The sequence below is a fragment of the Bacillus sp. REN16 genome (assembly GCF_020731355.1).
GTDB lineage: Bacteria > Bacillota > Bacilli > Bacillales > Bacillaceae_L > Ferdinandcohnia.
The window spans coordinates 114,477-345,162 of the sequence record NZ_JAJFZK010000006.1; the positions used below are offsets into that span (position 1 = coordinate 114,477).

Annotated in this window: 221 protein-coding genes, 1 tRNA gene, 5 pseudogenes and 2 riboswitches (1 of these 229 running past the window's edge); of the genes and pseudogenes, 144 read left to right on the forward strand and 83 right to left on the reverse strand. The window is 37.1% G+C overall.

Annotation, left to right across the window (positions count from 1 at the left end; genetic code table 11):
- The first annotated feature begins 137 nt into the window (after positions 1 to 137).
- The 11 genes from LKW28_RS09590 (at position 138) to LKW28_RS09640 (ending at position 10,641) form a co-directional block, all read left to right on the forward strand.
- Positions 138 to 1,058, forward strand: a complete 921-nt coding sequence (locus LKW28_RS09590; RefSeq protein ID WP_229140146.1) for an NAD(P)/FAD-dependent oxidoreductase — start codon at positions 138 to 140, stop codon at positions 1,056 to 1,058.
- Between the two features lie 137 nt (positions 1,059 to 1,195).
- Positions 1,196 to 2,551 (forward strand): aspartate aminotransferase family protein, encoded by a 1,356-nt coding sequence (locus LKW28_RS09595; protein WP_229140147.1) that lies wholly within the window; start codon positions 1,196 to 1,198, stop codon positions 2,549 to 2,551.
- Between the two features lie 20 nt (positions 2,552 to 2,571).
- The gene (locus LKW28_RS09600; protein ID WP_229140355.1) at positions 2,572 to 3,264 is read left to right on the forward strand and encodes a CoA transferase subunit A; all 693 of its coding nucleotides are present in this window, start codon (positions 2,572 to 2,574) and stop codon (positions 3,262 to 3,264) included.
- Positions 3,249 to 3,911, forward strand: a complete 663-nt coding sequence (locus LKW28_RS09605) for a 3-oxoacid CoA-transferase subunit B (RefSeq protein WP_229140148.1) — start codon at positions 3,249 to 3,251, stop codon at positions 3,909 to 3,911. Before LKW28_RS09600 ends, LKW28_RS09605 begins: the two co-directional genes overlap by 16 nt.
- An 18-nt stretch (positions 3,912 to 3,929) precedes the next feature.
- The gene (locus LKW28_RS09610; RefSeq protein WP_229140149.1) at positions 3,930 to 5,201 is read left to right on the forward strand and encodes a peptidase; all 1,272 of its coding nucleotides are present in this window, start codon (positions 3,930 to 3,932) and stop codon (positions 5,199 to 5,201) included.
- Between the two features lie 39 nt (positions 5,202 to 5,240).
- Positions 5,241 to 6,095 (forward strand): putative beta-lysine N-acetyltransferase, encoded by an 855-nt coding sequence (ablB, locus tag LKW28_RS09615; protein WP_267497959.1) that lies wholly within the window; start codon positions 5,241 to 5,243, stop codon positions 6,093 to 6,095.
- Positions 6,096 to 6,213: 118 nt separating this feature from the next.
- Positions 6,214 to 7,587, forward strand: a complete 1,374-nt coding sequence (locus tag LKW28_RS09620; RefSeq protein ID WP_229140150.1) for a sigma-54 interaction domain-containing protein — start codon at positions 6,214 to 6,216, stop codon at positions 7,585 to 7,587.
- An 82-nt stretch (positions 7,588 to 7,669) separates the two neighbouring features.
- On the forward strand, positions 7,670 to 9,082 hold the full coding sequence (gene ablA / locus LKW28_RS09625) for a lysine 2,3-aminomutase (protein ID WP_229140151.1): 1,413 nt from the start codon (positions 7,670 to 7,672) through the stop codon (positions 9,080 to 9,082).
- A 12-nt stretch (positions 9,083 to 9,094) separates the two neighbouring features.
- The gene (locus tag LKW28_RS09630) at positions 9,095 to 9,367 is read left to right on the forward strand and encodes a YokU family protein (RefSeq protein ID WP_229140152.1); all 273 of its coding nucleotides are present in this window, start codon (positions 9,095 to 9,097) and stop codon (positions 9,365 to 9,367) included.
- A 66-nt stretch (positions 9,368 to 9,433) separates the two neighbouring features.
- Entirely contained in the window at positions 9,434 to 9,652 is a 219-nt protein-coding gene (locus tag LKW28_RS09635; protein WP_229140153.1) for a YozE family protein, read from the forward strand.
- 296 nt (positions 9,653 to 9,948) lie between these two features.
- On the forward strand, positions 9,949 to 10,641 hold the full coding sequence (locus LKW28_RS09640; RefSeq protein WP_229140154.1) for a hypothetical protein: 693 nt from the start codon (positions 9,949 to 9,951) through the stop codon (positions 10,639 to 10,641).
- Here LKW28_RS09640 and LKW28_RS09645 read toward each other — a convergent pair.
- Entirely contained in the window at positions 10,638 to 10,835 is a 198-nt protein-coding gene (locus LKW28_RS09645; protein ID WP_229140155.1) for a hypothetical protein, read from the reverse strand. The genes LKW28_RS09640 and LKW28_RS09645 overlap by 4 nt on opposite strands.
- A gap of 146 nt (positions 10,836 to 10,981) precedes the next feature.
- Here LKW28_RS09645 and LKW28_RS09650 point away from each other — a divergent pair, with 146 nt between their 5' ends.
- Positions 10,982 to 11,152 (forward strand): YozD family protein, encoded by a 171-nt coding sequence (locus LKW28_RS09650; protein WP_083497256.1) that lies wholly within the window; start codon positions 10,982 to 10,984, stop codon positions 11,150 to 11,152.
- A 174-nt stretch (positions 11,153 to 11,326) separates the two neighbouring features.
- On the opposite strand, the gene LKW28_RS09655 is transcribed toward LKW28_RS09650, so the two are convergent.
- Entirely contained in the window at positions 11,327 to 11,473 is a 147-nt protein-coding gene (locus LKW28_RS09655) for a hypothetical protein (protein ID WP_229140156.1), read from the reverse strand.
- Between the two features lie 14 nt (positions 11,474 to 11,487).
- A complete protein-coding gene (locus LKW28_RS22955) occupies positions 11,488 to 11,622 on the reverse strand; it encodes a hypothetical protein (protein WP_267497976.1) in 135 nt (44 codons plus the stop codon).
- Positions 11,623 to 11,753: 131 nt separating this feature from the next.
- On the opposite strand from LKW28_RS22955, the gene deoD reads away from it, so the two are divergent.
- From deoD to LKW28_RS09680, 5 genes are all read left to right on the forward strand, one after another.
- A complete protein-coding gene (deoD, locus tag LKW28_RS09660) occupies positions 11,754 to 12,458 on the forward strand; it encodes a purine-nucleoside phosphorylase (RefSeq protein WP_229140157.1) in 705 nt (234 codons plus the stop codon).
- Between the two features lie 62 nt (positions 12,459 to 12,520).
- Entirely contained in the window at positions 12,521 to 14,713 is a 2,193-nt protein-coding gene (locus tag LKW28_RS09665) for an amidohydrolase family protein (RefSeq protein WP_229140158.1), read from the forward strand.
- Between the two features lie 82 nt (positions 14,714 to 14,795).
- Positions 14,796 to 15,035 (forward strand): hypothetical protein, encoded by a 240-nt coding sequence (locus tag LKW28_RS09670; protein WP_229140159.1) that lies wholly within the window; start codon positions 14,796 to 14,798, stop codon positions 15,033 to 15,035.
- Between the two features lie 95 nt (positions 15,036 to 15,130).
- The gene (gene mutM / locus LKW28_RS09675) at positions 15,131 to 15,940 is read left to right on the forward strand and encodes a bifunctional DNA-formamidopyrimidine glycosylase/DNA-(apurinic or apyrimidinic site) lyase (protein ID WP_229140160.1); all 810 of its coding nucleotides are present in this window, start codon (positions 15,131 to 15,133) and stop codon (positions 15,938 to 15,940) included.
- Positions 15,941 to 16,013: 73 nt separating this feature from the next.
- On the forward strand, positions 16,014 to 16,280 hold the full coding sequence (locus tag LKW28_RS09680) for a phosphocarrier protein HPr (protein WP_229140161.1): 267 nt from the start codon (positions 16,014 to 16,016) through the stop codon (positions 16,278 to 16,280).
- A 42-nt stretch (positions 16,281 to 16,322) separates the two neighbouring features.
- On the opposite strand, the gene LKW28_RS09685 is transcribed toward LKW28_RS09680, so the two are convergent.
- Complete coding sequence (locus tag LKW28_RS09685; RefSeq protein WP_229140162.1) at positions 16,323 to 16,556, reverse strand: hypothetical protein; 234 nt, start codon at positions 16,554 to 16,556, stop codon at positions 16,323 to 16,325.
- Between the two features lie 174 nt (positions 16,557 to 16,730).
- On the opposite strand from LKW28_RS09685, the gene LKW28_RS09690 reads away from it, so the two are divergent.
- The 3 genes from LKW28_RS09690 to LKW28_RS09700 are packed head-to-tail and all read left to right on the forward strand — an operon-like array spanning position 16,731 to position 18,132.
- Complete coding sequence (locus LKW28_RS09690; RefSeq protein ID WP_229140163.1) at positions 16,731 to 17,075, forward strand: YojF family protein; 345 nt, start codon at positions 16,731 to 16,733, stop codon at positions 17,073 to 17,075.
- 48 nt (positions 17,076 to 17,123) lie between these two features.
- Entirely contained in the window at positions 17,124 to 17,804 is a 681-nt protein-coding gene (bshB2, locus tag LKW28_RS09695) for a bacillithiol biosynthesis deacetylase BshB2 (RefSeq protein WP_229140164.1), read from the forward strand.
- Between the two features lie 43 nt (positions 17,805 to 17,847).
- Positions 17,848 to 18,132 carry a hypothetical protein gene (locus tag LKW28_RS09700; protein WP_229140165.1) on the forward strand — a complete coding sequence of 95 codons (285 nt, stop codon included), beginning with the start codon at positions 17,848 to 17,850 and terminating at the stop codon, positions 18,130 to 18,132.
- A 369-nt stretch (positions 18,133 to 18,501) separates the two neighbouring features.
- On the opposite strand, the gene LKW28_RS22960 is transcribed toward LKW28_RS09700, so the two are convergent.
- Positions 18,502 to 18,627 (reverse strand): hypothetical protein, encoded by a 126-nt coding sequence (locus LKW28_RS22960; protein WP_267497960.1) that lies wholly within the window; start codon positions 18,625 to 18,627, stop codon positions 18,502 to 18,504.
- Positions 18,628 to 18,718: 91 nt separating this feature from the next.
- On the opposite strand from LKW28_RS22960, the gene LKW28_RS09705 reads away from it, so the two are divergent.
- Positions 18,719 to 19,573: a deoxyribonuclease IV gene (locus LKW28_RS09705; RefSeq protein ID WP_229140166.1), complete on the forward strand. Its 855-nt coding sequence runs from the start codon at positions 18,719 to 18,721 to the stop codon at positions 19,571 to 19,573.
- A 41-nt stretch (positions 19,574 to 19,614) separates the two neighbouring features.
- Here the strand turns inward: LKW28_RS09705 and LKW28_RS09710 are convergent, their stop codons facing one another.
- Positions 19,615 to 20,979: an MATE family efflux transporter gene (locus tag LKW28_RS09710; RefSeq protein WP_229140167.1), complete on the reverse strand. Its 1,365-nt coding sequence runs from the start codon at positions 20,977 to 20,979 to the stop codon at positions 19,615 to 19,617.
- Between the two features lie 172 nt (positions 20,980 to 21,151).
- Between LKW28_RS09710 and LKW28_RS09715 the strand changes: the two genes are divergently transcribed.
- The 5 genes from LKW28_RS09715 to LKW28_RS09730 all read left to right on the forward strand — a co-directional run bounded on the left by LKW28_RS09715 (position 21,152) and on the right by LKW28_RS09730 (position 26,333).
- Positions 21,152 to 22,390 (forward strand): DHH family phosphoesterase, encoded by a 1,239-nt coding sequence (locus LKW28_RS09715; protein WP_229140168.1) that lies wholly within the window; start codon positions 21,152 to 21,154, stop codon positions 22,388 to 22,390.
- A gap of 115 nt (positions 22,391 to 22,505) precedes the next feature.
- Positions 22,506 to 22,592, forward strand: a complete 87-nt coding sequence (locus LKW28_RS23245; protein WP_420708861.1) for a putative holin-like toxin — start codon at positions 22,506 to 22,508, stop codon at positions 22,590 to 22,592.
- Between the two features lie 425 nt (positions 22,593 to 23,017).
- Positions 23,018 to 23,902, forward strand: a complete 885-nt coding sequence (locus LKW28_RS09720) for an ATP-binding protein (RefSeq protein WP_229140169.1) — start codon at positions 23,018 to 23,020, stop codon at positions 23,900 to 23,902.
- Positions 23,903 to 23,912: 10 nt separating this feature from the next.
- A complete protein-coding gene (locus LKW28_RS09725; protein ID WP_229140170.1) occupies positions 23,913 to 25,829 on the forward strand; it encodes a vWA domain-containing protein in 1,917 nt (638 codons plus the stop codon).
- Positions 25,830 to 25,928: 99 nt separating this feature from the next.
- Positions 25,929 to 26,333 carry a hypothetical protein gene (locus tag LKW28_RS09730; RefSeq protein WP_229140171.1) on the forward strand — a complete coding sequence of 135 codons (405 nt, stop codon included), beginning with the start codon at positions 25,929 to 25,931 and terminating at the stop codon, positions 26,331 to 26,333.
- Positions 26,334 to 26,366: 33 nt separating this feature from the next.
- Here the strand turns inward: LKW28_RS09730 and LKW28_RS09735 are convergent, their stop codons facing one another.
- Positions 26,367 to 26,813: a cupredoxin domain-containing protein gene (locus tag LKW28_RS09735; protein WP_229140172.1), complete on the reverse strand. Its 447-nt coding sequence runs from the start codon at positions 26,811 to 26,813 to the stop codon at positions 26,367 to 26,369.
- 170 nt (positions 26,814 to 26,983) lie between these two features.
- On the opposite strand from LKW28_RS09735, the gene LKW28_RS09740 reads away from it, so the two are divergent.
- Both LKW28_RS09740 and LKW28_RS09745 read left to right on the forward strand, forming a co-directional pair.
- Positions 26,984 to 28,096: a histidine kinase N-terminal domain-containing protein gene (locus LKW28_RS09740; RefSeq protein WP_229140173.1), complete on the forward strand. Its 1,113-nt coding sequence runs from the start codon at positions 26,984 to 26,986 to the stop codon at positions 28,094 to 28,096.
- 107 nt (positions 28,097 to 28,203) lie between these two features.
- Positions 28,204 to 30,375 (forward strand): DNA topoisomerase III, encoded by a 2,172-nt coding sequence (locus tag LKW28_RS09745; RefSeq protein ID WP_229140174.1) that lies wholly within the window; start codon positions 28,204 to 28,206, stop codon positions 30,373 to 30,375.
- A gap of 75 nt (positions 30,376 to 30,450) precedes the next feature.
- Here the strand turns inward: LKW28_RS09745 and LKW28_RS09750 are convergent, their stop codons facing one another.
- Positions 30,451 to 32,280 carry a M6 family metalloprotease domain-containing protein gene (locus LKW28_RS09750; protein WP_229140175.1) on the reverse strand — a complete coding sequence of 610 codons (1,830 nt, stop codon included), beginning with the start codon at positions 32,278 to 32,280 and terminating at the stop codon, positions 30,451 to 30,453.
- 248 nt (positions 32,281 to 32,528) lie between these two features.
- Between LKW28_RS09750 and LKW28_RS09755 the strand changes: the two genes are divergently transcribed.
- From LKW28_RS09755 to LKW28_RS09785, 7 genes and pseudogenes are all read left to right on the forward strand, one after another.
- Positions 32,529 to 33,413, forward strand: coding sequence for an aminoglycoside 6-adenylyltransferase (locus tag LKW28_RS09755; protein WP_229140176.1), 885 nt, complete (start codon positions 32,529 to 32,531; stop codon positions 33,411 to 33,413).
- Positions 33,414 to 33,482: 69 nt separating this feature from the next.
- Positions 33,483 to 35,846: a polyprenyl synthetase family protein gene (locus LKW28_RS09760; protein ID WP_229140177.1), complete on the forward strand. Its 2,364-nt coding sequence runs from the start codon at positions 33,483 to 33,485 to the stop codon at positions 35,844 to 35,846.
- 145 nt (positions 35,847 to 35,991) lie between these two features.
- Positions 35,992 to 36,429: a hypothetical protein gene (locus tag LKW28_RS09765; RefSeq protein WP_229140178.1), complete on the forward strand. Its 438-nt coding sequence runs from the start codon at positions 35,992 to 35,994 to the stop codon at positions 36,427 to 36,429.
- Between the two features lie 183 nt (positions 36,430 to 36,612).
- A complete protein-coding gene (locus tag LKW28_RS09770) occupies positions 36,613 to 37,347 on the forward strand; it encodes a nucleotidyltransferase domain-containing protein (RefSeq protein WP_229140179.1) in 735 nt (244 codons plus the stop codon).
- Position 37,348: 1 nt separating this feature from the next.
- Positions 37,349 to 38,104 (forward strand): annotated as a pseudogene (locus tag LKW28_RS09775) (class I SAM-dependent methyltransferase).
- Positions 38,105 to 38,121: 17 nt separating this feature from the next.
- Entirely contained in the window at positions 38,122 to 38,790 is a 669-nt protein-coding gene (locus tag LKW28_RS09780) for an HAD family hydrolase (RefSeq protein ID WP_229140180.1), read from the forward strand.
- Between the two features lie 12 nt (positions 38,791 to 38,802).
- Positions 38,803 to 39,192, forward strand: coding sequence for a VOC family protein (locus LKW28_RS09785; protein ID WP_229140181.1), 390 nt, complete (start codon positions 38,803 to 38,805; stop codon positions 39,190 to 39,192).
- A gap of 547 nt (positions 39,193 to 39,739) precedes the next feature.
- Here the strand turns inward: LKW28_RS09785 and pepF (LKW28_RS09790) are convergent.
- Complete coding sequence (gene pepF, locus LKW28_RS09790) at positions 39,740 to 41,554, reverse strand: oligoendopeptidase F (RefSeq protein ID WP_229140182.1); 1,815 nt, start codon at positions 41,552 to 41,554, stop codon at positions 39,740 to 39,742.
- A gap of 168 nt (positions 41,555 to 41,722) precedes the next feature.
- Positions 41,723 to 42,673, reverse strand: a complete 951-nt coding sequence (gene corA / locus LKW28_RS09795; RefSeq protein WP_229140183.1) for a magnesium/cobalt transporter CorA — start codon at positions 42,671 to 42,673, stop codon at positions 41,723 to 41,725.
- 114 nt (positions 42,674 to 42,787) lie between these two features.
- Between corA and LKW28_RS09800 the strand changes: the two genes are divergently transcribed.
- From LKW28_RS09800 to LKW28_RS09815, 4 genes are all read left to right on the forward strand, one after another.
- Positions 42,788 to 44,122 carry an MDR family MFS transporter gene (locus tag LKW28_RS09800; protein WP_229140184.1) on the forward strand — a complete coding sequence of 445 codons (1,335 nt, stop codon included), beginning with the start codon at positions 42,788 to 42,790 and terminating at the stop codon, positions 44,120 to 44,122.
- 116 nt (positions 44,123 to 44,238) lie between these two features.
- Positions 44,239 to 45,987, forward strand: a complete 1,749-nt coding sequence (locus tag LKW28_RS09805; protein ID WP_229140185.1) for an ABC transporter ATP-binding protein — start codon at positions 44,239 to 44,241, stop codon at positions 45,985 to 45,987.
- Positions 45,962 to 47,758, forward strand: coding sequence for an ABC transporter ATP-binding protein (locus LKW28_RS09810; RefSeq protein WP_229140186.1), 1,797 nt, complete (start codon positions 45,962 to 45,964; stop codon positions 47,756 to 47,758). Before LKW28_RS09805 ends, LKW28_RS09810 begins: the two co-directional genes overlap by 26 nt.
- Positions 47,759 to 47,861: 103 nt before the next feature.
- Positions 47,862 to 49,844, forward strand: coding sequence for a DUF4179 domain-containing protein (locus LKW28_RS09815; RefSeq protein ID WP_229140187.1), 1,983 nt, complete (start codon positions 47,862 to 47,864; stop codon positions 49,842 to 49,844).
- A 22-nt stretch (positions 49,845 to 49,866) separates the two neighbouring features.
- Here LKW28_RS09815 and mntR read toward each other — a convergent pair whose 3' ends face one another.
- Positions 49,867 to 50,283 (reverse strand): transcriptional regulator MntR, encoded by a 417-nt coding sequence (gene mntR / locus LKW28_RS09820; RefSeq protein WP_229140357.1) that lies wholly within the window; start codon positions 50,281 to 50,283, stop codon positions 49,867 to 49,869.
- Positions 50,284 to 50,464: 181 nt separating this feature from the next.
- Positions 50,465 to 51,433, reverse strand: coding sequence for a hypothetical protein (locus LKW28_RS09825; RefSeq protein WP_229140188.1), 969 nt, complete (start codon positions 51,431 to 51,433; stop codon positions 50,465 to 50,467).
- A gap of 132 nt (positions 51,434 to 51,565) precedes the next feature.
- On the opposite strand from LKW28_RS09825, the gene LKW28_RS09830 reads away from it, so the two are divergent.
- The 5 genes from LKW28_RS09830 to dacB all read left to right on the forward strand — a co-directional run bounded on the left by LKW28_RS09830 (position 51,566) and on the right by dacB (position 56,298).
- Entirely contained in the window at positions 51,566 to 52,300 is a 735-nt protein-coding gene (locus tag LKW28_RS09830; protein ID WP_229140189.1) for a glucose 1-dehydrogenase, read from the forward strand.
- Positions 52,301 to 52,323: 23 nt separating this feature from the next.
- The gene (locus tag LKW28_RS09835; protein ID WP_229140190.1) at positions 52,324 to 53,091 is read left to right on the forward strand and encodes an exodeoxyribonuclease III; all 768 of its coding nucleotides are present in this window, start codon (positions 52,324 to 52,326) and stop codon (positions 53,089 to 53,091) included.
- 83 nt (positions 53,092 to 53,174) lie between these two features.
- Positions 53,175 to 53,789, forward strand: a complete 615-nt coding sequence (locus tag LKW28_RS09840; RefSeq protein WP_229140191.1) for a DedA family protein — start codon at positions 53,175 to 53,177, stop codon at positions 53,787 to 53,789.
- Positions 53,790 to 53,850: 61 nt separating this feature from the next.
- Positions 53,851 to 54,681 carry an undecaprenyl-diphosphate phosphatase gene (locus tag LKW28_RS09845; protein ID WP_229140192.1) on the forward strand — a complete coding sequence of 277 codons (831 nt, stop codon included), beginning with the start codon at positions 53,851 to 53,853 and terminating at the stop codon, positions 54,679 to 54,681.
- 189 nt (positions 54,682 to 54,870) lie between these two features.
- Positions 54,871 to 56,298 (forward strand): D-alanyl-D-alanine carboxypeptidase/D-alanyl-D-alanine-endopeptidase, encoded by a 1,428-nt coding sequence (gene dacB / locus LKW28_RS09850; protein WP_229140193.1) that lies wholly within the window; start codon positions 54,871 to 54,873, stop codon positions 56,296 to 56,298.
- A 33-nt stretch (positions 56,299 to 56,331) separates the two neighbouring features.
- Here the strand turns inward: dacB and LKW28_RS09855 are convergent, their stop codons facing one another.
- Entirely contained in the window at positions 56,332 to 56,865 is a 534-nt protein-coding gene (locus LKW28_RS09855) for a YceI family protein (protein ID WP_229140194.1), read from the reverse strand.
- Between the two features lie 234 nt (positions 56,866 to 57,099).
- Here LKW28_RS09855 and LKW28_RS09860 point away from each other — a divergent pair, with 234 nt between their 5' ends.
- The 4 genes from LKW28_RS09860 (at position 57,100) to LKW28_RS09875 (ending at position 61,587) form a co-directional block, all read left to right on the forward strand.
- Entirely contained in the window at positions 57,100 to 58,437 is a 1,338-nt protein-coding gene (locus LKW28_RS09860; protein WP_229140195.1) for a hemolysin family protein, read from the forward strand.
- Positions 58,438 to 58,754: 317 nt separating this feature from the next.
- Complete coding sequence (locus tag LKW28_RS09865) at positions 58,755 to 59,768, forward strand: ABC transporter substrate-binding protein (RefSeq protein WP_229140196.1); 1,014 nt, start codon at positions 58,755 to 58,757, stop codon at positions 59,766 to 59,768.
- 18 nt (positions 59,769 to 59,786) lie between these two features.
- A complete protein-coding gene (locus LKW28_RS09870) occupies positions 59,787 to 60,818 on the forward strand; it encodes an ABC transporter permease (RefSeq protein ID WP_229140197.1) in 1,032 nt (343 codons plus the stop codon).
- A complete protein-coding gene (locus LKW28_RS09875; RefSeq protein WP_229140198.1) occupies positions 60,793 to 61,587 on the forward strand; it encodes an ABC transporter ATP-binding protein in 795 nt (264 codons plus the stop codon). Before LKW28_RS09870 ends, LKW28_RS09875 begins: the two co-directional genes overlap by 26 nt.
- 39 nt (positions 61,588 to 61,626) lie before the next feature.
- On the opposite strand, the gene LKW28_RS09880 is transcribed toward LKW28_RS09875, so the two are convergent.
- Positions 61,627 to 61,827 carry a hypothetical protein gene (locus tag LKW28_RS09880; RefSeq protein ID WP_229140199.1) on the reverse strand — a complete coding sequence of 67 codons (201 nt, stop codon included), beginning with the start codon at positions 61,825 to 61,827 and terminating at the stop codon, positions 61,627 to 61,629.
- Positions 61,828 to 62,080: 253 nt separating this feature from the next.
- Between LKW28_RS09880 and LKW28_RS09885 the strand changes: the two genes are divergently transcribed.
- The 3 genes from LKW28_RS09885 (at position 62,081) to LKW28_RS09895 (ending at position 65,201) form a co-directional block, all read left to right on the forward strand.
- A complete protein-coding gene (locus LKW28_RS09885) occupies positions 62,081 to 63,631 on the forward strand; it encodes a transposase (protein ID WP_229140200.1) in 1,551 nt (516 codons plus the stop codon).
- Positions 63,632 to 63,885: 254 nt separating this feature from the next.
- Entirely contained in the window at positions 63,886 to 64,179 is a 294-nt protein-coding gene (locus tag LKW28_RS09890; RefSeq protein ID WP_229140201.1) for a DUF6509 family protein, read from the forward strand.
- Positions 64,180 to 64,268: 89 nt separating this feature from the next.
- Entirely contained in the window at positions 64,269 to 65,201 is a 933-nt protein-coding gene (locus LKW28_RS09895) for a manganese-dependent inorganic pyrophosphatase (RefSeq protein ID WP_229140202.1), read from the forward strand.
- 50 nt (positions 65,202 to 65,251) lie between these two features.
- On the opposite strand, the gene LKW28_RS09900 is transcribed toward LKW28_RS09895, so the two are convergent.
- Positions 65,252 to 65,842 carry a guanylate kinase gene (locus tag LKW28_RS09900; RefSeq protein ID WP_229140203.1) on the reverse strand — a complete coding sequence of 197 codons (591 nt, stop codon included), beginning with the start codon at positions 65,840 to 65,842 and terminating at the stop codon, positions 65,252 to 65,254.
- A gap of 306 nt (positions 65,843 to 66,148) precedes the next feature.
- On the opposite strand from LKW28_RS09900, the gene LKW28_RS09905 reads away from it, so the two are divergent.
- The 11 genes and pseudogenes from LKW28_RS09905 (at position 66,149) to LKW28_RS09955 (ending at position 76,738) form a co-directional block, all read left to right on the forward strand.
- Positions 66,149 to 67,186 (forward strand): fatty acid desaturase, encoded by a 1,038-nt coding sequence (locus tag LKW28_RS09905; protein WP_229140204.1) that lies wholly within the window; start codon positions 66,149 to 66,151, stop codon positions 67,184 to 67,186.
- A gap of 63 nt (positions 67,187 to 67,249) precedes the next feature.
- Positions 67,250 to 68,389, forward strand: a complete 1,140-nt coding sequence (locus LKW28_RS09910; RefSeq protein ID WP_229140205.1) for a sensor histidine kinase — start codon at positions 67,250 to 67,252, stop codon at positions 68,387 to 68,389.
- Positions 68,386 to 68,985 carry a response regulator transcription factor gene (locus LKW28_RS09915; RefSeq protein ID WP_229140206.1) on the forward strand — a complete coding sequence of 200 codons (600 nt, stop codon included), beginning with the start codon at positions 68,386 to 68,388 and terminating at the stop codon, positions 68,983 to 68,985. Before LKW28_RS09910 ends, LKW28_RS09915 begins: the two co-directional genes overlap by 4 nt.
- Before the next feature lie 79 nt (positions 68,986 to 69,064).
- Complete coding sequence (locus LKW28_RS09920) at positions 69,065 to 69,238, forward strand: twin-arginine translocase TatA/TatE family subunit (protein ID WP_229140207.1); 174 nt, start codon at positions 69,065 to 69,067, stop codon at positions 69,236 to 69,238.
- A gap of 122 nt (positions 69,239 to 69,360) precedes the next feature.
- Complete coding sequence (locus LKW28_RS09925; protein ID WP_229140208.1) at positions 69,361 to 70,200, forward strand: aldo/keto reductase; 840 nt, start codon at positions 69,361 to 69,363, stop codon at positions 70,198 to 70,200.
- A gap of 197 nt (positions 70,201 to 70,397) precedes the next feature.
- Complete coding sequence (gene hutP, locus LKW28_RS09930; RefSeq protein ID WP_229140209.1) at positions 70,398 to 70,835, forward strand: hut operon transcriptional regulator HutP; 438 nt, start codon at positions 70,398 to 70,400, stop codon at positions 70,833 to 70,835.
- A 147-nt stretch (positions 70,836 to 70,982) separates the two neighbouring features.
- The gene (gene hutH, locus LKW28_RS09935) at positions 70,983 to 72,545 is read left to right on the forward strand and encodes a histidine ammonia-lyase (protein WP_229140210.1); all 1,563 of its coding nucleotides are present in this window, start codon (positions 70,983 to 70,985) and stop codon (positions 72,543 to 72,545) included.
- Positions 72,515 to 74,169, forward strand: a pseudogene (gene hutU, locus LKW28_RS09940) (urocanate hydratase). The gene hutH and the pseudogene hutU overlap by 31 nt, the downstream one beginning before the upstream one ends.
- Positions 74,170 to 74,198: 29 nt before the next feature.
- A complete protein-coding gene (gene hutI / locus LKW28_RS09945; protein ID WP_229140211.1) occupies positions 74,199 to 75,455 on the forward strand; it encodes an imidazolonepropionase in 1,257 nt (418 codons plus the stop codon).
- Positions 75,448 to 76,389, forward strand: a complete 942-nt coding sequence (gene hutG / locus LKW28_RS09950; protein ID WP_229140212.1) for a formimidoylglutamase — start codon at positions 75,448 to 75,450, stop codon at positions 76,387 to 76,389. Before hutI ends, hutG begins: the two co-directional genes overlap by 8 nt.
- A gap of 70 nt (positions 76,390 to 76,459) precedes the next feature.
- On the forward strand, positions 76,460 to 76,738 hold the full coding sequence (locus LKW28_RS09955; protein ID WP_229140213.1) for a DNA polymerase beta superfamily protein: 279 nt from the start codon (positions 76,460 to 76,462) through the stop codon (positions 76,736 to 76,738).
- A gap of 50 nt (positions 76,739 to 76,788) precedes the next feature.
- Here the strand turns inward: LKW28_RS09955 and LKW28_RS09960 are convergent, their stop codons facing one another.
- From LKW28_RS09960 to LKW28_RS09980, 5 genes are all read right to left on the reverse strand, one after another.
- On the reverse strand, positions 76,789 to 77,634 hold the full coding sequence (locus tag LKW28_RS09960) for an AraC family transcriptional regulator (RefSeq protein ID WP_010731423.1): 846 nt from the start codon (positions 77,632 to 77,634) through the stop codon (positions 76,789 to 76,791).
- A gap of 114 nt (positions 77,635 to 77,748) precedes the next feature.
- A complete protein-coding gene (locus LKW28_RS09965) occupies positions 77,749 to 78,324 on the reverse strand; it encodes a recombinase family protein (protein ID WP_041098603.1) in 576 nt (191 codons plus the stop codon).
- A gap of 162 nt (positions 78,325 to 78,486) precedes the next feature.
- A complete protein-coding gene (locus LKW28_RS09970) occupies positions 78,487 to 79,296 on the reverse strand; it encodes an AAA family ATPase (RefSeq protein ID WP_035197641.1) in 810 nt (269 codons plus the stop codon).
- Positions 79,289 to 80,737, reverse strand: coding sequence for a Mu transposase C-terminal domain-containing protein (locus LKW28_RS09975; protein WP_035197639.1), 1,449 nt, complete (start codon positions 80,735 to 80,737; stop codon positions 79,289 to 79,291). The genes LKW28_RS09970 and LKW28_RS09975 overlap by 8 nt, the downstream gene beginning before the upstream one ends.
- A 47-nt stretch (positions 80,738 to 80,784) precedes the next feature.
- Positions 80,785 to 81,348 carry a recombinase family protein gene (locus LKW28_RS09980; RefSeq protein ID WP_035197637.1) on the reverse strand — a complete coding sequence of 188 codons (564 nt, stop codon included), beginning with the start codon at positions 81,346 to 81,348 and terminating at the stop codon, positions 80,785 to 80,787.
- Between the two features lie 268 nt (positions 81,349 to 81,616).
- Between LKW28_RS09980 and LKW28_RS09985 the strand changes: the two genes are divergently transcribed.
- The 7 genes and pseudogenes from LKW28_RS09985 to LKW28_RS10010 form a co-directional block, all read left to right on the forward strand.
- Positions 81,617 to 82,708, forward strand: a complete 1,092-nt coding sequence (locus LKW28_RS09985; RefSeq protein WP_229140214.1) for a GerAB/ArcD/ProY family transporter — start codon at positions 81,617 to 81,619, stop codon at positions 82,706 to 82,708.
- Positions 82,695 to 84,158 (forward strand): spore germination protein, encoded by a 1,464-nt coding sequence (locus LKW28_RS09990; RefSeq protein WP_229140215.1) that lies wholly within the window; start codon positions 82,695 to 82,697, stop codon positions 84,156 to 84,158. Before LKW28_RS09985 ends, LKW28_RS09990 begins: the two co-directional genes overlap by 14 nt.
- The gene (locus LKW28_RS09995; protein ID WP_229140216.1) at positions 84,155 to 85,285 is read left to right on the forward strand and encodes a Ger(x)C family spore germination protein; all 1,131 of its coding nucleotides are present in this window, start codon (positions 84,155 to 84,157) and stop codon (positions 85,283 to 85,285) included. The genes LKW28_RS09990 and LKW28_RS09995 overlap by 4 nt, the downstream gene beginning before the upstream one ends.
- Before the next feature lie 546 nt (positions 85,286 to 85,831).
- Positions 85,832 to 86,215 (forward strand): annotated as a pseudogene (locus LKW28_RS10000) (ATP-binding protein); the annotation flags it as partial.
- A 184-nt stretch (positions 86,216 to 86,399) separates the two neighbouring features.
- Positions 86,400 to 89,366, forward strand: a complete 2,967-nt coding sequence (locus LKW28_RS10005; protein WP_229140217.1) for a Tn3 family transposase — start codon at positions 86,400 to 86,402, stop codon at positions 89,364 to 89,366.
- Positions 89,367 to 89,472: 106 nt separating this feature from the next.
- Positions 89,473 to 89,721 carry a DNA polymerase beta superfamily protein gene (locus tag LKW28_RS23250; RefSeq protein ID WP_420708862.1) on the forward strand — a complete coding sequence of 83 codons (249 nt, stop codon included), beginning with the start codon at positions 89,473 to 89,475 and terminating at the stop codon, positions 89,719 to 89,721.
- A pseudogene (locus LKW28_RS10010) lies at positions 89,628 to 90,041 on the forward strand (DNA polymerase beta superfamily protein); the annotation flags it as partial. The gene LKW28_RS23250 and the pseudogene LKW28_RS10010, both read left to right, overlap by 94 nt.
- A gap of 11 nt (positions 90,042 to 90,052) precedes the next feature.
- Here the strand turns inward: LKW28_RS10010 and LKW28_RS10015 are convergent.
- Positions 90,053 to 90,208 carry a hypothetical protein gene (locus tag LKW28_RS10015; RefSeq protein ID WP_229140219.1) on the reverse strand — a complete coding sequence of 52 codons (156 nt, stop codon included), beginning with the start codon at positions 90,206 to 90,208 and terminating at the stop codon, positions 90,053 to 90,055.
- Positions 90,209 to 90,346: 138 nt separating this feature from the next.
- Positions 90,347 to 90,478 carry a hypothetical protein gene (locus LKW28_RS22965; RefSeq protein ID WP_267497962.1) on the reverse strand — a complete coding sequence of 44 codons (132 nt, stop codon included), beginning with the start codon at positions 90,476 to 90,478 and terminating at the stop codon, positions 90,347 to 90,349.
- A gap of 192 nt (positions 90,479 to 90,670) precedes the next feature.
- Between LKW28_RS22965 and LKW28_RS10020 the strand changes: the two genes are divergently transcribed.
- From LKW28_RS10020 to LKW28_RS10045, 6 genes are all read left to right on the forward strand, one after another.
- A complete protein-coding gene (locus LKW28_RS10020) occupies positions 90,671 to 91,786 on the forward strand; it encodes an NAD(P)/FAD-dependent oxidoreductase (RefSeq protein ID WP_229140220.1) in 1,116 nt (371 codons plus the stop codon).
- 182 nt (positions 91,787 to 91,968) lie between these two features.
- Complete coding sequence (locus tag LKW28_RS10025) at positions 91,969 to 92,889, forward strand: hypothetical protein (protein ID WP_229140221.1); 921 nt, start codon at positions 91,969 to 91,971, stop codon at positions 92,887 to 92,889.
- Positions 92,890 to 92,894: 5 nt separating this feature from the next.
- On the forward strand, positions 92,895 to 93,551 hold the full coding sequence (locus tag LKW28_RS10030; RefSeq protein WP_229140222.1) for a DUF4129 domain-containing protein: 657 nt from the start codon (positions 92,895 to 92,897) through the stop codon (positions 93,549 to 93,551).
- Positions 93,538 to 94,665, forward strand: coding sequence for a DUF4350 domain-containing protein (locus LKW28_RS10035; protein WP_229140223.1), 1,128 nt, complete (start codon positions 93,538 to 93,540; stop codon positions 94,663 to 94,665). The genes LKW28_RS10030 and LKW28_RS10035 overlap by 14 nt, the downstream gene beginning before the upstream one ends.
- Positions 94,662 to 95,591 carry an AAA family ATPase gene (locus tag LKW28_RS10040; protein WP_229140224.1) on the forward strand — a complete coding sequence of 310 codons (930 nt, stop codon included), beginning with the start codon at positions 94,662 to 94,664 and terminating at the stop codon, positions 95,589 to 95,591. Before LKW28_RS10035 ends, LKW28_RS10040 begins: the two co-directional genes overlap by 4 nt.
- Entirely contained in the window at positions 95,542 to 96,906 is a 1,365-nt protein-coding gene (locus tag LKW28_RS10045) for a DUF58 domain-containing protein (protein ID WP_229140225.1), read from the forward strand. Before LKW28_RS10040 ends, LKW28_RS10045 begins: the two co-directional genes overlap by 50 nt.
- Here the strand turns inward: LKW28_RS10045 and LKW28_RS10050 are convergent.
- The gene (locus tag LKW28_RS10050) at positions 96,884 to 97,864 is read right to left on the reverse strand and encodes a stage II sporulation protein M (RefSeq protein WP_229140226.1); all 981 of its coding nucleotides are present in this window, start codon (positions 97,862 to 97,864) and stop codon (positions 96,884 to 96,886) included. The two genes, LKW28_RS10045 and LKW28_RS10050, sit on opposite strands and share 23 nt — an antisense overlap.
- 102 nt (positions 97,865 to 97,966) lie before the next feature.
- Here LKW28_RS10050 and LKW28_RS10055 point away from each other — a divergent pair, with 102 nt between their 5' ends.
- The 3 genes from LKW28_RS10055 (at position 97,967) to LKW28_RS10065 (ending at position 101,330) form a co-directional block, all read left to right on the forward strand.
- Positions 97,967 to 98,773, forward strand: coding sequence for an RDD family protein (locus tag LKW28_RS10055; protein WP_229140227.1), 807 nt, complete (start codon positions 97,967 to 97,969; stop codon positions 98,771 to 98,773).
- Positions 98,774 to 98,925: 152 nt separating this feature from the next.
- Positions 98,926 to 99,600, forward strand: coding sequence for an N-acetylmuramoyl-L-alanine amidase (locus tag LKW28_RS10060; protein WP_229140228.1), 675 nt, complete (start codon positions 98,926 to 98,928; stop codon positions 99,598 to 99,600).
- An 89-nt stretch (positions 99,601 to 99,689) separates the two neighbouring features.
- Positions 99,690 to 101,330, forward strand: a complete 1,641-nt coding sequence (locus LKW28_RS10065; RefSeq protein WP_420708856.1) for a long-chain-fatty-acid--CoA ligase — start codon at positions 99,690 to 99,692, stop codon at positions 101,328 to 101,330.
- A gap of 47 nt (positions 101,331 to 101,377) precedes the next feature.
- On the opposite strand, the gene LKW28_RS10070 is transcribed toward LKW28_RS10065, so the two are convergent.
- Positions 101,378 to 102,259: a DMT family transporter gene (locus LKW28_RS10070; RefSeq protein ID WP_229140230.1), complete on the reverse strand. Its 882-nt coding sequence runs from the start codon at positions 102,257 to 102,259 to the stop codon at positions 101,378 to 101,380.
- A gap of 423 nt (positions 102,260 to 102,682) precedes the next feature.
- Here LKW28_RS10070 and LKW28_RS10075 point away from each other — a divergent pair, with 423 nt between their 5' ends.
- From LKW28_RS10075 to nadE, 4 genes are all read left to right on the forward strand, one after another.
- Positions 102,683 to 102,961 carry a DUF1292 domain-containing protein gene (locus LKW28_RS10075; protein WP_229140231.1) on the forward strand — a complete coding sequence of 93 codons (279 nt, stop codon included), beginning with the start codon at positions 102,683 to 102,685 and terminating at the stop codon, positions 102,959 to 102,961.
- Positions 102,962 to 103,187: 226 nt separating this feature from the next.
- The gene (locus tag LKW28_RS10080; RefSeq protein ID WP_229140232.1) at positions 103,188 to 103,736 is read left to right on the forward strand and encodes a cysteine hydrolase family protein; all 549 of its coding nucleotides are present in this window, start codon (positions 103,188 to 103,190) and stop codon (positions 103,734 to 103,736) included.
- Between the two features lie 36 nt (positions 103,737 to 103,772).
- Positions 103,773 to 105,248, forward strand: a complete 1,476-nt coding sequence (locus tag LKW28_RS10085) for a nicotinate phosphoribosyltransferase (protein ID WP_229140233.1) — start codon at positions 103,773 to 103,775, stop codon at positions 105,246 to 105,248.
- A gap of 35 nt (positions 105,249 to 105,283) precedes the next feature.
- On the forward strand, positions 105,284 to 106,102 hold the full coding sequence (nadE, locus tag LKW28_RS10090; RefSeq protein WP_229140234.1) for an ammonia-dependent NAD(+) synthetase: 819 nt from the start codon (positions 105,284 to 105,286) through the stop codon (positions 106,100 to 106,102).
- Positions 106,103 to 106,160: 58 nt separating this feature from the next.
- Here the strand turns inward: nadE and LKW28_RS10095 are convergent, their stop codons facing one another.
- The gene (locus LKW28_RS10095) at positions 106,161 to 106,376 is read right to left on the reverse strand and encodes a hypothetical protein (RefSeq protein WP_229140235.1); all 216 of its coding nucleotides are present in this window, start codon (positions 106,374 to 106,376) and stop codon (positions 106,161 to 106,163) included.
- 263 nt (positions 106,377 to 106,639) lie between these two features.
- Here LKW28_RS10095 and LKW28_RS10100 point away from each other — a divergent pair, with 263 nt between their 5' ends.
- Positions 106,640 to 106,906 carry a Parvovirus coat protein VP1-like protein gene (locus LKW28_RS10100; protein WP_229140236.1) on the forward strand — a complete coding sequence of 89 codons (267 nt, stop codon included), beginning with the start codon at positions 106,640 to 106,642 and terminating at the stop codon, positions 106,904 to 106,906.
- Between the two features lie 53 nt (positions 106,907 to 106,959).
- Here the strand turns inward: LKW28_RS10100 and LKW28_RS10105 are convergent, their stop codons facing one another.
- Positions 106,960 to 107,937 (reverse strand): aromatic ring-hydroxylating oxygenase subunit alpha, encoded by a 978-nt coding sequence (locus tag LKW28_RS10105; protein ID WP_229140237.1) that lies wholly within the window; start codon positions 107,935 to 107,937, stop codon positions 106,960 to 106,962.
- Between the two features lie 268 nt (positions 107,938 to 108,205).
- On the opposite strand from LKW28_RS10105, the gene LKW28_RS10110 reads away from it, so the two are divergent.
- Positions 108,206 to 109,537 (forward strand): uracil-xanthine permease family protein, encoded by a 1,332-nt coding sequence (locus LKW28_RS10110; RefSeq protein WP_229140238.1) that lies wholly within the window; start codon positions 108,206 to 108,208, stop codon positions 109,535 to 109,537.
- 48 nt (positions 109,538 to 109,585) lie between these two features.
- Here LKW28_RS10110 and hmpA read toward each other — a convergent pair whose 3' ends face one another.
- A complete protein-coding gene (gene hmpA, locus LKW28_RS10115) occupies positions 109,586 to 110,806 on the reverse strand; it encodes an NO-inducible flavohemoprotein (RefSeq protein ID WP_229140239.1) in 1,221 nt (406 codons plus the stop codon).
- Positions 110,807 to 110,980: 174 nt separating this feature from the next.
- On the opposite strand from hmpA, the gene LKW28_RS10120 reads away from it, so the two are divergent.
- The 3 genes from LKW28_RS10120 (at position 110,981) to LKW28_RS10130 (ending at position 113,036) form a co-directional block, all read left to right on the forward strand.
- Entirely contained in the window at positions 110,981 to 111,433 is a 453-nt protein-coding gene (locus LKW28_RS10120; RefSeq protein ID WP_229140240.1) for an RrF2 family transcriptional regulator, read from the forward strand.
- A 21-nt stretch (positions 111,434 to 111,454) separates the two neighbouring features.
- Positions 111,455 to 112,432: a 2-hydroxyacid dehydrogenase gene (locus tag LKW28_RS10125; RefSeq protein WP_229140241.1), complete on the forward strand. Its 978-nt coding sequence runs from the start codon at positions 111,455 to 111,457 to the stop codon at positions 112,430 to 112,432.
- A gap of 157 nt (positions 112,433 to 112,589) precedes the next feature.
- Positions 112,590 to 113,036 (forward strand): RlpA-like double-psi beta-barrel domain-containing protein, encoded by a 447-nt coding sequence (locus LKW28_RS10130; RefSeq protein WP_229140242.1) that lies wholly within the window; start codon positions 112,590 to 112,592, stop codon positions 113,034 to 113,036.
- Between the two features lie 45 nt (positions 113,037 to 113,081).
- Here LKW28_RS10130 and LKW28_RS10135 read toward each other — a convergent pair whose 3' ends face one another.
- Entirely contained in the window at positions 113,082 to 113,225 is a 144-nt protein-coding gene (locus tag LKW28_RS10135) for a hypothetical protein (RefSeq protein ID WP_229140243.1), read from the reverse strand.
- Positions 113,226 to 113,425: 200 nt separating this feature from the next.
- Here LKW28_RS10135 and LKW28_RS22970 point away from each other — a divergent pair, with 200 nt between their 5' ends.
- The 3 genes from LKW28_RS22970 to thiW all read left to right on the forward strand — a co-directional run bounded on the left by LKW28_RS22970 (position 113,426) and on the right by thiW (position 115,288).
- Complete coding sequence (locus LKW28_RS22970) at positions 113,426 to 113,557, forward strand: hypothetical protein (protein ID WP_262983767.1); 132 nt, start codon at positions 113,426 to 113,428, stop codon at positions 113,555 to 113,557.
- A 241-nt stretch (positions 113,558 to 113,798) separates the two neighbouring features.
- Positions 113,799 to 113,905, forward strand: a riboswitch (TPP riboswitch).
- A gap of 94 nt (positions 113,906 to 113,999) precedes the next feature.
- Positions 114,000 to 114,761, forward strand: a complete 762-nt coding sequence (locus LKW28_RS10140) for a 3-oxoacyl-ACP reductase (RefSeq protein WP_229140244.1) — start codon at positions 114,000 to 114,002, stop codon at positions 114,759 to 114,761.
- Between the two features lie 23 nt (positions 114,762 to 114,784).
- Positions 114,785 to 115,288, forward strand: coding sequence for an energy coupling factor transporter S component ThiW (gene thiW / locus LKW28_RS10145; RefSeq protein ID WP_229140245.1), 504 nt, complete (start codon positions 114,785 to 114,787; stop codon positions 115,286 to 115,288).
- Between the two features lie 38 nt (positions 115,289 to 115,326).
- Here the strand turns inward: thiW and LKW28_RS10150 are convergent, their stop codons facing one another.
- Positions 115,327 to 116,742 (reverse strand): Na+/H+ antiporter NhaC family protein, encoded by a 1,416-nt coding sequence (locus LKW28_RS10150; protein ID WP_229140246.1) that lies wholly within the window; start codon positions 116,740 to 116,742, stop codon positions 115,327 to 115,329.
- Between the two features lie 159 nt (positions 116,743 to 116,901).
- Between LKW28_RS10150 and LKW28_RS10155 the strand changes: the two genes are divergently transcribed.
- The 7 genes and pseudogenes from LKW28_RS10155 to LKW28_RS10185 all read left to right on the forward strand — a co-directional run bounded on the left by LKW28_RS10155 (position 116,902) and on the right by LKW28_RS10185 (position 121,832).
- Positions 116,902 to 117,903 carry an LLM class flavin-dependent oxidoreductase gene (locus tag LKW28_RS10155; RefSeq protein ID WP_229140247.1) on the forward strand — a complete coding sequence of 334 codons (1,002 nt, stop codon included), beginning with the start codon at positions 116,902 to 116,904 and terminating at the stop codon, positions 117,901 to 117,903.
- Positions 117,904 to 118,020: 117 nt separating this feature from the next.
- Positions 118,021 to 118,150, forward strand: a riboswitch (FMN riboswitch).
- Between the two features lie 157 nt (positions 118,151 to 118,307).
- Positions 118,308 to 118,880: an ECF transporter S component gene (locus LKW28_RS10160; RefSeq protein ID WP_229140248.1), complete on the forward strand. Its 573-nt coding sequence runs from the start codon at positions 118,308 to 118,310 to the stop codon at positions 118,878 to 118,880.
- 163 nt (positions 118,881 to 119,043) lie between these two features.
- On the forward strand, positions 119,044 to 119,937 hold the full coding sequence (locus LKW28_RS10165; protein ID WP_229140249.1) for a TIGR01777 family oxidoreductase: 894 nt from the start codon (positions 119,044 to 119,046) through the stop codon (positions 119,935 to 119,937).
- Between the two features lie 59 nt (positions 119,938 to 119,996).
- Positions 119,997 to 120,200 carry a zinc ribbon domain-containing protein gene (locus LKW28_RS10170; protein WP_229140250.1) on the forward strand — a complete coding sequence of 68 codons (204 nt, stop codon included), beginning with the start codon at positions 119,997 to 119,999 and terminating at the stop codon, positions 120,198 to 120,200.
- 201 nt (positions 120,201 to 120,401) lie between these two features.
- Positions 120,402 to 120,920 carry a YfiT family bacillithiol transferase gene (locus LKW28_RS10175; RefSeq protein ID WP_229140251.1) on the forward strand — a complete coding sequence of 173 codons (519 nt, stop codon included), beginning with the start codon at positions 120,402 to 120,404 and terminating at the stop codon, positions 120,918 to 120,920.
- Positions 120,921 to 121,018: 98 nt separating this feature from the next.
- Positions 121,019 to 121,501: a Cys-tRNA(Pro) deacylase gene (gene ybaK, locus LKW28_RS10180; RefSeq protein ID WP_229140252.1), complete on the forward strand. Its 483-nt coding sequence runs from the start codon at positions 121,019 to 121,021 to the stop codon at positions 121,499 to 121,501.
- 125 nt (positions 121,502 to 121,626) lie between these two features.
- Positions 121,627 to 121,832: pseudogene (locus tag LKW28_RS10185) on the forward strand (DUF1657 domain-containing protein).
- Positions 121,833 to 121,861: 29 nt separating this feature from the next.
- Here LKW28_RS10185 and LKW28_RS10190 read toward each other — a convergent pair.
- A complete protein-coding gene (locus tag LKW28_RS10190; RefSeq protein WP_229140253.1) occupies positions 121,862 to 122,203 on the reverse strand; it encodes a DUF4363 family protein in 342 nt (113 codons plus the stop codon).
- 80 nt (positions 122,204 to 122,283) lie between these two features.
- Here LKW28_RS10190 and LKW28_RS10195 point away from each other — a divergent pair, with 80 nt between their 5' ends.
- The 4 genes from LKW28_RS10195 to LKW28_RS10210 all read left to right on the forward strand — a co-directional run bounded on the left by LKW28_RS10195 (position 122,284) and on the right by LKW28_RS10210 (position 124,617).
- Positions 122,284 to 123,144, forward strand: coding sequence for a DUF421 domain-containing protein (locus tag LKW28_RS10195; RefSeq protein ID WP_229140254.1), 861 nt, complete (start codon positions 122,284 to 122,286; stop codon positions 123,142 to 123,144).
- A gap of 29 nt (positions 123,145 to 123,173) precedes the next feature.
- Positions 123,174 to 123,755: a DUF421 domain-containing protein gene (locus tag LKW28_RS10200; protein WP_229140255.1), complete on the forward strand. Its 582-nt coding sequence runs from the start codon at positions 123,174 to 123,176 to the stop codon at positions 123,753 to 123,755.
- A gap of 242 nt (positions 123,756 to 123,997) precedes the next feature.
- A complete protein-coding gene (locus LKW28_RS10205) occupies positions 123,998 to 124,444 on the forward strand; it encodes a DUF5392 family protein (protein ID WP_229140256.1) in 447 nt (148 codons plus the stop codon).
- Positions 124,445 to 124,458: 14 nt separating this feature from the next.
- The gene (locus tag LKW28_RS10210; RefSeq protein WP_229140257.1) at positions 124,459 to 124,617 is read left to right on the forward strand and encodes a hypothetical protein; all 159 of its coding nucleotides are present in this window, start codon (positions 124,459 to 124,461) and stop codon (positions 124,615 to 124,617) included.
- 15 nt (positions 124,618 to 124,632) lie between these two features.
- Here the strand turns inward: LKW28_RS10210 and LKW28_RS10215 are convergent, their stop codons facing one another.
- Together LKW28_RS10215 and LKW28_RS10220 are read right to left on the reverse strand one after the other, a co-directional pair.
- The gene (locus LKW28_RS10215) at positions 124,633 to 125,013 is read right to left on the reverse strand and encodes a CBO0543 family protein (protein ID WP_229140258.1); all 381 of its coding nucleotides are present in this window, start codon (positions 125,011 to 125,013) and stop codon (positions 124,633 to 124,635) included.
- Positions 125,014 to 125,020: 7 nt separating this feature from the next.
- Positions 125,021 to 126,163, reverse strand: coding sequence for a DUF2515 domain-containing protein (locus tag LKW28_RS10220; RefSeq protein WP_229140259.1), 1,143 nt, complete (start codon positions 126,161 to 126,163; stop codon positions 125,021 to 125,023).
- Positions 126,164 to 126,238: 75 nt separating this feature from the next.
- Here LKW28_RS10220 and shc point away from each other — a divergent pair, with 75 nt between their 5' ends.
- Entirely contained in the window at positions 126,239 to 128,125 is a 1,887-nt protein-coding gene (gene shc, locus LKW28_RS10225) for a squalene--hopene cyclase (RefSeq protein ID WP_229140260.1), read from the forward strand.
- Positions 128,126 to 128,135: 10 nt separating this feature from the next.
- Here the strand turns inward: shc and LKW28_RS10230 are convergent, their stop codons facing one another.
- On the reverse strand, positions 128,136 to 128,921 hold the full coding sequence (locus tag LKW28_RS10230) for a hypothetical protein (RefSeq protein WP_229140261.1): 786 nt from the start codon (positions 128,919 to 128,921) through the stop codon (positions 128,136 to 128,138).
- A 134-nt stretch (positions 128,922 to 129,055) separates the two neighbouring features.
- Here LKW28_RS10230 and pepF (LKW28_RS10235) point away from each other — a divergent pair, with 134 nt between their 5' ends.
- A complete protein-coding gene (gene pepF, locus LKW28_RS10235) occupies positions 129,056 to 130,846 on the forward strand; it encodes an oligoendopeptidase F (protein ID WP_229140262.1) in 1,791 nt (596 codons plus the stop codon).
- Between the two features lie 34 nt (positions 130,847 to 130,880).
- Here the strand turns inward: pepF (LKW28_RS10235) and fumC are convergent, their stop codons facing one another.
- Positions 130,881 to 132,269 (reverse strand): class II fumarate hydratase, encoded by a 1,389-nt coding sequence (gene fumC, locus LKW28_RS10240; protein WP_229140263.1) that lies wholly within the window; start codon positions 132,267 to 132,269, stop codon positions 130,881 to 130,883.
- A 149-nt stretch (positions 132,270 to 132,418) separates the two neighbouring features.
- On the opposite strand from fumC, the gene LKW28_RS10245 reads away from it, so the two are divergent.
- The gene (locus LKW28_RS10245; protein WP_229140264.1) at positions 132,419 to 134,617 is read left to right on the forward strand and encodes an ATP-dependent helicase; all 2,199 of its coding nucleotides are present in this window, start codon (positions 132,419 to 132,421) and stop codon (positions 134,615 to 134,617) included.
- 31 nt (positions 134,618 to 134,648) lie between these two features.
- Here LKW28_RS10245 and LKW28_RS10250 read toward each other — a convergent pair whose 3' ends face one another.
- The gene (locus LKW28_RS10250; RefSeq protein ID WP_229140265.1) at positions 134,649 to 134,969 is read right to left on the reverse strand and encodes a LapA family protein; all 321 of its coding nucleotides are present in this window, start codon (positions 134,967 to 134,969) and stop codon (positions 134,649 to 134,651) included.
- A gap of 273 nt (positions 134,970 to 135,242) precedes the next feature.
- On the opposite strand from LKW28_RS10250, the gene LKW28_RS10255 reads away from it, so the two are divergent.
- Positions 135,243 to 135,527, forward strand: a complete 285-nt coding sequence (locus tag LKW28_RS10255) for a DUF3219 family protein (protein ID WP_229140266.1) — start codon at positions 135,243 to 135,245, stop codon at positions 135,525 to 135,527.
- 12 nt (positions 135,528 to 135,539) lie between these two features.
- Positions 135,540 to 136,547 carry an LLM class flavin-dependent oxidoreductase gene (locus tag LKW28_RS10260; RefSeq protein WP_229140267.1) on the forward strand — a complete coding sequence of 336 codons (1,008 nt, stop codon included), beginning with the start codon at positions 135,540 to 135,542 and terminating at the stop codon, positions 136,545 to 136,547.
- A gap of 39 nt (positions 136,548 to 136,586) precedes the next feature.
- Here LKW28_RS10260 and LKW28_RS10265 read toward each other — a convergent pair whose 3' ends face one another.
- The 6 genes from LKW28_RS10265 to LKW28_RS10290 all read right to left on the reverse strand — a co-directional run bounded on the left by LKW28_RS10265 (position 136,587) and on the right by LKW28_RS10290 (position 141,458).
- The gene (locus tag LKW28_RS10265) at positions 136,587 to 137,687 is read right to left on the reverse strand and encodes an AI-2E family transporter (protein ID WP_229140268.1); all 1,101 of its coding nucleotides are present in this window, start codon (positions 137,685 to 137,687) and stop codon (positions 136,587 to 136,589) included.
- An 86-nt stretch (positions 137,688 to 137,773) separates the two neighbouring features.
- The gene (gene phnC / locus LKW28_RS10270) at positions 137,774 to 138,511 is read right to left on the reverse strand and encodes a phosphonate ABC transporter ATP-binding protein (protein WP_229140269.1); all 738 of its coding nucleotides are present in this window, start codon (positions 138,509 to 138,511) and stop codon (positions 137,774 to 137,776) included.
- A 15-nt stretch (positions 138,512 to 138,526) separates the two neighbouring features.
- Complete coding sequence (phnE, locus tag LKW28_RS10275; RefSeq protein ID WP_229140270.1) at positions 138,527 to 139,282, reverse strand: phosphonate ABC transporter, permease protein PhnE; 756 nt, start codon at positions 139,280 to 139,282, stop codon at positions 138,527 to 138,529.
- Positions 139,283 to 139,293: 11 nt separating this feature from the next.
- The gene (gene phnD, locus LKW28_RS10280; protein ID WP_420708857.1) at positions 139,294 to 140,184 is read right to left on the reverse strand and encodes a phosphate/phosphite/phosphonate ABC transporter substrate-binding protein; all 891 of its coding nucleotides are present in this window, start codon (positions 140,182 to 140,184) and stop codon (positions 139,294 to 139,296) included.
- A 75-nt stretch (positions 140,185 to 140,259) separates the two neighbouring features.
- Complete coding sequence (gene selD / locus LKW28_RS10285) at positions 140,260 to 141,312, reverse strand: selenide, water dikinase SelD (RefSeq protein ID WP_229140271.1); 1,053 nt, start codon at positions 141,310 to 141,312, stop codon at positions 140,260 to 140,262.
- A gap of 48 nt (positions 141,313 to 141,360) precedes the next feature.
- Positions 141,361 to 141,458, reverse strand: a tRNA-Sec gene (locus LKW28_RS10290).
- A 134-nt stretch (positions 141,459 to 141,592) separates the two neighbouring features.
- On the opposite strand from LKW28_RS10290, the gene selB reads away from it, so the two are divergent.
- From selB to htpG, 3 genes are all read left to right on the forward strand, one after another.
- A complete protein-coding gene (gene selB / locus LKW28_RS10295; protein ID WP_229140272.1) occupies positions 141,593 to 143,476 on the forward strand; it encodes a selenocysteine-specific translation elongation factor in 1,884 nt (627 codons plus the stop codon).
- A gap of 93 nt (positions 143,477 to 143,569) precedes the next feature.
- The gene (locus LKW28_RS10300; RefSeq protein WP_229140273.1) at positions 143,570 to 144,481 is read left to right on the forward strand and encodes a CBASS cGAMP-activated phospholipase; all 912 of its coding nucleotides are present in this window, start codon (positions 143,570 to 143,572) and stop codon (positions 144,479 to 144,481) included.
- A 114-nt stretch (positions 144,482 to 144,595) separates the two neighbouring features.
- A complete protein-coding gene (htpG, locus tag LKW28_RS10305) occupies positions 144,596 to 146,476 on the forward strand; it encodes a molecular chaperone HtpG (protein ID WP_229140274.1) in 1,881 nt (626 codons plus the stop codon).
- A gap of 44 nt (positions 146,477 to 146,520) precedes the next feature.
- On the opposite strand, the gene LKW28_RS10310 is transcribed toward htpG, so the two are convergent.
- Both LKW28_RS10310 and ilvD read right to left on the reverse strand, forming a co-directional pair.
- Complete coding sequence (locus tag LKW28_RS10310; RefSeq protein WP_229140275.1) at positions 146,521 to 147,060, reverse strand: transcription repressor NadR; 540 nt, start codon at positions 147,058 to 147,060, stop codon at positions 146,521 to 146,523.
- A 128-nt stretch (positions 147,061 to 147,188) separates the two neighbouring features.
- Positions 147,189 to 148,868, reverse strand: coding sequence for a dihydroxy-acid dehydratase (gene ilvD, locus LKW28_RS10315; RefSeq protein WP_229140276.1), 1,680 nt, complete (start codon positions 148,866 to 148,868; stop codon positions 147,189 to 147,191).
- A gap of 347 nt (positions 148,869 to 149,215) precedes the next feature.
- Between ilvD and gndA the strand changes: the two genes are divergently transcribed.
- From gndA to glgA, 15 genes are all read left to right on the forward strand, one after another.
- The gene (gene gndA, locus LKW28_RS10320) at positions 149,216 to 150,628 is read left to right on the forward strand and encodes an NADP-dependent phosphogluconate dehydrogenase (protein ID WP_229140277.1); all 1,413 of its coding nucleotides are present in this window, start codon (positions 149,216 to 149,218) and stop codon (positions 150,626 to 150,628) included.
- Between the two features lie 188 nt (positions 150,629 to 150,816).
- A complete protein-coding gene (locus LKW28_RS10325; RefSeq protein WP_229140278.1) occupies positions 150,817 to 152,085 on the forward strand; it encodes a lactate racemase domain-containing protein in 1,269 nt (422 codons plus the stop codon).
- A 71-nt stretch (positions 152,086 to 152,156) separates the two neighbouring features.
- Positions 152,157 to 152,927, forward strand: coding sequence for an SDR family oxidoreductase (locus tag LKW28_RS10330; protein ID WP_229140279.1), 771 nt, complete (start codon positions 152,157 to 152,159; stop codon positions 152,925 to 152,927).
- 79 nt (positions 152,928 to 153,006) lie between these two features.
- On the forward strand, positions 153,007 to 153,807 hold the full coding sequence (larE, locus tag LKW28_RS10335; RefSeq protein WP_229140280.1) for an ATP-dependent sacrificial sulfur transferase LarE: 801 nt from the start codon (positions 153,007 to 153,009) through the stop codon (positions 153,805 to 153,807).
- Between the two features lie 111 nt (positions 153,808 to 153,918).
- Positions 153,919 to 155,391 carry a gluconokinase gene (locus LKW28_RS10340; protein ID WP_229140281.1) on the forward strand — a complete coding sequence of 491 codons (1,473 nt, stop codon included), beginning with the start codon at positions 153,919 to 153,921 and terminating at the stop codon, positions 155,389 to 155,391.
- A gap of 77 nt (positions 155,392 to 155,468) precedes the next feature.
- The gene (gene larB, locus LKW28_RS10345; protein ID WP_229140282.1) at positions 155,469 to 156,230 is read left to right on the forward strand and encodes a nickel pincer cofactor biosynthesis protein LarB; all 762 of its coding nucleotides are present in this window, start codon (positions 155,469 to 155,471) and stop codon (positions 156,228 to 156,230) included.
- Positions 156,227 to 157,123, forward strand: a complete 897-nt coding sequence (locus tag LKW28_RS10350) for a LarC family nickel insertion protein (RefSeq protein WP_229140283.1) — start codon at positions 156,227 to 156,229, stop codon at positions 157,121 to 157,123. Before larB ends, LKW28_RS10350 begins: the two co-directional genes overlap by 4 nt.
- A 183-nt stretch (positions 157,124 to 157,306) precedes the next feature.
- Positions 157,307 to 158,284, forward strand: coding sequence for a ring-cleaving dioxygenase (locus tag LKW28_RS10355; protein WP_229140284.1), 978 nt, complete (start codon positions 157,307 to 157,309; stop codon positions 158,282 to 158,284).
- Between the two features lie 253 nt (positions 158,285 to 158,537).
- On the forward strand, positions 158,538 to 158,921 hold the full coding sequence (locus tag LKW28_RS10360) for a hypothetical protein (protein ID WP_229140285.1): 384 nt from the start codon (positions 158,538 to 158,540) through the stop codon (positions 158,919 to 158,921).
- On the forward strand, positions 158,911 to 159,426 hold the full coding sequence (locus tag LKW28_RS10365) for a hypothetical protein (RefSeq protein WP_229140286.1): 516 nt from the start codon (positions 158,911 to 158,913) through the stop codon (positions 159,424 to 159,426). The genes LKW28_RS10360 and LKW28_RS10365 overlap by 11 nt, the downstream gene beginning before the upstream one ends.
- A gap of 282 nt (positions 159,427 to 159,708) precedes the next feature.
- Positions 159,709 to 160,722: a glycoside hydrolase family 15 protein gene (locus LKW28_RS10370; protein WP_229140287.1), complete on the forward strand. Its 1,014-nt coding sequence runs from the start codon at positions 159,709 to 159,711 to the stop codon at positions 160,720 to 160,722.
- Between the two features lie 418 nt (positions 160,723 to 161,140).
- Positions 161,141 to 163,084, forward strand: coding sequence for a 1,4-alpha-glucan branching protein GlgB (gene glgB, locus LKW28_RS10375; protein ID WP_324255027.1), 1,944 nt, complete (start codon positions 161,141 to 161,143; stop codon positions 163,082 to 163,084).
- Positions 163,081 to 164,235 carry a glucose-1-phosphate adenylyltransferase gene (locus LKW28_RS10380; RefSeq protein ID WP_229140288.1) on the forward strand — a complete coding sequence of 385 codons (1,155 nt, stop codon included), beginning with the start codon at positions 163,081 to 163,083 and terminating at the stop codon, positions 164,233 to 164,235. The genes glgB and LKW28_RS10380 overlap by 4 nt, the downstream gene beginning before the upstream one ends.
- Before the next feature lie 24 nt (positions 164,236 to 164,259).
- Complete coding sequence (gene glgD, locus LKW28_RS10385; RefSeq protein WP_229140289.1) at positions 164,260 to 165,366, forward strand: glucose-1-phosphate adenylyltransferase subunit GlgD; 1,107 nt, start codon at positions 164,260 to 164,262, stop codon at positions 165,364 to 165,366.
- A gap of 12 nt (positions 165,367 to 165,378) precedes the next feature.
- Positions 165,379 to 166,815, forward strand: coding sequence for a glycogen synthase GlgA (gene glgA, locus LKW28_RS10390; RefSeq protein WP_229140290.1), 1,437 nt, complete (start codon positions 165,379 to 165,381; stop codon positions 166,813 to 166,815).
- Positions 166,816 to 166,851: 36 nt separating this feature from the next.
- Here glgA and LKW28_RS22975 read toward each other — a convergent pair whose 3' ends face one another.
- The 3 genes from LKW28_RS22975 to LKW28_RS10395 form a co-directional block, all read right to left on the reverse strand.
- Complete coding sequence (locus LKW28_RS22975; RefSeq protein WP_267497964.1) at positions 166,852 to 166,980, reverse strand: hypothetical protein; 129 nt, start codon at positions 166,978 to 166,980, stop codon at positions 166,852 to 166,854.
- Positions 166,981 to 167,092: 112 nt separating this feature from the next.
- The gene (locus LKW28_RS22980; RefSeq protein WP_267497965.1) at positions 167,093 to 167,227 is read right to left on the reverse strand and encodes a hypothetical protein; all 135 of its coding nucleotides are present in this window, start codon (positions 167,225 to 167,227) and stop codon (positions 167,093 to 167,095) included.
- Positions 167,228 to 167,282: 55 nt separating this feature from the next.
- The gene (locus tag LKW28_RS10395; RefSeq protein ID WP_229140291.1) at positions 167,283 to 168,434 is read right to left on the reverse strand and encodes a glycoside hydrolase family 18 protein; all 1,152 of its coding nucleotides are present in this window, start codon (positions 168,432 to 168,434) and stop codon (positions 167,283 to 167,285) included.
- A 150-nt stretch (positions 168,435 to 168,584) separates the two neighbouring features.
- Between LKW28_RS10395 and LKW28_RS10400 the strand changes: the two genes are divergently transcribed.
- The 8 genes from LKW28_RS10400 to LKW28_RS10435 all read left to right on the forward strand — a co-directional run bounded on the left by LKW28_RS10400 (position 168,585) and on the right by LKW28_RS10435 (position 178,830).
- Positions 168,585 to 171,080: a DEAD/DEAH box helicase gene (locus tag LKW28_RS10400; protein ID WP_229140292.1), complete on the forward strand. Its 2,496-nt coding sequence runs from the start codon at positions 168,585 to 168,587 to the stop codon at positions 171,078 to 171,080.
- A gap of 249 nt (positions 171,081 to 171,329) precedes the next feature.
- Positions 171,330 to 172,595, forward strand: coding sequence for a biotin/lipoyl-binding protein (locus tag LKW28_RS10405; RefSeq protein WP_229140293.1), 1,266 nt, complete (start codon positions 171,330 to 171,332; stop codon positions 172,593 to 172,595).
- Positions 172,579 to 173,259 (forward strand): ABC transporter ATP-binding protein, encoded by a 681-nt coding sequence (locus LKW28_RS10410; RefSeq protein ID WP_229140294.1) that lies wholly within the window; start codon positions 172,579 to 172,581, stop codon positions 173,257 to 173,259. Before LKW28_RS10405 ends, LKW28_RS10410 begins: the two co-directional genes overlap by 17 nt.
- The gene (locus LKW28_RS10415) at positions 173,256 to 174,467 is read left to right on the forward strand and encodes an ABC transporter permease (protein ID WP_229140295.1); all 1,212 of its coding nucleotides are present in this window, start codon (positions 173,256 to 173,258) and stop codon (positions 174,465 to 174,467) included. The genes LKW28_RS10410 and LKW28_RS10415 overlap by 4 nt, the downstream gene beginning before the upstream one ends.
- 96 nt (positions 174,468 to 174,563) lie before the next feature.
- Entirely contained in the window at positions 174,564 to 175,379 is an 816-nt protein-coding gene (locus LKW28_RS10420) for an alpha/beta hydrolase (RefSeq protein ID WP_229140296.1), read from the forward strand.
- A 193-nt stretch (positions 175,380 to 175,572) separates the two neighbouring features.
- Positions 175,573 to 176,859, forward strand: a complete 1,287-nt coding sequence (locus tag LKW28_RS10425) for an SPFH domain-containing protein (protein WP_229140297.1) — start codon at positions 175,573 to 175,575, stop codon at positions 176,857 to 176,859.
- Between the two features lie 34 nt (positions 176,860 to 176,893).
- The gene (locus tag LKW28_RS10430; protein WP_229140298.1) at positions 176,894 to 177,973 is read left to right on the forward strand and encodes a hypothetical protein; all 1,080 of its coding nucleotides are present in this window, start codon (positions 176,894 to 176,896) and stop codon (positions 177,971 to 177,973) included.
- The gene (locus LKW28_RS10435) at positions 177,967 to 178,830 is read left to right on the forward strand and encodes a TPM domain-containing protein (RefSeq protein WP_229140299.1); all 864 of its coding nucleotides are present in this window, start codon (positions 177,967 to 177,969) and stop codon (positions 178,828 to 178,830) included. The genes LKW28_RS10430 and LKW28_RS10435 overlap by 7 nt, the downstream gene beginning before the upstream one ends.
- 54 nt (positions 178,831 to 178,884) lie before the next feature.
- On the opposite strand, the gene LKW28_RS10440 is transcribed toward LKW28_RS10435, so the two are convergent.
- Positions 178,885 to 180,051 carry a GGDEF domain-containing protein gene (locus LKW28_RS10440; RefSeq protein ID WP_229140300.1) on the reverse strand — a complete coding sequence of 389 codons (1,167 nt, stop codon included), beginning with the start codon at positions 180,049 to 180,051 and terminating at the stop codon, positions 178,885 to 178,887.
- A 617-nt stretch (positions 180,052 to 180,668) separates the two neighbouring features.
- Between LKW28_RS10440 and LKW28_RS10445 the strand changes: the two genes are divergently transcribed.
- From LKW28_RS10445 to LKW28_RS10455, 3 genes are all read left to right on the forward strand, one after another.
- A complete protein-coding gene (locus tag LKW28_RS10445) occupies positions 180,669 to 181,667 on the forward strand; it encodes an LAGLIDADG family homing endonuclease (protein WP_229140301.1) in 999 nt (332 codons plus the stop codon).
- 372 nt (positions 181,668 to 182,039) lie between these two features.
- Complete coding sequence (locus LKW28_RS10450; RefSeq protein WP_229140302.1) at positions 182,040 to 182,384, forward strand: hypothetical protein; 345 nt, start codon at positions 182,040 to 182,042, stop codon at positions 182,382 to 182,384.
- A 440-nt stretch (positions 182,385 to 182,824) separates the two neighbouring features.
- The gene (locus LKW28_RS10455; RefSeq protein WP_229140303.1) at positions 182,825 to 184,006 is read left to right on the forward strand and encodes an alanyl-tRNA editing protein; all 1,182 of its coding nucleotides are present in this window, start codon (positions 182,825 to 182,827) and stop codon (positions 184,004 to 184,006) included.
- A gap of 33 nt (positions 184,007 to 184,039) precedes the next feature.
- Here the strand turns inward: LKW28_RS10455 and ytvI are convergent, their stop codons facing one another.
- From ytvI to LKW28_RS10475, 4 genes are all read right to left on the reverse strand, one after another.
- Positions 184,040 to 185,095, reverse strand: coding sequence for a sporulation integral membrane protein YtvI (ytvI, locus tag LKW28_RS10460; protein WP_229140304.1), 1,056 nt, complete (start codon positions 185,093 to 185,095; stop codon positions 184,040 to 184,042).
- A 304-nt stretch (positions 185,096 to 185,399) separates the two neighbouring features.
- Positions 185,400 to 187,844 carry a DNA topoisomerase IV subunit A gene (gene parC, locus LKW28_RS10465; protein ID WP_229140305.1) on the reverse strand — a complete coding sequence of 815 codons (2,445 nt, stop codon included), beginning with the start codon at positions 187,842 to 187,844 and terminating at the stop codon, positions 185,400 to 185,402.
- Positions 187,845 to 187,851: 7 nt separating this feature from the next.
- Positions 187,852 to 189,816, reverse strand: coding sequence for a DNA topoisomerase IV subunit B (gene parE / locus LKW28_RS10470; RefSeq protein ID WP_229140306.1), 1,965 nt, complete (start codon positions 189,814 to 189,816; stop codon positions 187,852 to 187,854).
- A gap of 243 nt (positions 189,817 to 190,059) precedes the next feature.
- The gene (locus LKW28_RS10475) at positions 190,060 to 190,473 is read right to left on the reverse strand and encodes a CoA-binding protein (protein WP_229140307.1); all 414 of its coding nucleotides are present in this window, start codon (positions 190,471 to 190,473) and stop codon (positions 190,060 to 190,062) included.
- A gap of 278 nt (positions 190,474 to 190,751) precedes the next feature.
- Here LKW28_RS10475 and plsY point away from each other — a divergent pair, with 278 nt between their 5' ends.
- Together plsY and LKW28_RS10485 are read left to right on the forward strand one after the other, a co-directional pair.
- Positions 190,752 to 191,363, forward strand: a complete 612-nt coding sequence (gene plsY, locus LKW28_RS10480; RefSeq protein WP_229140308.1) for a glycerol-3-phosphate 1-O-acyltransferase PlsY — start codon at positions 190,752 to 190,754, stop codon at positions 191,361 to 191,363.
- A 122-nt stretch (positions 191,364 to 191,485) separates the two neighbouring features.
- On the forward strand, positions 191,486 to 192,673 hold the full coding sequence (locus tag LKW28_RS10485; RefSeq protein ID WP_229140309.1) for a CapA family protein: 1,188 nt from the start codon (positions 191,486 to 191,488) through the stop codon (positions 192,671 to 192,673).
- A gap of 48 nt (positions 192,674 to 192,721) precedes the next feature.
- On the opposite strand, the gene LKW28_RS10490 is transcribed toward LKW28_RS10485, so the two are convergent.
- From LKW28_RS10490 to acnA, 6 genes are all read right to left on the reverse strand, one after another.
- Positions 192,722 to 193,147, reverse strand: coding sequence for an acyl-CoA thioesterase (locus LKW28_RS10490; RefSeq protein WP_229140310.1), 426 nt, complete (start codon positions 193,145 to 193,147; stop codon positions 192,722 to 192,724).
- Positions 193,148 to 193,267: 120 nt separating this feature from the next.
- Positions 193,268 to 193,501 carry a small acid-soluble spore protein Tlp gene (gene tlp / locus LKW28_RS10495; protein WP_229140311.1) on the reverse strand — a complete coding sequence of 78 codons (234 nt, stop codon included), beginning with the start codon at positions 193,499 to 193,501 and terminating at the stop codon, positions 193,268 to 193,270.
- Positions 193,502 to 193,661: 160 nt separating this feature from the next.
- The gene (locus tag LKW28_RS10500) at positions 193,662 to 193,799 is read right to left on the reverse strand and encodes an acid-soluble spore protein N (RefSeq protein ID WP_229140312.1); all 138 of its coding nucleotides are present in this window, start codon (positions 193,797 to 193,799) and stop codon (positions 193,662 to 193,664) included.
- Positions 193,800 to 193,898: 99 nt separating this feature from the next.
- The gene (locus LKW28_RS10505; RefSeq protein ID WP_229140313.1) at positions 193,899 to 194,030 is read right to left on the reverse strand and encodes an FbpB family small basic protein; all 132 of its coding nucleotides are present in this window, start codon (positions 194,028 to 194,030) and stop codon (positions 193,899 to 193,901) included.
- 160 nt (positions 194,031 to 194,190) lie between these two features.
- Positions 194,191 to 194,715: a redoxin domain-containing protein gene (locus LKW28_RS10510; RefSeq protein ID WP_229140314.1), complete on the reverse strand. Its 525-nt coding sequence runs from the start codon at positions 194,713 to 194,715 to the stop codon at positions 194,191 to 194,193.
- A 137-nt stretch (positions 194,716 to 194,852) separates the two neighbouring features.
- Entirely contained in the window at positions 194,853 to 197,561 is a 2,709-nt protein-coding gene (acnA, locus tag LKW28_RS10515; RefSeq protein WP_229140315.1) for an aconitate hydratase AcnA, read from the reverse strand.
- A gap of 219 nt (positions 197,562 to 197,780) precedes the next feature.
- On the opposite strand from acnA, the gene sspO reads away from it, so the two are divergent.
- Positions 197,781 to 197,930: a small acid-soluble spore protein O gene (gene sspO, locus LKW28_RS10520; RefSeq protein WP_121446675.1), complete on the forward strand. Its 150-nt coding sequence runs from the start codon at positions 197,781 to 197,783 to the stop codon at positions 197,928 to 197,930.
- Between the two features lie 83 nt (positions 197,931 to 198,013).
- Here sspO and LKW28_RS10525 read toward each other — a convergent pair whose 3' ends face one another.
- Complete coding sequence (locus tag LKW28_RS10525; protein WP_229140316.1) at positions 198,014 to 198,268, reverse strand: hypothetical protein; 255 nt, start codon at positions 198,266 to 198,268, stop codon at positions 198,014 to 198,016.
- Positions 198,269 to 198,393: 125 nt separating this feature from the next.
- Between LKW28_RS10525 and LKW28_RS10530 the strand changes: the two genes are divergently transcribed.
- Positions 198,394 to 198,537, forward strand: a complete 144-nt coding sequence (locus LKW28_RS10530) for a small acid-soluble spore protein P (RefSeq protein WP_229140317.1) — start codon at positions 198,394 to 198,396, stop codon at positions 198,535 to 198,537.
- 210 nt (positions 198,538 to 198,747) lie between these two features.
- Here LKW28_RS10530 and selA read toward each other — a convergent pair whose 3' ends face one another.
- Complete coding sequence (gene selA / locus LKW28_RS10535; protein ID WP_229140318.1) at positions 198,748 to 200,148, reverse strand: L-seryl-tRNA(Sec) selenium transferase; 1,401 nt, start codon at positions 200,146 to 200,148, stop codon at positions 198,748 to 198,750.
- Positions 200,149 to 200,300: 152 nt separating this feature from the next.
- Between selA and LKW28_RS10540 the strand changes: the two genes are divergently transcribed.
- Positions 200,301 to 200,696 carry an Hsp20/alpha crystallin family protein gene (locus LKW28_RS10540; protein ID WP_229140319.1) on the forward strand — a complete coding sequence of 132 codons (396 nt, stop codon included), beginning with the start codon at positions 200,301 to 200,303 and terminating at the stop codon, positions 200,694 to 200,696.
- A 19-nt stretch (positions 200,697 to 200,715) separates the two neighbouring features.
- Here the strand turns inward: LKW28_RS10540 and LKW28_RS10545 are convergent, their stop codons facing one another.
- Entirely contained in the window at positions 200,716 to 201,981 is a 1,266-nt protein-coding gene (locus LKW28_RS10545; protein WP_229140320.1) for a SpoIID/LytB domain-containing protein, read from the reverse strand.
- 119 nt (positions 201,982 to 202,100) lie between these two features.
- Between LKW28_RS10545 and LKW28_RS10550 the strand changes: the two genes are divergently transcribed.
- The gene (locus LKW28_RS10550; protein ID WP_229140321.1) at positions 202,101 to 202,529 is read left to right on the forward strand and encodes a DUF2621 domain-containing protein; all 429 of its coding nucleotides are present in this window, start codon (positions 202,101 to 202,103) and stop codon (positions 202,527 to 202,529) included.
- A 23-nt stretch (positions 202,530 to 202,552) separates the two neighbouring features.
- Here LKW28_RS10550 and LKW28_RS10555 read toward each other — a convergent pair whose 3' ends face one another.
- From LKW28_RS10555 to LKW28_RS10565, 3 genes are all read right to left on the reverse strand, one after another.
- Positions 202,553 to 203,026 (reverse strand): cytochrome c biogenesis protein CcdC, encoded by a 474-nt coding sequence (locus LKW28_RS10555; protein WP_324255030.1) that lies wholly within the window; start codon positions 203,024 to 203,026, stop codon positions 202,553 to 202,555.
- A gap of 85 nt (positions 203,027 to 203,111) precedes the next feature.
- Positions 203,112 to 203,471, reverse strand: a complete 360-nt coding sequence (locus LKW28_RS10560) for a response regulator (RefSeq protein WP_324255028.1) — start codon at positions 203,469 to 203,471, stop codon at positions 203,112 to 203,114.
- A 45-nt stretch (positions 203,472 to 203,516) separates the two neighbouring features.
- Complete coding sequence (locus LKW28_RS10565; protein ID WP_229140322.1) at positions 203,517 to 204,224, reverse strand: cytochrome c biogenesis protein CcdA; 708 nt, start codon at positions 204,222 to 204,224, stop codon at positions 203,517 to 203,519.
- A 398-nt stretch (positions 204,225 to 204,622) separates the two neighbouring features.
- On the opposite strand from LKW28_RS10565, the gene LKW28_RS10570 reads away from it, so the two are divergent.
- Complete coding sequence (locus LKW28_RS10570; RefSeq protein WP_229140323.1) at positions 204,623 to 204,796, forward strand: Spo0E family sporulation regulatory protein-aspartic acid phosphatase; 174 nt, start codon at positions 204,623 to 204,625, stop codon at positions 204,794 to 204,796.
- Between the two features lie 14 nt (positions 204,797 to 204,810).
- Here the strand turns inward: LKW28_RS10570 and LKW28_RS10575 are convergent, their stop codons facing one another.
- Complete coding sequence (locus LKW28_RS10575) at positions 204,811 to 206,595, reverse strand: ABC transporter ATP-binding protein (RefSeq protein WP_229140324.1); 1,785 nt, start codon at positions 206,593 to 206,595, stop codon at positions 204,811 to 204,813.
- Between the two features lie 3 nt (positions 206,596 to 206,598).
- The gene (locus tag LKW28_RS10580; protein ID WP_229140325.1) at positions 206,599 to 208,380 is read right to left on the reverse strand and encodes an ABC transporter transmembrane domain-containing protein; all 1,782 of its coding nucleotides are present in this window, start codon (positions 208,378 to 208,380) and stop codon (positions 206,599 to 206,601) included.
- 166 nt (positions 208,381 to 208,546) lie between these two features.
- On the opposite strand from LKW28_RS10580, the gene LKW28_RS10585 reads away from it, so the two are divergent.
- Positions 208,547 to 208,936 (forward strand): VOC family protein, encoded by a 390-nt coding sequence (locus LKW28_RS10585; protein ID WP_229140326.1) that lies wholly within the window; start codon positions 208,547 to 208,549, stop codon positions 208,934 to 208,936.
- Between the two features lie 94 nt (positions 208,937 to 209,030).
- Here the strand turns inward: LKW28_RS10585 and LKW28_RS10590 are convergent, their stop codons facing one another.
- The 4 genes from LKW28_RS10590 to LKW28_RS10605 form a co-directional block, all read right to left on the reverse strand.
- Complete coding sequence (locus tag LKW28_RS10590; protein WP_229140362.1) at positions 209,031 to 209,255, reverse strand: YneF family protein; 225 nt, start codon at positions 209,253 to 209,255, stop codon at positions 209,031 to 209,033.
- Positions 209,256 to 209,345: 90 nt separating this feature from the next.
- Complete coding sequence (sirA, locus tag LKW28_RS10595) at positions 209,346 to 209,786, reverse strand: sporulation inhibitor of replication protein SirA (RefSeq protein ID WP_229140327.1); 441 nt, start codon at positions 209,784 to 209,786, stop codon at positions 209,346 to 209,348.
- A gap of 267 nt (positions 209,787 to 210,053) precedes the next feature.
- The gene (gene tkt, locus LKW28_RS10600) at positions 210,054 to 212,057 is read right to left on the reverse strand and encodes a transketolase (RefSeq protein ID WP_229140328.1); all 2,004 of its coding nucleotides are present in this window, start codon (positions 212,055 to 212,057) and stop codon (positions 210,054 to 210,056) included.
- A gap of 111 nt (positions 212,058 to 212,168) precedes the next feature.
- Positions 212,169 to 212,399, reverse strand: coding sequence for a DUF896 domain-containing protein (locus tag LKW28_RS10605; protein ID WP_229140329.1), 231 nt, complete (start codon positions 212,397 to 212,399; stop codon positions 212,169 to 212,171).
- A 412-nt stretch (positions 212,400 to 212,811) separates the two neighbouring features.
- On the opposite strand from LKW28_RS10605, the gene lexA reads away from it, so the two are divergent.
- Positions 212,812 to 213,438, forward strand: coding sequence for a transcriptional repressor LexA (lexA, locus tag LKW28_RS10610; protein WP_229140330.1), 627 nt, complete (start codon positions 212,812 to 212,814; stop codon positions 213,436 to 213,438).
- A gap of 79 nt (positions 213,439 to 213,517) precedes the next feature.
- Here lexA and glnA read toward each other — a convergent pair whose 3' ends face one another.
- The 14 genes from glnA to LKW28_RS10680 all read right to left on the reverse strand — a co-directional run.
- Positions 213,518 to 214,852, reverse strand: a complete 1,335-nt coding sequence (gene glnA / locus LKW28_RS10615; RefSeq protein WP_229140331.1) for a type I glutamate--ammonia ligase — start codon at positions 214,850 to 214,852, stop codon at positions 213,518 to 213,520.
- 53 nt (positions 214,853 to 214,905) lie between these two features.
- Positions 214,906 to 215,307, reverse strand: a complete 402-nt coding sequence (locus tag LKW28_RS10620) for a MerR family transcriptional regulator (protein ID WP_229140332.1) — start codon at positions 215,305 to 215,307, stop codon at positions 214,906 to 214,908.
- Positions 215,308 to 215,416: 109 nt separating this feature from the next.
- Positions 215,417 to 216,697 (reverse strand): aminotransferase class I/II-fold pyridoxal phosphate-dependent enzyme, encoded by a 1,281-nt coding sequence (locus LKW28_RS10625; protein ID WP_229140333.1) that lies wholly within the window; start codon positions 216,695 to 216,697, stop codon positions 215,417 to 215,419.
- Positions 216,698 to 216,891: 194 nt separating this feature from the next.
- On the reverse strand, positions 216,892 to 218,163 hold the full coding sequence (hflX, locus tag LKW28_RS10630; protein ID WP_229140334.1) for a GTPase HflX: 1,272 nt from the start codon (positions 218,161 to 218,163) through the stop codon (positions 216,892 to 216,894).
- 111 nt (positions 218,164 to 218,274) lie between these two features.
- Positions 218,275 to 219,219 carry a stage V sporulation protein K gene (gene spoVK, locus LKW28_RS10635; protein ID WP_229140335.1) on the reverse strand — a complete coding sequence of 315 codons (945 nt, stop codon included), beginning with the start codon at positions 219,217 to 219,219 and terminating at the stop codon, positions 218,275 to 218,277.
- A 255-nt stretch (positions 219,220 to 219,474) separates the two neighbouring features.
- Entirely contained in the window at positions 219,475 to 219,699 is a 225-nt protein-coding gene (gene hfq / locus LKW28_RS10640) for an RNA chaperone Hfq (RefSeq protein ID WP_057999880.1), read from the reverse strand.
- Positions 219,700 to 219,790: 91 nt separating this feature from the next.
- Positions 219,791 to 220,738: a tRNA (adenosine(37)-N6)-dimethylallyltransferase MiaA gene (gene miaA / locus LKW28_RS10645; RefSeq protein WP_229140336.1), complete on the reverse strand. Its 948-nt coding sequence runs from the start codon at positions 220,736 to 220,738 to the stop codon at positions 219,791 to 219,793.
- Positions 220,739 to 220,930: 192 nt separating this feature from the next.
- The gene (gene mutL, locus LKW28_RS10650; protein ID WP_229140337.1) at positions 220,931 to 222,826 is read right to left on the reverse strand and encodes a DNA mismatch repair endonuclease MutL; all 1,896 of its coding nucleotides are present in this window, start codon (positions 222,824 to 222,826) and stop codon (positions 220,931 to 220,933) included.
- 29 nt (positions 222,827 to 222,855) lie between these two features.
- Positions 222,856 to 225,453 carry a DNA mismatch repair protein MutS gene (gene mutS, locus LKW28_RS10655; protein ID WP_229140338.1) on the reverse strand — a complete coding sequence of 866 codons (2,598 nt, stop codon included), beginning with the start codon at positions 225,451 to 225,453 and terminating at the stop codon, positions 222,856 to 222,858.
- A gap of 119 nt (positions 225,454 to 225,572) precedes the next feature.
- Positions 225,573 to 226,115 (reverse strand): outer spore coat protein CotE, encoded by a 543-nt coding sequence (locus tag LKW28_RS10660; protein ID WP_229140339.1) that lies wholly within the window; start codon positions 226,113 to 226,115, stop codon positions 225,573 to 225,575.
- Between the two features lie 338 nt (positions 226,116 to 226,453).
- The gene (locus tag LKW28_RS10665; RefSeq protein ID WP_229140340.1) at positions 226,454 to 226,885 is read right to left on the reverse strand and encodes a RicAFT regulatory complex protein RicA family protein; all 432 of its coding nucleotides are present in this window, start codon (positions 226,883 to 226,885) and stop codon (positions 226,454 to 226,456) included.
- A gap of 1 nt (position 226,886) precedes the next feature.
- Positions 226,887 to 228,416, reverse strand: a complete 1,530-nt coding sequence (gene miaB, locus LKW28_RS10670; RefSeq protein WP_229140341.1) for a tRNA (N6-isopentenyl adenosine(37)-C2)-methylthiotransferase MiaB — start codon at positions 228,414 to 228,416, stop codon at positions 226,887 to 226,889.
- A 249-nt stretch (positions 228,417 to 228,665) separates the two neighbouring features.
- Positions 228,666 to 229,532 (reverse strand): 2-oxoacid:ferredoxin oxidoreductase subunit beta, encoded by an 867-nt coding sequence (locus LKW28_RS10675; RefSeq protein WP_229140342.1) that lies wholly within the window; start codon positions 229,530 to 229,532, stop codon positions 228,666 to 228,668.
- On the reverse strand, positions 229,519 to 230,686 hold the 3' portion of the coding sequence (locus tag LKW28_RS10680; protein ID WP_229140343.1) for a 2-oxoacid:acceptor oxidoreductase subunit alpha. The gene runs 584 nt beyond the window's last position; only the last 1,168 of its 1,752 coding nucleotides appear in the window; the start codon falls outside the window, past its right edge — the gene reads right to left on this strand; it ends in the stop codon at positions 229,519 to 229,521. The genes LKW28_RS10675 and LKW28_RS10680 overlap by 14 nt, the downstream gene beginning before the upstream one ends.

Genomic DNA, 230,686 nt, shown 5'->3' on the forward strand with positions numbered 1-230,686 from the left:
TAATATGTAAACTAGATGATCTGAACACAATTAGGTTGATTATAAAAATATTATGTTAACTGCGTGTTTTTTTTTTGAATAGATATTACCCTAAAATACAAATGATAAAAAGCATATGTCTTTATTGAGGTGAAAATATGATTAATCAATATGAAGTTGTCATTATCGGTGGGGGAATAGCTGGATTGCAGGCTGCCATTCAGCTTGGAAGGTACAACCGTAAAATAGCGGTTATTGATTCAGATGACGGCCGTTCTACCATTTGCAGAAGCTACCACAATATTTTAGGGTGGCCAGACGGAGTAAGCGGGGAAACATTACGTAATCAAGGAAAAAAGCATGCAGAACGTTACGGGGTCTCTTTTATTCAAAATGAGGTCATAAAAATTGAAAAACAAGGTGATTCATTTCAAATCGATTGTCGGGGCGGCGATACATTTGCTGCAAAACGGTTGCTCCTTGCAACTGGCATAAAGGACAATATTCCACCTATTAAAAATATTTATAAATGTTTAGGGTTAACTGTCTATGTATGTCCTGACTGTGACGGCTACGAAGTGGTTGACAAGCATGTGATTGTGATTGGATCTGGAAAGTCCGGAGCGGCAATGGCACTCACTCTTTCTTATTTTACAAAAGACATTACATTCATCAATCATGACTGGAATAAACTTGATAATGATCTGATGGATAAGTTTGAGCAAAAGGGTATATCTCATATCCAAGATGAAGCAGAGGAAATTTTGCTTGGTGAAGATCATGCAGATTTTCTTGGCGTACGTCTGAAAAGTGGAAATATCATTAAGGGAGATCGTGGATTTTTAGGGTTTGGGGGAAACAAGGTACGGTCAGAACTAGCAGTCCAGCTTGGGATCGAACGAATGGAAAATAAACATATCAATGTTGATCCAAGAACAAAAATGACGAATATAAAGCACGTCTGGGCAGCAGGAGATATTGCCGTCCATTCCGAGCAAATAACAATCGCCATGGGTGATGGCATGCAGGCAGCCATTTGGATTCATAAAAGCCTTTTAGATGAAAAAACATCCGAATAACGAAATTATCAATCTTTACATACATATGATGTAATAATAGGCTTTTAAAATACTTAAGCGCTTACAGGGGATTGAGAAAAAGGCGTGTGTATTTGTTTATGATGTATGCAATACCATTTTGGTGAGGAGGGGTTCGTATGGACGAAACCCGCTTAATTAAACCCTTATTGGATAAGGATTATCCGATGATTAGCCATGGGGATGGAATTTACCTATATGATACATACGGGAAAAAATACATCGACGGCTCTTCTGGTGCCATCACGGCAAGCATCGGCCATGGCGTCAAGGAAATCATTGAAGAAATTGAAAAACAGGCTAATAAAATTTCGTTTGTGTATAGGTCACAATTCACAAGTGAGCCCGCTGAAAAATTAGCAAAAAAGTTAAGTGACCTGGCAAAAGGCGGTGAATACTGGTCTTTTTTTGTAAACAGCGGTTCTGAGGCAACGGAAACCGCAATGAAAATAGCAATCCAATATTGGCAGGAAAAAGGCATCAAGGGGAAAAATAAAATTTTATCACGCTGGATGAGTTACCACGGAATAACGATTGGTGCGCTTTCGATGTCCGGTCATCCCGGACGAAGAGCTCGATTTGTTTCATTATTAGAGGACTATCCAACAATTCAGCCACCATATTGCTTCCGTTGTCCGTTTAACACCACCTATCCGACCTGCAACCATATGTGTGCAACCGAATTGGAACAAGCAATCAACCGAATAGGTGCCGACCATATTGCAGCCTTCATTGCTGAACCGATTATTGGTGCAGCGGGTGGTGCAATTGTACCGCCTGAAGGCTATTATCAAGTCATCAAAAAAATCTGCGAAAAACACAACATATTATTCATCGCAGATGAGGTAATGACAGGAATGGGCCGCACTGGGAAAATGTTTGCCCTTGAACATTGGGATACACAGGCAGACATCATTGCCCTTGGAAAAGGGATGAGTGCTGGCTACACACCGGTTGCCGCAACACTTGTAAGTGAAAAGGTAATGGACCCTATTCAAAAGGGGTCAAAGCTCATCATGAGTGGTCACACATATAGTGCTAATCCTCAATCTGCTGCAGTCGCTTTAGCAGTAATCAATTACATTGAAACTCATAATCTCGTTGAAAAATCTAAGAAACTCGGAAAATACCTTAATGCGAAACTAGAAGTATTACAAAAAATGCATCCCATTATTGGCGATGTTCGTGGAAAAGGACTTATGTGTGGAATTGAATTTGTATCCGACATGATTACGAAATTCCCTTTTAAAAAGGAAATCGATTTAACATCACTTGTTGTTGGTCAAGGTCAGAAAAATGGTCTCTTACTTTATCCGGCTGCGGCTGGAATCGAAGGTGTTGGTGGAGATGCCATTCTTGTTGCTCCGCCACTAACGATCACCAAAGATCAAATCGATGAACTAATCGAACTCCTTGATCAAACCCTAAACGATGTGGAAACCGAACTGAGGAATAAAGGTGTAATATCAGCATAACAAGGAGGTGTAATAAGGTGATTGAAAATCGCTACAATAAGATTTCAACTCTAGAAGCGGCCCTGGCACATATCAATGATGGAACAACACTAATGTTTGGGGGCTTCGGCGGGATTGGAAGCCCGCCAACTCTTATCGATGGTTTGCTGGAGAAAAACGTCAGAGATTTGACGTTGATAGGAAATGATACAGGTTTTCCAAACATTGGAATTGGAAAACTCGTAAGCCGTGGTCATGCAAAAAAATGTGTTGTTTCCCATATTGGCTCTAACCCGGTAGCAGGCAAATTAATGACGGAAGGAAAAATGGAAATTGAATTCTCTCCGCAAGGAACTTTAGCTGAACGAATACGAGCTGGTGGAGTGGGACTTGGCGGGATTTTAGTAGATGTTGGTATTGATAACGAAATCGTATCAAATGGAAAACAAATCATCCAAGTTGATGGTACGAATTATCTATTAGAAAAGCCATTAACGGCGGATGTTTCTATTGTTTTTGCGAAAAAAGCTGATCCATTCGGAAACCTTGTCTATGACAAAAGTGCCCGAAATATGAATCCGCTTGTGGCTATGGCTGGTAAATACACTATTGCTGAGGTTGAGGAAATTGTTCCGCTCTCAGAACTTAACCCAGAGGAAGTCATTACGCCTGGCATTTATGTCGATATGATCATCGAAACGGGAGGGGTGAACTGGAAATGGGTATGGGAGTAGATATTCGCAATAGAATTGCAAAAAGAGCTGCACAGGAAATTAAGGATGGCATGATTGTGAACCTTGGGATTGGGATTCCTTCACTTGTTCCGAACCATCTGCCAGACGGGATGAACGTCATGGTGCATGCCGAAAACGGGATATTAGGTATCGGTCCAAGCCCAGATAAGGGTGAGGAAGATGAGAATATTTGCAATGCTGCCGGGTACCCGGTAACAACTGTCACAGGTTCCTCCTATTTTGATAGTTCAATTGCCTTTGGCATGATTCGTCGTGGGTATATCGATATAACCATTTTAGGCTCGCTTCAGGTTAGTGAAAAAGGTGACCTTGCTAACTGGATTGTTCCGGGTAAGCGCGTTCCAGGAATGGGCGGTGCGATGGAACTAGCGCAAAAAGCGAAGAAAGTCATTGTTTTAATGAATCATGTCGACAAGCATGGAAATTCCAAGATTGTGAAGGAATGCAGTCTGCCGCTCACTTCGAGAAGCTGTGTTAACCTCATTATCACAGATATGGCTGTGATTGGAGTAAGGGAGGATGGACTTCAGCTACTAGAAGTCATGGCCCCTTTTGTCGTGGAGGATGTCATCAAAAATACGAGTGCCGAATTGAAGTGGGACGATACCATTTCACAACTAGTTTAATATAGGGAGGAGAATTGTGTGTGTGACAATCATGAGAAAGTAAAAAAGTGGATACAAGAGAACAAGAGTAAGGGCATCCGCCTTTTAAAAAAGCTAGTTCAAGAGCCTAGTCTTCAAGGGAATGAAAGATCCTCACAGGCGATTATCATTGAAAAATGCCGCCAGCTTGGGATGGAAATTGACATCTGGGAGCCAAATGGTGCTGAACTGTTGAAGCATCCGTTTTTTGTGTCACCAAGGAGCAATTTTATTGACAGTCCCAATGTTGTAGGTGTCCTTAAAGGGACAGGTGGCGGGAAATCCCTCTTGTTAAATGGACATATCGATGTAGTTCCAGAGGGCGATATCACGCAATGGGAGATGGACCCGTATTCTGCGGAAGTGAAGGATGGAAAATTATATGGACGAGGTTCCACCGATATGAAGGGTGGAAATGTTTCACTCCTTTTAGCGATCCAAGCCATTAAAGATTCTGGTATTCAATTAAAAGGAGACGTTATCTTTCAAAGTGTTATTGAAGAGGAAAGTGGTGGGGCTGGAACCCTTGCGACCATTTTAAAAGGCTATAAAGCAGATGGCGCAATTATTCCTGAACCGACAAATATGAAAATTTTTCCGAAGCAACAAGGTTCCTTATGGTTCAAAATCGATATTTATGGTCGGATTGCACATGGTGGAACAAGATATGAGGGCATCAGTGCAATCGAAAAATCGATGACAGTCATCAATCATTTATTAAAGTTAGAAATGATTCGCAATGGTGCGATCAATGACCCATTGTATAAAAATACCCCAATCCCTGTCCCAATTAATATTGGAAAAATTCATGGCGGAACTTGGCCATCCTCTGTACCGGACGTTGTCACAATTGAAGGACGAATGGGGGTTGCACCAGAGGAAACGATTGAACACGCAAAATCCGAAATGGAACAATGGCTTACTAAATTACCTGAAAAGGATGCGTGGTTTGAGGAACATCCGGTTGGACTTGAATGGTTCGGAGCACGTTGGGTGCCTGGTACGATTGATCCCGAACACGAACTTATGAATCTTTTAAAAAATAGTTTTAAACAGGTGAAGGGGGAAGATCCGATCATTGAAGCTTCACCATGGGGCACGGACGGTGGTCTTTTAACAGCGGTTGGCAATATCCCAACCATCGTCTTTGGTCCTGGAACAACAGAGGTTGCTCATTACCAGAATGAGTATATTGAGCTTGAACGAATGTTCGATACTTCAGAAATTATTGCTCGCACTATTTTAGAGTGGTGTGAAGTTTCTGAAGATTAATGATATGATAGTAGAAAAGATTTTTTAGGAGGTTGGGTGTTGTCAGGTCAGAAATACAGTGAGCAAAAGCAGATAAATAGAGTAACCTATCAAGCAAACATCATCATAGATTACTTTAATCTGAGAGTTCGAGTAGTTGAACATCGCGGCAATCTTTTTTCACTTTTAGAAGAGGTTCATCAGATTGCTGTACAGCATTCCTTTGAAAAAATCATTTGCATGGCAAAGTACGAGGACTTGTGTGATTTTATGGCGAGTGGTTTTATGATCGAAGCGATGATTCAAAAATATTTTATTGGCAGTGATGCCTATTTTGTCACGAAATACTATACAAATGAACGACGAAATAGTGAAAAATGGTTGGAAGAGGATAAAATTATCAATGACATCCTTAGAAAACCGCGAGAAAATAAATTAACAGACACCCATTTTTTAATCCGCAAAGCAACACCTGGAGATGCAGAACAGTTGGCGACATTATACGACACTGTGTTTCAAATCTATCCTACTCCATTAAACAACCCAGATTATATTCAGCAAGTGATGAAGGATTCGACAATCTTTTATGTAGTTGAGGACAACGGTGTAATTGTAAGCAGTGCCTCAGCTGAAGTAAACTCAACCTTTTACAATGCGGAACTAACCGACTGTGCGACCCTGGATGCATACCGCAAGCACGGATTAATGAAAAAGCTCTTGATGCAGCTTGAAAAAGAGCTAATGAACAATGGAATCTATTGTGCCTACTCGATTGCGAGAGCACTTTCATATGGTATGAACAAAAGCTTTTACCAGCTTGGATACTCGTATACTGGCAGACTCACAAACAATTGTTATATTTTTGATAAGATTGAAGATATGAATGTGTGGGTGAAAGATCTATCCAGAAATTGAACAATGACTAAGAGAACGCCATATCCTGTGGCAGCGTCTTCATGGCTCGCGTCCTGTGGGCCTCAATTTTCGGCATCCCGCGCCGGAATTTCATCATGTGAGTAGGAGGTGGAGATTCATGCAAATCGGAGAAGAACTAGTCATCGCAATTTTAGATAGTATTGATGAAGCCATTCATGTAGTAAATGAGGAAGGAGTCACCATCTTCTATAATCAGGTGGCAGCAGAGCATGATGGGCTAAGCCGGGAAGAAGTCCTTGGAAAACATCTTCTTGAGGTTTTTCCCTCATTAAATGAGAATTCTAGCACACTATTAAAGGTGATTCGCACTAAGCAGCCGATTTTTCATCTCCCCCAAACCTATAAAAATAAATGGGGAAAGCTGATTGATACGGTGAATACGACGATTCCAATTAAAATAAACGGTACCTTCATTGGTGCGGTTGAAATTGGCAAGGATTATTCAAAAATCAAGGACTTATCCAATAAATTAATGGACCTGCAATCCAAGGTTCGAGGCGTTACAAAAAAGCCGAATGAAATCTACGGTGCTAAATACACTATTCATGATATCCTGACGAAAAATGAGCGCTTCAACCATGTGAAGAAGCAAGCGATTAAGGTTGCGAACTCTTCATCAACAGTTTTGGTGTACGGGGAAACAGGCACGGGAAAAGAGCTGCTCGTTCAAGCCATTCATAATGAATCACCAAGAAGACAATCACCATTTATCGCACAAAACTGTGCGGCATTACCTGAAAGCTTATTAGAAAGCATTTTATTTGGAACAGTAAAGGGAAGTTATACAGGAGCGGTAGACCGTGCAGGTTTATTTGAGATCGCACATGGCGGGACGCTTTTTTTAGACGAAATCAATTCAATGCCACTTGAGCTTCAATCACGATTACTTCGTGTTCTAGAAGACGGGATGGTGCGCAGAATCGGCAGCCCGAAAGCTCTCCAAGTGGATGTTCGCGTGATAGTGGCATTAAATAAGTATCCGTCGGAATGTGTCAAGGACCACGAATTAAGGCCGGATTTGTACTACCGTTTAAATGTTTTTTCTCTTGAAATTCCGCCATTACGTGAACGAATCGGAGATATCCCTTATTTAGTGGATCATTTTATAGGACTCTATAACCATAGCTTTCAAAAAAATATTTCAAAAGTGGATGCTGCGGTTCTTGACCTTTTCGCTCGCTACAAATGGCCGGGAAATGTCCGTGAGTTAAAGCATATTATTGAGCACGCCATGATCATGGCGGATGGTTTGAGCCTAACGATGGACTTACTGCCAAATCACCTTGTGGATTCGCCAGACAATACCTCAAAGCATTTATTAAGACCACTTCGAGAGGCCGTTCGGGAAACGGAAAATTCATTGATTGAAGCAGCTATGGAAAAGTCAGGAGGGAACATCAAGCAGGCCGCAAAATTGCTTGAAATCCCACGTCAAACCTTGCAATACAAATTACAAAAGAAGAATTTTTAGCCCAATTTACAGATAATCTCCTTTCTGCTTTAAGAATTGGCATGCTACTTGCATGTTAATTAAAATAGGGAGGAGATTTTTTATGCAGATGAACTTATATAAGCCTAAGCGTCATTGGAAGGACATTGAATTATGGAAGGATGTAACAGAAGATCAATGGAATGATTGGATTTGGCAATTAACCAATACAATCCGCACCATTGATGATTTACGAAAGGTGATCAACCTAACACCAGAGGAAGAAGAGGGCGTCTTGATTTCAACAAAGACAATTCCTTTAAATATAACGCCATATTATGCTTCATTAATGAATCCGGATGATCCACGGTGTCCAATTCGAATGCAATCCGTCCCAATAGGAAAAGAAATTTATAAGACAAAATACGATTTAGAGGATCCCCTTGAAGAAGATGAGGATTCTCCAGTGCCTGGACTGACACATCGTTATCCAGACCGTGTTCTTTTTTTAGTGACAAATCAGTGCTCGATGTATTGCCGCTATTGTACGAGAAGACGATTTTCCGGTCAAATCGGCATGGGGGTGCCGAAAAAACAGCTTGATGCAGCAATCGGCTATATCGCGAACACTCCTGAAGTGCGTGACGTCCTCATTTCAGGTGGTGACGGTCTACTGATCAATGACAACATCCTTGAATATATTTTGAAAAATTTACGGGAGATTCCCCATGTGGAAATTATTCGAATTGGAACGAGAGCACCGGTTGTATTTCCTCAACGTATTACTGAAAACCTGTGTAATATTTTAAAGAAATATCATCCGGTTTGGTTAAACACACACTTTAACACCTCGATTGAGATTACGGAAGAAGCGAAAAAAGCATGTGAAATGCTGGTGAATGTCGGTGTTCCAGTCGGAAACCAGTCCGTTATTTTAGCTGGCATTAACGACAGCGTCGAAATCATGAAAAAACTAATGCATGATTTAGTTAAGATTAGAGTTCGACCTTATTATATTTATCAATGTGACTTATCTGAAGGAATTGGTCATTTCAGAGCACCCGTTTCAAAGGGCTTGGAAATTATCGAAGGCCTGCGCGGACACACTTCAGGATATGCTGTCCCGACGTTTGTGGTAGATGCTCCTGGCGGGGGCGGGAAAATTGCCGTGCAGCCGAATTATCTGCTTTCACAAAGTCCAGAAAAGGTTGTCCTTCGTAATTTTGAAGGAGTTATTACAACCTATCCAGAGCCAGAAAACTATGTGCCAGGACGTGCGGATGCCTACTTTACTGACCATGTTGGTTCGCTTGAAGATAAAAAATCAAAAGCAGGTATTGCCGGTCTGTTGGGTGACGGATTCAATCTCGTCCCAGAGGGAATCAACCGTATTTCCCGCAGAAAGAAATACAATGAGGACCCAACTCACAGCACATTAAAAGATAAACGTGACAAACGCGATGAATTGAAGGAGAAAAAATATCAATCGACATTGAAAAAAATGCAAGGCGGTAAGGATGAGGAAGCATCAAGTTAGGAGGTTATATTCTTGAATTGTATGTGGTGTGAATCAGAGAAAGCGAATGAAACGACCAACAGTGTGTTTTGGGAACTCCCAGACGGAACGCGCGCAATTGAAATTACTGAAACACCCAGTGTCAAATGCGTAAATTGCGGCATGGAATACCAAGAAGAAACCATTATCAATGAAATTGAAGACCAACTTATGCTAATTGATACAAAAAAACTTTCTAAAACGATTCAATACAAGGAGCTCATGGAAATTCCGCGATTTTTAAAGCATAACTATTTCCGATTTTAGTTGACATGACAACACAACATGATAAAATGACAAAAAAACTGTTCGACAGGGGTAGGAAGTGGTTGCTTGGGGAAGTCATTTTATCATTATATTGTGAAGTTTCGTGCGGCGAAAGCGAAAGATGAGATTAGTCAATTTGCAAATGACGTGTATCTGGATCACAGCTTTCCCATTTATTCGAAGGATTACAACGAATTGAGCTCGTATTTGGAGCTAAACGGACAGTATTTAAAAAGTATGTCTATTTTCGATAAAGCTTGGGAGCTATACCTAAATGAAGATTGAGTGTTCAACCACCGAGATACAGATTCTCGGTGGTTTTTAAGTTGGATGAAATGATATTTTTAAAATACTGTCGCTGTTCAGGATTTACTGCCACTAAACAGGATTTACTGTCACTAACCGAATTGCATGCCCCCTCACGACCTTTAAACCGAACACTCCAATACCCACAAATTTTAGGCTCGCCCCCCACTAATTTTTCTTATCTCACAAGCCCTATTCCAATGCCGTTTTACATGGGCCTTGCATATACTATCACACACCCTTCAAATCGACACAAAAGCTAAAGGGATGAGGATATGGATGGTAAAAATAAAAAGCCAAAATACAAACTAGGGGATATCGTTGTAGTTACGTTATATGGAACAGTTGGGTCTGTGACTGATATTCGCAAGCTAGATGGGAATTTTCTATATAAAGTTAATAAAGGTGAAGCATTTTATTCGGAAGCTGCATTAACTCTGCTATCTGAATACAAAGCAATGCCAATCGAAATTGAAAAAATCGAAATTGAATATAAATATTATTTTGGTGACCTTGTCTTTGTTCAAGGCTATGAGAATGATGTGTTTAAAATTGTCGGGATACACACAGAAATTTGGAGATATAAAGAGGGTGCATGGGAGGATGTGATTTACGAATTAGCGCGAGTGACAGATGGTGAGTGGCTCGAAGCGGGAGAGGATGAGCTGACACTACTTGCAGATTTTGATCAAGCCGAAACATTCCTTCAAAAATATTCGTTGAAGTATTTTGTGAAAAAGAAAAACAAAAATGTGGGGATGTATGAAAATATGGATATCTATCGTAAATCCGAAAAAGATCATATGCGTATCAAAAAAGAAAAAAAAGAAATCATTGACGGCTTACTTGATGTCTACAACGACTACAAGATCCTGTACGATATGTTCCAGGATCAGAAATATAAAGATGTGATGGATTTAGCAATGAAGAATTTACAAAAATTTGAGTCTGGGAAAGGTAACGATTAACCCATGAAGAATGCTTGGACTAACACATAAATGAAATAAGGGATCCCTAAAAATAAAATAGCAGAAAATAATCCTTTTGTTACTTTTCCTAACACTTTGTCGAACCCATCTCCGTCAATAAATTCAAGGAATTTATTTGTCTCTTTGACTTCTTCTTTAACTGGGAATTTTAGGATAACGGCATGCTTTGTCATGAGAACCCCTCCATTAGGCTTGTCCACTATTTATATTTCATCCTATGTATGAACCTTTGAATTCATGACTAAAAAATAAAATACATACGAAAATGACATAGGTGTAGGTTTTAAAACATACATCTTATGTAAAGGGGGCGATCATGCTGAAGGAAATTGAGGTTGTTATTGATACGGAGGAAATTGCGGAATTTTTCTATAACGAGCTTGTCCAAAGGGGATTTGCCCCAGGCGAGGAAGAGCTAGAGGAGCTAGCAGATATCACCTTTGAATACTTGCTTTATAAATGCGTAATCGATGAAGAAAATGAAGATTGAGTACATATGACGGCGGAAAACCCGTCGTTTTTTTGTTGGTTAAAAAAATCAATTTTTTAGAAATTCTTTTTGTGCCTGGACGTATAGTTTTATATCAAGGTGTAAGAGGAATACTCGAAAAAATTTTATTGAATATTAAAGGGCATCCAAAATATGGACGCCCTTTTTCTTATATCATTTATTATGTCCAGGACCGTTTTTTCGGCCGCCTGCCGCGGAAAATTCTTTTCCATGTGCGATTTGTTCTGCTTCGATTGCTTCTGGTGGTACATGATTATTCTTCTTTGGTGCACCAGTTCGTGCGCGATTTTTTTTACCCATATATATCCCTCCGCTTATTTAGGCTGGATAAAGCCATCTTTTTCTTTCTTCGATGTATTTGGTGGATTGCCAACACCTTTTGTTGTGTCGGTAGCATTTGCATATTCAACAGCCTGACGCAATTTTTTGCTCATTCTTTCATTTGCCACGTATGAAAACCCTCCTTCAAAAATGATACACCCATAGCTTTCCCCAGTTTTTTGCGTTCATGACAATTTTTAAGTAGAATGTATATGTGGTAAGATAGGAAACATGCAATATTTACATAGGAGGAACATGAATGAGTACACATATTGGTGCAAAGCAAGGGGATATTGCTGAAACAATATTGCTTCCAGGAGACCCATTGCGTGCAAAATATATTGCAGAAAACTTTTTTGAAAATGTAAATTGTTACAATGAAGTGCGTGGAATGCTTGGTTTTACTGGTACATATAAAGGAAAGCGAGTATCTGTACAAGGAACAGGAATGGGTGTTCCATCCATCTCCATCTACATACATGAATTAATGAATGAATATGGTGTCCAAAACTTAATTCGCGTTGGGACTTGCGGTGCGATTCAGAAAGATGTGAAAGTGCGTGATGTCATTCTAGCGATGACGTCATCAACGAATTCACAGATGAACCGCATCAACTTTGGAACTGTGGACTTTGCGCCAACAGCATCATTTGATCTATTGAAAAAAGCGTATGATGCCGGAATTGACAAGGGTTTAAATCTAAAAGTAGGAAATGTCTTCACAAGTGATGTATTCTACAATGAAAATGCAGAATTAGAAAAATGGGCTCAATACGGTATACTTGCTGTAGAAATGGAAACAACTGCATTATACACATTAGCAGCGAAGTTTGGACGAAATGCATTATCTGTTTTAACGGTGAGTGATCATATTTTAACTGGAGAAGAAACAACAGCCGAAGAACGACAAACCACATTTAATGATATGATCGAGGTTGCGCTTGAAGCAGCGTTGAAGGAATAATTTGAAAGGGGAAAAGATTTCGGGTTTCGAGATTTTTTCCTCTTTTATTAGGGTGATCAAATATGGAAAATCGTTTTGTTAAATATGGTGTAACACTTGTAATCGTGCTAATTGTTCTCTTTTTTGGTTCAAAAATTTTTTCTCCATCGGAAGTCTTTACTGACACCGATGAAGCCGTTAAAAGTGAGTTGATTGTAAACGGCTTCAAAATTGACGGGATTACGTTCTATGGAAATCAAGTTCTCGCTATGCTTGAAGAAAAAGGTGAAAAGAAGCTTTATATTGGAGATAGACAGCAATCCGTTATCGAAAATGTGAAGCCGTGGGTTGATTTTCAGCTTCCGAAGAGTCCGGATAAAACCTATCAAGGGGTTGAAGTTAATCCAGATTCTCACCTTATGTATTTGTATGGGAAAAAGAAAGATGGCAGTAATTTTATGGAAATCATTAATATTGCAACGAAAGAAACGGTTTCAGAAATCCCGTTTGAGGATTCAGCTGAAATCAGCAATATTAAGTTCAAGAATGGGTATATGGAAGGAATGCTGTACGCGAGAACCAATCCAGAAAAGCAAAACGCGGAAATCATTTTTAATACGACCGAATTTAATTCTCATATGGATTTATTAGTCGTTGAGCTGCCATCAAAAAAAGCAAAACTCGACTGGGTTGATGCCAATCCGGAGCTAGAACAGATTGTCTACACGATCAAAGATGAAGGCAAGGTTTCGGCATATGTTCACGATCTTACAACCAATCAAACGACTCAGCTAAAAAAAATAAATGGAGATAAGTTTTTATTCGATGGCGAACAGCTTGTCGGTTTTAAATCAAAGAAAGACAAGCTTGAAATTAAAGTCTACGAATACAAGCAATCAGATTCGGCTGTGGAAAAACAGTCTGAAACATATGATATCGTTATTAAAAATGGAATTGTACTTGATCCAGATAAAGAGACTCTAAAAATTGGGTATCATGTTGGCATAATCGATGATAAAGTGGCAGCAATCACAAAAACAACTATTAAAGGTAAAACCGAAATTGATGCGTATCAAAAAATTGTAAGTCCAGGTTTTATTGATATGCTCTCGTTCAATCCAAGTCCGATGGGAGCGAAATTTAAAATTGCTGACGGGGTCACAACGAACCTCTCAATGCACGGGTGTACTGTTGATTTTAATGGTTTTTTTAATCAGTACGGTCAATATCCAACATCAGTAAACTACGGTGGTGCCTTGTATGCAGTTCGCCTGCGCTATGAGGCAGGTCTCGGTAATCATGGCACGCCAACTCAGGAACAAATTGATTATATGGTAAAACGGGCTCGTGAGGAAATTAAAAAAGGTGCACTTTCAGTCGCGTTTAGTCCTGAGTATTATCCTGGAACCACCCCAGAAGAGATCAAAGCCATCATGAAGGTTGCAAAGGAATATGGGCTTGTTACTCATTTTCATGGCAGACACTCCAGTCTAACAGGTGAGCACACTAGTATTGATTCTGTTAAAGAAGTCCTGGGCTATGCAAGGGAGCTTGATGCACCGGTTCATTTTATGCATCTCCATAGTACAGGAGGGACAGGTGCGATGGATGAGGCACTTGCATTAATTGAAGAAGCTCGCTCTGAAGGTTATCAAGTCACATATGACGTCTATCCATATGATTCATGGGCGACGAATATTTCATTTGAACGTATGGCAGGAGACTGGCAGTCACGTTTTGGCATCACTTATTCCGATATTCAGGTTGCGGGAACAACCGAGCGATTGACAGCAGAAACTTTTCCAAAGTATCGTAAAAAAGGTGGAATCGTCATTGTCTATGCAATGGAGGAGAAAGAGCTCATTCAAGCACTCCAGGTCGAGCATAGTATGATTGGCAGTGATGCGACAATGGATAATGAATTTAATCATCCTAGGGGAGCGGGAACCTTTTCAAGGTTTATTGGGCGATATATTCGTGACCTTGATGTTTTGCCGCTTATGGAAGGGATGAAGAAGATAACAATTCATTCTGCAAGACAGATTGAGGATATTGCACCGGCGATGGCTACACGAGGAAGACTCCATGAAGGCGCCACGGCCGATATTACGGTGTTTGACTACAATACAATCATTGATACATCGACAGCTGAAAAACCAGCATCACCTTCAAAAGGAGTCGACTATGTCATTGTATCTGGGAAAATTACAAAGGATGACACAGGAGTACTAACTCAAGTTAAAAATGGACAACCAATCATTGGAGTATTTAAGTAAAAGCACAGCGTCCGTTTTGGCTCATTTTTACAGCCGTATTCCTCTCTAAAAACGCAAATACTTTTAAAGAGGTGATTTTATCATGAATCATGAGAAAGATTTTGATCGAAATCATAACCGTGAGGATGCGCTAACAGATAATGCCTTAAAGGAAATTCTGGAAACAGCCTATTCAGCAGAATCTGAACTGATGCGACGCTATTTGATTACCTCTGAAAGAATTCATCATGATGTGGAACTAAAGGAAAGACTTGCCAATTTTGCAGAAGGAAATGCGAAACGGACTAAACAACTCCAAAATGAACTTGAAAAATTACACTAAATAATTGCCACGGAGGTCTTCTTCGTGGCTTTTTGTATACATGAAACAATGGTTAATTGCTTAAGCTATATTCAAACAATTATGGAGGTGTATCGATGCCTGAGTTGCCAGAAATGGAGACCTATAAAAACCTCCTCCAGTTAAAAATAGCAGGATATACGATTAATAGCGTCGAGGTAAATCGTGAAAAATCGATTAACAGCTCGATTGCAGAGTTTAAAAATGAGCTTATTGGCAATAAAATTACCCGCATCCATCGCAGGGCAAAGCAGTTAATTTTTGATCTATCAAGTGGTAAAAAACTATTGCTTCACCTCATGTTAGGTGGCTTAATGTACATTGAAACAGATGACGATACTATTACAAGGACAAAACAAGTTATTCTTAGCTTTGGGTCGCATAGGCTTGTTTTCATGGGTCTTCGATTAGGTTACTTACACCTGCTTACTTCAAAAGAAGTGGAGGAGGAATTTGCTAACCTAGGTCCTGAGCCACTTCAGCCCAATTTTACACCACAGGTTTTTCAAAAATTAGCCGAACACAAAAAAGGAAAACTGAAAACAACATTAGTAGATCAACAATTTATTGCCGGAATCGGAAATCGCTACTCGGATGAAATTTGCTTCGCTGCCGAATTACTGCCAACCAGAGCCTTTGATTCCCTCGACAATTCCCAGTTACAAAAACTTCATTCATCGATTCAAACTGTATTACAGGAAGGAATTAGCCACGGTGGATACATCGATTTGCCTCTATTTAGAGGAGATCAACTAACAGGCGGTTTCGAGGAAAGATGCAGAGTGTATAATCGAGAAGGTGAGCCATGTGTCCGCTGTGGCTCGGTGATTGTGAAGAAGGAAGTGTCCTCACGCAAGACATTTTTTTGTGCAAATTGCCAAATCTGAAAAATTTACTTGATTATCATGGTGTTTCATGGCTATTCTATAAGAGAATGAATATTAGAAAGAGGGAAAAAACATGGCAGAAAAAACTTTTACAATTACAAGCGATGCAGGCTTACACGCTAGACCAGCTACGAAGCTCGTACATAAAGCAAGTCAATATCAATCAGAAATTACACTTAGCTTCAATGGAAAATCTGTTAACCTTAAATCAATCATGGGTGTAATGTCTTTAGGTGTTCCAAAAGGCTCACAAATCGTGATTCAAGCTGAAGGTAATGATGAAGATGCTGCATTAGAAGGTATCGGTTCTGTATTAAAAGATGAAAAATTAGGTGAATAATTAAAAATAGAAAACAACCATCGATTGGATGGTTGTTTTCTATTACGCTGTATCTTCTTCTTCGTCCTTTGATAATACCAATGCACCGTGGCGGATTAAGTATTGAAAATGAGAGAGAGGGAAGACCCCTTTTTGTCTTGATTCAAGCTCTATTCGAACAGATGATTGATTTATTTCAACAACTTTTAATGTTTTTGCTTCACATAAGTTCGGAACGAATTTGGACGTAATGCCAAATTCCATATTGTTCACAAGTTCAAGGTTTTCTCTTGCCAATTTTGTTCACCACCTTCTTCATATACGTAATATACCCAATACGTAGAAAATCATACCAGAAATACTAGTTATTACAACTTAATTCATTTCAGTTCACATTATTGGAATTTTATTGATAAAATCGTTAATATTTAAATATGATGATTATTTATTTTCAGTTTGGAGGATCCACATTTGAAACCGATTAGTAAGGAAGACGTACAGGAATTAATTAACCGTTTTGCCAACCAAAACGTATATATTCACCTTGAAACAACAAATGGCGCATATGCAGTACATTCAGGTGCCCGAAAAACCTCAGCAGGTGCATTTATTCGAAACGCCCTTGTTTCTTATTCAGAAGGAAAAATTGTCGGAAATGACCCATACCGTGTAGGCCTTAAGATGGACATAGGCTGGATTTATGCAGAAGGACTTACAGATTGGGAATTAGACGAGAAAGATCGTTTATTACTTGCCGGACATGATGAAGAAGGAAAGCTTGCTGTCGCTCTTCAAATCAGCACAACCCCATTCTAAGGATTTGGGACAATCATTATGGCATAATTTGAATAAAGGAGTAGTAAAATGGAACGACATATTTTAATCGTACTACCGCACCCAGATGATGAAGCTTTTGGAGTGTCAGGTCTTATTAGTTTAAACACCCAAAAAGGGGTTCCCGTTACATATGCATGTTTAACCCTTGGTGAAATGGGCAGAAATTTAGGGAATCCATTTTTTGCTAACCGTGAAACCTTACCAGAAATTCGCAAGAAAGAGCTAAGAGAAGCTTGTAAGGCATGTGGCATTACCGATCTTCGCATGCTAGGCTACCGTGATAAAACATTGGAATTTTTAGATCCTGAAAATATTGCAGATAGCATTGAAGAAATTATTAAAGAACTAAATCCATCCCTTGTAATCACTTTTTATCCGGGACATGGTGTTCACCCTGACCATGATGCAACAGGCGAAGCAACAGTACGTGCAGTTAAGCGAATTCCAAAAGAAAACCGGCCCATGGTTTACTGCAAGGCCATCACTCACGACCGTGTCGAAAAAATTGGTGAGCATGATGTTGAATTCGATGTAAGTGAAGTACTGGACAAAAAAATTGCCACATTAAAAGCACATCGCTCCCAAACTGAGGGACTTATGGGCAATTTACTAGAGAAAATCGATAACAATGATAAAGAGGTCTTGGAGTGGCTGCGAACAGAAGTGTATTGGACGTATAAATTTGATGATGAAAGTGCTAGGAGCTAAAAAGCCATTTTAGCTCTTAGACATAAAAGGAGCTCTTTAAATCATGGAGAACTATCCCGTTGATTTTGATCGACTTTTAAAAGCATACCAATCTCTTTGGATGAATAGAAGGCTGTGGCAAAAAGACTTCAGCAGTGAAGACATCCTTCGTGCTACTGTTCGAAGGGACTTGCTTGATGAACTGACTCATCCAAGGTTGCAAAAAACACCATACGAAAAATTTTTTATAGCAAGTAAAAGAATCTTTGACTCTAGCTTGCCGATAGAAGATAAACTTAATATACAGCATGTCTACCTTGAAGAAATGGAAAATGTGAAGAAAATGTAAATAAAATAAGAAAAAATTTACAAATAGTTCAAAGTTCTGTTGTACAACCACGGAATTTCCTTTATAATCGGTGCATATACAAGAAGGGCTCGTCAAAATATCTCAAGACATCGAGTAATGAAAGGGGTATTTTTATGGAGATGAACATGTATATGGAAATTTCAGTGATCTTATTTTTGATCTTTGCATTTTCCTTCGCACATTCTATTTTCAAAGGAACTAATAAACGTGTAGCTAAAATAATTACTGCAACGTTTATTAGTTTATGTTCATTTGTTATTGTCTGGAGAGTAGCAAGTCTATTGTCCTATTTTGATTAATTATAAAGACATAATCAGCGAAAAGAGCGATAGGTAACATCGCTCTTTTCTATTGTTCTCCATCTACAATTGAACCAACTTTCTCGGGTGAAACAATATATAAGCCCATTTCCTCTTCTAATTCCTCAATTGACTTATTTTCAATTGCTTCATCTTTTGATGTAAAATTTTCCAATTTCTTCACCTCAAAACTAGTATGCCCATATACGAATAGTTCTTTTCTTGATTGTAAAACTAAGCATATACGCAGAAGAGGAGACGAAATCATGAGATTTGGAAGTCATATTAGTATCCGGGATGGATATTTAGGCGCTGCTTATCATGCAGTAAAAATTGGAGCAAAGTCCTTTCAATATTTTCCGAAGAACCCACGAAGCTTATCTGTAAAGGAATTTGATTGTCACGATGCAAAGGAATGTGCGAAATTTTGTAATGATCATGATTTGTTGACGATTGCTCATACTCCATATCCAACCAATTTAGTTGCCGATGAAGATCAAATAAAGCTAGTTATCGATTCGTTATTAAATGATTTGGAGATTGCCAATGAATGTGGTTCGATTGGGGTTGTTGTTCATTTTGGAGTTTTGAAAAATACAACAAACCCACTTGAAGGCTATCAGCGAATGATCGGAACGCTCAATGAAGTGTTAGCAAGATGGGATGGTGAAGCACTTATCTTGCTAGAAAATAATGCCGGGAAAAGTGGACCAACTGGTACTATGATAGAAGAACTCGTTCAAGTGAGGCAACTCACTGAGTATCCAGATAAAATCGGTTTTTGTTTAGATACGTGCCACCTGTTCGCAAGCGGTGTGTGGGATGGCGATAATTGGCATGAGGTTGAGGAAAAAGGGATTGAACTAGGGCTTTTTGAACATCTAAAAGCCGTGCATTTAAATAATTCTGCTTATCCAACAAGGTCGATGAAGGACCGACACGCCAATATTCCGTCTGGGGAGATAAAAGTCGAGCAAATCATCGAATTTTTACTGAGCCCAGTGTTTAGAGATATTCCATTTGTGCTCGAAACACCTCATGAGAGAAAATTTTCGCATGAAGATGAGATTAAGTTTTTGAATGAGATGATGGGTCAGTTTGCTAACGGCCATAAGCCGTAATTTTAACAAAAAACCAGCCCTCAAAAAAGGCTGGTTTCCTATTATTCTGTACTCATATCCATCCGTGCAGCTTTCTTCTGCACAATCAGCAATCGTCCAGACAATGTAATAGCACCTGCAGCTAGCCCGACAATTAATCCAATCCAATATCCAAACGCACCAAGCGACGTATATTGGGCCAGCACATATCCCACCGGCAATCCAATAACCCAATAGGAGATAAGTGTCATTACAAAGGTTGTGTTCACATCTTTGTAGCCACGAAGTGCTCCTTGAATCGGTGCAGCAATCGCATCTGAAAGCTGGAAGAAGATTGCATAAATTAAAAATTGGGTTGTCAACTCTATAACGGCTGCATTTGCTGAATACATTTTTGCGATCGGCTCTTGAAAAACAAAAATGATAGTTGCACAGACAAGCGCCATCAACACACCAATACAAACGCCTAGCAAACTATATTGTTTTGCATCCTTAAATCTTCCTGCTCCTACCTCAAATCCGACAACAATCGTTAATGCCATCGAAATACTTAACGGTATCATGTAAAGTAAACTTGAAAAATTGATTGCGACCTGGTGAGCGGCAATCGTAACTGTATTGAATTCACTCATCAGCAACGTTACGGCAGAGAATATGCTCGTTTCAAAAAAGATTGCAAACCCGATCGGCAACCCAAGCTTTAAGATTTCACCCCAGCTTGAAAGAGAAATAGGATACAGTTTACGCAATACACGATACTCAACAAAGGGTGTTCTTGTTAAAACAATCCAAACAGCTATAAGGACGATCAACCAGTACGTAATCGCAGTTGCATATCCAGCACCAGCACCGCCTAACTCAGGAAAGCCAAATTTCCCAAAAATCAATAGGTAATTAAACAGGACATTAATCGGTAAAGAAGAAAGAGTGATGATCATCGTTACGCGTGTATGACCAAGCGCATCAATAAATGATCTCAAAACCTGATATACAAAAAGAGGTACAATCCCGAATGAAAGTCCGATAATATATTCTTTTGCTATGTCACGTACATCTGACTCAAGATTCATTAAAGATAAAATCGGATCTAACACAAATCCACCAATAATAGTTACCACTATAGCAATTATGATTGAAATATAGACACCCTGCATCACTGAATATGGCACTTTATCCCTTTTTTTGGCTCCTACATACTGCGCGATGATAGGTGTGATTGCAACTAAAATTCCAGATAACCCCGTATACACTGGCACCCAAAGACTCGATCCAATCGCAACACCTGCAAGATCGTATGCTCCAGCACGACCCGACATCATTGTATCCACAAAATTGATAAGATTTAGACCAACCTGAGTAACAAGAATGGGGAAAAGAATATGAAAAAATAATTTATATTTGTCATTAAGACTAAATGTTTGATTCATAAAAAAATTCCTTTTACCTTCCACATTGATTAATGGATTATATCACAAAAATGACAAGATTGAAGGAAAACTAAATGCAAGACTCGTTCTTTTCTCTTTTTTAGTGTAAAGTAGTTAAAGGGTATGAAAATAACCATTGTAATCGAAACTAGGAGTAAAGGGGGAATCCAACTTGATAAAGTTATTTTCAGATAGTGATTTAGATGGAGTAGGGTGTGGACTTGTTGCCAAGCTAGCATTCGGTGATGAGGCCGATGTCTCCTATTGCTCTTATCGAAATTTAAATGAGCGCGTAGAAAAATTTATTGAAAATCCTGAACATCATCAGGCTAAAGTGTACATAACAGATCTCGCTGTAAATGACAAAAATGAAAAAGCATTGGAAAAACGTCATAAAGCGGGTCACTACATACAGATGGTTGACCATCATAAAACCGCAATGCATTTTAATAAGTATGACTGGGGATTTGTCCTGGCCGAATATGAGTCTGGCAAGAAGACATGCGCAACTTCACTTTACTATGAATTTCTTCTTGAAAAAAATCTGATTCAAAAGCATGAAGGATTAGAGGAATTTATTGAACTTGTAAGACTCTATGATACATGGGAATGGGAGTCCGAAAATCGTGTCGAGGCAAAGCGCCTAAATGATCTATTTTTTATCATTGGGATTGAAGAATTTGAGGCAAAAATGCTGGAGAGACTTAAAAACAATCGAAATTCCTTCCAGTTAACGGAGGCTGAAGAATTCTTATTAGATACAGAGGATAAGAAAATTGAGCGCTATATCAATTCAAAAAATAGGCAAATCGTTCAGACGGTTATCGAAGAATATTGTGTCGGAGTGGTTCATGCCGAGCAATACATTTCTGAGCTTGGCAATGCACTTGGAAAGCTAAATCCTCATTTAGACTTGATCGCTCTGCTTAATGTGGGTACGAAAAAGATAGGACTTCGTACAATCCATGATGATGTCGATGTATCAGAATTTGCTAAGCGTTTTGGTGGTGGAGGACATCCAAAGGCATCTGGGTGTTCACTTGGTGATACGGCTTTTGAGCTTTTTGTAAAAAATACATTCCCGATATATGCAATTCGCCATGATGCACCTGAAAACCAACTCAACCTTAAAGAAAACGAAAATGGGACTCTCTTTGTGAATAGAAAGGGAGAAAAGTCTTTTGTTTTCAAAAAAGGGGAACATTGGGCTATTCATCACGACAAGGAAACGCTAGATATGAAATTTACCTCATTTAGCGAAGCCGAACGGTTCGTAAAACGTCAATTTGCTAGTGGCCTAGCCTTTGACAATGAACTCATTTCCTATATTGGTGAGCATCTAAATAAAAAAGAAGATGCAATCAAAGCAAACCTTGACGGCGCATTAGTGAGTATAAAGAACCAATTTTAAGTTTTTGTACAATGAAACGTGTGTTCGTATGGTAAAATGTGCTATAATTAAATGGCAATAGGTTGTCCATAAGGGTGGTCGGCTAAGCTCCCAAATGAAAGGGGGTGATGCCTATATGACGATTTTTGAAAGCCTTGTGATTATGCTTTCTTTCGCGTCGCTTGTTGTTGCGATTTTATCTTTTGACAACAATAAAAAATAGACCTCCCTTTTTCCGCTAAAAATCGGGTGAGGTCTATTTCATCTTAGGCTGATCCTCTTAGTGGGACCATTCTATTGCTAGGCCGTAGATGCTCGCAACATCTGCGGTCTATTTGTATTTTACGACTATTTACAATTATCATACCATAACTTAACCAAAAATGTCACAAATACTTGAATTCTAAGCTGAATTCATTGCTCCACACTACAAACTTCGGTAAAATACGTGAAGGTATGAAAGGTTGTTCAAAAAGTCCGGTGAATATGACACTACGAATTTCTGCGTTGGCTTGCTTTTCCGTTCCTCACGTATTAACTGCATACGTTCCGGTACTCAAAGCTTCGCCGCCTTTAAATTCTTGGTCCTTTTCATCCTCCTTTTTGAACTTACATTATTTAGATATGTATGAGAGGATTTGATACTTCATGACAGTTCAGCTAGAAGATTTGAAGTTACCGACAAATATACAAAATGAAATTTCAAATAGAAAGAACCGAGTATCCGATGATGAGCTTTTAATCGGCCAAGGTGGCTATACACCTTCAGATATTCATATTATTCGTGACGCAATTATTGCGCTTAGCATTGGCAAAAATGTCCTGCTTAAGGGTCCAACTGGTTCTGGAAAAACAAAGCTTGCTGAAACGATTTCTCACTTATTCCAGCAGCCTATGTATAGCATAAATTGCTCCGTTGACCTAGATGCGGAAGCCTTACTAGGCTACAAAACCATTCAAGAACATGACGGAAAAATGAAAATCGAATTTGTTGCAGGCCCAGTTATCAATGCAATGAAAAAAGGATATCTTCTGTATATTGATGAAATCAATATGGCAAAGCCAGAGACGTTACCTATTTTAAACGGGGTACTTGATTATCGAAAAATGATTACTAATCCGTTTACAGCTGAAGTCGTTCGTGCCGAAAATGGATTTGGTGTGATTGCTGCGATCAACGAAGGGTACGTTGGAACTGTTCCATTAAATGAAGCATTGAAAAACCGCTTTGTAGTCATTGACGTTCCGTATATTCAAGGCGATACACTTAAGGAAGTGCTAAAAACACAAACTGCCTTACAGGATGAAAACTTAATTAATAAATTTGTTTACTTATCATTTGATTTAATTACTCAGGTTCGTGGTGGCATGCTATCCGAGGAAGCTGCGTCCATCCGAGCGCTAATTGATACTTGTGATTTAGCGATGTACATGCCACCATTACGCGCCATTGAACGCGGTATTACTGAAAAACTAGAAGATGACCGAGAGAAAGCAGCGGTTAAAAATATAGCAGAAACCCTGTTCGAGTGAGGTTTTTACAATGAGATTTATTCAATTTAATGATAAAAAGGTGGACTCCTTTCTCTTCATGGAATTATCTGACCTTGCCAAAACAATCTCGAAAAACCCTGAACTTGAAATTGAGCTAGGATACAAATCTTACCTCGATCCCATTCAACAAAAAGTTATTATTAGTCATTTTTGGGACAATCGCCCTACGGCTGACAAGCGAAATGGATTATTAAGTGATGTCTTTTTACGAACAATTGGAAGCCTAAGATACACGAATTTTAAAGAAATCGAACGCTATTTAAAATTCTGTCGAAAAAGCAATCTTTCAAGCTTCGCGAAGCAGATGTTCATGCTTTTTGAAGATTTTCGTTTAGAGGAACTTTGTATAAAAGAACGTCCAGGTACACGAAAAACTTTTGCTGATAGACGAAGAATTTATCGTAAATATTATGAGGACCAGCTCCATGTGAATATGGTTAAAAGTGTTCCAACGGATGCTCTGTTTAATACTTTATTTTTACTTTTAACAGCTGAATCCCCACTTGAGGAGATTCCAAGTATTCAAGATAAAATTGATCTGGTTATTCCGTTTCTACGAAGTCAAATTGCAAAGGTCTTTGATGCGAAATCAACAAAAGACATCATTAAGTTTTGTGAAGAAATCATCGATGTGTTAGAGGATGTACTTGACGAAGATATGTTAAACACCTATTTTCACCTACCAGAACTTGATTATGAAACATTAGAGGATGGCCTGACAATCGATGATTTAAAACGTAAGGATAAGCTTAAAAACAATGATGTGCTAGATGATGCGAAAAAAGGGGATGAGGATATCCATGAAGAGAAGTTCGAAACCTGGCATCGAGAAACTAGCACACCAACCAAAAGCTTTTTACAATTTGATTTAGAACAGGGATCCAGAACAAATCTTATGGGTGAAGGGGCAAGAGAAGGTGAAGAGGGTGACCTGGCGTTGGGGATTGCCCAAGGCTCATCTCGACAAAGTAAAAACAAAGATTACTCCAAAATAGAAGCAATGGAAATGGTTCATTCTGAGAAAGAAGGTTCATTAGAATCCGAATTTGGAAAAGAAAACCGTTTTGCATATCCGGTCTTTGAGAAAGCTCGAAAGCCTTCAGAGGATGAAATGATCCAATATGAGAAAAATAAAGCTACTATCGCACCATATCAGAAAAAGCTAAAGCAAATGATCCTCAAAACATTAGAGCATAAAAAGAATCTTCCAAGAGGGGACTTGCATTTTGGACGATTAAATAAAAAGCTGATTCGTATTTTTACGGATGACAATCCAAGATTATTTTATAAAAAAGAACAGCCTTCCCATCAAATAGATGCGGTGTTCTCGCTATTAGTTGATTGTTCCGCTTCGATGTTTGATAAAATGGATCAAACCAAGCTTGGGATTGCGCTGTTTCATGAGGCCTTAAAATCTGTTCAGGTTCCACATGATGTGACAGGCTTCTGGGAGGATACCAATGATGCAGATAGTATGAAGCAACCGAACTATCTACAAACCGTAATTGATTTTGATTCCAGTCTAAAACGAAGCTATGGTGGGGAAATCATGCAGCTTGAACCAGAGGAAGACAATCGAGACGGATTTTCGATTCGAATGCAAACGAAGAAGCTATTACAGCGTACTGAAAAACAAAAATTCCTGCTTGTATTCTCTGACGGAGAGCCGGCCGCATTTGATTATGAGCAAAATGGGATAATTGATACACACGAAGCTGTTTTAAAAGCACGAAAACATGGCATCGAGGTTATTAATGTCTTTTTATCAAATGGAGAGATTGATGAAGGTCAGCAAACAACGATTCAAAATATTTATGGAAAGTATAGTATTTTAGTTCCTAACATTGACCAATTGCCTGATGTCTTGTTCCCGTTACTGAAAAAGCTGCTATATAAGAGTATTTAAGATCAAAAGGTAAATCCAGCTAATTTTGCTGGATTTTTTCTGTTAAAGAATTTTATGCTCACCCCATACATATGATGAAGTAACAAGTAAATAGGGGTGATGATTGTGCAGGATTCCAAGCATTTTACGCAACTTCCTGAAGAGCTAATATCAAAGTACTTCACGTTAAGTGAAAAGGCGAAGGAAATTGAAAAAGAATTAAAAGAATTAAAGAAGGTCCTGAATGTATATTTTGATGAAACAGTCGGTAAGCATGAAAAAGGGGAGTCGATCGTAGGAGATTACAAGATTCAACGACAAATACGTACGTCCGAAAGCTACCATGATGTGAAGACGGTAAAGCGTCTAGAAGACTTAAATCTAATGGATTGCATCCAAATTGTTAAGCAGCCGGATCAGCAGAAGATTGAAGCAGCAATTACGCTTGGTCTGCTTGGACAAGCTGACATTGAGGACTGTATTGTAAAGAAATCAACAAACGCTATTACGGTACGTAAAATATAAAAAACAGGAGAGGCGATTTCTCCTGTTTTTCTTTTAATCTACAACTATATAGCCTATCATCGGACCGTTGTTATTTTTGTCAGAGTGATTTAAACAAATGATGCGGTACATGCCTTCCTCTTTAAAGTTAGCAGTAAGCGTAATTTCCTCACCTTTTTTGACTGTGCCTTTAATATCAGTCCCTTCGATATAGAAAGAATGCTCCTTGCCATTTACCCCATAAATATTGAAGGTTACTTCCTTGCCTTGAGGAACATATACAGTTCCTGGATTCCAGAAATAGGACTCGATTTCTTTGCCATCATCAGTTGTTGATTTTAGTTCTCCGGTTGTAATATGTATCACAACATCGTTTTTAGCAGCCTGTGGGGCAATCGTAGGAATGATTTCGGGCTGTAGCCATACCCATCCTCCAACCATTACCACTGCAGCAACAAAAGCGGCAACAATCCAGCTCCTTTTTATTACTACAAATCTCATAATCAACCCTCCTATAGTTTGTCTCCTTCTAATGTATGCTTGACCCACTATAAAACTTGTCTACTATTTTAATTTTTTTAAAATTCAAAAAGGGATTTTGTGAAATATGTAGAATAAATACATATTATTGCTTTTATGCCTAAAATGATTTTTGAAAGGACTTGACCGGAATGAATCCTGTGTTTGGAGAACTAGTATATTACCTCGAGAGTAATTTATCGTTTTTTTTGAAATCATGGCAAGAAAAAACTGTAATGTCTGAAACTGATGTTCATAAAGAGAAGTTAGTATTAAACGGTTTAACAATGTTTGAAATCATCAAAAACTCACTTCTCAATCCAATCGATGAAGAAAAGCTAAAATTGTTCGCTAATAAACTAGCGAAAGAGCGTGTTGAGGCGAATATTAATATTGGAGAATTCGTCTATAACGTAAACCTTGGTAGAAGTGAAATTTTAAAATATATCTATAAATCCAACATTGATCATGATCGATTAGAGCCTGTTTTTGAAGAGGTAAATCGAATCTTTGACCTGTTTTCATATCATGCTGTTTCCAAATACACAGAGATGAAGGAAAAACAGCTTCAGGAAAAAATTCAATACATTGATCAAAGCCACCAGGAGCGCCTTACCATTTTGGGACAAATGGCATCGACTTTTGTCCATGAGTTCCGTAATCCTCTAACGGCTGTTATCGGTTTTGTTAAATTAATAGGTAATGACAATCCAGACATAAAGTATTTAGATATTATCAGCCATGAATTAAATCAGCTAAACTATAAAATCTCACAGTTCTTGCATGTTTCTAAGAAGGAATTAATAGAGAAAAGTGAAAATGAAGTATCGTTACTTGATCTATTTACCGAAATAACAGAGTTTATTTATGCTAGTATTTTAGATAGCGATGTAAAAGTACATACCGATATTAAATCCAACATACATATAACCGTGAATGAGGATGAAATTAGACAGGTCTTGTTAAATATTTTAATGAACTCAATTGATGCTTTAAAACAAAGGGATTCAGACCGCAACATCTGGATTAATGGGCAACATATAGATAACCAGATTGTTGTTTCAATCGTAAACAATGGACCATCTATTCCCAAGGAATCATTAGATACAATCTTTGAGCCATTTTATACAACAAAAGAATTCGGTACAGGAATTGGATTGTTTGTATGTAAAAAAATTATTGAAAAACATGGTGGCACAATTGAATGTACGTCAAACACAGATGTAACTGAATTCAAAATCGCCTTACCTGTTCACGACCTGTAAAACTCGGCATCCTGACCGGGTTTTTTTTATGTCTAGCTTCAGCATTACAATTTATGCCTTATTATAGGATTCGTGTATAATTAGAAGAGTGAATTGGAGGAATTGAAATGAAATCACTTGTTCTTGCAGAAAAACCTTCTGTTGGAAGAGACATTGCCCGTGTTCTAAACTGTCATAAAAAGGGCAACGGCTTTTTCGAAGGGGATAAATATATCGTGACATGGGCGTTGGGCCATTTAGTCACATTAGCAGACCCTGAAAAATATGGAGACCAGTATAAATCATGGAAGTTAGAGGATCTGCCCATTATTCCGAATCCTTTAAGCCTTGTTGTCATTAAACAAACAGGGAAGCAGTATAGTGCTGTTAAAACACAAATGCATCGCAAGGATGTCAATGAAATTATTATCGCGACAGATGCTGGCCGGGAAGGGGAGCTTGTTGCAAGATGGATCATTGAGAAATCAAACACCCGAAAGCCAATCAAACGTTTGTGGATCTCATCAGTTACGGATAAAGCGATTAAACAAGGCTTTGCCACATTAAAAAACGGCAAAGAATACGAAAATTTATATTCATCCGCGGTTGCACGTGCGGAAAGCGATTGGTTGGTTGGTATTAATGCAACAAGAGCATTAACAACCAAGTTTAATGCGCAGCTATCATGTGGGCGAGTACAGACTCCGACCGTAGCGATTATTGCACAACGTGAGGAAGAAATTAAGAACTTTAAGCCTATACCTTATTATGAAATAAAAGCAATAACGGATAGCCTAACTCTTAAGTGGCAGCATGAAAAAACAAAGGAGCAGCGCATTTTCAAAAAGGATGTATCTTCATCCATTGTTCGATCTCTTCAAGGGCAGGAAGCAACAATTATTGATGTGCAAACCTCACAAAAGAAAAGCTATGCACCACAGCTTTATGATTTGACAGAGCTTCAGCGTGATGCAAATAAAAGGTTTGGTTTTTCTGCAAAGGAGACATTAAACGTTCTCCAAAAATTATATGAACAGCATAAGCTTGTCACATATCCTCGAACTGACTCAAAGTATCTTTCAACAGATATCATTGATACGCTTAGGGATCGGATTGAAGGATGTATGGTGCAGCCTTACGCAAAACTTGGCGCGAAAATCTTAAAAAATGGAATCAAAACAAATAAGTCGTTTGTTGATAATAGTAAGGTGACCGATCACCACGCGATTATCCCAACTGAGGAGCGTCCAAACCTACAAGCCTTATCAGCGAAGGAAGAAAAGATTTATGATTTAATCGTAAAACGATTCTTAGCCGTTTTCCTTCCTCCATATACGTACGAACAAAAGACTGTTCAAGCACGTATTGGCAAGGAACTATTCGTGGCAAAAGGTATCACGGTCACTTCATTAGGTTGGAAAGAAGTCATCACTTCGAACGACGAGAATGAAGATGAAGGTCAGATACCAGTATCCATTCAACCAGGAATGAATCTTAATGTTTCATCCGTCAAAGAAATCGAAAAAGAAACCCAGCCACCAAAGCCATTCAATGAAGGAACCTTACTTTCAGCAATGGAAAATCCAGCAAAATACATGGCAGGGGAAAGCAAGGATCTAATTGAAACGATTGGTAAAACAGGTGGACTTGGAACAGTAGCAACACGTGCGGATATCATTGATAAATTATTCAATACATTTTTAATTGAAAAAAAAGGGCAAGACATCCACATCACAAATAAGGGAAAACAGCTATTAGAGCTTGTTCCAGATGATTTGAAATCTCCAGTGTTATCAGCTGAATGGGAACAAAAGCTTGAACAAATTGCCAAAGGCCGTTTGAAAAAGAATGCGTTCATCTCAGATATCAAGCAGTACACGAAGGAAGTAGTTTCTGACATAAAAACTAGCGACTCAAAGTTCAAGCATGACAATATCACAGGCACAAAATGTCCGGATTGCGGAAAATTGATGCTTGAGGTCAATGGAAAAAAAGGAAAAATGCTTGTCTGTCAGGACCGCGAGTGTGGTCACCGTAAAAACATTGCCAAATTGACAAATGCTAGATGTCCAAACTGTCATAAGAAGCTGGAATTGCGTGGAGAAGGGGAAGGACAATTATTCGTATGTAAATGTGGACATCGAGAAAAACTTTCTGCCTTTAACGAACGTCGCAAAAAGAATCAATCAGGAAAACTATCCAAAAAAGAAGTATCCAACTACATGAAAAAACAACAAAAAGAAGAACCAATCAACACCGCGTTAGCTGATGCATTGGCAAAGCTAAAGCTGGATAAATAATACTATGGTGACAGTTCCTTTCGGTTACAAAATAACAGAAACCTGAGTCAAATTTAGTCTCAGGTTTCTTCATGTTTATTTTTTCTTACCTTCATTCGTGCTGTAATAGTATTTTGCTGTGATAGAACCATCTTCATTTTCTACAATATCTGTAACATGGATTCCAGAATCAGCAGGGGTTGAGCCATAGCCTTTCCAGAAGTAATAAGACCCAGTATGAACATTGCCTGAAACAGGTGTAATTTTATCTCCAGTTTTGAAGAAATCACCTGCGTCCCCACGGTTTACATTTTTCTCTAAATCATATAATCCATCAGCTTGTAGGACGGACAATCCATAATGTGTAACAGCTGTCCCATCACTAGCTGTTTGAGATTGGTTGTATTGGAATCTCTTATTCTTCCAGTTTGCGACATTATTTGGTCGAAAACCAGCAGTTTGATATAAATTGATAATATTTTCATCAACATGCCATGCAACTAATCCATGCGCATCATCACCTTGTCGGATTAAGCCTTGGTTAAATCCGCTTTGTTGCACATTTTCAAATAAGAAATATTCAGTACCGTTTGAACCAGGAACCTCCATTTTTACAATACCGTTGTTGTCATCTGCTCTATCAATAGAAGGTAACGTAATTTCTTGCATTCCATCTTGTGGGGTTACTTCAAGTGGATTCACCCAGCCTAAGAAAATCTTGGAGAATGGATCGAAATGTGTAGGTGAGTTACCATTATACTGAAGAGCATCAGGGTAACGCATCCAAGATCCGCCCGACATCATTGAATAGTTACCAGTACCTTCTGAGTTATAGACTGTATCATAGAAATCAGGTAATCCTAACGCATGACCGAATTCATGGGCATATACTCCGACTTGAGCAGGATATGGGCCTGTAACAGATGCGTCATCATATCCACCGGTTGCCGCGTTAAACCCTGCCACATTTCCTCCAATTGCTGGTTGGATGTTATAATTGTTTACGATTACACCATCATAAGTCATATCTTCTTTTTGGGTTTTTGTAATCCATTCACCTTGACTCATTCCTGCATGAACATCTGCTGGTATACCTGTTTCATAGTATTTACCATAGTATAGTGCACTTAAAAGATTCCATTTGTGTGACCAGAATTGTGCTGGGTCTCTGCTCCATTCAGCCCCAGTCCCTTCGTGAACAACAAATACGTTTGGAACCTCTCCATTTTCGGCATATTTTGAGAAATCAATTTGGTCATCAGCAGCCTTTAATAGGTCACGTACAAACTCACCAGTATGAGCATCACCATTAATGTTACCAAGTACATACTCTCCATTTTCAGCATATGTACCTTCTTGATCCAGGTAATAAGATGCCCCTTTTGGCAGCTCTATCCAAGCAAAATCTGTATTTTCATTACGTACAAGATTTACTTTTCCGTAACTTGATTCTTTATAAGCATTTTGCATAGTGCGATCTTTTGGTACATTTGGACCGTCATATTCTTTAAAAGCTTCTAATTCATAAGGATTGTATTCGTCTCCAAAAATAAGGTCTTCATAATAATGGGCAGGAACCTGTCCAGGTAAATCGCCTTTTGGTTCATCTCCATCCTTATACTTAGCCAAAATAACTAATACCGGTACGTCTCCAGTTGCTGCTTTGTAGGCAACATGGTTATCGCCAGCCTGTTGAAATTTCTTTCCGTTGTTTGCGATTTTTTCAGCAGGGTCTGCTTTGGAAACATTAAATCCTTGCTCTTTTGCCTTGTCTGCCAGTTCAGGAGTCGCAGCGACATATTGCGCAAGACTCAAGTCATATTTGCTAGAACTTTTTGTAGGGGACTCATTCAATTGAAATCCTGAAAGCATCACACCACCAGCCAAAGCAAGGGTTAAACCAGTTTTCGAAAGAACTTTTAACAAAAACACCACTCCTTTATGTATGATAGGAAAAATATAACAGAATATTCCGAAACCTGTAAGAATCCTTCGTCCTATCTAACTATATGACCTAGTTCCTATCTTTTTTATTTAGATAAAAAGTCATATGAATCTAGTAATAAAGAAATAGGGTTTTGGTCTATGTCTTTGTAACATTTATTAAAAAATAAAGGTGAATACATTGTAAGAATAGAAGTAAATAGTACACATTAAAAGCAAGGAGTAATTTAATGAGAACTGAACAAGAAATGATGGAATTAATTATGGATGTTGCAAGGAAAGACGAACGAATACGAGCGGTGTATATGAATGGCTCAAGAACAAACCCGACTGTTCCTAAAGACATTTTTCAAGATTACGATATTGTATATGTAGTTACGGAAACGGAATCTTTTATTAAGGATGAGGGATGGATACATATTTTTGGTGATTTACTTATAGCACAGGAACCTGATAGAAGGGATCAACAATTTTTTGATGACAAATCAGATAGTTTTCAATCGTATGGGTATTTAATGCTTTTCACTGATGGAAATCGAATCGATCTACATATTGATACTATAGATAAGATGCTTAAGGATTATGGAAAAGACAAACTCACTATTCCATTATTTGATAAAGACAATATTTTACCTTTGATTCCTGCCCCAACAGATAATGATTATCATGTAAAAAAGCCAACTGAATTCATGTATTATAGTTGTTGTAATGATTTTTGGTGGTGTTTGCAGAATGTAGCAAAAGGAATTTGGCGTGATGAGCTACCATATGCGAAACAAATGTTTGAAGTTGTGATCAGGGAACGTTTAGATGAAATGATTTCATGGTGGATTGGCTGTGAGACTGATTTCAAAATCTCTGTAGGAAAAATGGGAAAGTATTTTAAAAAGTATCTACCTGAAACCTATTGGAAGATGTATAAAAAAACGTATTCAGATCATGATTATGATCATTTTTGGAACTCTATATTTATCACGTGTGGTTTATTTAGCACCATAGCAAAAGAAGTTGCGGATCACTTATCGTTTACTTATACAGGTGAAGATGACCATAACATGTCCGAATATTTAATCCACGTTAGAAATTTACCATCGGATGCCAATGAAATATATTAAGAAGAACGTTATGAATCCAATATAAGGCATATATATTTGGTAATGAAGAAAAGTTGAGGTATCTACAATATGAATGTTGGATTAAGAATGACTGCCGAAAAAAGTTATCAGTTAGCTGAAAAGAAGGCAACTCAGTATTTTCAAGTACTGTATAAAAATGTCAAGGACAAGAGTTATGTTCAAAGCCTTACGCAGGACATCGGCTCTTGGAAGCAACAGCATATTCATCGATCACTACTTCCAATACGTAACAGTGCGAATAGAAAAAACGATTATAATAGTTATATCAGATGGCTGAATTATACCGGAAGATTAGATCGATACTTAGATCGTAGTATCTCATATATTTTTATGAGAGACATGGGTAAAGACATCAATGCCATCGAAACACAAACAAGAATTGCCAACGTGGTTACTAGTTTGAAGAACCACCTACTCAAAACAACTTCTAAAGGCAAGAGCGAAGAATCGGAAATAAGTACTATGGCAGGATTGTATAAGTGGGGTAAAAGGGAAGGTATTGAATCCACCATTATTTGGCTGATGGATAGACTAATTTCTGTATCTAGAAATATACCGGAGGGAATGGATGCAACACATGCAAGAAGAAAATTAATAAAAATCATCGCTGGTGTTGTCATCAATGAGATGGAAAAAATGGAAGAAAACCTCTCGTTAAAAAGTCGTACAAACAAACTAGATATAGCTATCCGACTAGGCTATGCTTACGGGCTCACTTATCCTTTTATTGATGACCTTTTAGATGCCAATGTTTTATCTGATGCGGAAAAGAAGAAATATTCAAATTTAATACGCACAACTCTGTTAACCGAGTCTGTACCACCATTGGGGGAATGGCCGGGTGAGAACAAGAAATTACTAGAATTTGTTCATTCGGAACTTACAGAAGCCTTCCATTTCATAAAGGAACAACAGTCCGAAGAGACCATACATACCTTTTTCGAACAATCCTACGTATTTTTTCATTCACAAGAAGTAGACAGGGACAAAGAACTTTCGAATAAAACATATACGAATGAAGAGTTATATATACCCATAATAATTAAATCAGCTTCTTCTCGTCTAATTGTTCGGTCATTAATTCGTGCCACCGAAGATGAAGATATTGACAATCGGACTTTCTATTATGGAATCTACAATCAGCTTGCAGATGATTTTGCAGATCTATCCTCCGACATGGAGGAGGGTGCAGTAACCCCATATACGTATTATTTAAAACATCACAAGAAACGATCGGATTTAGTAAACCCTTATGAACTATATTGGGCTGTCATTTCTTATTTGATCCATAACGTGTATGATTCCGATCCAAAAGCCTGTGAAATCATCTTGGACCGAGCTATTAACGGCTTGAAACGATTTAAAAAACGGGTCGGAAGTAAAGTGTATGATGAGGTAATGGAGACTTTTGCGAAAGGGAATCCAACCTTTAATCGTTTGATTCAGAAAATGGTTCAAAAAGCAGATGATGTTGATTTCTTTGATAAACTTTTGCGTGATCATATGGTTACCAATTTGAAAAATGAACGCAAAGACCAGGAAGATTTTTCTGAGTTGATTGATGAGGTGCGGACAAAGATAAATGATCTTTTACATCTTAATAATAAAGATAAGGATATTTCATCGATAACAGATGCAGTAAATTACAGCCTTGAGGGAGACGGGAAGAGGCTGAGACCTATCGTGGCTTGGATAATGACTGTTAAGGAATATGGAATAGATGAAAAATGGATCGCGCCACTTTTGAAGTCAATCGAGTACATGCATACAGCATCATTAATCTATGACGATTTGCCTTCACAGGATAATGCAGCGTTTCGACGCGGGCAAGAAACCGTCCATCAGGTATATAACGTTGCTGTTGCTGAATTAACAGGGCTTTATCTAACTCAAAAAGCGATTTTAGAGCAAGCCTCACTTTCTCATTTCAATACGGAAATAGTACTTAAGTTAATCCAATACACAGCTGCGTGCACGATGGATATGTGCAAAGGTCAAGCGCTGGATTTAGAGTCCAAAGGAAAACAATTATCCTTAGAACAACTAAACCAGATGTGCTTTTTAAAAACGGGTAAGGGTTTTGAGGCTGCGCTCATTATGCCTTCCATTCTCGCAAATGCGGATAGAATAGAAATCGAAGCTTTAAAAAAGTTTGCGTATCACGCGGGAATTGCCTTTCAAATTAAGGATGATTTATTAGATGTGGAAGGCACAATAGATGTACTTGGAAAATCGGTTGGTAAAGATATGGAAAACAATCATTCTACGTTTGTTTCCATCCTCGGAATCGATGATGCCAAAAAAGAGATGTGGGAACATTATTGTTTCGCGACAGAGGCATTACAAGAGATTAAACCAAAAACTTCATTCTTATATCAAATATTGAATTATTTTGTTCATAGAGTACATTGAAAAATGGCCTGCCCAAGATTAGGGCGGGTATTTTTTTGATTCTCCCCATTTCCTAGGTAAAAGCACATTTTATAGGTACAAGTTGAAAGGCGTAAGCCTAAAGAATAGGATGCTAGTAGCCTATGAATAAGGAGTGATTTTAAAGATGTATTATTACGATCCTAACGCATATTACACAGATAACGATTATTATGACGAATATGAAAGACAAATGGGGTCATTTTTCCCGCCATTTGGAGGAGGCCCTATGGGTCCACCATTTGGACCGCCAAGTCAAGGACCAGGAGGAGGGCCGCCATTTGGATCACCAGGTCAAGGACAAGGAGGAGGACCACCAACAGCACCGCCACCATCGTTTGTTCCCACACAATCTCAACAAGCACAAGCCTTCGCAGTTGATCCTGGAAGTATTCGAGGTTGCTTATTCAGATATACCTATGTCTGGTTAAGAGGTCGTGAGCAGTTCTGGTTCTATCCAACATTTGTCGGGAGAAGGTCTGTCTCCGGGTATAGATGGAATGGCTTTAGATGGGTTTATTTCGGAATAAGCCTACGCCAAATCCAATCGTTTACTTGTTTTTAAAGGGGAAAAAATGGAGGAGAGTAAAGGGATTTCAAAAAATTTCTTTACTCTCCTCTTTGCAGTATAGAAAAGCCGTTAAGTTAATAATTCTATTATTGGGTTAATTTCCTTTGTATTTATAAAGGAATTTATCAATATTTGTAGAATGTAGGTTTTGTAAGCTTTAGATATGAGGTGGTAAATTTGGCGAGTAACCATAAAAAGAGAGCCTTAGAAGCAGCCCAACTTTTTATTCGAAAAAATTATCCGAATTGTCATGCAGCCCTTTTAGCAGGAAGTGTAACAAGAAGAGAAGCAACAGAAACATCTGATCTTGATATCGTTGTTTTTGATAAGAATATTCACTCTTCTTATAGAGAATCCTTAATTGAATTCGGATGGCCTATCGAGGTTTTTGTACATAATGAAATATCGTATAAGAAGTTTTTTGAAGCGGATAAAAAACGAGCAAGGCCATCAATGCCAAGAATGATTTACGAAGGCATTGTTCTTAAGGATGATGGAATACTTGATTCAATAAAGAATGAAGCTAAGGAAATTTTAAGCAATGGACCGGATGAATGGACAAGAGAAACAATAGATTTGAAAAGATATTTAATAACGGACACTCTCGATGATTTCATTGGCTCTGAACGAAGAGAAGAAGGAATATTTATCGCCAACAGTCTTGCAGAAATGACTAGCGAATTTGTCTTAAGAACAAATCGTAAATGGGTCGGGTCCTCAAAATGGGTATATCGATCCCTAAAAGAATTTGACGAAGGGTTCGCAAGTCATTTTGTTTCTGCATTTAACTCTTACTATATAAGCGAAGATAAATCCAATGTTATTCAATTAGTTGATGATATTTTACAACCGTATGGTGGGCGTTTATTTGAGGGATTTTCACTTGGAAAAACTAATGATGGGGGTAGTTGATATGGCAAATGATATCTTGAAAAACAACAAAAAGAGCTGGGACATAGTGGCACATCATTTTAATGGGAAGGACGCACTTCCAAGTTATGGTCCGTTTACACAAACTGAGGATGAGTTGGGCCTGTTTGAGAATTTATCACTTAAGAGAGTACTTGATATAGGTTGAGGGAGCGGGCATTCATTAAAATACATGGCAGAAAAAGGAGCGGATGAATTATGGGGAGTAGATTTGTCACAAAATCAAATTGCTACCGCGAAAGAAACATTAAAAGGGTTAAAACCTAAATTGTTTTGCGCACCAATGGAGGATGATATTGGCATAACGAAGAAACATTTTGATTTAGTCTATTCCATTTATGCGATTGGTTGGACAACGAATCTATTTGCAACCTTTAAGCTCATCCATTCATATTTGAAGTCAGGTGGCTATTTCATATTCAGTTGGGATCACCCATTATATCCTCACCTAAAAAGCGAAAGTGGACGCATTTATTTGGACGGCTCATATCAACAAGAAAAAGCGATGACTTACAACAAGTTCAAGGGTGAAAATGCACCGATGTTCATTCCAACACGAAAAATGAGTACATATATCAATGAATTAATAAAAGTTGGTTTTACAATTGAAAAGGTAATTGAAAGTGATGTATCTGAGTCCTTTGATTTAATTGACGATGAGGTTTCTGATCGTTATTATTCTTTATACAAAGCAAGAAGATTTCCAACAACAATGATTATTAAAGCTCGTAAACTTTAAGAATGGCAGGTATACACATGATAAAAGCCGCTATTTTTGATCTAGATGGTACTTTATTAGACAGAGATGAATCTGTAAAAAAGTTTATAACCAGCCAGTATGATAGGTTAATTGAATTTATCGCCCATATTCCAAAAGAAACCTATATAAAACGATTTATAGAATTAGATCAGCGTGGGTATGTATGGAAAGACAAAGTGTATCAACAATTAGTTGAAGAATTTCGAATAGAGGGAATCACCTGGAAAGAACTGTTGGAGGATTATACCACAATGTTTAAAAGGAATTGTGTACCATTTCCAAATCTTATATCGATGTTAGAAGATCTAAAAGGGGTTGGGCTTCAATTGGGAATTATCACAAACGGAATAGGACAATTTCAGTTAGATAATATTAGAGCGCTAGGTATTGAAAAATATTTTGATACTATTTTAGTTTCCGAGTGGGAAGGAATTAAAAAGCCAGATCACCGAATCTTTATGAAGGCAATGGCACAATTAAACCTGCATCCAAATCAATGTATATTTGTAGGCGACCACCCTGAAAATGATGTAAAAGCTGCACGCAGTATTGGAATGATAGGAATTTGGAAAAAGGATGAGCAATGGAACCATGTGGATGCAGATTATATAAATGATGATTTAGCAGAAATACCATCGATTATAAAACGGATAAATCAAATTTAAGGATGTGTAGTAATGAAAAAAATTAAACAAACCCCAATCCAAAATACAATGGGAGGAATCTTCATTCACGTTTCAGATTTAAAAAGATCAGTTGAATGGTACAGCAACATTTTAGGTTTTGAGCCAGATTTAAATACTGTTCAATCGCCTGTATATAATATTCCGGTTACTGGAACAACGAGTTTAACTTTAGATGACCATGCCTTTGATCCTACTTTCAGCCATCAGCCTTCACGTAATCCAATCTTTAATTTTCTAGTTGATGATATTGATGCTGCCTACGATTTTATTAAATCGAAGGATATCGACATCGTAAGAGAAATTGAAAGGGTCGGAGATAACTTTGCTTGGTTTAATTTTAAGGATCCAGACGGAAATGTAGTTATGGCTTGTACTTGTTAAATCGATTTTGCTTATGTCTTTGTAAGTTTTGCTTAAAGAAAAATGGGGCTATCCAAATACGGGTGCCATTTGGACTATGAAAGTGAGAAACTACTGAAATAAGTCCAAATACCGATGTAATTTAGACAATAAACGAGAATACAAGAGTGTTAATGTCCGAATGACTGCTTCGTTTAGACAGATAAAAGCCCAAAATGCAGAAATAAGTCCAAATGTGGGTGTCATTAAGACAATAAATGAGAACACAAGAGTGATAAAGTCCGAATGATTGCTTCGTTTAGACAGATAGAAGTACAAAATACAAAAATAAGTCCAAATGCGGGTGTCATTTGGACAAGATATAGAATAATAGTATGATAGAGAGTCCAAATAATAGCTTCATTTGGACTGACAGAACCGAGTGTTTTGGAAATCAGACCAAATACCGGTGTTGGACTAAAAGAACCCAATAATGTGGAAATGAGTCCAAATCAAAACCCAAGAATATTGATATTCATCATTCTTGGGTTTAACTTTTACTTATTTTTCAGACAGATTCACTCTAGTCTTACTCGTAAAGACCTTCTAATTCCTCAATTAAATCACCTACATATGCAACTGCCTTACGAATTGCATCTGGCTTAGACATGTCAACACCAGCATATTTCATTAATTCAAGTGGTTTCATGGTGCCGCCAGCTTTTAATACATCAATCCAACGATCGACGACAGGTTGACCTTCTTCTTTGATTAACTGTGCCACTGCAGTAGATGCTGTTAATCCAGCAGAGTACGTATATGGATATAAGCCCATATAATAATGTGGCTGACGCATCCAAGTTAAGCTTGCAGCATCATCGATTTCCACTGCATCTCCCCAGAAGGATTTCAATACTTCACCTTTAATTGAACTTAATGCAGGTGCAGTGACTGGTTTTCCGCTTTCTGCTAATGCATATACACGACGTTGATATTCTCCCTCGAGCAAGTGAGTCACAAAGTTATGATAGTACGTTCCTAGTAACTGTAGAATGACCCAACGCTTCATTCTCTTGTCGTCTGTTTTTGATAAAAGATGTTCAGCAAGTAATAACTCGTTCATAGTTGAAGGAGCTTCGATAAAATAGGTGGATGGACGTGTATTTCCAACTCGCTGATTTCCATTCGCATAATAAAAATGACCCGCATGACCAAGCTCGTGAGCTAAAATAAACGCTCCACGCATTGTGTCAGTCCAAGTAATTAAGATAAATGGATGGGCACCATATGGACTTGAACAGAAAGCACCCGTTGATTTACCAACGTTTGCAGGGAGGTCAACCCAGCGCTCTGTAAGACCTTTTTCCATGATTGCACTATATTCTGGTCCCATTACTTGTAAAGCTTCAAGAATTGTTTTTGAAGCCTCTTCATATGTAGTTTTCGGATTGAAGTCAGGGTCTAATGGTGCTTTTAAATCACTAAAATGCAATTTTTCCAAACCGAGAACGCGTTGCTTAAGCTTTGCAAATTTGCGCATATGTGGTGCAAGTTCAGTTTGAATAATATCTAACTGATTATTGTACATTTCTAACGTAACCTGCTGCGGATGTAAAAGCATATGTGTAACAGATTCGTAGTTACGTAACTTTGAAAGTGTCACTTGTTTTGTTACTTCTGTTGCATATGCAGCAGCAAATGTATTTTGATATTTTTTCAACGTATCAGAAAAAGCATTAAATGCATTGCGTCTAATTGTTGGATCTTCAGAGAGTTCATAACGATCTTCAAATAACGCAAAAGAGAGTGGAAGCTCATTACCTTCTTCATCTGTAAATGATGGGAATGTCATATCTGATGCTTTGCTTCGTTGATAAATCATATATGGTGCACTATGGACCTCACCAAGAGCAGCTAGGGCTTCTTCCGTCTCAGGTAATAAGGTATGTGGCTTTTTCTCCAAAATTAGATTTATATTATTCTGAAATACTTCCAATTCTTTTTCTTCTTTTATGTATTGTTCAATTTTCTCTTGCGGTAAAGCAAGTATTTCTGCTTCGATAAATGACAGTGCTGCACCAATCCCAGAAAAAATAGAAGATACTCTTGCTGCATTTCCTTGATTTTCCGGATTTGTTGCATCCTCATTGAATCGTAGACTTGCATATGTACCAACTAAAATCATTCGTTTATGAAGTGCTTCCTCAGCAAGTAAACATTGTAAAAATGTCTTTGCATCATTACCTAATTGCCCTTTGTATTTTGTAACGGTTGATACATCAGCCTCAATAGCAGCCAGTTCTTGTTCCCATGCCTCAACGGTTGTAAACAAGTCCTCAAGCTTCCAAGTTTGTTCAACAGGTACCTCAGCACGAGTTAATAGCTTATCTTTAACCTTTGTCATGATTTTACCCCCTAAAATATTTCGATACTCTAACAATTTTTATTATACCGAAACAAGAGTAAAGTTAATAGTATTTTCAGATAGCTCTTATGTGAAATTTTATAAATCCTATGAGCCGGCCATATTCTTTGGGTCGGCTCAATGCATTCTTACATTATCAATAATCGTTTACCGAAACCATCCTTTTTGCTTAAACCACAAAAACATTCCAATTCCAATCACAATCATCATACCTTGAATCACAAAATACCCATATTTATAAGTGAGTTCAGGCATATGAGCGAAATTCATGCCATAAATCCCGGCTATGAAAGTAAGTGGCATGAAGATGGTCGTGATGACGGTCAGAATCCGCATCACTTTATTTGTTTGATGGGAGTTTAAAGATAAATAACTATCCCGAATATCTGCAGTTAATTCACGGCTCGCATCTATTTTTTCTGTTAGTCTTAGAAGGTGATCATGGATATCATGAAAATATTCAATCCGATGCTGCAACAAATCAAGCCGATGAGAATTGATAATCCGATACACCAAATCCCGCATAGGTGTTACAGTATGTCTTAGTGTAAGCAAATTATGTCTAGTATCAAACAGTTCATCAAGCAGTTCTTCCATTGATTTTTCATTTGAATTGTCCTCAATTTCCTTTAAAGTATCTTCAAGCTGGTAAACAATCGGAAAATAATTATCTACCAGCTTATCGATAATGTGATATAACACCAGGGAAGGATCCCATTTTTCAACCATGTCAGTCACTAATAGACGGTTCCAAACATCATTCACTTCACTTGATTCCAGTAAATGAAAGGTCACAATATATCCTTCACCATGAAATATGTTAATTTCTTCCTTTTCGAGCGTTTCCGGATGAAGGCTATGTGAAACAAAAAAGGTATTCGATTCATAAAAATCCAATTTTGGCCGTTGCAACACATGAATGCAATCTTCAATAGCGAGTGGGTGGAAATGTAGAGTTTTTGATAATTCTTCAATCTCCGCTTCAGTCGGGTGATTAAAATCAATCCAATACCAATTCCATTCTTTATTTTTCAAGTCTGAAATAGGGACATCTGTCATCCGTTCATTGTTGTGTGTAATTGCCGTAATGCGAATCATAATATAACCTCATTTTTCTTGTTTTGCATGGAATTTTTTTAATAAACAGGTATCTTTTCTTTTCCATTATCTGTAGTATAATAGAGTAATTCTAGGTTAAAAGGGGAAGACAAAATGAAATCAAAACCATTTGTTTTAGTAAGTATTGTGCTTGCAATGCTTATTAGTGCTATGGATACGACAATCCTTCAGACAACAGCTCCAACGATTGCAGAAACGCTTGGCGGATATAAATTTTATGGATGGATGTTTGCCATATATGTATTATTTTCTACTGTTTCCTTACCAATATTCGGGAAACTTGCAGATATTTATGGAAGGAAAAAGGTTTTTAGCATTTCTATTATTCTTTTTACAATTGGATCTTTACTGTGCGGATTAGCAGATTCTATGTTGGAATTAATCGTATACCGCGGAATTCAAGGACTTGGGGCAGGTGGAGTTTCACCATTAACGATGATCATAGCTGGTGACCTTTACTCAATCGAAAAGCGCGGGAAAATCCAAGGATTCTTTTCAGCGATGTGGGGAGTGTCTGCCGTCATTGCACCGTTAATTGGTGGCTTCTTCGTCGAAACTATGTCATGGCGGTGGATTTTCTTTATCAATATTCCAATCGGGATTATCGTTCTTTTATGTTTAATTCCATATAAAGAAAACATTACAAAAGATAATAATCCACTAAATTATCTAAGTGCATTTTTTTTCACAGGGAGTATGCTTGCCTTTTTAATGAACACCATTACAACTCAAAACCTTGTAATCTATAATTTAATAGGCATAATCTTTTTAGCCGCATTTATCTTCAGTGAGAAAAAATCGGATAAACGCTTTATTCCTATTGAAATTTTAAAGAATAAAAATATCTCGTGGCTTAATATTAACGGCGTGTTGATTTTCTTAAGTATTTTTGCCTTTCAAAATTATGTTCCTTTATTTATGCAAGAGGTACAGGGGATTTCAATTATCGTGAGTGGACTCGTATTGTTCGGAATGAGTGCTGCTTGGATGTTTGCATCTGTGCCGTCTGGAAATTTGATTTTAAAATATGGCTATCGGAATACGATTTTCTTCGGAAATGGTCTTCTTGTGCTATCTGCGATTCTTGCACTCTTCTTGAATAAAGACACAAGCTTCTGGTATATCTTTGCGATTTTAACCATTCAAGGTTTTGCGTTTGGTATTGTTGTTACGATTGGAACAATTGGCTCACAGGAAATGGCTGAAGCTCATCAAAAAGGAATGTCGACTAGTCTTCATTTCTTTGCAAGAAACATCGGTACCACATTCGGAGCAAGTATCATGGGGATGCTTATCACAAGTCAGGTTGATGTTGCTAAAGGAATGCATAATTTGATTTGGTTTATGCTAATTGCAGTAGCAGCTGCGACCATCATTAGCTTTTTTGCCAGTCAAAAATTATATTCACATACTCTACAAAACCAGTAAAACATCAAAAGCTCTTGCTTTTGGTGTTTTTTTTATATAATAAAAGTAAATTATAAGGTATGATTAACATTATTCAGAAAATAGCAGAAATGTTGGTTCATATTTTGGAGGCACAAATGTTTAGAATATTATCGTATTTAAAATCGTATCGATTAGCCATTTCAATCGCTCTTTTTTTGACATTTATTGAACTTGCGGTAGAACTTTTGCAACCGCTTTTAATTGCAAAGGTGATTGACGATGGTATTTTACAAAAAGATCTTTCTGTGGTCATGAAGTGGGGCGGAATTATGATTGGAATTTCACTTCTAGCCTTTATCTCGGGACTCACGAATTCCTTTTTTGCATCACATACAAGCCAAAGCTTTGCTTATGACGTAAGAAAAGAATTGTTTGGTAAAATTCAATCCTTTTCCTTTGCCAATCTTCAAAAATTCGATACAGCATCATTGATTACGAGAATGACGAATGACGTAACTCAATTACAAAATACTGTGTTTATGAGTTTGCGTATCGCCATTCGCGCACCGATGCTCATCATTTTTGGAATGCTTATGGCCTTCCTCGTAAATGTCAAGCTTGCAATGATGCTTATCATTACTACTCCATTTTTAATTTTGTTTCTCATTTTCGTCATGACAAAAGCAAGAAGACTGTTTCAATCTGTCCAACAGAGATTGGATACAGTGAACGGTGTAATGCGGGAAAACCTGTCTGGGATGAGATTAATAAAAGCATTTGTACGATGGGAACACGAAACAAAACGATTTTTACAAGCAAATGAGAACTTAAAAGAAAAGACGATCTCTTCCCTTCGACTCATCGAATTGACAATGCCAGTTCTATTACTTTTAATGAACGGAAGTATTATCGCCATTCTTTGGTTTGGCAGGATTGATGTAAGCTCAGGAAACGTCAAGGTTGGGGAAGTTGTTGCGGTTATTAATTACACAACCCGGATTACTGGGGCACTCGGTGTTTTTTCTTGGATCATCATGCATTTCTCCCGAGCAAAAGCTTCATCAGACCGTCTTGTTGATGTATTAGATACCGAGGTAGATTTAGTTGAATCTGCTTCGAGTTTAAAAACTGTCACACAATCAGCAGGAAGTATCACCTTTTCAAATGTTAAATTTAAGTATCCAGGAACAGATGCATCGGTTTTACAAGATATTACGTTTTCGATTCAAGCGGGAGAGACTGTTGCGATTTTGGGTGCAACAGGCTCGGGTAAATCGTCTGTATTTCAGTTGATTCCACGTCTATATGATGCTGTACAAGGTAGTGTGCAGATTGACGGAATCAATGTAAAGGATCGAAAGCTGGATGAATTACGTAAGCAAATCGGCTATGTTCCACAGGAAGCGCTATTGTTTACGGGAACGATTAAAGATAATATCCGCTGGGGTAAGCAAGATGCGACTATGGAAGAAATCATCGATTCTGCAAAGCGAGCCCAAATTCATGAAACAATTGAAAGGCTTCCATTACAATACGATACTGTTATCGGACAAAAGGGAGTTAACTTATCCGGTGGGCAAAAACAACGGATTTCAATTGCCAGAGCGCTTGTTCGCAACCCTAAAATTTTATTACTGGACGATAGTACAAGCGCCCTTGATTTAAAAACAGAAGCAAAGCTATTAGCTGACTTGAAAGATTACACTTGCACAACTTTAATCATTACTTCAAAAATATACACAGCCATGGCAACCGATACAATTTTACTTATGGAAGATGGAAAATTACTTGCTTCGGGAAGTCATGAAGAGCTTCTGCAATCCTCGCCTTTTTATCAAAAGGTCTATGATACACAGTTCGGAGAGGGGGCCAAAGCTCATGTCAACGCGAATGAATCGTGCTAAACAAAATTACGGAAACAAACCAACGCAGGCAAAAGATCGAATTGGCACTGTTAAAAGAATCTGGTCCTATCTTGCAGTCAATCATAAATTATTAATGGCTGTCCTAGCGATGGTCGTAGCGAGCTCAGGCCTTGGTCTGTTAAGTCCTTATCTTTTAGGAAGAGGGATCGATAAATATATTGTTACACAAGATCATAATGGAATCCTCATTCTTTTACTTGTATTAGGCTTTGTGTATATTCTCCATTCCTTATCATTATGGTATCAAAACTATTGGATGGTTGGTATTGCACAAAACACTGTATTCTCAATGAGGACGGAGCTTTTTGAACAGCTGCATCGGTTGCCCATTCATTTTTTTGAGAAAAGGCAACATGGGGAGCTTATGAGTCGAATTACAAACGATATTGAAAATGTCAGCTCCACCTTAAATACATCAGTTATTCAAATTTTTTCAAGCCTTCTAACCTTAATTGGTACAGTGGCAATCATGCTTTGGCTAAGCCCACTTTTAACTTTAATCACTATGATTATTATTCCTATCATGTTTTTTGGGATAAAGTGGATCACGAAACGGACAGGGAAGCTCTTTAAAGAACAGCAACGCTATTTAGGAGAACTAAATGGATACATTGAAGAAACAATTTCAGGACAACGAATTGTTAAAACCTTTTCACAAGAAGAAACGGTTATGAACGAATTCTTAGAAAAGAGTGAGAAGCTTAAGAAGGCGGGTTATTTTGCCCAGGCATATTCTGGGTTTATTCCGAAGCTTATGAATGTATTGAATAACTTAAGTTTTGCAATTATTGCCGGAGTTGGCGGGGTTCTTGCTTTGAATGGACATATTACGATCGGAACGATTGTCATTTTTGCTGAGTACTCAAGACAATTTACCCGTCCGCTCAATGACTTGGCCAACCAATTTAATACTTTACTTTCTGCAATTGCGGGTGCCGAGCGTGTATTTGATATTTTAGATGAAGAAGTTGAAGCGAATGATGAAAGCAAAGCGAAAAAAATTAGTCGAATCCTTGGAAATGTGGAATTTAATCATGTCTTTTTTTCCTATGAAAAGGATGGAAACACGATTAATGATGTGACATTTGATGTAAAAGCTGGACAATCAGTGGCATTTGTCGGACCAACTGGAGCAGGCAAAACAACGATTATTAATTTATTGTCCCGATTTTACGAGCCAAATTCAGGTTCTATTTTAATTGATGGGGTAGATACGTCATCCATGACAAGGGAAAGTCTTCGTCAAAATATGGGTTTTGTGTTACAGGATACTTATTTATTCCAGGCTTCGATTATGGACAATATTCGCTATGGAAGACTTGATGCATCGGATGAAGAAGTCATTGAAGCGGCAAAATTAGCAAATGCGCATACATTTATCATGAAGCTTCCTAATCAATATAAGACAATTTTAAAACAGGATGGCAGTGGCATTAGCCAAGGACAAAGGCAGCTTCTTTCAATTGCAAGAGCAATGCTTGCAAATCCGTCAATTCTTATTCTTGATGAGGCAACGAGCAGCATTGATACAGTTACAGAAATGAAAATTCAAGAAGCACTTCAACGGTTAATGAAGGGAAAAACGAGCTTTATTATTGCTCATCGTTTGAATACCATTGAAAGAGCCGACCAAATCATCGTTTTAAGTGAAGGGGAAATTGTGGAAAAGGGTAACCATGAATCCTTGATACAGCAAAAAGGATATTATCATAATCTATTTACGAGCCAGTTGAAAAAGCAAGTAATGTAGAACTCCTTCTCATGGGGTTCTTTTTTTGGATATAAGCAGGATTCATAAAATAAATGTTGAATATTGAAGAAAGAAATGGTTTAACCGGGGGGAGACATAAATTGTGATCATTGCGGAAACGGATCCCGTTATAATAAAAATGATACGTGAAAAGGACATGGGGGCAATTGTTAATTGGTTTGACATAAGGAAAGATAGCTTTTATAAACTCGCTTGGACATATTTGGAAAATGTAACAGACATTCAAGATGTTTTATATGATGTCATAATAAAAGTACAATCAAACATTCGAAAACAAAGAAAGGATGTAGAACTTGAAAAATGGGTAATTTTCCTCATCATGGAGGAATGTAAAAAGAAGAGATTAAAAGAAGATCTTGATGATGCTCTTATCTTAACCTACGTACAAGGGTATTCACAGCAGGATGTTGCCGAAATTCTAGAAATCTCAGTTGAATCAGTTAGGAACCAACTTTATAAAGGAATTCAGAGATTAACCGGCTTTAAGGAAGGTCACCACCAGGAAAAATTTATTGATTATTTAAGTCGCACATTAGACCGACTAGAAAAAATTGAATTTGAAATACATTTACATACATGTCAGGCCTGTCAAAACGGCCTAGCAGCCATACAGGATACCATATTCACTCTCATAGATGATGTAAAAACGATTGAAGTCCAAGAGGATTTTTTTAATGATGTAATCACAAGATTAAAGAGAATAGATGAGGTAAAAAGGAAAAAGAAAAAGAAACGTACAACCATTGGCATTGGAATTGCTTCTTCGCTCTTTTTACTACTATTAATTGGTTATGCGACAAACGCATTTAGCTATGTGTATTATTCATGGCTAGACTGGCAAGGTAAGGAGGATGAGCAGTTAATCGCTTATTTAAAGAGTGGTATTGGTGAGCCGCTCAATCTTGTCCAGGAAAACAATGGTGTAAAGGTTACTATTAAAAGTGCGATTGCTGATGACTACCAAACCCTCATTTATTATGAGGTTGAAAGTATTGAACAGGAGGAACACTATGGCATAAATTTTTGGAATGGCGTTTCAATAGAAAATGAGGGAGAAATTTTAGAAAATCTGTCCTATCCAATAAATCAACTACCTGTTCAACCAGTAAAAAGTGGAGAAAATGTGGTAAAAGGAACATTCAGCTTATTACCTATTAAAAAGGAAGACGAAACAATAAAACTAAATATTTCAAAGCTACAAAAAGTTGGAAGAAGCGCTTCAATTGATGATTGGCTTGATCCTTATGACGAGAGTACGTTTATAAGAGGGACTTGGAAATTTGAAATCCCTGTTATTAAACAACCATCAATTGAGCATACTTTGGTTGAGAAAGCTACGATTGATGGCATACCATTTGAGTTTAAGAAGCTCATCTTTGCCCCAACTGTAACCTTGCTAAAATATACAACAGAATCGGGAAATAATAAAAAATTTATACATGAAATAAATATTGCAGAAATTGAAACGGAGAAAAAAACAGTAAAACCAGATCCATTTTCGGGAAATGTTCAACTTTTCGAAACAGGGGATGGGATATCTTTCTTAACAAGATTTGATTCCCTGTATTTTGAAAATGCGAAAGAATTTAGCATTCATTTTAGCTCCTTTTCTTATTATGTCAGTGATTCTTTTCAAGTGGATATTGACATGACTCAACCGTTTCCTCAAACCTTTGAATATCTTGGCAGTGATATTTCGGTCGACAAGGTGGAGCTTGGAATGCCTACAAAAATTGAAATAACAGCCCCAATGCATGAAGGACGAAAATTTGAATCAATTCATTTTAATATTGTTAGTCCAAATAACACTTCAGCAATGTCAATGGGAATTACAGATATTCAGGGTGTATTAGTCGATCGAAAAGGAAAAATCTATAACAGAGATGAATATAGCTTTAATGCTAACATGGACGTAATTGATAGGCCACGCCATTATGAAACAAAGGTATTGATTGAGATTCATAATGATGTTTCGGAAGAAGAAATTATTCCTGGTTGGCTGCAAATACAAGGATATCAGGGCACAACATATTTGGATGAAGTGATTAACTTAGAAATAAAATAAAAAAGCTCAGTTCTGAGCTTTTTTACATTTTTTCGTTACGAAATTGTAGATACTGCTTTTTAGCTGAAGGATTCTCTTCAAAAAAGTCAATCAAGGTCGACAAACAAAGAGAAGTCTCTTTGCTGATATAATGCTCGAGTTTTTCTACTTCTTCATAAATATTTTTATCCTGTACGCCAATCATTTTTAAAAAGTCTTCAAGCATTTCATGTTTTTCAACTAGTTTTTTCGCAACTGTTGTTCCTTTATCAGTAAGCACAAAGCCTCTGTATTTTTCATATATTCCAAAGCCTTCTTCATCCAATTTTTGCATCATCTTTGTGACGGAAGAAGGGAGGACATTTAAAGAAGAAGCAATATCTACGCTTCGGGCGTAGCCTTTTTGCTGAATGGATAAATAAATTTTTTCTAAATAATCTTCCATACTCGGTGTCGGAATCGTCATTACCGCCTTTCAATCAAATACGCCTTGGCGTATTTGCGCCCAGATTTTTTTCGACCTGCTCGAAAAAATTCCTTTGAAAAATCTGAGGCATCCGCCGGAGGCTAGAACTTTATTCAGTAGAACCCTCTACAGAATAAAGTTCTACATCATGTCTTTATTATATAATGAAATGCGGTTAATTTTCTATTAAATCCTCTAAATGCAGTCGGATTTTATCTGTCATATAACCAATGGATGTGTTTAAATCAAGAACATCCAGAGAAACAACAGCATTCTCTAGTAAATCTATATTTGAAAAGGTGATTAGCCCACTTTGGTCATCCGTAATTTCATATAATTCATCGTCTGCAAGATTCAACCGGTATGCAACATCTTTCTTTTTTTCCACAGTAAATGTCAAGCTGTTATCAGTAACCATTGATAATTCTGGCGTTTCCAATTTGCGATCGTGGTCAATCTTTATACCAGTTTCTTGCTCAATAAATTGTTGTAATTCCTTATTGCCAAGTACATTTTCTAGCTTCTGATTTTCATGCTGTATTCGCTTATAGAATGCTTCGTTTGTATAGACATCGTCCCGATCTACCTCATTAGTAACTCCATATAACAGCACATAGTCATCCGCGAATATTTCCTGTGGATACCACTCATGTGCGGAAATGGAGTAATTTAAAAATGCATTCCAGTGAACAGGCATATCATCTAATCCTCTTAGCTTTGCCCATTTTGAAAACGGGAAATGGTGAGTAGGAAAATAATAATAGCCAAAATGGTGCCCATATTCATGTGACAAAGTATCCCGGTATTCACTAGCACTTGTATACTCGTTTCCTTTATAGAGGGTAATGCTACTAATAAAAGGATGATAGATTCCAGTAATCATACTATTTGAAGGCGACAAACCAGCCATTACTCTGACCTCTTGTAAAAGGTTGATCTCTTCAGCATGTTTATTTTTTATTAATTCTTTATATAAATCTTCCAATTGTGGTTCATTCCAGTTTTTTGAGTAGCTTAGAAACAGAATCCCTTCTGGAGATTCATATTTGGCATGATACGATGAGTCATATGTTGCTGGGTCTAAGCTTAAAAGAATTGGAAGACTGCATAACAAAAATAGAAAGACAATCACTTTTTTTCCCATGTTCGTTCTCACTCCCATAAGTCATTTTAGCATTCTTAGAATATCTAAATCTCTGTTTTATTTTGCCAGATTGGATTCGTAGATTATAATGGGAAAAGAAGAATTGAACTTAAATTATAGGTGGGTGAAAAAATGACTCGTGTTGTGATTGTGACAGGAGCAGCAAATGGGATTGGGATAGGAATCGCAAAGGCTTATGCAGAAACTGGTGCAAAAGTTGTTTTAGCAGATATAAATGCCGAAGCTGGAATTACGCATTCAAGAGAACTTAACGAACAGGGTGCGGAAACTATTTTTATCAAGACAGATGTAAGAAACGAACAGGATATCCTCCAATTAGTAAACCAAACCTTCCAAGTTTATGGTAAAATTGATATTTTAATAAACAATGCTGGGAAAAATCTATTCAAGTCACCATTCGATGTATCCATTGAAGAATGGGATGATGTGATCAATACAAATTTGAGAAGTGTGTTTTTATGTTCGAGAGCAGCCGCGAAATATATGAAAAAATCAGGTGGCTCTATCGTCAATATTGCATCAACGAGAGCAATAATGTCTGAGCCTTATTCGGAAGGTTATGCAGCAACAAAGGGCGGAATTGTTGCGATTACTCATGCTCTTGCTGCATCATTTTCTGAATATCAGATTACAGTAAATGCAATTTCACCAGGTTGGATTGAAACAGGTAGCTATGAGGATCTTCGTAAAACTGATCACGAACAGCATTTTTCAAAACGAGTCGGAAAACCAGAAGATATTGCAAATGCATGTCTCTACTTGACTGATTCAAAGAATAATTTTGTTACCGGAATTAATCTTGTCGTGGACGGTGGGATGACAAGAAAAATGATATATGAGGAGTAACATAGAGAGGAAGCTTTAAGATTATGAAACTTGTATCTTGGAATGTAAATGGATTGCGTGCTTGTGTTAAGAAAGGATTTTTAGATTATTTTCACGAAATGGATGCTGATATCTTTTGTGTCCAGGAAACAAAGCTTCAAGAAGGTCAAATCGAACTAGACCTTGAGGGCTATCATCAATATTGGAACTATGCGCTAAAAAAAGGTTATTCTGGCACGGCTGTTTTTACAAAGGAAAAGCCACTTTCCGTCTCTTATGGAGTTGGGGATGAGAATGAAGAGGCTGAAGGCAGAATCCTTACAATAGAATTTGAAGACTTTTACTTAATTAATGTTTACACACCGAATTCACAAAGGGATCTGGCACGGCTTGGATTCCGGCTAAGCTGGGAGGACAGAATCCGTGATTATCTCATTCATTTAAATGAGAAGAAGCCAATTGTCCTATGTGGTGATTTGAATGTCGCTCATACTGATATAGATTTAAAGAATGCAAAATCCAATCGAGGAAATTCTGGCTTTACCGATGAAGAGCGCGGAAAAATGACAGATTTGCTTGGCTCTGGTTTTCTTGACTCATTCAGACATTTCTATCCGGACTTACCAGATAAATATACTTGGTGGAGTTACATGAGGAATGTTCGCGAAAAGAACATAGGATGGAGAATTGATTATTTTATTGTTTCTCAAACATTACAGGACCGCTTAAAGGATTCTCAAATCCATTCACATGTAATGGGCAGCGACCATTGTCCAGTTGTTTTGGAATTACACGATTCGGAAAAATTTTAAGGAATACTTTAAAGTCGGACAAACATAGATTACAATAAGTATGCTTATCGATTTAGTGAATAGCAACTTATTTGGAGGTTAACATGCAAAACTGGATAACGGAATTTATGGATCAATTTGGGTATATAGGGATTTTTCTATTAATTGCTTTAGAAAACATCTTCCCACCCATTCCATCGGAGGTTATTTTAACTGCTGGTGGATTTATGACGACAAAAACGTCGTTAACAGTGACAGGGGTAATTATAGCTGCAACATTCGGTTCAGTAGTAGGTGCGATTATTCTCTATGGAATTGGTCGCTTACTTGATGTAGAACGCTTGGAGAAAATTGTTGACCGCTTTGGTCGGATTTTACGGGTAACAAAGGAGGATATCCATAAAGCAGATGCTTGGTTTGATAAATATGGATACTGGACAGTCTTTTTCTGCCGTATGGTTCCTTTAATTAGAAGCTTGATCTCCATTCCAGCCGGGATGTCCAATATGAATTTTGGGATGTTTATCTTATTTACAACACTTGGAACATTAATTTGGAATGTGATTCTGGTGATGCTAGGGGCTGCCTTTGGTGAATCTTGGGATGTCATTGTTCATTATATGGACATCTATTCCAATATTACCTATGCACTTATTGCATTAGCGGGAATTGGATTTCTTGTTATATTTTTCTCGAAGCGACGATCAAAAACAAGATAATTAGAAAAGCGAAAAGCGCCTGGAGATAGACATCAATAAAAAAAGGAGTACATTATATCTGATGGAAATTATTGAAATTATTAAAGCTATAATTTTAGGAATGGTTGAGGGACTTACTGAATTTGCACCAGTTTCCTCAACAGGTCACATGATCATTGTCGACGATATGTGGCTAAAAACAAAGGAATTTCTTGGGAAGTACCCAGCAAACACGTTTAAAGTCGTCATTCAACTTGGCTCTATTTTAGCGGTTCTCGTTGTTTTTAAAGACAGGTTTATCGATTTATTAGGACTTAATCGAAAAAATAAAATTGTACCAGTTGGGGCAAAGCATTTACGTTTGACACATATCATTGTTGGTTTAATTCCAGCAGGTGTTTTAGGTGTATTATTTGAGGATACAATTGATACTTATTTATTTGATACAAAATATGTATTAATCGGTTTGGTTGTTGGCGCATTTCTTATGATTGCCGCTGACCGCTATAGTGCAAGCCACCCAAATACACAAACAGTCGACGAAATTACGTACAAGCAAGCGTTAACCGTAGGACTTATTCAATGTTTGTCACTATGGCCAGGATTTTCACGTTCAGGTTCAACCATTTCAGGTGGTGTACTTGTGGGATTAAGTCATAGAGCAGCAGCAGATTTTACCTTTATCATGGCTGTGCCAATTATGGCAGGAGCAAGTGGAATCTCACTTCTCAAAAATTTAGAGTATTTTTCAATGGACTTACTGCCTATCTTTATCGCAGGATTTATAAGTGCATTCGTATTCGCGCTTATTTCGATTCGATTCTTCTTACGCTTAATCGATAAAATCAAGCTATTACCATTTGCGATTTACCGTATTGTACTTGCGGCTGTCATTTATTTTGTATTTTTATAATCAAAAGCATCCTTATCGGATGCTTTTTTTCGTGCATAATTTTCCGATCGCTCTTCATAATACGTTCTATTTTGTATAAAATATGGTAATAGTTCCAAACTTGTACAAAAGTACTAGAAGAGGAGGAGACCAGTTATTAGATCTCGTAAATATGTAACATTCGCTATTCTACTGCTCTTAATCACTATCATGCCATCCATCCACCCAAAACAAGAACAAGCAAGTGCTAATGCAGCTCAAAATCAAGTGCTCGAGCATTTAAATCAGCTTGTCATGAATGAACCCAACTTGAAAGGAGCCATTGCCGGTATTAGTATTAGGTCTGCAAAAAGCGGAGAAATCCTGTATCAACACGCTGGTGATGTCAGATTACGACCGGCATCCAATTTAAAGCTAATAACGGCGGCAACAGCTTTATCAGCACTTGGTCAAAACTATCAGTTTTCAACGGAAATTCTCACGGACGGTAAGCTCGAAGGAAACAAACTATCCGGAAATCTTTATTTAAAGGGAAAAGGAGACCCTACGCTGCTCCAGGAAGACTTGGATATCCTGGCGAAAAAAATTAAGAAATCAGGGGTCGATGTGATTTTCGGAAATATCATTGCGGATGATAGCTGGTATGATGATGAACGCTTTTCAATCGATTTAACCTGGAGCGATGAAACCTATTATTATGGTGCAGCTGTTTCGGGATTAACTTCATCCCCGAATAAGGATTATGATTCAGGGACAATAATTGTAAAGGTATCTCCTGGAAAGAAAGTGGGAAGCAAAGCTGAAATTTCTTTATACCCAGCAAACAATTACGTAAAAATAATCAATCAGACAAAAACGGTTCAAAAAGAAGAAAAGAATGACATTGGTATTACTCGTGAACATGGGGAGAATGTTATCACGATTGAGGGATCGATCCCAGTTACTGCGAAACCTATTCAAGAATGGATGACTGTATGGGAGCCGACTGGTTTTACGCTGGACTTATTCAAACAATCTTTAGCCAAACAAGGAATTCATGTGATTGGAACGGAAGGGGTAGGGAAAACACCGGATGCCGCTGCATTACTTGCAACAGACACATCCATTCCATTAAGTGAGCTTCTTGTTCCTTTTATGAAGCTAAGTAATAATGGTCATGGGGAAACATTGGTAAAGGAGATGGGGCGTGTCCGTTATGGAGAGGGCAGCTGGGAAAAAGGGATTACGGTTGTAAAAGAAGAGCTTCGAAAAATCGGTGTAGACCCTAGTAGTATGGTTATTAGAGACGGTTCTGGAATTTCACATGTGAACTTGATATCTGCTAACGACATCTCAAATCTTCTCTATTCCGCTCAATCTCAAGCTTGGTTTCCTACGTTTTTACACTCTTTACCGGTTGCGGGAAATAGTGAGCGTCTTATTGGTGGCTCATTAAGAAATCGTTTGAAAAATCCGGAAATGGCAGGGAAGATTAAAGCAAAAACAGGAACGATCACAACGGTAAGCTCTTTATCAGGCTATATAAAATCAAGAAGTGGGGAAGAGCTTATATTTTCAATCCTCTTGAATAATCTAATGAACGATGCACATGGAAAACCAATTGAGAATAAAATTGTTTCATTATTATACGAATATTAAAAAGCAGGCACAAAGCCTGCTTTTTCCATTGTGTTATTCAGCTTTTCCAGCTTCAATTTCGATTGAAATTTTTACTTGGTCTCCAACTAGAACCCCACCAGTTTCAAGTGCAGCATTCCATACTAAACCATAGTCACTACGATTTAGGCTTCCAGATGCACTAAAGCCAGCTTTTTCATTTCCCCAAGGATCCTTACCAGCACCTTCAAATACAACCTTGAATGTTTCCTTTTTTGTCGTACCACGAATTGTTAAATCACCAGTTAGATCGTATTCACCATCATCAGTTTTTACAATCGAAGTTGATTTGAACGTCATCGAAGGATGATTTTCTACATCAAAGAAATCAGCAGAACGAAGGTGGTTGTCACGATCTGCATTTTTTGTATTAATACTAGTAAGATCTACTTTAAATACGATATTCGCTGTTGTAAGGTCAGTCGGATCTGCTTCAATCGTAGCTTCAAAGTTTTCAAAAGATCCTTTTACCTTTGCAATCATCATGTGTTTTACTGAAAAATCAATACTGCTGTGTGATGCGTCTACTGCCCATTTTGTGTTTGCCATTCTAATTTCCTCCAAAAATATTATTTTAACATCAATTATCTTAAATTCAAGATATCTTGCTCTAAGATAAATTATAGTGCCGGCTAATCGTATTGTCAATATATATTTTGGAAAATTTGAAGCATTATAATATACCTCCAATTGTATCTCATAGTAAAATAAGCATAATGCTTATAAGAGAAGGGGAATTTAATAAATAGCGATTTGTTTTTTTATTCTTTGGAGGTAAATAATATGGTTGTTGAAATTTTAATCCTTGTCGTTCTGATCTTACTAAATTCATTTTTTGCGGCTTCTGAAATGGCATTGGTTTCATTAAATGATAATAAAGTAAAAATGATGGCAGACAGCGGAGACAAAAAAGCGATTTTGGTACATAAACTTCTTTCAAACCCAAGTGGTTTTTTAGCCACAATTCAAATTGGAATCACATTAGCAGGATTTTTAGCAAGTGCCTTTGCGGCTGGAAGCTTTGCAACTTATTTAACAGCTTGGTTAACGGATATTGGTGTTCCTATCGCACCAGCTCTTCTGGACACTATTTCCGTAATTGTGATAACACTCATTTTATCCTACTTCACATTAGTTATTGGTGAACTTGTACCGAAAAGATTGGCATTACAAAAAGCAGAAGAAATCTCATTAATAGCAGCTAGACCATTAACCATGCTTTCGAAGGTAACACTCCCTTTTGTTAAGCTGTTAACTCTGTCAACGAATGGACTTGTACGGTTATTCGGAGTCGATCCAAATGCAGAAGATGAAAATGTTACTGAAGAAGAAATTCGGATGATGGTTGATGTAGGTAAGGAACGAGGAACCATCCAAGAATCAGAAAAAATCATGATTAATAATATTTTTGAATTTGATAATAAAACGGTATCAGACATCATGACACATCGGACAAATATTATTGGGATACCTCTTGATTACACGTTAAAGGAAATCATTCATCTCGTAACTGTTGAAAAATATACACGCTTCCCAGTTTATGATGATAGCATAGATCAGATTGTTGGGATCTTACATTCAAAAGAACTGATAAAATTTGTTGATGACTGTAATGACACTTCCTTTAATTTGAAGAACCTACTGAGAGATCCATATTTTGTTTTAGAATCTAAGCATACGAATGAATTGTTTAAAGAATTGCAAAAAAATAATATTCATATGGCCATTGTGATTGATGAATATGGGGGGACAGACGGGATTGTCACAATTGAGGACTTAATCGAAGAAATCGTCGGAAATATTTTTGATGAATATGATGAATATACAATTGATGATGAAGAATATATTCAGCTTGATGAAAATACTTACTCTATGGCTGGTACAATCAATTTGTATGAGGTTGAAGACCTTCTAAAGATTGATCTTCCAATCGATGAATACGACACATTAAGCGGCTTTGTGATTGGGCAATTAGGCTATATTCCTACCGGCGATGTGCATCCAGAAATTAATTATGAAAATCACACATTTAGAGTCGTTGAAATGGATGAAAAACGAATTATGAGAATACATGTTATTAAAAATTCTGATCCAACAGAAAACGAAGACGAAAAAGATTAAAGGGTGTTCCAGTAAAACTGGAATGCCCTTTTTTAATGGTGACAAAATTATCCAGAAAGTCGATAACGTATTATTACAGGAAAACAAAAAATTGGATTTTTGCTTTACGAAAAAAATGTTACTTGAAATTGTAAAATGTTCAGAAAATAATTGACGCAAAACGCTTGGAATGGTAATATAACGATTAAACAATGACATACATTAACGCTTTTTCGCTTTAATTCAGCAAAACATAAATGTATGAAATTATTATTCTAGTAAAATAATTGAATGCTAGGATAAACAAAAAGAGAAAAGGATATTAAGGGGGATTATGCATGAAAGGTTCAAGTAAATTAGTAGGAGTGTTATTAGCTGGCTTCCTAGCTTTGGCAGGCTGTGGTACTTCAGATAACACTTCAGGTGATGCTGGAGATAGCACTGAAAAAGAGCAATTTGTAGTAGGTATTTCACAGTATGCACCACATACATCGTTAGATGCTGCTACTGAAGGTTTCATTAAAGCATTGGAAGATGAAGGCTTTAATGAAGGCGACAACTTAAAAATTGACTCTCAAAATGCACAAGGTGAGCAAAGTAACACAGCAACAATTGCACAAAACCTTGTTGGTAACAAAGTAGACCTAATCTTTGCAAATGCTACACCAAGTGCAATGGCTGCACTAAATGCAACAAGCGAAATTCCAATTATTTTCACATCTGTAACTGACCCAGTAGGTGCTGGATTAGTAGAAGCTTTTGATAAGCCAGGTGATAATATTACCGGTACAACGGATAACCACCCGGATGCTACAAAAACAACAATTAACTTTATCACGAAGGAAATGGGTGCAAAGAAAATCGGTGTTATCTATAACTCTGGTGAGCAAAACTCTGTTGTACAGGTAGAGCAAGTAAAAGAATTTGCAGAACAAGAAGGTGCGGAATTAGTTGAGGTTTCTGTTTCTACAACGGCTGAAGTAAAACAAGCTGCTGAAAGCTTAGTTGATCGTGTGGATGCCATCTATATTCCAACGGATAATACAGCAGTTCAAGCTTTAGATTCTATTATTGCAGTCGCAAATGATAAGGATATTCCACTTTTCGTTGGTGAACTAGATTCAATGAAAGCTGGTGGATTTGCAGCAAGCGGATTTGAATACTATGATATTGGATACCAATCCGGACTAATGGCTGCTGCGATTCTAAAAGGTGAAAAGAAAGCTTCTGAAATTCCAGTTGAACTTCCAAACAGTCTACAGCTTTTCATTAACAAAAAAGCTGCGGAAGAACAAGGTATTGAAATTAAACCTGAATGGGAAAAAATTGCTGACATCTACGAAGGCGAATAAAAGAAAGGATGATTCAACATGTTTACAGCTTTATTTGGGGCATTTGAATCAGGAATCATCTATGCAATCATGGCAATTGGTGTATACCTGTCCTTCCGGATCCTAGATTTTCCAGATTTGACGGTTGACGGCAGCTTCGTTACAGGAGCTGCTGTTTCCGCCATTTTGATCACAAATGGGGTACATCCTTTTATCGCAACACTTCTAGCACTAGTGGCTGGATTTATTGCCGGTAGTATCACAGGATTACTACACACGGTTGGAAAAATCAATGCATTATTATCTGGTATTTTGATGATGATCGCCCTTTATTCTATCAATCTAAGAATTATGGGTAAATCAAATGTTTCATTATTAAATATTGACACAACCTTTACAAATGTATCCGGTGCATCTGCTTCAACAGGAATAGACTCATTTTTCAATTCGATTTTGGCAGCAATCGGTTTAGGTGATAGCCTGCCCAAAACATGGGGCATCCTGCTGTTCATGATTGTTGTTACATTTGTAATAAAATTATTAATTGACCTTTTTCTCCGAACAGAAATTGGTCTTGCAGTGAGAGCGACTGGAGATAACAAAAAAATGATTTCCAGCTTTTCTGCTAACACAAACCTTATGACAATCCTTGGATTAGGACTTTCCAATGCCCTTGTAGCATTTTCAGGATCTCTCATTGCGCAACAGGGTGGATTCGCCGATGTCGGAATGGGAATTGGAATGATTGTAATTGGCTTAGCATCCGTTATAATTGGTGAAGCTTTATTTGGTGCCAAAACGATTGCAAGAGCAACAATAGCAGTTATTTTCGGAGCAATTATTTATCGTATCGTCGTTTCACTTGCATTACGTGTAGAATTCTTACAGCCGGGAGATATGAAATTAATTACCGCAATCATCGTAATTATAGCGTTAGTCCTTCCTAAAATTCTTGAAGGTACAAAAGAGAAAAGCAGAAGAGCAAAACGACAACAACAACTTCTTAAAATGAAGAGTGCACCTTCAGAAAGAAAGGGTGACGTGAGTGCTACACTTAAATCAAATTCATAAAATCTTTAATGAAGGCACGCCAGATGAAAAGATAGCTCTTGATTGGACTAATTTGCAGTTAAAAGAAGGCGATTTTGTTACTGTTATCGGAAGTAATGGTGCGGGTAAATCAACATTAATGAATATGATTTCCGGTGTGCTCATTCCTGATGCTGGATCAGTAGAAATTACGGGTAAGGATGTTACGTTCCTGCCTGAACATAAACGGTCAAAGCTTATTGGACGCGTATTCCAGGATCCAATGGCAGGGACAGCACCGAATATGACGATTGAAGAAAACCTTGCAATGGCATACTCACGAAATAAAACAAGATCACTTCGTAAAGGGGTCACTAAGAAACGAAAGGACTACTTCAGAGAAGTTCTTGAATCTCTTAATTTAGGGCTGGAAAATCGCTTATCTGCTAAAGTTGGTTTGTTATCTGGAGGAGAACGGCAGGCATTATCACTTTTAATGGCGACTTTTACAGAGCCATCGATTTTATTACTCGATGAACATACTGCAGCACTTGATCCAGCTCGTGCAGAATTAATTACAAACTTAACAAAAGAGATTGTAAAGAAATACAAGCTTACAACTTTAATGGTCACACATAATATGCAGCAAGCTCTTGATCTTGGTAACCGTTTGATTATGATGGATAAGGGACAAATTATTTTAGAGGTTGATGAACAGGAAAAAGAGAATTTGACTATTGATCAATTGCTAAATGAGTTCCAACGAATCAGAGGAGCGCAGATGACAAATGATCGCGCATTACTTTCATAAATAGAAAAACGGCCGCTTTTATCACGAAGCGGTCGTTTTTTACGCTGTGGATTTATTTTGGACAAATTGCTGCTTATCTCTTTCCAATTCCATCGCTGATACAATATAGGCAAAGCCATTTAACATGAAAATAACGACATTCGACTGGACTCGTTCCGTTTCCCCCAAATACGTATTCATTAAGATGATACCGGAGTATATGATCACAAAAAACAATGCAATTTTATTCATTATTATCATTCGACTACAACTCCTTTTCCAATGTCATGTATTATTATTCTATTTATCCATAGGAAGTCCTATGTGTTAAAATGTGTACGAATCATTATTTCGGTCGGAATCAGGAAATTTTTCACCATAACAAACCGAAGGAAGCCCCTGCTTTTAAGTATGGGGAGGAATTCGGTTTTTTATATTTTTTTGAGGTTTTAATAGAAATAGTATGAAAAGTTTGGTAAATTATAATTAGAACAAGCGTTTGGAGGTTTGGAAGATGTCAAAAAAAGACGAGCCTTGTTTCGTGCTATCTTTGCCAATGATTACAACCCAATTTGATGCAAGGCATTTCGATAAAGTATTTGAAGTTTCTCGAAAAATCCAAAATGCGTGTTTAGGTGAAATTTTAAAAAGAGATCGATTAGTCCAAGACAACAAACAATATAGAAAAAATTGTCGTTGTATAAAAGCGGTTCGTCGAAAAATTCAACATTCAAAGGATGAAAAAAAGGTAAAAAAATTTGAAAAAGAGCTTCGTTCTTTGTATACCAAACAAAAGGAAATTGAAGTCCGGTTTGGATTAACAGAATATGCTATTCATAATTTCGTCGTACCTATGAAACATCATTTTAATGGCTTATTAGATATTAATACAGCTCAGAAACTAGCAAGTCGGGCTTGGAAATCATATGAAAAGAAACGTTATGGAGATGGGCGAAAAGTACATTTTAAAAAATACGGAGCTATGACTTCAATTGAAGGAAAGACAAATAAATCCGGTATTACCCTTCGAGAAGGAAAAGGCAAATACGTAGTAAATGTAATAGGAATAAAAGTCCCTGTTAAAGTAAAAGAAACAGATATCTATGCAAAAGAAGCACTAATGAACTTTAAACAGATAAAATACTGTCGCATTGTGAGAAAAATGATACGTGGAAAAATGAGATACTTTGTTCAACTGGTGATCAAGGGAATTCCACCAGCTAAACGGGATAAAGATACTGGTTTATTTAAGGTAAGATTAGGCAAAGGTAGGACTGGCATTGACCCTGGAACCCAAACAATGGCTATTGTTTCTGATGGAGTAGCCTTGCTGCGTGAATTAGCGCCGGATGTAGATAAACTAGAAAAAGTGAAACGTTTACTATTACGTAAAATGGACCGTTCCAAACGTGCAACTAACCCTAATAAATTCAATTCTGATGGAACATTTAAAAATAAAAATAAAGTTCGATGGGTGTTTTCAAATAATTACATCAAGCTTCGGGATCAATTACAAGATATAGGGCGGAATCAGGTAGAGAAACGTAGGCAATCTCATTGTAGGTTAGCGAATGTTGTTTTACGTACTGGAGATGAATTTTATGTAGAAACCATGAACTATCAAGCAGTTCAAAAACGTGCAAAAGAGACAAAAATTAGTGAAAAAACTGGTAAGTTTCAACGTAAAAAACGATATGGAAAATCAATCGCGAATAAGGCGCCTGCTCTTTTCGTTTCCATTTTAGAATACAAATGCAAGTACCTAGGTGCAAAATTCAGGAAAATAAACACTTGGACAGCTAAAGCTAGCCAATATAACCATAAGACGAATGATTATCAAAAGAAAAACCTTCATCAACGCTGGAATCAAGTTGCAGATTTTACTGTTCAAAGGGATTTATATTCGGCTTTTTTAATAAAAAATATTGATAATACTTTGGAGAAAATCGATAAAGATCTTTGCGATAAAACTTTTGGAAATTTAATCATTAAACACGATCTAGAAATTCAGCGATTAAAAATATTGATGCCTTCCATTTCAAGTATAGGCATAATAATGTCTTGATTGTTATAATAGGGTGTGACCTACCTACCGAACGCAAAACAACCGTTGGGCTGTTTGTTCGAGAAAGGTTCTATGAACTAAACCAGTGACTTATTGTGTACTTAGGCATTCTTTTCGAATGGCGCTAGGGAGAAATAAGAAGAAGTTTGGATAATAGAACCCGCCACATTTATATGTGCGGAGTGTCAGTTGTAAGGAAAGAATGTATATAATAAGTACCGAGTTAATCATATTCGAAGGGTGGAAATGCAGCAATGAACATTATCGGATACTCAGTAGAAAAATTAAAGGATCCAACCGGAATTTTAGAAGGCGACCGCTACGAGTTCTTTTTGGATATCGAGGTTCCAGAAGATGATGAATTATATTCCGAAAATGGTATTGAACTTAAAGTGATTTTTGCGGTAGATAGTAAGGGTGAGCGAATTGCTCAATATTATTTTTATGAAAAAGGTGCAGAAAAAGTTCTAGAATTTGAGCTTGAAGAAGAAGAAGAAATCACTATTAATGAATTTTGTAAATCGCATTTAGACGAAGAAAATGAATAAAAATGTCCAAAAATCTTTATAGATAACAAATGTTTGTGTAAAATGAGAGAGTACATCATACATATTAAGCAATAAGGAGTTATAAAAAAATGGAAAAAGTACTTGTTTTTGGTCATAAGAACCCAGATACTGATACAATTTGCTCAAGCATTGCATATGCTGAGCTAAAAAAGAAGCTCGGTCTTGATGCGGAAGCCGTTCGCTTAGGTGAAGTGAACAGTGAAACACAATATGCTTTAAATTATTTCAATGCCCAAGCACCTCGACTTGTGGAAAACGTAGCAAATGAAGTTCAATCCGTTATTTTAGTGGACCACAATGAGCGTCAACAAAGTGCTGATGGACTTGAAAATGTAAAAATCAAAGAAGTCATCGATCATCACCGTGTAGCAAATTTCGAAACTAGTGATCCTTTGTATTTTCGTGTAGAGCCTGTTGGTTGTACTGCAACGATTCTTAACAAGCTTTATAAAGAAAACAATGTAGTAATTACTAAAGAGGTTGCAGGCTTAATGCTTTCAGCAATCATCTCTGACTCACTATTGTTCAAGTCACCAACTTGCACGGAAGAAGACGTTAAAGCTGCTCGCGAATTAGCTGAAATTGCCGGTGTAGACGCTGATAGCTATGGTCTGGAAATGTTAAAAGCAGGTGCTAATGTCAGTGATAAAACTGCTGAACAGTTGGTATCATTAGATTCTAAAGAATTCTCAATGAATGGAAATAAAGTTCAAATTGCTCAAGTTAATGTTGTTGACCCACAGGATGTGCTTACAAGACAAGGTGAGCTTGAAGACGTAATGAATCAACAGATCAGTGACAACGGACTGGATTTATTCTTATTGGTAATTACAGACATTTTAAATAATGATTCTGTAGGACTTGCTATTGGTCAAAAAACAGCCGCAGTAGAAAAAGCATTTAATGTTACACTTGAAAATAAAACAGCAGAATTAAAAGGTGTTGTTTCACGTAAGAAACAAGTTGTTCCAGTACTAACAGACGCATTTAACAGTCTCTAATATTGGATAGAAAGCCCCGATAGGTTTAAAAAACCTTCGGGGCTTATTTTTTAATAATCATCTGCAATTAACTGTCTATCTAAATATGTTTCAATCATTTCACTTATCTGATATGAGACCTGAGGCAGATCATAGTTTTCATAGACATGCTCACAGGAAGTTTTATAGTCCATTGTTTCATCATAATGGTTCATATGACGTTTGATATCCTCTGGACCATCCCCGCGCGTCTTCTGACGTTCATGTACCGTTTCACGATCTGCATAAACAAAGATTCGGATCGCCTTGTCTCCATACATTTGTTTCAACAGGTCAGCACCCTCTGGGTTAAGTGTTAAGTACACCACCTTATGCTTCTTGAAGATATTGACGATGTCAATTTCACGTATTCCATAAAAATGTCCATCAATTTCGACACTCTCCAGAAATTCATTTTGCTGCATCATTTGCTGAAAGGTTTCTTTACTTACAAAGTGGTAATCTTCTCCGTTGTTTTCAAAAGGGCGGGGGCTTCGAGTTGTGAATGAGGGAACAGTTTGCATATCAAATGCTGTACTAACCATTTTGCCTAAGGTTTTCCTACCTGATCCATCTGGACCGGTATAAATAAATATCCTCTGTTTATCCTTTAATTTGTACATAGATTTCCTCCTTCTAAATAAAAAAATTTTACATACGAGTACTAGTTGAAATATTCTGTTTTTTAAGTATAGCATAAATGTGAACAATCGTCCCTAATAGAATGTTAATTTTTTGTGTATTTAGAATTTTCGATGGCGAATATGACATTTATCATATATTGCACATGACACCTATGTCTAGTGCAAACCGTTTTTCTCCTATAACATAAAAAGCGTAGTGAATTGTTTGCAACTTTTCAGCAATTCTCTTATTAAATTTTAAAATCTGATTAAAATATGATTGAGAATGAAGAAAGGAACGATTACATGAACAAATTAGATCAACGAAGCTTACGAAAACAAGTAGCTCCATTTGAAAAATCAAACTTTAAAGCTAGTCTGTTTCAACTTTTCAACACATTAATACCGTATCTTGGATTATGGGTTTTGGCTTATTATTCATTAAACATTTCCTATATATTGACATTAGTGATTGGTGTGATTGCAGCAGGCTTTCTCGTTCGGATTTTTATTATTTTCCATGATTGTTGTCATCACTCTTTCTTTAAAAATCGTAAGGCAAATAAAATCATTGGAACCATTTTTGGAATCTTAACATTGTTTCCTTATGGTAAATGGGGACACGAACATTCAGTCCACCATGCAACTAGTTCAAACTTAGATAAACGTGGAACAGGTGATATCTGGGTAATGACGGTAGAAGAATATATGGAAGCATCCGCTTGGAAACGTCTATGCTACAGAGTATATCGAAATCCATTTGTAATGTTTATTTTAGGACCCATTTTCGTATTCCTAATTGAAAATCGTTTTAACAGAAAGAAAGCAAGAAAAAATGAACGTCTCAACACATATATAACCAATCTTGGGATCGTAGGTCTCGCCGCTATTTTATGTTGGGCAATTGGCTGGCAGTCATTTTTAATTGTTCAAGGTACCATTTTTATGGTTTCAGGGATTGCTGGTGTTTGGTTGTTCTATGTTCAGCACACCTTTGAAGATTCTTATTTTGAGGAAGATGAGAACTGGGAATATGTTAAAGCTGCTGTTGAGGGAAGTTCGTTCTATAAGCTTCCGAAGCCATTACAGTGGTTAACAGGAAATATTGGTTATCATCATGTCCATCACTTAAGTCCAAGAGTACCTAACTATAAGCTTGAAGAGGTTCATAATCAAACAGCGCCACTTCAGCATGTACCAACTATTACTTTGAAAACTAGTTTAAAATCACTAAATTTCCGCCTTTGGGACGAAGATGAAAAAGTGTTTGTAGGCTATGGAAAAATAAAAGAAATGGTTGCTAACCAAAAAGATGTCAAAAAGATTCCCAGCTTAGAAAAATAAGCTGGGTTTTCCTCTATTATGATATGATACAGACTAAACACATTTAAAAATGAGGGTAAACCTATGAAGAAATATTCACTGTTTCAGAAATGGTCGGGAATCTCGCCATATATTTGGGCAGTTATGAGTATCCTGCCGTTTTATTTTATCTTTCAATCGTCATCGACTACTGAAATAATTGTTGGACTCATTTTAACAGTCTTCTTTTTCATTTCATTACGATTTGCTTTTATCTCAAAAAGATGGCCAGTTTATTTGTGGACCTCAATCTTAATCGGGATTTCATTAACCATGTCGATTCTGTTCGCTTTTATTTATTTTGCTTTCTATATTGCGTATTACAATGGAAACATCAAGAACCGCGTTGCTTTTTTAACCCTATATATTATCCATCTAGTTGCCACAACATTTTCGATTAATTATAATCTCGTAATACAGCACGAGGTGTTTTTAACCCAATTACCATTCAACATTATCGTATGGATCAGCGTTATTTTATTGCCATTTAATATTTATAATAAAAAGAAACAAGAGAAACTTGAAGAGCAACTTGAGGATGCGAATAAACGAATTGCTGAGTTGGTAAAACAGGAAGAACGTCAAAGAATCGCTAGGGACCTCCATGATACTTTAGGACAAAAGCTTTCTATGATTGGCTTAAAAAGTGATTTAGCCAGGAAACTGATACATAAAGATCCGGAAAAAGCACGTCATGAATTAAAGGATGTGCAGCAAACAGCAAGAACTGCATTGAATGAAGTTCGAAAAATGGTGTCCCAAATGCGCGGAATTCGGATTAAAGAAGAAATTGCCCGTGTTAAAGAAATTTTGCGTGCAGCTAATATCGAATTTGAGTATATTCAAGAGGGATCATTAAAAGAGGTTTCATTATTTTACGAAAATATTATCAGCATGTTAATAAAAGAAGCCATAAATAATGTTGTGAAACATAGTAAAGCAACCTGTTGTACAATTGAAATTTTACAATCTGATGAAGAACTAACGTTAAGGATTAAAGACAACGGAATTGGCACGAGACCAGATAAAGATAAAGATCTTGTAAATGGACATGGATTACAAGGGATGAGAGAGCGTTTAGAATTTGTAAATGGAAGTCTAGAAATTATAGCTGAGGATGGAACAACTTTACACATCAATATTCCAAATGTTCGTAGACAGGTTGAAGTGGAGGGACTTTTATGATTCGAATCGTAATTATTGAAGACCAAAAAATGGTCCTTGGGGCATTAGGTTCACTCTTAAATTTAGAGGATGATATGGAAGTAGTTGGAATGGCTGCTAACGGAAAAGATGCAATTTCACTTGTAAAGGAATTACAGCCAGATATTTGCCTGATGGATATTGAGATGCCATTAAAAACAGGACTTGAAGCAGCCGAGGAACTAAAAGAAACAGATTGCAAATTGATTATTCTAACTACCTTTGCCCGTACAGGATATTTCCAACGTGCTTTAAAAGCAGGTGTGAAGGGCTACCTTTTAAAAGATAGCCCGAGCGACGAATTAGCTGATTCTATACGCAGTGTTATGAGTGGAAAACGTGTCTATGCCCCAGAATTAATGGATGATTTGTACTCAGATGAAAATCCATTAACTGACCGTGAACGTGAGGTACTTGAATTAGTTGCTGACGGAAAAAACACGAAGGAAATAGCGGATGAACTTAGAATTAAGACAGGAACGGTCCGTAACTATATTTCAACTATTTTAGATAAACTTGAGGTAAAAAACAGGATTGAAGCGATCACGCAGTCAAAAGAAAAAGGCTGGTTTAAGTAAATTGAAAAAAATATTGAATTATTGCAGGTGCAGGAATAAAATAAGGATGCAATACATTTCGTTTTAGGGTGGAATAATCATGGGGAACCTTGGTTTTGGTGAAATATTGTTAATTGTCTTTTTTGCATTAATTGTATTCGGACCTAAAAAGCTTCCTGAGCTAGGAAAAGCAGCAGGAACAACACTTCGAGAATTTAAAAAGGCAACAAAAGGTATCCTTGATGATGAGGATATTGAAACTAAATCAAAATAAGAAATGGAATTGGAGAGGGTGCACCTCTCTTTTTTATTTGAATCCAATCTTCTTATTTGAAAATTGCATTTACGTGTGAGAAACTAATAATGGTAAATCTTTCAATTCTAAGGAGGATATAAATGGTAAAAAGACTTCAAGATACAACAACTTTACATAACGGAGTAAAAATGCCATGGTTCGGATTGGGCGTATTTAAGGTACAACAAGGACAAGAAGTTATTGATTCCGTAAAATGGGCCATCAAGCATGGTTATAAAAGCATCGACACTGCTGCTGTCTATAAAAACGAAGAAGGGGTAGGACAAGCAATTCGTGAATCTGGCATCAATCGGGAAGAATTGTTTGTTACATCGAAGGTTTGGAACACTGACCAAGGTTACGAATCAACACTACAAGCTTTCGAAACAAGCCTCCAAAAACTAGGTCTAGACTACTTAGATTTATACCTTATTCACTGGCCAGGTAAGGACAAATATATTGAAACTTGGCATGCGCTTGAAAAACTTTATAAAGATGGACGTGTACGTGCTATTGGAGTAAGTAATTTCAATGTGCATCATCTCGAAAATCTCATCAAAAATTCAGAAATCAAGCCAATGGTAAACCAAGTTGAATACCATCCGCATCTTACACAAACAGAATTGCATGAATTCTGTAAAAAGGAAGGTATTCAGTTAGAAGCTTGGTCACCACTTAAGCGCGGAGAATTATTGAATGATCCAACCCTTTTAGAAATTAGCAAAAAATATAACAAATCCGTAGCACAGGTTATTTTACGTTGGGATCTTCAAAACGGCGTTATAACGATTCCAAAATCCATCAAAGAAAACCGTATCCAGGAAAATGCCAATGTTTTTGACTTTGAGCTTTCACAGGAGGATATGGAGAGAATTAGTGCACTTAACCAAAATGATCGAATTGGATCAGACCCAGACACAAATATGACAGGATTTGAATGATTACAAAACTAACCGCACGGAATCTCCGTGTGGTTTTTTGAATAAAAAAGATGTTTTAATCACTTCACTATGGTAGATTACTACTATATTAATATACTAAAATTTTCCAAATGCATTGACAATTGGAATGGCTCACTAATACAATAGTAGATAGTTAATAGATAATAGGAAAATTCAGAAATTAGAGGTTCTTAGTTATGAGTCAAAAAATAGCCATTGGCAAAATTGCTGTACTGCTTGCAACCTTAACAGAAGATGAAATGACATTTTTTACTCCTTTATTACAGAATGTTAAATACTGTCAAGGAAAAGTCGGTTCTATGAACATGCAGAAGGTTATAGCTGCGGTTGAGACAACCGCAAAACGCCATGGTCTTATCCATGAGTCACAATACCGTGAAACACATGCTTTATACCACGCGATTATAGAAGGAATTGAAGGTGTAACAAGAGGGCAAACGGCAATCGGTGAAATCAGTCGAACTGTTGGTCTTCGATTTGCAATTGTTCGGGGAACTCCATATACGAATGAAGAAGAAGGCGAATGGATTGCGGTAGCGTTTTACGGAACAATTGGGGCGCCAATCAAAGGCCTTGAACATGAAACAATCGGTCTCGGAATCAATCATATTTAAAAAAATACAATGTTTACATTGCCTATAGTCCTTTAGTCAATAGGAGGCGATGATGGTATCTCTATGCCATTATCGCCTCTTTACTTTTTGGAAGACTCATTACTAGAACATGCCACAATTTCATAAATATTTAGGAGGATGATGTTTATGGTTGAGTTAACAGGAAAGTCGTTAACTTTAGAAAAAGTCAAACAGATCTGCTATGACGATGAACAAGTAACGATTAGCAAAGAATCGCTTCGAAAAGTAGAACAAAGCCGGAATGCCGTGGAAAAAATTGTGGCTGATAAGAAGACGATCTACGGAATTAATACTGGCTTCGGTAAATTTAGTGATGTCATCATTGCCGATGAGGATGTAAATGACTTACAGCTCAATTTAATTCGCTCCCATGCCTGTGGTGTCGGCGATCCATTCCCTGAAGTTGTTTCACGAGCCATGGTTTTACTTCGGTTGAATGCACTTCTTAAAGGTTATTCCGGGATTCGTCCAGTCATTGCGGAAAGACTTGTAACTTTATTAAATATGAAAATACATCCAGTTATTCCACAGCAGGGTTCACTGGGGGCATCCGGAGATTTAGCACCACTCTCACATTTAGCTCTTGTCCTGCTTGGGGATGGAAAAGTGTATTACAAGGGGCAGATATTCCCGACCAGGCAGGTTTTTGAAATAGAAGGCATTCAGCCAGTTGTCCTGCAGGCTAAAGAGGGTCTGGCACTGATTAACGGTACCCAAGCAATGACTGCAATGGGTGTTGTCAATTGGTTGGAAGCATCGCAACTTGCCTTACAAAGTGAAATGATTGCTGCCCTTACGCTTGAAGGACTTGAAGGAATCATTGATGCTTTCCATCCTGCTATACATGAGGTACGTGGATATCAACAGCAAATTGATGTGGCAAAACGGATTCGCGGGCTGCTATCTGGCAGCAAATTGATTACAAACCAAGGAGAAAAGCGGGTTCAGGATGCCTACTCCCTGCGTTGTATTCCCCAGGTACACGGTGCATCCTGGCAGGCATTAGACTATGTGAAGGAAAAACTAGAAATTGAGATAAACGCAGCCACTGATAATCCGTTAATTTTTGAAGATGGAAATTTGGTTATTTCAGGCGGAAATTTCCATGGGCAACCGATTGCCATTGCGATGGATTTTATGAAAATTGCCGTTGCTGAGTTTGGAAGTATTTCCGAGCGTCGCATCGAAAGACTTGTGAACCCTCAGCTCAATGATTTGCCACCATTTTTAAGTGCCCAGCCAGGTTTACAATCTGGGGCAATGATTATGCAATATGTTGCAGCATCACTCGTATCCGAAAATAAAACACTTGCGCATCCTGCAAGTGTAGACTCAATTCCGTCATCTGCCAACCAGGAGGACCATGTGAGTATGGGGACAATCGGCGCACGCCATGCCTACCAAATAATCCAAAATGTCCGAAGAGTTTTAGCGATTGAATGTATTTGTGCTTTGCAGGCAGTTGAATACCGTGGCACCGAAAAAATGGCGCATGCAACTCATGTGTTTTACGAGGAAGCAAGAAAAACAGTGCCTTCTATCATAGCGGATCGCGTGTTCTCTGAGGATATTGAGAGGGTGACGGAATGGCTTAAAAAAAATAATCTAGTGTGGACAGCCAATCTATCGGATATAAATCTAGAAAAGGGGAATGAACCATGTCAATTCAAAACCGTGTCGATCATGTAAAAAAAGGTTTGGAGCTTGAGTGTAAAGGGTGGGAGCAGGAAGCCGCATTACGAATGTTATATAACAATTTAGATCCTGAGGTTGCGGAAAAACCAGAAGAGCTGGTCGTGTATGGAGGAATCGGAAAAGCTGCAAGGAATTGGGAAGCATTTGATGCCATCGTATCTACCCTGCGTCGTTTGGAAAATGATGAAACAATGCTAATTCAGTCTGGCAAACCCGTCGCAGTGTTTAAGACCCAAAGGGCGCACCACGTGTATTACTTTCAAATTCTGTTCTAGTTCCAAAATGGGCAAACTGGGAGCATTTTCATGAATTAGATAAGAAGGGCTTAATGATGTATGGCCAAATGACAGCAGGAAGCTGGATTTACATTGGTTCCCAAGGAATTTTACAAGGTACTTATGAAACATTTGCTGAAGTTGCACGTCAACATTTTGGCGGCTCATTAAAGGGAACAATTACCCTTACTGCTGGATTAGGTGGAATGGGGGGCGCACAGACACTTGCTGTTACCATGAATGGTGGCGTATGTATAGCTGTGGATGTTGACAAATCCCGCATTCAAAAACGAATCGAAACAAAATATTGTGATAGAATGACAGATTCATTGGATGAAGCCATCAAATGGGCATTGGAAGCAAAACACAATGGTGTAGCCTTGTCGATTGGATTAATTGGAAATGCAGCGGAGATACATCATGAACTTTTATCCCGGAATATACAAATTGATGTGATGACTGATCAAACTTCCTCGCATGACCCGTTAAATGGATATGTGCCAGAAGGTTTTTCCATCGAAGAGGCAAACAAATTGCGTGTCAACGATCCGAAAAAATATGTTGAATTATCGACAGTATCAATGGCAAATCATGTTCGGGCAATGCTTGAATTCCAACGCAGAGGAACGGTGACTTTTGATTATGGAAACAATATTCGCCAAGTTGCAAAGGACGAAGGTGTCGATAATGCGTTCGATTTTCCAGGCTTTGTTCCAGCTTATATTCGTCCATTATTCTGTGAAGGAAAAGGACCATTCCGTTGGGCGGCTCTATCAGGAGACCCGCAAGATATATATCGAACAGATGCACTAATTAAAGAACTTTTTCCGGAAAATGAAGCATTGCTTCGCTGGATAAATATGGCTCAAGAAAAGGTGGAGTTCCAGGGTCTCCCAGCTCGAATCTGCTGGCTGGGTTACGGAGAACGGGTAAAAATGGGCCTTGCGATTAATGAATTGGTTCGTAAGGGAGAATTGAAAGCACCGATTGTAATTGGTCGTGACCATTTAGACTGTGGCTCTGTTGCTTCACCTAACAGAGAAACTGAAAGCATGAAGGATGGCAGTGATGCAGTGGGCGACTGGGCTATTTTAAATGCTTTAATTAACGTAGCAGCAGGAGGTTCTTGGATTTCTGTCCATCACGGTGGCGGTGTAGGCATGGGTTATTCCCTTCACGCAGGAATGGTTGTTGTTGCTGATGGTACCGATCTAGCAGAAGAACGTTTGCGTCGTGTTTTAACCACAGACCCTGGCATGGGAATTGTTCGTCATGCGGATGCAGGCTATGAAAAGGCAATTGAAATGGCGAAGGAAAAAGGTGTCGATATCCCTATGTTGTAAGGACTTTTTATCAAGAAAGGAGCGCTACCATGCAATACGATTTACTCGTTCACAATATTGGACAATTAATTTTGCCACAAGAATCTTCCAAACCTTTAAAAGGGGAAGAAATGAAACAACTTACCGTTAAACAAAATGCAGCATTTGCAATACGAGCTGGACAAATAGCTTGGATTGGTACAAATGAAGATGCAAATAACATACAAACAAAAGAAAGCCTAGATGCGGGACAAAAAGTCGTATCACCAGGCTTAGTTGACCCGCATACGCATTTAGTTTTCGGTGGTTCACGAGAAAAGGAGCTTGTTCTGAAGCAAGCAGGTGTGCCATACCTTGAAATTCTTGCAAAGGGTGGGGGCATTTTATCAACCGTAGAAGCAACAAGAAAGGCAACAGAAAATGAATTATATGAAAAAGCTTCCTTCCATCTAAAACGGATCATTTCATACGGAGTGACAATGATGGAAGCTAAAAGTGGATATGGGTTAGATCCGGAAGCGGAATTAAAACAGCTTAAGGTGGTAAAAAAACTCCAAGATAATTATCCAATTTCAATTGTATCAACATTCTTGGGACCACATGCCATACCTCCATCCTACAAAGGGAAAGAGGATGAATTTTTAGAAGAAATGGTTCAGCTTCTTGACACTGTTAAAGAAGACAAACTCGCAGAATTTGCGGATATTTTCTGTGAAACAGGTGTATTTACGACTCAGCAATCCAAGTACTTTTTACAAAAAGCAAAGGAAAAGGGGTTTGGGCTAAAAATTCATGCTGATGAAATTGATTCTTTAGGAGGAACTGAACTAGCTGTAAAACTAGGTGCAACAAGTGCAGACCACCTTGTTGCTGCGTCAGATGAAGCCATTGACTTTCTGTGTAAAGGAGAAACAGTTGCAGTTCTTTTGCCTGGAACGACATTCTATCTTGGTAAGGACACCTATGCTCGTGCCCGAAAAATGATTGATTCCGGAGCCGCAGTTGCACTTGCAACGGATTTTAATCCTGGTAGTTGTGTGACCGAAAACTTACAGCTGATTATGTCCCTTGCCGCACTGAAATTAAAAATGACGCCAGAAGAAATATGGAATGCAGTCACTGTCAATGCGGCATTTGCAATTGGCAGGGGAGGAGAAGCCGGTACACTCACAATCGGTCAGAAAGCAAATTTCGTCCTGTGGGATATTCCAAATTATATGTACCTTCCATATCATTTTGGCGTAAACCATACAAACAGTGTCTACATGAATGGAACAAAAGTGTGGGGGAGAACCGATAATGACTGATTTCAAATACCTCACACCGGGTCAACCAGCTATTTTCAAAGATAAATATGTAACTAAAGTGTCAGAAAGTATCCAACCATATATACAAGGAGCAAAGGCCGATATTGGAATCATCGGCCTGCCAGCGTCCAAGTCATCAATTTCTCCATCACTTGCAGCTGATGCACCAAAAACGATCCGAAACGCACTAAATGCATATTCTACTTTTTCGGGGGAACGAAATCATGATTTCAAGGACACAACAATTTTAGATTTTGGTGATGTACTTATACATCCAACTAATCTTGAGGAAACGACTGAACGTTTATTTATAAGTGTAAAAGAAATGCTGCAAACCAACGCATGCAATCGGTATATAATACTAGGCGGTGACCATGGTGTCAGCTATCCTTCAATTCGAGCATTTAAAGAGGAATTTGGTCGAATTGGTGTCATTCAATGGGATGCCCATCACGATGTCCGAAATTTAGAGGATGGCGGCAGAACAAATGGGACTCCTTTTCGAAGTCTGCTTGAAGGTGGATTTTTAAATGGGGAGGACCTTATCCAGATCGGAATTCGGGATTATTCAAATGCCAAGGAATATCACGAATATGTAAAAAATATGAGTGTTGTCGTATATACGATGGATCATGTTGATCAGATGGGCGTTGTTCCCATACTTCAAAAAGAAATTAATCGATTGGCACAAAAGGTTGATTTTATCTATTTATCAGTTGATATGGATGTTGTAGATCAAGCATTTGCACCAGGCTGTCCGGCAATAGGACCTGGTGGTTTGACATCAAGAGAACTTCTGGCAGGTATCACAGCCGCTGCAAAACATCCAAAGGTCAAGGCAATGGATATTGTTGAAATCGATCCATCGAAGGATGTGCGTGATATCACAAGCAGACTTGCAGCTCATGTGATGATGCGATTTATGTATCAGTGAATAGTAAATACTATTTGACAGGGGATGCCAGAAGGTAGCATCCCCTTTTCTTAAATGGAGAGGTGCCCAAATGAAAGATCATATTCTTGAAATTCTTACTCAAGTTGAAAAGGACTACGACATTAAAATTCTCTATGCCTGTGAAGCAGGCAGCCGAATGTGGGGAACTTCATCAGAGGAAAGTGATTATGATGTTCGTTTTATTTATATACATAGAATGGATTGGTACCTTTCAATTGATCAAAAGCGGGACGTGATTGGGGTAGCGTCAGGAAAATGCGGATTTACAACGATAAGGAATTTCCAATATAAAAAGCCTGATTTCCCATCACCTAAATTGAGAAATTAGGCTCTTTTTTCGTTACTCCATAAACAGCATTCTATTACTGAATATGTAATTTACTTCGGGATAACAGGGACCCAGAGTTCGTGTCTTGGTTTATGCTTCGGACCGTAATAACATTCTATACACGGTAAATTTGCAAGTTCATACTCGGAGGTAGGGACCCACTCGGAATATAAACGTTTCCATGCATCCACTATGTTCGGAAAAACTGCCCATGTACTTGCGGGAATAATAAGCGTCTCCATATTTTCTGGGGATTCCCCATCGTATCTTACGCCCATGAAATAGGAAAATTGTTCATCTGTTATGGCAGCTTCTTTTCCGCAAACCCCCAGAAGGCTTTCAAGCGTGCATTTTGGATTTTCCCATGACATATCTACTAGTTCTTGCATAAATCCATCTTTTTTCGCAGTGTTCCAAAGCGTAGGGATTGTTTTAAATGCTCTGCTTGTTTTTACTGGCTTACTTTTTCCAACAATTCTTAATTCAAAATCAAGGTTTTCAATTCTGTACTCCATCTCGGTATCTCCTTTAATAGAAATTTGAAAGGAAATTCTGGGAAAGGCTTTTAACTGTACCCCTCTATTACGAGCATTGGAAGGGGTTACTCCATGCATTTTTTGAAAAGCACGTGAGAAAGTATCAGAAGAAACATAACCATATTTAATTGCCACATCAATGATCCGAATATCACTTTTTTGAATTTCAAATGCTGCGAGTGTTAACCGTCTACGTCTAATATATTCTGATAGCGATATACCTGAGATTGAAGAGAACATTCTTGAAAAATGAAACTCAGAACAATTAGCTGCTTTTGCAATCTCTTTATAGTCTATTTCTTCATTCAAGCTATTTTCAATGTAGTTTAACGCATTGTTCATTCTTTCTAGCCAATCCATAAGTTTACTCCCTTTCAATATTTACTTTAAAACAAAATAGATAATAATTGCCGACATTTCATGCCTAAAAATGTTGGTATCAAAAAATAAACCTTTTGATAGAATCAGGACAAACTATTTGTTTCCTTCCGATAGCCTTCTATATAATGAAGCCCTAGACACATTAGTAATTTCGCAAATTTGATTTACAGTCATACCGCCTTCTTTATATAGTTTTACTGCATATTTCATTCCTGCGTGATTTTTATGATATTTCTTTAAACGACCCTTAAACTTCCCTTCTTTCTTAGCCAGCTCAATCCCTTCTCGTTGACGCATACGGATAAGATCTCGTTCTAATTGGTTCACACCAGCCATTACTGTAATTAAGAATTGGCTGTATGGATTATCCTCTGATAAATCTAGCCATGTATCCTTGAGTGATTTTAAGCTTGCCTTTTTCCTGCGTATTAAATCAATCAATTCAAATAAGTTCTGCGTACTCCGAGTGATCCGAGTTAAGTCTGTAACATAAATAATGTCTCCTTCCTGTAAATCCTCTAACATTTTTTGAAGTTGCTCGCGATCCTTTGCTGCCCCAGAAACTTTTTCTTCAAAAATAATATCCATACCGATTTCGTTTAATTGCTGAAATTGTCTTGAAGGATTTTGGCTAGTCGAACTGACACGTATATAACCGATTTTTCGCAAAATATCACCTCGTTTTTGAGACAAGTCTTATGAGACACTCTTAACTATGATTTTATCAGTCTACTTGTCACTTTGAACGGTATTTTGCGCATATTTTAAATACTATTTTGCATGAGATGAAATATAAAAATCTATCTTCATGTAAAAGATAGATTTTTATAATTACTTGATTCCGATAACTAAACTGTCTCGTGCAGCTTCAACAACTTCTGTTGTAATGGTTTCAAGATTATTAATTTCAAGTATCCTTTCAATCTGGGTGAAGAGTCTTTGTATAAGCCTGAAGTTTCCTCCAGTAATCTTAATAATACTAGTTATTGCTTCGTAATCAGAAAAATCTTCAAGTTTTATAGAAAGTCCTAACTCTTCCCATTTATACTCCAAAATATGATGAGCTTCATCTTTACTGAGTTTATCAAACTCATGGGCAAATCCAATTCTGGAATAAAGTTGAGGATATCGAGCTAATCTTTTCTCAATTCCAGGCATTCCGATCAATATCATTGCTAAGTCATTTCGATCATATAAATCCCTTAGTTGTTCCAAATTTTGCACTTTTAATCGATCTATTTCGTCAACAATTATAAGATCAATATCTTCATAAGTATCAGTAGAATATTCTTCTTCCCCTCCGTTATTTACCTTATAAATAGCTTTAGTCATACCCATTTTACCACCAATAATACTAATTTCGTCAGTCATTTTAGTAGCACGTATTGCTGGCGCTGTATAAAAAATTGTTCTAGCTTTAAGAATCCTTTCATCTGTATCTAAACCAATTTTTTTCTTATATTTATAATCTATTTGTTTTTCGATATAATCCCAGTTTGAATAATATCTTGAGGATAACGTTTTTCCTACTCCCGGTAGTCCGTAACAAATTCCTATATATTTATATTTGATACAAGCATCACAAAACTCTGCAAATCTTTTATACTCTTTTGTTTCAATAAACTTCTGTGATTTATTCATTGAAATACCTCTTGAGTTTTGACTTTTTAGAATCAGATTTATTCGACTTGTTCTCCAAATCTTTTTGCTGTGATAAAGCAATTTCTTCTGCAACAGTTCTTCTGGTATCAATTTGCTTATTGAGATTTTTACGCACCTTATTTCGTGCGGAAACAATATCTTTTAAATCTACTTGGTAATCAGATATCTCAGGGGAAATAGCAGTACATAAGTATTTGTCTTGATAGAACACTCGAATCTCTGCAATATCCCTTGGATCATAACGAATAATGACTGTTTCACCAATATATGCAGCTAGATTTGTATCTATATACCTTAAACCTTGGAAGTGAATACCATCCGAATGAACCTTCCTCGGTTTTGCTACATTTAACAATAATAAATCTAGGCTTTCCAAACTATCTGGCATATTGGGGAGGAATCCAGAATTATTCCAAGCTTTGATGGGTTCTTTTTTTGTTGTACCGTGAACCCTATGATGATAATTATATATAATGAAATTTGATAATTTATCATCAAGTTCTTTAAGAGTAAGAAGAGCAGGGCTGTGCTGATTTCCAATATATCCAGGTAAATCTTGTAGAAACAACTGATTAATAGTTAAAAAGAATCTTTCAATTTTCCCACGCCCTCTTGGAACTCCTACTGTAGAAAAAACAAGATTAATTTTTAAATCAATTGCTACTTGTTCCAAATGATTGGAGGTAAAGTCACTTCCATGATCTGTATAAAACTTTTCAGGGATACCACATATTTGCCAATCGGGGTTTCTTTTTCTCCATATTGCTTGGTGCAAAACTAAAGATGTTTGTATAGCAGACGGGTCTTGAAAAGTTAAAAAATATCCAGCAACTGCTCGACTATAGTCATCTAAAATAATTGTTAGCCAAGGTCTTTCCGGTTTTCCCTTTTCATTTAAAACAATTATATCTAATGGGGTATGATCAGCTTGCCAAATTTGATTAGGATAACTAGCCTCTCGTCGGTGAATTAAATCATAAGTGTTTTGATATTCTTTTTTTCCTTCATAAGCTAGTTTTTTTAGTCCTTGTGATAAAGACTTTGAAATAGCATAAACCTGATAGTAACTGGGTTGCTTCCAATTATTCTTTTTGCATGTCTCACAAATCTTCCTATGAATAGAAGTGACTGAATTTCTTTTGTGACTAAGTATTAAATTCTTAATCTCTTCTTGTACTTCATTTTCCACTTTAAATATTCCAGAATCTGTTCGACTCTTTCGAATCAATCCAATTAATCCAAATTGCTGATACTTACTAACCCAATAGTGAAGTGTACGTTTTGAAACACCAGATTCCTCAGCAATAGCTTTCAAGTTTTTCTCACGGTTAATATATGGCTCAATTAACCTGTATTTTTCCATAGCTATTTGTCTCTGCTCTTCTGAATACGAAGTCAATGATGGAAGTTCTTTTCCCATATAGAAACAGCTCCTTTTAATTAATGAAGCTAATGCTATTAGTTCCTCTAATTGTTGTCATTGTTTAAATATCGATATAGAGTGGCTCTACTTATACCAGTCATTTCTACAATTTCTTTAACGCTGTATTCTCTAGTATTATAAAGATTAATGGCTTTTGTAATATCTTTAGTTCCTACTTTTGGTCGTCCTCCTTTTCTTCCTCTTGCTCTAGCACTTTTTAGCCCCTCTTTAGTTCGTTCAACAATCAAATCTCGTTCGAACTGGCTAAAAGCTTGAAAAACAGTCATCATTAACCTCCCTTGCGGGGTGGTAGCATCAAAATTTTCTTTCACACTGATTAATTTTACATTTTTCTCTTCAAAGTAATTAACTAGATCGATTAAGTCTTTTGTGCTTCTACCTAATCTTGAAAAACTTTCTACTACAACAATATCCCCAGGTCTCAATTTGTCTTTTAGACGATTTAGCTCTGGTCGGTTTGATTTTGTTCCTGTCATTTTTTCTGTAAGAATTTCATTACAATTATATTTTTCTAATAAATCTAATTGCCGTGCTAAATCTTGCTGACGAGTACTTACTCGAGCATAACCATAAATGTACTGACTCATAAAAAAATACCACCTTTTCAATATAATTATATCATAAAGGGTGGTATATGAAACATAGATTTTGAGCAATCTTTAAAGACAATATTTCTTATGGCTTTAAGCTATTTAATATTCATAGTAAAAACGTCTCAAAAACATTCGTTTTTGAAATGTAGGTCTCTCCAAAAAATATCATTATATAATATTTGTTTAAAATCGGAGAATGCGAATAGTCTTAAGTAATTTAGCCAATATAATATTATAAATAGATTTTATAGGGAGTTTTTTGATGACAAAAATCAACATCATACAGCTTTTTGCGATTTTTTTATTAAGTATGGGGTTAACTAATCATGTCATTGTTATCCCATTTTTAATTAATGCTGCAGGTCGTGATGCATGGATAAGTGTAATTATTGGTTATATATTTACCCTTTTGTTCTCCTTATTATTATTGTATGTTACAAGGAAATTTCAATCAGTATCTATTTTTGAATGGATATCATCTACATATTCCAGACTGCTTAGTCGAACAATTGCTTTTTTATTGTTCATTTATTTGTCTATTACTGGTTTTATTACTTTAAAAGAAACGGTATTGTGGATAAATGAAACTTTTTTGTTTAATACACCCGTAGTAGTGGTATCTTTATTCATTCTAACTGCATCCATTTATATTTCATACGGGAAGATAAATGTAATTGCCATTTGCGCAGGTGTTGTACTTCCATTCGTTATTATATTGGGTTTGTTTGTCGCAATTGGTACCACTCCTGATAAAAACTATACACTTATTACACCTGTATTAGTGGAGAATGGGTGGAAGGAAGTGTTTCATGGTTCGCTTTTTGCATTTGGTTCAGCCATTGAAATAATTTTACTGATATTTTTACAGCATCACGTCGATAGGGAACTGAAGTTTTTACACATTTTACTTCTCATCACTTTTTTATCCATTCTAACTGTCGGACCACTACTTGGCAGTATCTCAACTTTTGGAGTAGAGGAAGCAGGGAAATTGAGATATCCTGCCTTTTTTCAGTGGCGTATCTTAGGGATAGGTAATTATTTCAATCATCTCGATTTTTTTTCCATTTATCAATGGTTATCTGGTGCTTTTATCCATATAAGTATGATTTTGTATATGATTACACTGCCCTTTGACATTAAGAAGAAAAAGCAGCGTTTTTATATTCAAGCCTTTATTTGTGTTATCTATCTAATTGTCATTACATTACCTATTTCAAATGAAGAATTCTTCATCTTTTTATCACGATTTTATTACATTGGAAGTATCTTTTTTGGTGTTTTTATCACAGTCTTTATTGCCTTTTTAATTAAAATTTCAACGAACAGGGTGTCTACAGATGAGAAGAGATAATTATAAAAAAAAGGAACAGTATATTACGAATCTTTTCCAACATTCAACAGACGTATCCATTGAGAAACAACACTTATATGCAAATAATAAAAAGGAACAAATGCTTATTATCTACTGCAATGGTTTAATTGAACATAAATTATTAATAAATAGTATACTCCCAGACATTCAAGACAAATACTACCGTGATGGACAAAAAGGTGTAGAAAATATAAATTGTTCCGAACGTATTACGTTGCGCAATCATGAAATAAATGTTGACAATACACTCCAAGAGAAAATTTTTAATGGCTATACAGCAATATTGATTGCTGAAAATTTATATTTCTTTAATACATCCAGTCCGCCAAAAAGATCACCAGAAGAATCTCATACTGAGGTATCATTGCGTGGTCCAAGAGACGCTTTTGTTGAAGATTTGAGTACAAACATCGCTTTAGTACGGAAAAGGCTTAAATCGAATTCTCTTGTAACAAAGTCTTTTACTCTTGGTAAAAGAAGTCAAACACAAGTTCGATTAGTTTACATAACAGATATACAAAATAAAAAGATGATTAAAGAAGTCACTCACCGTTTAACTAATATTGATATAGATATTATAAACAGCGACAACCAATTACTGGGTCTTCTTGGTGGTTCTAAGTATTCTCTTTTTCCATTAATGAAATCTGTATCTCGTCCAGATGGTGTTGTCAGTAGTCTTGTTAGAGGAAGATTTGCTATTTTTATTGATAATGTTCCCAACGTATTAATTGCACCAGGTAATTTGGGATTGTTTCTCCATACTGCTGAGGATGAACATACTCCATATTACTATGCTTCTTTGGAACTTTTACTTAGACTTTTGGGGTTAATGTTGTCCTTATTTTTACCTGCTTTTTGGGTTGCGTTATCTGCATTTAATGTAGACCAAATTCCATTTCCGTTACTAGCAACAATAGCATCTTCTAGATTAGGTATACCTTTTAATTCAGCAGTAGAAGTATTATTAATGCTAAGCCTATTTGAGTTATTTCGCGAAGCAGGTGTCCGATTGCCAAAGGCAGTTGGTCAAACCATAGCAGTTGTAGGTGGACTAATCGTAGGTGACGCAGCAATTCGAGCAGGTTTAACATCTCCAACTATGTTAGTTGTTTCTGCAATTACTGCTGTTTCAACCTTTACACTAGGTAATCAAGCTCTTTATGGGACAGTTACAATTATACGATTCTTTTCAATTTTTCTTTCTTCTGTTCTAGGAATGTTTGGCTTTTTTATCAGTGTCTATTTAACACTTGGCTACCTTGCAAAGCTAGAATCATTTGGTATTCCTTATTTAAGTCCAGTCTCACCATATGTAAAAAATGATTTTTCTAAATCTTTACTGAAATACCCAGTTGCACAACAAGATGAACGCGCAAAGATCCTTGACACAAATGATACTGACCGTCAGGGAGATGAAAAAAAATGAAACAATTAATCGTCCTGCTGATGATAGCATTCGTATTATTGATTTTAACAGGATGCTGGGATGAACACGAAATTGGTGAAGTGAATTACGTCACAACAATAGGAATTGACTATAAAGATGAAAAATATATAATGTATGTTCAATTACTTGATTTTTCCAATGTAGCTAAAACGGAAGGTGGCAAATCGGGACAACCCGTGCCATTATATATAGGCACTGGTTCAGGTCGTACTATTAATGATGCTATCTTCGATTTATATCGAACATCCCAACAAACTATGAACTGGTCACATATAGGAGCAATTATCTATTCAGAGTCTGTTTTGGAAAAAGGTATAAAAAAAGTGGAGGAATCCTTAAAGAAAAATGGAGAATTTCGTTATACACCATGGATGTTCGGAACAAAAGAGTCAATTGAAAAAATACTTAGCTCAACTGGCTTTTTTCAACTGCCACCATTAAACACGATCTTGTATAAGCCAACAGATACATATTATCAATATTCTTATATAAAACCGATGCGTTTGCATAAATTTATTTCGATTTATAATGAACCAGGAGGAACAGCTTTGCTGCCTTCTATTTCTATTAACGAAACAGATTGGAAGGAATCTGTTACAGAACCAAAAACTAAAAGCACCTTAAAAATAAATGGTGCTTTTCCTGTAAGTGAAGGAAAGTATAAAGAATGGTTGTCATATGAAGAGCTTACTGGTCTCAGATGGACGCAAAAAAACATTAAAAATACACCAGTAGATATTATTGAAGATAATAAAATTAAGGGTGTTGTAAGAATAACGTCACCTTCTGTAAAAATAAATGTAGTTAGGGATGGAGAAAAATTCCATTTCAACATACATGTTGATGCAAAAGGAACATTAACAGATTTGGAAGAACACCTTTCCTCAAAAAAAATAGAAGAATTGGTAACAAAACAGATTGAAGCAGAAATAAGGTCCACTTATCAAAATGGAATTGATAAGGAAATTGACGTATATAATCTAAAAAATATACTTTTCCATGATAGGGTTAAACCACAACAATTAAAAAATTATACATTATCTACTAATTCTATAAAAAATGTTACAGTAAATTTCCTCTTAGAAAACAGGGGTTTATATGATTGAAACTGGAGTTAGATAAACTTAGTTGCTAATTCAAATAATTTATTTATAAATATTTAAAACAGTAAGACAAGGAGAATAAATTACTAAACAATGAAAAAGATTAAAATAAAAATGTCTGAGAGGTTAATTCAAAACTTTTGTTAAAACCGTTTTAATTTATCTATTCTCCTTCATAATATCCATGAAGGGAAATATTACTCCGAGTTACAATTGTTTAGTAGTCATATTGAGAAACTAAAGGAAGAAATGCTTCTATGTGAAAATCCTGAACTTTAAAGAATTATTAAGGAGAAAATCACCTTTATAAACAACATAATTAAACATTTAGATAGAGAAACAATATAAAAAATCTCTCTTATCTTGGACTGCCCCTCAATAACAAATGGGGGTGCTTTTTTATGCCAAAATCCTCTCTCACATATTCTGGAATATTTTCCACATACTAAGACTACTAGTTCATTACATAGTGGAGGTTCATATGTGGAAAAGGAAACAGGATAACAAGAAAAAAAACATTCCAAGGGGACATCCACTTTTTCCATGAAATTGGAACAACTAAGGGATTTATATGATCGAAATGACTTAGCAATGATATTGATCGGAATGCCTGGAATTGAGAAAAGATTAGCTCGATATCCTCAACTTTATTCCAGAATTGGATTTGCCCATGAGTTTGATAAACTCAGTAAAGATGAAGCTCATCATATTTTGGAGTATAAATGGGAAGAGTTAGGACTTTCTATAAAACTTGAAGATTTTTCTGATTACGAAGCAATAACTAGTATTATTAAGATTACTGGAGGAAACTTCAGGCTTATACAAAGACTCTTCACCCAGATTGAAAGGATACTTGAAATTAATAATCTTGAAACCATTACAACAGAAGTTGTTGAAGCTGCACGAGACAGTTTAGTTATCGGAATCAAGTAATTATTAAAATCTATCTTTTACATGAAGATAGATTTTTATATTTCATCTCGTGCAAAATAGTATTTAAAATATGCGCAAAATACCGTTCAAAGTGACAGTCTACTACACTTGTATCAATAGAGTACACTCTATTGATATATAATTGAACTAAGAAATTGAAAATACAGAAATGGGATGATACTGAATGAAAATTGCGAGAGGTAGAGAATTACTTACACCAGAACAGAGAAAGGCTTTTATGCAAATCCCTGAAGATGAATGGATACTGGGGACCTACTTCACTTTTTCCAAACGGGATTTAGAAATAGTTAATAAGCGAAGGAGGGATGAAAACCGTTTAGGATTTGCCGTTCAATTAGCTGTTCTGCGGTATCCCGGTTGGCCATACACTCATATCAAAAGCATCCCAGATTCAGTCTTACAATATATATCGAAACAGATCGGTGCCAGTCCATCCTCGCTTAGTCATTATCCTCAAAGGGAAAATACACTTTGGGATCATTTGAAAGAAATTCGAAGTGAATACGACCTTGTAACTTTTACCCTGAGAGAATATCGAATGACATTTAAGCATCTTCATCAATTAGCTTTGGAAAATGGTGATGCCATTCACCTACTGCATGAATGCATAGATTTTCTAAGAAAATACAAAACCATACTACCTGCTATCACTACACTTGAAAGAATGGTGTGGGAAGCAAGAGCAATGGCTGAAAAGAAGCTATTTAATACGGTTAGTCAGTCTCTAACAAAGGAGCAAAAAGAAAAACTTGAAATGATCATAACTTCGCAGCATCCATCCGAATCCAATAAAACAATATTGGGTTGGTTAAAGGAACCACCGGGTCATCCTTCACCCGAAACATTTCTAAAAGTAATAGAACGGCTGGAATACATACGGGAAATAGAATTGGAGACGGTAAAAATTAGTCATTTGCATCGCAATCGCCTGTTACAGCTATCTCGTTTAGGTTCAAGATATGAGCCTTATGCATTCCGTGACTTTCAGGAAAATAAACGCTACTCAATATTAACCGTTTATTTATTAAATCTTACTCAGGAGTTAACGGATAAAGCTTTTGAAATTCATGACAGACAAATACTCAGTCTGTTATCAAAAGGCCGTAAGACTCAAGAGGAAATTCAGAAACAAAACGGTAAAAAGCTGAATGAGAAAGTTATACACTTTACGAACATTGGACAAGCTTTAATCAAAGCAAAACAGGAGAAATTAGACGTTTTTGAGGTTTTAGAATCCGTTATCGAATCGAATTCTTTTGTCTCTTCAGTCGAAGAAGCTCAGGAGCTTGCACGTCCTGCCGACTATGATTATTTAGACTTACTACAAAAACGGTTTTATTCACTAAGAAAATATACGCCAACGCTATTAAGAGTATTGGAATTCCATTCCACAAAGGCAAATGAGCCACTTTTAAAGGCTGTTGAGATTATCCGAGGAATGAACGAATCCGGAAAACGAAAAGTGCCTAATGACTCACCTGTGGATTTTATTTCAAAACGATGGAAAAAGCATTTATACGAGGATGATGGTACAACAATAAATCGTCATTACTATGAAATGGCTGTTTTATCAGAACTTCGGGAGCATGTTCGGGCGGGAGATGTTTCCATTATTGGTAGCAGACAATATAGAGATTTTGAGGAATATTTGTTTTCGGAAGATACATGGAACCAAACGAGGGAGAATACGAGATTATCAGTTAGTTTATCATTCGAGGATTATATAACGGAGAGAACCAGCAGCCTTAATGAAAGGTTAAAATGGTTAGTTTCCAATTCCAACAAGTTGGATGGAGTTTCTCTTGAAAAAGGAAAACTGTCACTTGCACGCTTAGAAAAAGATGTTCCAGAAGAGGCAAAAAAGTTTAGTGCAAGCCTTTATCAGATGCTACCAAGAATAAAATTAACTGATTTACTCATGGATGTGGCTCATATAACAGGATTTCATGAGCAATTCACTCATGCTTCCAATAATCGAAAACCAGATAAGGAAGAAACAATCATTATCATGGCTGCTCTTTTAGGAATGGGAATGAATATTGGCTTGAGCAAGATGGCCGAAGCCACACCTGGACTTACATATAAGCAATTAGCCAATGTATCTCAATGGCGCATGTATGAAGATGCAATGAATAAAGCCCAAGCCATTTTAGTAAACTTCCATCATAAATTACAGTTGTCCTCCTATTGGGGTGACGGTACAACATCCTCGTCAGATGGTATGAGAATGCAGCTAGGTGTTTCATCACTGCATGCAGATGCAAACCCTCATTACGGGACTGGAAAAGGAGCAACTATCTATCGTTTTACTAGTGATCAATTTTCTTCTTACTACACAAAGATTATTCATACAAATTCAAGAGATGCGATTCATGTTTTAGATGGATTGTTGCACCATGAGACGGATCTAAATATAGAAGAGCATTATACAGACACAGCTGGTTACACAGACCAAATATTCGGGCTGACTCATTTATTAGGATTTAAATTTGCTCCTAGAATAAGAGATTTATCAGACTCAAAATTATTTATAATAGATAAAGCAAGTGAATATCCAAAATTAGAAGCCATTTTACGTGGACAAATAAATACAAAGGTCATTAAAGAAAATTATGAGGATGTTTTGCGATTAGCTCATTCTATAAGAGAAGGAACAGTTTCAGCATCCCTTATTATGGGAAAACTAGGTTCCTATTCAAGACAAAACAGCTTGGCTACGGCCTTACGTGAGATGGGCCGAATAGAAAAAACGATCTTTATTTTGAATTATATATCGGATGAATCATTAAGAAGAAAAATACAAAAAGGATTGAATAAAGGCGAAGCCATGAATGGATTAGCAAGAGCTATTTTCTTTGGAAAGCGAGGTGAGCTTAGGGAACGAACCATACAGCATCAATTGCAAAGGGCCAGTGCTCTAAACATAATCATCAATGCCATCAGTATTTGGAATACTTTACATCTAACAAAAGCAGTTGAATATCAAAAACGGTCTGGTCGTTTTAATGAAGAATTATTGCACCATATGTCGCCTCTAGGTTGGGAACATATTAATTTACTAGGGGAATATCATTTTAATTTGGAGAAAGTGGTCTCGTTAGATTCTTTAAGACCATTGAAACTTTCTTAACGTTGTAAAAAATGGGGGAATCGTCCCGAAAATGTGCTTAGCGTTGTAAATCCGCATTTTCCTGACGGTACCCCTGATTGAAATTCAAAAACATGGTAAAGCAGACATCCCAATTAACTCCCAAGTGGATATGAGCGGTTGGGAACTTACAAAGGCTCTTCGACTATTTCGCAAATCAAATCCAGCGTTAATTGAATGGTTACATTCAAACATTATCTACTATGAAGATAATATTTTGCTCACAAAAATGAAGCAACTAGAGAAAACTGTTTTTTCCCCCATTCCATGCATGTACCATTATGTGAAATGGCAAAGGGAAACTTTAAAAACATTCAAGAAAAAAAAGCACAAATAAAAACATATATAAATGTTCTACGTCCGTTATTAATGGCTAAATCTATTGAAAAACACAACAAAATAACAAGCCTTGACTTGAAGGAACTAATAAGTAATCTTTTAACAAGGGATGAACTTAAAAAAAGTATAGAAGAATTAATCAAAATGAAGTCTTCCGGCCGAAATATCACCAATCAAATAGTAGAGTTAAACCAATTTATCGAAAAAGAAATTAACCATTTGGAACAATATATAACCCAGCTAGAATCCGACAACCTAGATCCAACACGCAAGTTAGACCAACTTTTTAGAGAAACATTAACAGACGCATGGAAATAGAGCCCATTTTTCTATGCGATCTTTTTATCCGAATCTTCCTCGATTTTCTTTAGATGAGCATGTTTTACGTCCCAATAATAGACCCTAGGAAGTCCCCAATGCAGCCAATATTCATGAACCAGCGTAACGCCAACAAATAAAATCATTTGAACTTCAAGTTGCTTCAATTATATCGCCCCCTTAAAAAGAGTATACGGGCACTCACAGTTGTCCAATAACCAAAATTAATACGAAAAAAACCCGTTCCAATGCATTTCAGGAACAGGTCAAATATGTACCGGTACGATAATTCGAGATTTCAATTGTTATTTGTTTTTACGATTTTCGCGAGCAGCTTTTTTCCTTGCCTTTTTACTCATCCCTTGCTCTGCGCCAAATTCCGTGTCCATACTATTTGCTCCTGTTTGAGGTTGGTTATTTTTATTTTTGTTTGCCATTAGTCATTCCTCCTTTCATTATTTTGATAAAATTGCGCTGTTTTGCATGTATCTTATTTCCTATATTTTACAGCGTCATGTATATCATGTATGAATAACTGAAAAATATACAAATTTCGACAAAAAGCTGATTCTAGCGTATTTTTTTAGTAAAATAATCTAGATACAGCAAAAAGAAGGGATTTTGAAATCATGACAACATATCTTGTAATTGGGGCTGGTATTCTAGGTGCATCAACTGCATACCATCTTGCTAAAGCTGGTGTTGAGGTTACAATTGTTGATCGCAAAGATCCAGGTCAAGCAACTGATGCTGCAGCAGGTATTGTCTGTCCTTGGCTTTCCCAGCGGCGAAATAAAGCATGGTACAATTTAGCAAAATTAGGGGCAAAATACTACGCAACTTTAATTAAAGAGCTCGAAGCAGTGGGTGAGACTAATACTGGCTATAAAAAAGTAGGAGCAATTTGTCTTCATTCCGATGAAAATAAACTTGATAAAATGGAGGAACGAGCACATTTACGCCGTGCAGATGCACCAGAAATTGGTGAAATTACACGCCTGACTACGGGAGAAACAACAGAAATCTTTCCACCATTATCTGAAGAGTTTTTATCTGTACATATTGGTGGTGCTGCTAGAGTAAACGGACGCGAGCTCCGAAATGCTTTGATTCGAGCAGCCAACCTGCATGGTGCACAAGAACGAATAGGAAGTGCCACTTTGGTAAAAGAGGGCGGCAAACTAATTGGTGTAAAAATAGAGGATAAAATTTTACGAGCAGATAAAATCCTTGTGACAGCCGGTGTTTGGGCAAATGAACTCCTTTTGCCTTTAGAAGTTGATTTTCAGGTGTCCTCACAAAAAGCCCAAATTGTTCATCTAGGGCTTGAAGATGCCAACACAGATAGTTGGCCAGTTGTGATGCCACCAAATGATCAGTACATTTTAGCCTTTGACGATGGACGAGTGGTCGCAGGTGCTACACATGAAAATGAAAAAGGAATGGATGCAAGAGTAACCGCGGGAGGTCTACATGAAGTTCTTAATAAAGCTCTAAGTATTGCTCCCGGGTTATCGGAAGGAACTGTAATAGAAACAAGGGTTGGTTTTCGCCCATTTACACCGGACTTTTTACCGGTGATAGGCGTGATTCCTGGGTATGATAACCTCTACGTCGCAAATGGACTTGGTGCATCAGGTCTAACAGTTGGCCCTTTTTTAGGTGGCGAATTAGCGAAGCTTGCTATGGGAAATGAACTCGATATCGATGTAGATCTATATGACATTAACAGTGCCATTAAGTAAGATGCATAATATAACATTGTTATAGTCTGATTCTTATTACTTGGATCAGGCTTTTTCAATTTCACTATATATGCAAATTAGAAATTATTTCTAAATTAATAAAGAAAATTTTCCAGAATAATGTTAAAATAGGCGATATTGGAATCCGATTTTATATAACAAAGTAACAGGGGGATGGCAGGTTGAACATAAAATTTTCACGACCAAAGGGGTTTGGGGAAATCCTTGACCACACATTTAGTTTGAGCAAAGACCGATTCCGAGATTTTTTTACTATCTTACTTATTTTTATGGGACCCGTATACATACTTGAGGCGCTAATCCTATTCGGATCAGGAACAAGTTTTTTCAGAGAGGTTGGACCTGGTGAAGACTGGATATCCCAAATCTCGAATAGCTTTAATGAATCAGCTGTTCCAGATAATATGGGTTTGGGTGTTGCTTTAGGAACGATCTTTATCGGTCTGCTAAGCATGGTATTATTTCCGGTGGCTGAAGCTGCTATACTTATTGCACTAAACCATATTCGTAAAAATGAAGAATATACAATCGGATCGGTTATTAAGAAGGCATTTACACGATTTTGGGCAATGCTTGGAAGTAATATATTGTTCGCACTAATTGTCTTTGGTTTCATCTTTGTTGCAGTTTTAATAGTGGTGCCAATTGGTATTTTTGGTGCAATTGGAAATCCATTCGGCGGCATCCTTTTCATAATTATCTTCGGTTTGGGATTATTTGTTGGAGTCGGTTATTTATTAACACGTTGGGGCTTTTATTTTGGTTCCGTTGTACTGGACTATGAATCTCCGGGTCTATCAAGAAGCTGGCATCTATCAAAAAAACGAGGCTGGATCCTATTTGGACTATATATTATTTTCTTTTTAATTATCAGTGCGATTAGCTTTGCAGTTGAGACAACATTCGCTATCTTTTTAGGAAATAGTGTTTTGTTAACATTAATCGTTAATTTAACAACCATTTTTACAACATTACTTTTTGCTGTAGGTTATGGTGTTATGTACCTCGATGCAAAGGTACGACATGACGCAGAGGATTTGGATGAAATGATTGAGGGATTTAGTGACCAAGATAAGTGGTGATGACAATGGGACAAACGAATGATGCAAGGGACCGGATTGAAGAAATTCTTAATGGTAAAGAATATCGAATTTACTATGATGATTCTAGGAACGTGTTTCAGGAATGGTGGGGTCAAGTAAAAGAATGGCTTGCTGATTTTTTAGAAAGTCTTTTCCCTGCAATCGAGTCGGGAAGCAGTGCTGCTGAAGTGGTGCTTGTCCTTATCATTTTTGGAGCACTCCTATTCTTGGGAATCGCGGTGTTTCTAACTGTACGAAATAAACGGAGAAATAAAAATTTAAGTAAACATAAGCCTCTTCATTCAGCGCAAGGATTAAACTGGACATATCAAAAGCATTTACACGAGGCATTAAGGTATGAAGAAAATCATCATTATTCACCAGCTACAAGACATCTCTTTTTAGCGCTACTCCTATTTTTTCATGAAAAAGAATGGCTTGAGGCTAAATTATGGAAAACAAATTGGGAGTATTATGATGAGCTTCGCAGAGTGAATCAGTCCTGGGCGGATGAATTTTATGATTTAGCATTAGTATTTGATGAGGTTGCATACGGAGAATATGAGATTGACCGAGCAGAATTCGATCAATTTCGGGAAAAAGCCTTTTTCTGGATAGAACCAACAGAAGGAGAAAAGGAGAAACAACATGCAAAACCGTAAAGTATGGATTACCTTAGTTGGGCTCACCCTGCTTCTGCTTTGTCTAACCTATTTCATAGAATCCTATAACCCTAAGGCATACCCGCATTATGTGTCTGAATCTCCTTCTCCAACCGGTGTAAAAGCGATTTATACATATCTAAATGAGGACCAAAAAGTCCAAAGGTGGACACACTCACCAAAGCTTCTAAACAAGCAAAATAAGAAACAAGTTTTAATTATGGTGGAGCCATATTTTACACCCGAACAGGAAGAAGTGGATGGTTATCTTGATTTTATGAAGGCAGGAAATAAGATAATACTGTTTAAAGAAAATCCAAGAGGGATGTTCGATGTCAAAACCCTTCCAGCAAATATAGACCCTTTCCTTGAAGAAGTGATAACTATTAAAGATAAAAGCGGAAGAAACTTCGAAGCATTTTTACAAGCAACAAATCGAATCATTCCAAAAGAAGTAGACAAGATCCTTTTAGAAGATGAGGCGGGAGTAATTGCAACAAGTCGAAACATAGGAGATGGTGAACTAATCACGGCGATTTCACCAGAGTGGATCTTAAATGATTATCTTTTAGACTATGATCATATTCCACTAGCGTTATCGTTGATTGAGGATAAAGAGTCAATGATATATTATTTTGATGAATATATTCATGCACCGAAAAATGCTTCAACAGCCACAACATTATATCCAACCTGGTTTTTAGTTTTACTTGTACAAGGTGGAATACTCCTGCTTCTTTGGCTTTGGTTAAAAGGAAAGCGGTTTGGTCCAGTTATTATAGCTCGAGAAGAATCGGTCCGATTTAGTGATGAAAATATTCGAGCTTTAAGTGCCTGGTATTTAAGAGGTCGTTACTATCATGAATCATTAAATATTCAAGCCGATTATGTAAAACAGCTACTACAGGAGAAGTGGGGAATGCCCTTTCATCGGGATTGGACGGACCTCACGAACAAATTGGTTCAACGATGGTCCGGAAAGAAAGAAGTTGAAATTAAGCAGTATTTGCGGAACCTCACAAAGGTCTTAAAAACAGAAAAACTATCAAAACACGAATATTTGCTATGGTCAAAGAACTTAGATGAATTACGAAAAGAGGTGGAGAAAGGATGAGAACGGAACTTACATCCTTACTTGATAAATATGAACAACGAATTTTAGGTCAAAATAAAAATTTAAGGCTTTTACTATCTGCCATTCTAGCAGGTGGGCATGTATTAATTGAAGGTGTTCCTGGAACTGGGAAAACACAAATGGTGCGGACTCTCGCTACCTTACTTGGCGGGGATTTTAACCGAATCCAGTTTACACCTGACCTCTTACCAAGTGACATTACAGGAAGTATGATTTACAACATGAAGGAAGGCAGCTTTGAAACCTTAAAAGGACCCGTTTTTACGAATATCCTATTAGCTGATGAAATTAACCGTACACCTGCAAAAACTCAAGCAGCATTGTTGGAAGCTATGGAGGAAAAACAGGTTACGATTCAAGGTAAGACATACAAACTACCTGAAGTATTCTTTGTGGTTGCTACTCAGAACCCAATTGAATTTGAGGGAACCTATCGATTACCAGAGGCCCAGCAGGATCGTTTTTTATTTAAACTTTACATCGATTTTCCGGCTTTTGATGAAGAAAAAAATGTTGTGAAACAAGTAGTCGAACAAGTTTTCGAGAATCATACTTCATCAAATGTTCTTGATGTAAACAGCTTATTATCCATTCGCAAGGAAATTGAAAAGGTTACACTAGGTGAAGGTGTTCTTGATTACATCATGCAAATTGTCCGAAAAACAAGGGAATCTGAAACGATTCGATTTGGAGCAAGTACAAGGGCAGCTATCTCGATTGCGAAAGCAGCACAGGCATGGGCATATCTGGCTGGCCGTGATTATGTAACGCCAGATGATATTAAATTGGTTTCAAAACCAGCATTAAGGCATCGAATTCAGTTATCTCCACATGCAGAATTGGAGGGAATCACCATTGACGAAATCATTGAAGAGCTGGTGGGATCGGTTCCTGTTCCTAGATAAAGGTATTCTTCCTACAACAAGGTTGATTTCAGTATTACTACTACTTTCGATTGGATTTTTAGTATTATCTTTATTAAAATTCGATCTTTCATGGGGAATTCTTATCGGTCTTAATCTTTTTGTTATTTTTGGAAGTGTAGTTGATTTGTTTTTTTCTCCAAGAAAAAAGCATTTATCAGCAACCCGTAAATTAGCGACTGAAATGGAGCGAGGAATTTCAACCCCTGTTGAAATTGAAATAACAAATGCTTCTACATATGGTCTTTCATATTGCTTTGTAGATGGTATTCCAGCTTCCTTTACCAATTTATTTCCTATCAAAGGAAAGATTTCCGGTCAAACGACGACACGTATCACTTACGAAACAGAAGCAATGGAACGCGGTGATTATCAAATTAACAAACTATATTTCCGATATAGGGGTTTACTTGGTTTATGGGAAAAACAACTCACCTTTACCGTAAATAATCAAGTAAAAGTTATACCCGATCTTTCAGAAACAAGGCAGTACCTTGAGAACGCACAGAAATTTTTATTATACGATGGTGTGAAAATTCGAAAGCAGCAAACAGGGACAGGTGAGTTTTCCAAAATAAGATCTTATGTCGTTGGTGATGATCCTCGAACGATCAACTGGAGACAAACTGCAAAGCTTCGTGAAGTTATGACGAATGAATATGAACCAGAGCATGGAAAGTATATTACGATCTTACTTGATTGCGGCAGGATGATGGGGGCTGAGCTGGAAAAGGGAAATCGTCTTGAAAGAGCGATCGAATCCGCTATTACTGTTGCCACTGCCGCCCTTCAAAACGGAGACTATGTATCTGTGCTTGCTTTTTCAACGAACGTAAAGGTTTTTGTCCCAGCTGGAAAAGGGATCGCACATCTTCAAACGATATTACAAGCGATTTATAATCTTCAGGTAGATGCGGTGGAATCTAATTATGGCGCTGTTTTATCTTATTTAGAAACAGTGCAAAAGAAGCGAAGCCTGCTTTTATTGTTTAGCGATGTACATACTTTTGTACGGGAAGAAAGTGCCTTGATTTATTTACGAAAACTGCGGCAACGGCATTATTTTCTAATGATTGGGGTAGAAGATGACACACTTAATCAGAGGATAAATGAGAAGCCGACAACTGTTCAAAAAGCGATGATAAAAAGTATGGCACAGCAGCAAATGCTTGTGAAAAAGAGAGAAAAGCGAAAGTGGGAAAACCAAGGCCTCATGATGGTTGAGGCCAAAGAGGATAAATTAGCAAGCACAGCCGTTTCCCATTATATTGATATTATGAATCGGAACTTGCTGTAGCTTCTTTTTTCACTAAAAATAGCTTTCCAGTCACGATGTAGAGGATTAAACCAATAACCGTAAGCAATGCAACAGCATATTTGGCTTCAAGCGAAATGGTAGCAGGTGTGATAAAGCCTTCGATGATTCCAGCAATGATAAATAATGGAATCGTGCCTAACAGAAGTTGTACAGACCGTTTCGCTTGGACCTTTAGCTGATAGCCTCTTGTGTATGGACCAGGTACGAGTAATTTGTAGCCCATTAACAGGCCGGCTCCACCTGCAATAAATATAGCGGTGAGCTCGATCATCCCATGGGGGACAATGTATGCCCAAAAATCATACGACTCGCCATAATGCCAAAACAAACCAGCTAGTGCACCGATGATGATCCCATTGTAGATTAATATATAAACCGTTAATAGTCCAAAGGTTATTCCGCTTGCAAAAGCGAGAATGGCGACTTGTATATTGTTTGTCATGATGCTCGCCGACATTAGGGATGAATCAACTGCACCATCTTGACTACCTAAATAATCTGGGTCTACACTTTGGGCAATTTCTGCTGGTAATATTGAAAACAGATGAAGCGGATCCTGTAAAACTGAAAAAAAGCTGCCGACTGCACCTAGAGTGAACAAAACAAAAGCAACCGCTACAAATTTCCATTGTTCGAGTAATAGACCGATAAATTTTGTGCTAAAGAAATATCGAATTTGACCGAAACTTGAAACCTGGTCCTTGTAAAGTAGATTATGAGCCTTCGAGACTAAACCGTTTAAATAAGGAGTAACCTCTTCATTAGGATAATAGGTTTGACTATAGGAAAGATGCCCGGCGCATTTTTGATAAAGTCTGTGAAACTCATTAATTTCGTTGCTGGTACGGGATTTTCTACGCTTATGTAAAGTGGAAATCAATTGCTCGAGCCGCTTCCACTCATCTCGGTGCTGTTTGACAAATTGCTTTATGTTCAATGTCTAATCACCTCTTAAAAATAACAATAACCTTATTATAGTAATTTTAGAGAAAAATAGAAACTGGTTATGTAAAAAAGAACCAGAAAAGGAGGAGCCTTTTTGAATCAAGAACAAACCAATATTAAAACACCAGAGTTTGTTTCCATCCAATTTCAATTAGCCGGTGTAGGAAGTCGGGCGGCAGCTTACTTACTTGATACATTACTATTGTCGATTGCCAGTTTACTAATATTACTTACCTTATTACTTATTTTACACGGCGGCTCCGATTTTTGGCTGCTAGGGGAAACGTTTTTTTCTGGTCCAGTGGCTATTGCAATTATTTTGTTGTTCTTATTGAACTGGGGTTATTTTTTTCTACTTGAATTTTTTGCTGGTGGTAAGACGATTGGAAAAAAAGTAGTAGGAATTCGTGTGATTCAAGAGAACGGGCACAGTATTACATTATTATCAAGCTTTATCCGGAATTTTCTGCGCATCATTGATTCCTTACCAGCTTCCTATTTTTTAGGAATTATCATGGTCTTCTTTCATCCAAAACATAAGCGACTTGGTGACTTAGTTGCAGGAACAATAGTTATACACGAAAGGCGGGCAAAAAATCATAAAAAACAAAGCCCGTTGGAAAAGGAAATTCATAGACGCGGACTTGGAAAGGATTCACTTGCAATTGATCAGTGGGCATTAAAGTCTTTTGGAAATAAGGAATGGAAGCTACTGCAAACATATTGCAATCGTTTTTTACAATTAAAAGAAGATGTAAAAGACAAAAGAACGAAACAAATTGCAGATATCTTGTTACCAAAGGTAGGACTTGATGTAGCAGGTAAAACATATGAACAACTAGAAAATGAGTTATTAGTCCTATATTTAATTTTGCATGATGAATGGGAATTCGAACTATAAAGGCGGGGAAATCTCCTACCTTAGACTGACATCCTAGTGTTTACAATGTATAATTAACCGTGGAACGCTATATGAAACAAGCATTTCAATACATATAGGTGTTAATACCTACAAAAACTAGGATAAAGTTGTAAACAGGGGATTTGAAAATCATGGAATGGAAGAGAATTATTATTTTTTGCTTATTTACAATACTGTTGTTTGCTTGTTCATCCCAAGCAAAGGAAGTAAAAATGATGAATACGGAGGTAGAAGTGGCTACGGAAGCGATTATTGCGACAACCAATAAATCATTACCCCTCGACAATTCCGAAAAACGTACAAATGAAATAACACATCTAATGATTCATTTTATTAGCAATGCAGCACTAAAGCCTGAGGATCCTTTTAATGTTGATGATGTCTACTCAATTTTTGAGGAATATGGACTTTCTGTTCATTATTTAATTGATCGTGAGGGAGAAATCTATAGTCTTGTTCCTGAGGATAGAGTGGCGTACCATGCCGGAAAAGGAAGTTTGCCTGATTTTCCTGAATACGAAAATAAAATGAATCATTATTCGATTGGGATTGAACTTATCGCAATGGGTACAAAAGAAGAAATGACAACGATTATAGATGCGGACACCTATAATCAAATCGACCCTTCACTTGCAGGCTACACAGATGCACAATATCAATCATTGCAGTTGTTGGTCGATAATATTTTAAAAAGAAATCCATCCATTTTACATAACAGACGCCATGTGATTGGACATGATGAATATGCACCAGGAAGAAAAACGGACCCAGGCTCACTATTTGATTGGTCTAGAATCGGATTTTAACAATAAAACATCTACATTGTGGGAAAATCCATTATCGTAGATGTTTTATATTTTGAAATAGTTTGAAAACTATGTGAATATTCCTTATAATGAAAACGTATACACATATCGTTTTATTCTTACTAAAGGGGGAAAACAATTTGTACGTACCTATGCTTTTATCCCAATTTTTAGATCGAGCTGTCAAACTATATGGAGAAAAAACAGCATTAATTGATGATGACAAAAGCTTTACTTATGCGGAAGTAAATGATAGAGTGAATCAGCTTTCACGAGGATTAAGCCATGTTGGTATTGAAAAAGGGGATCGTGTCGCATATTTAGCCCCCAATTCGTCTGAAATGTTTGAGGGGTTTTATGGAGTATTCCAAATCGGTGCCATCATTGTTCCATTGAACACAAGGTTGATTCCATCAGACTATGAATACATATTAAACCACAGTGAAACGAAGGTTTTGTTTGTCGACCATGAGCTTGTGGGACACATTGAACCGATTCGCAAAAACCTAAAAACTGTTGAGAAAATCATTGTCCATGGCGGGAAGGATGAAACAGAATGGACGATTCCTTATGAGGAATGGCTAGCACGATTTGAAAAAGCACCCACCGACCGCCCTGAGATGGATGAAAAAGATATTGCGACTCTTTTATATACAAGTGGAACAACGGGAAAACCTAAGGGTGTAATGCTCTCACACCGAAGTAATTACCTTCATGCACTCACAACCATGCATCATCTTCGCGTATCAGACAGAGATACACTACTTCATATATTACCAATGTTTCATGTCAATGGCTGGGGTTCACCTTTTTACTACACAGCAAATGGAGCTACACAAGTTTGCTTACGAAAGGTACAACCTGAGGAGATTTTTGGAAAGATAGATTCCTATAAAGTTACCGTTATGCATATGGCGCCAACTGTTCTCAATACGTTATTGCAATATGCCGGTTCAAGTAAAATTGCAAAACAAGAACAAGATATTCGAATTGTTATTGCTGGTTCCGCACCACCACCTGCGTTTGTAAAACGAGTTGAAGAGGAGCTTAAGTGGGAATTTATTCAAGTATATGGCATGACAGAGGCTGCACCACTTATCACTACTTCAATTATTCGGGATACACAGAGTGATGTTTCAAAAGAAGAAAAATATCGTTTAAAAGCAAAAGCTGGTTATGAATATATTGGAGCAGAGGTACGTGTAGTCAATGAATTTGGTGAGAATGTCGCTCAGGATGGAAAGGAAATTGGAGAAGTCATTGTCCGAAGTAATACAGTAATGGAAGGGTATTTAAATAATCAAGAAGGTACGGATGAAGTCATTCGCAATGGCTTCTATCACACAGGTGATATGGCGATTGTAGATGCAAATGGGAATATCGAAATTGCTGATCGTAAAAAAGACATTATTATCAGTGGAGGGGAAAACATTTCTTCCATCGAGGTTGAAAGTGCATTGTATGATCACCCTGCTGTTTTAGAAGTTGCGGTCATATCGATTCCTCATGAGAAATGGGGAGAGACACCACAAGCAATCGTAGTGAAACGAGAGGGACTTGATGTAACAGAGGAGGAACTAATCGCATTCTCACGTAGCCGTCTCGCGCATTTTAAAGCACCAACAAAAATTGTCTTTAAAACTGAACTGCCAAAAACAGCTTCGGGAAAAATTCAAAAAGTACACCTCCGAAAAGAATATTGGCAGGAAAAAGAAAAGTTTATTAATTAAAAGGAAAGGACCCCGTTTTCTCTTTTTTGGAAAATGGGGCCTTTATTTTATGCACCAAGTTTTTGTTCAATTTTTTTACCTTTTACGAATGTCCAATTTACTAAAAAGATACCTAGAAAAATTAACAGAGCCCCTCCATAAACAAACCATTCAACAACCTCTTTTAAAAGCACCCATCCTGTTAGAACCCCAAAAAATGGCGCTAAGAATAAGAAGGCTGATGTTTTCCCTGGGTCACCTGTATTAATTAAGTAAAACCAAATTGCAAATTGAACGATTGAAGCCATGATTGCAAGCCACAAAATGATAAACACCGATGTGGGAGTTATCGTGATTGAGGGAACCTCTAGGGTAAAGCTCATTAAGAGAAGAAGAATTCCTCCAAAGAGCATTTGATAAGCCGTTAACACCCAAATATTAAAACGAGCCCCCCATTTTTTAATTAATAATGTTCCAATTGACCAAGATATAGACGATCCAAGCCCTAATACGATCCCGGTATCTAAATTAAGATGAAAGCCAAGCGTAATGAAGACTCCTGTGAATCCAACAATTACCCCAACCCAATGAAAGAAATGATAACGAATTCCAAGAAAAATCGTACTTAAGATAACAACGAGTAAAGGGTTGCTAAATGTCAGGATAGATGATTCACCGGCAGTAATCGTCCGTAAGCTTAAGAATATACATCCCATTACACCTGCTGTTTGAAAAAATCCGATTGTAAATATTCGAACCCAATCTAGAAGTTTTTTTGGAAGTGGTTTCTTCCATACGAACAAAGCCATGAGAATCCCTGCGATTGTAAAGCGTATTCCAACAAGAAGAAGTGGCGATACATAACCTAACCCGATTTTTCCAACTGCAAAAGAAGAGCCCATTAACGCAGTAGTGGTCACGACAAGTACACCAAAGAGGTAAGGATTCATTTTATTACTCCCACTTTTTTCCTCATCATACCATATATTCGAGTTATAAATATACGGTTTTATGTCAAAAAGCAAATGAAAAAGGCAAGCTACGATGTGCTTACCTTTTTTCAATATCAACGAGAATCAGACCATACTAATTGAATATCCTTCTACGCAAGAGCTGGGATTCGTAACAAATACTGAAGTTTAAAAGTTAGCCTTCTCATGAAAATTGTAAGTTTTACGAACGTATAAAACAACTCTGGGAATAAGCGAAATAGAATATTCAAGGTATATCCCTCCGCATTGATTTTTTATGAGAATGAACTTCTCATAGGATTATTGTTAACAAAACACGAAATAATAATGTGTACAAGGCATATTTGATTCTGTACACTGGAAAGATAACATAGTACATAACTCATTTGGGGAGGAAAAGTGATGGAAAAGGTAAAAGTTGGAGAAGTTTTTTCAATCAGTGATGAAACAGGTGAAGACCAAGATGTTGAGGTGCTTGGTGTCGTAACAATTGAAGGTACTGAATATGCGGCAGTTGGTTTTCTTGAAGATTTAGAAGAGGAAACTGAGGATGACATTGATATTTTCTTTTTAAAGATTGATGAAGATGGAGATTTTTCAGCGATTGATAGTGATGAAGAATTTGATAAAGTATCCGCAGCCTTTGACGAAATCTTCGATGAAGAATTAGATGAGGAATAAAAGCTAGAACCCCACGTGAACACGTTGGGGTTCTTTACATACATGTACGTTCAAATCTTTAATTTTCCTTAAGATTTTACAAAAAAGTGCAATTCTATTCAAAAACAAACAGAATTCATATAAAATAGACGTAATATCCTAATAAAATTTTCCACTAGAGATAACATCAACCTGAATTAAGCTTATCTTATTAAACAGAATGCTTTTGTTAAGAGGAGGAGACTGTATGAAAAAAGCATTGTTAAATGTCGATTATACAAATGATTTTGTTGCAACTGATGGAGCATTGACTTGTGGAAAACCAGGGCAAGATATTGAAACAGAAATTGTTCGTATCACAGAGGAATTTATTTCAAATGGGGATTTTGTTGTATTCGCAATCGATCTTCATAAAGAAGGCGATGAACTACATCCAGAGACTAATTTATTCCCGCCTCATAACATTCAAGATACGTCGGGAAGATTGCTCTATGGGGATTTGCAAAGAGTGTTCAATGAGCAACAAACCAATTCAAATGTGTATTGGATGGATAAAACAAGATATTCCGCATTTGCAGGCACAGATCTCGAAATTAAATTACGTGAACGTGGAATCACTGAAGTCCATATAGTGGGTGTGTGTACAGATATTTGTGTCCTCCATACTGCTGTTGATGCATATAACCGTGGATTTAAAATTGTTATCCACAGTTCAGCAGTGGCAAGCTTTAACCAAGCTGGTCATGAGTGGGCACTCGGTCATTTTAAAGATTCAATTGGCGCAGAAGTTCGTTAAGGACGAAGCGGGTTATTTACTTGGAGGTAATTTTTGATGAACAAGCATTTTAACGATGACAGCATTGCACTGCATACAGATTTATATCAAATAAACATGGCGGAGATATATTGGAGGGAAGGCTTACATAACAGAAGAGCCGTGTTTGAATTGAATTTCAGGAAACTTCCTTTTGGGAATGGGTATGCTGTTTACGCAGGACTTGAAAGGGTAATTCACTTTCTTGAAAACTTTTCATTTAGTGAAACCGATATCGCTTATTTAAGGGAAGAAGGATACAAGGACGACTTTCTGGACTATTTGAAGGACCTTCGATTTACAGGAACCCTTCGATCGATGAAGGAAGGAGAAATCGTTTTTGCAAATGAGCCTCTTCTTCGGATTGAGGGACCAATTTGTGAAGTTGTATTATTAGAGACTCCCATTTTAAATATTATCAATTACCAAACACTGATTGCGACAAAGGCATCTCGAATTAAGCAGGTTGTTGGTGATCAGACCGCTATGGAATTTGGTACTAGACGTGCACAAGAAATGGATGCGGCAATTTGGGGAACCCGGGCTGCTTATATTGCAGGATTTGATTCAACCTCCAATGTCCGTGCTGGTAAATTGTTTGATATTCCAATCTCTGGAACGCATGCTCATTCGTTAGTTCAAGCCTATCGAGATGAATACCAAGCATTTAAACATTATGCAAACACCCATAAAGATTGTGTATTTCTCGTTGATACATACGATACATTGAAATCCGGAGTCCCAAATGCAATTAAAGTTGCTAAGGAAGAAGGAGACAATATAAATTTCATAGGAATTCGCTTAGATAGCGGTGACCTGTCCTATTTATCAAAAGAAGCACGAAAAATGCTTGATGAAGCAGGATTTAAAGATGCTAAGATTGTCGCATCCAATGACCTTGATGAACATACGATTATCAACTTAAAATCCCAAGGGGCAAAAATAGACTCATGGGGAATTGGAACAAAGTTGATCACTGCTTATGATCAACCGGCTTTAGGTGCAGTCTACAAACTTGTGTCAATTGAAGATAAAAATGGGGATATGGTAGACACTATAAAAATAAGCGGTAATCCAGAAAAGGTTTCGACACCAGGATTAAAACGTGTGTATAGAATAATTAATAAGAATAGCGGGAAATCCGAAGGTGACTATATTACACTCGAGCACGAAGATCCACAGCATGAAGAACGACTAAAAATGTTCCACCCGGTTCATACGTTTATCAGTAAATTTGTTACCAATTTTGAAGCAAGGGAATTACAGTATACGATTTTTGATAATGGGAAACTTGTATATGAGATTCCAACTTTACAGGAAATTCGTTCGTATTTAAATGAAAATCTCGAACTGCTCTGGGACGAGTACAAACGTACAACAATGCCAGAGGAATATCCAGTCGACTTAAGCCAGGAATGCTGGAATAATAAAATGAAACGAATTGAAGAAGTTAAAGAAAATATAGAAGAAATGATTAAAAATACTAATCATTAACAGTTTGTTGCACCACTTAAATGGAGGGAACTTTCATGAGTATTCAGCAACAGATTATGAAAGAATTACATGTAAAACCAAATATTGATCCAAAAGAGGAAATCAAACTTAGAGTGGATTTTCTAAAAGAATACCTTTTAAAAAGTAAGACGAAAGGATTTGTCTTAGGGATCAGCGGCGGTCAAGATTCATCATTAGCGGGCAAGCTTTGCCAAATGGCGGCCAGTGAATTACGAAATGAGGGGCATGAAGCCACCTTTATTGCCGTTCGTTTGCCTTATCGTACTCAAAAGGATGAGGAAGATGCTAGAGCAGCATTATCCTTTATTAAGCCAGACCGAGAAATCACCTTTGATATTACGACAACGGTTGATGCATTTGTGACGGAGTACAAGCAATCGACTTCTGAAGAAATTAGCGATTTTAATAAAGGAAATGTTAAGGCAAGAGAGAGAATGATTGCGCAATATGCGGTTGGAGGTATGCATAATTTATTAGTGGTTGGAACTGACCATGCTGCAGAAGCAATCACTGGTTTCTTCACTAAGTATGGGGATGGTGGAGCTGACCTAATACCATTAACAGGGTTGACTAAGCGACAAGGACGTGCCCTTTTAAAAGAGCTAGGAGCAGAGGAACGTCTCTATTTGAAGATTCCAACAGCCGATTTATTAGATGTAAAACCACTGCAGGCTGATGAAACTGAACTGGGAATCAGCTATGAACATTTGGATGATTATTTGGAAGGAAAAGAAGTTCCGGAAGAAGAAGCCAAAAAAATTGAAAATAGATATCAAATTTCCATGCATAAACGCCATATGCCAGCTAGCATGTTCGATGAATGGTGGAAATAGTGTTGGGCCTGTTAAAGAGAAGAACGCACACTAATACAATAGGTGCGTTCTTTGCATTTTATCGTCTTCTCTTTCTTGGATCAACAACAGGATTTTTTTTCACGATACGTTCAAACTCAACCTGGATATGAACATTTCTATTATCAACATTGGTTACTTTCAATACCTTGCCTTTTTTTCCTTTTATTTTGATAGCCTCATCAACTGCAGGTACATTTTGCACCAGTTGAGTTAATAAGAGATTTTTATTTTCAAAGTAATGAACAACATACATACTTATCACCTCATAAGAAATTCGTTATAAGAGCCCAAATATTTACTCGATAGTATATGTATAAAATCATGATTGGTTCATAAATCGTAAAAACTTTTTTGCAGGTGAAGTGACATCAAGTTGAATATAATATTATTATGTTAACTTAAATATATTCTTCATTCTTTTTTAATAGTCTTGTAGTTATCTATGTCAATTGCCCTTCCTTCCGTAAAATCGCAACATATTTTATTAGTATAGTTCGATCTTAAGGGAGGGGTATCATGGGCAAGAGAAGAGGGTTCGGTATTTGTATGCCTGGCTACAGATGGTGTGGCCCAGGCTGTGGCGGGTCTGGTCCTCCAACGAATCAGGTAGACTCATGTTGTATGAGACATGATCTTTGTTATCAACGTTTTGGTCCGTCAAAAGAATGTGACTTAGCTTTTATGGAATGTTTACGACAACAGCGAAATCGATATACAAAAGAGGGAAGAGATGCAGCTTTTTTTTATAATGTGATGAGATTTCGAAATATTTTTAGACTGTAAAAAAAGGTGCCAATCAATTCCTGCAAGAATAGGTGATTGGCACCTTTAAAGTATTAAGCTGTTCCTAAAGTAACACCTATTTTTTTCAGATATTGGCGATATGCTATACTCATCCGGTCAGATTTTAAGGAAAGCTCAACTTGTAAATCTAATGGAAGATCCTCAGGCTTTTGATTTTCAACGATCGGCTTGTCCTGTGCAAAAATCATATCTTGGAATTTGACTGTTTCTTCATCAGATGTACCAGTGTCATAATTAAAGGAAATGATTCCATGTGCAATTGATTTTTCTTCTGTAACAGGTTGAATCATAAGGATTATTGACATTTTATTATCATTATCAGGGTCTCTCTTTGTAAATTGAACAACAAGAGGATTGAAAATTTCGTATGTATAATAAACATCCTTAGCAACCCCAGTTCCGTCTGGATCTGGTTGGAAGATGGCAATCTCATCAGAATAGATACGCTCATCATCTTGGTGAACATTATAATCACCAATCACTGGTTTTGCTTGATCACCTAAAAAGCCAACGTGAACGAACGCAAGGTGACCAACATCTAGGAAATTTTCAACAACCCTAGGCGGCTTCGCATTGATTTCTGTTTGTCCCCATAAAACATTATGATAGCTTTCGTCAAGAAATGGGCGATATGTAAACATTTTAGGATTATTATTATTTAAGTTCACCCATACATATCCAAACTCTTCTCGGCAAGAATATTTAATCGCCTTAGCTTTTAATGGGATTTTTCTTCCTTCAGGTAATTGTGGAATCTTTGTACAAGCTCCTTCAGAATTATATTCCCAGCCATGATATGGACAAACGAGCTGTCCATCTTTTACACAACCTAATGACAGGGCAGCACCGCGGTGTATACAAAGGTCTTTAAAAGCATGAATGCCATCATCTGTTCTGAATAAAACGATTCTTTCACCTAAAACGATTACTTGTTGTGGTACTTCTTTAATATTTTCAGCTCGAGCTGCAACAACCCATTGATCTCTTAATACTTGGTCTTCAACTAACATGACCAAACCTCCTTATTTCTTGTATTTCCTCATTACATTTTATATATTTCGACAAATGAAGTCAATAAAAACCGAACATTATTAGTAGTATTAAATAAAATATTCGTATTTTGTATTTACATTTTTAAAAACCTTCTTTATAATTCAAATATGTTATATAACATGTTAATGGTGTTTTCGACGATTACTATTGCATGCTATACATTATATTCCAGAGTTTATTCTCTGCATTTATTAATACTTAGTTCATAACATTGGGGGAAGAGAAGTGGAACAAAATTCGCAAAATCCGGACTTAACTGTCGGTGTTAACGACAAAATTAGTGTTGGAAAATCCTTATTACTTGGTTTTCAACACGTACTTGCAATGGATCTTTATATTGCACCAATCATTATTGCAGGCTTACTTGCATTAAACACAATGGATACAACTTACTTCATACAAATGTGTTTTCTTGCAGCTGGTATCGCAACACTCCTTCAAACTATTGGCGGGTTAAAATTACCTGTTGTCCAAGGTCCATCTTATGTACCAATTGGTGCCCTTGCTGCAATCGGTGGTAAGCTAGGATTAGGGGCGGTATTCGGAAGCCTAATTCCAGGTGCTCTATTAATTGCAATTTTAGGTTATCCATTAAAAGTTTTTGCAAAAACTGTTAGAAAAATTATCCCTCCATTAGTAGGTGGAACTGTAATAGTAATTGTCGGAATTTCATTAATGCCAAGTGCATTCAATAGCATTTACACTTCACCAGGAAATGTTGGACATAATGTGATTGTAGCTGCTGTTTCAGCAGGCATTTTATTAGTATTTATGTTACTTGGACGTAAGAAATCAGGGTATGGTACATTTTTCCGTTTAGTATCCGTGATTTTGGCGATTGTAATTGGAACCATTACCGCCTCATTCTTTGGAACTGTAGATTTTTCTGCTGTTAAGGAAGCAAAGTGGATTTCGTTACCAAGCTTCTTCCCATTCGGACAACCTGTTTTTGATCTGCAAGCAATATTAACGATGGTATTTATTTATATGATTATTTTAATTGAAACAACAGGTACTTGGTTTGTTGTGTCAACCGTTACCGGTGAAGAGTTAGATGACAAACGTTTAAATCGCGGATCTGTTGGGGAAGGGCTTGGCTGTTTTGTAGGTTCCTTGGTTGGTGGAACACCAGTTACTGGTTATTCTTCTAATGCTGGGATTATCGCGATTACTGGTGTTGCTAGCCGTATGGCAATCATTGCGGCTGGAATTATTTTAATTTTCTTAGGACTTCTTCCCAAACTTTCGGCAATTATTACTTGTATTCCTCAGCCTGTTATCCAAGGTATATTTGGAGTTGTGTGTGTGGCAATTGTAATGAACGGACTTAAGGTAATTCAACATGTAACAATTGATGACCGTAATATGATCGTAATCGGTGTTCCTATTCTATTAACAGTTGGAACAATTGTCCTACCAAAAGAAATACTTTACAGTGTTCCTGATTTTGCTAACTACATTCTTTCTTCTGGTACGGCTGTCGGTGCAATTGCAGTATTAATTCTTAATTTGTTGATTCCTGAGCAAAAGAAAGAAAAACAAATCATAGAATCATGAATAAAAATGCCATCTAGTTAGAATCTAGATGGCATTTTTTAATTTAGTTTATGCAGTTACAGTTTCTGCTGGTTCTTCTAATTCACTTGCTGGACCGAAGAATTCAAAGTGAATATTTTCTGATGCAATTCCCCATTCCTTTAATGAGCGATACATCATTTTCATAAATGGTACCGGGCCACAGAAGTAGAAGTCTGCTTCTTTTGTTCCCACAGTTGCTTTTAACCAATCAAGATCAATAAAGCCTTCCTTATCAAAGTTCATGTCTTTACGGTCTTGATCAGAAGGGGCAGAGTAAGCAACAAAATTCTTCACATTATCATGTTTCTCCGCTAATGCCGCAACCTCATCCTTTAATGCATGTACTTCACTATTAAGTGCACCATGGATGAACATAACTTCACGATCAGGCTGTTGCTCTGCAATTGTGTTTAACATGCTGACCATTGGCGTTAAACCAACACCACCGCTTAATAAAATAGCAGGAGTTTCTTTAGCTTCAAGAACGAAGTCACCAGCTGGAGCACTTACTGTGACACAATCGCCTTCGTTAATTTCTTGATGTAAGTAATTTGAAACGACACCATGCTCTTCACGTTTTACGCTGATTCTATAATAGTCTTTACCAGGTGCATCTGAAAGGCTATAGTGGCGGATATGTGTATATTCATCACCTTCAGGTTGAACTTTAACAGTTAAATATTGACCAGCTTGATAGGATGCGATTTCCTTTCCATCCTCAGGTTTTAAGTAGAAGGAAGTAATGACTTCACTTTCTTTTTGCTTACGTTCTACCACAAAGTTTCTGAAGCCATCCCAACCTCCTGGTTGTTCTTTCGCTTCCTTATACATTCCTTGTTCAACACCGATGAATGCGTCCGCAATCGCCCCGTAAGCTTCAGCCCAAGCATTGATAACCTCATCAGTTGCTGCATCGCCTAACACTTCTTTAATTGCACCAAGCAAATTTTCTCCTACGATTGGATAATGTTCTGGTCGAATGCCTAATGCACGGTGTTTTTGTGCGATTTGTTTAACAACTGGAATAATAGCTCCTAAATTATCGATATGAGCAGCGGCAGCGTATACTGCGTTAGCTAATGCCGTTTGTTGACGACCTTGTCTTTGGTTTGCATGGTTGAAAATATTTAATAGTTCAGGATTATTTTTAAACATACGCTTGTAAAAATGAGTAGTTATATCCTTACCGTATTTTTCAAGAACTGGAACTGTGCTTTTCACGATTTCAATAGTTTTTTGATTAAGCATTAAAAAACGTCCTTTCTAAAACAAATATTTAAAATACATGTTTATAATATAACGACAGTGCAAATAAAAGATACCTTTTAGATACATCTTTTGAAAAGTTGTCACATTTACAGTAAAAAGGGGGCTTTCGTGCTATACTTATTGGGAACTCATTCATATAAGGAGTTTTTAATCATGAAGTTAACCAATTATACGGATTATTCTTTACGTGTTCTAATGTATTTGGCAATGAAAAATAAAGAAGACTTATCCACAATTCAAGAAATTGCAGAGGCATATAATATATCAAAAAATCATTTAATGAAGATCATTCATCATTTAGGAAAATTAGAATATATCATAACAATTCGTGGACGTAATGGAGGCTTCAGGCTCGCTAAGCATCCAAAGGATATTAATATAGGTGAGGTTGTATCAAATACAGAAGACGACTTTAATATCCTGGATTGCTTTAAAGAAGGAGGGAGCTATTGCTCTATTTCACCATCCTGTAAACTAAAACATGCACTCAATGAAGCATTAAAAGCCTTCATAAATGTATTATATGGGTATACGTTAGAGGATCTTGTTACGAATAAAGCCGAACTTGTACGATTAATTCGTGTATCAGATGAAGAATGGTCCTAAAGAAGAGGGGTGTAGTAAAATTTGAAAAAGAAAATTTTAATCACGAGAAAGCCTCCCAAGCATGTCTTAGAAATGCTTAAAGATGAATTTGAAGTAGATATTTGGGATTCCGAAGAGCAACAAATTCCGAGAAAAATCCTTTTAGACAAAATTGAAGATAGTGACGGATTACTCTGCTTACTTACTGAAAATATTGATCATGAGGTTTTAGAAAAAGGGAAAAATTTAAAGATCATAAGCAACCTGGCTGTGGGATATAACAATATCGATATAAAAGCAGCGTCCCTAAGGGGAATTATCGTTACCAATACACCTGGTGTATTAACTGAAACAACCGCAGACTTAACCTTTGCTCTTATGATGGCTACATCCAGGAGATTAATCGAAGCATCCAACGTTTTGAGAGAAGGTAAATGGCATACTTGGTCTCCGATGTTTTTGACGGGTATGGATATACATTCAAAAACCTTAGGAATCATTGGACTTGGTGAAATAGGTGCAGCTGTTGCAAGAAGAGCTAAAGGGTTTGGGATGAATCTATTGTATTATAATCGAACTCCAAAACCTTCATTAGAAAAAGAGTTAGACATCAAGTTTGTTAGTAAAGAGACATTACTCGAAAACTCGGACTTCGTATGTATACTAACTCCATTAACAAAAGAAACTATTAATCTCATCACATTAAAAGAGCTGAAATTAATGAAGAAGACAGCTGTTCTTATAAATACTTCAAGAGGCGGCATCGTTAACGAACAAGATTTATTCGAAGCTTTGTCAAATGGTGAGATATGGGCTGCTGGATTAGATGTTTTTGGACAAGAGCCGGTGCCAGTTGATCATCCTTTGTTAAATTTATCAAATGTTGTAGCTCTGCCTCATATTGGAAGTGCAAGTATTCAAACAAGAACGAAAATGTGGGAACTTGCTGCACAAAATCTGCATTTAGGTTTAACTGGAAAAGTTCCTCCTAATATCGTTCCTGATCAACTAAATAAATAGAAAAAACGGAACCCTTTACTAATGGAATGGGTTCCGTTTTTTATATGTAACAGATTTCAAAGTAATATCTGAAACAGGAACCAAAAATTGTCGTTTTACATACATTTAAGTAGACGAAGTAATTAGTAAAATACTGGTTTCAAAGGAGGAAGCGAAGATGATAAGACATACGTCGGGTTTCTATTGCCCTTATTGTCATGGATACTTAGAACCACGGAATTTGTATGATGAGTACTATTACCACCAGTATGTGCCACAATACCCTGTACCTTACTATGGGTGGGATTGGAATCGTGATCCGAAAACGATTTTAGGAAAAGCAACTTGGACTTGGGGCGGAACACCAACAAAATGTGAAATCGGCTGGTCATATGATCATAATATGACTGTGGCAGTTGGAGAAAATAGTCCATTTAAATGTGGACAGCAATTACGAATCCGAAATGTTTCATTTGTCCCAAATCAAGACATTATTGTAACAGTTGTGGATCAGGTTAAGAAATATCCAGCAAATCGAATCAATCTCCACCGTAAAGCGTTTGAAGCATTGGGAGCATCACCAAGTGTTGGTGTCTTAAATGTAGAAATTACACCTATTGATTAATAGGAAGAAAGGAGAACAATCTTGAATTGTCTCCTCTCTTCCTTTTTAGTCTTCTATTTCGGTTTGAGTCATTTGTTCACGGAGACGTTCCTTTTCCTTTGATTCCAAAAGATTTTCTGATTGGAGAACATCGTAAGCTGGATTGGTAATATAAAGTACTTGGTTTCTCAGATGTTCATTTTTCTTCATGTAATTCCTTCCTCTCATCCTTGTTATTATACTAATATGGCTATTACGGATACATTTTAATCAAAATAGCGGCCATCCAGTATGGCGATAGCCGCAATCTTTAATTTATTTGAAAAAATTTATAAAAGTTAGCACATTTTCGTTACCCCATCATATACTACCTATTGTGTGAGGAAAAAGTTAGAAGGGAAGTACGGAAAATGAGCAACGAGATTAAAACACCAGTTTCAAACGATTACAAGGACAAAGAAGGGTACAAAGTAATCGAAGTCAACCTTAACAATCCAACAGAAAACTTATTTGCGGTCGTAACTCCTATTAAAATGCAGTAACTTTATTCAGCAGAGCACCCGCTTTTAATATGCAATGGCATATTTGATTGTTAGTAAAATACCACCTTTTCGTACGTATTCTTACATAGAAAAGATGGTATTTTTTATTTTGCTAAAAAACGAAGGCATATGGTGACGACCTTGGCTGATTTGCCAAAGCTTAGTTTTAGATTGGGGAGTAAATATATTTAATAGCTTTACAAATATGCATAAACATACTATGCTTATAGAAAGAATATTCGCAAACTACTAGGGGTGCCCGGTTGGGCTGAGAGAAAAACGGACGTTTTTTAACCCTTTGGACCTGATCCGGGTAATACCGGCGGAGGAAAGTAGAGTGGAAAACTTCCATTTTTCTTACTACTTAAGCTAAGCTAGGTCCATTTATTTGGGTCTAGCTTTTTTGCGTATTTCTTATCTACTATATTAGGAGGCTACTAGAATGAAACTGCAAAATCAAGTTATTCTTGTTACAGGTGGTGCACGTGGATTAGGAAAGGAAATTGTAAAAGCTTTTGCTAATGAGGGAGCGAAAGTGGTTATTAATTATTTTCAAAGCGAAGCAAAAGCTCATTCTCTAAAAGAAGAGATAGGCGAAAATGCACTAGCAATTCAAGCAGATGTTAGGAATCGTGAACAGATACAGAGCTTATTTCTAGAAGCAAAAAAGTATTATGATCAACCAATCACAACAGTTGTGAATAATGCCTTAATTAATTTCCGCTTTGACCCAATCGCAAGAAAAAATGCTGAAGATATCTCATGGGAAGATTATCACGCACAGCTTGAAGGTGCAATTCGAGGGGCTTTACATACAACACAAGCAGCAGTTTCCGATATGAAGGAGCTAGGCTTTGGTCGAATTGTAACGATTGGAACAAATCTCTTTCAAAATCCAGTTGTTGCTTATCATGATTACAACACAAGCAAGGCAGCACTTCTAGGTTTCACCCGGAACATGGCAAAAGACCTCGGGTCATATGGCATTAACGTTAACATGATTTCAGGAGGATTACTTCAAACAACAGATGCGAGTTCAGCAACTTCCGAGGAGGTTTTCCAATTAATTAAGGATTCTACGCCACTTCAAAAAGTCACGACACCAGAGGATGTTGCTAATGCAGTTCTTTTCTTTGCATCTCCTTGGAGTAAAGGCGTAACAGGGCAGAACCTTGTCGTTGATGGTGGATTAGTAATGGACTAAATCATATCAGGAGGGATTTCACTATGAGTAAAACACTAAAAATGACACTAACAGCGATGTTTGTCGCGATTGGAACTGTTACAAGCCACTTGTTTGCAATACCTATTGGATTTACAAAGGTATTTCCTATGCAACATTTCATTAATGTGTTATCAGCTGTAATCTTAGGTCCGGCTTATGCTGTTCTTCAAGCATTTTTAGTGTCATTATTACGAAACATGAATGGGACAGGTTCCCTATTTGCCTTTCCAGGAAGTATGATTGGGGCGTTTTTAGCGGCAATTTTATATTCAAAAACAAAGAAAGCCTCAATGGCGATGACTGGCGAAATTATTGGGACAGGTTTGTTAGGAGCCATTGCTTGTTATCCGATCGCAACACTGCTTCTAGGACAGGATGCTGCGATTTTTGGTTTCGTTCCTTCGTTTATTTTTAGCTCAATTGCAGGTTCTATCTTTGGCTTTATAATTGTTGGTATCGTACTAAAAAGTCCTGCTTTTAAAACATACCTTGAACGTAATTTCTAATATTTAAAAAGACTAAACAGCTGTGATGTTTAGTCTTTTTAAATAAATATACCACCTAGAATATAGAGCCCAATTGCAATAACGCCACCAATCGCTGATACCTTCAATTTATATTGCGCATATTCAACTAGGTCCATATCTAAAATTGATGCTGTAGTAATGGTTGTATCACCAAGTGGCGAGCTCAAAGCTCCAAATGCCCCACTTGCAAAAACTGCTCCCACGGTTAATGGAATGGACGCTCCAGTCGATAAAGCTAGTGCAATCCCAAGCGGCATAAATAACCCCCAGGTTCCCCAGGAAGACCCAATAAAATATCCAACAACTGAGCCGATTAGAAAAATCGTCGCAGGCGTTAAAAATCCTGGCAGGAATGAACCTAAGGTTGAACTAATAAATACAGAAAACCCGAGTTCCTCAGCTGATAAGGTTAGGGCCCATATCAGAATTAGAAGGCTAATCGCCTGCATCATTTGATTGCCGCCATCGTAAAAATGATACATGATTTCATGCAATTTCTGTTTTCGAATCACATAAAAGACAAATGTAAAAATAAGAGTGATAAACACTGCTAACAGCATGACAAAAGTTGCATCCGCCATTGAAAATGCTTCAAAAACAGTTTGAGCCCCAAGCGATTTACCATCCTCCCACAAAAGATAAAGGGACAAACCTAACAACAAAAACACTGGAACAATTAAATTCCAAGGCTGAGCTTTTACTAGGGAAAGTTCTTTTTTTATTCCCATTCGATGAAATTCATGCTCATGTTCTTCTTCATCGGGATTTTTTTCAGACTTAGATTTGGATTTGGAAGGCCAAAATGTTTGAATAATTCCAATTAGAAGCATGACAATTGCATAAAAATTAAACAGGATGCTTAACAGGAACACCTCGTAGGGTGACATACCTAAGTCAAGCCCTTTAATACCACCTTCCACTAGTGATACCATAAATCCTACAAAAGCTGTCGCAACAGGTAATAAAACAATTACTGATTCGGTAGAAATATCTAGAGTCATGCCGACTTTTTGTTTTGATAGGTTCATTTTTTTAATGAGTTGTTTGATAATGGGGCCAATCATCATAATCCGAAACATTGGCATCATAAAGGTAAAAGGGAGGGTAAGCCAAATCAAGCCTAGCAGACCACGTTCACTTTTTATTTTCTCCCCAATCCATTCTGTAAATCCTTTAATACCTCCGGAGATATTCATCATCCCAACTAATCCACCGAAGACATACAAAAAGCTTACAATTTTAATATTTGTGGGATCTGATAAAGTTGTCACAATGTATGCAATCGATTGACCGGTCCCACCTAATACATCAGATGTTACAAGAATCGCGCCAACTAATAATCCTAAAACAAGTCCAGGTAAAATGTCTTTTAACCAAATCGCCATTCCGATAACTATTAAAAAAGGAATCAGAGAGAGCCATGCATGTTCCAAACCATTGTCCTCCAATATACGAAAAATGTTCATTTGGTTAGTATGACCAATATAGGAGAGGAGTATTTTTAACATTAAAAGCTCTTAAGCAAGATTGTTTGTTTCTGTTCGATCAATTGATATAGTAATAAGAGAAAATGGAAGAAAGGACATGTTAAAATGACAATTATAAATATTCCCGTCTCTGTTCTAAACCTTGCTCCAATTCGTAAGGGGCAAAATCAGAAAGACGCAATTGATGCAATGGTTGACTTGGCTCAAGCTACTGAAGAAATGGGATACACCCGATATTGGATTGCGGAACATCACAATTCCCCTACATTAGTAAGTTCAGCGACATCCATTTTAATCAAACATACTTTAGAACACACAGAAAAAATCCGTGTTGGATCAGGAGGGGTCATGCTTCCAAACCATGCACCACTTGTTGTCGCCGAACAATTCGGAACAATGGCCACCATTTATCCAGGCCGTCTTGATTTAGGGCTTGGCCGCGCACCTGGAACTGACATGATGACAGCAAATGCCTTAAGGCGTTCAAATAATGACTCTGTTTACACATTTCCTAATGATGTAAATGACTTACTTACGTATTTTGGACCGATGGAACGCCAAGGCTATGTCAAGGCATATCCCGGTGTAAATACAAATGTACCCATTTATATTCTTGGATCTTCAACGGATTCAGCTTATTTGGCAGCAAAATTAGGACTTCCATATGTCTTTGCATCACATTTTGCACCAAGATTCATGGAAGAGGCTATTTCTATTTACCGCAATCGCTTTGAGCCATCCGAATTTTTAAGCTCTCCATACATGATGGTTTGCCTAAATGTAATTGCAACTGAGACGGATGAAGAGGCTAGTCGCGAAATGACGACTATGCAGCAATTTTTCCTAAACGTTGTACGCGGATCACAAAACCCATTATTACCACCGGTTGATAATATGGATGAACTATGGAACCAACAGGAAAAACAAATGGCAACCTCCATGTCTAGTGTTACATTATTAGGAAACAAAGAATCCATTCGCAAGCAATTAACAAGCTTCCAGGAAAAATATAATGTCGATGAACTAATGGCCGTTTCTTACATTTATGATCCTGATAAACAAAAACGTTCTTATGAGATTTTAAAAGAAGTTGTTGATGGAAAGTAAGTGTTGACGGGTTTTTAGTTTAAGCAGGAGGGCAATTTATAGGAAAGTGAACTATTTGAAGCAAAATGCTTCACAATATGCCATATACTTGATAAAATAAAGTGAAATTAAATATTGATCTATCTTCGGGGCCGGGTGAAAATCCCGACCGGCGGTGATGAGAGCACTCTCTAAGCCCGCGAGCCGCAAGGCAGGATTTGGTGCGATTCCAAAGCCGACAGTATAGTCTGGATGGGAGAAGATGGAGGTTCTGCGCGTTCAAAAATTTTCAATGATTGAACGTTTATTAAGCATACCTTTAACTCCCTCAAGAAGCCATTCTTGGGGGTTTTTATTTGAGTATGACTTGAAAAGCTGAACTTTCTTCTTTTGAAGTGGATCGCAAAAGAGGAGAGAGTAGAAAAATGAAGAAAATACCTTTACGTCAATTTGTGGCAATTGCAATGTTGAGTACGATTTCGTACATCCTAATGTTTTTTAACTTTCCATTGCCAACATTCCCGAGCTTTTTGAACGTCGATTTTAGCGATGTTCCCGCATTACTCGCAGCACTAATTTTTGGTCCGGTGGCCGGTATCCTAGTAGAATTTTTTAAAAACCTGATTGACTTTGCATTAACAGGTAGCGAGACACCAATTCCAGTCGGTCACATCTCAAACTTCTTAGCGGGGATTATTTTCGTCCTAACAACCTATTATATTTTTAAACTGATAAAAACAAAATTAGGATTAACTATCGGATTAATAGGCGGTACAGCGATGATGGCGATCATCATGAGTGTTCTAAACTACTATGTTTTCCTGCCGGCATTCAACTTCTTTTTGAATATCCCGGCGATGTCATCTCCAGAAACGCTCAAAATGGTGGTTTACGCAATCCTGCCATTTAATTTACTAAAAGGATTGATTGTTGCAGTCATTTTCATGTTGTTGTATGCCCGTTTACATCCATGGATTAATAAACAAGCATCGATATAGATTATTAGATAAGCAAGCACCCGCAAGCGGGTGCTTGTTTTGGTTAAATGGGATTTTTAATTAAACAACATCAATCAAGTATCAAATCGAGTGTTGTTACTTTTAGCAATCAGCACCAGATAATGGTAAACTAGTAAAAGAAGTTTAAAAGGGGATGGGAAATATGGCAAAGAAGATCGTCCTTGCCGGGGGTACTGGTTTTGTAGGTAATTATTTTTCGAAAAGGTTTACGGAGCTTGGCTACGAGGTAAAAGTCATTTCAAGAAATGCACCAAATCTTACTTGGGATAATAGGGAAGGGATCATACAAGCACTTGAGGATTCTGAGATGCTCATTAATCTTGCAGGAAAATCTGTCAACTGCAGATACAACGAGAAAAATAAACAAGAAATCCTAAACTCTCGAACGGAAACTACAAGAATATTAGGCGATTCTCTAACAGGCTGCAAAAACCCGCCAAAAATATGGATTAATTCCAGCACTGCAACAATTTATCGACATGCGGAAGATCGACCTATGACAGAAGAAACAGGTGAAATTGGAACTGGTTTTTCTGTTGATGTTGCAAAAAGGTGGGAGGAAGCCTTTTTTTCTTATCAATTCCCGAATATTAGACAGGTTGCCTTAAGAATCTCGATCGTGCTTGGAGCGGATGGAGGTGTCATGATTCCTTATACAAACTTAGTACGCTATGGTCTTGGCGGAATCCAAGGCCCTGGTACTCAAAAGTTCAGTTGGATACATATTGAGGATTTGTTTAAAATTATTCTTTACATAAGGGATCACAATCATCTAACTGGAGTCTTTAACTGCTCAACACCAAATCCTATCACAAATCGAGAATTGATGAACAGTCTCCGACATGCCTTCAATCGAAATATAGGGTTACCTTCACCAGCTTGGCTTCTTGAACTTGGTGCGATTTTTATCAGAACGGAAACCGAATTAATTTTAAAAAGTAGATGGGTAATCCCAGAACGCCTTGAAAAAGAAGGATTTTTATTTACATTTCCTACAATTGATGAGGCACTTGCAGAAATTTCAAAAAATAATTGAAACTAATTTCCTATAAATCCGTAAACAATAGTGGTAGAACCAAAATTGGAGGGGATTTTATGGAAAACAAAGGCTGTGTAAAATGCGGAAGTACAAATGCTGGAACAAAAGACGTGTCGATGACGGGTTCTGGTATTACAAAAATGTTAGATATTCAAAATAATCGTTTTACTGTGGTGTTTTGTAAGAACTGTGGGTACTCCGAATTTTATAACAAGAATTCTTCAACTGCTTCAAACATTCTAGATTTGTTCTTTGGGTAAACGAATGAGATAAAAATAATAATGCTGCAAAAGTTCACTATACAAAAAAATAGTTGGCGAATCTGTAAAGATTCGTCTATTTTCTTTCAAAATATTATCTTACCTGCTATCACTGAAATCTGTTTACAGAAAATTTCACACACTTTTGATAAAATAGTAGTACGGATTAAATTATTTAAGATTTTTAGGAGGGGAACAAGGATGGACGAACGGTATCCGATTGGAGAGTTCAAATTCGACGGGGATTTGACAAAAGCTTTAGTGGTGGATTGGATAAAAGAAATTGAGGCTTTACCACCATTAGTAAGGGAAAGTGTCAAAGATTTGACAGATTCACAACTTGATACACCTTATCGAAATGGGGGATGGACACTTCGACAAGTTGTACATCATATTGCAGACGCGTCAATGAATTCGTACATTCGCTTTAAATTAGCTGTTACGGAAAGTAATCCTGTTATTAAACCGTATGATGAAGCTAATTGGGCAGAATTATCAGATTCCACTTTACCTGTAGATGCTTCAATAGCGATAATTGATGGCGTTCACCAACGTTGGGTGAAGATTTTACAAAGTTTGTCGATGGACAATTTTCAATTATCATATGTTCACCCAGAGGGTGGCGAAATGAAATTGGGCGTCTTTTTGGGATTCTGTGCTTGGCATGGCAAACACCATCTTGCGCATATTAATACCTTAGTTAAAAATAAAGGGTGGTAGTATATACTTTAAGCAGACAGTCATTGTACTGTCTGTCTTCATATTCTTTACGAAACAATGGGCTTATTCTACTGGATAACACATAAGGAGGGCAAACAATGGCAAAAGGAAGAAAAACAAATGCCATTAGGATTTTAGATACTAAAAAGATTGAATACAAGATCCATACATATGAAAGCAATGATGGAAAAATAGATGGTTTATCCGTTGCCCAAAAGGCTGGATTAAACCCAAAGAAGGTTTATAAAACATTGATCGCTAAAGGAAACAACAAAGACATCTTTGTGTTTGTCATTCCTGTGGAAGAGGAGCTAGATCTTAAAAAGTGTGCAAACGTTGCGGAAGTTAAAAAAGTAAAAATGATACCAGTAAAGGATATCCAAAAACACACGGGATATATAAGAGGCGGCTGCTCTCCAATTGGAATGAAAAAATCATATCCTACATTTATTGACAATCAAGCGTCGAACCTAGACAGCATCATTGTTAGTGCTGGAAAAATTGGTATGCAGGTCGAGTTAACAATTGATGATTTAAGAACATCCACTGAAGGGAAATTAGTTGCCATCATAAAAGAATAACATTTTGTATTAGAGAGAAATCACAATGATTTGTCTCTTTTATTTTGCAATAAAATTAACCAGTTTATTACAACCATATTTAAAGGCTTGTTGAAAAGAATATAAGATGAGGGAGGGATCTTAACATGACAGTAGGAACTCAAGTAAAGCAAGCACTTGCAAACCTAAAAAGTGTTCAAGCCGATTTTGAAACCTTTGACTTCAAACGCAGGACCAAACCGCTAAACAAATCTATGGTCAGTGCGCTACTCAGGCAAAAGGGATGATTCAGCAAATCGAGCAGCGTGTGCAACAAATTGAACAAGAAGAACCGCAATTCCAAAATTATTAAAAGCTAAACCTTCCATCACGGAAGGTTTTTTAGTGTAGATAGATGGAACGGATATGATCTTGAATAATGACAATATTTCGTTTTGCCTCTGGTTTGTCTTTTTCCTCGATTGAAACCTTTAGTTTTGAAATTTCTTGATGAAGACCTGTATATTCTGATTCATCGCCTAATAATTGGTACTTCCATTTATTTTTATTAAATATTTTTTGCATTCCTTGCGCTGCGTTATCTGCCATCTCCCATTGTGATCCGTTTATCAATTCCATTACTTTATTTGCTTCTTCATAAATTGGCTTCTTGCTAATTGAATGGGACGAACACCCACAAAGCAATAAAAAACTAATGACAAAACAAATACTAAGCCTTTTCATTATATCCTCCTTAAATATTTTTTCTTATTTTGTCCAAGAATAGTAAAGATATTTCCATAAGAAATAATGGAGGACACAAAATGCCTGAATACTCAGTAATAGTAGTTCGCTCAATTATATCATTCTTTGTTTTATTTATTGTTGCGAGAACCCTTGGGAAACAACAAATATCACAGCTAACTTTCTTTGATTATGTTGCTGGTATAGCAATCGGAAATATGGCTGCGGCGGTAGGTATTGATTCTTCCATTGAACTTATTAACGGGGTTATCGGGTTAATTATTTATACCACTTTTACCATCATAATCGCTTATGGGGCATTAAAATCATTCAAGTTTAGAGAGCTAGTTGAAAGCAGTCCTTCTATTTTAATTAGGGATGGAAAGGTTCTTGAAAAAAATCTGTTTAAAAACAGGATCACTTTTGATGATTTAATGACGGGTTTGAGACAAAAAAATGCATTTAAACTAGCGGATGTAGAATTAGCTGTACTAGAAACAAATGGTCAGTTGAGTGTCATGAAAAAGGCTGAAAACCAGCCTGTAACACCGAAAGATTTAGGGATGAAAGTCGAAGAAGAACATATGCCAGGCTTAATTATCATTGATGGACACCTTTTAGAAAGACGCTTGAACTACCGCGGATATACAAAGGAATGGCTACTTGGTGAAATTATGAAGCAGGGAGCAAATGATTTTAAAGATGTATTTTTGGGCCAAATTGATTCAAAAGGCAATGTTTATGTGGACTTATATAATGATGAAATTAGTATGCAACAGATCCAACAAAAACCACTACTCGCCGCAAGGCTTCGCAAGCTGCAAGCAGAATTGGAAACCTTTTCATTACAAACAGAAGACCCACATGCTAAGCAGATGTATTATAACCAATCAAAAGAACTTCAACATATGATCGAAACGATTAATCCGTATTTAAAATAAAAGTTTTATCGATAGAAGGGATGTTTTTAATGGAATTCTTTTGGAAGTCAATTTTAATGGTAGTAGCAGGCATTTTATTATTAAGAATCGCAGGGAGAAAATCAATCTCGCAGATGACATTAGCTCAGACGGTTGTCATGATTTCTATTGGTTCCGTGATTATTCAACCAATTGTAGAAGACAGTGTTTGGAGAACATTAGCGGTCGCAGCTATATTCGTAGGTTCACTCATTTTAATGGAGTATTTACAATTAAAGTTTAATTTTATTGAGAAATTTATCACCGGAAAATCTAAAATCATTATTGATAACGGTGATTTAAATATTAAAAATATGAAAAAACTTAGGTTTACAGTTGACCAATTAGAAATGCGTCTACGTCAAAGTGGAATTACAACAATAACGGATGTAAAATATGCAACCCTTGAGCCAAATGGTCAACTCGGGTATGAATTACAGGATGACGCTAAACCTCTAACAGTGGGTGAATTCAAAAAACTGGTTGGACCGCTTATACAGAACCAGCAGGCATCTACTAATAAGCCTCAGCCTAATATTTTTGAAGAAATTAAAGACAAATATGAACAGGATAATCCACCTAAATTCCATTAAAGGGTTGTTAGAACCCAGAATACATGATAAACTATATGTATAAATTAATCGGCATACTCTAAGGGGAGTAGCTTTAACAGCAAAGTCGTCAATACAGAGATTTAATCTCTCGGCTTTGTTGGCAACCTTAATGTTGTTAGCAAGACCTTACCAAAACATGGTATAGGTCTTTTTTGCATTTTTAGGCCTATATCAAACGTATATAGGCCTTTTTTCATCTTTCAAAAGGAAGGGGATTTTAAATGAAGATTATGACGTCGAAGAACTTGCCAGGATTTATTACAAAGGAACTTAATCAGTTACATAAAAAAATTGCACCGATCATGATGAAAACATCTAAATACATGTTCTGGTCATTTCCATTAATCACTATTTCACTAATTAACTTAGTATTTTTGCTATTTTTCATCCCGTTTACAGATGAGGCAATCCCTTCACTTCTTATTTATGCTATCCTTGGTGCTATTGGATTTGCTTTATCAAAGGAAGCAAAGTTTAAAAAGAAGGAAATGGAAGTCATTTCTTCTGAATATATCATTTCAAGAATTAAAAAAAGTGATGCGGTAACATCGGAAAGGCAACTTGATTATATTTCACGTCTTCAAAACCAGCCAGAGCTTGCGCTACACCTTTTTATCGAATTTTTAAATGAGGAAGATCAAAGAGAAAAGCGAAATCTATATTCTTAAAGGAGTTATTCATAATGAAGACCTTTAATCACGAAATAAAGCTGATGGACGAAGGAACTGTAAAAAAAGCAAAGCCTAAAAAATCTATTCACCAAATTTTAGTACAACTTCAAAGCCAAGGAGTAAATGCAACCCTCTGTAAAAGAAGGAGTAAGCTTGCTTTAGGCTTGTAAAAGATCACCTGACCCTTAGTCAGGTTTTTTTTTATGCTGAAAATAAGAATAGACTACAAGCATGATCGACAGGTAGATTGTATAGCCAACGAGTGAATTAATATGCTTCCATGACGAATCATGAAAAAACCAGCCAATCTCTTCAGAAAATTTTTCACCAGCAGTCATGATTGACGCAAGAAAGAGAACAGAACTGAGCTTGCCAACGAATTTCATTTTTTCACAAATAAAAAGGAAAATCATTAGCATGAGCGGTAAGCCGACAAGTGTAAAGCCCACATGAATTGAAAACACATCTGGAAATGGACGCATTGGAAAAGAGTAGAAGCCTTTTCCCACATAATAAAGATCTAGGTATGTACCAATCAAGGATCCAAGTAAAATGGTGATAATCACGCCCGAATTAGTCCAAAATCGAAATGGCCTTTTTGGCAATCGCTGCGAGTTCGAATTTTTCAAGGGTTTTACAGTATTCATGAAGAATCTCTCCGTCCACTTTTTCTCTGTCATGTGTAAGGTAAAATAAAACTTCCCAATCCTTGTACCAATCCCCAATTTCAGCAGGTTTATGTTTTCTGTTTTTCCAAGCCATCTCTAGCCTCGGACTATAAATTCTAGGAGAACCTTTTGTCAGTTCACAGGATTTCACCCGCGATTTTAATAAGAATCCAGGGAGTCCTTCATCTACATTATTAAAAATTTGCGGCCAGTAGTCCTTTCTTGAACCTGTATGTTGAGTTTTAATAGCCCAGGTTTCAACAGATTTGAGTCGCTTTTTATCAGCAAATAAGATGGAGTATAGACGCTTACCTAACAAGATTCGTTCACGAACACTTTTAAATTGATGGAGGGTTTGACCAATTAAGTGAATTTTCCCTTTTTCTTCAAACGGAAATAAGATATGATTCAAATCCAACAAATCCTGGAGTTTAAATTCCAATGTATCAAAGACTTCTTTTTTATAATGGGTATTGGATATTACTCGGTCTTCCAGATAGCTTTGCTCATTAATAATTTGTGCGACTGTTAGAGTGTAAGTATCTTGCCTCTCCCAAAAGTGATTCCATATTGATTCCATAAAAATAGAAACATGAAAATAGGGGAGAAGGTAAAATAAATTTTGCTGATATCGTTTACTTGCCTTATAGAGTAAAAATTGAGGAAAAACATCCTGGAAAATCAACCAATTTCCACGTTCCAAAAATGAAAAATAAACTTGCGCTTCCTTCCTTGTTAATAACCTCGAAAGCTGTCCACCTTTTAAATCTGTCATATTCCAGCCACCATTTCGGGACACCATATGTCCAAGAAATGCCCAATGGATTTCAGGATGAGCCTTATAGAAATTAAGATAGGCCTTGGTTCGTGTCACATTATTTAGATTGAGGCTTCTCGTCATCCCTTTAATTTGCTGAATAAGAAGTTGTTCTTCCAGAGTAAGCGGTTGTAAACATTCTTGTCGTTTCTGAAGTTTCTTTACATCTTTTTTAATTTGTAATAGAGATTCAGAGAGTGGAAGTTTTTTCTTTTTAAAAAGTTTGCACACTTATGATGACCTCCTCTATGAATGCTCTTGCTTTTTGGTGAATATGTATGAAGTAGACTAAAAGGGAGGTTACATATGTTTGACAAGGTGAACTTCGGCTTAGAGCAGTTAATTGACACCCTCAGGAAGGAACAGTCATCCAATGGAGCTTGGAAATATCCCTTTGAAACTGGCATATCAACTGATTGTTATATGATTATCTTATTAAGAAGCCTTGAAATAAATGATGAGAAATTGATTCAACAATTAACAGAGCGGGTATTAAGTCGCCAAGAAGAAAATGGGGCATGGAAGCTTTTTTATGATGAAGGAGACGGAAATATTTCTGCGACGGTTGAGGCTTATTATTCATTACTGTATGCTGGCCATATAGAAAAGAAAGATACAAGAATGAAACGTGCAAAATCCTTCATTATTAAAAATGGTGGACTCAAGAATATCCATATGTTTACTAAATTTATGCTTGCATTAACAGGGCAGCAAAAGTGGCCAGCTTTTTTCCCATTGCCTCTTGAGCTCATCCTGTTACCACAATCATTTCCGATTCATTTTTATAGTTTCTCAGTTTTCGGAAGAGCTAATCTTACCCCAATCATGATTCTTGCAGATAAAAAGTTTAGCCTATCAACAAATAAGAGTCCTAATTTATCTGATTTAAATAATCAGAGAGATGAAGATGGATTTAATTTCAGAGATTCACAGGAATGGCGATCATTTTATTCAGATATTAAACAATCAATAAGTCGATTAATTGGACTTCCAAGGCATCTTCACCAACTAGCAACCGAACAAGCAAAGCAGTATATGCTGCGCAGGATTGAGCCTGATGGAACATTTTTAGGATATTTCAGCTCTACTTTTTTAATGATTTTTGCGTTACTTTCCTTAGGCTATTCAAAACAGCATCCAATTATTATTAATGCTGTGAACGGTTTAAAGGGGATGAAAACTGTCATTAACGGTCATGTCCATATGCAATACACCATTGCCGATGTGTGGAATACTTCGCTACTCGGATACGCCTTACAAGAAGCAGGTGTCCCGACAACCGATTCCATGATTAAAAAGGCGAATCACTATTTATTGAAGCACCAGCATGTTAAATATGGGGACTGGGCCGTTCAAAATCCTTCTGGTTTTCCTGGCGGATGGGGCTTTGCTGACATGAATACAATTCATCCAGATGTAGATGATACGACTGCTTCTTTACGTTCAATTGCGAGAATTGTTAAGAAAGAACCAATTAATAGGCAAGCGTGGGACAGAGGCATACAGTGGTTATTGACGATGCAAAATGATGATGGTGGCTGGCCAGCATTCGAGAAAAATACAGATAGTAAGCTTCTTAGCATTTTGCCAATCGAAAAAGCTGAATATATACTTACGGATCCTTCTTCCGCAGATTTGACTGGACGTGCACTTGAATATCTTGGCAAATATACAAATCTGCTAAATCACCATCCGTCTGTTAAATCAGGAGTCCAATGGCTTTATAAAAATCAAGAAAAAAATGGTTCCTGGTATGGGCGATGGGGAATCTGCTATATCTATGGAACATGGGGTGCTGTAACAGGCTTAAGTGCTGTCGGCATTTTACCAACAAAATCCTCAATAAAAAGAGCTGTCACATGGCTAGAATCCATTCAAAATCAGGATGGCGGCTGGGGGGAATCGTGCAAAAGCGATAGCAAAAATAAATATGTTCCTTTGAAAACAAGCACATTAACACATACCGCATGGGCGGTCGATGCGCTTATCTCTGTTAGTGATAAACCAACGAAGAAAATAAACAAAGGGATTAAATTTCTTATTTCGAATTTGGATCGAGACGACTGGACAACAAAATATCCAAAAGGGCAAGGCATGGCAGGGGACTTTTACATTCACTATCACAGCTACCGTTATATTTTCCCGTTACTTGCACTAGCACATTACAAGAAAAAATACACAAGAAAAAGCTAAAAGATCACTTTTAGCTTTTCTTTAACTTTGAAGGATTATTGATTTTATAGTGAACTGGATCTTCAATGATGAACTCTTCATCAACATCCTTACCTTTTGCTAATTTCTTTTTTACGATCTTTGCATCGAATTCAAGCGTGTTGCCAGGCTCAAGCTCTAATTTCTTTAGAGTCTTTGAATGAGAACACCAGGCTAGTCCAATTTTAACCGGCTCATCTTGCTCAATCACAACATTCTCAAGTACTACAACTTCATCGTTATCCTCGTTAAAATGGTTCCATGTTAACGCGAATTGTTTAACTGAAGCGGTAAAATGAACCTTGTCGGTTGGCAATTCGATTTTTGGTGCTTTTTCTTTTTTGGTTTTTTGCTCAGGCTCCGCCTTCTTAGCAGGTGGTTTTGACTCAGCCATTGCCGGTTTTTCAGTGATAACCTTAGTTGTAGTTTCCTTTTTCTTCTCCTTGGCAACCTCTTTGTCTGAAACAGCCGTTTTAGCAAAGCTCGGTGATTGCATTTCTTTTAAATAAGCAGGATGAATACAAGTTAGATTTCCATCTTCAAATTCAAGTACAATTGTGTTGTATTCTTGTGTTTTACCATACACCTCATAGCCTTTTATCGTAACAATCCGTTGGTAAGTTCTTTCTTTGTACCAGTACTCTTTTTTGACTGAAAGACCCCATTCCCGAACTTTTTCTTCATAGTGGGCATCATCAGCAAATGTTTCGTAATCCCCTTTTGGAGGGAGATAAGTCGTTTCTTCTGAGTCCTCTACATGAGGCAATGTGTTCGCCATGTATGAACATCCTTTCACTTTTTACAAATTTATGTAATTACTATACAATTAAATGAAACATATCTATTTCATATCATATATTTCTTTTCTACATAATAAAAGGGGTTTGCAAATTTATTAAAAGGAGAATTGCGATGACAACTACGTATTCGTCTCGAAATGAAGTACCTGAACAAGAAAAATGGAACTTAGATGATCTCTATTCTGACCTGAGTAAATGGGAGGATGTTTATCAGCTCATTGAAAAAATGGGAGAGGAACTCGGAAATTTTGATGGAAATATCCATGACGGACATTCCTTGTATGATTATCTTACCTTAAGTGAAAAAATGTCCTTCCACTTTAACAAGCTCTATGCCTATGCAATGTTAAAAGTGGATGAAGATACGAGAGTGACGAAATCACAATCTTATTTAGATCGCGCCAAACAGCTTAGTGTAAAGGTGAGCTCAGCGAATTCTTTTTTCATGCCATTTTTATTAAGCTTAGATGAAGAAACGCTAAAAAGATACATTGCCGAAGAAAAGGGGCTTCAATATTTTGAAAAAGACCTCCTGGAATCCTTCCGTTATAAGCCACATGTATTAAATAAAGATCAGGAAGAAATTTTGTCCCGATTAGGCGAAGCACTTTCAGCACCAAGCACAACATATGGAATGATAAATAACGCCGATATTCGCTTTGGCATGGTAACGAAAGATAACGGTGAGAAGGTTGAACTTACAAGAGGGATGTACGCAAAGCTAATTGAGGATGAGGACCGTGAAAAGCGAAAAGAAGCATACAAAGCCTATTATGAGCCTTATATACACTTGAAAAATTCAATCGCGTCAACCTTATCTGCAGCCATTAAAAATAATGTCACAATTTCAAAGTTAAGGAGCTATCCTTCAGCACTTGAAAAAGCATTATTCGGAGATAATGTTCCAAAGGACGTTTATGAAAATTTAATCGAAACAACAAAGAAAAATATTGGAGCAATGCACAAATATACCAGCCTCCGTAAAGAAAAATTGGGTCTTGATGAGCTCCGCCAATACGATTTAAGTGTTCCCCTCGTAAGCGGGGCAAAGAAGGATATTTCCTATGATGAAGCATTTGAAACAATGTGTAAGGCACTTTCTCCATTAGGTAAAGATTACATCAATGCGCTTAGAGAATTTAGAGAATTACGCTACTTTGATGTAAGAGAGACGCCAGGGAAGCGATCAGGCGCCTATAATTTAGGGGTATATGGGGTTCATCCATATATTCTTTTAAATCATCAGGATGACTTAGATAGCTTATTTACGCTTGTTCATGAATGCGGACACGGGGTACACAGTAAACTAAGCTCAGAGCACCAACCACAAATTACAGCTCGATATAGTATTTTTGTTGCAGAGGTTGCTTCAACTGTTAATGAAGTTTTATTAATCAACTACCTATTGAATACGGAAGAAAATGAAGAGGTCAAGAAATTCCTCATCAATCATTTTATAGATAAATTTAAAGGAACCTTATTTACTCAGGTTATGTTTGCGGAATTTGAAAAGAAGACCCATGAAATGGCCGAACAAGGTCTGCCGTTAAATGTGGAATCCTTTAGTGAAGTGTATGAAGGATTATTTAGAGAATACCATGGCGAAGATTTAGTCTTTGATGACGAAGTCAAATATGGCTGGGCACGAATTCCACATTTTTACCGTCCGTTTTATGTGTATAAGTACGCTACAGGTTTTGCGTCAGCGATTCATATCGCAACGAAGATTCTTGAAGGGGATGAAACAACACTAACCTCTTATCTTGAATTCTTAAAAAGCGGCAGTTCTGATTACCCATTGGAGCTATTGAAAAAAACAGGGGTAGATCTTACTACTCCATCACCAATTGAAAACTCACTAAAGAAATTTAATGAATTAGTAGAGGAATTTTCTAAGCTGTAAAAAGTGTAGCCTTCCGAATCTGGAAGGCTATTTTTTATTCCTTAGGGTGCACCATATCCTCAGGTTTTACATATTGTTCAAATTGTTCTTCTGTTAACAATCCAAGCTGTATGGATGCCTCTTTTAACGAGGAATTGTGTTTATGGGCATGCTTTGCAATGGTGGCTGCATTTTCATAGCCAATATAAGGATTTAGCGCGGTTACAAGCATTAACGAATCTTGCAAGTATTTAGAGATGACTGCTTCATTCGCTTTAATTCCAATCGCACAATTATTAGTAAAAGATTCCATTGAATCAGCTAACAGTCTCACCGATTGAAGAAAATTATAGATGATCACAGGCTTAAATACATTTAATTCAAAATTTCCTTGGCTTGCTGCAATTCCAATTGTTGCATCATTACCCATGACCTGAACTGCAACCATCGTAAGAGCTTCACTCTGGGTCGGGTTTACTTTTCCGGGCATTATGGAGCTTCCAGGTTCATTTTCGGGAATCGTAATTTCTCCAATCCCACAGCGTGGACCACTTGCAAGCCATCTCACATCATTTGCGATTTTCATTAAATCACCTGCCAATGCTTTTAAAGCACCGTGCGCATAAACAATCTCATCATGACTGGTCAGGGCATGGAATTTATTTTCGGATGAGAAAAAAGAGAACTTTGTGTACTCTGAAATTTCCTTTGCAACATTCTCACCAAACTTCGGATGAGCATTAATCCCCGTCCCAACTGCTGTACCACCAATCGCAAGTGCACACATTTTTTCAGTCGATTCTATGATCATCTCCTTAGAACGCTTTAACATATGGACCCAACCGCTAATTTCCTGACCCAGAGTTAAAGGGGTAGCATCCTGAAGATGGGTTCTTCCAATTTTTACGATTGAATCAAATTCTTTTTCCTTTTCTTGAAATGTGGCTTGTAATGAATCGATCGCTGGGATAAGGCGTTCATTTACTGCTCTCACACCGGCAATATACATCGCGGTTGGAAAAGTGTCATTTGAACTTTGACTCATATTGACATCATCATTCGGGTGGACTTTCTCATCAATTCCATGATCCTTTAGCCAATAGTTTGCACGATTTGCAACAACCTCATTTACATTCATATTTGATTGTGTCCCGCTCCCAGTTTGCCACACAACTAGTGGAAAATGCCCAAAAATGGCACCGGATAAAATCTCGTCACAAGCTTTTGTAATTGCTTTAGCTTTATTTGAACTTAATTTCTGAAGCTTTTCATTGGTAATGGCTGCACTTCTTTTTAAAATTGCAAAAGCTTCAATCACTCCCTGTGGCATCTTTTCCGTTCCAATTCTAAAGTTTTCTTTACTTCGTTGGGTTTGAGCAGCCCAGTAAGCATCAATTGGAACTTTGATTTCGCCCATCGTATCTTTTTCAATTCTATAATCCAAGTTTATCACCTCTAAATTTCTTCCTTTATATAACGTACCATTTATTACCTTGTTTTATGTCTCAGTAATCCGGATTGATTTCAACATCCTTGTCAATAAAAATGATAGAATTTATAATGGAATTTCGAATAAATAGGAGGTGGGCTAACATGAATAAGGGGGAAAACTTTTTTATTCAAAAAAAAGAGCAGCTAGGTGTACTGCTAAATAACGTTCAGAAAAAGGCTGTTCTCCACACAAAGGGACCTTTACTCTTATTAGCATCACCTGGTTCGGGTAAAACGACAACAACGATTATGCGAATTGGGTATTTAATTGAAGTAGAAGGGGTTGAACCATCTCGAATAAAGGCTGTAACCTTTAGCCGTGCATCCGCAGCTGATATGAAAGAAAGATTTGCTCGTTTTTTTCCAGAACATCCCAATGATTCAGTGGACTTTTCAACGATTCATAGTCTTGCATTTCAGGTGGTACGGGATTTTTTGTATAAACAAAAAGTGCCCTATCAATTGATTGAAGGAAATTCAGATGGCGGTCCAAATAAAAAATTACTATTACGGAAAATTTATAAAATGATGAATGGTGAGAACATCACGGAAGAGCAGCTTGAAGAATTAACAACCTATATTAGTTTTATTAAGAATAGGCTACTTCCACGGGATAAGTGGAATAATATTAATTGTGATATTCCTTTTGTTGAGACTATTTTTGAGGAATATGAAAAAATAAAGAACACAAATCCAAGTAATCTCTTACTTGATTATGACGATATGTTAACTATTGCAAATGATGCATTTTGTAAGGATCAAATGATTCTGCGAAAATACCAAAGCCGCTATGAGTATGTACTAACAGATGAAAGTCAGGATACCTCGCTCGTTCAGCATAAAATTATTGAGAAGCTAGTAAAACCTCATCAAAATATATATGTCGTGGCAGATGACGATCAATCGATTTATTCATGGAGGGGAGCGGAACCGAAGTATTTGCTAGATTTTAAAAAGGTATATCCTGATGCAGTTCTCCTAAAAATGGAGCAGAATTATCGTTCGTCCAAAGATATTGTTGATGTTGCCAACCGATTCATTAAGCGGAATAAGGATCGCTATGACAAAAATATGTTCACCGAACACCCTAATCATAAGCCTATTGTGGTTACACAATTTGACGATTATCGCATACAAGCCAAATATCTTGTACAAGAAATTGAGATAGCAGAAAAGAAGAAAGATGTTGCTGTATTATATCGGAACAACTCTTCATCGATCATGCTAATCAATGAGCTTGATCGGAATCAAATCCCTTTTTATATAAAAGATTCTGATAATCGATTTTTCTCACATTGGGTCGTCAAAGACATCTTGAATTTTATGAGAATGACTTTTACAGATAAACGAGTCGATATTTTCCAGCAAATTTACACGAAATGCGGCTTTTATTTATCTAGAGAACAATTGTTCGAATTGGCAAAAAAGAAGCCAACTGAATCCATTTTTGAACGACTTTTACAAAATAAAGGCTTGAAGGACTATCAAGTGAAGCAAATTCAAGCATGTCAGAAAACCTTTCAACAAATGAAGGGGGCTAAACCACTTAAAGCGATTAAGTTCATTAGAAATGATCTTGGGTATGATAAAACAATAAAGGAAATGAGCAAGAAGCTTGGATTTAAAACGGATTACTTGTTCAGCGTACTTCAAACACTTGAGGAAATTGCCGATACACTCGATACGATGGAACAATTTGCAGAACGATTAAAGCATCTCGAAAATCTGATGAAAGTTTCAAAATTTAATAAGAATAAAGATGCGATCACCCTTTCCACCTTTCATAGCTCAAAAGGGCTTGAGTTTAAAAAGGTTTATATGATTGATCTGATTGAAGGAGTGATTCCATCACATGATGAGATTAATAAATATAAGGATGGCGAAAGGGCACTCATGGAAGAAGCCGTTCGACTATTTTATGTTGGGATGACCCGTGCTGAACAAGAGCTAGAGCTCTTATCCTATAAAAAGCAAAATGGAAAAGAGGTTGCCCAGTCTCGGTTTGTGGCAAATGTAAAAAATATCATATCTCCTCCGGCTAGAGCAGCTGCACTGGAGCCTCAGAAAAAGCATTTACGAGAAAATTCGGTTGTCCCTTATAATCCAAATGCGATTAGAAAGGCTGAAGAAATTAGAGAGGGATTGGTCGTAAAACATCGTGTCTTTGGGCACGGAACAATTGTTTCAGTCACTGGAGATAGAATTGAGATTCAATTTCACAAAGAGAAGAAAGCTTTACTGCTTGAAACCTGTTTAGACATGGGGTTGTTGGAGCCGACAGAGGGAATACAAGTTAAATAACAATAAAGGAAAGGTACAAAACCTTTCCTCATTATTTACTATCTGCTTTTTCTGTTGTTTCTACTTCTGTACTTTTCCCGGAAGGCGTTTCTTCAACCATTGTACCATTAAGTTGCTGTAACTCTTTCTCAAGCTTTTTGATTTGTCTTTGCTGCTTGAATTGGCGGAGAATACCGAACATACCTACAATCAGTCCACCAAGTAAAGCTGAACCCAAAATGATTAAAATAAGTGGAATCTCTGTATAACCAAACACAAAATTAACTCTTACAGAATCCACATTTACAACAGCAAATATTGCGATAATTAGTGCAAATATAAGTCCTAATATTAAGTTCCACTGGAATCTCAAAACATACAACTCCTTAACTCATCTAATTGCACTTTATTCTGGATAATTGCGCTATAATCTAGATAATTGCGCGTTATTCCTGATAATTGCATTTTATTATTATCTTACCCATTTTAGCAAAACATGTTCCTACTGAAAACCAATTATTCGAAATCCAGTTAAAAACTATTATATAATTGACATATTAAAGCAAAAGGATTAACAGTTGCGGAAAATAGAAGTGGACTATTCATTACGATGGAAATTCGCAATAACAAAGAGGAGTGCTGACCAATGGTGACTGAAATATACTTAAATGATTACAAATTGGAAGTTTCTAATTATCAGGAAGACAATAGTAATGATATTTTATTAGTAAAAATCGATTTTAAAGTATCTCATGCAGATTACCATGATGTAACCACACTTTTATATAAAGGGAATTTTGATTTAAAGGTTCCTGATCGAAATATTGCTTGTAAAGTTTCAATCCAAGAATACTCAACCTCAATTACGAATCTTTATGAAAAGGATCAGGTTGGGGTCTTCACACTAACACTAAGAGAAATGAGAGAGTAGGAGGGAGTTAAGATGAAATTAAGTATTTTAGATCAAGCTCCTATTTCGGCTAATCAAACACCTCAGGAAGCATTGTTTGAGTCAATGAAACTAGCTCAAGCAGGTGAACGATTAGGCTACACAAGATATTGGATTGCTGAGCATCACGATTTATCTGGTCTGGCATGCCCGGCACCGGAAGTTATGCTTGGCTATATTGGTGCTCAAACAAAATCTATACGAATTGGTTCTGGCGCTGTTTTGCTTCCTCACTATAAACCATATAAAGTAGCCGAGGTCTACAATATGCTTGCAACCCTCTTTCCAAATCGTATAGACATCGGTATTGGCAGGGCGCCTGGTGGCTCTGCTGAAGCGGCCAACGCGTTATCTGATAATTTTTTACAACAGGTATGGAAGATGCCAGAATTAATCGATTTGCTACTTCATTTTATACATAATGATTTTCCTGCTGATCATGAATTTGCTAACCTTATAGCTTCTCCAATACCATCAACACCGCCTGTGCCTTGGTTATTAGGCACGAGCAAAAAAAGTGCCATACTTGCTGCGGAAAAAGGGGTAGCATACACATTCGGACTGTTCATGAGCGACAATGATGGCGTTGAAATCGTCAAGGAATACATTAATAACTTCACACCTCGAATAGAAGGGGACAAATCACAAGTGATTGTAACTGTATCTGCTATTTGTGCTGAGACCAAGGAGAAAGCAGAAGACATCGCATTAAGTTCATATGTGTGGGCTAAGCAAAAAGAGAAGAGGGAAGGGAAGGAAGGCATTCCATCCTTTTCAGAAGCAAAGGAATACTTAGAAAAGGAAAATCTCCATGAAGGCTTTGATAATTTCAAACAAAAAGCCGTCATTGGAACCCCAAAATTTGTGAAAGAAAGACTTCAAGAAATTAAACAGGCATACCAAGCCGATGAAATCATGATCGTTACAATTACACACTCCCCAGAGGACAGAATCAAATCCTATGAGTTAATCGCCAGAGAGGTAGGGCTCGCAACAATATGAATAAATAAGCCACGAAACATTTTGTTCCGTGGCTTTTATTCATATATCTGCCGTAAGTTCTGCCTTTTTCTTTGCTTTTAGGAATTTTGCAATATTGATGACAATTGTTTTAACTACGGCATAGGTTGGAATTGCTAAAATCATTCCCAACACACCTGCCAGATTTCCCGCTGCAAGCAAAAGGATGATAATCGTAGCAGGATGTGTATCTAAAGTTTTCCCAAGAATTAAAGGGGAGAGGACATTTCCTTCAATTTGCTGTGCAATTACAATTACTACCACCACTAATGCAGCCTTCATAGGGGAGTCAAATAGTGCCACAATTACGGCAGGAGCACCCCCTAGAAGTGGTCCAACATACGGAATAATATTTGTCACTGCAACAATCAATGCCATCACAAGTGCAAACGGTAAATCGATAATCAGATACCCGATAAAAGATAATGTTCCAACAGCTAAAGCCACTGTAACCTGCCCTTGAATATAAGCAGAAAGTGTTTCGCCTGTTTCTTTTAAAATTGTAAGGGCTTCGTCCCTGTATACTGACGGGAAAAACCTTGCAATCGCGTGCGGCAAGCGGTCGCCGTCCTTAAACATATAGAATAATAGAAACGGTACAGTTACAAGGATGATTGCGATACTCGTTACAACCCCAATAATTTGAGTAATTCCACCCGTAATACGATTTGGGATCGTATTCGCAAATGCAATTAGTTTTTCTTCCATTGTGTTCAAAAGATCCTGCTGTTCAGCTTGAATCCACTTGAATTCTGATGATTTGGAGAAATCCTCGAAAAAGTCCATCGCTTGATTCGCATACCCTGGTAAGGCATTTCCGAGAGCCGTAAATTGATTTGAAATAATCGGAACTAAATTCACGCCTGCAATTACGAGCAACCCAAAAAATACAATATAAATAATTAATATCCCTAGGCTTTTTGGAACTTTATGGCGATGAAGAAATTTGACGACGGGATTTAAAAGAAAATAAAGAAAGCCAGTGATCAAAATCGGGAAAAAGACTGTTGAAAAAAATACACCGATTGGTTTAAATAAAAACGTAATTTTCGTAGAAACAAAGATAATCGTTAAAATTAATAGGACTTGAATAAGCCAATATTGTAATTTCTTTTTCGACAAAGTATGTACCTTCTTTTCTATTTATATACTTGAAGTATAACAATTCACGAAAAAGAATACAATTACTACCTTCATAGGGATTACTTTCATGAATGGTAGGTCTGATCAAACATTTCCTGTGTAAAATCATCCGGCTTTCCGTCAAAAATGATTTCCCCTTTTTTTAGGGTAATCAGTCTTGTTGCAAACTGTTTAGCAAGGTCCACATCATGAAGATTTATTACGGATAAAAGTCTGTGACGGTCATGTAATTCTTTGAGTAATGTAAAGATGCGATTGGAAGTTCCCGGATCTAAGCTTGCAACCGGTTCATCTCCAAGAAAAACACGTGGCTTTTGCAATAAGGCCCGCGCAATCCCTACACGTTGCTTTTGACCACCGCTCAAATGTTCAATCCGACGATTCTCAAATTCAGAAAGGCCCACAATATCCAAAATACGTTTTGCATTTTCAATTTCATCCTTAGAAAATATCCCAATCAAATTTTTCACCGAACTTCGATAGCCGAACATACCTGTTAACGTATTTTGTAAAACCGTCAAACGGGGAATCAGGTTAAAATGTTGAAAAATCATTCCGATTTCCCTTCGGATGAGGCGCTGTTGTTCCTTATTTTTATTTGTAAATGGTTCCCCATTCCAATAAACTTCACCACTTGTTGGCTGCTGTAAGCCATTCATACAACGGATGAGCGTCGATTTCCCAGCTCCGCTTTTTCCGAGAACACAGACAAATTCACCTTCATTCAATCTAAGATTAACAGATGAGAGAGCAGGGCGGTCTGTATTCGGATAATAGACAGTAACATCTGTTAATTTAATCATTTCTTTGCTCTCCACTTAAATCACCTTATTTCTGACATAGCTTCCAAATGAATCTACCAAAATCACAATAATCATGATTAAGAACACATCCAAAGAAACGGAAGAATATTGAAAACTTTTAAAATCATTAAAGAGACGTTGACCAATGCCGCCTCCACCAATAAAACCAAGAATGAGGGAGGTTCTGATCGCAACCTCAAAACGGTAAAAATATTGGGACAAAACATTTGGCCAAATTTGTGGAAGAATGCTAAAAAGGGATGCCCACCAGTTTTTTGAACCAACTGCCCTCATGGCCTCGTGCGGACCAGGTTCTGCCGATTCAATCAGTTCAGAAATCAATTTTCCAAGAACTCCGATATTATGAAACATGATAGCTAGGACGGCAGGGAAGGGCCCAAGCCCCAACGCTGTTAATAATATTAAGCCGAATACAATTTCTGGAATAGATCGAACAAAGCTCATTAAAACCCTTGTAAAATTGAAAACAATTGCAGATGGTGACGTATTTTTGGCAGCTAGAAAACTAATCGATAAAGCAATAATAAGCCCAAAAACACTTCCTAAAAAAGCCATCGCAAGTGTCTCAGCACTATCCCTTAGCAACTGGGACAAAGCTGAAAAATCCATAGGAAACCATTGTGAGAGGAAATCAATCATATTTCGAAAATCACGAAATTTTGAAAGATCAAATTCGGTTAATCTCATACTCACAAACATCGCAAATACTAGAAGAACTACATAAAGGAAAGTAGCTCGTTTAAACCACATGACGATCAGCTCTATTCATTTATAATTCCTTGTTTTATAGCAGCCCGACGGATACTTTCATAGTCCTCATTAGAAGCTTCTGTAAATCCGCTGGCACCAAAAGCAGCTAGGATTTCTTCATCATCGATAGCTAAAAAGGCATCCTTTAGTTTTTGAATGGTATCCTCATCCGTGTCTTTATGAACTGCCCATGGATATTGGAATAATTTTTCTGATTGCCAGATTGTTTTTATTAATGTGCCATTAATTTTTCCTGACTCAACAAGCTGATTATAGATCGCACTATCAATGGCACCAGCGCCGACCTGTTGATTTTGAACAGCCAAGGCAGTTGCATCGTGAGACCCTGTATATCGGACAGATTTAAATTGGTTAACATCCTCAGATTCGAAAACTCCACGATCTTTTAGTTCAATAGAAGGGATGAGGGAACCTGATGTTGAGTTAATATCACCAAATGCAAAATCAATTTCCTTAGATTTTGCAACCAAATCTTCTATTGAATTTAATGGGCTATCTTTATGAGTGATGATATAAGAATGATAGAATGGTTCACCGTCAATCAATTGCGTAATAATTGCTTTCGCCCCACTTTTTTCATGAGCTACTACATAGGTTAATGGACCAAAATATGCCATATCAATTTTATTATAATTCATCGCTTCAACAACACCGTTATAATCAGGATACACCTCAACTGATACTTTACGGTTTAATTCCTTTGTTAAAATGGATTGAAGCTTATCCATAGCCGTTTCCATTTCACCAACCGTCTGGACAGGAATAACTCCGATTGTAAAAGGCTTTTCCTCCTCATTAATATTCTCATCAGCATTTGAACCGCATGCTGTTAGTAGTATGATAAAAACTAGCCAAATTGTATAAATCATTCTCTTTTTCAAAATAGACACCTCTTAAATCATATTGTTTTTGTTATTATTTCCTAACCACGTAAAAAGGACTCAGTTTCGAGTCCTTTAAACTACCTTAATAAAACCGGGATTTTCGCTTGTAACTTCACCAATGATGCTCGCTTCTACATTCTTTTCATGAAGCTCTAGCAACATTTTTTCGGCTTCAGCTTCCGGAACGGATACTAGGAGTCCGCCAGATGTAATCGCATCACATAAAATGAGTTGGTCAAGTTCGTCTAAATTAGAATTATAATCCACTCTGTCAGCAATCCAAGTATGATTTTTCTTTGTTCCACCAGGAACTACCTTTTGTTCAGCAAGCTCTTTTGTTCTTGGTAAAATAGGGACATTTGCAAACTGAATGGTCATCCCTACATTGCTTCCTTCAGCCATTTCCATTGCATGGCCAAGAAGACCAAACCCCGTTACATCGGTACAGGCATGGACCTGATAGTTGTCCATTACCTCAGCAGCATTCTTATTCAATGTTGCCATGACTTCAGTTACTTTTTTAATATCCTCTCGTTCTAAAAGATCTCTTTTAATCGCTGTGGTTAAAATCCCAACACCGATCGGCTTCGTTAAGATAAGCCGATCACCCGGCTTAGCACCAGCATTTGCACGAATTCGATCTGGATGAACTGTACCGGTTACAGATAAGCCGAATTTCGGTTCTTTGTCATCGATGGAGTGACCACCGACTAATGAGGCACCTGATTCTCTCACTTTTTCACCAGCACCCGCTAGAATCTCCGCTAAAATACTTTTATCCAAAGTATTGATAGGGAAGGCAACGATATTCATTACCGTAATTGGCTTTCCTCCCATTGCATAGACATCACTTAGAGCATTTGCAGCGGCAATTTGCCCAAACATATAAGGGTCGTCCACAATTGGTGTAAAAAAGTCCAGTGTTTGCACAAGTGCAAGCTCATCATTGATTTTATATACTCCTGCATCATCAGGGGTATCGAGACCAACTAATAGATTTGGATTTGGTGTAGCTTTCGGCAAATGACGCAGAACCTGCGTCAGGTCCTCAGGACCGATTTTGCATCCTCAGCCAGCTTTTGTTGAAAGGGAGGTTAATTTAATGATTTCTTCCTTCTTAGACATCAACATCACTCCTTCCACATTATTTTATATCAAATTTAATATCAATATTGGCGGGACTGTGTGGGAATCGAACCCACCGGAGACGACACGCGCCTCCCTTACGGGTTTTGAAGACCCAGGGGGACACCAGCACCCCAGCCAACCCCAATATAGAACAACTTTCATTATAAACAGTAAACTCTTTTATAGGCAAATAATAATCATCAAGCTTGAATTATTCACATTCAAACTAGTAAAGTAGATAGAAGAAAAGACGGAAAATAACGGGGAGGTGGCAGGCATGACAGAAGCATTTTATACGATCGGAATGGCTGGTCATATTGATCATGGGAAAACAACATTAACAAAGGCATTAACTGGTGTTGATACCGACCGATTAAAAGAAGAAAAAGAACGCCAAATCTCAATAGAACCAGGCTATGCGCCCCTAAAACTTGATAACGGAATCCATATATCCATAGTAGATGTACCGGGACACGAACGTTTTATTCGGCAAATGATAGCTGGCGTTGCCGGGATCGACCTTGTGTTACTTGTGATAGCTGCTGATGAAGGAGTCATGCCACAAACATTGGAGCACCTTCAGATTTTGAAATTTTTAGGGATTAAAAAATGTATGGTCGTCATTTCGAGGATTAGCAGAGTAGAGGAAGATCTACTTGAGCTTGCTGCTGAAGAAATAAAAGTAGTATTGGCAGATACAGAATATAATGATGCACCGATTCTTTATGTTGATAGTCTTACGGAAAAAGGGATACCGGAACTAAAGCAAGCTATTCAAAAGGAAATCATAGGTCTCGAACAAAAAGATAGCACTGGCGCATTTCGATTACCAATTGATCAGGCCTTTTCGGTTCAGGGACATGGAACAGTTGTAAGAGGAACCGTTTTTGAAGGTATGGTGAATAAGGACAGTTCGCTAACACTTTTACCATCAGGGCAAAAAATAAAAATTCGGCAAATCCAAGTCCATAATCACGAAACAGAAAAAGCACAAGCAGGGCAAAGAGTTGCGCTAAACATTACCGGGGCTACAAAGGATGAAATAAAGCGTGGTGATGTACTTGTGGATTCAGAAAACTTCCAGGTGACGAGCACGATAGATATTGCTCTGCAGCTTGTTTCAACACTTGCGACTCCACTTAAGCAGCGCTCACCCGTTAAGCTGCATATTGGAACGAGTGAAGCTTACGGAAAAATTGTCTTTTTTGATCGAAAAGAAGTTAAAGAATCGGCTAATGAAATACTTTGCCAGATTCGCTTGGAGGAAGAAATTGTTGTACGGCGAGGGGACAGGTTTATTTTACGCAGACCTACTCCGGTTGAAACGCTAGGCGGGGGATGGATTATTCAACCTCAAGCGCAGAAGTACCGTTTTGGTGAAGAAACAATTTCTATGCTCAAGAAACAATTAAAGAGTTCCCCTGCCGAAATTATAGATAACTTGCTGATTAAGAAGCAACAATTATCAAAACTTCAGCTGATTCAGATTTCTTCATTACAAGAGGATGAAGTAAACGAAATTATTAATGGTGGCCTTAGAACGGGTAAGTACGTTAAAATCACTAAACAAGTATATTGTTTAAAAAGAACGATTCTTAAAATCAATGAAGAGATATTAAACAAATTAACAGGGTATCACGAAGGATTTCCATTACGAATTGGCATGAGTAAAGCCGAACTTCTACAAGCCCTTGGTCAAAATAAAAATTTAATTGAGTATTGTATAGATGAGTTGCTGCAACTCGATAAAATAACGAAAGTAGATCAATTTTTGGCGGTATCAAATTTTAAGCCTAGCCTTCCAAATGAATCGATGGAGATCATTGTTTCGTCACTGAGGAATGACGGCATCCAACCCCAAAAATGGGCTGATTATATCAAACATGGTAGCCTCTCTAAACAAGCATCAAATGAGCTCAAAAGTTACCTGCTTAAAACAAATCAAGCATTTATGCTTAATGAAGATACACTGATTTACAAAAATGCATTTGACAAAGCTGTTGTTGAATTACAAGCAAAAACCGATGAAAATTTTAGCTTGTCAGAGGCAAAAGAAATCCTATCTCTTTCTCGTAAATATCTCATACCCTTCTTGGAGTTACTGGATTATCACCAATACACAAGACGAGAAGAAGGAAATCGAGTATGGATCAATAAATAGGGGGTGCCTGTAAAATAAGGCATCTTTTTTTCACTTATACCTCTATGCCCCAAAGGGAATACTTATAGAAAAACTCTTAAAAAGGTGAAAAATATGAAAATCCTTTGTATTGATGGGGGCGGAATTCGCGGAGTCTATGCGGTTGCCATTTTACAAGCAATAGAAAAAGAATCTAAGAAACCCATTTCGGAAATGTTTGATATGATTGCCGGAACAAGTACAGGTGCAATTGTCGCGGCTTCTGCAATCCTAGAACTAGATATGGGAGAGGTAAAAGAAAACTATATTAAATATGGAGAAAAAATTTTTACAAAACAATCGAAAATCGGGTTTCTAAAAAGTTTTTATAGTGACCGTTTTTTACGCCACTTTATCCAAGGTGCATTTGGTGAAACAACCTTATTTGATATTAAGAAACCGCTTCTCATACCAACGGTTGATATCACTCATGGAAATCCATTTGTTCATCGATCGAATTATGGGAATACCGAGCAGGACGATCACTCCATAAAACTTTGGGATGTCGTTCTTTCTTCATGTTCAGCACCCGTCTTTTTCCCGCCAAATAATATTAATAATCACTATTTAGCAATAGATGGGGGACTTTGGGCAAATAATCCATCACTTGTTTGTATCACAGAGGCCCAGCATCATTTTAAAAAGAACTTGGAAGACATTCATATTATGTCGATTGGTACTGGCCTACAAAAGATTAATTTCGCAATTGAAACCCAAAAAGAGTGGGGAGTAACCAAATGGCTGCCATTTCATCTGCCATCCATGAGAATGACACCGAAGTTACTAGACCTAGCCCTAAATCTTTCATCGGAATCAGTAACCTACCATTGTCAGCATTTGCTTGGTGATCACTATTTTCGGATTAACGAAGACCTCGGTCAGGAGGTTCCGTTTGATGCTCCAGAATTTATCGATTTTCTAGTAGAACTGGGAGACAAATCATACCATAAGCATCGGAAGGAAATCGCAGCATTTTTGACCAAATAAATATCTGCTTAATTGACAGATAAAAAAATATATGGTATTAAAAAGTTGGGCATTAGCACTCCGATGTTGCGAGTGCTAAACAAAATATCAACAATTTCGAAAGGGGAACTAGTTATGTCTAAGAAACAATTTAAAGCAGAGTCTAAAAGGTTATTAGAAATGATGATCAACTCGATTTATTCACAGCGTGAGGTATTTTTACGCGAGTTAATTTCAAACTCAAGTGATGCAATTGACAAAATTTATTATAAGGCATTAACAGATGACCGCTATCAATTTGATAAGGAAAGCTATTTCATCAAAATCCTACCGGACAAAGAAAAGCGGACTCTCACTATCACCGATTCTGGTATTGGGATGACAAAGGAAGAACTTGAAACAAATCTTGGAACAATCGCAAAAAGCGGTTCATTAGCTTTTAAAAAGGAAACTGAAATTAAAGATGGCCATGATATCATTGGACAATTCGGTGTCGGTTTTTATGCAGCTTTTATGGTTGCCGACGTTGTAACTGTTATAAGTAAAGCACTTGGCAGCGAAGAAGCATACAAATGGGAGTCAACAGGTGCAGATGGGTACACCATTGAAACAGTTGAAAAAGATACAGTTGGAACGGAAATTACCTTAAAAATCAAAGAAAATACCGAAGAAGAATCCTATGATGAATTTTTAGAGGAATATCGCTTAAAATCAATCATCAAAAAATATTCAGATTTCATTCGCTATCCAATTAAGATGGATGTTACAACAAGCAAACTTAAAGATGGAAGCGAATCTGAATACGAGCAGGTAACAGAAGAAGAAGTTATCAACAGCATGGTTCCAATTTGGAGAAAAAACAAAAGCGAACTATCTGATGAAGACTATGAAAAGTTCTATAATGAAAAGCACTATGGATTTGATAAACCATTAAAGCATATTCACATCAGTGTTGATGGGACAATCCGCTACAATGCCATTTTATATATTCCTGAAAATATTCCATTTGATTATTACTCAAAAGAATATGAAAAAGGGTTAGAGCTTTATTCAAACGGCGTTTTAATTATGAACAAATCCGCTGATTTACTTCCAGATTATTTTAGCTTTGTAAAAGGATTGGTAGATTCTGAGGATTTATCGCTTAATATTTCAAGAGAAATGCTTCAGCAGGACCGTCAATTAAAGCTGATTGCTAAAAACATCAATAAAAAAATTAAAAGCGAATTACAAAGCATGTTAAAAAATGAACGCGAAAAATATGAAAAGTTCTTTGACAGCTTTGGTCGGGGGTTAAAGTTTGGTGTATACAGTGATTATGGAAGCAATAAAGAAACGCTACAAGATTTGTTGCTATTCTATTCTTCCAAAGAGAAAAAGCCCGTCTCATTAGATGAATATGTCTCAAGAATGCCTGAAGATCAAAAATATATTTATTATGCAACTGGTGATTCTGTCGAGCGCATTGACAAACTGCCACAAACTGAATTAGTAGCGGATAAGGGCTTTGAAATCCTATATTTTACTGAGGACATTGACGAATTTGCAATTAAAATGCTCATGAATTACAAAGAAAAAGAATTCAAATCAGTTTCAAGCAGTGATCTAGGTTTCGAACCAAATGAAAGCGAAAAAGCAACAGAAAAAGAACAAAATGAAAACAAAGAGCTATTTGAATATATGAAAAATGCATTAGCTGGAAAGGTTTCAGATGTGAGAATATCTAAACGTCTTAAAACACATCCAGTTTGTTTATCAACAGATGGTGAGATCTCTATCGAAATGGAGAAAATTTTGAATGCAATGCCTGACAACCAAAATGTTAAGGCTGATAAAGTGTTAGAAATTAACGTCCACCATGAAGTGTTCGCGTCATTAAAAACGGCATTTGAACAAGATAAAACAAAGCTTGATTTGTATACCCATTTATTGTATAACCAAGCTCTACTTATTGAGGGTCTGCCAATTCAAGATCCCGTTGAATTTACAAATGATATTTGTAAGATAATGGTTTGATTAAAAAAAGCAACAGTCCAAAGTGACTGTTGCTTTCTAATGTATTATTCTTTTAATAAAATATTCACTTCTTGCAAGGCTTCACAGGCTGCATCTAATTTTTCAACTGAATCTGCTTCAATTGTATGTAAGTGCACTCCATTCGTCAGCAATGAGAGGAGCGAGGCATTTGTTTCAGATAATTTTTCAATAAAACGCTTCACTTCAAACCGATTTTTTATCATTAATGATCCTGCTATTTCCCCGTACACTGGATGTTCGACAATCACATCTCGAACGGTTACTCCATTATCAACTAAAATATTTAGTTCCTCGGCAGTCTGATCCGAAGTATGCTTCACGGCAATTATTCTTGATATATGATCATCTATTGGTTGTTCCTGCAAATATATATAGCCCTGACTCGTTGCAACAATTGGTTCATTTTTTGCCTTTAATAACGAGATATCCTGAACAATTACTTGACGACTTACATTTGCCCGTTTTGAAAGATCCTCACCAATAATAGGGGAGGGGCTTTCCTTTAACCATTTGATAATCGATTCTCTCCGTTTTTCTCCTAATAATTTTTTATCTGCACTCATTTTTTTCACTCCATTTAAAGCTATAAGAGCCGTTTTCATTTATTTTATCAACAAGTTCATTTCAACACAATTCTTGTAATCGCAAAAAAACAGCCTAATCCAGTGAATCAGGCTGTTTTGATAGATTATTAGATTTTCATAATTCCACCAGTGCTAGCATTTGTGACAAGTTTTGAGTAACGAGCAAGGTAGCCTTTTTTCACTTTTGGTTCAAAGCCTTTCCATTCAGCTTTTCGTTTTTCAAATTCTTCATCAGAAATTTCTAAAGTGATTTTACGATTATTTAAATCAAGTTCAATTATGTCTCCATCATGAACAAATGCAATTGGTCCGCCTTCAGCAGCTTCTGGAGAGATATGACCAATTGAAATACCACGAGATGCACCTGAGAAACGTCCATCCGTAATTAAGCCGACTTTTGCTCCTAGACCTCTACCAACAATTTGGGATGTAGGTGCGAGCATCTCTGGCATTCCAGGACCGCCTTTAGGACCTTCATAGCGAATAACAACGACATCGCCTTCTTTTACCTTACCAACAATGATAGCTGATAGGGCATCTTCTTGCGAATCGAAGCAAACAGCAGGGCCCCTATGGTAGCCGCCAACCGATGGATCAACCGCACCTACCTTAACTACAGCACCCTCAGGAGCAAGGTTACCGAATAAGATCGCTAATCCACCTTGTTCGGAATGCGGATTTTCAAGTGGTCGGATGACATTGTGATCCGTAATTTCGCAGCCAGCCACATTCTCACGTAATGTTTTACCAGTCACAGTTAAACAATCTCCGTTTATGGCACCCGGTTTTTTTAGTAATTCATTGATAATCGCACTAACACCACCAGCATTGTGGACATCTTCAATATGATGATCCGAAGCAGGGGCGATTTTTGCTAAGTGCGGAACACGCGCTGCAATTTCATTAATACGTTCTAAAGAGTACTCAATTTCAGCTTCATTTGCCAACGCAAGAGTATGAAGAACAGTATTTGTTGAACCGCCCATCGCCATATCCAAAGCAAACGCATTATCGATTGTGTCTACTGTAACGATATCACGTGGCTTAATGTCTTTTTCGATTAAATACATTAATTGTTTTGCAGATTCTTTAACAAATTCTTTTCTTTCTTCAGCGACAGCTAATATTGTACCGTTGCCTGGAAGAGCAAGACCAAGTCCTTCAGCTAAACAGTTCATAGAGTTTGCTGTAAACATACCAGAACAAGAACCGCATGTAGGGCAAGCAACTTGTTCAATTTCTGTTAATCTAGCTTCGTCAATTTGACCGGATTGGAAAGCTCCAACTCCTTCAAACACAGAGTTCAGGTTAAGAGCATTACCTGCTGCATCACGACCAGCTTTCATTGGACCACCGCTAACAAAGATGGTAGGGATGTTCAGACGCATTGCAGCCATCATCATTCCCGGTGTGATTTTGTCACAGTTTGGAATACATACCATTCCATCAAACCAGTGTGCGGAAACAACTGTTTCAACTGAGTCAGCAATAATTTCACGACTCGGCAGGGAATATCTCATTCCAATATGACCCATTGCGATTCCATCATCAACACCAATTGTGTTCATTTCAAATGGAACACCACCAGCTTCACGAATTGCTTCTTTGACAATTTTTCCAAACTCTTGTAAATGTACATGACCTGGAACAATATCAATATATGAGTTGACCACCGCGATAAAAGGTTTGTTAAAATCTTCCTCTTTAACTCCAGCTGCACGAAGCAAGCTTCTATGTGGAGCCCGATCAAATCCTGATTTAATCATGTTACTGCGTAATTCTGCCATTAAAACTACCTCCAATTAAAAAGTACCACAAAATTGAAAATTTAAATTATTACTCATTGTAACACTATTTATAAGATAATCAATTAATAAATTTCATAGATTTTATGAGAATTTTAAAAATAAAAGTTTATAATCTTCATAGAATCTACAAAATTCAACAATTGATGAATTGATTTAAAGAGGATAATCTTCTATAATATAAATAGTTAGTTTAGGAAACAAATTAATTATTTAAGTGAGACATAAACTTTTAATTTAAATTGTCATAATCACTTTAAAAGAAACACAAAATAACATCATGATTTGTTTTCTATCTTTATTACATAAGTAGAAAGGTTTGATTTTAAATGTCTAAGCAACAAATTGGTGTAGTTGGTTTAGCAGTAATGGGTAAAAACTTAGCGTTGAACATAGAAAGCAGAGGATACTCTGTAGCTGTTTTTAACCGTTCATACGAAAAAACAGAAGAGTTCCTTCAAAATGAAGCAGTCGGCAAAAACTTTGTTGGTGCCAAGACAATAGAGGAATTTGTTAATTCTCTAGAAAAGCCACGCAAAATTTTATTAATGGTTAAGGCTGGTCCAGCAACTGATGCAACAATTGATTCATTAAAGCCATATCTTGAAGAAAATGATATTTTAATTGATGGTGGTAATACATTCTTCCAAGACACAATTCGCCGAAACAAAGAATTGGAATCTACTGGTATCCACTTCATTGGTACTGGGGTTTCTGGTGGTGAAGAGGGAGCATTAAAAGGACCTTCAATCATGCCTGGCGGACAAAAAGAAGCCTACGAGCTTGTCAAACCAATCTTAACCGCAATTTCTGCAAAAGTATCAGGAGACCCTTGCTGTACATATATCGGACCAAATGGTGCTGGACATTACGTTAAAATGGTACACAATGGTATTGAATATGGAGATATGCAATTAATCTGTGAAGCGTATTTTATCCTTAAAAATGTATTAGGTTTAAGCACAGATGAACTTCATGAAGTATTTGCTGAATGGAACAAAGGTGAACTAGACAGTTACTTAATTGAAATTACAGCAGATATCTTCACTAAAAAAGATGAAGAAACTGGTAAACCACTTGTTGACGTTATCCTTGACACTGCTGGTCAAAAAGGAACTGGTAAATGGACTAGCCAAAATGCGTTAGATCTAGGTGTTCCACTACCAATTATTACTGAGTCTGTATTTGCTCGTTTCATCTCAGCAATGAAAGATGAACGTGTGAAAGCTAGCCAGGTTCTTTCAGGTCCATCTGCACAAGGTTTTGATGGAGATAAACAGGAACTTATTGAAGCAGTACGTAAAGCACTTTACTTAAGTAAAATCGTTTCATATGCACAAGGCTTTGCACAAATGCGTGTCGCTTCTGAAGAATATGACTGGAATTTAAACTACGGTGAAATTGCAATGATTTTCCGTGGCGGGTGTATCATTCGTGCAAAATTCCTACAAAACATTAAAGAAGCATATGACCGTGACCAACAACTAGCTAACCTATTATTAGATCCTTACTTCAAGGAAATTGCAGAAGGTTACCAAGATTCTTTACGTAAGGTTATTTCAGTTGCCATTGAAAAAGGAATTCCGGTTCCATGTTTCTCAAGTGCAATTGCATACTATGACAGTTATCGTACTGCAACATTACCTGCAAACCTTCTTCAAGCACAACGCGATTACTTTGGTGCGCATACTTACCAACGTGTTGACAAAGAAGGAATCTTCCATACAAACTGGATGGAATAATTACTCTGTTGGGGTTTCAACATTGAAACCCCGGCTTTTATTTGTAAGAATCTCATTTTTGATGTAAGGGATTACACATTTACACACAATTGGCTTCCGAAGGTTAAGTGCAAAAATAGAGACATCGGTTCTAAAAATGCGTAAACTGTTTTTAGATGATGGAAGTTTTAATAGAAGGGAGTCTTATCATGGGTATTCTCCAAGAGTTATTAAAGGATATTCCGGTTCCAAAAATGCTTAAAGTCAAACAGCATTTTGATGATTCTAAAGTTGAAAATCTTGTAGAAGATTTAACAAATAAATTACATCGGGAAGAAGTAAAACAAACCATTAAACCAGGCATGGAAATTGCAATTGCTGTGGGAAGTCGTGGAATTGATGCGTTAGTTGACCTTACAAAAATAACTGTGCAATTTATTAAGGATATGGGCGGTAAGCCTTTTATTGTACCAAGTATGGGCAGTCATGGTGGCGCAACTGCTGAAGGTCAACGTGATGTTTTAAAACATCTTGGTGTAACAGAAGAAAGTGTTGGCTGTGAAATACGTTCTTCGATGGAAGTTATTAAGCTGGGTGAACTACCAAATGGCTTACCTGTTTACATTGATAAATACGCTTCTAAAGCTGACGGAATTGTTGTTATTAATCGTGTAAAACCTCATACCGCTTTCCGTGGTTCTGTTGAAAGTGGAATCCAAAAAATGATTAGCATTGGTCTGGGTAAGCAAAAAGGGGCAGAGGCTTGCCATCAGTTAGGCTTCAAATACATGGCAGAAAATGTTCCCGCCATGGCACAAATGATTATGGAAAAAACACCGTTTCTTTTTGGCGTTGCAACTGTAGAAAACGCTTTTGATCGGGTGGCAAGAATTGAAGTTATGCTTACAAATGAAATTATTGAGAAAGAACCTGAACTTCAAGCGCAAGCAAAACAATTACTACCTAAACTATTCTTTGATCAAATCGATGTTCTTGTCATTGATCAAATTGGTAAAAACATTAGTGGGGACGGCATGGACCCTAATATTACAGGTCGCTATCCAACTCCATATGCACATGGCGGTCCTGAAGTGAACAAAATGGTTGTCTTAAACCTAACGCCGGAAACAGAAGGTAATGCGAATGGTGTTGGTACGGCCGATTTCACAACTCAGCGACTCGTTGACCAAATGGACCTTGAGTTCACATATGCAAATGGATTGACTTCAACAGTGGTTGCGCCGACGAAAATTGCAACAACACTTCCAAATGATAAAGAAGCCATTCAAGCAGCCATCAAAACATGTAATATCTTAGATTTTTCAACAGTAAAAATGGTTCGCATCAAAGATACACTGCATGTAAGTGAAATTGAAGTATCCGAAGCCTTATTAGATTACATCAAGAATCATCCAAATATTGAGCAGGCATCAGACCTTTATGACTTCGATTTCAACGAAAACGGAAACTTATTTTAACTGAATTTATTGGGGGAGAAATTCCTCTTTTCAGAATAAGTCTAATTACATATTGAAAAAGGGGAATAAACATGACTAACTTATTTGACTTAACTGGAAAAACAGCTGTAGCCATTGGCGGAAATAGTGTACTGGGTTCTTCAATCTGTAAAGGCTTTGCTGAACAAGGTGCAAAAGTAGCCATTGTTGGGCGTAACCTAGAAAGAGCAGAAGCAGTTGTTAAAGAAATTGAAGCAGAGGGTGGAGTTGCGAAAGCTTTCCCAGCAGACGTACTTAACCGTGAATCACTTGAAACTGCTGCACAAGAAATCACAGCATGGTCTGGCGGAATCGATATCCTTCTAAATGCTCCTGGTATGAACAGTCCAACTCCGTTCTTTGAGCTTGATATGGATGAATATGACAAAATCATGGATGTAAACCTTAAAGGATATGTTGTGGCAACTCAAATTTTCGCGAAGAAAATGATTGATCAAGGACGTAAAGGAAGCATTATCAATATTTCTTCTGTTTCATCTACAACACCACTATCTAAAGTATTTACTTACTCAGTATCTAAAGCTGGCGTTAACAGCATGACTCAGTTCTTAGCAAGAGAATTCGCACCAAATGGAATTCGTGTCAATGCAATAATTCCAGGGTTCTTTCCAGCTGAACAAAACCGTAAAATCTTAAGTGAAGAGCGTGTAGCATCAATCATGGGACACACTCCAATGAATCGTTTCGGTAACCCTGATGAGTTAAAAGGAGCGGCTGTATTCTTAGCTTCAGAAAACGCTTCTAGCTTCGTAACTGGTACATTCATTCGAGTTGATGGCGGATTTGGAAGCATGACTATCTAAAATAATCCTTCTGTTACATATTTTACCTGATATAAATAGATAGAGAACAATTACAACCGGGAAAGAAGGGGAGAAGACAATGATCGACGAAAAGTATCAAAAGCTAGTGTCAATTCTCCGAGAGATGGAATCAGTTGTCGTTGCTTTTTCTGGTGGCGTTGACAGTACCTTTTTATTAAAGGTTGCTGTTGACACACTAGGGAAAGAAAATGTTTTAGCGGTAACTGCTGATTCAGAAACATATCCTTCAACTGAGTTAAAGGAAGCCGAAGTCCTTGCAAAACAGATAGGGGCCAACCATCGTGTTATTGAAACATCGGAGCTAGCTATTCCTGGCTACACAGAAAATGATCGAAATCGTTGTTATTTCTGTAAGAGCAGTCTGTTTGATCATCTCATTCCTGTTATGGAACGTGAGGGTTATCACAATGTTGTGTATGGCGTCATCGCGGATGATATGAATGAGTTTCGTCCAGGTATGAAGGCAGCCAAGGAAAAAGGAATTCGTGGTCCATTACAGGAGGCAAATCTTTTTAAAGATGAAATCAGGGAACTTTCCCGTGAATTTGATTTGCCAACTTGGAATAAACCATCATTTGCTTGTCTTTCATCTCGGATTGCTTATGGCGAAAAAATTACGATTGAAAAGTTAACAAAGGTTGAAAAAGCAGAGGAATTCCTTAAATCTCTTCAAATTCGTCAGGTTCGTGTTCGTACTCATCAAGATATTGCTCGGATCGAAGTTGAACCTAATGATATGAAAATTGTCTTAGATAATCATAAAGCCATTACAAAAGAACTTAATTCCATTGGCTATAAATATATAACTCTAGATTTAGTAGGTTACAAGAGTGGAAGTATGAATAAAGTCCTTTCTTAAGCAGAAAAGCTTTGGATTCTTTCCAAAGCTTTTTCTTTGAAAAGAATAATATGGTAACATTATGTCACAAACTAATAAAGTTATGATAGAACGTGAAAAGGAAGATGTAGTATGTCACATGAATACGTCATTGGTCTCGACCTTGGAACAACCAGTGCAAAAGCAGTTATTTTTACCTTAGATGGTAAGGTAGTTGCTGAAGCAGAGGATCTAGTTACCTCTTACTACCCTAAGCAAGGTTGGGTTGAGCAAGATCCTGATGAAATTGAACGCTCTGCTGTAAAAGCAATCAATATGGCTATTCAACAGGCGAAAGTAAGTAAAGCGGAAATCATTAGCTTGGGTATTTCAGCTGCTATGCATTCCATCATTTGTATGGGGGATAATGGAGAAGCTCTTTCCCAAGCATTAATTTGGGCAGACGGCAGAAGTACAAAACAAGCAAATGAACTTTTGGAATCAGACGGACTTGACATTTTTTCAAGAACAGGGATGCCGATTCATCCAATGTCACCTTTATCAAAGTTTATTTGGATGAAGGAAATTGATTATATACCATATAGACAATCAAGCTATTTTTTATCCATTAAAGAATATTTGCTTTTAAAATGGTTTGGTCAGCGAGTAATTGATTATTCAGTGGCATCTGCAACAGGAATGTTTAATGGAAAAACATTTCAATGGGATGAAGAGGTGCTTAACAAAGCTGGTATCACAGAAGACATGCTTTCAAAAATCGTCCCACCAACTTACCAATTAACCGACATTAAACCAGCTATTGCTGATGAAATGGGAATTTCGAACGAAATGCCTTTTATTATCGGTGCTGCCGATGGTCAATTTGCCAATTTAGGAATTGGAGCGATTTCTCCAGGGGAGGTTGCTGTTACAGCTGGTACAAGTGGAGCCATTCGCCAATTTACAAAAGGATTCCAATCAAATAGAAAGCATGAAACTTTTTGTTATGCTTTTTCTGATGAATATTTTATTGTTGGCGGTCCAACGAATAACGGTGGAATTGCCCTTCAATGGTTAAAAGAGCTGCTTAATTACCAAAAAAGCTTTGATCATTTTACTGCTGAGGCGGCAAAGGTTGGCCCTGGCGCTGAAGGTTTATTTTTCCACCCATATATTAATGGGGAACGCGCTCCTTTGTGGAACCAACAAGCCCGTGGTAACTTCTTCGGTATGTCCGTTACTCATAAAACAGAGCACTTTGTTCGTGCCGTATTAGAGGGGATTACATTTAATCTATACCAAATCGGACAAGCATTAGAAAAACAAGCTGGAAAAACAGAAAAGCTTTATGTAAACGGTGGATTAGCACGTTCACCATTGTGGCTTCAAATGCTTGCTGATATTTTTGGTAAAGAGGTTTATGTCCCGGAAAGCCATCACAGTGCGGCTTGGGGCGCAGCTTGGACCGCATTAGTAGGCATCGGTAAAGTGAATTCCTTTGAAGAGATCAAGAACAATATCCCAATGGGAGAGCCTGTTTTACCAAATAGCGAAACCCATGAGAAATACAAAGCTATATACGCAAAATATGAAGCAATTGGAAAAGATATTATCAAACATTTCTAAAATATAAGCGTCAGTTTGATACTGACGCTTTACTTTAGGTATACATCGATTTTGAAATCGATTAAGGTGTGTGAAACATGGTAGAAGAAATCTTAGAGCAGGTCAAACAAGGAACATTAAGTATAGTGGATGCTAAAAAACAACTTGCAACCTATGAAAATTTAGGATTTGCAAAAATTGACCATCATCGAAAAAATAGACAGGGTTTTCCTGAAATTGTTTTTGGAGAGGGCAAAACGAAGGAACAAATTCACTCGATCATTAATATAATCAAAAAGCGTGGAGACAATGTCCTTGTTACCCGAATTTCTAAAGAAAAAGCAGATTTTATTTTGAAATTAAACCCAGAGTTTGTATACAATGAAACAGCTCGGGTTCTATATTGGAAAGATGAGACAAGGGGAAATACGCAAAGGAATGGCTATATCGCAATTGTATGTGCAGGAACCTCTGATCTACGAGTAGCTGAAGAGGCCGCTATAACAGCTGAAGTTCTAGGCAGTAATATTCGTCGTTTCTATGATGTAGGTGTTGCCGGCATCCATCGTTTATTTGATAACATTGAGGAGATTCGAAATGCAAATGTGTCAGTTGTTGTCGCTGGCATGGAGGGGGCTTTACCAAGTGTAGTCGGTGGACTTGTTTCTCATCCGATTATCGCAGTCCCAACAAGTATCGGTTATGGGGCAAATTTTCAAGGGCTATCAGCTTTACTTACAATGCTGAATTCCTGTGCATCTGGAATTAGTGTCGTAAATATCGACAACGGTTTCGGTGGTGCATACAACGCAGTCTTAATTGATCAACTTGCCCAAAAAGGAGAGAATCAGACTAAATGAAAACACTATATTTTGACTGTTTTTCCGGAATTAGTGGAGACATGGTCATTGGAGCATTACTTGATGCAGGTGGAGACCCACAAAATCTTGTTCAGGAATTAAAAAAGCTGCATTTTGAAGATGAATATGAACTACAATGGAAAAAAGTCGTGAAAAACGGAATCACCTCCACGAAATTTGATGTCATTTTAAAAGATGATAGTCATAGGCACTCACATACACATGATCAGCACCATGAGCATACTCATGACCACCATCATGATCATGAACACGAGCATCATCATGATCACCATCATAATCATGAACTTGAACACGATCATTTACATACACATGATCATGACCATCAGCACAATGTGCATACTCATGACCATCACCACCATCATTCACATCGTGCTTATACGGATATTGTGAAGATGATTGAGGATTCCGAATTAGCACCTGAAGTTAAGGATATATCACTAAAGATTTTTAGGAAAATTGGAAAAGCTGAAGGTCTTATACATGGACTTCCATTAGAAAAAGTTCATTTCCATGAAGTAGGTGCTGTTGATTCTATCATCGATATTGTCGGAGCAGCTATATTATTACATCAGCTGGAAATTTCAACGGTAAAATCATCTGCTGTACCAGTTGGAACCGGAAAAATCCATATTGACCATGGAATTTATCCGGTTCCGGCTCCTGCTACGCTTGAAATATTAAAAGGAGTGCCGATTGAACAGAGTGATATTCGCTTTGAACTTACGACACCAACGGGAGCAGGTATTATCTCCGTGCTTACAGATGAATTTTGCAGTTTTCCTTCAATGAAGGCCTCAGCAATTGGTTACGGAGCAGGCACAAAAACGTTTAAAGATCGCCCAAATGTTCTACGTGTCATCGTTGGAGAATAGCCTTTTATCTAGTCCTCACTATAATGTGGGGACTTTTTTTTTCAGAACTCCTTAATTGACACATATTAAATTAGGCTGTATAATTATCCTGAATTTAAGATATATAGTTTAAAGATATTATCGATAAGTTTCTTATTGCTAGGAAAAACTAAAATACACACAACGGAATTGGAGGCATAAATAATGAACGGATTAAAAGGAATACACCATGTCACTGCGATCACGAGTAGTGCAGAAAAAAACTATGAATTTTTTACCTATGTATTAGGAATGCGTTTAGTAAAGAAAACAGTAAACCAGGATGATATTCAAACATATCACCTCTTTTTTGCAGACGATACAGGCAGTCCAGGTACAGACATGACCTTCTTCGATTTTCCAGGAATCCCAAAAGGAGTTCATGGTTCAAATGAAATATCAAAAACATCCTTCCGTGTTCCAACCGATGCCGCAATCGATTATTGGGAAAAACGCTTTGACCGATTAAATGTTAAACATTTTGGAGTGAAAGAACAATTTGGCATAAAAACAATATCTTTTGTTGACTTTGATGACCAACAATATCAATTAGTTTCAGATGAAAACAATAAAGGTGTGCCTGCTGGAACTCCATGGCAAAAAGGGCCAATTCCATTAGAATATGCAATCACTGGTTTAGGACCACTATTTGTACGAACTGCCCATTTTGATTTCTTTAAAGAAATGCTTGAAAAAGTATTACAATTTAAAGAAATTGCAGCAGATGGCTCATACCACTTGTTTGAAGTAGGCGAGGGGGGGAATGGGGCTCGGGTTGTTGTAGAGAATAACACCATTCTTCCACCGGCACAGCAAGGCTTTGGAACGGTCCACCATGCAGCTTTTAGGGTAGACGATAAATCTGTCCTAAATGAATGGGACAAGCATTTACACGAATTTGGTTTCCAAACTTCAGGCTTTGTTGATCGCTTCTTCTTTGGATCACTTTATTCTAGGGTGGCACCAGGAATACTATTTGAATTTGCTACCGATGGCCCTGGGTTTATGGGGGATGAACCATACGAAACATTAGGTGAAAAGCTATCTTTACCACCATTCCTAGAATCAAAGCGTGAAGCCATTGAAAGCTATGTACGACCTATTGACACCGTTAGAAGCACAAAAGAATTTGTAAAAGAATAAGCTTGTTTAAAGATGTCCCTTTTATAAATCGGGGCATCTTTTTGTAATTAAGGATCGGATGCTCGAGAAATCAAACATTTACCAGTTGTCCATTGTACATAGGTCAAAAGGCGTGAAACCTTGCTTTCCCCACGTTAATTTCTTCCATTACCACTGACCATCGAAGGATTTTATCGAAATCAATCGAAATTTGTCTTATTTCATTGTATAATTATCTGTTGTAAGACAAAAAGCTTTGAAAGGATGATGTCCAATGATGGAATGGGCGTTGGTCATATTATTTGGGGTAGCAGCAGTATTGCTCATTTTATCCTATGCACTTACGAAAAAAGCAAAAAAGGCTGAGCAACGAGAGCTTGAATTATATTCAGTAAGTTTTATGGAGGAAATAAATAAGCTACAAGAGCAAATGAGAAACCTTGAATTAGACAATGAAATTCTTGCAAACCAAGCAGGAATAGATACAACAGATAAAGAACATCGCGCTTTACTTCGTGATGCGCTCGATTTATATAAAAGAGGGTACTCAGTAACAAGCATTGCGAATGAAACAAATCAAAGTGAAATCGAAGTACAAGGTTTGCTGTCTCCATTTATGAAACAAGCAGAAGGGAGAAAAGCAGCCAATGACCGCTAAAACATTAACTAGCTTTGCATCTGGACTATTACTTGCAGCAGTTGTGTGTGCGGCTGTTTATTTTTTCGGGCCCCAACAAGCAACAAACACAAAGGCTGGAGAAAAACCAACTGTCGAAGAGCTAAAAAGTCTTCTATCAGCTGAAGGTTATGTTGTTCATACAGAAGAAGAATGGAATCAAGCGACTGCTGAAGCGAAGAATCCAGTTGAAAATACTGAGGAACAACCAAAAGAAGAGATAAAAGAAGAAACTCCGGAAGAACAAAAAGAAGAACCGGCTGAGCCAGTTGTCAATAAAACTGTCATCACCGTCTCAGAGGGTATGACAAGCTATGAAGTTGGAAAAGCTCTTATATCTGCCCAAATCATAAGCGGGGATGCATGGGATTTCGCAAACCTGGTTGAGCAAAAAGGTGTAGCCAAATACTTAAAGCTTGGCACATTTGAAATTAATAGCGATATGACAACAGACGAAATCATTTCGATCATTTTTAAAAAAAGATAATCTAACAGAAAAAGACCTAAACCACTAAAATGTGATTTGGTCTTTTTCTTATTTTCGTGAAACATTTTTTGTGAAACAAGAAAATTCGGGCGCTGACATGCACCGAAATGTAGGCATTTCACACAAAAAGTAGACAATTGTTATCATTTTGCCTTTGCTTACATATTATAGAATATAATTAAATATTAATTATTAACTTGGTAAATAAATTTGATGTGTTTTATAAATAGGATTTCTGTCAAGAATGATTGTATAGTAAATAAGCTAATGGGGTGATACGAAATGTATACCAATAAAGCAATTCAGGTTCTTGACCGTATGCGCTTATCAAATGGTGCTTATACCGCAAGTTTATCAAATGATTATAGCTATGTATGGATTCGAGATATAGTATATACTGTTCTTCCATTTATCAATGAACCGTCTGACAGATATGCGAAGGCCTATCATGCTTTATTTGATATGTTTAAGACGTATGAGTGGAAAATTGATATCCATCGGAAAAAGAAACCAATCTATTTATTTGAATATATTCATTCACGCTATTCCACTGATTTAAAGGAGATGCATGTCGAATGGGGGCATGCCCAAAACGATGCGATTGGCGCATTTTTATGGGGCGTTGGTGAAGGATACCGCTTAGGCCAAAAAGTAATTCGAGATAAAAAAGATATTGAAATTGTTCAAAAGCTTGTCGATTATCTGGAATGCCTTCAATATTGGCACGCAAAAGATAATGGCATGTGGGAAGAAAATATGGAAGTTCATGCTTCAAGTCTTGGTGCCTGTGTGGCTGGACTGAATGCTGTTAAAATCCTTGTTAATGTAAATGAGGATTTAATCAAAAAAGGTGAGAATGCCCTCCGAAATCTTTTACCTCGAGAAAGCGAAACAAAGAATACTGATTTAGCTTTACTTTCCCTAGTATTCCCATACCGGGTCGTAGATCGGGATACTGCAATTAAGATTGTTGAAACCGTTTCCTCAAAATTAGAGCGGACATATGGTGTAATTCGCTATGAAAATGACCAATATTATAATGAAGGAAAAGAGGCCGAGTGGTGTTTTGGATTCCCATGGTTAGGTCTTTGCCACCTTGAATTAGGTCAATTTCATAAAGCAAGTGAGTATATAGAAAAAACTAAGAGAATTGTGCCTGACAACTGGGAGGTTCCTGAGCTATATGTAGGTGGTACAAATAGGCCAAATGGAAACACCCCATTAGCATGGTCAGTTGCGATGTCCTATATTTTCCTCACAAAAATAGATGACATTGCTCAACAAAAAATTTCTTAAAAAGCTGCGAATGCAGCTTTTTTTGTTTGGGTAAAACTTTTTACTTACACCAATATTATTCTACAATAGTAAAATCTCTGGTGACCCCATCCTTATTCATATTATTTCACAATATCAAATTTGTGCACAAATATGTAAAAAATCTCCACAAATCAACGAAATGTTGTAAACGGTTTCATCTTTTCTTTCAAAAATATTTTCATTAAAATAATAATTTTCCGTCTTTTCTACCTTATTTGACAATAAAAAACATTATTCGCCAAAGGAATATTTTGAACACAAGACGAATCTATATAATAAAGTGAAAAAGTGATACCAAACCATGGTCTTATTTATTTTATCGACTTTCATACAAATGACATAAATTTTTGGTATTACAAACTTTCTCTTTACATATATCAAAAGGAGGATAACAATCTTGAATTCTACGCTTGAAAAAAGAGCGGATCTTATTCCAAGTGAGTTTGACCTGTATTTATTTCACGAAGGAACATTATTAGAAGGCTATAACATACTAGGTGCACATGTTATGACCTATGAAGGGAAAGAAGGGGTTCGATTTTCAGTTTGGGCACCACATGCCAAGGCAGTATCTGTAGTTGGCGACTTTACTAACTGGGATGGTCGTGAAAATCACCTTGAAATGATACCAAACTCTGGTATATGGGTTGGCTTTATCCCAGGATTAAAAGAGGGTGAGCTTTATAAATACGAAATCACAAATGCAAATGATGACAAGAATCTAAAAGCAGATCCCTATGCATTCTTTTCTGAATTAAGACCTAACACAGCTTCCGTTATTACTAGACTCGACCAATATAAATGGAATGATAAGAAATGGATCAAGAACCGTGAAAAGGTGGAATCCTACAATCAATCAATGCTAATTTACGAATTGCATACTGGTTCTTGGAAAAAGAAAGAAGATGGCGGCTTTTATACATATCGCGAGCTAGCGGATGAAGTCATTGAATATGTAGTTGAACATGGGTTTACACATATAGAGTTAATGCCGATCATGGAGCATCCTTTTGACTTATCTTGGGGCTATCAAATAACTGGCTTTTATTCTGTAACAAGTAGACATGGTTCACCACAAGATTTCATGTATTTTGTGGATCAATGTCACCAAAAAGGTATAGGTGTCATCCTTGATTGGGTTCCAGTTCATTTCTGCCGTGATGCACACGGACTAGGAAGATTTGATGGGACTCCTCTTTATGAGCCTGCCGAATCAAAACGAGCTGACAGACCTTTATGGGGAACGTACAACTTTGATTTTACAAAACCGGAGATTCATAGTTTTTTACTTTCCAATCTTGCTTTTTGGATGGATATGTACCATATTGATGGCTTTCGAATCGACGCTGTTTCATCATTGATATACCTCAACCACGACAACCCGCAACATGAAAAGCTATTTAATCAATTTGGTGGCGAAGAAAATCTAGAAGCAATCGAATTTATAAAAAAAGCAAATGAAGAAATGTTCAAAAGATACCCGGGAGTCTTGATGATTGCAGAAGAAGCAACTGACTATCCCCTTGTAACTGCACCAACTTCTGCCGGCGGATTGGGCTTTAATTATAAATGGAATATGGGCTGGGTGAATGATGTCCTTAAGTACATGCGACTGCACCCGTCCGACAGACGCTATCACCATAATTTATTAACTTTTTCTTTCTTCTATGCATTTTCAGAAAATTTTGTTTTACCTTTTTCTCATGATGATGTTGTACACGGGAAGAAATCCCTTTTAGATAAAATGCCAGGTGACTACTGGCAGAAGTTTGCAAATTTACGTTTATTATATGGCTATTTGATGACCCATCCCGGAAAAAAACTTCTCTTCATGGGTGGAGAGTTTGGCCAATTCACCGAATGGAAAGAGCTTGAAGAGCTAGATTGGATGCTGCTAAAATATGATTCTCACTCTAAGCTGCAAACATATTTTAAAGAGCTTCAGCATTTTTACCAAATGAATTCTAGTCTTTGGAGACTGGATCATGAACAAGAAGGTTTTGAATGGATTGACCCTGATAACCATGATCAATCTGTGATTACATTCATGAGACATGGGAAGCGCAAAGGTGATTATTCCATTATCGTATGTAACTTCGGAGCCGAGGTTTATGAAGATTATCGTATTGGCGTCCCAGCAACTGGGAGTTATATAGAATTATTTAACAGTGATTCCGTAGAATTTGGAGGATCTGGTCAGATTAACGAGGCTGCTATTTCGGTTGATAATGAGCCAGCGCATAATCAGCCATACAGTATGTCAATTAAAGTTCCACCTTTAGCAATAAGTATTTTTAGAAAAGTGACAAAAAAGAGAAAAAGAGGTGTCATCAAAAAATGAGGTCAAAGAAGTGGATTGCAGTTGTATTAGCAGGTGGTCAAGGGTCAAGATTGGGGGAATTAACGACAACCCTTGCCAAACCCGCTGTTCCGTTTGGAGGAAAGTACCGAATTATTGATTTTCCGTTAAGTAATTGTACTCATTCAGGCATCGATACAGTCGGTGTCGTAACTCAATATCGTCCTCATGTACTTAATAACTATGTAAGCAATGGGCGACCTTGGGATCTAGACAGGAACAATGGGGGAGTAACAGTCCTACCGCCTTACCTTGGTAAGAATGGCGGAGATTGGTACAAAGGAACTGCCAACGCAGTCTACCAAAATATCCATTATATAGAGCAATATGACCCAGAATATGTGGTTATTTTATCTGGCGATCATATTTACAAAATGGATTATAGTAAAATGCTTCGCTTCCACCTGGAAAAGGATGCTGCCGCTACAATTGCAGTCATTGAGGTTCCGTGGGCAGAGGCAAGCCGCTTTGGGATCATGAATACAAATGAAGAAAAGAAAATTGTTGAATTTGATGAAAAACCAGCAAATCCAAAAAGTAATCTTGCGTCAATGGGGATTTACCTATTCAAATGGAAATTATTAAAGAAATATTTAAACGAAGATGAATTAAACATTCATTCTTCAAACGATTTCGGGAAAGACATTATTCCGAAATTACTTGAAGACAATAATCAGTTATATGCATACCAGTTTGATAGTTATTGGAAGGATGTCGGTACAATCGAAAGCCTATGGGAAGCACACATGGACCTTTTAGATGATGCTCCTGGTTTTGATTTACATGACCCAAGCTGGCCATTCTTTACCGGAATTGCGACACATCCACCACAATATATTTCACCAGCTGCTGAAATTTCTCAATCACTGATTAATGAAGGCTGTATTGTACAAGGAACAATTGACCACTCTGTTCTCTCATACAATGTACAGGTCGGAGAGAACTCGATTATTAAAGACTCTGTTATCATGCCGAATGTTCAAATCGGCAAAAATGTGACCATTCATAAAGCAATTATTGCAAGTGATTTATGCATCCCAGATGGAGCACATATTGGGTCAGATGCCCCGAACGCTACCATAACGTTAGTTGGAGATGAAGACACTGTTAGACCATTAACCGTAAGTAAATAAATTTCACATGAGGAGCGATTGGGATTGGAACGAGTAATTGGTGTAATTAATTTAGTGAATGATAAGCAATATTTAAAAGAATTAACCCAGCACCGGTGTCTGGCAGCTGTACCATTCGGAGGAAGATATCGACTAATTGATTTTACAATGTCCAATTTTATTAACGCCCACATTAAAAAGGTGGGTATCTTCACAAAGGATAAATATCGTTCCATCATGGATCATCTTGGCAATGGAAAAGAATGGGATCTTGATCGGCGAAATGGGGGATTATTTATTTTACCTCCAATTCACCCGGATAAAAGTATAGTCGGTGACATTCAGCAATATTTTGATCATCTGGAGTTCTTTAAGCGATCCCATGAGGATACAGTCCTATTTTCTCCAGGTCACCATGTTTATAAAATCAATTTTAATGAAGTGATAAAAAGCCATAGAGAAAGTGGAGCTGACATCACGATTGTTTACAAGCAATTCGATGGAGAGCCTGTCGAAAAACCAATTTATCATAAATGCATCCTGAATGCGGATGATAAAGTATCCAATCTAGAACTCTATACATCTCCAAAACAGGGTGATCCCGTATGTACAGAAACGTTTGTTTTTTCAAAAAAGCTATTAATTGAGCTTATTACAAAATGTTATGAAAATGGGGAATACGATTTTATACGAGATTTAGTCAAGGCAAACCTGCCTCGACTAAAAGCAAACAGCTATCATTTTAAAGGATATATGCCATTTATTCATTCAATTTCAAGTTATTATAAAACGAATATGGAGTTCTTAAATCCGCAGGTTACAAAGGAATTTTTCTTTGATAACTGGGAGATTTATACGAAAACAAAGCATGAGCCCCCAGTTAAATATTCCACAACTTCTAATGTCAGCAATTCCTTAATTGCAAATGGAAGTGATATCGAAGGAACGGTTGAAAATAGCATTATCTTCCGCGGGGTAAAAATACGCAAAGGGGCAACTGTCAAAAACAGTATTATCATGCAAAAAGGTGTTATTGACGAGGGAACATATCTTGAAAATGTGATAACAGATAAACAAGTAAATATCACTTCTGAAAAGGTCATCATTGGAGAATCTTCTCCAACTGTTATAAAAAAAGCTGAGATTATCTAATGGGGGAAAATCATGAACGTATTATTCGCAGCATCAGAGTGTGCTCCATTTATTAAAACAGGCGGACTAGGGGATGTAATAGGGGCTTTACCAAATGCTTTACAACAGGAAGGGATTCATGTAAATGTAATCCTTCCAAAATATGGTGACCTGGCTGACAAGTATAAGGATCAGCTTGTATTAGAACGTATTATCGAGGTTCCATTAGGATGGCGGCGACAATATTGCGGCATCGAAAAATTAGTCCACAATGGAATTAGCTATTATTTTTTAGATAATGAATATTATTTTAAACGGTATGGCAGCTACGGTTTTTATGATGATGGAGAGCGGTTTGCATTCTTCTCGAGAGCGGTGCTGGAAGCAATCCCATATCTGGAGAAAAAGCCAGATGTGATTCATTGTCATGACTGGCAAGCTGGACCGATTCCACTTTTATTAAATGCACATTATTCGAACCATCCTGACTACCAGCGGATTAAAACAGTATTTACAATTCATAATCTTCGCTATCAAGGGGTTTACCCGAAATCTGTTTTAGGCGAATTACTTGATGTGAGTGAACGTTATTTTCATATAGACGGGGTTGAGTTTTTTGGGAATGTCAGTTATATGAAGGCTGGATTGTCCTTTGCTGACGCCCTTACAACTGTAAGTCCAACCTATGCAAACGAAATACAAACAGCTTATTTCGGTGAACAGTTAGATGGATTTTTACGAAAACGAAATTCTGAATTGCAAGGAATTGTAAATGGGATTGACGATGAAAATTATAATCCCGCTTCAGACAAGGCGATTTTTAGCTTTTATGATACGTATGAAGGAAAAATGGAGAATAAAAGGGCCTTACAAAAGCAACTTGGTTTACCAGTTAATGATGAAATACCAGTTATTTCAATGATTACACGACTTGTTGAACAAAAGGGTATTGACCTTGTTTTGCATGTATTTGAAGAAATTCTTAACCAAAATGTACAGTTTATTTTGCTTGGAACAGGCGAAAGCCATTATGAGGATGCCTTCCGTGAACTAGCATCCCGATATCCATCAAAAGTTTCAGTTAATATCTTTTTTGATGAAGGGCTTTCCAGAAAAATCTATGCGGGTTCTGATTTATTTTTAATGCCATCTCAATTTGAGCCTTGTGGGATTGGTCAATTACTCGCTTTCCGCTATGGGGCGCTCCCACTTGTGAGAGAGACAGGTGGACTTAAGGATACTGTTCAACCTTACAATGAGTTTACGGGCAAAGGGAATGGCTTTAGCTTCACGAATTATAATGCACACGACATGTTGTATACAGTTGAGCGGGCGATTTGGTTGTATCGTTTTCAACCAAGGAAATGGAAGGAGCTTTCAGAAAAAGCACTAAAACTTGATTTTAGCTGGAATGCTTCTTCCAAAGAATATATAAAATTGTATGAGGAACTGCAATTTGCTTTTCGTTAACACGATAAAACGTTAGGGACATGACCCTAACGTTTTTTACCTTTTTCGACTCAAGTGTGTAAGTGCAATTCTCCTAAGCGATGAGCTGCTAAAATCAGTTGCATTTCTCTTTCTTATCTGTTCGCGGATCGGATTGTCATTTATTTTACTTTCGCTATTTGCCATTATAGGGACTCCTCCTTATAGGATTATCATCCCCAATTAAAAAAATCTTTATAAAACTAGCTTGTAGCACCATCCTAAAAAAAGTGATTCTCTAGAATCACTTTTTGCTGCGTTATTTATCCTTATTAATCTGTACATTTTGTGGTCTTTTTGGATGTCCAACTCTATTTTCATCATCAGGACCTGTTAGGGTATTTCGTTTATCTAATACTTTTCCTGTAAATTCAACTGGATTACGATTTGCCATGTATTTCACCTCCATTTTTAGGATGGTTGAAAATCAAAAAAACATGACAGCTAATTTATTTTTTCAGTGTATAATAGTTCTTTATATTGGCCGCTGTTACCGATTCATACATGGTATTTGTAAGACTGTATTTCCCTTTTGCATCAAGACCAAGTTCCCAGATCATCATGCCGCCAAAACCGTGATTTAAGGCAAGCTCCGTTTTTCTTGTCATCATTGATTTTCCATTATAATAATACGTTGTACCATTCATAACGACAGAATCTTTACCTGCGTTTTCAGTATTGTTTGCAATAATGGCTTCATATGATACTTGCTTGATGTTTACATCGGCAGGTTGTCCATAAAATGGAACACCTAATACAAGTTTTTCCTTAGGCAATTTGTGTGCATCAAACAGGTTCGACCAGTAGCCCACAATACTCTCGGAAAATGGATACGGAGATAAATTTTCGGCATGATAGCCGCCATCCCATTGACCATCATATGCCATAATATTAACATAATCGACATATTGAAACATATTCGGTTCATATTTTACATATCCAAGCTCTGTTAATGTTTGTGCGTGAATTTTTGAATGAACGGCAATTGACAACTCCTTGTTTTGGGCATGCAGCTTGTCACCTAATGTTTTCATAAATTGATGTAAATTCTTCGCATCTGCATCTGTTCGGGGATGTTCAAAATCAATATCAATCCCATCAAGATTTTCACGTTCAACTACTCCCATTAGCTCATCTGCGAGCTTTGATTGAGAATTTGGGTTTGCCAGTGCCGCTGAAAAATAACCATAAGATTCGCCGCCATTCATATGGAACCAACCACCAACGGCAAGCATCGCTTTTGTATGATGTTTATGTGCATTTGCAACCATGCTTCTCAGATTCTTAGTTGCGTGATCACCTGTAAATAGAATTTGTCCATCCTTTGTTGGATGAACAAAGGAGAAGATAATATGTGTAAGTTTCGAATAATCGATTTGATTTGGATCACGAAAATCCTGAACATACCCAACTAAAACCTTAGATTGCGTTTTATCAAGCTTCGGCAATTCTTTGGGTACCGGCGTTTTGGATGAATAAGGGGCATTCTTCGTTAATTTATTTTCATGTTGATTTTGGTTTGAAAGCATCGTCCCTGTTAACAATCCACCAACAAATATCACAACCAACAAAATAGATAGGAAGATATATCGTCTTTTCATGATGTTGTCCTCCTGATTAACTTTATCTTTAAAATTGTATCAAACAGATCAAGCATATAGGTGTGGTAATATCATCCTATATAACATAAATATTTTTACCCTTCTTATATAAACTAAAAGCAATACGACATGTTGGCAAGGAGCAATTATATGAGCAATCAACTTGAACAGTACTATAATCAAGCAATCATACGGGCGAAACAGATGATAATGGATGATATCCATCATTACTTAGAACAAAAAGAAGAAATCTCTACTTATGAACAATATGTGCGTGAACGTGGGGCTTTTATCAATCAACTCTGGCAAAACGCTTGGCTAAATACGGCAGTTCAAGCGCCAATTTCCGAAAAAAAAGCCTATTTAGCTGAACGGGGCTTTGAGGTAGAAGGTATTGCAAAAAAGCTGCTTAATAAATTATTTCGAACAGAGATTCGCGATGTAGAAGCTCATGATTTAGTTAGTTGGCTTGAAGAAACGTTTGCAAATGACACTGAAAAATGGGTTCAAAAATATCGTATTGCAAGAAAAGACTATAAAGCTCGATTGAAAAAACAACAGGAGAGAGAAAAAAAGCGAAAATTCATAATGAAGCTTAACTTTTATCTTAATGAAATCCTTAGTGACCATTATGATGAACTCTATCTTAGGATTCGTTATTTACTAGGGAGCCATTTATCAATCGAAATTGAGCAAAAAGGTATGGTTTTATCATCGGACGATATCACTTTCTCCGCTTATTTATACAAAGAAACCGAGCTCGCACATAACCGTTATTTCTATCAAGAAAATTTAATCGAACAATATGAGGATCTCATTTTACATCAACTCATGGATTTTGGACCTCATTGGTTAAAATCTCACTTACCAGAACATATATTCGCAGAGTGTAAAAATAGCTTTAGTGAACCATTATCAGATGCATTTTTACAGGAAGTAGCATATGAATACTTTCTAGATGTACGTGATGATTTATTTGAAGATATTTTAGAGGAATATGTGTCCGATCTTGTAAAATTGATTGATATTCCATTTGATTTGGACATACATAAACAAGTATTTGAACGGGATATTACGGAGCGGAAAGAACGGGCCGAAAAGGAAGAAAAGGAACTTCGACGCCAAAAGGAAGAAGAGCAAAAAATGATGGAGGATATTTTCGGACGCGCCTACCATCTATCCCCAGGAAGAAATATCCAATACAGTCTACATGTTGGAGAAACAAATACCGGAAAGACCTTTCAAGCAATTCAACGAATGAAGGATGCCAGGAGCGGGATCTATTTAGCTCCATTACGATTATTAGCACTTGAAATTTACGAAACATTGAACGTTGAAGGTGTTCCATGCAATTTAAAAACAGGTGAAGAAGAAAAAGTTGTAGAAGGCGCAAATCATCTTTCAGCAACCGTTGAAATGCTAAGAGAAAAAGACTTTTATGAAGTGGTTGTGATTGATGAGGCACAAATGATTTCGGATAAAGATCGAGGCTTCTCTTGGTATAAAGCCATTACAAATGCTAACGCAGAAGAGGTTCACATCATTTGTAGCTTTCATGCAAAATGGATGATCCTTCAGTTGCTTGGTAACTCCAATGTGGAAGTGCACGAATATCATCGGGATGTACCATTAGAAGTGGAACCACATGCGTTTCGTTTGAATCATACTCGAAATGGGGACGCCCTTGTTTGTTTTTCAAGAAGAAGAGTGCTCGAAACAGCATCTGAGCTACAAAGGAGCGGTCGCCGGGTAAGTATGATCTACGGCAGTATGCCACCTGAAACACGCAAAAAACAAATTCAACGTTTTAATGATGGGGAAACAACCGTCATTGTTGCGACCGATGCAATCGGAATGGGGTTAAACCTGCCGATTCAACGGATTGTGTTTTTAGAAAATGACAAATTTGATGGAACGAGAAGAAGATTATTAACCTCTCAGGAAGTAAAGCAAATAGCAGGACGGGCCGGAAGACGAGGTATTTATGATATCGGAAAAGTCGCTTTTACAAGTGATATAAAGACAATGACACGACTATTGGAGCAAGAGGATGACCCGCTCGAGGGCTTTGCGATCGCACCTACAAATGCGGTGCTGGAACGTTTCCAAAAATACTCTCGAAAAATGAGGATGTTCTTCTACCTTTGGGATCAATTCAAAAGCCCTGAGGGTACAAAAAAAGCCACTCTTTCTGAGGAAAGAATGCTGAATGAATTGGTTGAAGATACAATTATCGAGGCAAAGCTTTCGTTACCTGATCTATATGGATTTTTGCATTTACCATTTTCATCAAATGAACCGTCACTTCGTGCACAATGGAAGAAAACTCTCGAGGCGGTTGTCGATGGTGCCCCATTACCAGATCCAATCCTAAAAGATTCTGGATTAGAGGAGCTTGAACTTTCATATAAAGCTGTTGGTCTTCACTTGTTATTCTTATATAAATTAGGAAAACAGACTGAGGCACATTATTGGGAAAGGGTACGCGAAGAAATTAGTGACAAGATACATGAACAATTAAAGAGTGGAATCCAGTCAACCAAACGAGGATGCAAATGTTGCGGGAAAAACCTCCCCATCGGCTTTTCGTTTGCAATCTGTAATGAATGTTATTTCGAGCGACCAAAAAGAGGGCACTATGGATGATTTTTAATGAATGATCAACTAGTTTTTACCTAGTTGGTCCTTTTTAGGCTCACATGATGTGGGTCACAAAGACGAAGACATCAAAATGTGGGGATTTTAGTCTTTGATCCTATGAAATTTAAAATTTTTAAAAAAAAATGAAACCTTTTGGCAGTCTATGCCGTCTTACTATTTAGGGATAAATTTGGATATTTTTACTCAAATTCAACATTTACCCAATGAAATGAGAACTATATAGGGGGAAGTCTGGTGAAGAAAAAGAAGGTTTTAATTTGGATCTTGTCGATTGTTGGTGTCCTGGCAATCGCAGGAGGTGCAGCAGCCTTTTTGATGAAGGAAAAGAGCGTGGCATCTGTTGGAGGAGAAACTGAAGAAGTAAATGTAACTGTTCAAAAAGCAAAGGAGCAAGAATTAATTGAAACGATTCTAGTAACAGGGGAAATCGTACCTGAAGGTGAGCAGAAGGTTTTCTTAAATCCAGAGCATGGAGAAATCAGCGAATATAAGGTAGATGAAAACCAAACTGTTAAAGCTGGAGATCCTCTATTTGTCTATGATTCTTCAAAACTAGACACCGAGATAACCCGTGCTACTAGAGAAAGAGACTTAATACAGACGAGAGCAAAAACGGAACAAAACCAAATTGCGGCACTAAATAAACGAATTGAAGAGGCTAAAAAAGCTCTAGCTGCACAAAAAAATAAGCCAAAGTCGGAAGCTCCTGAGACTGAAGAAGGCACAGAACCAGCACAAGTAGAAGAAGTCGTGATTGAAGATGTTAACCAGCTCACAAGTGAAAAGGTTCAAATGGAGCTGCAATATGAAAATACGAAATCAGAGATTACAGCAGCAAACGAAAGAATTACAGAAATAACAAATCAGAAAAAAGAAATGACAGTTGTAAGTAAAATCGATGGAGTCATTGTTAAAATCAATAAAAATGTTTCCGCAACAGAAGCGGGTGCAAATGAGCCAGTCATACATACCATTTCCAATAAACCGTATAAGGTTATTGGTACAATGAGTGAATTTGATGCAGTTAAAATCCAACAAGGTCAAGAAGTAATTGTACGTCCAAAGGTATTTAAGGATCGCGAATGGAAGGGTGCAATCGAAACCGTTTCCCATTTCCCAAATGAAACTGGCGGCGGTGAAGGGGAGTTCTATGGTATGGGTGGTGGAGGAAATGTCACAATGTACCCATTCAAGGTTGCTATAACAGACGATACTTCTGAGCTTCGTCATGGCTTTCACGTTTCACTTGAGGTAAGAATTCCTGGAACTGAAATTCTTCCAGTTATTCCGCATACTGCTATTTTGGACGAAGGTGGAGTAGCGGTTGTATACGTCCTAGCAGACGGACTCTTACAAAGACGTGAAGTTCAAACAGGTTCAATGAATGATGAATTTATCCAAGTTACAGAAGGTGTTACAAAGGATGAGCTTGTTGTTATAACACCATACGAAGGAATGTACGACGGAATGGAAGTGACCTCCTTTGATGAAATTGAGTAAGATTACAAAGGTATATGGAAATGGTGCACTTGAGGTACCGGTTCTGCACGGGATTGATTTAACCATTGAAGACGGGGAATTTATTGCCATTATGGGTCCATCGGGGTCCGGGAAATCCACTTTAATGAATATTATTGGTTTTCTAGATTCGCCAACTTCAGGATCATTTGAATTGAATGATGAAAAAATAGGGCTGGTCAAGGATAAAAAACTAGCAAAATTACGAAACGAGCACATCGGCTTTGTGTTTCAGCAGTTCTTTCTGTTACCACGCCATAATGCACTTAAAAATGTAGAATCTCCGCTTATTTATGCGGGTATTTCAAAGCGGGAACGAACCGAAAGGGCTAAACAAATGTTAGACAAGGTAGGACTTGGAGATCGTGTAAAGCATTTGCCGAATCAGCTTTCAGGTGGACAAAAACAAAGGGTTGCGATTGCAAGGGCTCTTGTCAATAATCCTTCGATTGTGTTAGCAGATGAACCAACCGGTGCTCTTGACTCCAAAACGAGTGAACAAATAATGGAGTTGATGGTTCAATTAAATAACGAAGGTAGAACCGTCATTATTGTAACTCATGAGGAAGAAGTTGCAGCATACGCAAATAGGGTTATCACCTTAAAGGATGGGTTGATAACGGATGATCAGAGGAGAGGACTATGAGTCTATTGGAAAGCTTTAAAGTAGCATTATCCTCGATATGGAATCATAAAGTACGGTCTATTTTAACAATGCTTGGAATCATCATTGGCGTCGCAGCAGTTATAATTATTGTCGCGATTGGACAAGGTGCAAAAACGAAAATGACAGAAGATTTATTCAGCCTTGAAAAAAATGCAGTGGATCTTTGGTATCAGCCGATGCCAAAAGAAGGTGAAGAAGAATCAGAGATGGCCTGGATTGAACCTGAATTATCCTCTGAAGATGTCGTAACCCTAGCTCAGGTTCCTGGTGTAAAAGCAGTTATCGCTACAAACCAAGGTTGGGGTCCGATGATCTATAATGATATGCAAGCTGATATGGAGATTACCGGAGTAGGACCTGAGTTCTTTACAGCTCGTGATATCCAAATTGTCGAAGGACGGCCAATCAATACAAGAGACAATGATGGAAGAAATCGAGTTGTCATGATTGATACAGTCGCAAAAGAAAAATTCTTTAAAGATAAAGAAGATATTATCGGAGAAATTGTCGACCTAAATGGAAATCCATACAAGCTTGTGGGTGTTTATGAATCACCAATCCCCGAACAATATCGTTATAATGAATCAGGCGAAATGCTTATGCCACGTGGTGTCATTTCGATGATGTTTGGCAATCGGGAAATTGAGCGCTTAGCAATAATCGCGGATGACCCGGAACGTATTTCCGAAATTGGTCGTTCAGCGGCGGATGCCTTAACTAGATCCAAAAAACTGGAAGACGGGATGTATACAGTGAACGATTTCTCTGAATATGAAGAAGAAGTCAATACTGTTCTTACCATTATGACGTTAGTAATCGGAAGTATTGCAGGCATCTCCTTACTAGTCGGCGGAATAGGTGTTATGAACATCATGCTCGTTTCTGTTACCGAAAGAACGCGTGAAATTGGTTTGCGTAAAGCACTTGGAGCAACACGCGGCCGAATTTTACTCCAATTCTTAATTGAATCGATGACATTAACCTCATTGGGAGGATTATTGGGTATTGGCTTAGCAACATTGGGGACAATTATTGTTACGAAATTTGCACCAATCTCTGCAACCGTTAGCCCCCTTATCGTGCTCATTGGCGTTGGGTTCTCCGCGTTCATTGGTATCATTTTTGGGATATTGCCGGCAAATAAAGCCTCAAAACTTAGTCCAATTGACGCATTACGTTATGAATAAGGCTGGATTTCCAGCCTTTTTTCATTTTAACAGCAGGAAGTCAAAAATAAATGTCGAAAACCTATAAATAATACTTTCATAAAAGGTGTGAGAACAATGATTCATGAAAAATATGAGTTATTCCATAACAACGATAAAGCAGATTTCTTTACATATTTACTCGATAACTCACAAAGTATAGACCCAGACCGCAAAAGACCTATGATTGTCATCTGCCCAGGTGGAGGCTATGTACATACATCTGACCGTGAAGCAGAACCAGTTGCCATACAGATGCTTAGTCGAGGATACCACGCAAGTGTTTTAAGATATAGTGTGGAGCCATCTGTTTTCCCGGCATCCCTCTGCCAGTTAGCAAGTGCAATTGGCTTAATTCGCGAAAATGCCGAAACCTGGAATGTTGATCCCAACAAAGTCATTGTCATGGGCTTTTCAGCTGGCGGTCATTTAACAGCTAGTTTAGGAGTATTCTGGAATAAAGAATTTCTAGCAGAACAAATCACCTTTGCAAAAGAACAGATTAAACCAAATGGGCTAATTTTAAGCTATCCTGTTATTTCCTCTGGTCCTCATGCACATGAAGGCAGCTTTAAGGCGTTATTGGGAGAAAAGTTCGAAGACCAACAGAGCAGGGAATTTTTATCCTTAGAAAATCAGGTAACGAACGAAACCCCACCGACTTTTTTATGGCATACAGTTTCAGATATGGCAGTCCCGGTTGAAAACAGCATGCTATTTGCGCATAGCTTATTAAAACACAAAGTCCCGCTCGAAATGCATATTTATCCGGAAGGTGTCCATGGATTATCCCTTGGTACTGAAGAAACACAAGCAAAAGGTAAAGATAACCATATACAACCAGAGGTGGTAAATTGGATTGAAATGGCTGCAAGATGGGTCAAAGGTTTATAAAAACTGGGTGGATGTTTCCATCCAGTTTTCCTTTTTCCAATTAGTATTAAATGAAACCTTTCGCCTAGTAAAATCGTATAACAATACTAGCTAACGAAAACGAAAAGCACTTAAATCTGATATCATTAACGTATAATGAGTAATCTATTTCATATAGTTACAAGACTTAAGTTCTATGCAGGAGGGGTTATCAATGGGAATTATTAAAGCAGCAGTTGGTGCGGTAACAGGAAACTTAGCAGATCAGTGGCTTGAGGTCATTGAACCACAAGCGATGAGTGATACGACAGTCATGTCGGTTGGTGTAAAAGTTCGCGCAAAAGATCGCCGTAATCAAAACTTTAAAGGAACAGATTCTACAATCACAAATGGCTCCATCGTTCATGTATACCCAAATCAATTTATGATATTAGTTGATGGTGGAAAAATTATTGATTATACAGCTGAAGAGGGCTATTACCAAGTTGTAAACTCTTCTCAGCCATCCTTATTCAATGGGCAATTTGAAGAAGCTTTACACGAAACTTTTAATCGGTTTAAATTTGGTGGTGTTCCATCCACATCACAAAAAGTATATTTTATCAATCTTCAAGAAATCAAAGGAATAAAGTTTGGTACACGCAACCCGATTAATTACTTCGATAATTTTTATAATGCGGAATTATTTTTACGCGCCCATGGGACCTATTCAATTAAAATTGTGGACCCAATTAAATTTTACATGGAAGCCATACCACGAAATAAATCAAATGTCGACATCAATGAAATTAATAGCCAGTACTTATCTGAATATATGAATGCTATGCAAACGGCTATTAATAAAATGTCAGCAGATGGCATTCGGATTTCTCACGTAACTTCAAAAGGAATGGAACTTGCAAAATATATGTCTGAAGTCCTTGATGAAGATTGGACTCGGATGCGCGGTATGCAGGTTGAATCTGTCGGAATCAACAGTATTACGTACGATGAGGAGTCTCAAAAGCTTATAAATATGAGAAACCAAGGTGCAATGCTTCAAGACCCATCCGTTCGTGAAGGGTATGTACAGGGCGCCATTGCAAGGGGATTAGAGGCTGCCGGCTCCAATGAAGCGGGTTCGATGCAAGGATTTTTAGGCATGGGCATGGGGATGCAAGGTACGAGCGGTTTCATGGGTACTGCTTCCGAAACTAATCGTCAGCAAATGCAACAAAAAGCAGGGCAGCAAAAAAATCAACAACCAGTAAACGCAAACCAATGGAAATGTTCGTGCGGACACACAAACACGGGCAATTTCTGTTCAGAATGCGGATCGCCAAAACAGGAAGTAAAAAAAGACACTTGGAAGTGTGATTGTGGCCAAGAAAACAGCGGAAAGTTCTGTTCGAACTGCGGCAATAAAAAGCCTGAAGAATTGACATGTCAAAATTGCGGGTTTAAACCGACTAATCAAAGCGCAAAATTCTGCCCAGAATGCGGATCGCGATTTGAGCATTAATCAACCATAAACAAAAGATAAGAGGTGATAGTGGTTGGGAGTTGTCGTATATAAATGTATAAACTGCGGGGGACCATTAGCCTTTAAGGCAGATACTCAAAATTGGACCTGTGACTATTGTTTAAGTGAATTTACTGAGGATGATGTGAAAAATTTTATCAATAATGAAAAAGCAGATGAAGAAGCAGAAACAAGTGCAGAATCCATACATCAAGCAAAAGAATTAGATCAAGAATTCAATGAGAAAGCAACAGGCTATACGTGCAGCAGCTGTGGAGCGGAAATCGTAACCGATGATACCACCGCTGCAACCTTTTGTTATTATTGCCATAATCCAACGATTATCCCAAGGCAATTGGAGGGAGAATACCGCCCTGAAAAAGTGATTCCTTTTAAAATTGAACGCAAAAAAGCGGAAGAATTATTTATTAAATGGTGTAAAGGGAAGCCACTGCTTCCAAAGTTCTTTACTTCAAATTCACAGCTAGAAAAATTATCAGGGATCTATGTTCCATTTTGGTTGTTTGACAGTAACACATTTGGAAAAATCGAAGGGGAAGCAAGAAGAGTCAGAACCTATACAAGAGGGGATACAAGGTATACCGAAACAAAATATTATAAGGTGATGCGTGAAGGCAACGCAAAATTCCGCGACGTGCCTGCTGACGGTTCAAAGAAAATGGATGACAAGCTTATGACCATCCTAGAACCTTATGATTATAAGGATTTAACCGATTTTTCAATGTCCTATTTATCTGGTTTTTTTGCCGAAAAATATGATATGACTCAAAACGACGTCTACGGCAGGATCTCAAACCTCCTACGTGATAATCTAGGAACCCTGCTTGAAGGAACGGTTCACGGGTATAGCACGGTTTCCATTCATAATACAAATGTAAAACTAACAAAAGTTAAAGCAAAATATGTGTTATTACCAGTTTGGATGTTTACGTATCAATTTAAAGGCAAGACATACGTATTTGCGATGAATGGCCAAACTGGTAAAATTGCTGGAGACTTGCCAATTAGTATCGGAAGAGCCAGCAAGTGGTTCGGCATGATTTCAGCCAGTATTTTTGCAGTATTATCGTTAGGAGGGCTATTTATATGGTAAAGAAAAAGGCTCTCTTGATACCATTTTTCCTCCTATTATTTTTGGCTTTTGCGATTACAGCATTTGCAAACACCGAACTTGTTTTTGATCAGGCCCATTTATTTTCAGATACTGAAAAGGCAGAATTACAAGAGCAGGCTAGCAGCTTAACGGAACAATTCCAAATGGACATCCGGATTGTCACCACCAATGACAGTGAGGGAAAATCAGCAAGACAATATGCAAGTGATTTTTATGACAGTCACGGATTCGGATACGGAGGGACAGAGGACGGTATCCTTTACCTAATCGATATGGATAACCGTGAAGTGTATATCTTTACAAGAGACAGGATCGTTGATTACTTCCCTGATGTAACCGTGGAGGAAGTTTTAGATCATGTCTATCCATACCTAACCGAGGAAGCATTTGGTGAAAGCGCGAAGGCCTTTTTGTCAGATCTAGAGGCAATAATGAATGAAGGGATTCCCGAAGGTTCATCCTCTTCTGGAGGTTATGATCAATCAGACAGTTCGTCTTCATCAGGAGGTTACGCACAATCTGATAGTCCATATTCATCAAGTAGCTCTCAAGGAGATTTGGTAAAAGAGCTATTAACCTATCTGGCGATTGCAATCGGGATTGGCGTAATCTCAGTCGGAATAATGGCGATGTATAATAAAGGTCGATCCACAACAACAGCCCATACTTATTTAGACTCAAATTCGTTCGCAGTTACAAATAAAATGGACCTGCATTACAATACAAGAGTTACACAGCAAAAAATTCAACAAAATAACAATAATGGCGGAGGATCCTCTTTTTCCGGCGGAGGCGGCGGTGGTGGCCGTTCTGGCGGTGGGGGAAGAGGGTTTTAGGAAAGCATGAGGAGTTGATAAGACCCTCATGCTTTTTTTATAATTAAAAAATGGCTATTTAACATTAAATAAATATTTCTCTTTATACATTTCCTTATCCGCATTTTCTAAAATATCATCAAAAGACATTTCCATACCCGACTTAAAATAAAACAAGCCATGACTTGCCGAAAAAGGATACTGCTTATCCGTTGTATGGCTTAATTGTTCTAATAAGGTTAGAATTCTTTCCCATGTTTTCTCCACATGCAATGGTGTCTTTGAAAAAAAGATGACTATGAATTCATCTCCTCCATATCGAAAAAGAACATCTTCCTCATTTACTACATTTCTAATGACATTACATATGGTTTGAATTAAATAATCCCCCTCTGGGTGACCAAATTTGTCGTTCACTACTTTCAAATTATTAATATCAATAAAACATAATGTGAACTCTATTTGCTCAAGATTTGCCCTTAATAACGCATCTTGTAAAACTTCAATCCCATATCTTCGATTGTATACTCCTGTAAGTGGGTCTAAAGAAGCTTTTATTTTTAACTCATTTTGTATTCTTTTTAGTTCGGTGATACTTTCATTTAATTTCAATTTATTAATATGATCCTCTTTTTTATAAACAAAAAGAGTGAAAGATATTAAACATGAGATTAAAACAGTAGCAGTTGTATTTATTTGTTTTGATACTAGACTAAAAGCATTTTGACTAAAACTTGTAAGTAACATAAGGAAAACGATGTGATTTGAAAAAACGATGGTCAGAAAATGATTTGGACGTATCGGAAACAAAACGGCCACACTAATTAAGATAATAATATAAGCATCAATATTACCAGTAAGGCGTTGACTATTAAGGGATGCAGCAGCACCCATAAGAACGTACAAAGTAATATATGAGTTAATGATAAAAGTAGACCACTTTGAATATATGAAACGTTGATTATCTCTAAATTTTGGATAGATACATAGAAAACAAATGGACAGCAGAAAACCAAACAAATGAATACCGGCAAGAGTATATGTAAATGTAGGATCAGTTATGCCATTAAATAATATGAAGTCACAATACAAATAATATCCATATATAAGTACAAGACCGATAGATACTAGTTTTAACCGACTAAACACTAAAATTTTGTTTCCTATGAAGAAATCCTTTAGATCAAGATCGTTTGCAAAGACCTTATCATAATATTGCAAGTATAAATTTTTTATTTTCATCTTGGGTACTCCTGGTCGTACATTAATTTTCTAATTCAATATGGATGTAATGTAATTATACCTAGTGACTTTTGAAAAATAAATATATGATATAGCAATGCCTAAAAATAATTTATTAATTTCATTAAAATTCTGCTGAAAAGCCGATGTTATTTCAAAATAACACCTATATTGGAGGAGAATAATTTATTTCCCGACTGCTTGTCGAAAGGGGAGTATTGAATTATGTAATGGAGCAAAAAATATTTGCACGCTATATGTAATGTTCTAGATTAGCAGGAAGACTGCAAAAATATTTTTCTTGTTTTTCATAAACGCAAAGATATTTGCGTATTTAATAAATTTTGAATTAATCAGCTTAAAGTTTTTCAGCCAATAAACCTATTTGCCTGAGGTATTAATTCATTTGCTTTATAAGTCAAGGGGTTAGTAAGCCACCAGGTACTAAGGAGGAACTTATTTCAAAAAACCATTGATTTCTTTTGCTGGGCAGCGTTTTTAAATTTGCTTTTTTCCCTTGAAAAAAGTTCATAATATTAAAGTTGATTTCCAGAATGTATGTTCTTATAATAAGATTAAGAACAAATGTTCCGTATCTTTTGTGAAGGGATGATATGATGAGTGAAATTAATAGAAGGGTAAAAAGAAAAAGAACTTTAGAATTTGATGAAATAATTAAACTTTATAAGGATGGAAACGAAATCACTGAGATTGCAAAGCTTGCTAATGTAGGTCCTAGATACATAAGAAAAGTATTAGCAGAACATATTGTGGAATTGAGACCATTTGGAAGTTGGAGACGACAGTACACTCTTAATGAACCTTATTTTAAGGAATGGTCAAATAATATGGCTTATATTTTAGGCTTTATTCTTGCAGACGGGTGCATTTCTGGTGCAACGCAGACCGTTACTATTGCACAAAAAGAACCAGAGATATTAGAAAAGATTAAGATTGAACTAGGATCAAATTATCCTTTACAACAAAATAAGAAAACAGGTGTTTATCTACTAAATCTAAACAGCAAAATTTTAAAGGAAGACTTGATAAATATCCATGGGATATCACAAAACAAATCTCTTTCCGTACTTTTTCCGCATGTTCCCAATGAATACCTTCATCACTTTGTTAGGGGCTATTTTGATGGAGATGGGAATATTTATTCCAGAGGATACCTTGTAAGTTTTGTGGGTGGGTCTCTTGATTTTATGGAGGGATTAAAAAAGGTTTTAGATAATAAGGGTTTTGAACCCCGAATTATTAGTAAAGGTAAATTCTTTCGATTATATATTAGTGGTAGAAAAACCATTAAGGAATTTTACAATTGGATATATAAGGAAAGTGAAATATATTTAAATAGAAAATATGAAAGCTTTCCGGACAAAGATATAAGTGCTACCGAATTAGAAAACTCAAAATTAAAGTACACAAAGGCAGCCGTGAGAAATAGAAAATCACAATTTATTGAAATCTATTCCTTAAATTTCTCCATTGAATTAACTTGTGAAGAAGTAGGAATAAGTAAAGCCACGTATCAACAATGGCTAAAAAAAGATGATGAGTTTCAATTGGCAATTGTGCAGACCCAAAAGGAAAGTGAAAATAGCATTTTATAACTTTCTGCTTGTTTATTCGAATTCATTTTTCCGGTACACTTGAAACCGTTCAACTAGTACAAGGTATTCCACCAATATGATTAACCTAAAAATCGCCTAATACGGCGATTTTTTTGTTTTATATTTAATTTAATAAAGAGTGAAGAAGGGTAAAAGAATTTCGAATTTATTTCTCATATATTTACTAGTAGACATAATATCTATTCTCGGAAGCTAGTTAAAATCAACTAAAAAACAGCAAATTCATGCTATAATTAACTTAATTACCATTTTCAATGCATTTTTTATAATTTTCCACTTATACATATTCCAATTTTGCTATGTAACTTGTAGTTCGCGTAATTTAATATTAACCTAGGAGTTGATCTACATATGCCTTACGAAAGCAAAATTAGACCGCATAATGCGGATCGTGTAACCAAAAATACAACCATTAGCCGATGTTTGCTTCAGCAAATTAAAGAAATTGCAAATCAACAACACGTTCCATTTAATCAATTACTTACTGAAGGAATTGATTATGTATTAACAACTTATAAGAAACCTAAAGAATTTGCTGCTCCAATTAAACCTAAGGATCGAATTCAAATGGCCACAACATTTAGTAATACCCAATATGAATTACTAAAAGATCGTGCTCGTAGACTTCATACACATGCAAACACGTTAATCGAAATAGGTATGGATTATATCATAAAAAAATATCACGAAGTTTGATATCAATCCTCCTTCGTATTTTCACAATTTAGTTTACATAATATAATTATGATAAACTATAATCTTTTTCTTTTTATCATTCTTAATTCAACTTCCGACGACTTGATTCTAACAGGACTCTGATCATTTTAGGTGACAACATGCTCCTGTTCCTTCCTCTTTTCTACCTTTCATCAAGTAGTTATAACTAGCCTTAAGCCTCTTCTACAATTACAGTTTGTGTCTTCAATTGTTACGTATTGCGTAAATACATAATGCATCTTCTTCTACAATCTCTCCAGCAGTTAATCCGTTTTTTTTCTCGCAATTTTTGTCCCCTTTTCTTAGGTCAAATCCCTCTTCCTCCCTTCTTTTTATTATAAGTACCATTTAATTAATTGAATCTTTGTCACTTTTCTAGTATGTTTTTAATATCTGAAATCGAAAGGATCGAGTACGTGATGTCAAATAGGCTATATTATGAAAATCCTTATTTAACAAAGTGGACAACTACAATTACCAATATCATTACAAAGGATGACTATGTCCTTGTTACGCTAGCGGAAACAGCATTTTATCCTGAAGGCGGTGGGCAGCCATCTGATACAGGATTAATTGATCATATTCCCGTTATGGATGTCTTTCAGGAGTTTGGCGAAGTATATCATAAACTCCCCCATTCCCCAGAAAATCGTGAAGTAGAATGCGTGATTAATTGGGAGTTGCGATATGACCATATGCAACAGCATACGGGACAGCATTTGCTGTCAGCAATTTGTATCGACGAATATGATGCACATACAACTAGCTTCCATTTAGGAAAAGACACCGTTTCAATTGATTTAAGTGTTCCGGAATTTAGTGATGATCAACTTTTACATATTGAAAACCAGGTGAATAAAGCAATCTATGAAAACCGTGAAATTAACACCTATTTTGTCCCGAAGGAAAAAGCAAGCACCTTACCTCTTCGGAAAACCCCCGATGTTGAAGGAAATGAAATGCGGATTGTTGAAATAGAGGGAATTGATACGTCTGCATGTGCAGGTACACATGTAAAAAGAACCGGCGAATTGGGATTAATGAAGCTTTTAAAAACGGAAAAAAGCAAAGGCAATACACGTGTTTATTTTATTTTTGGAGGCCGTGCCCTTAAGGATTACCAAGAAACACATTCAATTTTAACTAGCTTAACTAACCAGTATAGTACGAATCGCGGTGGTCTCATTGAAAAAATCACCAAAATTGAAAATGAAAATAAACAATATCAAAGAGACATTGAGGAGTTAAACGGGAGAATCTCTCAATTGCTCGCGAAGGAACTGATTCAAACCCATCAGGAACGAGTGATTACAGAGGAATTTGAGGATAAATCTCTAAAAGAACTTCAAGGAATTGCGAAACAAATTAATGAATTATCTAATCAATGTGTTATTTTTACAACAACACTCGAAAATAAGCTGCTTATTTCGCATAACGGCTCAGTTCCGGTTCAATGTGGTCAATTATTCAAACAAGAATTAAAAAACTATCATGGTAAAGGCGGTGGCAACAATACTACTGCCCAAGCTGCTTTCGATAACATAAATGACCTTGACGCCTTTAAAAGCATGTTACAATCCAAAATAAAGGAATTGGTATAAGCGAAAAAGCTACCCATAAAGGTAGCTTTTTTCTTATATTTTTTCAGATTTAAATCCGAAATTGATCACACCAGCTTTTGTAAGCGAATCGTAAAGGATCACTAGAAGTGGTCCAAGCAATAAACCAACTATCCCAATTATTTTAAATCCTAAATACATACTAATTAGTGCTGCTAAAGCACTAATACCAAAGCTTTGTGAATAAATCTTGGGTTCGATGATTTTTCGAATCACAGTGATTAGTACAAATAAAATCAACAATCCGATTCCAAGTTTTGTGTTCCCATTAATTAAGACAAAAACGGCCCAAGGAACAATGAAGGATCCAGTCCCCAGTATTGGAAGTAAATCGACAACTACAATGAGAAGAGAAATAATTAGGAGATATTTAACGTCCAAAATCCACAGACCAATATATGTAATAATAAAGGTTACACCACTTAACACTAGTTGTGCTTTTAAAAATCCGACAAATATCCTTTTCAATTGGGTGGTTACAATCTTAATCTTTTCAATTGAACTCTCTTGGAGCATATCTTTTAACTTATTTTTAATTGTAGGAAGATCATTCATGATTAGAAAAGCTGCAACTAAATACACAATTAATTCTAATAATAGTTGTGGAAGACTTGAAACAAAACTAAAAGTTCCCTCAGTAATATTCCTAGCAACAACTATCAATAAATCTTGGAAGGAATACAGCGTATTCATGATTGAATCCAAGACTTCCTTTGGTAGGTCCTCAAAATAGGTTTCAAATTTTTCAAAGTTTGCAATAATCTGGTCTGTATCAATACTTGAGACATAAAACGGAATATTTTTTACAATCGTAATCAATTGATTAATAATAACATTAATTAATAAGTAACCCAAAAACAATATGAATACCATGAAAACGACAAACGTTAATGTAACGGAATAGATTCGTTTGAATCGGTATTTTGTTATTAGTAAATTAACAACTGGCTCTAATAACAGAGCAGTTAGAAAGGCTAAAATTAGTGAAATTGACATTGGTAATAAATAAATCAAAACAATTAAACCGATGACAAGAAGAATATTTCTTTTATTAATATATTTTTTAACCATTTTCGCAATATTACCTACTCTCTACTAAATCAAATGCGCCTTGGCGTATTTGCGCCCGATTTTTTTCGAGCAAGCCCGAAAAATTTCCTTTGAAAAATCGTGGCATCCGCCGGAGGCTTTAACTTTATTCAGTCGGGTACAAACCCATACTGAATAAAGTTAAAGCCGAAATCCTTTATAAAATTATTGTACAGTAAAGCAGTGATATTTAAAATATAAATATTTTTCGAAATTAAGACATTTGGTTTGACAATTTTTCATTATCAAAAAACAGCTACCCTTAAGTAGCTGTTTTATCTTATCATTATTTTGTTTCGTTATTCTTTTCTTCATGAGTGACAATCCATGTATCGATTACTACACCCGCTTCATCTGTATCTACTGCAAACGAACCATTGCTATAGCGATCATTTGGACGTAATGAATTTGCTTCGACGGATTCAACTTTTCCATTTTGTGTTTTAAGGAAAATTTCATCAAGATTTGTCACAAAATGAGCTCCTGCAATGCGATGTGGGTGATTCTTTAACTCACGCAGCATGACTAATCCACGTTTTGCTCGGGTTGCTTTTTCAAATTCCGAGATTTTCATTTTCTTGACAGCGCCACGTTGTGTAACAATGCTTAATTCAGCTGGTGTAGATGGTGGTACAACGTATCCGGCGATAACATAATCATCGTCTTTTAGATTAATTCCTTTAACTCCTGCTGCTCGTTGCCCAACAACATTTACTTCTTCTTCCCCAAACCATAGTCCATACCCTAGTTGTGTAATTAAGAAGACATCCATATTTCCATTTGTAATGTGAACATTTACGACTTCATCATCATTTTTCAGGTTAACTGCAACAAGTGGTTTTGAATATCGTTGCGCTTTATATAATGAAAGCTCTGATTTTTTCACCATACCATTTTTCGTAATGAAAAGAAGATATTCCGGCAGTTCAAAGTTTGTGACAGGGAATGCCTCAATAATAGACTCATCGCGGTCAATACTTATAATATTGGCAACATGCTGGCCAAGGTCCTTCCACCTTATATCAGGAAGCTCGTGTACAGGAATATATAAGTAGTTCCCTTTGTTTGTAAAAAGTAATAATGTGTCCGTTGTATTGATATCAAATTGACGTAACAATCGATCCGTATCCTTCATGCCAAAATCAAGGCCGTTTGATGCTGCGTAGGATCTGGGGCTTGTCCGTTTTACATAACCGTCCTGGGTCACAGTTACAATTACATCCTCAGATGGAATCATTACTTCAAGGTTAATTTTAATTTCTTCAATTTTTTCTTCAATTTTTGAACGACGATTATCTGCATATGTTTTTTTAACACGTTTAAGGTCGGTTTTAATCACTTGCAAAAGCCTTCGTTCATTTTGAAGAATCTCAACTAATTCACTAATTTTATTGTTTAATTCATCAAATTCCTGTTGTAGTGCTGTGATGTCTGTATTTGTTAAACGATATAGCTGCAAGGAAACAATTGCTTCTGACTGAGGTTCCGTAAATTCGAATTTATTGATTAAGTTATTTTTCGCATCCTTCTTATCTTTTGAAGCACGAATTGTTGCAATTACTTCATCTAAGATTGATAAAGCCTTAATCAGACCCTCTACAACATGCTGGCGTTCGCGTGCTTTTTCCAATTCATAATGAGAACGGTTTGTAATAACCTCTTTTTGATGGTTAATATACGCGTCTAACATTTTTGGTAAACTCATCAATACTGGTCGTCTGTCTAAAATGGCAACCATGTTAAAATTATAGGTTATTTGAAGATCCGTATTTTTATAGAGGTAGTTTAATACCCCTTGTGCATCCGCATCTTTTTTAAGTTCAATAACGATTCTTAAGCCTGTCCGGTCTGTTTCATCACGTACTTCATTTATCCCTTCCACTTTGCGGTCTAAGCGAATTTCGTCAATCTTTTTAACCATATTGGCTTTATTCACTTCATATGGAATTTCAGTTACAACAATTTGCTGTTTTCCACCACGAAGATCCTCAATGTCCGCCTTACTACGTACAATGATTTTTCCTTTTCCTGTTTCATAGGCTTTTTTGATCCCGTCAATCCCTTGGATGATACCGCCTGTTGGAAAATCAGGACCCTTGATGACCTGCATAAGGTCATCAACTGTTGAATTTGGATGATCGATTCGTTTTATTACGCCATCAATGACCTCACCAAGATGATGCGGCGGAATATCCGTAGCATATCCTGCTGAGATTCCCGTTGAACCATTAACGAGTAAATTAGGAAAACTAGCCGGTAAGACTACTGGTTCTTTACTTGTATCATCAAAGTTTGGAATAAATTCAACTGTTCTTTTTTCGATATCACGTAAAAGCTCAGAAGCAAGAGTTGAAAGACGTGCTTCCGTATAACGCATCGCTGCTGGTGGGTCGCCATCATTACTACCGTTATTTCCATGCATTTCAACCAAGACATTTCGAACCTTCCAGTCTTGACTCAAACGAACCATTGCATCATAAACAGAGGTATCACCATGTGGATGGTAGTTACCAATTACATTCCCCACTGTTTTAGCTGATTTACGGAAACCTTTATCAGCAGTATTACCCTCCACATGCATCGCATACAGAATACGTCTTTGAACTGGTTTTAAACCATCCCTTGCATCCGGTAATGCACGGTCTTGAATTATATATTTACTATATCTCCCGAAACGATCACCGATAACGTCTTCAAGAGGCAAATCACGAAATTTCTCTGTTTGTACCATCCTTCAGTTACTCCCCTTCTACGACCGATAAATTTTCATTGTCCAAAATATTTGAATCATCATCAAGACCAAAGGCAACATTGGATTCAATCCACTTACGTCGCGGTTCTACTTTATCACCCATAAGTGTTGTAACTCTACGATCGGCTCTTGCTCCATCATCAATTCGGACTCGAATTAGCGTTCTCGTTTCAGGGTTCATCGTTGTGTCCCAAAGTTGATCAGCATTCATTTCCCCTAGACCTTTATAGCGTTGAATGATATACCCTTTTCCTACTTTGTTGATAGCACTATTTAATTCACTTTCATCCCAGGCATATTCGATGACTTCCTTCTTTCCAGTACCTTTACTAACCTTGTAAAGCGGTGGCAGGGCAATATAAACCTTACCTGCATCAATTAAAGGCTTCATATAGCGATAAAAGAAGGTTAAGAGCAATACCTGAATATGAGCTCCGTCAGTATCAGCATCCGTCATAATCACAACTTTATCATAATTGATGTCTTCAATAGTAAAGTCTGCTCCGACACCGCCACCGACTGTATGGATAATTGTATTGATTTCTTCATTCTTGAAAATATCAGCAAGCTTTGCTTTTTCCGTATTGATGACCTTACCTCTTAATGGAAGAACAGCTTGGAAACGACGGTCACGTCCTTGTTTAGCAGAACCTCCAGCTGAATCACCCTCAACTAAGTAAAGTTCATTTTTTTCGGGATTTCGTGATTGAGCAGGAGTTAGCTTACCACTTAATAATGCCTCGGATTTCTTTCTCTTTTTCCCGCTTCTCGCTTCTTCCCTTGCTTTTCTGGCGGCTTCTCTTGCTTGTGAAGCTTTAATGGCTTTCTTTACAAGAAGTGTACTTACATCTGGATTTTCTTCAAGGAAATAGGCTAGGTTTTCTGACACAACTGAATCAACGGCAGAACGTGCTTCACTTGTTCCAAGCTTACCTTTTGTTTGACCCTCAAATTGTAATAACTCTTCAGGAATACGAACAGATACAATCGCTGTTAATCCTTCACGAATATCAGAGCCATCAAGGTTTTTATCCTTTTCTTTTAATTGGCCAGTTTTTCGTGCATATTCATTAAAGGCACGGGTTAATGCTGTCTTTGATCCAACTTCATGGGTCCCTCCATCCTTTGTTCGAACGTTATTTACAAAGGATAAAATATTTTCTGAATACCCATCATTAAATTCAAACGCAAAATCGACTTCAATTCGGTTCTGAATACCCTCAAATGATACAACAGGATGTAAGACATCTTTTTCCTCGTTCAAATATTGTACAAATGCTTCGAGACCATTCTCATAATGATAAACCTCATTGGAATGATTTCGTTCATCGATAATTTCAATTTTTAATCCTTTTAATAAAAATGCTGATTCTCTTAAACGTTCACTTAGTATTTCAAAATTAAAAGTGGTTGTACTAAAAATGGTTGGATCTGGTTTGAAATGAATAGTTGTTCCTGTCTGGTTCGTTTTCCCGATGTTTTCAAGCGTGGTAGCAGGTTTTCCACCATTTTCAAAGCGCTGCTCATATACAAACCCATTACGTTTGATTGTAACAGTTAACCATTCAGATAAAGCATTCACAACAGAAGCTCCAACCCCATGAAGACCCCCACTTGCTTTATAGCCACCCTGTCCAAACTTTCCACCTGCATGTAGTACAGTAAAAATTACCTCTGGTGTTGGTTTACCCATTTTATGCATTCCGGTTGGCATTCCGCGTCCTTTATCTTGGACACTAATACTATTATCCTTATGAATTTTAACAATGATGTGATTTCCATAACCAGATAGAGCTTCATCCACTGAATTGTCTACAATTTCATAAACAAGGTGGTGAAGACCTTTACTATCAGTGCTCCCAATATACATGCCAGGTCTTTTTCTAACGGCTTCAAGGCCTTCTAGTACCTGAATTGCATCATCATTATAATCAAATTGTTGCTTCACCAAAAAACATACCCCTTTCATATACAAAACACTTGGGAGAATCCCCAAGTATACAGCTAACAAATAGCCTCTCTCTATATAAGTAGTATCACTATTATAAGCATTTCTTACTTAACAGAACAAACGTTTTGTTTTTTAATGCCCTAACCTTTATTTTATATCTTTATCTAGATTTCGCAAACCGTTTCTCGCGAAAAGGCGAAAATCCTTGTGTAAAAACAAGGATTTTGACTAAATTAAGATCTGTTATTTTGTCAGCGCATGCTCAACCTTAATACAGCGATCCATAACAACGGTATGTCCACGATCCTTTAAGAAGTTATATGCTTCTTCACTAACACAACCTAGCTGTGACCAAAACACATCTGCATCAATTTCATCATATTCGTTCGCAACATCCATTAAATACTCAGGGCGGCGAAAAACGTTAACAATATCAATATGCCCTTTTATATCTTTGAGTGACTTAACCGCTTTTACACCTAAAGTCTCCTCAATTGTTGGATTTACAGGAATAATTTCATATCCAGCATCTTGCATTGCCTTACTCACCATATTAGAGGTTCTTTCAGGATTATCAGATAATCCTACAACGGCGATCCTTTTACTTTTCTTTAAAATTTCACCGAGTTCAGCACGAGCTGGAATTTCTAATGCCATATTTGTATCCCCTTTATTAAATAGTAATCAAATGTTATCTTTCATAGTATTTCGGTCTCAATCCCAGTTATTCCTGCATCTATTTTGATTTTCAACACCATCGATTGTTTATTATACGGTATTCTGCTATTTTTTGTTGAAATTAATAAAAAAAATGATTATCAGGAAAAATTTCTAGTATAATGAAAATACTTAGACAAGCATGGTATTATCACAAAAGAATGGTACAATGTTGCAGGTAGAACTATCTTTATTATTTTATTAAAGGAGTTATGAATATGGCACTATATATTGTAATTATTCTCCTAGCTTATCTTCTTGGCTCGATTCCTTCTGGGTTAATCGTCGGGAAAGTTGGCTACGGTATTGATATTCGGGAGCATGGAAGCGGAAATTTAGGTGGGACAAACACTTTCCGTACGCTTGGGAAAAAAGCCGGACTAATTGTAACGACCGCTGATATTTTAAAAGGAACATTGGCAACCTTGCTTCCTTCTCTTTTATTGGGAGATTCCTTTCCAAATTATTTCCCATTGTTGGTTGGTATGGTGGCAGTTGTGGGTCATATGTTCCCAATTTTTGCAGGCTTTAAAGGTGGTAAAGCTGTTGCAACCTCTGGTGGGGTACTGTTAGGTTATAATCCAATTCTGTTTTTAACGACACTGTTATGCTTCTTTATTTTCTTAAAATTGACGAAAATGGTTTCACTCTCTTCTATGCTAGTTGCCATTTATTGTATTACTTTCAGTGTTGTATATAGTATTTTTATTAAAACAGATTATCCGCTGATCATCGTTGTAACGTTATTAGCAGCATTTGTATTTTATCGTCACCGCGCAAACATTGTCCGGATTAAAAATAAGACCGAACCAAAAATTAAATGGTTATAAGGCAAAGACGTGTGATCAATTGGTCACACGTCTTTTTTCGCCATTATTCGATAAATTTCTAACATTTTTTCATAGTTTTATATTATAGTAGAGGTATTATCTATTTTGGGGAGCAATGTCATATGAGAAGAAGTAGAAAGAAAAAAAGGTCATTTAATATCACTAAATATCTGATTAGTATAATTATTCTATTACTTGTTCCGTTAGTTGTTTATTTCACTTTAAATAATGTAAAAGCAAATACGAATACGGCAAGCTACACTGCTCGAAATCATGATTTTAAAAAGACTGAGCAAGAATTTAAGCCATTTACAACCTCGATGACACTTTCAGCAATTGGGGATATTTTAATCCATTCCATTGTTTATAATGATGCGAACACAGGCAACGGATATGATTTCAAACCAATGATTGCAAATGTAAAGGATTTACTTGAAAACGCGGACCTTACAATTGCAAATCAAGAAACAATTGTTGGCGGAACTGAAATTGGATTATCAACCTATCCTAGCTTTAATAGTCCTTTTGAGGTGGCTGACGCATTTAAAGATGCAGGTGTTGATATTGTTTCAATTGCGAATAACCATACGCTTGACCGGGGCGAAAAGGCCATTATAAGCGCAACAAATTATTTAAATAGCATTGATATAGAATACACAGGTGGATACCAGAGTCCTGAAGATAAAAGCAGAATTCGTATATTAAATCGAAATGGAATCAATATTGCATTCCTTTCCTACACATATGGGACGAATGGCATTCCTGTACCGAATGGAAAAGACTATCTTGTAAACTTAATTGATATGGAATTGATTAAAAAAGATATTAAAGCGGCAAAGGAAGCAGCGGATGTAGTATCGGTAAGCATGCACTGGGGTAATGAGTATCAATTGTTGCCGAATGATCATCAAAAACAACTAGCTCAGCAGTTGGCAGATGAGGGTGTTGACATCATTATTGGTCACCATCCTCACGTATTGCAGCCAATGGATTGGTTAACAGGTAAAGATGGAAATCAAACATTTGTTGTTTACTCACTTGGTAATTTTTTATCTGGACAGATGTGGGATTATAAGGACATTGGCGGGGTTTTACAGGTTGAAATCGTCAAAGAGGTAAAATCAAAGGATGAAACCATCATTCGTGTTCAAAATCCACAATTCACACCAACATTTGTATCTAACAGCCACAATAAAAATTTTAAAGTCGTACAACTAAAAGACGCTGGATCGTTTGGGTTAAACAATGCGACTAGTAAATATGAAGAAATGACTCAACATATGAATCAATGGTTAGATGCTGCACAATAACCAATAAGCATGTAGAACAAGGCACATCCTATGGATATGCCTTTATTTTTATTCCTGTTTCTTTTTTGCGTTTTCGTAAGCATTATGCCAGGCAGGGTAATGTTTTCTAATCGAGATCGGACGGAATGAATCTTTTTTCACACAAACATGTGATGAGGTCGCATTAACGGAAATCTCACCATTCGGTCTTTCAATTTGATAGCCATAAATGACACGAAGCCCATCGTAATGTTCAATCCAAGTTTTAACTAATGCTGTTTCTCCATATCTTAACGGTTTTTTGTAGGCAACCTGCAGATCAATTACAGGAGAAAGGATACCATCGCTCTCCATTTCCGCGTAGCTAAAACCCAAATCCTGAATCAGCTGGGTTCTACCAAGCTCCATCCATACTAAATAATTTGCATGGTAAACGACACCCATTTGGTCTGTTTCTGCATATCGTACTTCGACTTCTTTCTTTGAAATAAGCAATTTATACCTCTCCCTATACTATATTGTAGTGTTTTCTCTTATCATATAGTATCACATTAAAAAAGCCCTTAAAAATGAAATGAAAATGGAGTATGCCATAACCAGGCATACTCCTTGATGTTATTGATACCCATTTTCACGAGCTGATGCTTCGTCTTGAATTTCTTCCTTCATTGCCTCAATTGATTGTTGGCGACGTTCATTTTTTGCTTGAATTCGTTGTTGATCTTGTTCATTTGAGAACTGCATAGACTCTTTGGATTCCTCAATGTTCTCGATTGTGTTTTGAACCATGTCCTGCAGCTTTTCTACATTATCACTGCGATCATCAGGTTTTGGCTTATTGTGTGTCATGCTTATTCCTCCTATGTAATGTCCTACACCTCTATTTTGCTTCATAAAGTAATAATTTATTTCTAAAATAATGAGGATTCATATGTAAAAAAAGGATATTCATTTGTAAAAAAATAAAAGGACGTTATTAAAAACGTCCTTTTTTCCAGTGTATTTATGATTATTCACCTTTAGTTTGCATAACCTGAGCATGTTTTCCTGATTTATCCTGCATCTTTTTCCCTTTATTTCCACCAAATCCACGTGGTTGTGTACCAAGATGGTTAGGTTTGAATTGTTCATGGTCTTTTTGTGGCATTTTTTATCCTCCTCCTCCTTTTCATTATCACCTGTAACAGTGATTCTCATGTAAAAAGAAGAATGGAGATTGTATCCATATCAAAGATTGAAGGAAAATCTACTCAGCTTTTTCTAATCTTTTTTTCTCTAATCTCGCCTCGATACGCTCCATTGCTTCTTGGTCTTTTAACAACTGTTGCTTGTTTTCTTTAACCAAATCAGCAAATGATACCTTTCTAACTTTTCTCAATTTTCTCACCTTCCTCTATTTACTATTCTAATAGTAATAATCTCCAAAAACGGTGCTAATTATTACAAATTTTCGAAAATTTATTTAAAAAATTCAAAATGACTATATTTTGTTGAAAAATGACATAAAAAAAGAACCAAATTACCACTGGTTCTTTTTGTTACTTTAATTTATTGACTTTGCTTTCAAGCATATCTAAATCTTTTATTTGTCCTCTGGTATATTCACCAATTGTTCCGTCAGAATTAATGAAAAATGTTTCAGGTAATCCAAGTACCTTATAATCACTGCTTGCTTGGTTTTTCGGATCCATTAAGAGTGGGAAAGTGTAACCCTTGCCTTCAACAAATTTATATGCATTTTCTGCCTTTACTTCAGAAGCTGTCATGTTGACTGCAAGCACTTCAACATCTTCTCCCTTTTTCTCGTAAAACGTTTGAATAACAGGCATTTCTTCTCGACATGGCTTACACCACGATGCCCAGAAGTTCACAACAACCTTTTTCCCTTTTAGATCGGATAAACGAATCGTCTCGTTTTCATCATTTAATAATTGTACTTCAAAATCAGGTGCCATATTACCGATTTCAATACCGGTTACCCCTCTTTTTTGATCTTGAACAAAATCAAGAACAGCATATCCTACTAGCCCGATTAGAACGAGTGCAATAATAATTTTTTTCACGATTAAAATCCTCCGTAAAAGTTTCAACAAAATAAATATAATATACCTATTTTCATTATACCTATTTAACCATACAAAAGGACAAAATTAAAAGGCAGTTTTGTGAACCCCACAAAACTGCCTTAAATCAAGGGATATTACCCCTTCATTTTATCACGAAGAACCATTTGAAGAATCCCGCCATGACGATAGTAATCAATTTCAACTTCACTATCAAAACGAACAAGTACTTCAAATTCTTTCTTATTTCCTTCTTCGTCAGTAGCTGTAACTTTTACATAGTCACGTGGTTTTACACTTTCGTCAATTTGAACTTCGATCGCTTCTTTACCAGTTAGGCCAAGAGTTTCTGCATTTTCACCTTGCTTGAATTGTAATGGAAGTACTCCCATTAAAACAAGGTTACTACGGTGAATACGCTCAAAACTTTCAGCAATAACTGTTTTAATGCCAAGAAGGTTTGTACCTTTTGCAGCCCAGTCACGTGAAGAACCCATACCATAGTCGTTACCAGCGATAACAGCTAGGCCAGTGCCATCTTGCTTGTATTTCATACATGCATCATAGATTGACATAACTTCTTCAGTTGGCCAGTAAGTAGTCCATCCACCTTCTGTACCAGGAGCGATTTGGTTGCGAATACGGATATTCGCGAAAGTTCCTCTTGTCATTACACGGTCGTTACCACGACGAGAGCCATAAGAGTTGAAATCACGTGGAGTTACACCGTTTTCTTGTAGGTATTTACCTGCCGGTGTATCTTTACCAATAGAACCTGCTGGTGAAATGTGGTCAGTTGTAACGGAATCACCGAATTTTCCAACTACTCGTAAACCACTAAGTGGCTGAACTTCCCCTGGCTCTTTAGATAAACCTTCAAAGAATGGTGGGTTTTGAATATATGTTGAATCTTCATCCCACACATAAAGAGCTTGGTCGGTAGTATCTATTTCGTTCCATCGTTCGTTATCATCAAATACACGCTGGTATTCTTTTCTGAATAGTTCAGGTGTAACAGTCTTTTTAACTTCTGCTTTAACTTCTTCTGCTGAAGGCCAGATGTCATTAAAGAATACATCGTTTCCGTCTTTGTCTTTACCGAGTGGTTCTTTTTCAAGGTCGATATCAACAGTTCCAGCTAGTGCATATGCCACTACAAGAGGTGGTGATGCAAGGTAGTTACCTTTAACTAGTGGGTGAATACGTCCTTCAAAGTTACGGTTACCTGAAAGAACAGAAGTAATAACTAGGTCATTCTCAGCAACCGCTTTTTCGATTTCTGGAGCCAATGGACCTGAGTTACCGATACAAGTTGTACAACCATAACCAACTGTGCTAAAGCCAAGCTTTTCAAGGTATGGAAGTAAACCTGAATCTTCTAAATAACCTGTAACAACCTTAGATCCAGGTGCTAAAGATGTTTTTACAAATTTAGGTACTTCTAAGCCTTTTTCAACTGCTTTTTTCGCAACAAGACCAGCACCTAACATTACGTATGGGTTTGAAGTATTTGTACAGCTTGTGATTGCAGCGATTGCGATATCACCTGTTTTCATTTGTACTTCATCACCATCGTTGAATTTAACGGTAATTTCTTTCTTAATTTCTTCAGGTGTTAAACCATAGCCTTGGTTACCAGTTGCAGTTAGTGCTGTATGGTAAGCTTCTTTCATTTTTGAAAGTGGAATTAAGTCTTGTGGACGCTTAGGACCAGAAAGATTTGCTTCAATTTCAGAAAGATCAATCTCAACAACGTCTGTGAAAATTGGATCCTCTAAATCAGCTGTATAGAATAAGCCATTAGCCTTACTGTATTCCTCTACAACTTTAATTTGTTCTTCATCACGGCCAGTTAAACGAAGATATTCTAAAGCTTCTCCGTCTACTGGGAAGAATCCGCATGTAGCACCGTATTCTGGAGCCATGTTAGAAATTGTTGCACGGTCTGCAAGTGGAAGCTGTGAAACTCCAGGACCGAAGAATTCAACAAATTTACCAACAACACCTTTTTGACGTAATACTTGAGTTACTTTAAGTGCTAAGTCAGTAGCTGTAGTGCCATTTGGTAATGCGCCTACTAATTTCACACCGATTACTTCAGGTACTGGGAAATAGGATGGCTGTCCAAGCATTCCTGCTTCAGCTTCAATTCCTCCAACACCCCAACCAAGTACACCAATACCGTTGATCATTGTAGTATGTGAGTCAGTACCTACAAGTGTATCAGGGAATGTTTCGAATTCACCATTTTCACCTTCAACCGCATGCACAACATTTGCTAAGTATTCAAGGTTAACTTGGTGAACAATACCAGTTGCTGGTGGTACAGCGCGGTAGTTGTCGAATGCTTTGGTTGCCCAGCTTAAGAACTTATAACGCTCAGCATTACGTTCGAATTCTAGGTCCATATTGAATTTTAAAGCGTCAAGTGTACCTGCTTTGTCTACTTGTACAGAGTGGTCAATAACTAAGTCAACTGGGATTTCCGGGTTGATTTTTTGTGGATCTCCGCCCATGTCAGCCATTGCTTTACGTAGTGAAGCTAAATCGACTACTGCTGGTACCCCAGTGAAGTCTTGAAGAATTACACGTGAAGGCTTGAACGGAACATCAACCTCTTGTAACTCATCAGTTCCCCATTTTGCTAAGTTTTCAACATGCTCTTTTGTAATTACTCTTCCATCAACCTGACGTAATACAGATTCTAAGAGAACCTTAATGGAATATGGCAATTTTGAAACGTTACCAATTTTAGCATCTTCTAATGCTTGTAAGCTATAATAGTTATATTTTTTGCCGTTTGCTTCGAAAGAAGAACGTGAATTAAATACATCATGCTTTGCCATATGTATACCCCCTTTGTTTAAATAATATCGCAATTATACACAATTGTCGAAATTCCAGAGATTATAAAACTCTCCAGTTAAAATTCCTTGCAATACAATAGTAATATAACTATATACATAAGTAAATAACAAGATTGTTATGATACTCTATAAGTTTCACTTATCAGCAAGAAGGATAATTTGTCGAAAAAAGAATAAAATAAGATCGGAGGTGAGTGTATGTCGAAACGCAAAGCAAATCATGTTCGACCTGGAATGAACGATGCAAGTGCGCAAGGTGTTGGAGCGGGATTTAATGAGGAATTTGCAAATGAGCCATTAACAGCAGAACAACGTCAAAATAATAAAAAGCGAAAGAAAAATCAATAAACAAGAAAGGCGCAAGGAGCCAATGGCTCCTTAAGCTAGACAATCCTTAGGATCAGGAAGGCCCGCTAATGCGGGCTTGTTTTTTAATCTTTTACTTCATTCATAATGGATTGTAAATCCTGTTGAAACTGCTGAAGCTGAGATTTTTGGTGCTCTGATGCGACCTCCAAGGCATTTTCAATTTGTTGATAGGCCTCATTAACTTCATTTTTCAATCGTTTTAGATGTGCACCATAGTCAGGATCATTGCTGACAATATTTTCATAAACATCTCTCGCTTGCTCTGTTCCTTGCTGCGCTGCCTGGAAAGCCTGCTGTTTATCCTTATGATAAGGCATTTTTTCAACTCCCTTGAGGTAATTCGTGCAATAATAGCTTACCTTTTTTCCAAAAAATCATTCGGTTTCTCTCGCATAAAAAAGTGGAAAAACACTATCCTATTTACTATAAGGGGGGATAAAACATGGCAGAAAAAAATACATTCAAGGATATTAGAGCAAACGGTGGGCAAAATTCGGGAAGCCAGCCACAACCTTTAAGTGGATCGAAAAAAGTGAAAAACCGTAACCACTCTAGACAAAAACATAACCAAGGACACGATATGTAAAATTAAGAAAAGTGCAAGGCGCCCGGTTTGAGGAACATCGACTAACTACCGCCACGTCCTGTGGCGAACGTCGATGTCAGCACTCCTAAGTCAAGCACAAGAAAAGCGCTGACGGAAGGCGTTCTTTGCCTTCCGAAGCGATTGGCTTGTGACCTCGAGCCGATGGCGCCTGGAGCTAGACATCAAAAACTACATAAGACATGGGGCTTTTTATTCTATAAGCAGAATCGCATTAACCAATTCTTTGATATCTTCATCTTCAATTGTTCGAAAATCAAGTACGACCTGATTATTTTTTATCCGTACAATGATTGGCGGAGAATGCTCACGAAGTTGTCTTGCCACATCCTCAGCAGACAATTTATAATGTGATAAACAAACCACATAAGTCGGAACCTCGACTCCCGGCATTGTTCCTCCTCCGATCGGCGAACCTTCTTCTTTTATCTCAATTGTCCATTGATTTGTTTTCCCTGCTAATTCTTTACTAAAAAGCTGACAGCTTTCCATGATCTCTTCTTTTGGAATTGTGATATCACGAATGGTCGGTATTTCGGAGTATTTTCCTTTCAGACAAGAAAATAAAGTTGCTTCAAGGGCCGCATATGTCATTTTATCAACACGCAAAACTCGAGCAAGCTGATGATTTTTTAATTGATCAATCAACTCTTTTTTTCCAACAATGATACCGGCCTGTGGACCACCCAGGAGTTTATCCCCGCTAAATGATAAAAGGTCAACTCCCTGTTCCAAAATTTCTTTGATAACAGGCTCATCTCCAATTCCGTGCTGCCTAAAATCATAAAGAACCCCACTACCAAGATCTTCATAAATGACAAGATTCTCCTTTTTGGCCTTCAGGGTAACCAATTCTGAAACATCAATCGTTTTTGTAAAACCAATTGTTTTAAAGTTACTCGTATGAACCTTAAGTATCATTGCTGTTTCCTCTGAAATCGCGTTCTCATAATCCACTAAATGTGTTTTATTGGTAGTGCCTACCTCAATTAGTGTTGCACCACTTTCCTCCATGATTGCGGAAACGCGAAATGAGCCGCCTATCTCGACTAATTGACCGCGTGATACGATCACATCTTTATTTTTAGCTAACACACGCAAAACAATAAACACAGCTGCAGCATTATTGTTAACAACAATGGCACTCTCGGCACCTGTTAATTCCACTAAAAGGGATTCCACAATTGAATGACGGGAGCCCCGTTTTCCCTCACCGATATTATATTCCAAATTAGAGTACCCTTTTGAAATATTGACAACATGCTGAATGGCTTCATCACTAAGCCGTGCTCGTCCCAGATTTGTATGTAAAACCGTCCCAGTTGCATTTATTGTTTTTGTTAAATAATATTTTGTTCTATTTACTAGCTCTTTTTTTCCTTCCTGAAAGATAATAGCCATCATATCTTCCTTCGAAGTAATCATGTTACCCCATTCCCCACGCATGATTTCATTTCGAATCTCCATGACTACATCACGTAATATATTCGTCATATAGTCCTTTCCAACTTGATATTTAGTCTGGATCTGCAAAAAGGATGGATGAGTTTGTAGTTCATGAATAGCTGGGAGAAGTTTTAAATTATTTTTCATGTCGATTCCTCCACACACATGCATATGTATGTCTATTTTTACATGATTGCGCCTGACTTTACAACAGATTGTACCATTTCTACATTTTCATTATCACGAACAGCCTTCATTTTGAATACTCTGAATATAGAATTACATGGAGGTTTTAGAATATGAATAATTTCGATGATTCAATTCCTCTATCCGTAAATGGGTTGGAGGACTGGATGAAACAATTCCTTGAAGATCCGTATCTATTAGACGATTATCAATTTCGAATTGATTTGTTTGAGACTCAAAATGAGTATATTATCGAGGCTGAATTATCAGGATACCAACCCGAGCAAATCCAGCTTAATGTAAAAAATGACACCTTCCAAATCAAGCTGACTGACTGCGTAAAACCTCCAAATGATACAATATTAACCGAAAGAATCGTAACTCTTCCTTTCGAATTAGAAAAAAAGAAAATAGAAGCACTATTTCGAAATGAAATTCTTGAAATTTACATCAAAAAAAATAGCAAACGCAAAAAGAGGAAAAACAAAATAAAAATAAAAGTCCTGTAAAAAACTACAGGACCCTTTTCTAATGTGTGATTTCTTCAAAATTTGTGATCCTGGTTCCAGGAAAATAAAATTGAATGATCTCATCATATTTTTTCCCTTTATCCCCCATAATGCTTGCTCCCCATTGGCTCATCCCAACACCATGTCCATAGCCTTTTCCTTTCATCAGATATTTTGTATCATCAGTACTAAGTGAGTCAATATAATAGCTTTTAAAAACAGTACCGCCAATCATTGGTCGAATGCGATTTAAGTTCACATTTTCAAGCTTAACATTTCCTAAAAGAACTGTACCATCGATTAATTTCTGTAAAAATTCAACTTCAATTGACCCGGTAATGGATCGATTTGATTTATACTTTTGTTGATTTACCTCGAAATTAGGAATCGAAAGGATCGCAATTTCCCCAGGATACCCTTGACGATTAATTGATCTTTTCATTACTGCTGTTATTTCTTTGTCTTTTTCCTGAAGCCCATCCCATGCAGTATCAGATTCCCAATCAATTTTTTCGAGGTTTAATTGTGTTTTTGATAGGGAAAATTCCCAAGGATGTATAGGATCAAATGGATCTTCTTTGATTGGATAGAATGAACGACTCTCTCCTCCCCACACATTTTTATTATTCTCAGTCATTCCGCCATTACTGGCCGAATAAAAGGCATCGATTAGCTTATTTTTAAATGTAATCACCTGTGCCTTTGTAGCTTCAACAGCCTTTGTTGTCCGTGCATTCCATGCATAACCGCCATACACCTGATAAAAGGTTGTATCATCCATATCTTCATTAAGATGAGATACGGCATAGGTTCTTGCAGCAAGTGCCTGCGCCTTTAATGCCTCGATATTCCATGCTGGGAACACCTCAAGTGGGACAACCCCTTTTAAGTAATCCTCTAAGGGAAGCTGATTAACCGGCCGAACAAAATGGTTACTCTCTAGTTGAAACTCCATCGCACCTAAATATGGCCGTTCATCAATATAAACACGATGGTTCTCAGTATAGCTGCGGGGGATTAATATAAAGCTGTTTTCCACCTGTTGGTTTACTTCTCCCCCTTTCAGATATAAACTTCCGTTTTTGACATATAACCGATAGTTCACTCCTTGTCGCAATGATAAAGTTGGGTCTAAGGTAAAATAATCACCTGTAAATTGCACTTGGATCTCTTCCGTATCGCCAACAAAATTTTCAAGTCGTACACGTACTAGTTCTTCTGCATCCCCATGGGATAAATCGACTATAAAAATAAACAAACACGTAAAAAATAGTATCTTTTTCATATCCGTATATTTCCCATTCATAGAGAATTATATGATGTCTCTTTTTTGAATAATTTATTATTCATATTACAAAATTATCACTGAATAAGGTATAATGAACCATTGAGGTGAACAATTTCATGCAGTTAACTGGATGGTTTTTATGGTTTATTTTAATTTGGGTATTCTTTTTTATCACCATTCTAGGAATCGGCGGCTTTTTTATGTTCCGTAAGTTCTTAAAGAAACTTCCAAAGGAAGATGGAAAGTCAGATTTAGATTGGCAAGATTATTACATAGATCAAACGCGACATATGTGGCCAAACGACCTGAAGGCTTTATTAGAGGATTTAGTGAAGCCAGTGCCAGAGCTTTTTCGTGATGTAGCCAGAGAAAAAATCGCAGGAAAAATTGGTGAACTCGCACTTACCGAAAAAGCAACAGAAATTACGCAGGATTTAGTGGTTCGAGGATATATCATAGCCACACCGAAGCGCGACCATAAATTCTTATTAAAAACATTAAAGGAAAAACAAATAGACGTAATACCATATAATGAATTATTTTAAGACTACTAAAAAACTCGGCATCATCATGCCGAGTTTTTTAGGTCTAAAGCAAGCCTTTTATACTTTACATACATCGCGATCCGCCAAGGGACAATCATCGCAAATGCAAGGATCCAGAACATCCCGCTTAATGCTCCAAAATCAATCGTTGTGCTTAATACTGATTTTAAAACAAGCCGTACTGCCAATAAACCAACTAAAATATAAATAAATGCTTTTGAGCGTTTTAAGTAAATGTCATTTTCTCTTATTTCAAATGATGAAGTTTTTATTAGCAGGATTGAAAAAAGCATTCCAACAACTACTGCCTCTAAAATCTCCATTGGCGTTACACGGAACATCGGGTGTACAAACATGAGTGCCCCTGTACTCATAAAAACCGGAGGCAAAATAATTTTTTTTACAGAAGCAGGGTTTTGAGAAGATTTTGCTCTTAAAAAAGTGACAAAAATTGCCATCATAATTGCGACAATTGAAGATGCAATTACCAAATAAATCAGTCCTTTTTACTAATCGTCTGTAAATTTCGATACATAGCAAATGAAACCCATTCAAGAAATAATATCTTAAATGGGTTTACTCTTAAATTAGAACTCTATTAATCGCATCTACAACTCTGCTGTCATCAAACGGCTTAACAATATAATCTTTGGCTCCAGCAGAGATTGCATCAACGACCATTTTTTGCTGCCCCATAGCAGAACACATAATAATTCGTGCCTTTGGGTCAAATTCTTTTATCATTTTAACTGCGTCAATGCCATTCATTTCTGGCATAGTAATATCCATTGTTACAAGATCTGGTCTAGTCTCTTTGTATTTTTCAACAGCTTCAAGCCCATTTTCAGCCTCTGAAACCACTTCATGATTCGCTTTAACCAAAATGTCTGTAAGAGTAAGTCTCATAAATTTCGCATCATCAACTACTAAGATTCTTGCCACGGTTACTTGCCCTCCTTGAAAACACTTGTCTGGTAACTAATTCGACTAAAAACCGGTAAATCCTCCAAAGAGTGCTGACGCATAAGCAATTATTTTTGTCATCCAGTCAAAATACAGTATAACTCCCATAATGATCATTGCATATCCACCAATTTTTACTATTTTTATACTGTTTCTTCGAATCCATTGTAAGCGTCCGATAAAGAATGAAAGCACAAGGAATGGAATAGAGAATCCTAATGAATATAACACCATATAGAGCATTGCAGAGTCTGGATTAGAACCCGCAAGTGCGATAACAGACATTAAAATAGGTCCCATACATGGTGTCCACCCTGCCGCAAACGCCATTCCTATAAAGACAGACCCTACATAACCTGCTGGACGATGTTTGAATTCAACTTTGCGATCTTTCATTAAAAATTTTGGTTTAATAAATCCAAGTATAAATAAACCAAAGAAAATAATGAAAATAGCACCGATTTGACGAATTAAATCCTTATAATCACTAAAAATTTGGCCGACATAGGAAGTCCCGAAGCCGAGCATCACGAATATAATCGAAAATCCAACTAAAAAGAAAATTGTATGTAAAATACTCCGTTTTTGCAGCATAGCATTTTCTGCTTTTAATTCGCTTACAGATGCGCCTGTTATATACGATAAAAATGCTGGATATAACGGTAAACAACAAGGTGAGATAAAGGATAAAAATCCGGCACCAAAAGCAAGGAACACATTTACATCTGCCATTTTAACAACTCCTATAATCAAATGCGCCTTAGCGTATTTGCGCCCGATTTTTTTCGAGTTTGCTCGAAAAATTTCCTTTTAAAGATCGAGGCATCCGCCGGAGGCTATAACTTTATTCAGCCTATGTTTGAAATAATATGCAAATTGTATACGCTTTTTGCATTATCCACCGATTAATAAAATTGGATATATCTACTGAATAAAGTTAAGGTCATTACCATTCTAGCAAATAACGATATGTATTCATAATTATTAATATGAAAGTTTTGTGTCACTCGCTATTTGCAGGTTGAATAAATTTCCAAATAACTTACAGTCCTACTATTTACCATTATATGTTATACTAGAAAATAACTTGTAGATGACAAATCTTAAAATCAAACGAAGGGGTTTTACTAGTGTCTAAAGAACAACTTCTACTTAAAATTGAACAAAAAAGAACCGAACTGGTTGAAATTGTCTTGAAACACGGTTTTACCGCTAATGTCACCATTAAAGTAAGCCAAGATCTAGATAATCTTTTAAATCAATATAATACCGGAAGAACACAGAAAAGCCTCTCAAATACATGAGAGGTTTTTCTATCTTACATGACTGCTTTTTCAACAGTATCTATACTGCCATTTTGAAGTAAAAACATTTTGTAATATAACCCTTTTTGCCCTAATAACTCTTGGTGCGTTCCTCTTTCAACAATTTCTCCTTGATGCAATACTAGTATTAAATTGGCATCTTGAATTGTCGACAAGCGGTGGGCAATTGCAATAGTTGTCCTTCCCTGCCTCATTTTTTCAAGAGCCTTTTGAATTTCCTCCTCCGTTTCTGTATCGATATTCGCTGTTGCTTCATCTAGAACTAAAATTTTAGGGTTTGTTACGATTGTCCGTGCAAATGCTAGTAACTGCCTTTGACCGCTTGAGAAAGTTGAACCCCGTTCGACAACCTGATAATCGTACCCTCCCTCAAGTTTATTAATGAACCGGTCTGCTTGAACGAATGTAGCTGCCTTCTCGATATCATGATCTGTAATCTCTGGATTATTTAAACGAAGATTTTCTTTAATGGTTCCAACAAATAAAAATGGATCCTGAAGCACAAGACCTACCTTTTGACGGAGTTCGTTATTTTCATATGATTGAATCAGATTGCCGTCGATTATAATATTCCCACGTTCAATCTCATAAAATCTCATTAATAAATTGATGATTGAGCTTTTTCCACTACCCGTATGCCCCACCAGAGCAACAGTTTCTCCTTTTTTTGCAGTAAATGTAATATTTTTTAAAACATCCCGCTTGCCATCATAGGAAAAGCTGACATTTTTAAATTCAATTTCTCCGTTTTCAATCGAAGGGTTCTCCATCCCAACAGTTTGAGGTGCTAGTTCACCATGATCCAATAGTTCAAATACTCGCTGTGAAGCGACCACTGCTTGTTGTAAAAGCGATAAACGCATCATCATATGATTAACCGGCTCGAAAAAACGGTCAAGATAATTTACAAAAGCATACAGGACACCGATTTCAATCGGGCTTTCAAGAGCAGAAATTCCAAAAAAGCTTAAGACCAAAATGATCGTCACGATATAGATAAAATCAACTGCTGGCCGCAGTAACAGTCCATCAAGCTTTATATTCTTAATTCCCGCTTGGTAATGGGCATCATTGATCTCAGCAAATTCACGACGCAATCTTTTTTCCTGTCGAAACACCTGGATAATCGCCATACCTTGAAGAGATTCGTTAAGCTTTGCATTTAGCTGGCTAATTCGTTCCCTCATATCATGATAATATCTTGAACTAAATTTACGATACGTTTGCATCAAAATAAATAAAATCGGAATTAACAATAAGCAAAACAGGGCTAGTTGAACATTTAAATAAAACATTGCAATAAAGACGCCGATTAAAAACACTCCATTTTGCACAAAGGTGGCGACAACCTCGACAAACATATCCTTGATAGCCTCCGTGTCATTCGTTACCCTTGATACAATACTTCCGCCTGGCGTTTTATCAAAATATTTCAACCCTAGCTTATGAACCTTTGAAAATACCTCTATCCTCATTTCGCGAATAATTTTCAAAGCGATTTCCTGAAATTTGACGAGCTGAAAATACTGAAGAATAACCTTTGAAAAATGAATAAAAAGATAGATTGCCCCTAAATATACTAATGGCTGGATCGGCAGATGTCGTGGCGTTAAATAATCGTCAATGAAAATTTTTATTAAAATTGGTCCAACAATATCCGCAAGAGTAGCAATCAATAACAATGCGAATGCAAACACAAATTCCTTAGTATGTGATTTTGTATATGAGAGAAGGCGTATTAATGTACGCCTTTGTTCCTTTTTTGACATTTTGTCCATGCTTTACCCTCCATGCTCCACAAGTGATTCAAGCTGTTGGCGATGATACATATCACGATACCATCCTTCTTCTTCCATTAGCCTATCGTGCGTACCATGCTGAGCAATCCTGCCATCTTCAAGAACAATTATTTGATTTGCATGCTGAATGGCACTTAAACGATGTGATGTAATGAATGTTGTTTTTCCTTCACGATTTTCACGGAGGGCTCGTAAAATTTCCTCTTCCGTCTTCGCATCAACCGCTGACAATGAATCATCTAATATTAAAATTTCTGGATTCATCAATAATGCCCTTGCAATCGAAATCCGTTGTTTTTGTCCGCCCGATAATGATACACCCCGTTCTCCAACGATCGTCTCGTATCCATCTGTGAACTGTAAAATATCCTCATGAATATTGGCAAGCTTTGCTGCTTCGATAATTTCAGTCAAAGTTGCATCAGGCTTCGCAAACGCAATATTGTCAGCAACTGTTGCAGAAAAAAGAAAATGATCCTGCGGAACATAGCCAATTCCCTTACGTAAAGCATCCAATGTATAAGCCTTAATTTCTTTTTCACCAATCAATATTTGCCCTTCATAGCCTTCAATTTCACGAATTAAAACTTTTAACAATGTCGTTTTTCCAGCACCCGTCTTTCCAACAATTCCAAGTGTTTGACCACGGTGTAAGATAAAACGGATCCCTTCTAAAGTTGGTTTTGACTCTCCTAAGTATGAAAATTTCGAAATGGAATACTCAATATCACCTGTTGGTGTAAATTCCCTAGCATTCTCACGATCTGTTATTTCCATTGGTTCAGCAAGAAGGCTTGATACCCGGTCATAGGATGCTCTTCCCCGCTCCACAATATTAAACAGCCAACCGAAAGCAAGTAATGGCCATATGAGTAACCCTAAATAGGTAGTGAAGGTTACCAATTCTCCTATTGTCATCTCACCTCCAAGTACATACCTGGAACCAAACACAATTGCTAAAAAGAAGGAAATTCCTACTATTAATGAAATCGTTGGGTCATACAGAGCATCAACTTTTGCAACGGAAAGGTTTTTTTGAACAACATCATCAGACTGCTTGCTGAATGAATCTANAACATCATCAGACTGCTTGCTGAATGAATCTATATCCTCTTCCTCTTGTCCAAAGGTCTTTATGACCTTAATTCCGCTCACACTTTCCTGTACTTTATCATTAAGACTAGAGAATGCTTCCTGGGCTTTGTGAAAATTTCTATGTAATAGTGTTCCATAATAGTTCGTCGATAGTGCCATAAACGGCAGCGGAATTAGACAGATCAACGTTAATTTCCAATTTATTGTGATTGCCATCGTTAATAGAACGAATCCACCAGTTGCAATTGAGTCGACTAACGTCAACACTCCTGAACCGGCCGTTTGCTGAATAGCTTGTAAATCGTTTGTTGAATGGGCCATTAAGTCGCCAATCCTTCTCTTTTGGAAAAAGTTTTGAGACATTTTCGTAAAATGTTCGAAAAGTTGATTCCTTAATAATCTTGCTAATTTTACGGATGAACCAAAAATCATAATTCTCCAAAAGAACCGAACAACATAAACGGTGCACGCAGTTACTAATAATATAGCCAACCATTTAAATAAGATTTCTTTAGTGAGTGTTCCTTGTGCAATAAAATCAACCGTCAAACCAATTACCTTAGGTGGAACAAGCTCCAACAAAGCTACAATAAGCAATAAGAAAATACCAGTTACATATGATTTTTTTTCCTGCTTAAAAAACCACATTAGATCTTTAAAGATTTTCATCCAATAATCCTCCGAAAGACGAAATAAGTGCTATAATAGTTTACCAAATTTTTATAATAGTAGGAAGATGGTAACGAAGCTTTCATGAAATATAAGTTGAAATGATTATATTTTTTCAAAGTTTCAACTATAATTGACTTTAGATCAAAAATTGAGGTGAGCGATGATGATTAATTACAAAGAGCTTCATCATGTGAGTTTAACAGTAACGAATCTTGAAAAAGCAAAAGATTTTTACAGCAATATTCTTTGTTTGAAGGAAATTGAACGTCCAAACTTTGACTTCCCTGGTGCTTGGTATGCGGTAGGAAATCAACAGTTGCATTTAATTGTCCTGCCGAAATCACAAACGATTCGAAAGGATAAAAGCATCAGCAGCCGTGAGGGGCATTTTGCCCTAAGAGTTGAAAACTATTATGACACATTAAATTGGCTCTCCATAAATAATGTAACTGTGCTTGAAAAGCCGGATAGCGTGAGTGGCTTTGCACAAATTTTCTGTGCCGACCCTGATGGAAATTTAATTGAGTTAAATGTGGACCAAAGGGATTTATAGTCGCAAATACAAAAAACAAAAAAGCCGCTTTTCTAGTGATTACTCACTAGAAAAGTGGCTTTTTATGAAAGTTGTAACTAAGTTTGTCCAACTTTTATTGCTTGTCCATTTGACCGTTCATTGCTTTTAGCATTTGATTGATCTTCTTTTGTGATGGTTTTTGACCCATTTGCATCATCATCGTTTTAAGCATTTGCTCATTGATTGGTGGATTTTTCTTTAAGTAATTCATCATGTATTTACGTGCAATAAAGAATCCTAATGCAACGCCACCAAGTAAAGCTACCACGATTAAGACGATAGCTAACCATATTTGCATCATACAAAAACTTCCTCCTTCATGTTGTCTCATTACAGTGTACTAAACCAATAGCAATTATACAATATTTGTTTTATGTTTTCCTAGCTCTTATACAAACTTTCTTTCTTTAATAGGGTTTAACCACCCAAATTTATTTGCAGAAAAATCCATTGCTAGAAAACATCGGTCATACTTACGCAGGATTTCAAAAAAGGCCGTTTCAGCCTCATAGCTTCCAGTTGACTGTAAACGGATGTAATGATTATGTATGGTTAGTTTTGCATAACTATTAAATTCATTCCACTCAAGTGTGTGGATATAGCCTTCACTCTGATAATAAGAATAATGAGCAAGGCTTGATTCAATCTTTTGTTGGATGCGGAATATTGGAATCGCCCTCGTAATAAATTCAATTTGTTTCAACAAAACTTGTTTCTGCTCCTGTTTGGATTGGTTATATTCTAAAAACAGATGATAGATTAGTGACTCACGCCCAAAGTAATGAGTGGCAAATTCTTCTTCTATTAAATAAATATAATATTCTCTCATACTCTTTCCTCCCTACTATCAAATGCGCCTTGGCGTATTTGCTGCCCGATTTTTTTCGACTTGCTCGAAAAATTTCCTTTAAAAAATCGTGGCATCCGCCGGAGGCTTTAACTTTATTGAGCATGCATGCTCAGTAAAGTTAATCTAATATGGAATAGTATATTCGAAAGAGTCTGTGTATTTTGTCTGATACTGGAGTAAGAATCGTCTAGTTTTGTCGAAACTGCTATTTATCAAGAAAAGGGGCCGTTTTCGCCCCCTTTTGCGTTATTGAAGTAATTGCTTCACTCGATTCACGACATTTTCAACAGTGAACCCATATTCTTTCATCACAATCTCACCAGGTGCAGAAGCGCCGAATCCGTGGATACCAAGGATGTCTCCCTCATCACCGGTATACCTCTCCCATCCAAGTGGTGTTGCCATCTCAATTGCTAATCGTTTTTTCACACTTTTTGGTATAACAGATTCTTTGTATTCTTTTGATTGCGCCTCGAAACGATCCCATGATGGCATACTTACTACGGAAACCTCAATATTTTCGTTTGCGAGTTGTTTTTGTGCCTCTACTGCAAGACTTACTTCAGAACCTGTTGCTAAAATGAGAGCAACAGGCTGCCCAGATTTTGCAGGTGATACAACATATGCACCTTTTTGTACACCTTCATATGCTTTTTCGTCTGTTCCCTCTAGGGTTGGCAAATTCTGTCTTGTTAAAATAAGCGCTGTTGGAACGTCTTTTGATTCAATTGCCGTTCTCCATGCAGCCGCGGTTTCATTTCCATCAGCAGGTCTAATCACAGATAAATTTGGCATCGCTCTTAAAGCCGGTAATTGTTCAACCGGTTCGTGCGTTGGTCCATCTTCACCTACTGCAATACTGTCATGTGTAAACACATATGTGACCGGTAGTTTCATTAATGCAGCTAGTCTTATTGCTGGTCGTAAATAATCCGAGAATACAAAGAAAGTACCACCAAATACTTTAAGACCACCGTGAAGGGCCATCCCATTTAAGGCTGCACCCATTGCGAATTCACGAACTCCAAACCAAATATTGCGACCACTATAATTATTAGGCATAAAATCAGCTGCATCTTGTATCATCGTTTTATTTGATCCCGCTAAATCGGCAGAACCACCAAAGAATTGTGGGACACTCTTTGCAATCGCATTTAATGCTTCACCAGATGATGCTCGTGTTGCGAGCTTCTTTCCTACTTCATAGACTGGCAACGTCTTTTCCCAACCTGTTGGCAGACTGCAATCAATTGCCATTTCTAGTTGAGTGCCAAGCTCTGGGTATCTATCCTTATAATTGTTAAATAATTGGTTCCATTCTTGTTCACTTTGTTCGCCTGTCCGTTTTACAGTTTCTTCAAAATGAGCATAGACTTCACTTGGTACATGAAAATCGTTTTCAAATGTCCAGTTATACGCTTCTTTTGTAAGTTTTAATTCATCAGCTCCTAATGGTTCACCATGAGCTTTTGATTTTCCTGCACGATTCGGAGAACCATAACCAATTGTCGTTCGAACCTCAATAAGTGCAGGACGGGTTAAATCTCCTTTTGCTTCTTCAATAGCTTTATCGATTGCATCAATATCATTTCCGTCCTCTACACGAACATACTGCCACCCATATGCCTTGTACCGTTGTTCAACTGATTCTGAAAAAGCCTGGTTAAGGTCACCGTCTAAAGAAATATCATTTGAATCGTATAAAACAATTAAACGCCCTAATTTCAGGTGAGCAGCAAGTGATGATGCTTCACCTGAAACCCCCTCCATTAAGTCACCGTCTCCACATATGGCGTATGTAAAATGGTTTACAATTTCTAATGAGTCTTTATTGTATACACCCGCTAAATGACGTTCGGCCATTGCCATCCCAACGCCCATTGCAATCCCTTGTCCTAAGGGACCTGTAGTTGCATCAACACCAGCAGTATGACCATATTCAGGATGTCCTGGAGTCTTGCTTCCCCATTGACGAAATTGCTTTAAATCCTCAATCGTTAAGTCATACCCTGATAAGTGAAGCATGCTGTACAATAATGCTGATCCATGTCCCGCTGATAGTACAAAGCGATCACGATTAAACCATTTCGGATTATTAGGATTATGCTTCATATGTCTGGTCCACAGGGTATAAGTCATCGGTGCTGCCCCCATTGGCATCCCTGGGTGTCCTGAATTTGCTTTTTCAACTGCATCAATAGAAAGTGTTCGAATCGAAGCGATCGACAAGTCAGTTATTGAGTGTGTCATAAAACAAACATCCTTTCAAAAGATTGTCATGAACTTACATAAAATAATATTCAGTTCTTATGTAGTATGCACAAAAAGAAAAGAATACATAGAAAATCTATGTATTCTTTATTAATGCAATCTTTTTCGTTTGCTCTCTTTTAATTTTTCAGGGGTTACATCGTTCCCCTCTGGATCTACAACTTTTACCGAGTGTAAAGTATTTGTCATAGAACTTCTAAAAACGCGTAAATACTCTTGTCTAAGCTCTTGTTGTTCTTCTTTTTCTTTATCCGTAAGACCAACTGACTTTGCTTTATTTGCAAGGACATTGATCCGATCAATTTTATCTTTTGAAAGCATAATATTTCTCCTTGTTTCATCTTTTCTAAATCATAGTTCATAGTACTAGATGAAAAGATATTTTACAAGTATTCCACTTTGCATAACTTAGCTGGCAGTGATAAACACCATTCCCATACTTAATAAAACAAATAATACATAGTAAATAAATCCGCTTTGTAATTTTTTAAACATTTTCATTTTCACTCCCGTAGAATGTTTGTTCGTATTTTATGTTTTTATTATATACCGAACAAATGTTTTGTGTCAACAAAAATTCGAACTTATGTTTGTATAATCTAATAAAACATGCTATACTCTACTTAAGAAATTCGGTATTTGTCGAATCCAAAGATAAATATTCGAACATAAAGAAAGAATGAGAAATAGATACATATAAAGTAGAAAATATAAGGTAAGGGGATGAGCGTAGATGACAACAAAGCTTTCAAAAAGACAGCAGGATATTTTAAATTACATTAAACAGGAAGTAAAAGATAAGGGCTACCCACCTTCAGTAAGAGAAATTGGTGAGGCAGTTGGACTAGCATCAAGTTCAACAGTACATGGACATTTGTCTAGACTAGAAAGCAAAGGGTTGATCAGAAGAGACCCAACAAAACCACGTGCAATTGAAATTTTACAGACAGATGCAAACGACACAATTCCAACTGCAAATGTTGTGAATGTTCCAGTTATTGGTAAGGTTACTGCGGGTCAACCAATCACTGCAATTGAAAATATTGAAGAGTATTTTCCGCTACCTGATCGATTTGCTGCCCATGATGACCAAATCTTTATGTTAGAAATAATGGGTGACAGTATGATTGAAGCGGGAATTCTTGACGGGGATTACGTAATCGTTAGACAACAGCATTCAGCAAACAACGGGGATATCGTTGTCGCAATGACTGAAGAAGATGAAGCGACTGTAAAGCGTTTCTTTAAAGAAAAAGATCATATTCGCTTACAGCCAGAAAACTCCATGCTTGAACCAATCATTCTAAAGAATGCATCCATTCTAGGAAAAGTCATCGGTGTATACCGTACGATTCATTAATTAAAAGGAACATTTCTCAATTGAAATGTTCCTTTTCTATGTAGAAAAAAACCCTTAACAAAAGTTAAGGGTCTCTTATTTAATACATTGTCATGTATTGCTCTCTTTCCCAAGGGTGTACTTGAGTGCGGAACATATCCCATTCAATCTCTTTAGCTTCAATAAAGTGTTCGAACAAATGTTCACCCAAAGCTTTAATTAACACTTCATCTTGTTTTAATTTATCTAATGCAAGTGCTAATGTTGGTGGTAAATCTACAATTCCTGCTTCAATACGTTCTTCCTTATTCATAACATAAATATTTCTGTCAACAGGTGCTGGTGGTGTAAGTTTGTTCTTAATACCATCTAAGCCCGCTGCCAGTAATACAGCCATTGCCATATAAGGATTTGCTGCCGGGTCAACTGAACGTACCTCAACACGTGTGCTTAAACCACGTGAAGCCGGGATCCGTACAAGCGGACTTCTATTCTGTGCAGACCAAGCTACATAACAAGGTGCTTCATAACCAGGCACTAGACGTTTATACGAGTTTACAGTTGGATTTGTAACAGCTGTAAAGTTCGGTGCATGTTTTAAAATACCTGCAATAAAATGTCTAGCATTATCACTTAGTTGTAGATCAGCATTTGGATCGAAAAATGCATTTTCCCCACCTTTAAATAATGAAAGGTTACAGTGCATTCCAGATCCAGCTACTCCAAACAATGGTTTCGGCATAAATGTTGCATGTAAACCATGTTTACGGGCAATTGTTTTTACTACTAGTTTAAAAGTTTGAATTTCATCACAAGCTGTTAAAGCATCTTCATATTTAAAATCAATTTCATGCTGTCCAGGTGCTACCTCATGGTGTGACGCTTCAATTTCAAAACCCATTTCCTCAAGCTCTAATACGATATCACGACGGCAGTTTTCACCAAGGTCTGTTGGTGCTAAGTCAAAGTACCCGCCATTATCATTTAACTCAAGCGTAGGTTCACCGTTTTGGTCTAATTTAAATAAGAAAAATTCAGGTTCAGGTCCAAGGTTGAAATTTGTAAATCCTAGTTCTTCCATTTCCTTTAAGACTCGCTTTAGGTTATTGCGTGGGTCTCCTTCAAATGGAGTACCATCTGCATTATGGATATCACAAATTAAACGGGCAACTTTCCCTTTTTCAGCAGTCCAAGGGAATACTACCCATGTATTCAAGTCTGGAAATAGGTACATATCGGATTCTTCGATACGCACAAAACCTTCAATCGAAGATCCATCAAACATCATTTTATTGCTTAATGCTTTTTCTAATTGACTTACAGGAATTTCAACATTTTTAATGGTTCCAAGAATGTCTGTGAATTGTAGACGAATAAATTTTACATTCTCTTCATTTGCTAAACGAAAAATATCATCTTTCGTATATTTAGACATTAAGTCTTCCTCCCCAAACCTTGTTGTAAGTATAGTTTGTTACATGTTTATATTTAATGAAAAAATCTCGACATATCACTATGATGAGGGCCTGATTGCTTTTTAAATCTTCCCGCTTGAAGCAATTCATTCCTCAATAATTTTCTTAGTTCAGAATTGGTTATATCTTGTTTCACAGGCTCGACCGGCTTTTCTTCGGCTATAAGTTGTTGTTTTTGGACTGCGAAAATTTGTTTAATTCCTGCTAGATTGACTTTTTGTTCGATCAAGCTTTTGATTTCAAGTAATCGATCAACATCATTGAATGAATATAGTCTTCGATTTGTTTCAGTTCTTGCAGGAGTAATCAAACCATTTTCCTCATAATACCGGATTTGCCGAGCAGATAATTCAGTTAATTGCATGACAATTCCAATCGGAAAGAGTGGCATGGAACGCCGAATTTCGTCACTCATATGGGATCCCCCTTTGCAATGAATAAGTTGATTTTATATGATGTTAGTTTATCTGTCAAGTTCATGTCAGAAAACCTAACATGGAAATAAAATAAAAAACAGAGGTGTTTTATCCCTCTGCTTTAATAGATATAAGTTGTTTTAAAAGTAATTGATTTAAAGCTAAGCTAATGGCTATTTTTACATGTGAGTACGTTAGACCACCCTGTACATATGCAACAAATGGCGGACGAGTTGGTCCGTCCGCTGTTAGTTCAATGCTCGCACCCTGAATAAATGTACCTGCCGCCATGATCACATCATCCTCATAGCCTGGCATGTAGCTTGGATATGGAGTTACATGAGAATTAACTGGTGAAGCGAATTGTATCGCCTGACAAAAGGCAACCATCATTTCCTTATTATCAAACTGAACAGACTGAATTAAATCTGTACGTTCACTATTCCAGCTCGGCTCTGTCTTCAGACCCATTTTTTCTAAAATTGCGGACGTAAATACTGCGCCTTTTAAAGCTTGTCCAACAACATGCGGGGCAAGGAACAATCCTTGGTACATTTCCTGGAGTGTATAAAGAGATGCCCCAGCTTCTGCCCCTATTCCGGGGGATGTCATACGATATGAGCAGGATTCAACAAGTTCTTTTTTCCCAACCAAATAGCCACCCGTTTTAGCAAGTCCGCCCCCCGGGTTTTTAATGAGTGAACCAGCAATTAAATCGGCTCCCACATGACACGGCTCTTGAAGTTCAACAAATTCACCATAGCAATTATCAACGAACACGACAACATCCGGCTTGATTTCCTTTACAAATTCAATCATTTCTTTTATTTCCGAAATCGTGAAGGATGGTCTGGTTGCATATCCTTTTGAACGTTGGATCCCAATCATTTTTGTGTTCTCATGAATGGCATTTTTTATCCTTAAAAAATCAGGTCTTCCTTCTGACGTTAAATCGACTGTGTTGTAACCAATATGAAATTCCTTTAAAGAACCATTTCCAGAACCACGGATACCTACAATTTCCTCCAAAGTATCATATGGATTCCCCGTAATATAAAGCAATTCATCATTTGGCCGTAATACCCCAAAAAGGGCAATTGAAATTGCATGTGTTCCCGATATAATTTGAGGTCGGACAAGTGCCGCTTCACCGCCGAAAATATCAGCATAAACAGCTTCTAATGTATCTCGTCCAATATCATCGTATCCATAGCCAGTAGATGGCATAAAATGAGAATCACTCACTCGATTGTCTTGAAAGCTTTTTAAAACACGATACTGATTATAATCGATATTTTTTTCTATCTGTGTATGTACTTCTTTAATTTGTTGTTCTGTTTCATCTACTAATTCCGAAATTAGTTTACCATAATCTAATTCTGTAAACATGATTTTTTCCCCTTTTTACTAAATCAAATGCGTCTTGGCGTATTTGCGCCTGATTTTTTTCGAGCCCGCTCGAAAAATTTCCTTTGAAAAATCATGGCATCCGCCGGAGGCTTAACTTTAATCAGGCTAGATTTGAATCCCCAAAAAGATTATATTCACTTATTGTGTTTATACCATGCCTAATTAGTGTTTCTCTACTGATTAAAGTTAAAATCCCTAAGTTGTCCTATTAGAGAATGACTTGGAAAAATATATCCTGTACAATCGTATTTTTCCGTCTCTTCATTGTAATGCAACGCTTTTAAAATCGTTTCTTGTTTTAAATGGGCTAATATTCTGCCTTCTGAGCTAGGTAATGATACCTTGTATTCTTCCATCTCCCGGGTCATGGAATCTTCCACCCTTGTCTTAATCATTACTAGGTCATTTTTATCAAATGCACTAACTAAAACGGATTTGGATTTGGATGATGGAACAAAATCAGAATGAACCTTATCTTTTTTATTATAAAGCGTTAAGATTGGAATTGATTCTACTCCTAATTCATCCAAAAGCTTTAATACTGTTTTTTCATGATTAAAATAATCTGGATTTGAAGAATCAACAACATGGACAATTAAATCAGCTTCCTTCACTTCCTCTAAGGTTGAGCGAAATGCTGCGATGAGTGATGTTGGCAAATCCTGAATAAACCCTACCGTATCAGTTAAAAGGGTTGTTAACCCACACGGAAGAATCATTTTACGAGTCATCGGGTCAAGTGTTGCAAACAATAAATTTTCTTCAAATGAATCTGCCTCTGTTAATCGATTAAATAATGTTGATTTTCCCGCATTCGTATACCCTACCAATGCGATTTGATATGTATTGTTTTTCTTTCTTCGTTCACGATAACGTTCACGATGCTGCACAATGACTGATAATTGATTTTTAATATCATCGATTCGTTTATGAATATGACGTCTGTCTGTCTCAAGCTTCGTTTCACCGGGTCCTCTTGTCCCAATTCCCCCACCAAGTCTGGATAACTCAATCCCTTTACCTGTTAGTCGAGGAAGCAGGTATTGAAGCTGTGCTAATTCAACCTGTAGTTTACCCTCTTTGGAATTTGCTCTTGAGGCAAAAATATCAAGAATTAGCTGGGTTCGATCAATAACTCTGGATTCAAGCTTTGAAGATAAGTTCCTCACCTGGCTAGGTGATAATTCATCATTAAAAATAATCACGTCTGGTTCAAGTTCTTTTTCCAGGTTAATAAGTTCCTCTACTTTACCTTTCCCTATATAGGTTGCTGCATGGACTCGCTCCCGCTTCTGGGTCACTGTCATGACTACCTGACCCTTTGCTGTTTTCGTTAATGATTGTAATTCCTCAAGTGAATATTGAAACCTGCTTTCGTCTTCGGTTTGAATCTGACATCCTACGAGTATGGCTTTTTCTAATTCATTCTTTTGTTCATTTGCCATTCAATTTACCTACTTTCTTAAAATGAAGGTAATTACCTTAGGCTATCATATCAAATTTATTGATGCTATACCAATTTGATATGAAAACACCGCCTCTTAAGAGACGGTGGGTTAATCTTTGAAAATCAAATCCTGGGTTCTAATTGTTTGAAGCTCCTGCTTACTATAAGAATCATCGATCAATAATCTCATAGCTTGTGATCGTATCGATTTTTCAATCACATTCCGAACGTAACGACCATTACTAAATTTACCAGGGTAGGAATCTATCTTTACAGCTAGTAGGTGTTCACGTAATTTCCGTTCAGCTTCAGGACTGAAAATATATTCACGCTCTAGCATCATTTTCGCTGAGATTTCCATTAATTGATCAACAGAATAATCCGGAAAATCAATAACTAGTGGAAAACGAGAGTGTAACCCAGGGTTTAAAGAGAGAAAATGTTCCATTTCCTTTGAATAGCCTGCTAATATTAAGACGAATTCGTGTTGTTTATCCTCCATATGCTTAACTAATGTATCAATTGCTTCTTTTCCAAAATCCTTTTCCCCACCTCTTGCTAAGGAATAAGCCTCATCAATAAATAAAATACCTCCAATTGCCTTTTTAATTAAATCTCTTGTTTTTTGTGCAGTATGACCAATGTATTCCCCGACTAGGTCGGCTCTTTCCGCCTCAATCAAATGCCCCTTTGAGAGAACATTCATTTGCAGAAATAATTTACCTAGTAAGCGCGCAACTGTGGTCTTACCGGTTCCAGGATTTCCTTTAAACATCATGTGCAGTGCTTGTTTCCCTACCTTCAAACCCTGTTCTTCGCGTTTTTTATTAATATAAATCCATGCATATACTTCTTTTACCGTTTTTTTAAGTTCTTCCATACCCACAAGAGTACCCATTTCTTCCTCGATTTCCATAAGAGCCGCATGTTTCGTTGGGATTTTTGGTGTAATTGCCTCTTTTGGTGTTGAATGCAGTACCTTTAATTTCTTTTTTTCACCATTTAAAACCACATTTATTTGGCCGTTGTTTTTCATTGTAATTGGTTGATCCAAGAGCTCTCACCTCTCCTATATGTGTACATTATACGTTGTTGGGTTCAATTCGTGACAAAAGCCCAAGATCCTTCTTTATTTCTACAAATTTTTCGCTGATATCACATTAAATTCTTGTTTCTTGTCAAAGTATGCGCTTTCCCAGAAAATATTTCATACATAATAAGTATATGAGGCAAAATACAATTCTTGATGAAAAAATAGACAAGATGAAAAAAACAACCCTACTTTAAAAGTAAGGTTGTTTTTTGTTTGCTATTCAAGCTCCAGCTTAATATTTTTTTGTGGGGCAAAAGTAGAGATTGCATGCTTATAAATAAGCTGTTGCTTCCCTTCTGTCTCTAACAGGACTGTAAAGTTATCAAATCCTTTTACTAATCCTCGCAATTGGTATCCATTTAATAAGAATACTGTAACAAATGTCCCATCCTTACGCAGTGTGTTTAAAATTTGGTCTTGAATATTAATAGCTTGTTTCATGAACTGTCCTCCTCTAGATCTTCGGCGAAAATGCTGAACTGTCATTGTCCTTTTTGGGACAAAACGAATAATCCTATTATTATCTATTCTCTTAAATTCCCAGCTTTCCTGCTATATATTTATAAATTTCATTAAATTTTTCTTCAAACTCATTATTAGCTGTCATATCAAACCATTTTACTTCCATTTTATTGCGAAACCAGGTTAGTTGACGCTTCGCATATCTTCTAGTATTCTGCTTTAATTGAGTGATTGCTTCATCCAGTGAAAGTGCACCATCTAAATAATGATAAATTTCTTTATATCCAATTGCCTGTATTGATTGACAATCACGCAAACCTTGAGAATGAAGAATTGATACCTCTTCAAGCAGTCCTGATTTTATCATCAAGTCCACCCTATTATTTATTCGTTCATACAACTTGTCTCGTTCCATCGTTAACCCAACTAGGGCAACGTCATATATAAGCTCCTGCTTTTGTTCATCCATATATTCCGTCATCGTTTTCCCGGTTGTTTTAAATATTTCCAAGGCACGTATAACTCTTCTGACATTATTAGGGTGAATTCGTTCAGCACTCTGTTGATCAATTTCTTTTAGTTTCTGAAAAAGAGAATCAACTCCGCTTTCCGCAGCTTGTTGTTCGAGTATTTTTCGGTATTCTGGATTTGAGGCATCATCTGTAAACTTGTAATCAAAAATGACAGATTGAATATACAGCCCCGTCCCTCCGACTATCATCGGTAATTTACCACGACTATGTATATCAGATATTAAATCTCTTACAACAGCTTGAAACTCCGCAACTGAAAAACTTTCATGGGGTTCTTTTATATCAATAAGATGATGTGGAATTCCTTCCATTTCAGTGCTAGAAATTTTTGCCGTACCGATGTCCATCCCTCGATAAATTTGCATGGAATCTCCACTAATGATTTCAGCATTTAGTTTCTTCGCAAGCTCTATACTTAATTTCGTCTTTCCAACAGCGGTTGGACCAATTAGAACGACTAGTTTTTCTTTTTTCGATTCTTCCAATCAATCACTACCTTTACTTCAATTCATACTATTATCGTAACATAGATAATAAGACGAATACTAAATTATTATATCCAAATTGCCATAAAAAATAACATATTTTTCTAACTTAACCTCATCTTGTATACGACTTTTGACTTATATGGCAAAAACTCGCCAATTCGGCGAGTTTTCAACCGTTATTTTAGAATCCTACATAACACGTTTGAACATTTTTTCCATTTCATAGGTCGAATGGTGTATGATGATTGGACGGCCGTGTGGGCAAGTAAATGGATCACTTGTTTTACGAAGTGTTTCAAGTAAAGCAAAAATTTCATCATTCCGTAAATGATGGTTAGCCTTAATCGATGCTTTACAGCTCATCATAATTGCCGCAGCCTCTCTTAATTTCTTAATATCTATTTTCTTATCATTTAGGACTTGTTCGATTATTTCCTCGATGACTTCTTTTTCATCACCCTTTGGAAACCATTGCGGATGTGTTCGAACGATGTAACTGTTATGACCAAATGGTTCAAGGAATATTCCAACCTTTTCAAAGTCCTGTTTATGTGCATTGATATTAATACATTCATCTGTCGAATACTCCAAGGTAATAGGGAAAAGCAATTCCTGAAGATCAGAAATATTTTCGCCGACCTTGTCCCTGAAATATTCATATTTGATTCGCTCTTGGGCTGCATGCTGATCAATAATATATAAACCCTTCTCATTTTGGGCGAGGATATAGGTTCCATGCATTTGGCCAATTGGGTACATGACAGGTACCCGTTCACTCTGATTTATAGTTTCTTCAATACTTGTAAAATCAATTTCTTCATATTCTTCAAGTGCAGCACTAGTCGCATCCTCAGTTTCAGCAATCATTACGTTTTCCATTTCAAATGATTTTTCCTCATATGAAGAATGAACTGGCTGTGTTAGCATGTCATTTATAGTTTCTTTTTCCCGTGAAACCTCTTGAATAGTCTCCATAGGTCTAGGAATAGATGGTTGCTGTTGATTAGGTTCAGTATTTATGGAGTGCTGAAACACAAATTCTTGCTGCTCAGTTTTTTTTACTTCTTTCTTTTTTGGATATGCAGCATCTGGGATCAATTGCTTGTGTTTGAAGGCATCCTTGATTCCCTCATCAATTAATTGATTAAGTTCAGCTTCTTTACTAATCCTGACCTCTAGTTTTGCAGGATGAACGTTCACATCCACTAATAATGGGTCCATCTTAATATCAAGTAATACAATTGGAAATCTTCCGATTGGCAAAAGGGTATGATAGCCTTGTTGAATGGCTTTTACAAGGGGATAATTTCGAATATATCTGCCATTAATAATGGTTGAAATATAATTTCTTGATGCCCTTGTAACCTCTGGCATTGATACATAACCTTCGACCTTAAAATCTAAGGATTCTAGATGGATCGGTACCATTTGTTTTGCAATCCCTAAACCATAGATTGCAGCAAGAACCTGCCGAACGTCTCCATTCCCGCTTGTATATAAAAGCCGTTTCCCATTATGAAGCAAACGAAAAGAAATCTCTGGATGAGCTAAGGCGATTCGATTCACTGCATCGGTTATGTTTCCCAACTCGGTATGAACCGTTTTTAAATATTTCAACCGTGCCGGAGTGTTGAAAAAAAGATTTGAAACGGTAATATCCGTTCCTTTTCTACTATTTGTTGCTTTTTGCTCTACAAACTGACCGCCCTTAATTAAAATATGAGTCCCGGAGTTGTCTCCTGTGCTTGTCTTCATGTCAAGTTCAGAAACAGACGCAATACTCGGTAGTGCCTCACCTCTAAAACCTAATGTCCTAATTCGAAATAGATCATTTTCGTCTTTTATTTTACTAGTTGCATGACGATGAAACGCATTGACACAATCCTCGCTGTCCATACCGTCTCCATTGTCGATAATTCGAATTTTGGAAAGGCCCGCTTCTTCGATTTCAATTTCAATGATTGTACTATTAGCGTCAATGGCATTCTCCACTAATTCCTTCACAACTGAGGCTGGTCGCTCGACCACTTCCCCAGCTGCAATTTTATTTGAAAGAAGGTCATCTAGTTGAATGATTTTCCCCATGCCTTCACCTCAATTTTATCTTTTAAATGTTATCCTTTTAATTGTTTTTGAATTTCATATAACCGATTGATAGCTTCTAGTGGTGTAAGACCAAGAATATCCATCTCTTTAATGGATTTCAAAATATCCTTTTCTTTTGAAGTTGCAGACTTTTCTTCTTTTTGATAGGTAGCTTTTGTTTCTTCAAAAAATGACAGTTGTAGCTGATCCGAACGATCCATTTGATTATCTCTAGTTACTGCAATTTGCTTTTCACCTTGTTCAAGCTGATTCAAAATTTCGTTTGCGCGTTCAATTAAGTTACCTGGAAGTTCTGCTAGCTTTGCGACATGAATCCCATAGCTCTTATCTGCAGCTCCTTCTTTTATTTTATGAAGGAATACAACATTGTCATTTTCCTCAATTGCACTAACATGAACATTAACTAAATTTTCCAATCCCGTTTCCAAATCGGTCAGCTCATGATAATGAGTGGAAAATAGAGTATGTGCTCCGATATTTTGATGAATATACTCGATAATTGCTTGAGCTAATGCCATTCCATCATAGGTAGATGTACCCCGTCCGATTTCATCAAATAATAATAAACTGTTAGATGTTGCATTTACAATCGCATTTTTCGCTTCAAGCATTTCAACCATAAATGTACTTTGACCAGAAATTAGATCATCCGCGGCTCCGATACGGGTAAATACTTGATCATAAATCGGCAATACTGCTTCACTTGCTGGAACAAAGCAGCCGATTTGGGCCAAAATCGAAGTAAGGGCAATCTGTCTCATATACGTACTCTTACCTGACATGTTTGGACCTGTGATCAGCAGTAAAGACCGGCCTTCCTCCATCACACAATCATTTGGAACATATTCCTGCGCCTGCATGACCTTCTCCACAACCGGGTGCCTTCCATTCTTAATCATAAGCTTATCCGCAGAAAAATGAGGCATACAATAATGACGTTCCTCGCTAATGGTTGCAAAGCATTGCAGCACATCAAGTTCACTGATGACCTTAGCTAAAGTCTGAAGCCTAGGTATATAGCCTTTCACTTGTTCACGAATATCAAGGAAAATATCATATTCCAATTGGACAATCTTTTCTTCCGCTTCTAGAATTAACGTTTCTTTTTCTTTAAGCTCAGGAGTGATAAAACGTTCCGCATTTGTTAACGTTTGTTTTCTTTCATACATCCCTTCTGGCAAGAAATGCAGATTTGCTTTTGTCACTTCAATATAATAACCAAATACGCGATTATAGCCAATTTTCAAGGATTTAATTCCGGTCTTCTCACGTTCCTGTTTTTCCAGGGCTGCAATCCACGTTTTTCCATTCCGGCTTGCATCACGATATTGATCCAGTGTGGCATTGAAACCATCCTGAATGATATCTCCCTCCTTAATGGTCATTGGTGGTGATTCTTTAATGGAACGTTGCAAGAGATCTGTTAGGGATTCACAGAGATCCATTTGGTTCCCAAGGTCATCTGCATACGGATGCTGTAACTGAGTCATAAGATTGTATATTCCCGGAACTTGTTCAAGTGATTTTTTTAACTGTAACAGGTCCCGTGCATTCACATTTCCATAGGCTACTCTTCCAGCAAGGCGTTCAAGGTCATAGACCTCCCTTAATAAATCCCTTAATTCCAGCCGTTCAAAATATTGGTCAATAAAGGTTTGTACCATTTTTAGGCGATCTTCAATTTCAATTTTATTTAATAATGGTCTGTCAATCCATTGCTTTAACAAGCGTCCGCCCATTGCAGTAACGGTTTGATCTAAAAGCCACAATAATGAACCCTTTTTCCCTTTACCACGAATTGATTCAGTAAGTTCTAAATTTCGTTTCGAATAAAGATCGATCTTCATAAATTGGTTTGTGTAATACACTTGTACTTGCTGTAAATGATCAAGTGATCGTTTTTGTGTTTTCATTAGATAATTTAATAATCTTCCAAAAGTGATAACTAGTTTTTCATCTTCAAGGCCTTGCGTAAGCTGTTGTAAATGATCTGCTATATCACAATTATCTTCGTTTGATAACGTAACCTGACAGCGATCGATCATCGCTTTTTTATATTTTTCATCAAAATCAGATGGAACGACAACTTCTTTTACACCATTTGCATAAATTTCGCTGATAACCTCTTCAAATTGGGAAGACAATAACGATACTCGATTTTCTCCAGTGGATAAGTCTGTTAAGGCAAACCCATAGTGACCATCTGAAAAATGGGAAACAGAAGCTAAAAAATTGTTCTCTTTATCCAAAAGGTTTTTCCCTTCCATCACAGTTCCAGGTGTGATTAATTGAGTAACCTCACGTTTAACAACACCCTTTGCATATTTTGGGTCTTCCGTTTGTTCACAAATTGCGACCTTATATCCTTGATTTACTAATTGCTCAATATAACCTGCAGCCGCATGATAAGGGACGCCACACATTGGAATTTTTTCATCCGGACCGCCACCTCTAGCAGTTAAGGTAATCTCTAACGCTTGGGATGCTTTTATTGCATCCTCAAAAAACATTTCATAAAAATCTCCAAGTCGAAAAAACAAAAAGGCATCTTGGTAATCTGCCTTTATCACTAAATATTGTTTTATCATCGGCGTATACTCTGCCATTTATAAATCCCCCAACATTTGATTCTCCCAATATTATATCACAAGATAAAAAAATGATGGGCAGGACTTGTCTTCCAGTAAATGAAAAAAAACTAGGAAGTCGTGCCTCCTAGTTTCAATTATTCTTCTAAATCACCAACTAAGAAGTCAGGATTTAAATCCTCAAATTCTTCGTCGTCTACATCCCAATCTTTAAAGTCGTCATAACATCCATCTGGATTTACATGAACGCATACCTTTGTTTCGCCAATAACCTCTGCAAGAAGCTCTCTTTCAACCTCAACAAGAATTTTGTTTCCATTTGGTGAAATTGTGCATTCTAAGCAATTTGGCTGTTGTAACACTTCAACAATAACGTCGCAGCTATCACCTAAGAAATTCTCATCCCTATACTTTAGTTTGATGGAATCCTTGTATGAAAGTGTTTCGGTAACGACCTCTGTTTTTGTATTGTTACCATAAGAATACCACGCGTTGACATCGAATGTGCCACATACTTCTACGGTGTTTCCTTTTTTCTCCGCTTCATAACGGTGATTTATGATCCAGCACCCTAAAATATTGGATGGGTGATGTGGTGGAGATATTGTATAAGTAGACTGTGAAAACTTACGTCCTTTACCTACAACAGCTTTTGTGATAATCTCTCTGTATTCAGACATTCGAACAAACCCTCCTCAATCAATCTTCAATTCATCCTATGCGGGACATTTGACTAGTGTGCTAAAGACTGATTTCTTTTTGAAAACTTTTTGCACGTCACTTCGTTTTTTCTAGTGAGTACATGAAAAAAAGTTGAATAAACAATTCAAGGTAAGTACTAAAAAAACGCAATGTCCTTCTCTTTATACATCAACCTTACGATTACCGTATAGTTCATTGTATGCGCGTTCGCCCATTTATGTACCTTTTTTTAAAAGCTGTACAAGCAAAAATATTAAACGTGGAATGCCCAAGCCAAAAAAATGAAGGCAAAAGCTTATCGCTTTTGCCTTCATTTTTAGTGGCAGCCACAGCCACTATTGTTATTTACTTTTGAACCCGTTTCACCTGCTAGTAAATCTCCACCAGTAGATGTAATAATTTCATTTGTTACATTGTTCGATATCGTATGTGCTATAAGCTGTAAAAGGTCATTCACTTCAATTTGTGAGTTTTTGAATTCTTCTACAACTGGGATACTATCAAGCTCTGCTTGTAGATTATCAATTTTTTCCTCAACCTGTTTTAACGCTTCAGACTTACCATAGTGTTTGAAATTAACAGCTTGTTTTTGCAAGCTTTTAATTGTTTCGATAATCTCCTGAACTTTTTTGTTTTGATTGATTTGAGCTTCTGCGCGTTTAAAGAAATCAACTTCTTCTGTTTCTGCAATCATTTTTGCAAGCTCTTCTGCACGTTCGACGATTTGTTCTTTTGTGTATTGTGCCATTTTAGTTCACCTCTACCGCTTCTTCGATTATTTCTCCATCTAATGACCAAGTTTTTGCTTGAGTAATTTTTACTTTTACAATTTTACCAATTGCTGATATTGGACCTCTGAAGTTGACCAATTTATTCTTGCTTGTATATCCAGCTAGCACTTCTGGATTGTTTTTACTTTCCCCTTCAACAAGAACTTCAACAATTTGATCTTGGAACGCAAGATTTTTCTTTGCAGAAATCTCATTTACAAGTGCATTAAGACGCTGAAGTCTTTCCTTCTTCACTTCCATTGAAATATTGTCTTCCATTTTTGCCGCTGGTGTTCCTTCACGTGGTGAATAAATAAAGGTATATGCTGAATCAAATTCTACCTCTTTATATAAAGAAAGTGTTTCTTCAAATTGTTCATCCGTTTCATTTGGAAAACCAACAATGATATCAGTCGTAAAGGATGCATTTGGAATTTGTTCCTTCATTTTGCGAACTAACTCTAAATATGATTCTCTTGTATATTTTCGAGACATTAATTTTAGAACTTGTGAACTTCCTGACTGAACCGGAAGATGGATGTGCTCCATTAGGTTTCCACCCTTCGCAAGCACTTCAATTAAATGATCATCGAAATCTCGTGGATGACTTGTTGTGAATCGAATTCGTGGGATGTCAATTTTACGAATTTCATCCATTAAATCACCTAAACCATATTTGATATCTGTAAAGTCTTTACCATAGGCATTTACGTTTTGACCCAACAGGGTAATTTCTTTATAGCCTTGTCTTGCTAAGTGACGAACCTCTTCAATAATATCTTCTGGGCGACGACTGCGCTCTTTTCCACGTGTATAAGGAACGATACAGTATGTACAGAATTTATCACAACCATACATAATGTTTACCCATCCCTTAATTGTTCCCTTACGTACTTTAGGAAGAGCTTCAATAATATCACCTTCTTTTGACCATACCTCAATTACCATCTCTTTACTGAACATGGCTTCTTTTACAATGTAAGGCAGGCGGTGAATATTATGAGTACCAAAAATCATATCGATAAAATGATGTTTTTCAAGAATTTTATTAACTACTGATTCTTCTTGAGACATACATCCGCAAACACCGATTAAAAGATTTGGATTTTCGAGTTTTAGTGGTTTAAGATGACCGATTTCACCAAATACTTTGTTTTCTGCGTTCTCACGGATCGCACAGGTGTTAAGTAGGATGATGTCTGCATCCTCAGTATTTTCAGTAGGCTCATAGCCCATTTCCATAAAAATACCTGCCATTACTTCCGTATCATGCTCATTCATTTGACAGCCATACGTACGGATTAAAAAGCGTTTTCCTTTTCCTGCATTTTTCATATCTTCTGGAATCGAAAATTCTTTTAAGTAATTGACCTGTTCTTTACCACGTTTCTTTGCATCTTTTAATGAAGGTGGCTGATAAACGGATTGAAAATACTTACTGTAATCCTTTTCGGATTTTTTGTCCGCAGGTTTTACTTGAGTACTTTCAAGACGCTGTTTTTCGTTCATGTGGTATCTCCTTCCTTTATACAAAAACTACCTTTTTAAATAATATAGAATTCTTTAACGCTACAAACCTACACATTTGTCTAGTATAAGGTTTAACATGTTTTAATACAATAAAACCATAAAATTGTAGAAATTTGTACATTTTTAGTTTTCAAGACATACATGCATATTTTATCATTCAACAAACTGTGAGTAAAGATATAACAAAAACCCCACTAAGAGAAAAATCTTAGTAGGGTTTTATTCGTATTACATAAATTCTCCAACAAGCTTATTAAATTTTTCTTCATCAAGATTCAAGTCAGCGTGAACGAGTGGAGCTTCATTGTATCCATGTACAAGTTCTTGATAGGAAGGCTTTTCTGTATTTTGATAGATAAGCCCTGTAACTAGACTGTTATTCTTCATCAATGTTTGCATAGCCATTGAACGGTCAGATGGGTCATATCCTTCAACATCAGCTAATTTTGTTAGGTTTTCTTTAAACCAATCATACGTGTTCACCTTGTTGTACGTTACACAAGGGCTAAAAACGTTAATTAAAGAGAAGCCCTTATGCTTAATTCCAGCTTCAATTAGTGCTGTTAGATCCTTAAGATCAGTTGAGAAACTTTGTGCAACAAAAGTTGCCCCAGCCGTTAAAGCCATTTCCATAACGGATAGTGCTGACTCGATTGAGCCTTGTGGCGTACTCTTTGTCTTAAAGCCCATTTCACTTCTAGGTGAAGTTTGACCTTTTGTTAAACCATAAATTTGGTTATCCATAACAATATATGTGATATCGATATTCCGACGAATCGCATGGATTGTATGACTCATCCCAATTGCATAGCCATCACCGTCTCCTCCAGAAGCAATAACGGTTAAATCACGGTTAGCCATTTTTACACCTTGAGCAATGGGTAACGAACGTCCATGAATTCCATGCAGTCCGTAAGCATTGATATATCCAGAAATGCGTCCGGAGCATCCAATTCCTGAAATAACAGCAAGCTGTTCAGGCTCAAGTCCAACATTTGCAGCAGCACGTTGGATTGCCGCTTGTACGGAGAAGTCTCCACATCCTGGACACCAGTTAGGTTTTACATTATTTCGGAAGTCTTTAAACGTTGCCATCTTCGAACAACTCCTTACATTTTGTGTGAACTTCATGAGGTAGGAACGGATTACCATCATATTTTAAGAAGTTAGTAATCTTATCTGCATGTCCTACATTCATCTTCATAATGTTTGCGAGCTGACCTGTTGCGTTATTTTCAACCACTAATACTTTTTTTGCTGATTGAATTAATGGTAAAATTTCTTCAGTTGGAAATGGATGAATTAAACGGACCTGTGCATGGTTCACTTTAATACCATCATTCTCAAGGCGAGTCATTGCCTCTTCAATCACACCACGGGTTGAGTTAAAACCAACAACTAAAAGGTCGGCCTCTTCATGCTTCACATTTTTATGAACAGGAGTCTTAAATTGAATGTTTTTAATCTTCCTTAGGCGCTTTTCCATTTGGTCCTTACGGTTGATTGCGACCTCTGAAGGTTTACCTTGTTCATTATGTTCAACACCCGTTACATGGTGAATCCCATTTTTTACACCTGGCACTACACGTGGAGATACTCCACTTTCTGTAACTTCATATCGTTTGAAATATTCCTTATTCTCCAATTCTGGTAATTCATCATCAAGAATTAGATTTCCGCGTCGAACTTCAATCTTAGAATAATCGAGTGGTTCAACTGTTTGCTTTCCAAGTGAAAGCTGTAAGTCTGTTAGGAAAATAACCGGACATTGGTATTCTTCAGCAAGATTAAATGCTTCGATGATGTCATAAAAAGCTTCCTGAACAGTACTTGGTGCCATAACAATCTTAGGAATTTCCCCATGTGTTCCATAAATCATCGCCATCAAATCAGATTGCTCTTGTTTTGTTGGAAGTCCTGTACTTGGGCCACCACGTTGCGTATCAATAACTACAAGCGGAGTTTCAGTTATACCTGATAATCCGATTGATTCCATCATCAATGATAAACCTGGCCCAGCAGAAGCGGTAAATGCACGAACACCTGCATAGTTAGAACCAATTGCCATTGTACACGCAGCAATCTCGTCTTCAGTTTGGATAACTGTTCCTCCAAAATCAGGTAGTTTGCTAATTAAGTATTCCATGATTTCAGAAGCTGGGGTAATTGGATAAGCAGGCATAAATCTTGCTCCTCCAGCAAGAGCACCTAAGGCTATTGCGTCATTACCAATCATGAACATACGTTGC

Bases quoted from the DNA above. Each gene is read 5' to 3' on its own strand.
- pepF (WP_229140262.1), top strand. From the start codon at position 129,056: ATGACAACTACGTATTCGTCTCGAAATGAAGTACCTGAACAAGAAAAA.
- LKW28_RS10100 (WP_229140236.1), top strand. From the start codon at position 106,640: ATGGGCAAGAGAAGAGGGTTCGGTATTTGTATGCCTGGCTACAGATGG.
- LKW28_RS09905 (WP_229140204.1), top strand. From the start codon at position 66,149: ATGAACAAATTAGATCAACGAAGCTTACGAAAACAAGTAGCTCCATTT.
- LKW28_RS10455 (WP_229140303.1), top strand. From the start codon at position 182,825: ATGTCAAATAGGCTATATTATGAAAATCCTTATTTAACAAAGTGGACA.
- sirA (WP_229140327.1), bottom strand. From the start codon at position 209,786: ATGAGAGAATATTATATTTATTTAATAGAAGAAGAATTTGCCACTCAT.
- nadE (WP_229140234.1), top strand. From the start codon at position 105,284: ATGAGTATTCAGCAACAGATTATGAAAGAATTACATGTAAAACCAAAT.
- LKW28_RS22980 (WP_267497965.1), bottom strand. From the start codon at position 167,227: ATGGCAAATCGTAATCCAGTTGAATTTACAGGAAAAGTATTAGATAAA.
- LKW28_RS10355 (WP_229140284.1), top strand. From the start codon at position 157,307: ATGAACGGATTAAAAGGAATACACCATGTCACTGCGATCACGAGTAGT.
- LKW28_RS09920 (WP_229140207.1), top strand. From the start codon at position 69,065: ATGGGGAACCTTGGTTTTGGTGAAATATTGTTAATTGTCTTTTTTGCA.
- LKW28_RS10360 (WP_229140285.1), top strand. From the start codon at position 158,538: ATGATGGAATGGGCGTTGGTCATATTATTTGGGGTAGCAGCAGTATTG.
- LKW28_RS09745 (WP_229140174.1), top strand. From the start codon at position 28,204: ATGAAATCACTTGTTCTTGCAGAAAAACCTTCTGTTGGAAGAGACATT.
- LKW28_RS10450 (WP_229140302.1), top strand. From the start codon at position 182,040: ATGCCTTACGAAAGCAAAATTAGACCGCATAATGCGGATCGTGTAACC.
- LKW28_RS10525 (WP_229140316.1), bottom strand. From the start codon at position 198,268: ATGCCTTATCATAAGGATAAACAGCAGGCTTTCCAGGCAGCGCAGCAA.
- LKW28_RS09680 (WP_229140161.1), top strand. From the start codon at position 16,014: ATGGCAGAAAAAACTTTTACAATTACAAGCGATGCAGGCTTACACGCT.
- plsY (WP_229140308.1), top strand. From the start codon at position 190,752: ATGGCACTATATATTGTAATTATTCTCCTAGCTTATCTTCTTGGCTCG.
- LKW28_RS10040 (WP_229140224.1), top strand. From the start codon at position 94,662: ATGAGAACGGAACTTACATCCTTACTTGATAAATATGAACAACGAATT.
- LKW28_RS10245 (WP_229140264.1), top strand. From the start codon at position 132,419: ATGAATAAGGGGGAAAACTTTTTTATTCAAAAAAAAGAGCAGCTAGGT.
- LKW28_RS10565 (WP_229140322.1), bottom strand. From the start codon at position 204,224: ATGGCAGATGTAAATGTGTTCCTTGCTTTTGGTGCCGGATTTTTATCC.
- LKW28_RS09595 (WP_229140147.1), top strand. From the start codon at position 1,196: ATGGACGAAACCCGCTTAATTAAACCCTTATTGGATAAGGATTATCCG.
- LKW28_RS10160 (WP_229140248.1), top strand. From the start codon at position 118,308: ATGAAGAAAATACCTTTACGTCAATTTGTGGCAATTGCAATGTTGAGT.
- LKW28_RS10530 (WP_229140317.1), top strand. From the start codon at position 198,394: ATGGCAGAAAAAAATACATTCAAGGATATTAGAGCAAACGGTGGGCAA.
- sspO (WP_121446675.1), top strand. From the start codon at position 197,781: ATGTCGAAACGCAAAGCAAATCATGTTCGACCTGGAATGAACGATGCA.
- LKW28_RS10255 (WP_229140266.1), top strand. From the start codon at position 135,243: ATGGTGACTGAAATATACTTAAATGATTACAAATTGGAAGTTTCTAAT.
- LKW28_RS10120 (WP_229140240.1), top strand. From the start codon at position 110,981: ATGAAGTTAACCAATTATACGGATTATTCTTTACGTGTTCTAATGTAT.
- LKW28_RS10625 (WP_229140333.1), bottom strand. From the start codon at position 216,697: ATGTTTACAGAATTAGATTATGGTAAACTAATTTCGGAATTAGTAGAT.
- LKW28_RS10445 (WP_229140301.1), top strand. From the start codon at position 180,669: ATGAGTGAAATTAATAGAAGGGTAAAAAGAAAAAGAACTTTAGAATTT.
- LKW28_RS10440 (WP_229140300.1), bottom strand. From the start codon at position 180,051: ATGAAAATAAAAAATTTATACTTGCAATATTATGATAAGGTCTTTGCA.
- LKW28_RS10175 (WP_229140251.1), top strand. From the start codon at position 120,402: ATGGACGAACGGTATCCGATTGGAGAGTTCAAATTCGACGGGGATTTG.
- hutI (WP_229140211.1), top strand. From the start codon at position 74,199: ATGCAATACGATTTACTCGTTCACAATATTGGACAATTAATTTTGCCA.
- LKW28_RS09780 (WP_229140180.1), top strand. From the start codon at position 38,122: ATGATAAAAGCCGCTATTTTTGATCTAGATGGTACTTTATTAGACAGA.
- LKW28_RS10420 (WP_229140296.1), top strand. From the start codon at position 174,564: ATGATTCATGAAAAATATGAGTTATTCCATAACAACGATAAAGCAGAT.
- ytvI (WP_229140304.1), bottom strand. From the start codon at position 185,095: ATGGTTAAAAAATATATTAATAAAAGAAATATTCTTCTTGTCATCGGT.
- LKW28_RS10230 (WP_229140261.1), bottom strand. From the start codon at position 128,921: ATGGCGAACACATTGCCTCATGTAGAGGACTCAGAAGAAACGACTTAT.
- LKW28_RS10425 (WP_229140297.1), top strand. From the start codon at position 175,573: ATGGGAATTATTAAAGCAGCAGTTGGTGCGGTAACAGGAAACTTAGCA.
- LKW28_RS10365 (WP_229140286.1), top strand. From the start codon at position 158,911: ATGACCGCTAAAACATTAACTAGCTTTGCATCTGGACTATTACTTGCA.
- LKW28_RS10415 (WP_229140295.1), top strand. From the start codon at position 173,256: ATGAGTCTATTGGAAAGCTTTAAAGTAGCATTATCCTCGATATGGAAT.
- mutM (WP_229140160.1), top strand. From the start codon at position 15,131: ATGCCTGAGTTGCCAGAAATGGAGACCTATAAAAACCTCCTCCAGTTA.
- LKW28_RS10475 (WP_229140307.1), bottom strand. From the start codon at position 190,473: ATGGCATTAGAAATTCCAGCTCGTGCTGAACTCGGTGAAATTTTAAAG.
- LKW28_RS10675 (WP_229140342.1), bottom strand. From the start codon at position 229,532: ATGGCAACGTTTAAAGACTTCCGAAATAATGTAAAACCTAACTGGTGT.
- LKW28_RS09900 (WP_229140203.1), bottom strand. From the start codon at position 65,842: ATGTACAAATTAAAGGATAAACAGAGGATATTTATTTATACCGGTCCA.
- selB (WP_229140272.1), top strand. From the start codon at position 141,593: ATGACAGAAGCATTTTATACGATCGGAATGGCTGGTCATATTGATCAT.
- LKW28_RS23245 (WP_420708861.1), top strand. From the start codon at position 22,506: ATGACGATTTTTGAAAGCCTTGTGATTATGCTTTCTTTCGCGTCGCTT.
- lexA (WP_229140330.1), top strand. From the start codon at position 212,812: ATGACAACAAAGCTTTCAAAAAGACAGCAGGATATTTTAAATTACATT.
- LKW28_RS10325 (WP_229140278.1), top strand. From the start codon at position 150,817: ATGGGTATTCTCCAAGAGTTATTAAAGGATATTCCGGTTCCAAAAATG.
- deoD (WP_229140157.1), top strand. From the start codon at position 11,754: ATGAGTACACATATTGGTGCAAAGCAAGGGGATATTGCTGAAACAATA.
- hutG (WP_229140212.1), top strand. From the start codon at position 75,448: ATGACTGATTTCAAATACCTCACACCGGGTCAACCAGCTATTTTCAAA.
- LKW28_RS09605 (WP_229140148.1), top strand. From the start codon at position 3,249: ATGGGTATGGGAGTAGATATTCGCAATAGAATTGCAAAAAGAGCTGCA.
- LKW28_RS09640 (WP_229140154.1), top strand. From the start codon at position 9,949: ATGGATGGTAAAAATAAAAAGCCAAAATACAAACTAGGGGATATCGTT.
- LKW28_RS10395 (WP_229140291.1), bottom strand. From the start codon at position 168,434: ATGAAAAGACGATATATCTTCCTATCTATTTTGTTGGTTGTGATATTT.
- LKW28_RS10665 (WP_229140340.1), bottom strand. From the start codon at position 226,885: ATGGCACAATACACAAAAGAACAAATCGTCGAACGTGCAGAAGAGCTT.
- LKW28_RS10300 (WP_229140273.1), top strand. From the start codon at position 143,570: ATGAAAATCCTTTGTATTGATGGGGGCGGAATTCGCGGAGTCTATGCG.
- mutS (WP_229140338.1), bottom strand. From the start codon at position 225,453: ATGGCAGAGTATACGCCGATGATAAAACAATATTTAGTGATAAAGGCA.
- LKW28_RS10070 (WP_229140230.1), bottom strand. From the start codon at position 102,259: ATGAATCCTTACCTCTTTGGTGTACTTGTCGTGACCACTACTGCGTTA.
- LKW28_RS10585 (WP_229140326.1), top strand. From the start codon at position 208,547: ATGATTAATTACAAAGAGCTTCATCATGTGAGTTTAACAGTAACGAAT.
- LKW28_RS10105 (WP_229140237.1), bottom strand. From the start codon at position 107,937: ATGTTAGTTGAAGACCAAGTATTAAGAGATCAATGGGTTGTTGCAGCT.
- LKW28_RS09755 (WP_229140176.1), top strand. From the start codon at position 32,529: ATGAGAACTGAACAAGAAATGATGGAATTAATTATGGATGTTGCAAGG.
- glgA (WP_229140290.1), top strand. From the start codon at position 165,379: ATGAACGTATTATTCGCAGCATCAGAGTGTGCTCCATTTATTAAAACA.
- LKW28_RS10060 (WP_229140228.1), top strand. From the start codon at position 98,926: ATGGAATGGAAGAGAATTATTATTTTTTGCTTATTTACAATACTGTTG.
- LKW28_RS09990 (WP_229140215.1), top strand. From the start codon at position 82,695: ATGAGAAGAGATAATTATAAAAAAAAGGAACAGTATATTACGAATCTT.
- phnC (WP_229140269.1), bottom strand. From the start codon at position 138,511: ATGATTAAATTAACAGATGTTACTGTCTATTATCCGAATACAGACCGC.
- LKW28_RS22975 (WP_267497964.1), bottom strand. From the start codon at position 166,980: ATGGCAAATAGCGAAAGTAAAATAAATGACAATCCGATCCGCGAACAG.
- LKW28_RS09725 (WP_229140170.1), top strand. From the start codon at position 23,913: ATGAGATTTATTCAATTTAATGATAAAAAGGTGGACTCCTTTCTCTTC.
- tlp (WP_229140311.1), bottom strand. From the start codon at position 193,501: ATGACACACAATAAGCCAAAACCTGATGATCGCAGTGATAATGTAGAA.
- LKW28_RS09975 (WP_035197639.1), bottom strand. From the start codon at position 80,737: ATGGGAAAAGAACTTCCATCATTGACTTCGTATTCAGAAGAGCAGAGA.
- LKW28_RS09760 (WP_229140177.1), top strand. From the start codon at position 33,483: ATGAATGTTGGATTAAGAATGACTGCCGAAAAAAGTTATCAGTTAGCT.
- selA (WP_229140318.1), bottom strand. From the start codon at position 200,148: ATGAAAAATAATTTAAAACTTCTCCCAGCTATTCATGAACTACAAACT.
- LKW28_RS09620 (WP_229140150.1), top strand. From the start codon at position 6,214: ATGCAAATCGGAGAAGAACTAGTCATCGCAATTTTAGATAGTATTGAT.
- LKW28_RS09700 (WP_229140165.1), top strand. From the start codon at position 17,848: ATGGAGAACTATCCCGTTGATTTTGATCGACTTTTAAAAGCATACCAA.
- shc (WP_229140260.1), top strand. From the start codon at position 126,239: ATGTTTGACAAGGTGAACTTCGGCTTAGAGCAGTTAATTGACACCCTC.
- thiW (WP_229140245.1), top strand. From the start codon at position 114,785: ATGAGTAAAACACTAAAAATGACACTAACAGCGATGTTTGTCGCGATT.
- LKW28_RS10030 (WP_229140222.1), top strand. From the start codon at position 92,895: ATGGGACAAACGAATGATGCAAGGGACCGGATTGAAGAAATTCTTAAT.
- LKW28_RS10020 (WP_229140220.1), top strand. From the start codon at position 90,671: ATGACAACATATCTTGTAATTGGGGCTGGTATTCTAGGTGCATCAACT.
- LKW28_RS10540 (WP_229140319.1), top strand. From the start codon at position 200,301: ATGAATAATTTCGATGATTCAATTCCTCTATCCGTAAATGGGTTGGAG.
- LKW28_RS09860 (WP_229140195.1), top strand. From the start codon at position 57,100: ATGGTTGTTGAAATTTTAATCCTTGTCGTTCTGATCTTACTAAATTCA.
- LKW28_RS10660 (WP_229140339.1), bottom strand. From the start codon at position 226,115: ATGTCTGAATACAGAGAGATTATCACAAAAGCTGTTGTAGGTAAAGGA.
- LKW28_RS10380 (WP_229140288.1), top strand. From the start codon at position 163,081: ATGAGGTCAAAGAAGTGGATTGCAGTTGTATTAGCAGGTGGTCAAGGG.
- LKW28_RS10370 (WP_229140287.1), top strand. From the start codon at position 159,709: ATGTATACCAATAAAGCAATTCAGGTTCTTGACCGTATGCGCTTATCA.
- LKW28_RS09730 (WP_229140171.1), top strand. From the start codon at position 25,929: ATGATTGTGCAGGATTCCAAGCATTTTACGCAACTTCCTGAAGAGCTA.
- larE (WP_229140280.1), top strand. From the start codon at position 153,007: ATGATCGACGAAAAGTATCAAAAGCTAGTGTCAATTCTCCGAGAGATG.
- LKW28_RS09735 (WP_229140172.1), bottom strand. From the start codon at position 26,813: ATGAGATTTGTAGTAATAAAAAGGAGCTGGATTGTTGCCGCTTTTGTT.
- LKW28_RS10005 (WP_229140217.1), top strand. From the start codon at position 86,400: ATGAAAATTGCGAGAGGTAGAGAATTACTTACACCAGAACAGAGAAAG.
- LKW28_RS09960 (WP_010731423.1), bottom strand. From the start codon at position 77,634: ATGGATTGGCTAGAAAGAATGAACAATGCGTTAAACTACATTGAAAAT.
- ablA (WP_229140151.1), top strand. From the start codon at position 7,670: ATGCAGATGAACTTATATAAGCCTAAGCGTCATTGGAAGGACATTGAA.
- LKW28_RS10190 (WP_229140253.1), bottom strand. From the start codon at position 122,203: ATGAAAAGGCTTAGTATTTGTTTTGTCATTAGTTTTTTATTGCTTTGT.
- hfq (WP_057999880.1), bottom strand. From the start codon at position 219,699: ATGAAACAAGCTATTAATATTCAAGACCAAATTTTAAACACACTGCGT.
- LKW28_RS10195 (WP_229140254.1), top strand. From the start codon at position 122,284: ATGCCTGAATACTCAGTAATAGTAGTTCGCTCAATTATATCATTCTTT.
- LKW28_RS10500 (WP_229140312.1), bottom strand. From the start codon at position 193,799: ATGCCACAAAAAGACCATGAACAATTCAAACCTAACCATCTTGGTACA.
- htpG (WP_229140274.1), top strand. From the start codon at position 144,596: ATGTCTAAGAAACAATTTAAAGCAGAGTCTAAAAGGTTATTAGAAATG.
- LKW28_RS09890 (WP_229140201.1), top strand. From the start codon at position 63,886: ATGAACATTATCGGATACTCAGTAGAAAAATTAAAGGATCCAACCGGA.
- glnA (WP_229140331.1), bottom strand. From the start codon at position 214,852: ATGTCTAAATATACGAAAGATGATATTTTTCGTTTAGCAAATGAAGAG.
- LKW28_RS10135 (WP_229140243.1), bottom strand. From the start codon at position 113,225: ATGAAGAAAAATGAACATCTGAGAAACCAAGTACTTTATATTACCAAT.
- LKW28_RS09830 (WP_229140189.1), top strand. From the start codon at position 51,566: ATGACTCGTGTTGTGATTGTGACAGGAGCAGCAAATGGGATTGGGATA.
- ybaK (WP_229140252.1), top strand. From the start codon at position 121,019: ATGGCAAAAGGAAGAAAAACAAATGCCATTAGGATTTTAGATACTAAA.
- LKW28_RS10605 (WP_229140329.1), bottom strand. From the start codon at position 212,399: ATGCTTTCAAAAGATAAAATTGATCGGATCAATGTCCTTGCAAATAAA.
- LKW28_RS09665 (WP_229140158.1), top strand. From the start codon at position 12,521: ATGGAAAATCGTTTTGTTAAATATGGTGTAACACTTGTAATCGTGCTA.
- hmpA (WP_229140239.1), bottom strand. From the start codon at position 110,806: ATGCTTAATCAAAAAACTATTGAAATCGTGAAAAGCACAGTTCCAGTT.
- ilvD (WP_229140276.1), bottom strand. From the start codon at position 148,868: ATGGCAGAATTACGCAGTAACATGATTAAATCAGGATTTGATCGGGCT.
- tkt (WP_229140328.1), bottom strand. From the start codon at position 212,057: ATGACACACTCAATAACTGACTTGTCGATCGCTTCGATTCGAACACTT.
- LKW28_RS09910 (WP_229140205.1), top strand. From the start codon at position 67,250: ATGAAGAAATATTCACTGTTTCAGAAATGGTCGGGAATCTCGCCATAT.
- LKW28_RS10075 (WP_229140231.1), top strand. From the start codon at position 102,683: ATGGAAAAGGTAAAAGTTGGAGAAGTTTTTTCAATCAGTGATGAAACA.
- LKW28_RS10165 (WP_229140249.1), top strand. From the start codon at position 119,044: ATGGCAAAGAAGATCGTCCTTGCCGGGGGTACTGGTTTTGTAGGTAAT.
- LKW28_RS10130 (WP_229140242.1), top strand. From the start codon at position 112,590: ATGATAAGACATACGTCGGGTTTCTATTGCCCTTATTGTCATGGATAC.
- LKW28_RS09655 (WP_229140156.1), bottom strand. From the start codon at position 11,473: ATGGGTAAAAAAAATCGCGCACGAACTGGTGCACCAAAGAAGAATAAT.
- LKW28_RS10575 (WP_229140324.1), bottom strand. From the start codon at position 206,595: ATGGACAAAATGTCAAAAAAGGAACAAAGGCGTACATTAATACGCCTT.
- LKW28_RS09915 (WP_229140206.1), top strand. From the start codon at position 68,386: ATGATTCGAATCGTAATTATTGAAGACCAAAAAATGGTCCTTGGGGCA.
- pepF (WP_229140182.1), bottom strand. From the start codon at position 41,554: ATGACAAAGGTTAAAGATAAGCTATTAACTCGTGCTGAGGTACCTGTT.
- phnE (WP_229140270.1), bottom strand. From the start codon at position 139,282: ATGTGGTTTAAACGAGCTACTTTCCTTTATGTAGTTCTTCTAGTATTT.
- bshB2 (WP_229140164.1), top strand. From the start codon at position 17,124: ATGGAACGACATATTTTAATCGTACTACCGCACCCAGATGATGAAGCT.
- LKW28_RS09720 (WP_229140169.1), top strand. From the start codon at position 23,018: ATGACAGTTCAGCTAGAAGATTTGAAGTTACCGACAAATATACAAAAT.
- LKW28_RS09805 (WP_229140185.1), top strand. From the start codon at position 44,239: ATGTTTAGAATATTATCGTATTTAAAATCGTATCGATTAGCCATTTCA.
- LKW28_RS22965 (WP_267497962.1), bottom strand. From the start codon at position 90,478: ATGGCAAACAAAAATAAAAATAACCAACCTCAAACAGGAGCAAATAGT.
- hutH (WP_229140210.1), top strand. From the start codon at position 70,983: ATGGTTGAGTTAACAGGAAAGTCGTTAACTTTAGAAAAAGTCAAACAG.
- larB (WP_229140282.1), top strand. From the start codon at position 155,469: ATGGTAGAAGAAATCTTAGAGCAGGTCAAACAAGGAACATTAAGTATA.
- LKW28_RS10260 (WP_229140267.1), top strand. From the start codon at position 135,540: ATGAAATTAAGTATTTTAGATCAAGCTCCTATTTCGGCTAATCAAACA.
- LKW28_RS10035 (WP_229140223.1), top strand. From the start codon at position 93,538: ATGCAAAACCGTAAAGTATGGATTACCTTAGTTGGGCTCACCCTGCTT.
- LKW28_RS09855 (WP_229140194.1), bottom strand. From the start codon at position 56,865: ATGGCAAACACAAAATGGGCAGTAGACGCATCACACAGCAGTATTGAT.
- LKW28_RS09670 (WP_229140159.1), top strand. From the start codon at position 14,796: ATGAATCATGAGAAAGATTTTGATCGAAATCATAACCGTGAGGATGCG.
- LKW28_RS09925 (WP_229140208.1), top strand. From the start codon at position 69,361: ATGGTAAAAAGACTTCAAGATACAACAACTTTACATAACGGAGTAAAA.
- LKW28_RS10085 (WP_229140233.1), top strand. From the start codon at position 103,773: ATGAACAAGCATTTTAACGATGACAGCATTGCACTGCATACAGATTTA.
- corA (WP_229140183.1), bottom strand. From the start codon at position 42,673: ATGATTCGCATTACGGCAATTACACACAACAATGAACGGATGACAGAT.
- LKW28_RS09705 (WP_229140166.1), top strand. From the start codon at position 18,719: ATGAGATTTGGAAGTCATATTAGTATCCGGGATGGATATTTAGGCGCT.
- LKW28_RS09845 (WP_229140192.1), top strand. From the start codon at position 53,851: ATGGAAATTATTGAAATTATTAAAGCTATAATTTTAGGAATGGTTGAG.
- LKW28_RS09785 (WP_229140181.1), top strand. From the start codon at position 38,803: ATGAAAAAAATTAAACAAACCCCAATCCAAAATACAATGGGAGGAATC.
- LKW28_RS09865 (WP_229140196.1), top strand. From the start codon at position 58,755: ATGAAAGGTTCAAGTAAATTAGTAGGAGTGTTATTAGCTGGCTTCCTA.
- LKW28_RS09995 (WP_229140216.1), top strand. From the start codon at position 84,155: ATGAAACAATTAATCGTCCTGCTGATGATAGCATTCGTATTATTGATT.
- LKW28_RS09870 (WP_229140197.1), top strand. From the start codon at position 59,787: ATGTTTACAGCTTTATTTGGGGCATTTGAATCAGGAATCATCTATGCA.
- LKW28_RS10435 (WP_229140299.1), top strand. From the start codon at position 177,967: ATGGTAAAGAAAAAGGCTCTCTTGATACCATTTTTCCTCCTATTATTT.
- LKW28_RS10065 (WP_420708856.1), top strand. From the start codon at position 99,690: ATGAAAACGTATACACATATCGTTTTATTCTTACTAAAGGGGGAAAAC.
- LKW28_RS10210 (WP_229140257.1), top strand. From the start codon at position 124,459: ATGAAGACCTTTAATCACGAAATAAAGCTGATGGACGAAGGAACTGTA.
- LKW28_RS09825 (WP_229140188.1), bottom strand. From the start codon at position 51,433: ATGGGAAAAAAAGTGATTGTCTTTCTATTTTTGTTATGCAGTCTTCCA.
- gndA (WP_229140277.1), top strand. From the start codon at position 149,216: ATGTCTAAGCAACAAATTGGTGTAGTTGGTTTAGCAGTAATGGGTAAA.
- LKW28_RS09980 (WP_035197637.1), bottom strand. From the start codon at position 81,348: ATGAGTCAGTACATTTATGGTTATGCTCGAGTAAGTACTCGTCAGCAA.
- LKW28_RS10170 (WP_229140250.1), top strand. From the start codon at position 119,997: ATGGAAAACAAAGGCTGTGTAAAATGCGGAAGTACAAATGCTGGAACA.
- LKW28_RS09765 (WP_229140178.1), top strand. From the start codon at position 35,992: ATGTATTATTACGATCCTAACGCATATTACACAGATAACGATTATTAT.
- LKW28_RS09985 (WP_229140214.1), top strand. From the start codon at position 81,617: ATGACAAAAATCAACATCATACAGCTTTTTGCGATTTTTTTATTAAGT.
- LKW28_RS10545 (WP_229140320.1), bottom strand. From the start codon at position 201,981: ATGAAAAAGATACTATTTTTTACGTGTTTGTTTATTTTTATAGTCGAT.
- LKW28_RS09590 (WP_229140146.1), top strand. From the start codon at position 138: ATGATTAATCAATATGAAGTTGTCATTATCGGTGGGGGAATAGCTGGA.
- LKW28_RS10205 (WP_229140256.1), top strand. From the start codon at position 123,998: ATGAAGATTATGACGTCGAAGAACTTGCCAGGATTTATTACAAAGGAA.
- LKW28_RS09885 (WP_229140200.1), top strand. From the start codon at position 62,081: ATGTCAAAAAAAGACGAGCCTTGTTTCGTGCTATCTTTGCCAATGATT.
- LKW28_RS10310 (WP_229140275.1), bottom strand. From the start codon at position 147,060: ATGAGTGCAGATAAAAAATTATTAGGAGAAAAACGGAGAGAATCGATT.
- LKW28_RS22970 (WP_262983767.1), top strand. From the start codon at position 113,426: ATGAGCAACGAGATTAAAACACCAGTTTCAAACGATTACAAGGACAAA.
- acnA (WP_229140315.1), bottom strand. From the start codon at position 197,561: ATGGCAAAGCATGATGTATTTAATTCACGTTCTTCTTTCGAAGCAAAC.
- LKW28_RS09970 (WP_035197641.1), bottom strand. From the start codon at position 79,296: ATGAATAAATCACAGAAGTTTATTGAAACAAAAGAGTATAAAAGATTT.
- LKW28_RS10590 (WP_229140362.1), bottom strand. From the start codon at position 209,255: ATGCAAATATGGTTAGCTATCGTCTTAATCGTGGTAGCTTTACTTGGT.
- hutP (WP_229140209.1), top strand. From the start codon at position 70,398: ATGAGTCAAAAAATAGCCATTGGCAAAATTGCTGTACTGCTTGCAACC.
- LKW28_RS10340 (WP_229140281.1), top strand. From the start codon at position 153,919: ATGTCACATGAATACGTCATTGGTCTCGACCTTGGAACAACCAGTGCA.
- LKW28_RS09710 (WP_229140167.1), bottom strand. From the start codon at position 20,979: ATGAATCAAACATTTAGTCTTAATGACAAATATAAATTATTTTTTCAT.
- LKW28_RS10620 (WP_229140332.1), bottom strand. From the start codon at position 215,307: ATGAGTGACGAAATTCGGCGTTCCATGCCACTCTTTCCGATTGGAATT.
- mutL (WP_229140337.1), bottom strand. From the start codon at position 222,826: ATGGGGAAAATCATTCAACTAGATGACCTTCTTTCAAATAAAATTGCA.
- LKW28_RS09955 (WP_229140213.1), top strand. From the start codon at position 76,460: ATGAAAGATCATATTCTTGAAATTCTTACTCAAGTTGAAAAGGACTAC.
- LKW28_RS10550 (WP_229140321.1), top strand. From the start codon at position 202,101: ATGCAGTTAACTGGATGGTTTTTATGGTTTATTTTAATTTGGGTATTC.
- LKW28_RS10350 (WP_229140283.1), top strand. From the start codon at position 156,227: ATGAAAACACTATATTTTGACTGTTTTTCCGGAATTAGTGGAGACATG.
- LKW28_RS10400 (WP_229140292.1), top strand. From the start codon at position 168,585: ATGAGCAATCAACTTGAACAGTACTATAATCAAGCAATCATACGGGCG.
- LKW28_RS10485 (WP_229140309.1), top strand. From the start codon at position 191,486: ATGAGAAGAAGTAGAAAGAAAAAAAGGTCATTTAATATCACTAAATAT.
- LKW28_RS10330 (WP_229140279.1), top strand. From the start codon at position 152,157: ATGACTAACTTATTTGACTTAACTGGAAAAACAGCTGTAGCCATTGGC.
- LKW28_RS09645 (WP_229140155.1), bottom strand. From the start codon at position 10,835: ATGACAAAGCATGCCGTTATCCTAAAATTCCCAGTTAAAGAAGAAGTC.
- LKW28_RS10095 (WP_229140235.1), bottom strand. From the start codon at position 106,376: ATGTATGTTGTTCATTACTTTGAAAATAAAAATCTCTTATTAACTCAA.
- parC (WP_229140305.1), bottom strand. From the start codon at position 187,844: ATGGTACAAACAGAGAAATTTCGTGATTTGCCTCTTGAAGACGTTATC.
- LKW28_RS09800 (WP_229140184.1), top strand. From the start codon at position 42,788: ATGAAATCAAAACCATTTGTTTTAGTAAGTATTGTGCTTGCAATGCTT.
- hflX (WP_229140334.1), bottom strand. From the start codon at position 218,163: ATGGCAAATGAACAAAAGAATGAATTAGAAAAAGCCATACTCGTAGGA.
- LKW28_RS09740 (WP_229140173.1), top strand. From the start codon at position 26,984: ATGAATCCTGTGTTTGGAGAACTAGTATATTACCTCGAGAGTAATTTA.
- LKW28_RS09810 (WP_229140186.1), top strand. From the start codon at position 45,962: ATGTCAACGCGAATGAATCGTGCTAAACAAAATTACGGAAACAAACCA.
- LKW28_RS09835 (WP_229140190.1), top strand. From the start codon at position 52,324: ATGAAACTTGTATCTTGGAATGTAAATGGATTGCGTGCTTGTGTTAAG.
- LKW28_RS09895 (WP_229140202.1), top strand. From the start codon at position 64,269: ATGGAAAAAGTACTTGTTTTTGGTCATAAGAACCCAGATACTGATACA.
- LKW28_RS09840 (WP_229140191.1), top strand. From the start codon at position 53,175: ATGCAAAACTGGATAACGGAATTTATGGATCAATTTGGGTATATAGGG.
- LKW28_RS10140 (WP_229140244.1), top strand. From the start codon at position 114,000: ATGAAACTGCAAAATCAAGTTATTCTTGTTACAGGTGGTGCACGTGGA.
- LKW28_RS10200 (WP_229140255.1), top strand. From the start codon at position 123,174: ATGGAATTCTTTTGGAAGTCAATTTTAATGGTAGTAGCAGGCATTTTA.
- LKW28_RS09880 (WP_229140199.1), bottom strand. From the start codon at position 61,827: ATGATAATAATGAATAAAATTGCATTGTTTTTTGTGATCATATACTCC.
- dacB (WP_229140193.1), top strand. From the start codon at position 54,871: ATGCCATCCATCCACCCAAAACAAGAACAAGCAAGTGCTAATGCAGCT.
- LKW28_RS10155 (WP_229140247.1), top strand. From the start codon at position 116,902: ATGACAATTATAAATATTCCCGTCTCTGTTCTAAACCTTGCTCCAATT.
- miaB (WP_229140341.1), bottom strand. From the start codon at position 228,416: ATGAACGAAAAACAGCGTCTTGAAAGTACTCAAGTAAAACCTGCGGAC.
- LKW28_RS10080 (WP_229140232.1), top strand. From the start codon at position 103,188: ATGAAAAAAGCATTGTTAAATGTCGATTATACAAATGATTTTGTTGCA.